Source organism: Bradyrhizobium sp. 159 (assembly GCF_023073795.1).
Classification (GTDB): Bacteria; Pseudomonadota; Alphaproteobacteria; order Rhizobiales; family Xanthobacteraceae; genus Bradyrhizobium.
This window is the reverse complement of sequence record NZ_JADPKE010000101.1, coordinates 55,633-282,669: the sequence shown is the minus strand read 5'-3', so window position 1 is coordinate 282,669 and position 227,037 is coordinate 55,633. Positions and strand designations below refer to the sequence as shown.

Genomic DNA, 227,037 nt, shown 5'->3' with positions numbered 1-227,037 from the left:
TGGAAGCCGCTGCGCGAGGCCGGAGCGGCGGCCAGGATCATGCTCGTGACCGCAGCCGCGAACCGCTGGGGTGTCGACCCCTCGACCTGCAGCACGCATGAGGGAGAGATCGTCCACACCGCGACAGGCCGCCGCGTGCGCTACGGCCAGATTGCGCAGGATGCCGCAAGCGTGCCCGTCCCCTCCCGAGTAAGCCTGAAGGATCCCAGCGCTTTCAAGCTGATTGGATCGCCCGCGCCACGGCTCGATATCAGCGGGAAGGTCGACGGAACGGCCGTCTACGGCATCGACGCACGGCCACCCGGGCTGCTGTTCGCCACGCTCGCACAGTCTCCGGTCTTCGGTGGGCGCGTGAAGAACCTCGACGCAAGCGCTACGATCACGATCACCGGCGTCCGCCAGGTCGTACGACTCGACGACGCAGTGGCCGTCGTCGGCGAGCACATGGGTGCAGCGAAGAAGGGGCTGGATGCGCTTAGGATCGAGTGGGAGGACGGTCCTCATGCTGATCTTTCGACGGAAACAATCGTTCACGAGCTCGAACAGGCCGTTCGCGGAAGCGGCGCGGTCGCCCAGAATATCGGCAACGCCGAAGCCGCCATCATGGCGGCGAGCATCAGGGTCGACGCAAATTATCAGCTTCCGTTTTTGGCGCACGCGACGATGGAGCCGATGAACTGCACAGTCCACGTGCGGCAGGATGGTTGCGAGATCTGGGTCGGAACTCAGGCGATCGCTCGCGTGCAAGCCGCCGCTGCAAAAGAGCTCGGTCTACCTGTCGAAAAGGTGATCGTTCACAACCATCTTATTGGCGGCGGTTTCGGAAGACGTCTCGAGAGCGACGGCGTGGTCCGCGCCGTGCAGATCGGGCGGAATGTCAACCGGCCTGTCAAAGTCGTCTGGACACGCGAAGAAGACATCCAGCACGACCTCTACCGTCCATCCTGGTTCGACAGCATCTCGGCCGGCCTGGATGAACAAGGGCATCCAATTGCCTGGCTGCATCGGTTTGCAGGATCGTCCGTGATCGCGAGATGGCTGCCACCGGCATTCAAGAATGGTCTCGACCCCGATTCCACGGAGGGCGCCATCGATCTGGTTTACGGACTTTCGAACCTGCACGTCGAGTATGTGCGTGTCGAGCCGCCCGGAATCCAGACGGCGTTCTGGCGCAGCGTCGGACCCTCGCACAACGTCTTCGTCGTCGAGAGCTTCATGGACGAACTCGCGGCGGCAGCCAAGCAGGATCCCGTCGCGTACCGGCGTGCTCTGCTCGACAAGTCGCCCCGCGCACGAGCGGTGTTGGATCTGGCCGCCGACAAGGCTGGCTGGGGACGTTCTCTATCCAAAGGCACGGGGCTCGGCGTCTCGCTGCAGTCGGTCTTCGGCACCTACCTGGCGCACGTCGCCGAGGTAGAAGTCGCGAAGAACGGAACTGTCCGCGTCAAACGTGTGGTCTGTGCGGTCGATTGCGGCACGGTCGTAAATCCCAACACAGTCCAAGCTCAGATCCAAAGCGCCATCGTCTTCGGCACCACCGCAGCGCTCTACGGAGAGATCACGCTGAGGAACGGGAGGGTCGAACAGTCGAACTTCGATAACTACCAGATGTTGCGGATGGATCAGGCTCCAGCAGTGGAAGTCCATCTCGTCGGGAGCAAAGAGCCTCCAGGCGGAATGGGCGAGGCCGGCACGTCAGCAGTCGTACCGGCCATCGCAAATGCGATCTTCGCCGCGACAGGCAAGCGCCTTCGGCGGATGCCGATCGACGCCTCGGCTCTCGCAGAAACATCACCAATGGAAGTCGCTAGATGATTGATCTACTCGCGAATGCGGTCCAGGCTCATGGCGGCCTGGATCGCTGGAGAGCGCACAGCACCCTCGCTGCAACCGTCCTTATGGACGGTGAGCTCCTGCTGCTGAAGGGCGCGCACGAACATCCAGGACCCCGGAACATCCGGATGGATCTTGACCGGCCATCCATCATGATAGAGCCATTCTTGGATGCGGCGCGGCGCACCGAATTCACGGCCGGCGGCGTCGCCATCAAATCCGACACGGGACGACTGATCGCCCAGAGGCGAGATGCTCGCGCTTCATTCGAGCATCATGATCTCCGGACGTGCTGGGACCCGCTGCATCAGGCCTACTTCGAGAGCTACGCGCTTTGGGCCGACCTCACCGCCCCCTTCTCGCTTGCGGCCCAGGAAATCGAATGCCAGGAGATCGATCCGCGACGCGAACGCGGAGAACTCTGGCGCGGCTTGCGCGCGACCTTTCCGCCAGCTTCCATCAGGTACAGCGCTGAAGAGGACTTCTATTTCGGAAGCGACTTGCTCCTCCGGCGCCACGATTACCGTCTAGAGATCGCAGGAGGTGTCCCGATGGTACGCTACGTGTCCGATGCGGTGACCGTGGACGGCCTCGTGATCCCCACTCGCGGTGCAGTCTATCTCCGACATCCCGACGGGACGGCGATGGCAGACGCGTTGATGCTCTCTGTTCGGCTATCGGACCTTCAGCTCGCCGGGCAAGTTCCCTAAGCTGAGGATGAGCTGTCCAGGAGAGCACGAGCAGTCTTCAGGTCACGGGTTTCGAACCCTTCGGAGAAGCGCTGATAGGTTTCCGCCAGACCGGCCATCGGTTTCGGCGCTCCCTGCTGCAATTGCAGACGAGCCCGGGACATTTCCGTCCTCAAACGCCATGACAGGGCCCCTTGCTCTTCGGCCAGGTCAGCTGAGGCCCGAAAGCTGTCCTCGGCCGCTTGTTGGTTTCCTGCCCCTGCCTCGAGCTCGCCGCGGAGCCGGAAAAGCTCCGGCGCGTCGAACGCTTCGCCCCGGGGCCCGCAGCGGTCGATCGCTTCGCCGAGAACCGCAAGCGCGGATGAAATCTGACCGAGCGCGGCTAAGCCCCTCGAGAGGTCCGCGACGAAGGCAGATGCGTACAGCTCGTATCGGTCCGCATGAAGTCGCTCGAGGGAGGTCCGAAGGACGGAAACGCCTTCCTCGAACTGTTCGCGTTCGATCAGTACCTGGCCTCGAAAACCCTCGGCCACGGCTTGATAGGTCACGAGGCCGTGCATGTTCGCGCGAGCGGCCAGCCGCGCGCCCAAGCTTTCCACCGAGCTCCAGTCGCCCACCCAGCCGTAGACCGAGGCCGACCAGCACAGCGCGATACAGTACATCACGGCATCGCGAGGCGCCGCCGCCTCGGTCAGCGGCCGCACGCATTCGACCGCTCGGTCCGGATAGCCCCGCAGCCACAGAACGCGTGCGAGAGGGATTTGAGGTGTTCTCGAATAGGCGAAATGGGTGGGCTGCGCATCCCGGAGAGCTGCCTGGCCTTGCATGCCTTCGTCCAGATGCAGCTGAGCGGCGCGTTGGTCTCCCAAAAGGTGCCAGGAAACGCCAAGCAGCGCCTTGCCTCCCGCAATCCCTGCGCGGTCGCCGATCTCTCGCGCGACCCTATCCGCTTCCGTCGCTATAGGAACGAGCCGACGATACTCGCCCGTGCGGCGGTAGAACATGTTCGATCGCGCAAGCAGCCTGTACTTGCTGAACTTGTCGCCCAACGCTTCCGCGATCTCAAGGCCACGTCCGAGCGCAGCTTCGGCCTGTTCGCCGTTACGTTCCGTGAACATAAAGGCATGACCCAAGGTGGACTGGAGGTCGAGCTCCCACGCGGTCCCTTCCGTGACTTTGTCGAGGGCATCGAGCGCCCGGGTCGACCAGAGTCGCCCCTCGCTCAGCAAGTTGAGCTCCACGAACAGACGGGCACAACAGGCGGCCAGCGGAACACGAAGTTCGGCGGCTCCCTCTTCGCTGTAAACCCAAGACAACGCTGCGCGCGCATCCGCCAGCAGCGCGGCACGTTCCTGAGACCAGGCACCCTGGTTGGCGGAATTGAGCTCGGTGCTGGTCGCCTCCAGAGCATGACGGACGTACTCGGCATGCCGGTGCGAAACACCCCTCGTCTCTCCCATTTCCGAGAGCTTCTGCAGCGCATAGGCCCGTGTTGTGTCGAGAAGCCGGTAGCGGGTCGAAGAAGGTCCGGAACGCGCGGACACCAGTGATTTGGCGACAAGCTGCTCGAGCATCTCGACCACGGACTCCGCCGCTTCACCCTCCTCGCCCGCAATGGCGACGGCGCCCTGAAGCGTGAATGGACCAGCGAAGACGGAGAGATGCCTAAGGACGAACCTCTCGCGTTCTCCGATCAGCCCATAGCTCCAGTCGAGCGTGGCACCGAGCGTCTGATGACGCGGAGGAGCGGTGCGTCGTCCGCGCCACTCCAGCTTGAGCCGCCCGTCGAGCAGAGAGGCGATCTCTTTCAACGAGTGCGCTCCTACACGTACAGCAGCCAGTTCGATCGCGAGCGCAATGCCGTCCAGCTTCCTGCAGATTTCCGTAAGGACGCCCGCATCCTCATCGTCGACTTGTATCGGATGTCCCGCCGCGGCGGCCCTTTCCATGAAGAGTCGCGCGGCAGGATAGCTCAAGACGTCGCTCGCAGTGAGTCGATCACCGTCGGGAGGGCTCTGAAGAGGGACCAGCTCGAAGATGTGCTCTCCCTCCACGAGCAGGGATTCGCGACTGGTTGCGAGAATGCTGACCTGCGGCGCCTGCTCGACGATCATCTCCGCGAGGCTGGCGACGACGTCGATGACGTGCTCGCAGCCGTCGAACACGAGCAGGCAGCGCCTCTCCCTCAGGTATGTGAGGATGCTCTCGGTCGGATCGGCATGATAGACCACCAGCCCCAGTGCCGAGGCGAGCGTCGTCGCAACGAGCGGCGGCTCTCTGAGCGGCCCCAGATCCAGAAAGCGCACCTGTCCCTCAAAAACTTCCCAGAGTTCGTGCGCCACCGCGACGGCAACCGTCGTCTTTCCGATGCCGCCAGGCCCGCGGAGCGTGACGAAGCGGTCTTCGACCAACCGAGCGGACAGCTCCCTGAGGGTGTCCTCGCGCCCGATCATGCGCTCGAGCCGGTGAGGCAGCGAAGAGACGTTGAAGTTGTCCGGTGCGGCCGACCTGGAGGGCGCCGTGGCTTGCAAAGAGACGCGCTGCACCGGGGCGACGAAGCAATATCCCCTGCTTGGGACATTGGTGATGTACCGGGCGCCGTCCTTGCCATCGCCGAGCACCTTGCGGAGCTCTGCGATATGCACCCGCAAGCTGATTTCCTCGACGGCAAGACCAGGCCAGGCGAACGCAAGTATCTCGTGCTTCGAAACCACTTCGCCGGCCCGGTCGACCAGAATGCGGAGAATATCCGTCGCCCTGCTGCCGAGCCTCACCGGCGCGCCGCTCTTCTCCAGAACGCGCGTCCTGAGCGAAAACGGTCCGAATGAGACAGTGTCGTGTTCGGGCAACTGACCGCCCGTGTTGTCCGAGCCGCTCCCCGATGATCGCGCATTCACCTGCACGTACGTACTCCCACGGCCCCTGGAATGCTCCGCCAGCTGACCGATAGTAGCGGCGCGGTCCTCCTCTGAGAACCCGGAACCTTTGGCGCGCCCGATCGCGGCCGAGCACCGAAGAGTGGCTCTTGTTGGCATGCCAGGAGCGCCGGCCGTAACGCCACTTAACAACGCCTAACGAGCAGTTTGTCCCCGGCCGCGCCATGTTGAGGGCGAGGAAAACGGTCGTTCCGGAAATCAGCGACCTGGCCGTCCCGAGGAGGACATCATGCTCAACAAGCCCAACTACGAACGTATCGATCAGGATCGCCGGCGACTGCTCGGCAGCGCCGCAACCGGACTTGCCGCTGTTGCGGCTGCGACGGTCTGGCCTGCCGCACTCAGCCATTCACAACCGGCTGCCGACATCCGTCCGTTCCGCGTCGGCATCCCCGAAAAAGCTCTGGTCGATCTCCGTCGCCGGATCGCAGCGACACGGTTGCCTGAGCGCGAGACGGTCGACGATGGCTCACAAGGCGTCCAGCTCGGGGCCTTCGAAGAGATCCTTAGCTATTGGGCAACCGGATACGATTGGCGAAAGGCCGAGGCGCGGCTCAATGCCTTGCCCCAATTCATGACCACGATCGACGGATTGGACATTCACTTCATCCATGTCCGCTCGCGCCACGTGAACGCGTTGCCGTTGATCATGACTCATGGATGGCCCGGGTCCGTTCTCGAGCTGCTAAAAACGGTAGGCCCTCTAACGGATCCGACGAGCTACGGTGGTCGGGCAGAAGACGCCTTCGATCTCGTGCTGCCGTCCATTCCCGGGTTCGGCTTCTCTGGGAAGCCAAAAGAGGCGGGCTGGGGACCCGAGCGTATTGCGCGCGCCTGGTCGGAGTTGATGAAGAGGCTGGGCTACATGCGCTACGTCGCGCAGGGGGGCGACTGGGGCGCCCCGATTTCGAACGCGCTCGCCCGGCAAGCTCCTGCCGGACTGCTCGGCATCCACGTCAATCTGCCGGCAACCTTACCGGTCGAGGTCGCCAAGGTCCTCGCATCCGGAGCGCCCGCGCCAGCACAACTCTCAGCCGTCGAACGCGAGGCTTACGAGACGCTTGCCGTGTTCAACAACAAGTATCGAGCCTACGCCGCGATCATGGGAACGCGACCACAGACCATCGCGTACGCGCTCGCCGATTCTCCGGCCGGCCTCGCCGCATGGATGTTCGACTACAATAACGGCGAGCCGCAGCGGCTTCTCACCAGAGACGAAATGCTGGACGACGTGACCTTGTACTGGCTTACGAACACGGCCGCCTCGTCCGCGAGGATCTATTGGGAAACAAACGGACAGAGCGTCCTGCTGTCGGCGGCGCAAAAAACCGGCGAGATCTCGCTCCCGGTCGCCATCTCAGTCTTTCCCCAAGAAGTCTATCGCGCTCCGGAGACTTGGGCACGTCGCGCCTATCCCAATCTTATGTACTTCAACCAAGTCGAGAGGGGCGGCCACTTCGCGGCCTGGGAGGAGCCCGAACTTTTCTCGAAGGAGCTCCAATCCGCCTTCCGATCTCTACGGCCCGCGATCTGACTACAGGCGCGTCGACAGAAGGGGCAACGGCGGTACCTCAACAGGTTTGACCCGTGAACATGCACACCTCCCTCGAAGATTGACGAAGCAACTCATTCTTTCTGCAGAACCGAACGACCGATCAAAGGATTGCGACTATGCACGGCACAATTTCCATCAACCAGACCCGAGGCCATCCTCTCCAGGTCCTGAAGGGCATCGCCAAGCGATTGGCTCTCGGAGCAAGCGTTGCGCTCGTCGGTGCATCGGTGAGCTGGTACGGTTGGTACTGGGTCACGGAAGGGCGCTATATCCAGTCAACCGACGACGCGTATGTCGGCGGAGAGGTGACGACCCTCGCCTCGAAGGTGCCGGGCTTCGTAAAGACCGTCGCGGTTTCCGACAATCAGCAGGTCAAGGCCGGAGCTCTCCTGATTAAGCTCGACGACCGGGACTATCGTGCTCAGCTCGCCCGCGCCGAGGCCGCCGTCGAGGCTCAGGAAGCCGCATTGGCCAATCTCGACGCCAATCTTCGACTGCAGTACGCAGCCATTGAGGAGGCACGTGCGGAGATCTCGTCGGCCGCCGCCGAGCTGGAGCGCACGAAATTCGACGCGGATCGCTATCGCATATTGTCGGACGGGCAGAACGCCTCGCTGCAGCGCTATCAGCAGGCGGACGCAGACTACAAGAAAGCGAAGGCAGCCGCCCAGAAGGCACGCGCCGCTCGGGAGGCGACCGAGCGCAAGTTGGACGTCATCGAGACGCAGAAGCAGCAGGCCCGGGCCGCTCTCGAAGCTGCGGTCGCTGACCGCGATCTGGCGCGCATCAATCTCGGCTACACCGAGGTTCGCTCGCCCATCGACGGCGTGATCGGCAATCGTGGCGCGCGTGTCGGATCCTATGCCGTCACCGGCGCGAAGCTGCTCTCCGTCGTGCCCAACCAGGGGCTCTGGATCGACGCCAACTTCAAGGAGAACCAGCTCGCCCGGATTCGCGAGGGTCAGCCCGTCAGGATCGACGTCGACCTGCTTCCGGGCAAAACGCTGGGTGGACACGTCCTGAGCGTCGCGCCGGCCACCGGCGCACAGTTCAGCGTGATCCCGCCGGAGAACGCCACCGGTAATTTCACCAAGATCGTGCAGCGGGTACCAGTGCGTATCGCCATCGACCTGCAGGACGCGATGTACCTGCGGCCCGGGCTTTCCGCCGAAGTGCACGTCGACGAACGACCGCAGCATGGCCGGCCGCTGCGGGAGACACGACAATGACCGCCGTCGCGACATTCGCCCCTGCCACCGTCATCGAGGCCCCGCGGTCGCCCGCAGACCTTCCGACCGCTCACAAGGTGCTGGCGCTCGGGATCATGAGCGTCGGATTCTTCATCGCCTACCTCGACATCCAGATCGTCGCGGCTTCGATCAAGGAGATCGGCGGCGGGCTCTCGGCCAGCCAGGACGAGGTTAGCTGGGTGCAGACCTCGTATCTGATCGCCGAGATCATCGTCATTCCGCTCTCCGGTTGGCTCAGCCGCGTCATGTCGACCCGCTGGCTATTCACTGCCTCCGCCGCGGGCTTCACGCTGGCGAGCATGCTGTGCGCCTCCGCGTGGGACATTCACTCGATGATCGTGTTCCGCGCGTTGCAGGGTTTTCTGGGCGGCTCGATGATTCCCTTGGTGTTCACCTCCGCGCTGACGTTCTTTCAGGGCAAGCAGCGGGTGATCGCGGCGTCGCTGGTCGGTGCCCTCGCCTCGCTCGGGCCGACCTTTGGTCCGGTCGTCGGCGGCTGGATCACCGACAACTGGTCCTGGCATTGGCTGTTCTACGTCAACGTCGCTCCGGGCGTGCTGGTGACACTGCTAGTGCCACTCTTGGTCGATATCGACCGGCCCAATCTCGGATTGCTCAAGGGCGCGGACTACGCGGGCATGGTGCTGATGGCTGTTTTTCTCGGCTGTCTCGAATACGTGCTGGAAGAAGGACCGCGATGGGATTGGCTCGGGGACGACACCATTCGTCTGTGCGCCTGGATTTCGGCGGCGGCCGGCATTGGCTTCGTGATCCGCAGTCTAACCTATGCGCAGCCCGTGGTCGATCTGCGAGCCCTCAAGATCCGGAATTTCGCGTTAGGCAGCTGGTTTTCGTTCATCACCGGGCTCGGCATCTTCAGCACAGTCTATCTCACGCCGCTTTTCCTAGGGCGAATCCGGGGATTCGACGCTTGGCAGATCGGAACGGCACTGCTTTCGGCCGGCGTATTCCAGCTGGTGGCCGTGGTGATCTACGGCGCGGTGGCCAACCGCATCGACCTGAGATGGCTGCTGATGTTCGGCCTGGCTTGCTTCGCGGTCGCGATGTGGATGCTCACCTCGGTCACCCACGAGTGGGGTTGGCGCGAGCTTCTGATCCCGCAAGCCTTCCGCGGCCTCGCCCAGCAATTCTGCGTCGCGCCCGTCGTGACCCTAACGCTCGGAGCGCTCGCGCCGGACCGTCTCAAATCGGCAAGCGGCCTTTTCAATCTTATGCGCAATCTGGGCGGCGCCATCGGTATCGCGGCGTGCGGAACGATCCTCAACGACCGGACCAACCTGCACTTCCATCGCATCGCCGATCACCTCGGCACCACCAGCGCAAACGTCACGGAGCTGATCAATTCCACGATCGCGCGTTATGCCGCGACCTGGGGCGACCCTAGCCATGCGCAGGCCGCAACGCTCAAGAGCCTTTGGGTGCTGGCGTTCCGAGAAGCCCAGGTGCAGGCCTTTGCGGATGCCTATCTGATGATCGCGGCCTGCTTCGTGCTCGCATGCGTGATGGTTCCGCTGATGCGCAAAGTCGCTCCGCTGCAATCCCCGTCCGCCGACGCGCATTGAGTTTGTGACAGCGAATGATCCGGAGATCGCGATTTGAAATCCGCGATCTCCGCCGATGCTCACACCGCTAGCAGCCGCTCTCCGAACATTGATGTAACAGCACGATATCGAGACCTTCTGTGAAGCGGCACTCAAGACGTCGCTTACTAAGTCTTCATGGGCACGCGATCCCAAGGACGGTCGGCTATGCGAAGCCGAAGCGTTGGTTACTTCGCCGCCTAGAAGCAGACCGACCGGTTCTCGCGAGAGTTACGGGCCGCCTTTCAACCTTCCCACTTACCCCGAACCACAAACGAACGTCGAAAGCGGACGCACCTTGGCGCGGGAACGGTTTCATCAAGGAGCGCCGCCCAGTTACGGCACATAACAACGCCTCACAACGCCTAACGGGCAAATTGCGCACGATGAGCGTAGATATCCATGAGGATCACGAGACGAACGACATGGAGCTCACATGCACAACATTCGCATCATTTCCGCAGTCGCGGCGCTGCTGGTCGCCACAAGCGGGTCCCCCTCCCGCGCGCTCGCGACGGAACCCAGCCTGGGCGAAATCAAGCGCACCGATCTGCTGCGCAACGATCTCAGCGCCCCGGGGCGAGAGGCCGTTCAGGTCCTGGTCGAGTTCGAGCCCGGCGTCGCGGCCCTTAAGCACTCGCATCCGGGCGAAGAGATCGTCTACGTGACGAAAGGCTCCCTGGAATATCGACTCGAAGGCAAATCGCCCGTGGTGGTCAGGGCCGGGGAGACGCTGTTCATTCCGAATGGGACGCCCCACTCGGTGAAAAACGTCGGCAGCGACAAGGCCGCCGAGCTTGCCACGTACGTGGTCGAGAAGGACAAGCCGCTCCTCACCTTGCACGAGTAACGCACCTCTCACCCCGCAATCCAAGCTGACGAGACGCCGCAGAAATTGCAAACGGAATGGCGCAGCACGACGTGGTGTCCGCGCAAAGGAGACGAGCATGAGCGATTCAGAGAAATTAGACGTCCATGGGCGCGGAGCGCTCGGAGCCGCCACGCCGGCCGGCTCGGGAAAGAGGGTCGAAATCTCTTTTTTGCCGATTGATGGCAACCTGACCCTCAGGAGAATGGTGGTGCACACTCCGACCCCGAAGGGCACGGTCCTCTTCCTACATGGATTTCCCGAGACGATCTACGCCTGGAGGGACATCTCCATCGCGCTCGCCGACGAGTACGAGGTGCACGCGTTCGATTGGCCGGGCTACGGGCTCTCGTCGCGCCCGAGCGCAAGCCGCTTCTCCTACGCGCCGAGGGAGTATGCGCGCGTCCTAGACGAGTACATATCGGAGGCCAACATCGACACGTCGATGCTCACGATCTACGCGACCGACATCGGCGCGCTTCCCGCTCTTCTCCTCGCGCTGGACAAGCCCGATATCGCGAGAAGGCTCATCGTCGGCGACTTCGCGCCGTTCGACCGACCTGCGCACATGTACGACAGCCTTCAGAAGCTGAAGGCGGGACCGGCCATGGAGCAGGTCCGCACGTTCATGAACAAGAACCGCGAGGAGATCCTCCGGAACACGTTCACGCGAGGTCTCCCAGAGGAGGCTCGGTACCGACTCTCGCAGGAGTTCAACGATGACGTGGCGAAGGGCTGGAGCCACGGCGAGATAACCACGGTGGATGCGTTCGCGCATTACTATTCTCAGTTCACGCGGGACCAGGATTTCTTCGAATCCCAGCTCGGCAGGCTCATCACGCCGGTGAAGGTGCTGTGGGGCGAGAAGGACCTCTACATCGCCAAGGAATCAGGCGTCGAGTTCGCCGACAGGGTGCATGCCGAACTCACCGTTCTGCCCGGCATCGGCCACTACCCTCACCTTCAGGATCCGCAGCGGACCGTCGCAGAGGTCCGCGCCTCCTTCGGATCGCGCGCGGCCCCGGTCACTCCCAAGCCCGATCGAACTTCCGGAGATGTGCAATGAACAAGTCCAAGCTCCTGCTCGCCCCGATCCTCGCGCTCGCCGTCGCGGCACCGATCGCCAGCCTCCTCGGCGACATAAAAGGCACCCCGCTCATGTCCGCTCGCGCCGCCTCCTCGTTTCTCGACCAATCCCAGATCGCCTCGTTCGCCGATCGCGGCGAGTTGGCATCCCTTGGCCGCGCGGGCGAATGGCTGAATTCGCAGCCTCTGACGCCGGAGAGCCTGCGCGGGAAGGTTGTCCTGATAAACTTCTGGACGTACACCTGCAGCAACTGGCGACGCCAGCTGCCGTATGTCCGCGCCTGGCAGGAGAAATACAAGGATCAGGGTCTGGTGGTGATCGGCGTTCACGCGCCGGAGTTCGAGTTCGAGAAGAACCCGGCGAACGTGCGCTGGGCGACGACGAACATGAACATCTCTTACCCCGTCGCGATCGACAACACTCTTGCCATCTGGCGCGGGTTCGACAACCAGGCCTGGCCCGCGCTCTATTTCATCGATGCGCAGGGGCGCGTCCGCCATCGCGTGCTGGGCGAGGGCGGCTACGAGGAATCCGAGAAGGTGATCCAGTCGCTGCTGCGCGAGGCCGGCGTCTCGGACGTCAGTCGCGAGCCGGTGGTGGTGAACGCCACGGGAGCTGAGGCCGCGGCCGACTGGGCCGAGCTCAGATCTCCGGAAAACTACGTCGGACTCGAACGGACCGAACACTTCGCTTCGCCCGGCGGGGCGACAGCCGACACGCCTCATGTCTACCGATCTCCGACCTCGCTGCGGCTGAACGAGTGGGCACTCTCGGGCGAATGGACGGTCCGGAAGGACGCGGTCGCGCTGAGCGAACGAAACGGAAGGATCGCGTACCGCTTCCATGCTCGCGATCTCCATCTCGTCATGGGTCCCGCGCCCGGCGGGGCTCCCGTAAGATTTCGGATCACCGTCGACGGACGGCCACCCGGTGCGGCCCATGGCGTCGATGTCGACGACCAGGGAAACGGCACGGTGACCGAACAGCGGATGTACTCCCTCGTGCGGCAACCGGGTCAGATCGCCGACCGCGACTTCGTGATTGAGTTCTTGGACGACGGTGCGGAGGCATTCGCCTTCAGTTTCGGTTGATCATCTAACGGCATCTCACAACGCATAACGGGCGTTCTCCCGCGGTCGGGCGTAAATGTCGAACCAGTTTCAGTATCCATCAGAGGCGCATAAACAGCAGAAAAGACGATGTCGGCTTCACACAAAGGCACTGCGCTCGTGACGGGAGCTTCCGGCGGAATCGGCGCCATCTACGCCGATCGCCTAGCCCGGCGCGGCTACGATCTCATCCTGGTCGCCCGCAACAAGGCCCGACTTGAGGAGGTAGCCGCCCGCATCGCCGGCGCGACCGGACGCGCCGTCAGGTCGTCGCCAACCTCACCGACAGGGCCGATCTAAGGCGGTTCGAGGCGATCTTCGAGACCGATCCCGGCGTTACCATGCTCGTCAACAATGCCGGCGTTGGCGCGCTCGAGCCGCTGCTGCAATCCGACGTCGAGGCCATGGAAAAGATGATCGACCTGAATGTCCTGGCGTTGACGCGGCTTACCTATGCCGCCGCCCCGAGGTTCGTCGCACGCGGCGGTGGCACGATCATCAATATCGGCTCGATCGTGGCGGTAGCGCCCGAGGTCCTGAACGGGGGTGTACGGCGGCTCCAAGGCTTTCGTTCTGGCATTCAGCCAGTCGTTTCACAAGGAACTGGCGGACAAGCACGTTCGCGTCCAGGTGGTCCTGCCCGGGGCGACGGCGACGAATTTCTGGGATGCGGCGGGCGGTGCGGTCGACAACCTGCCGCGCGAGATCGTCATGCGCTCGGACGACATGGTGGACGCCGCGCTCGCCGGATTGGACCAGGGTGAACTCGTCACCATTCCCTCGCTGCCAGAAGCCAAGGAATGGTTGGCGTTCCGAGAGCGCACGCGAAAAGCTCGTTCCGCATCTTTCTCTGAGCTCCGTGACCCTCCGATATCGTACCGCCGCTGCGGCTTGAGGGAACAGCATCAGAGATAGGAGAAAACGGACCGCTCCTGGACAGTCCAGACAATCGACGGGCAATCCGCTGAGCAGCAGTCAGGATCTCTTTCGTGGTCTGCGCATCCAAGCCTTGTGCCACTGGACTGTGCTCGTGTCGACTGTACCCTCAGCGCGGACCCACACAAACCGCTGACGACCGAACCGAACGCCGAGGTCGGCGCCATCCATCCGAAAGCGATGCCTGTAATCCTGACGACGCCCGAAGAAGTCGAGACTTGGATAACGGCTGCTCATGACGAGGCCCGGCAGCTGCAGCGGCCGCTTCCAGGCGGAGCGCTCCGCATCGTCGCGAGGGATCAAGGAAGACCCGGCACCTTCGCTTAGGGCTGCTGGACAAGCTCGCGGAACACTGGACAAGCCGTGGCCCCGGCATTCTAGAACCCTCCTGCGCGCTGAGCGGCCGAAACGAGCAGGCCGCCCCCCAACCCGGCGGCCGGTTTCTTGAGTTGGTCTTCCCATTCGCCTCGTCCGGTGATGTCCTTGCCAACTTTCAGGATGCCCGTGCTCATGCCGCCGGTGCCGGTCAGCGGACGTTTTACTCCCTCGATGAAGACCCGCGAGCCGTCCTTGCAGCAATCGCTCTATAGCTACCGCAATCCCTCTGGCGCAGCAGCAACTCCGATCCGCTAAATCATCGTCGACATCCAATCGGGACGGAGAAAAAGATGATCTGCATTGTCAGTCCTCATGTGATCGCAGCGGCTTCTGCGCGCTGGTCCCCAGTCGCTGGTATCGCTCGTAAAACAGCTGGGACCGTCTCCGACATCGCCGGCATCGTTCACAACCTCTTTTTGGACGTACGCGATCGCTACCGGCCCGAGCTGCACTACATGCGTGGCCCTGGTCCGAAATGGCGGGCCAAGCACCAGCCTGGGCTACAATTGGCGTTTGAACGTGAATTTGGAGGCGGCGCAATACAGACCGGGCAATCCCCAACTCAGCGGTCGAGCTGACGCGCTAGGCAAAAAGTAGCGGTAGTTGTTCGGAGGCTCTGTGCGGAGAGTCCGTAGGCGCCTAAAGCTGCCCGTCGGCTATCCGCCAGCTGCAGCGTTCGCGTCAGCTCCGGACCAGAAGCGGGCTGAAGTCTTGCGAACGGTGCGCGCCGGGGATGCTGCCGTTGGCAAGCTCTGTCGCAGAAACGGACAAGGCAGGAAGGATTCGGGAAAGACGCCCAAGCTGTCCTGCCCAAGAAATTGCACTGATTTTAAATTCCGAGGTTCCGTCCTGCCCCACTTCCCGAGCGGCCTTGCCCGCACCGCGTCCATCGTCGCCACCATGAAAAGGGTAGCGGCACTTCCTCCAAAGTCACGTGCGAGCTTTGCCAATGGCCAATACGTTCGCGGCACGTACGCACCGTCGGATCAGGCCAAGGAGATCACGAAATCCCGTAGCTTCACGAGGCCTTCGCGCGTCATGGCGCGGTTCTCGGTGACGAAAGGCCCAGACACTAACTACCTGTTGCTACGCGGCTTCAGCTTCCGGCTTGGCAACGGGGGCGAGCGCTCGGAAATCTTAACCCAGAGCGCCCCAGTTCATTTCGCGAGGACGCCCGAGCAGATGCTGGCTTTCCTTCGAGCGCGCATTCCCGGACCGAGCGGCAAGCCGGATGTGGAAATGGTTGAGAGATTCTCAGCTGCCAATCCCGAGACGCTGCATCAGGCAAGCTACATCGCGGCGCATCCGCCTGCCGCAAGCTTTGCCTCCACAACCTATTGGGGCGTGCACGCGTTTCCCGCGATCAATTCAAAAGGCGAGACACGGTTCATCAAATTCAAGGTCACGCCAGCCGGCGAACAGCCGACCCAGCCGTGGACCACGCCCAGCGCACAACCCATCGACTTGCTGCACGATCTCGAATCCCGGATTGCGGCTCGCGATATGCGGTTCAGCGTGATGGCGCTGCCGGATCGCCTCGGCGACCCGGTCATGGACGTGACGATCCAATGGCCCGGCGAGGACGGACGCGAAGCGGTACGGCTGGGAACAATCGTGATCACTGGTATTGAAGCAAACGATGCCATCGATGAGCCCGTCTTCAATCCAGCCACTCTGGCCGAAGGCATCGGTCATCCACCGGACGAAATGTTTGCGGCCCGCAGCACCGCCTATGCGATCTCGCAGGCAAGGCGCCGCTGAGCTCACTACCTTGCGCCGCTCACCTTTCGCTTTCCTGCGTACCCTGCGCCTCCCGGCGCCACGCTCCCGGGCTGACGCCGACGATAGACGAAAACACCCTCGTGAAGTGGCTTTGATTGGCGAACCCGGCCGATATTGCAATTTCAGCTAGCGATAGGTCGCGAACCGTCATCAATTGCTTGGCTGTACTCACGCGTTGGCGAAGCAGCCATTGATGCGGCGGAAGGCCGGTCGAGGCACGGAACGCGCGCGAAAAGTGGCTGATCGAAAGATCGAGCTCGGCCGCGATCTCCTGCAACGACAGCTTCCCGCCGAGATCGGACTCCAGCCTTTCGCACACGCGCTTGACCTGCCAAGGCGCAAGACCGCCGCGATTCGGTTCACCGGGACGTAGGCCGCCGTAGGCCTGGGCGACATGTGCGGTGAGCGCGAGCATCATGTGATCGATGAAAAGCTGGTTCGTCTCGTACGGCCGACGCAACCCTTGCTGCAGTGACGCGCCGATATGGCGGACGACCCTGTCGTCATGGCCAACGCCGAGTTCACAGGCAAGCTGACCCACGCGCGGCATGCGGGACTGCTCAGTGAGGCCGTCGAGCGCCGAGCGCGGCAAATAGAAAAATAGGGAATGGAATGGCTTGTCGATCACGTAGCGCGGATCGCGCTTGAGATCGTACAGATACGTCGCTCCCGCCGGGACATCCGCCTTCATCACGCACTTGCCGTTTTCCCAGAGTTCGCACTCCGGGTAATCGTGAAGTTTGAGGCTGACGACGAAGGCATCCTCCGCGGTGAACGAACCGGAAAGACCCGGCACTGGATTGTCATCCCGGGTTTCGGTGACCGCGAGCTCTACACCACGCAATGAACGCGTGATCAGCGACGGCGGCGCATCCTTCAGATGCAAGAACTGCCCGAGCTTCCGGCCGAAGCCGCTCGTTAGTGTCATGGGATCAAACTCGTGAAGTTTAGGCTGATCGCTCGCCCGCGGCTTCGTGAACCATTATCTGACGCCAGCGCACGGCCGTCCAGTTTCCTGGTGCAGCTGCACTCCACCGCAGTTTTGTGACAGTGGCTGATCGAGAGTGTCAGCCCTGTTGCCCATTCATGTGGCTTGCGACATCCCACGGCATTGATTGCCTATTTCGGCAGCAGCAAGGCCCGCGCAGATTGCGACTTTGATTGCGGTGCAGGCGCTTGATCGCGGGTTAGGGCAGAATCAGGCAAAGCATGGAAGTTTTGAGAAAGACGCTGGACCTGCACGCGCCTAGAACCCGCCCTAAAAAGCCTAACGATGCTTCTGGAAGGCGAGGACAAGTTCATGAGCCAACCAATCTTGGACGATCGTTCGCACCGAAATCAGCCAGGTTTTTCCGAGACATACCGAGGTGATCTGCTGAGTGCCGAGCGCCGTCGTGCCGATGTGGAAATGGCACGCGTGCTTCACACCAAACCACTCAGCATTGCTCTGGACCCCTCCGGAAGCGCGATAGCCCACTGGAAACACGACCCATTGCACGACGTCGTCGAGCCTATGAGCCACCACGTCATCATGGCCTACAATGGCTTAATGCAGCGCATGGAGCGCCGGACAGGAAGATCGGTTGCGCTCGGAACGTTTCGTCCCGGGGTTTTGATCATTATTCCGGAAGGATCGAGCTCACGATGGGATATTCCGAAACCCGTTGATGTCGTTCAGCTATATCTTCCTCACGCGGTGCTCAAGCGCGTTGCTGACGAAGCCGACACCGCCACACCGATCGACCTCCTGGAGCGAACGGCGCACCTCGACCCGATTACATCCCGATTGATCCTGAGCGCAACGGATGTCCTGGACAGCAATGAGGCGCTGGACACGCTGTTCCGGCACCAATTGATAGACCTTCTCGCTACACGTCTTCTGGCTGCGCACACTGGCTCGCCAACGACGATCCAACCGACGACGGGGGGACTTTCTCCGAAGGTCCTGCTCGGCGCTATCGAACGGTTGCGCTCGGACAGCGACGCGGACGTCTCGCTCGCGGCGCTGGCATCGGACGCGGGGCTATCGCGCTTCCATTTCTGCCGCGCCTTCAAGGAAAGCACCGGGCTTTCACCGCATGCCTGGCTGCGCCAATTCCGCCTTGAGCAGGCCATGAACATGCTTCGCGACACCGATGAATCCGTCGTCTCGATCGCAGCGGCTCTTGGCTACTCCTCCCAGACCGCTTTCGCCGCGGCATTCAGGAAGTTGACCGGTGAAACGCCCAGTGACTGGAGACGTCATAAGCGTTGACGGCCTTTGCTCCACCGAAAAGAAGCGTTTCTCCAGGCGAGGACATCGCCTGAACCGCAATCCTGTCGTCTGCGACCCCCTTACGGAATCAGATAGACACGAGGCACACTCGGCGGATTTGCCGAGACGCGCGCCCTCATGCGGACGCGATGACGCGCGTGCTCAAGAGGCCATCAATCCCGCATGGAGACCCGACGAGCGGCGCGCTAGCGGATTGGAAGCATCGTGGGTTGCACAACGTCTTCGGGCCTTTTGCCACGCCCTCATGAGCTTCCCTCGGGACCACTGCGGTTCGAGCGCGGACGTGAGATCGTTGATGTTTGGTACCGCGCGACCGGCCACGGTAACGGTCGTCGCGGCCGACTCGACCTCGCCATGCAACCCAGGTCCCTGCCAGATCCACCCGCCAGACACTCGCGCACTGATCAGCCAATGCTGCGCGATGCCCAGCAATCCGTTGTCTCCATCGCAACGGTAAGACTGCCTTCGCCGCGGCGGTCAGAAAGTTGACCGGAGAGGCCCCGAGCGATTGCCGCGGCGCATGCGATAGCAGCAATCGCTCGATAGGTCCGGCAATCGCTCTGGCGCAGCGGCGGACCCAGTTCGGTAGAACATGACTGGTAACCGAACGACAGGGTAGTTCTCGGGAAGCCCTCAAACCGGAAAAGCTAAACGCGAGGACGCGCCATGGGCCGGATCTTCGACAGCGTCGGACGCTTAATTGCTCGGCTTCAGAAGCCAAACAAAGAGCCGTTGAACCCGAAGGACCTCACGGCTTTACGCGACACCCTTCAACCCGGCGACGTTTTGCTGGTCGAGGGTAAGGGTCGCATTTCCGCTGGCATCAAATACCTTACTCAATCGACTTGGTCGCATTCGGCGTTGTACGTTGGGCCGATCGCAGGCGCCGCATCTAGTGGCGAGCCCCACGTCCTGGTCGAAGCCAATATCGGCGAGGGGGTTGTGTCAGCGCCACTGTCGAAATATCTGCATTGCCAAACCCGGATCTGTAGGCCGATTGGTCTGAGCAGAGGCGATTGCGAGAAGGTCTGTCGCTACGCCTGCGACCGGATCGGTCTCGGCTACGATTTCAAGAACGTCATTGACCTGATGCGGTACCTATTGCCATGGCCATTGTCGTGTTGGAGCCGTCAACCCATCGCACTCGGTTCCGGCGATGCGAGCCGAACCATCTGTTCCTCACTTGTTGCTCAAGCTTTCGATTCCGTTCGTTTCCCGATCCTGCCAGCGATCACGAGCATCGCTAGCCACACTGCGCGCCACGAAATTGCCGAGCCTCGTGACTCGTCACTGTACGTGCCGCGCGATTTCGATATTTCGCCCTACTTCATGGTCGTGAAGCCCACGCTCGTGCGGGATTTCAACTATGAGATGCGCTTTGGGTCGTCCAAGTCACACTGCACAGACCCAGCTTTGAACCTTCCCGCTAGATTTGCGGAATCATTGCAACACACATCGACGTAGTCGTGTTGGAGCGCGACAACGATCGCTTCATGCGGCGAGCAAAATTCCGCACTAGCCAGACGAGCGGCGTCGGGAAGTCTGCATTGGCGATCGCGCGCGCCTGCGCTCGTACAGCGATCCGGACGCATCTTCCTGGCTCTCGCTTCCGGGCTGGCTTACCGCGTCGCTTCTGCCGAGACTTTATGGAAGGCACCGGGATCTCCGCCCTTGGCTGCGCCAAAGTACGGCTCAATGACGACGAACATGCTGCACGACACCGACGCCCTATCGACGGGGGCGAGCGTGACTACCCATATCGGACGGCTTTGCCGCGCGTTCAGTGCCGTTGGCCGGACGAAAGCTTGAGCGCGGGCGACCCGCATGCGTTCGCAGCAATCGCTCTTCAGGTACAGCAATCACTCTGGCGCAGTCACGGCTCCGGTCAGTTAGATCATCAGCGTGCCCACATCCATACCGGACGGAGAGAAGGAGATGAGCTGGAAAAGCATCGCTAGCCCCCGTGCGATCGCACCCGCTTCTGTGCGCTGGCCCGCTATGTCTGGTTTTGCTCGCAAAACGGCTGAGACAGTCACCGACTTCGCACGCGTCGTGCATAACCTGGTTCTGGACGTGCGCGATAGCTACCGGCCCGAGCTGCACTACATGCGTGGCCCTGGCCCGAAATGGCGTGAGAAGCACCAGCCTTGGCTAAGGATCGATTCTTACGGTGCTGGGCAGCAGCAGCTGTCGCCGGTAAACGTACGCCGTCGTAGGGCGGCTAACTCTATCCGATAGCCGCCGAGGTTAGGATTATGCTCGCTCGCTGGACCACCACCCGCGCTTGGATGTTGCTCAGTGCTCCTAGTCGCTGCATCGCATTGCTTGGCCTATTGGCTGTGCTGGGCGGTTCGGCATATGCCGACGTCGCTCTCGAAGGACGCAAATTGCCGATGAAATTCAGCTGGGTCGATTGCCAGCCGAATTGTCGAGGCTGGGTCAGCGCAGTCGGCATCGTTACCGCCGACACTCCGGGGGCTTTCGATGATTTCGCACGCGACTATCAGCTCCAGGGCGAAACTGTCGTGTTGGATTCCAGCGGCGGCTCGGTCAACGACTCGATCGCGCTCGGACGGCGGTTCCGGAAGCTTGGGATGGTGACGACCGTCGGGGTGACCGTGCTTACCCACAGCGCACACGGCAAGAGGGCCAACGTGTCGCCGGAGGCCCACTGCGAGTCCATGTGCGTTTTTCTGCTGCTGTCGGGCAAGCTACGCTGGGTGCCGGAACAGGCGCATGTCCGCGTGCATCAGATCTGGATGGGCGACCGCGCTGACCATGCGCGGGCCGCCAGCTACAGCGCAGATGATCTCACGATCGTGGAGCGCGATATCGGACGTCTCGCCAAATACACCTTTGACATGGGCGGCACGGGTGATCTGCTGGCACTGTCGCTGAACGTGCCGCCGTGGGAAGCCTTGTACGAATTGTCTCGAGAGGAATTGCGACTGACCAATCTCATCACTACTGACATAGTTGCTCAGCAGAGCAGCCCTAACGCAGCAGTGGTCGAGCTGGCGGCTAAACCGGTGCAGGATCGCTTCGCAAAGACTGCGGCGGCAGCTTCTCCTCGGCAAGAGCGATACGGCGGGACTGCCAAAAGCACTCGCGGCGCCTTCACAAATTGAGACGCTCAACAGGTTGCAAAGCGTCAGGGGTGTTGTCCTTGGTAAGCGCACGCGTGCCCTTCTATTGAACGCGCGCTTCGTCTAAATACGTGAGGCGGCTTACGCTGGATCCGACAAAAACACAGTCGAGTGAAGAAAGACACCGGACCCGTAAATCGCCAGAACGTCTCTAACGCTCCAGGCCCCTCAAAGGCGAGAACAGGTCCATGAGCAAACCCGTCCTGCTCGATACTTTGCAAGACCAGCTAGGCACTTCCTCGGCACGGCATTGCGAGTTGCCGATGGACGAGCGCCCTCATGCCGATGCGGAAATGACGCGGGTGCTCAAGACTAAACCCGTCAGCATGGCGTCAGACCCATCCAGCGGCGCGATCACCTTCTGGAGGCATGATCCCCTGCACGATGTCGTCCGTCCAATGGCCGATCACGTCATCATGACTTTCCCCGCCGAACCAGTGCCGTTCGAGCGCCGCGATGGGAAAGCGTTTGTGAAAGGGATGACGCGACCCGGAACGGTGACCATCATTCCGGCTGGTTCAACCTCACGATGGGACATCCACCGGCCTTTGAGTGTCCTTCAGCTCTATCTGCCGCAGACAACTCTCAATCGTGTTGCTCACGAAGCTGGTACAACCGAAGTCGGCGATCTTGTGGAGCGAACTGCGCATCCCGACTCCATTACATCCCGATTGCTGGTAAGCGCAGCCGACGCCCTGGACGGCTGCGCGGCGCTGGATGCGCTGTTCAGACACCAACTCACGGACCTTTTGGCCACGCGCCTGCTCGCGGCGCACACCGGGACAGCTGCAACGATCCAGCCGGTGATGGGCGGCCTGTCGCCCAAGGTCCTGGGTCGCGCCATCGAACGTCTGCGCTCGGACAGCGATGCGGACGTCTCGCTCGCGGCGCTGGCATCGGAGGCCGGCGTGTCGCGCTTCCACTTCTGCCGCGCCTTCAAGGAAAGCACCGGCCTCTCGCCGCATGCCTGGCTGCGCCAACACCGGCTCGAGCAGGCCATGAACATGCTACGCGACAGCAACGCCTCGGTTGTTTCCGTCGCAGCCGCGCTCGGCTATTCCTCCCAGACCGCTTTCGCCGCGGCGTTCAAAAAGCTGACCGGGGAAACTCCGAGTGATTGGCGAAGCCGTATGCGGTGAACACCTTGTTCGCTGGCTCCGGTGCATACCACGCATGGAAGCGTCTATGCTTGATCGTGATGGAAGAAACGGGGAGTTTTCCGACAGGGTCGAGCTTCCGGCAAGGATGACATGACCGATTTCGAGTACGTCGAAAGGTGACAGAACATGAAAACATTTATCAGCATTGGAGCGGGTCCGGGAATGGGTTTCGCGACCGCCGAGCGCTTTGCCAAAGAGGGTTTCGAAGTCGTTTTGAGCGCTCGGAGTGTCGACAAGACGCACGGCTTGGCGGAAAGGCTGATATCAAAAGGATACAAGGCTCACGTTCGAAAAGTGGACGCCAGCGATCCGAAGAGCGTCGCGGAACTGATCGGCGAGGTTCAGAAGCAGCAAGGCTCGATCGATGTGTTGCACTACAACGCCGCCTCCATGCGCAAGGCAACCCTCTCTGAACAGCCGCGCGACAGCTTCAACCATGATCTCGCCGTGAACATCGGAGGAGCGCTTGTTGCCGTCCAGGCTGTCGCTCCGACGATGGAAAAGCAAAAATCCGGTGCGATCCTGCTGACGGGAGGTGGCTTCGCACTCGCTCCTAGCCCGGACTTTCTCTCGATCAGCATCGGCAAGGCCGGCATTCGCGCCATGGCTCACGGACTTTTCGAACAGTTCCGAGAAAAAGGAATTCACGTCGCGACAGTGACTGTCTGCTCGTTGGTTTCCCCGGAATCGGAGAAGCCCTCAGCGGTCGCCGAGCAATTCTGGCGTCTGTACAGCCAGCCGAAGGACTCCTGGACCGTCGAAGTGAACTACCCTCCCGCGAACGCATAACCCGGCAAGCGAGCAGGTAACAACACCACGGGGGTGCTCCCGGCCTCCGGCGTGGAGCATCAGACGTCCGTCAGCGTTCCTTTGGGGCGAACCTCGGCCACCTGTTGCTCCGATTCGGACATACGATCCACGTTGCTGCTAGGCCGGAAGGCGTAGCCAAGCGGGCGACGTGGAAGTGCTGCCCTCCCGCCGGCAATTTCACCGCCATCGAAGGCGGAAGGCGCCCAGGGTTCGCCTCAAGTCTAGCTGCGCCAATATCGCGAGAGCGTCTGGTTATTTCTGTTTTCCAGACAGCGCGTCGCTGCGAGCTTTAGAAAGCTGACCATCCATCCCCCGAGCGATTGGTGAGGCTTAGGCCTTAGCAGCAATCGCTCGACAGGTACGGCAATTGCTCTGGGGCAGCGGCAGGCCTGATCAGCTAAACCATCACCATGTCCAAACCCAAACGACGGAGACAGAAGATGGTCTGGAGGAACTTCGTCAATCGGCTGGCAATCACATCAAAGCGCCGAGGCCTCGCGGCCGCAGTGGTGTACGGACTTTCGTTGGGCGTTCGCTTTACCTCGGCAGCGGGCGAGGAGGTGGAAATTCCGCCATCGTCCTTGCAAGGGACCATGTCTGAAATCTCCATGATGTCCGGAGCTCGCGCCCAGCTCCCTCATCAGGACTCGGCCTTGCCGATTGTCTTTCGCTCTGGGTGGCCACTAGTCCGACAAACTAGAGCGCAGGCGTGTGAGCCCTCCCCGCCAATGCTGATGCAAGGCGGTCTCGGTCCTTAAGGACTAAGACCCGTCATTTTACCACTTCGTGTCGTCGTCGAGCGCTGCCCACACTGAGAGCAGCGGCGGTTACGCGCGAACTATTGGGAAGTCAAACCAAGGAGAAAACATATGCGACTACTCATCATCGGCGCCGGCTTTGCTGGCATGTATGCTGCCCTTTCCGCCGCACGCCTGCGCGACATCCAGGGTGCTTCACCCGAACAACTGGAGATCGCCCTCATCGCGCCGGAGCCGACGCTCGTTGTCCGGCCACGGCTCTACGAACCGAAACCCGAGACGCTCACGGCGCCGTTGCTGGACGTCCTCAAAGCCATCGACGTTGTCTACGTGCAAGGCAGCGCTGAAACCATCGACACCAAATCCCGCAGGGTGCAGATCGCGACACCTCAAGGCGGCCGAAAGACGCTTTCCTACGACCGCCTGGTCGTGGCCACCGGCAGCCGCTTGTTTCGCCCGAACATTCCTGGTCTTGCCGAGCACGGCTTTTCCGTCGACCAGCTCGATGATGCGATCGAGCTCGACAAACATCTGCATAGCCTGGCCGATCGCCCGGCAAAGAACGGCCGTGACACGGTCGTCGTAGCGGGCGGCGGCTTTACCGGCATCGAGGCGGCGACCGAAATGCCGGCGCGGCTTCGCGCGATCCTCGGCAAGGATTCCAAGCCCCGCGTCATCATCGTCGAACGGAATCCAGCGATAGCCCCCGACATGGGCGAAGGTCCCCGCCCGGTCATCGAGGACGCGCTGCGCAAGGTTGGCGTGGAGACCCGGGTCGGTACCGGCGTCGCCTCGCTCGACGAGTCAGGCGTCACGCTATCCAACGGCGAGCATATCGAAGCTGAAACGGTGATCTGGGCTGCGGGAATTCGTGCTGCTCCCCTGACCGCGCAGATCCCGGCCGAACGCGACAATTTCGGCCGGCTGCTGGTCGACCGTGATCTGCGTGTGCTGCGTGTTGCGGGCGTCTTCGCCACAGGCGACGCCGCGCGCGCAGCCTGCGACGATGAAGGCAACTACGCGCTGATGTCCTGCCAGCATGCGACGCGTATGGGCGCCTTCGCCGGCAACAATGCCGCCGCTGAGCTGCTGGGCGTGCCGACAAGGCCGTACCACCAGAAGGCCTATGTCACCTGCCTCGACCTCGGAGAAGCCGGCGCGCTCTTTACGCGCGGCTGGGAGCGCAAGGTGGAGATGGTCGGCGACGTCGCCAAGAAGACCAAACAGGAGATCAACACGGTTTGGATCTATCCGCCGAAGCCCGAGCGTGCCGCCGCGCTCGCTTCAGCTGATCCCGAACAAGTCACCAAGCTGTAGGTCCTGGCGCGTCATGGGCCGCGCTCTCACGCCGAAAGCGCGGCCCGCTCACCATCCACCAGATCCGGAGCTCTACGACGATGAAAAACGAGACCATCCGCACGAACGCGTTCGCCATGCCGCTGACGAACCCAGCCTTTCCTCCGGGCCCGTATCGGTTCGTCGACCGAGAATACTTCATCATCCAATACCGCACCGATCCCGACGCGCTGCGCCGGATCGTGCCCGAGCCGCTGGAGGTGACGGAGCCTGTGGTGAACTTCGAGTTCATCCGCATGCCTGACTCCACGGGCTTTGGCGACTACACCGAAAGCGGGCAAGTGATCCCGGTCTCGTACCAGGGCCAGTCCGGCAGCTTCGTTCACCAGATGTTTCTCAACGATCATCCGCCCATCGCCGGTGGGCGCGAGCTGTGGGGATTTCCCAAGAAGCTGGCGGAGCCAAAGCTTGTGGTCGAGACCGACACGCTGGTCGGAACCTTGAACTACGGCTCGGTGCGCATCGCCACCGGCACGATGGGATACAAGCACCGCGCGCTCGATACTGCAGCTGAAGCGAAAAAACTCGCTGCGCCGAACTTCCTGCTCAAGATCATCCCACATGTCGACGGCACGGCGCGCATCTGCGAGCTGGTGCGATTCCACCTGGAGGACATCACCGTGAAGGGGGCCTGGACCGGTCCGGCGGCACTAGACCTCTGCTCGCATGCACTCGCCCCCGTCGCCGAGCTGCCGGTGCTGCAGGTGCTGTCCGCCAAGCACGTGATCGCCGACCTCACCCTCGGGCTCGGCAGCGTCGTCCACGACTATTTGTCTCCGGGCGTAAGCGCGCCGCGACGCGAGTCCAAGTCGCAGATTTTGATCGAAGCGAACGTCGGCTGAAGGGAGTTTTGGCAATGTTGAACGTGATACGCGAACAACCTACCCATGTGTCGCAGCAGACCAGGTCGCTGCCCTACGACGTCGTCGCGCTGGTACTGCAAGGCGGCGGCGCACTTGGCGCCTACCAGGCCGGAGTCTATGAGGGCCTGCATGAGGCGGGTATCCGGCCGAACTGGCTGGCGGGTATTTCCATCGGCGCGTTGAATGCCGCCATCATCGCTGGCTCGCCGGAAGATGAGCGCGTGGGACGACTGCGCACGTTCTGGGAAAGCATCTGTGCTGCACCCGTGGAATGGCCTGCCGGTGAAGGGCTTGCCAATGCGCTCCCCTTCGCTTTCGATTTCAACTCGCTGCACAATACGATGGCCGCGATGCGAGCCCTGTTCCAGGGACAACCCGGCTTCTTTAAGCCGCGTTTCCCCTCGCCCCTGTGGTCGCCATTCTCGGGCGATGCGGCGACGAGCTTCTACGACACCTCGCCCTTGCAGCGCACGCTGGAAAAGCTTGTCGACTTCGACCGGCTGAACTCGGGCGAGGTGCGCGTATCCGTGGGCGCCGTTAACGTGCGCACAGGCAACCTCACCTATTTCGACACCGCCGAACGCGACCTCGGTCCAAAACATTTCATGGCCTCCGGCGCCCTGCCGCCGGGCTTCCCGTCCGTCGAGATCGAGGGCGAACATTACTGGGACGGCGGCGTGGTCTCGAACACGCCCCTCTCGCGCGTACTGTCCGGCGAAGCGCGCGACACACTGACGTTCCAGATCGATCTCTGGTCGGCCAGGGGCCGTGTTCCCTACGACATGATGGAGGTATCCAGCCGCCAGAAGGACATCCAGTATTCCAGCCGCACGCGCGCCGTGACCGACCAAGCGCTGCGGATGCAGAAGATGCGCCAGGCGTTGCAGCGGACAATCGAGAGGCTGCCGTCAAGCGCAAAGGACGATCCGGAAATTCGGGCACTTGCGGATCTGGCCCGGCATCGCTCCCACAACATCATCCACCTGATTTACCAGTCCAAGATCTATGAGGGCCACTCAAAAGACTACGAGTTCGGCCTGAAGGCGATGCGCGCCCATTGGCAGAGCGGGCTGGAAGACATCCGCCGCACGCTGGCCGACCCGCGACGCCTGGAGCCGCCTCCCCCCGACGTCGGCATTGTCACCCACGACGTCCATCGCCGCTACTGAATTTTGCTGCCGCCTTGTAGGACCGGAGAGTGCAATGACCACACTTCAGTTTGCTCCCGAAGAAGGAGCGAAAATCAGCCTTCGCCCCTCCCGGCAGGCGCTCAAGCGAGCGGCGCTTGCCCTGGTGCTGATCCTCGGCGCTGCGGTCGTGGCCGACTACGGTTATCACTACCTGACCATCGGCCGGTACCTCGAAAGCACCGATGACGCCTATGTGAAGGCCGATTCGACGATCGTCGCGCCAAAAGTCTCCGGCTACATCGCCGAGGTGCTGGTGAACGACAACCAGCCGGTGAAGGTCGGTCAGTTGCTGGCGAAGATCGACGACCGCGATTTCCGCACCGCGCTCGACCAGGCCGAGGCCGATGTCGCCGCTGCAAAAGCGGCAATCCGCAACCTCGATGCGCAGCTCGCCCTGCAGCAGGAGATCATCGCACAAGGTACCGCCGACGTTGCCTCCGCAGAGGCCAATCTGAAGTTCGCGCAGGAGGAACAAGCCCGCTACGACGGGCTGATGAGGTCCGGCTCCGGCACGGTTCAGCGCGCGCAGCAGACCGACTCGGCCTTGCGCGCCAGCAACGCGCAATTGCAGCGGGCCAAATCCGGCCTGCTGGCGGCCGAGCGCAAGGTTGACGTGCTCGTCACCGAGCGCGCGAGGGCGGTAGCTCAGCACGATCGCACCCGCGCGCTGCAACAACAGGCGGCCTTGAATCTTTCCTATACCGGGATCACCGCGCCGGTCGAGGGCACGGTCGGCGCACGTGCACTGCGGGTCGGGCAGTTCGTGCAGGCCGGTACGCAGCTGATGGCGGTGGTGCCGCTCGATGCAGTGTTTGTAGTTGCTAACTTCAAGGAAACCCAGCTCACTTATGTGCGCAGCGGTCAGCCGGTCGAGCTCACCATCGACAGCTTCCGCGGCACGCGCCTGCGCGGCCATGTCGACAGCCTTTCGCCAGCCAGCGGGCTCGAATTCGCGCTGCTGCCGCCTGACAATGCCACCGGCAACTTCACCAAGATCGTGCAGCGCGTGCCGGTGAAGATCGTGCTCGATGACCGCCGCCTGGCGGGCCTGATCCGCCCCGGCATGTCGGCAGAGCCTGCCGTGAACACCAAGTCGGCCGTCATCGCCGAGCGCCAGGGGAAAAGCACCGCACAGGCGAACCCCGCGGCTGATCCTTCCTCGCAAGCCACCAAGAGATACCAATGACTAAGTCGCAAGCCACGATGAATGCCCCTCCCGGCGGCGATCACAGCCGGCCCGTCGCGGCGATTTCGGTTCCAGCAAAGACCTGGATCGCGGTGATCGGCGCCACGCTCGGCGCGTTCATGGCGGTGCTTAACATCCAGATCGTCAACGCCTCGCTGGCTGACATCCAGGGCGCGATTGGCGCAGGGATCGATGACGGCGGCTGGATCTCGACCTCCTATCTGATCGCCGAGATCGTGGTGATCCCCTTGAGCGGCTGGCTCGCCCAGGTGTTCTCGATCCGCGTCTATCTTCTAACCAACGCCATGCTGTTCCTGACGTTCTCGGCCGCCTGCGCGCTGGCACACGACCTGCCGCAGATGATCGCGCTACGCGCGGTCCAGGGATTTTCCGGCGGTGTGCTGATCCCGATGGCGTTCACGCTCATCATCACGCTCTTGCCGAAGGCGAAGCAACCGATCGGGCTTGCGCTGTTTGCGATCTCGGCGACCTTTGCCCCTGCCATCGGTCCGACCATCGGCGGCTATCTCACCGAAAACTGGGGCTGGCAATACATTTTCTACGTCAACCTGGTGCCCGGTTCGCTGATGGTCGCGATGCTGTGGTTCTCGCTGGAAGCGCGGCCCATGCAGCTGTCGCTACTGCGGGAGGGCGACTGGCTGGGCATCGCCACCATGGCGATCGGGCTGGCGGCGCTGCAGACCGTGCTGGAAGAAGGCAACAAGGACGACTGGTTCGGCTCGTCCTTCATCGTCAGGCTGTCGATCGTCGCAGCGGTCGCGCTGTCCGTCTTCCTGGTGATCGAGCTGACCGTGAAGAAGCCGCTATTGAACCTGCGCCTACTGGTGCGCCGTAATTTCGGATTCGGCATTCTGGCCAACTTCCTGCTCGGTATCGCGCTGTACGGCTCGGTCTTTATCCTGCCGGTCTATCTGTCGCGGGTTCAAGGCTACAACGCCGAGCAGATCGGCATGGTGCTGGCCTGGACGGGTCTCCCGCAGTTGCTGCTGATCCCGTTGGTGCCGCGCCTGATGCAGCGCTTCGACGCCCGTCTCATCATTGCCGTCGGGTTTGCGCTGTTCGCCGCCTCCAACTTCATGAACATCTATATGACCAATGATTATGCCGCCGACCAGCTGTTCTGGCCTAACGTCGTGCGTGCTGTCGGCCAGGCCTTTGTGTTCGCTCCGCTCTCGGCCGTTGCCACCGCCGGCATTGAACCGGAGAATGCGGGGTCGGCCTCTGGCCTGTTCAACATGATGCGCAATCTCGGCGGCGCCGTCGGCATTGCCCTGCTGCAGACGCTACTGACCAAGCGTGAGCAATTTCACTCCAACGTGCTGATGCAGTCGGTCTCCCTGCTGGAGCAGGCGACGCAGGCGCGGGTTGAGAAGCTTACGCAATACTTCGTGAGCCACGGCGTGATCGACCGGATCGATGCCAGTCGCCGCGCCTATGTCGCGATCGGCAAGATCGTGCAGAAACAGGCGTTCATCCTTGCTTTCAGCGACCTGTTCTTCCTGCTCGGCGTCGCACTCATGGTGGCTCTTGCCGCGTCCATGATGCTGAAGAAGCCCGGCCACGTCGAGGCTGGCGCCGCACACTGATCATCTTTCACCCAGTACGTATCAACGACGAAAGGGAATAGAGATGCATACACACAGCAATCCTCCGGCACCCAACCACGCGGCGGCTCGTTTGGGCTTCGGCTCATGGCTCATCCTCATCGTGCTGCTGACGCTGCTGGCGGGAACCTGCTTCGTTGTCTACGTCGGCTGGACACTCGAAGACAGCATAGAGGTTTCGACGGCAGGGTATGTTGCGATGGCGTTCGGCGTGCTCTTCTCGATCGTCGTCGGTAGCGGCCTCATGGCGCTTATCTTCTACAGCAGCCGAAGCGGGTACGACGAACCGCCCATATTCATCGAACCCGAGACCAGGTCTCAGGCGCACGGGTCTTCGCCCGCGCAATCAAAGTCACGGCCAACGCGGCCATGACGCCTTTTCAAGAACGATCTGTATCACCCCACGTTGAAAGGAGACTCCCATGTTGAAGGGCAAGGTAGCAATCGTCACCGGATCGACCAGCGGCATCGGACTTGGCATCGCCAAAGAGCTCGCCAAGCTAGGCGCCGACATCGTGCTGAACGGTTTTGGCGAAGCCAGCGATATCGAGAAAATCCGCAGCGGCTTCGAACGCGACCAAGGTGTGCGCTGCGTCTACGACGCCAGCGACATGTCAAAAGCCGACGCCGTGCGCGGAATGATTGCCGCGACGATCGAGAAGTTCGATCGCCTGGATATCCTCGTCAACAACGCCGGGATTCAGTTCACCGCGCCGGTGGACGAATTCCCGCCCGCCAGGTGGCAGGCCATTCTCGATATCAATCTGTCGGCCGCATTCCACAGCATCGCGATGGCCGTGCCTCACATGAAAAAGCAGCGCTGGGGACGGATCGTCAACATCGCCTCTGCGCACGGCCTAGTCGCCTCAACCCACAAGGCGGCCTATGTCGCAGCGAAGCACGGTCTTGTCGGCCTCACCAAGGTAGTCGGTCTGGAGACCGCCGGCAGCGGCGTGACCTGCAATGCGGTCTGCCCCGGTTGGGTGCGCACGCCGCTGGTGGAAAAGCAGATCAGCGACATCGCCGCAGACAAGCACATCAGCCAGAAGGAAGCGACGAACGAGTTGCTGGCCGAAAAGCAGCCGTCGCTCGAATTTGTGTCCCCAGCGCAACTTGGCGGCACAGTGGCGTTCCTGTGCTCCGCGGCTGCGGATCAGATCACCGGCACTACGATCTCAATCGATGGAGGCTGGACCGCGCAATAACCGCCCGTGCGCGAAACACGGGCGTGGCCGGGCTCGGGAATCGAGCATATCGTCGCCATTGGCGGTGCTTGGCGCTGATGTCACCGCAGGTGCGCCTGCGGTCGGCGCCATCAGATCACACTCGCCCCTTAACAGGACATTCGTTTCACAAGAGAAGCCGAGGACCGTGATATGAGAAATTCCAGGCAAAGCTCCGCTCGACCGGACCATACCAAATCTACGGCAGATGCCCCAGACAGTGCAGATCCTGCAACTGCCCAAGAAATCCTGAAGGCGCTGCTGGGTGGGAGCGCAAGCAGCGCGGCTCGAGCAAGCGACGAACATGCCGCGCAACAGTGACTGCGCGGATCATCGTGGTGGCAAGCTGGGTAATCCTCGCAGCGTTGTGGCGAGCCGAAACACCGGCGGATCATAGATAACGCACCAGGAGTAGCAATCGCCCTGGAGGTACAGCAATTGCTCTGGCGCAGCGGCAGCGCCGGCTGGGTAAGATCCGGCACTTCAATGCAAGCGGACACAAAAAGTGAGCCCTAACGTCTTTTTCAACAATTCTCAACGGAGGAAATAGACATGCGCGACCATGACTGCTGCAAACCGCAACGACGATCATTTCTGACGGCCCTGGTCGGCGTCACCGCGGCGACGGCGTTCACGGCAACAAATGCGGGTACCGCCCACGCCGCGACGGCGGATGCATATGCCGATCCTACGAACCCGGCGCTTCAGAAGGGCAGCATGAAGTTAGACCCCTCCAGGGCTGCCTTGGTTGTCATCGATCCGCAGATCGACTTCATGAGCCCGACAGGTAAAGCATGGCCCGTTGTCGGCGAGAGTGTGACCGAGCACAATGTCGTTCCGAATCTCGGCCGCCTCTTCGGAGCTGCGAAGGCGGCTGGAATCGTCGTCGCGATCTCGCCGCATTATTATTACCACTGGGATCACGCTTGGAAAGTACAGGGCCCGCTTGAAGTCTTCCAACACCAAATCGGTATATTCGATCGGAAGGGGCCATATACGTCGGACGGCTTCAGAGATTCGGGCGCGGACTTTTTGCCGGAATTCAAGAAGTATATCGAAGACGGGAAGACGATCATCTGTTCGCCGCATAAGCTATACGGGCCACAGGTCAATGATTTACCGCTCCAGCTCCGCAAGCAGCGCGTTGACCAGATCATTCTCGCGGGGATGCTGGCGAACATGTGCGTCGAGTCCCATCTGAGGGAGTTTCTGGAGCAGGGGTTCGAGGTTGCAGTAGTCCGTGATGCCGTGGCTGCGCCCAAACTGCCCGAGGGAGATGGCTACCTCGCATCCCTGATCAACTTTCGATACATGGCCAATGGCCTTTGGACAACGGACGAAACCGTCCGAATGCTGCAAGGCTAGTCCCATGCCAGCGCGGTCAGTAACGTCCGACAACATTCGGGGGGTGCGACCCCTCGAGTGTGGGTCTAGCCCTGATGAACCATTGGAGTTGATGAGCGAACTTGTCGCTGAATTCTTTCGACAGTCGGCATATTCGGGCCAATCGCTTCTGTGCCGAAGCCTAGCGAACGCGCGTAGCGACTCGCAGGACGACTATGCCTCCATCCATGGCGACGATGCGAAGACCGCGCTCGTTCCCGCGCCTCCTTCATTGTCGGTTCGGTCGTCAACGTGCTTGTCGAATCCAATTTCACTACAGCGGCAATCAAGCATGCCGAAATCGGCAAGCGGATAATCGCTTGCAGCAAATACGATTCGAGTGTGATGGGTCATTGCTTTGGCTTTCAGTCGCTAGGCGACCCAAGCGTGCAATCGCCTTCATCGGTCGGCCGCCCTGGTCTCTTGTCCAGGAGCCGGATCTCACGGTGGCAAACGGGGACGCGCAATGTTCGGATTAACGGCTCTGGAACTCGCCCGCATCCAGTTCGGATTCACCATCTCGTTCCACATCATTTTCCCAGCTATCACGATCGGGCTGGCGAGCTTTCTCGCGGCGCTGGAAGGGCTGTGGCTCTGGAAGAAGGACGCGGTCTATCGAGAGCTATACGATTTCTGGTCCAAGATCTTCGCGGTCAATTTCGCGATGGGCGTCGTCTCCGGCCTTGTTATGGCCTACCAGTTCGGCACCAACTGGAGCTATTTCTCCGCCTTCGCCGGCAGCATCACGGGGCCACTGCTCGCCTACGAGGTGTTGACCGCCTTCTTCCTCGAGGCCGGCTTCCTCGGCGTCATGCTGTTTGGCTGGAACAAGGTAGGTCCCGGCTTGCATTTCTTGGCAACCGTGATGGTGGCGCTCGGCACTCTCATCTCGGCGACCTGGATTCTCGCTTCGAATAGTTGGATGCAGACGCCGCAAGGGTTCGAGATCATCGACGGCCGTGTCGTTCCGGTTGATTGGTTGAGGGTTATCTTCAATCCCTCGTTCCCTTACCGGCTCACGCACATGACGATCGCAGCCTATCTGGCCACGGCTCTGTTCGTCGCGGCTTCCGGCGCCTGGCATCTTCTGCGCGGGCGCGCGACGCCGGCCGTGCGCACCATGCTCTCAATGGCGATGTGGATGCTGGTGGTGTTGGCGCCACTTCAGATCGCTGTTGGCGATGCCCATGGGCTCAATACGCTTCATCATCAGCCTGCAAAAATCGCGGCGGTAGAGGGTCACTGGTCAAACGAGCCGGGGCAAGGCGTGCCGTTGATCCTGTTCGGCTGGCCCGATATGGCCGCAGAGACTACGCGCTATGCCATCGAGATCCCGCACCTCGGCAGCCTAATCCTCACCCACAGCTCCCACGGCCAGTTTCCTGGACTCAGCGAATTTCCGCCCCAAGATCGGCCGAACTCAACCATCGTGTTCTGGTCTTTCCGGATTATGGTCGGGCTCGGCTTCTTGATGTTGTCGCTCGCCCTTTGGGGGGCATGGCTCCGCTGGCATGGACGCCTCTACGACTCGCGCCGTTTCCTGTGGTTTGCCACCCTAATGGGACCGACCGGACTGATCGCCATTCTCGCCGGCTGGTTCACTACCGAGATCGGCCGCCAGCCCTGGGTGGTCTATGGCGTGATGCGTACCGAGCACGCGGTCTCGAACCATTCGGCGCTCGCGCTGTCGAGCACGTTGATCCTGTTCATCGTCATGTATTCCGCTGTGTTTGGCACGGGCATCCGCTACATGCTGAAGCTCGTAGCCAAGGGACCCAGCAAGGACGACAACGAAGAGAGTGTGCCCGATCGCGGTCAGGCTCTGCGCCCGGCGCGGCCGCTCTCTGCAGCGCCGGACGATATCAATCCGGCGATCGGTTAGGAGGCTGGACCATGGGTATCGACCTTCCCCTCCTCTGGGCACTGATCATCGGTTTCGGCCTCATGATGTATGTCATCATGGATGGCTTCGACCTCGGGATCGGCATCCTCTTTCCCTTCGTGAGCACTCGCGAGGACCGGGACACGATGGTAAACACCGTTGCCCCGGTGTGGGACGGCAACGAAACGTGGTTGGCGTTCGGCGGGGCTGGGCTGCTTGCGGCCTTTCCGCTGGCCTACTCAGTCATCCTGAGCGCGCTCTATCTGCCACTCGTATTAATGCTGGCTGGCCTTATCTGGCGCGGCGTCGCCTTCGAGTTTCGTTTCAAGGCAGACGAGGCGCATAAGCCCTTCTGGGACAAGGCCTTCGCCTGGGGCTCCTATATTGCGACCATCTCGCAAGGTGTAGCGCTCGGCGCATTCATCAATGGCTTCGAAGTCCGGGAACGCACTTACGCAGGCGGGCTGTTCGATTGGGTTACGCCCTTTAGCCTGTTTGCCGGTGTCGGTCTCCTGCTCGCCTATGCGTTGTTGGGAGCGACGTGGCTCGTAATGAAGACGGAAGGCGAACTACAGCGGCGAATGCGCGAGCTTGCCCGGCCGATCACCCTCGGTCTTGTGGTGGCTATTGCAGTCGTCAGCCTGTGGACGCCTTCCGCCCATGCCGACGTCGCGGCCCGCTGGTTCTCATTGCCCAACCTCCTCTTCTTCGCGCCGGTGCCAGTTCTCGTGCCGCTTGCCACAGTGACGCTCCTCAGGACGCTTGCCGGCAACAGCCATGCCGCACCTTTCCTGCTGGCCCTTCTCTTGATCTTCCTTGGCTATACCGGTCTCGCTATCAGTCTCTGGCCGAACATCATTCCGCCGGCTGTTTCGATTTGGGAAGCGGCGGCACCGCCGCAGACTCTGGGTTTCACGCTTGTGGGCGCTTTGTTCGTCATTCCCTTTATCCTCGTCTATACCGCGTGGTCCTACTACGTCTTCCGCGGCAAGGTACGGGCCGGCGAGGGTTACCACTGATGAACCCGAATAGTCCTTCTCGCTTGCTGTGGGCGCGCCGCATCGGCTGGATGCTGCTGATCTGGACGACCAGTGTTGCTACACTGGCGATCGCCGCCCTGAGCATCAGAATGCTGATGAATCTCGCGGGTCTAACGACATGAATGCACGACATGCGAAGCATATTCCCGAGGAGATCGCGCCACGTCGTGCGCGCGGTCGGGCGGGCACCGGTGATGAAGCCGCTGCTGACGGTTACGTAGCAGTGCGCGGTAAGATATGGACTCGGTGGTGATTGCCTGCGCGATCCCGTAATTCGTGTGCTTATACGCCAATTAATAAGGCGATGGCGCGTCGCGTATCGAGGTTCCTCGAAAGTGGAACAGTTGAAAACTGGCCACAAAAGTACGCCGCGTCGTGGACCAGGTGCGGAGAAGTAGTGCCTGCGACCGTACTCTTTCGGTAGAATGTTCTGGATGGGAAATCACTTACAAAGAGTGCAAGAGATCGTTGGTTGTGCTTATATTTCCTGTCGATAGCGAGCCGAGCCAATCCGCGTTCGTCTCGCGCAATCCGCTGGCGTTCTATGGCTTCTGGATGACGGTGATCGCAGCAGGACTGACCGCGTTCTACTCCTGGCGGCTCGTCTTAAAGACCTTGGTCGGCGAGCCGCATGACCGGGCGTATTACGAGGCCGCGCATGAAAGCCCGATATGGATGCTGATTCCGATCGGCGTTCTGGCGGCTGGACAATCTTCGTCGGTTTTCCGTTCAAGGAAGTGTTCGCCGGCAGCAGCGTGGATGAATTCTTTCGCGAGTCGCTGAAAATGCATCCGCATACCATCGAGGACATGGTAACTATCCCGGAGTGGATAATTGTCTTGCCAACGGTGTTGATGGCAATCGGCGTTTACATTTCCTACGTGTTCTATATCCGCCGGGCTTACATGCCCGTCGAGCTCGTCCGCCAGCACCAGATGCCCTACGAGTTCCTGCTCAACAAGCGGTATTTCGACGAACTGTACGAGCTGATCTTCGTTCGTCTCACCAAGTGCCTTGGCCGCTTCCTGTGGAAGTTTGGCGATGGCCATGTGGTCGGCGGCTTCGGCCCAGATGGCGTGTCGGCGCGGGTGCTTGACGTCACCCGCAACGTCGTCAAGCTGCAAACCGGCTATATGCATCACTACGGCTTCGCGATGCTGATCGGCGTTGCAGGATTGATGACCTGGTTCATGTTCGGCGTGGGAGGGCGGTGATGACAACCTGGCCGATTCTCTCGGTTGTAGCCTTCCTGCCGGTAGTCGGTGCGCTGCTGATTTATATTATCCGCGGCGAAGACGAGGCCGCCAATCGCAATGCGCGCTGGATCGCGCTGTGGACCACGCTGATCACCTTCGCCGTTTCGCTGATCCTGGTCTGGCGCTTCGACCCGGCGCAGCCGGATTTCCAGTTCGTCGAAAAGACTCCGTGGCTTGCCAGCGGCACCACCTATCACATGGGTGTCGACGGCATTTCGCTGCCGTTCGTGATCCTGACCACCGCCTTGATGCCGTTCTGTATCGTGGCGAGCTGGAAATCCGTGACGTCGCGCCTGCGCGAATACATGATGGCGTTCTTGATCATGGAAACGCTGATGGTCGGCACCTTCTGTGCGCTCGACCTCGTGCTGTTCTATCTCTTTTTCGAGGGCACCTTAATCCCGATGTTCCTGATCATCGGGATCTGGGGCGGTCCGCGCCGGGTCTACGCCTCGTTCAAGTTCTTCCTCTACACGTTTCTCGGCTCGGTGTTAATGCTGCTCGCGATCATGGCGCTGTACTGGAACGGCAGCACCACGGATATCCCCACCCTGATGCATACGGCCTTGCCGCGCTCGTTGCAGACCTGGGCCTGGCTTGCCTTCTTTGCGTCGTTTGCGGTGAAGTTGCCGATGTGGCCGGTGCATACCTGGCTTCCCGACGCCCATGTCGAGGCGCCAACCGCCGGCTCGGTGGTCCTGGCAGCGATCCTCTTGAAGTTGGGGGGCTATGGTTTCCTGCGTTTCTCGCTGCCGATGTTTCCGCTGGCCTCGCACGATTTCACGCCGTTGATCTTCTCGCTCTCGGTGATCGCGATCATCTACACTTCGCTGGTGGCGCTGATGCAGGAGGACATGAAAAAGCTGATCGCCTATGCCTCCGTCGCCCATATGGGCTTCGTCACCATGGGCATCTTTGCCGGCACCATTCAGGGCGTGGCCGGCGGCGTGTTCCAGATGATCTCGCACGGCATCGTGTCGGGCGCGCTGTTCCTCTGCGTCGGCATCGTCTACGACCGCATGCACACCCGCGAAATTGCGGCCTATGGCGGCCTCGTCAACCGAATGCCGTTTTATGCGCTGGTGTTCATGGTTTTCACCCTGGCCAATGTCGGGCTGCCCGGCACCTCCGGTTTCGTCGGCGAGTTCATGACGCTGATCGGCACGTTCAAGGTGTCGGTGCCGACCACCGTCTTCGCCACGATAGGAACGATCCTCTCCGCGGCCTACGCACTCTGGCTTTATCGCAAAATCATCTTCGGCGCGCTGGTCAAGCCGGCCAGCATCAAGGACCTCACCTTACGTGAGAGCCTGATGCTGATGCCGCTGGCGGTCCTCACCATCCTGTTAGGATTTTATCCGAAGCCGGTCCTCGACATGTCGGCGGCGTCCGTGCAACAGCTCGTCAACAATTACAGCGCCGCGGTAACCAAGGCAGCCGCGCTGCTACCGTGAATGGACTACGGCGTCTTTCTGGAAGCTCGCGTTACTGCGAATGATGTGAGGATTGTGAAAAACCCCTTTCCAAGCGAATATTACGATAAGGAGTGAAAGCTAGCCTAGCGCGGCGGGATAGTCGGCGCTTTGATCAGGGCTTCGGGGCCAAGCCCGCGGGAACCTTCTACGGATCTATAGAGCCCAGTTGAATGGCTGAGGGTTCATTCGGCGCCGACGTCGTTGGCGGAGCGGGATCAAGGTCTCGATGTCGACCGTTTCCTCGACCGAATCAAGGATGCCCCGAGCGGCGTCGGCGACTTTCGCGACAATACCCTTGGCTCCCTCGTAGCTCTGTGGAGTCTTGTCGGGATCCGGCAGGAGGCGCACGTGGCGTTCGCGGCTCGGCGCGAGAATCGTGAATAGTCCGATAGTACAACCTTGAAAGATCAGGTTGCGACCACGCGTTTAGAGCTTAGGCTGCCCTCTTACGCGCGTCGATGATCTGTCCCGTCGCGCTGCCTCTGGTTGCACCTGTTTCGATGGTGGCATCTCGCGCCTTCCCTTCTCCCACATGAAAGCACTGGGCCTCAACCGCCGCTCCAGCATCGGTTCGATCAGAGTGAACCCACGATACCTACGGCTCGATCGTCTCGGTCGCAGCGGCGCTGGGCTATACCTTGCACATAGCCCTTCAACGCAGCTTCAGACGCTTGACCCGCGAAACCGCGCGATGACACGCACGTAACAGCAATCTCTCGACAAGTACATCAATCGCTCTGGCGCAGTGACACTCACGGTTCGATAGAAATCGTCTTGCCCACGCCAACTCCTCGGAGACGCATAATGGCCTAGAACAACTCCGTCAGACGGCTTGCGAGCACCTCACGCCGAAAACTACTCGCAACCACGCTCATGTACGCGGCCTCATTGACACTCCGCTCCACTTCGGCGGCGGGCACACAGATTTCGGCACACCCCGCTCAAAGGACCTATCCCATGACCCTCATCACCACCAAAGACGGCGCACAGATTTTCTACAAAGACTGGGGACCGAAATCTGCCCAGCCCATTGTCTTTCACCACGGCTGGCCCCTGAGCTCTGACGACTGGGAGAGCCAAATGCTCTTCTTCGTCGCCAAAGGTTATCGTGTCATCGCCCATGATCGCCGCGGTCACGGGCGGTCGAGCCAGGTAAGCGATGGCCACGATATGGATCACTACGCGTCCGATGCAGCGGCTGTTGTCGAGCATCTCGATCTTCGCAATGCCATTCACGTCGGCCACTCCACTGGTGGCGGGGAAGCCGCGCGATACGTCGCCCGTTATGGCAATGATCGGGTGGCCAAGCTGGTTTTGATCGCCGCAGTACCGCCGCTGATGCTGAAGACCGGCGCCAATCCTGGCGGCTTACCCATCGAAGTGTTTGACGATTTGCGCAATCAACTCGCCGCCAACAGGCCGCAGTTCTATCTCAATTTCGCGAGCGGTCCCTTCTACGGTTACAACCGCGCGGGGGCCCAGGCGTCGCAGGCGGTCATCTGGAATTGGTGGCGCCAGGGCATGATGGGCAGCGCGAAGGCACACTACGATGGCATCAAAGCTTTCTCGGAAACTGACTTCAGCGATGATCTGAAAAACATCACAGTGCCAGCGCTCGTCCTGCACGGCGACGACGATCAAATCGTACCGGTTGCCGATTCTGCTCCCCTTTCCTCGAAGCTGCTCAACCGCAGCACTCTCAAGATTTACGAGAAGCTGCCCCACGGCCTGTGCACGACCCACGCCGAGATCATCAACGCCGAGTTGCTCTCGTTCGTGGCCTCCTAACGTCTTCGCGCCATCGGCAAGCATGAGGCGCTCGACATCTGGCAAAGCTAAGTCAGGAGCGAAATATGGGTGAAATTATTCAGTTTATCTCGAAGTCTGAGCGCGAGCGAGCCCGCCTAATTAGAGAAGCCCGCGCAATGTATGACAGCATCTTCCCGCCGGCTGACTCGGTCAGCGTACAGGTGGACAAGGCACCTGTTGGTCTTCCGTTCGGTAGACAGCTGGTCTCACTCAGTGATGGAGAGTGAAATGACAACGACAACACGCGTTTTGACAAATGCGCGCACGCAAGCGGAACTAACGCCGAATCTTTCGGGCTATTATCTCGCTCGGGCCATCGTTGCTGCGGCGTGGGCCGCAGCCGCGGTTGCGATCGGCGGTGCAAATACCGTAGCCGCGGCGCTGCTGCTAGTCAGCTATCCTGCTTGGGACGCGTTTGCCACCTGGTTTGATGCTCGCAACAGCGGTGGTCTCAGAGCGAACCAAACACAGGCGCTTAATGTCGCAGTGAGTCTCGTCGCCGCGCTCGCAGTGGCCGTCGGTTTGCAGTTAAGCATGCATGTAGTGCTCGCGGTCTTCGGGATCTGGGCAACCGCCGCGGGATTGGCCCAACTGGTCACCGGCGTTCGTCGCTGGCGCACGTTCGGTGCGCAATGGGCAATGATCCTGAGCGGAGCGCAGTCAATGCTTGCCGGCGTGTTCTTTGTCGCGCAATCGAGTCTCGCTAAGGTTCCGACGATTTTGGATGTAGCACCCTACGCGGCCTTTGGTGCGTTTTACTTCCTGGTCTCTGCCGCATTGTTGATGTTCGCAAATCTGCGGCGATGCGCCTGACTTCTGCGTCGCTTTCGCGCGGCCTGTCTGACAAGCTCGGAGAACTCGCTCATCGAGCTAGCCAACCCTTGAGACGAGCGGACAGGCCGAACCGCTGAAGGCGCTTTCATTGCCGATACCCAAGCGCTTCACAATCCTCACTAGGCTCGAGAGGTTTTTGTTTCGCTCATCTGGTCGGAGGCTCGAAATCGTATGATATGCGTCCAGCCGGCAGATAAAACAGCGCGATAACCGCACCGCCCCTGACCTCGGGATAATGCCTGCTGCCCGGATCGGGTGCCGTCCAGCCCGGTCCCTGCCACCCCTGCAACCCCTTCAACTCCGCGCCCTTGTTCAAGGGCACCACAAGGTTGAGCTCGCCATAGGGATGGCCATGATACTGTCCGCGAAGGACGTCGTGTTCGTGCTCATCCTTGAAGCGGCGCGGATCGGCGCTGTTCATGTAAACAGCCGTGATGCTGAACTGGAACGTTTCGGGGGTCGGCTCCATGATCCGACTGCGCCGGTAGTTCGGGCCGTCCACTTCCTGGTTTGCCGCCCATCCCTCCTCGACCCCGATCTTGATCAGACGAGCGAGGTCCTGGTAGAGCGCGCTATCTTCACCATATGTCTCGTTAAGCCATCGTTCCATCTTGGCTCCGGGTGTCATGTCCTTGACTTCCCGGAGAAACGGAATGCTACGCTGGATCAGTTCTTCCCGGCTTCCCATCGCGGTCTCCTCTTCGACTAGGTATTACAACTCGATTCGATCGGGCTCTGCGAAAGCCCACGCTGCTCGCCGCCGCGGGTCACGGCTTCTTCTTCAGGACCGGACATCCTCTTACGGTTGGTGCTGCATCTTCCTCCCCGGCTCGCGGCAACGGGGGTCAGTTTGGCCAAGCTGAGCCAAGGATGATTGAGCAGAAGTTCTGACGGACATAGTTCATGTCCTTCAGCGCCAGGACATCAGCCTTCACATTCCCGAACGTCGTCAGCGGCTTCTTGATGATGCCGCGAGCGAAGTGATCTATGATGTTCTCCTTGAAGTTCGTCTCGCGCTGATGATGGACGCAGACATGCTCACGCTGTTCATGCGTGAAGTCGTGATAGGCGATGCCGAGCACATCCATCTCCACACCCGCGGTCACCAGCGCGATGGTTGGGCGCATATGCTCGGGGATTCCGGGCGTGGTATGGAGTGCGATCGCGGTCCAGACATCCTCGATGTCGCGTTCCGGCACGCCGTAGCTTTTCATGAATTTGCGGGCGGCATTGGCGCCGTCGACCTCGAAGCGCAGATCGGGGCTCGAGTATTTCTCGGTGAGGCCCATATCGTGGAACATCGCGCCGAGGTAAAGCAGCTCCGGGTCGTATTTCAGCTCGCGGCGCTCACCCGTGAGTGCGCCCCACAGGAAGACACGGCGACTATGATTGTAGAGCAGGTCGTCTTCGGTATCGCGCACGAGCTGCGTGGCTGCGCGCGCGATGGCGCTGTCAGGCACGCGGATGCCGGCGATGATCTCAGACATGGAGCAATCTCCTCGTTTGAGTAATGGGCTGGTTGCTTGTCGTATTAGGCAACAGTGCCCTGCTCCGGACAACGAACGGAATGCTACGGATCAGGACAGCCGTCCGTCGTTTCCTGACAAGAGGCTCGTTGGCGCCCTCGCACCAGCAGGAGACAGCGCTTTCGTGTTTAGCTCGCGATCTATTCCGACTGCGCCCGTCGGAAGCTAGCGCGATATTGGACAGGGGTTACGCCAAGACGGGTGCTGAAGACGATTCTCATCCGGTCAGCCGACCCGAAGCCGCAATCGAAGGCAATGGCCTTCAGCGGCCGGTCGCTTGCTTCCAGCATCATGCGCGCGGCATCAACGCGGGCGCGCTCGACGAATTCGTGCGGTGTGGTCCCGGTCACCTGCCCGAAATGTCGGGCCAGATTCCGTGGGCTCATGCCGACCACAGCGGCAAGCGACTCCAATGTGTGGCGATCCCCAATATTCGCCACGACATGCTCCTGGATGCGTGCGATTGGCGATTCCGGATCAGCAGGCGCCGTGAGATAGGGACTGAACTGCGACTGGCCGCCCTGGCGCTGCGCAACCACGACCAGCCGCTTGGCGACCTTGAGAGCCGTTTCCGCGCCGTGCCGCTGCCCGACGAGCGCCAAGCCCAGATCTATCCCCGCAGTCACACCAGCCGCGGTGATCAACCGTCCATCGCGGACATAGATCAGATCCGGTTCGACTTTTGCCTTCGGAAACCTGGCCGCCAGTGCCTGTGCATCCTGCCAATGGGTTGTGACACGCCGATCGTCGAGAAGGCCGGCATAGCCGAGCACAAAAGCCCCTGTGCAGATCGATCCATAGACGCTCGAGCGCCACGGCAGCTCCTTGACCCACTGAAGCAGGCAGGGTTCGGGCTCCGCTTCCGGTGGCGTTGGAGTGCCGGCCACCAGAACGATGTCGAAGCCGCCCGCCGCCTCATCGAAGGTGAGGTCGGCGACCATGCGTATGCCGTTCGACGCGCGCAGCGGATTGCGGTGAGCAGCAACCAATACGGCTTCGTAGCGGTCCGCGCTGCCGAGAAACGTATTCGCCTCGCTGAACACATCCATCGGCCCCGCCACGTCCAAGGCCTGGACCCCCTCACAGACGACGATGGCGACAGCCTGTACCGGCACCTATTACTGCCTCTCCACTCTGGAGCCTTATTATGCAGGTACTCCGGCCCCCGCAAAAGGCCTGCCGCAATCCGGAGGCAACAGAACGAACATTCGTGTATCCCGGATCACCCAGGGGCTGCGGACTTCAATTGGTCAATTTTGCTCTCCCGGCGGCCAACCAAGCGGCCCATGCAGGTCAAAAAAGAAAACGGGCGAATTTGTCGCGCTGTCATTGTGGTCCCGGCGCCTTGTCTGGCGTCGTTAAGGGCTCGTCCTTGGAATCCACAACGAAGACCGCCAGTAAGCCGGCGGACTCCTTGTCACTCGCGTTCTCACTCACCCTGTGATGCGAACCGGGCATTTCGTAAAAGCTTTCGCCTGCGTGATAGATCTTCGCGGGTTCGTCGCCGACTTGACTGCGAATGGCGCCGGACAGCACATAGGCGTAGATAAACGCCGACGCTGCGTGGTGATGAGCGAGCGATTTGGCTCCGGGAGGATAAGTCACCGTCACAGCAACCAGCCTCTTTCCTTCGACATTCGGCAGTGCGTGCGCGAAGGCGACTTTCACCTGCTCCCGGCCCTGCGCGATCGCCGGCGGGGCTCCCAAGGCGATCGCTGCTGCTATCAGCGGGACGGCGGCCGTTCTCAGTGCTTTTCTCGCTGCTTTTGCCGACATAGCTCGAGGGTTTGATACAGCACCAATCCGATGGGCAAATCCACTGATCGACATCATCGCACCTCCTCTTTTAACGATCTACGCAACTGCTTGAAACCAGAACGCAGAGCCGAACCGATGGTCATGGTGAAGCTTCCGATGAGAAGCCCGACGCCGCCATCCCCTTCGGCCTGATGTGCCGCTGCCGCTGAGCAGCGCCGACGGCAGAGCTCCCAGAGCGAGTCCCGCAGCTACCCAGCCAAGCCGCTCCACCGCGCCGTGAGCAATGACCACAGCGCCCGCCGCGGCACCCATCGCGCTGTCAAGCAAGCGCCGAGGGTTAGGCAGATGAGGGAGGCCAGCGAGTCGGCGCTGGTAGCTTGCGCGCGATCGGGGTTGAGCTCGCAGAGCACAGGATAGGTCCTAGTTATGATGGTGAGCCTTGTGCTGGGAATCCGGGAAGGGCGAAGCAGCGATGAGATCGCAGGCGTTGGGGCTCTTGAACCCCGGGATGAAACGTTCGCAGACGGCGGCGTTGACGGTGCCATACGTCGTAGCTGGCTTGTGCGCAAAACCGGCGAAATACTCCTGAATGAAGCCCTCTTTGAAGTTTGTGCGCGGGTACTTGGCGACGATTTCCTCGCGCAGCTCCGCAGGAAATTGGTCGAACCCCACCCCGATGACATCGAGAAGCACACCGGAATTGAGGAGCGCGACTTCGGGACCCATGTACTTCGGGATGCCGGGGGTGGTGTGCAGCGCGATTGCTTCCCAGACGGTTTGGACCTGATCTTCAGCGATGTTGTGGGTGCTCAGAAACTGCCGTGCGGCATTTGCGCCATCGACCTCGAAGCGCTCGTCGGGGCTCGAGAACTTCTTGATCAGACCGAGATCGTGAAAAGCGGCAGCTACGTAGAGGAGTTCGGTATCGAACCGTAGCTTCCTCTGCCGACCCTGCTCAGCTGCGAACAGGTAGACCCGGATGGAGTGATTGAAGAGCAGATCAGTGGAATGTTCGCGCAGGATCTCGGTAGCCTCTTTCGCGAGCAGAGAATCGGGAATGATGAGGGCGTTGGAGAGATGCGGCGTAGTCATGATTGCGACCTTTAGAGAGTTGCTGTGGTGTTTGGCTGCAGATTTGGGGTAAGCTCCGGGAGGTTTAGCCGATCAACTCGCTCCGACGTCGAGCACGATCTTTCCTTTCGGCTGAGGCCGCACGTGCTCCAGCATGAGATGAGCCTCGCGCGCATCCGCGAGGGGTAAGACTGCCCCTATCTTTGTTCGCAGTTTCCCATTCTCGACGAGGCGGGCGATCTCCCTCAGATACTGGTTCGTGACGTTGACCAGAAAGAAGGTGGCTTCGACACCATAGCGCGTAGCTAGATCCTGATCCGGGCGGGACACTGCGGAGACCAGCTTGCCGCCGCGACGAAGGACCTGGAACGAGCGGGTTTGGGTTTCGCCGCCGACCAGATCAATGACGGCGTCTGCGTCCCGTACTTCTTCCTCAAAGCGCTGGGTCCGGTAATCGACAACACGGTTTGCGCCGAGATCGCGCACGGCGGAAATATCGCCCGTCGATGCGGTTGCGACAGTTTGCAGACCCGCGTGATGGGCCAGTTGAACCGCATAGGACCCAACGTTGCCGGCCGCGCCGTGAATGACGACCGTTTCACCTGCTTTGAGTTGGGCGTGATCAAACAACGCCTGCCATGCAGTCACCGAAACGACAGGAAGGGAAGCGGCTTCAACGTGGGTTAGTGAGGTTGGCTTAGTCGAAACCATCTCTGCGGAAGCGACAGCGTATTCGGCGTAGGCCCCGACAAACTGCGGGTTCGTAACACCGTATACCTGATCTCCCACAGCTAACTCGACAACGCCGGGACCCATTGCGACGATTTCACCGGAAAGATCCGAACCCAGCGTGAGAGGAAGCGGTTGCGGCAAAGCGCTCTTGCCAGCCCTGATCCAGCCATCCCATGGTCCGACCCCAGCGGCTTTGACTTTGACCAGGACCTCGCCAGGGCCGGGCTCGGGCCGTGGGACGCTCTCGAACTTCATGATCTCTGGAGGCCCGAACTCGTGAACGCGCCAGGCCATCATTGTTGAAAGAGCTCGCTCTTCACTAGTGTCGAGAATGATGCCGCTGGCATCCATTTGAGCCTCCTTGAACTTCGCTCGTCATAATCGCCGTTCACCTTATGGAGACTTCCAGGCAGCGCCGACCGGGTTGCATTCCCTTGCCAACCTAATCGAAGCAGCCAAGGTCACGTTCGCCATCGCGACACTCGCCGACGGCTTCCTCACGACCATTCCAGGCGCCTTTCGGGACGCAAACTTCTTGATTGCGTTCACCTCGAAAAGGCGCCAGGGGTCGCATGGATCGTTCTCCAGGCATGACGGCCTTGTCCGTATGTGGCCACGGAACTCGGGTTGGGGCAATGAAGGCGACCGTACGGATCAGGACAGCCACACGTCGTTTCCTGACAAGATCAGCGCGCAAACAGACATATTTTGGAGGGCCAAAAAGCTCAGCTTGTATGGCGCACCGCCTCAACGGCCAGGCGCAAGTGGGTGGATTAACCAAATAGGCAGGCGCAAGACCAGAAGTGGATCGTGAAGACGCCTCGAATTCGGTGGAACACTATGCTCCGAGTGACCGTCTTGCGCTTCAAAGAGTTGCGCCTTCCGCCAGTCGTATTCTGAGCGGTTGCGGCTTAAGGGCATCTTCCCGTCTCAATCGGCCAAACGATGCGCCCGTTCGATCAGCCTGACAGCACTGCGATTGGTCGGCACGGCCAGTTCAGCAGCGCTTGAACATCGGGGGGGGAGTTGCTGCCCTTGAGGATAGACCTGATCGTGGTGCAGCGCGCCGCCCGACCTCCTGCGCGAGTCCTGAGCACCCATATTCAAACTGGGTGTCGATGATGATTGAACTCACCGCCGATAGGAAGGCAATCAACAGGTGAGAGTGCTGGCCTTGGTCGCCGCGATCAATGAGGACGGAACTCCAAGCCTTTCGCCGAAGGCATTGCTAAATTGATATGCTGCGTCGGCGATTCACGTCTCGAGGTCTTATGTCTCAAGTCGACTGGTTGAGTCATCTCCTGCAAATCATAACCGTTACCGGCCAACTCGAGGTCCGCTGCGCCTACGGCGCACCATGGCGGATTATCTGGCCCAGGGCGGCGGCGAACGAGATCCCCTACCATGTCATAGTCAAGGGCCGCGCCATTTTCGAAGACCCGGATTCGAGAACGGTACAGGAGCTTGGAAGCGGGGACATCGTGCTGCTCCCTCACGGCTCGGGGCATGTGCTGCACGACGGTAGCGGCGAAACGCCAATCAGCACGCACGAAAGCACGGGCTCAGCAGGATGGATGTTGAGCGAGAACGATGCACGGGGTGAGCAACTCGATCTCCTCTGCGGACGGTTTTTCGTCGTGCCGCCCCATGATCGACTAATCCGCAACTACCTGCCGGCAAATCTGGTGGTGCGCGCCAGGGAAAACCATAGAGAAGAGGACATCGCGGCGGCATCGAGTCAACTTTCCGGACTGGTTGGCCTGATGCGAATGGAGTCCGCAGGTGACAGAGCGGGAGGGCGCGCCATTCTCAACGCGCTCTCCGCGGTCTTATTCACTCTGGTTCTGCGCGCCGCCAGCGAAGCCGGAAAATCCAGCGAAGGCTTGTTGGCCCTTGCTGGCCATCCGAGGTTGGCAGCGGCCATTGCAGCGATGTTCGCTGATCCGGCGCGAGCTTGGAAGCTTCCCGATCTGGCCGATCTATGCGGCATGTCACGCGCGACATTCATGCGCCATTTTCAGGACAAGTTGGGTCGCTCCGCCCTCGACCTGTTGACCGATCTTCGCATCAGCATGGCCGCCAACGAACTCAAGAACCCAAGGATCAGCACGGAAGCCGTGGCTGAGACGGTCGGGTATCAATCCGTTTCGGCCTTCCGGCGTGTATTTGCGGAGAGGATGGGGATGACACCGGGGGACTGGCGCCGACTGGCGCACAACGGCGATGAGTCTGGGCGTTCGTCAGAATGATCCTTTTGAGCATCAATTTGAGCAAATAGAGGCTCGAAACGATCATTCCCAAGGGTAAATTGGGCTCCGTCATCACTTGATAAAGGAGCAACCCAATGAACAACACTGCTACAACTGCTGCCGCTGCCGATAGGGAAACCTCCCGTTGGCCAGCGCGGCCGCTGCCGACAAACGCGGTGATCGAAACCATTCTGAGCCGCAGTGCTGCCAAGTATTACGACTCGGCGGCCGTCCTCAGCGACGATCAGATCCGTGAGCTCGTGCGGATCGGCACATCGGCGCCGACATCCTTCCATCTGCAGAACTGGCGCTTCATCGCCGTGCGCTCAACCGAAGCAAAGGCGCGCCTGCGACCGATCGCCTGGAATCAGCCCGCAATTACGGAAGGAGCCGTTACCTTCATCATCGTCGGCAAGTTGGCCGATGCCAGCACCGTCCCTGAGCGCCTGGCACCGGTCGTGGAAGCTGGCATCATGCCGGCACATCTGGTGCCGGAATGGGAGGGGCCTGCTCGCGGCCTGTACGACAATCATCCGCAGCGCCAGCGCGACGAGGCCGTACGCTCCGCTACCTTCGGCGCCGCAGCTATCGTCTATGCGGCCCGCTCGCTAGGCCTGGGGTCGACACCGATGATCGGTTTCGATGCAGAGGCGGTGCACAGAGAATTTGGCCTGGCCGAAGACGAAATCCCGGTCATGCTGCTGACCGTCGGGCCGGAGCGGTCTGGCAACTGGCCGCAGAAGCCGCGCCTGCCCGTGGCCGACGTGCTGCACCTCGCATAACCCCGAAGCCAATCATTCAAGGAGAAACGTCATGGCCAGAGCTGCCGCTCTGAAGCCGGAACACGTGCCGGCTGATTCGAAACCGACCCTCGATAGGTTCACCAAGAGCATCGGATTCACGCCAAACATGATGGCGACCTTCGCGCAAAGCCCGATCGCGTTCAATGCATGGGCCGCTCTGCTCGGCTCCTTGAGCAAGGCGCTCGACGTCAAGACGCGCGACAGCATCGGCCTTGCGGTCTCCGAAGTGAACGGCTGCGAGTACTGCCTGACGGTGCACAGCTTCACGGCGGAGCATATGGCCAAGCTACCGGCCGAGGACATCGTTCTCGCCCGAAAGGGTCATGCCAGGGACCCGAAGCGGGATGCCGCCGTCCAGTTTGCACGCAAGATCATCGAGAGCCGTGGCCATGTCACAGACGCCGATCTGCAATCCGTCCGCGATGCGGGCTACACGGATGCGAACATCATGGAGATCGTCGCGCTTGTGGCCATGTACTCGCTGACGAACTTCTTCAACAACGTGTTCCATCCCGACCAGGACTTCCCCGAGGTGGCACCGGCCGGCTCGATCTGAGCATGGTCCTCTCGGTTCAAAGACCGGGAAGTTCGAAATCTGAAAAACACCACACATACAGGAGTCGAAGATGAAAGCGATTATTGTGACGGACCAGGCTGCCGGATTTGGCGGGATGAAGCTTGTGGAACGGCCCCAACCTCAACCGGCGATCAACGACGTTATCGTAGAGGTTCATGCATCGGGATTCGTTCCGACGGAATTGGAGTGGCCCTCGACGTGGACCGATCGTGGCGAGCAGAACAGAACTCCGTCCATCCCTGGACACGAATTCGCCGGTATAGTTACGGCGCTTGGCTATGGCACGACGGGACTGTCGGTAGGGCAGCGCGTATTCGGCCTTGCCGATTGGTACCGCGACGGCTCGCTCGCTGAATATATTGCCATCGAGGCGCGCAATCTCGCGCCATTGCCGGGGAGCGTCGATTTCAAGGTGGGGGCGAGCCTGCCGATCTCCGGCTTGACCGCATGGCAGGGGCTATTCCAGCATGGCCGTCTTCAGGCAGGCCAGAGCGTGCTTGCGCATGGCGCGGCCGGTGCGGTCGGTTCCATCGTGGTTCAACTCTCACGAGAGGCCGGCGCCTATGTCATCGGAACAGGACGCGCGGCCGACCGGCAGAAAGCGCTCGACTTCGGCGCCAATGAATTCGTCGATCTCGAGAACGATGCCCTCAAAGATGTCGGCCGTGTCGATCTTGCATTCGACGTCATTGGTGGCGACATCCAGAAGCAGTCTGCAGCCCTTATCAGAGCCGGAGGGACGCTGGTGACTGTCGTCGGCCCGGCGGAGGCTCGGCCGCTCGACGGTTTGGCCATCGACTTCGTCGTGGAGGCCGATCGCGGTCAATTGGGTGAGATCGTCCAAAGGGTGCGGGACGGAAGACTGCGAACAAACATCGGAAAGGTCTCCTCCCTCGACGATGCTGTCGCCACCTTCAACTCGACCCAGCGACGCCAGGGCAAGATCATCATTCAGGTCCGCTCGTAAGAGATTGGGCGGGACGAGACTCTCCCCAGCGAGTTATGGTCCCGCCTGTGGATCCTGCCGAGTGTCTTGGAAGTATCCAGGCGAAGGACGCGATCGTCGGTCTGCTTTGGTCAAACTCGACAAAACTCCACTCTCTTCGGTGAACAGTGCCTTGCGCGCGGAAAGCCATTCCTCACGCGAGACGATTTTCGTTGGCGAGAGGGCGCCTGCAGCCATCGTTAAGACTCCTTTGATTGTGGGTCTAAACGTAGGTCCTTGCCGGCCGGTTCCCGGCTCTGCTGCAAGCACACGTGATGTCGTCGCCTGGCTAAGCCGCGCACCGTTGGAGCTAATCGACCTGTTGCGAACACTCCGGGCAGGTGTCGCTGATGCCGTCCAGCACTTCCGCGACCGCGGCAACCGCATCCTGCGCAGACATGCCCTGAGGCGGGTCCCGCCGCGCGGTGTCGAAGGCGCGCTCGCGGGCGTGCGGGTCGGCGCGATCCTGCATCCAGCCGTGCTCCTCACATTCGTGGATAGCGCCGGCTTCCTGCAGCACGGAGATCGCCCAGCCGCGCAGCGTCCGGATCGCCGGTCTTCTCTGTTTCGTCATCAGCATCGAGATGGCTCCAGCCGGGACGAATCCTTGTGCCGCCCGCGTCGTTCCCGGCGGTTAGCACAGGGCAGGGATTCGAAATCGCTGGAGCCGCCGCTTGTCCCCGTGTTCCGCCGCCCTGTGCACAGCCGCGAACTCCAATTTGGCAGCAGCTTGCCGCCAAGTTGCTGCCTCGCTCAGGCGGCTAGCGCCGGGTCTTCCTTCTCGCCGGTGGCGACAATCTGCAGCGAACCGTTCGGTAGCGGCCGCTGCAGCGACTTCGCCTCGTCCCAGGGGGCGCGGAGCCAGACTTCGTACTCCTCCGCCGTCGCCAGGATCACCGGCATCGCCTTGGGGTGGACGCGTTTGACCTCAGCGTTCGGCTCGCAGGTGAGGAAGGCGAAGACGTCGGTGGTGATCTCGCCTTCCTTCGCTTTCCGCACACTGGTCCAATTGGTCCACAGGCCGGCAAAGGCGATGAGAGGCCGGCTCTCGTCGAGAGCGAACCAGACCGGCACTTTCTTGCCGTCGATGGTGTCGTACTCGGAAAACGACGTGAACGGCACCAGGCAGCGATGCTCTGGTCCGAGCCATCGCTTCCAGTGAGCGCTGCTGACATTCCTGATGTTCGTTGTGCCGCCGTCCGGCTCCATCCGGAGCAATTCCTTGAAGTCGACGGCCTTGCCCTTGGCCTGCAATTTCTCCGCGCGCTTCTTCGTCGCGTCCATCAGAGCCCGCTGCGAGCTCGGCATACCCCAGCGCGCCATGACGATCTCGCGTCCACCGGCTGCGTCTCGCACGATCGGCGCGGGGTAATCCGGAAAGATGCCGGGCATGGAAGGCAGGTTGCCGACGTGGCTGTTCAGCGCGGTGAACAGCCGCCGGATCGCCTCGACGTTCTTCGTCATCGAATACAGGTTGCACATTTCAGGTCTCCGGAGCGGCCTGACGGGCGCGCGCCGTCAGTTGCAGCAGCGTGGCGGCCGGACGGCTCCCGGCCCTAGCACACTTGCTGCAGCGAAGGCGGCTCGCCAGATCGTGCACGGCCGTGCTCGCCGGGTGGCGCAGAACAGCTAGGTCGACGTCCCGTTTCGTCTTGCAGCGCGAACATTCGATCTCGAGCCACGAGTAGCCGCCGTTCACCGCCTGGTCGACCGTCGGCGATGGGTCGATCGGCCCGCCGTCAGCCCACATCTTCTCGTTCCATGATTCGCAAAGCAGCTTGTCCGCCTGTCGGATCAAGGCCTCGCCCTTGGCGCGGGCGTCGTCCGACTGCGAGGCCAGGATCTTCGTCATCGCGCGGGCCCTTCCCAACTCCTTGGCGAGAGCCTTGCGGTCTCCTCCGGAGAGGGGTGTCGGATGATGCTTCGGTGCCATGTCATCCAGTCCCGGCCTCGCCAGCGACTACTCGAACGCAGGCCAGCAGCCGTCTTCCTCGTGGCGCCCGGTCCGCTGGGTGCAGGTATTGTTCAATAGCCGCTGGCCGACATCCTTCCAAAGCGCCTCCGGACCATAGAGGCGAGCAGCATCGGTCTTCTGGATCTCGACCACCCTAGCGCAGCGGCGGCATCCCACCCTCAGAACGTGTTGAGGAATTTGGCTGAGGCTCAGCGTCCCTCCGGAGGGGCTTTCCGGCTTGGCATCGGCACGGGGGTCATCCAGAAGTGCCTGCCAGTATTCCTGCGGCAAATCATCGTCGGGAGCCAATCCTAGCTCCCGAGGCACGTTTTTGCGGACGAGAGCCGCCATCTTTTCGATTTGCTTAGGGGTCGGCATGCGCCAGCTCGCGGGTCGATTAGTCATGTCCAATTAGAACATACCAAGAACAAAAGAGTCGAGTCTCGGACCGAAAAATCGGGCGTTAATGGCGAGACAGCCGTTGTCGGAACCATGGTCTGCCGTTCGTCTTGAATCCAGGCCGTCTCGAACCGGAGTTCTGCGTACATGGCCCCCCGTGCCAACTGGAAAGGCTTCCTGCGTTTGTCGCTCGTGACGTGCCCTGTGGCGCTCTATCCGGCCACCTCCGAGTCAGAGAAGATCAGCTTCAACCAGCTCAACCGGCAGACGGGCCATCGCATCAAGTACCTGAAGGTCGACGCCGACACCGGCGACGAAGTGCCGAACGAGGACATCGTCAAGGGATACGAGTTGGACAAGGGGCAGTACATCGAGGTCACGAAGGAAGAACTCGAGGAGATAGCGCTGGAGTCCACGCGCACCATCGAGATCGACGAGTTCGTCGACAAGGCCGACATCGACCCGCGCTACCTGATCCGGCCCTACTACATCAGGCCGGACGGCAAGGTCGGGCACGATGCCTTCGCGGTGATCCGCGAGACCATCCGCGAGATGAACAAGGTCGCGATCGGGCGGGTGGTGCTGACCAACCGCGAACACATCATCGGATTAGAGCCATTGGACAAAGGGCTGGTCGGGACGCTGCTGCGCTATCCTTACGAGGTGCGGAGCGAGCAGGAGTATTTCGACGAGATCCAGGACGTCAAAGTCACCAAGGACATGCTCGACCTCGCCAAGCACATCGTGAATCAGAGGGCGGGACGCTTCGAGCCCGAGAAGTTCGAGGACCACTACGAGACAGCGCTCGTCGACCTGATTAATCAGAAGCGCGCTGGCAAGCCGATCACGCCGAAGGAGCGGCCCGCCGCGACGAACGTGGTCGACCTGATGGAGGCGCTGCGGCGGAGCGTCGGCCGGGAGGCCGCGCCGGCGAAGGCCGCGAAGCCAGCTAAGAAATCGCGCAAGGCATCGAGCGGTCAGAAGGAGATGCTGATGCCGATCGAGGGCAAGAAGCCCAAGGAGACGGCGGCGAAGAAGCCGGCGGCCAAGCCGCAGCGGAAGTCAGCCTGAGGTCGGAATAGGAGGACCGCATGGATATGAAAGAAGCTTCCGCGATGACCGAAGCCTCTGGCCTGGTCGACGATCAGGACGCTGTCGGCGCACCGCGGCCGAGCGGCCAGACGGAATCGGCCGGGATCCGAAGGCCGCTGCGCCAGCCTCCGGACGAGGCGGCGCTGCGCTGCGCTGGGCCGAGCGGCTACGCAAGGTGACGGTACAAGCCCCATTGTCCTCGCTCTTCGTCGCGTTCCTACTCGGTGCCTGGGTCGCGCGCCGACGCTAGGACGAAGCAGCGGGGCTGCCGACAACCATGGCAAGGAAGCTCAAGACATTTCAGACGTCGCTGGGCTTCTACGATCTCGCGATCGCGGCTCCGTCGATGAAGGCGGCGCTTGAGGCCTGGGGCGCGGGCAGCAATCTGTTTCATCAGGGCGTCGCCAAGGAGACGGATGACCCCGCCGTGGTCGCCGCAACGATGTCCAAGCCTGGCGCGGTGCTCAAGCGACCCGCGGGATCGAACGTGCGCTTCGCCGAGCATTCCGATCTCCCGTCCGACCTGGGATCCGGCGAGAACCGGGCTCGGCACGAAAAACGTCGGGCGAAGCCGGCGAAGCGAACTGCACTCAAGGTCGGCGAACGAGAATCCCGAGAAGCCGCGGCCGACTTCGAGAAGGAGCGCAAACGCCGCGACGCCGAGCGCCAACGGGAAGAGGCTGCCCGGGAAAGGGATCGCGAACGGCGCGAGAAGGCGACGGTCAAAGCGCAAGCGGCCTTGGACCAGGCTGAGCGCGAACACAACAGGAAAGCCGCGGCCATGCAAGCCGAGGTGGGGGCCTCGAGAAACGGTCACGCGCGCCGAAGATGACCGATGGCAAAAGGAAAGAGCTCGGCTGCAAGCCGCGCTGCGGCGTGCGCGCGAGTAGGCCACTGTTGACAACGCAATGAAAAACAATATCTGACGCTAGGTCAGGTCGTGACAGGTTCATCGTGGTCGGCGAGATACGGCAGCGCGATGAACGTCTCGGGTACTGTGGGGATGTGGTCTTACACCCGAAGGGCACCGCGAAAGCTCGAAGCCCAGGGACCACCGGTGCGCCGCATTCAGCATCGTTAAGTGGCGAGCAATCTCTCCTGCGCATGCGGCGCGTCAGGGAGCCAAGCGATGGTACGCGCGAGCGGAACAGATCGTTGGTGCGGCAACCCGTGCTTTTGCAGGGGATTGTCCCGCTATGCCTTCACGATGGGTAGGGGAAAGGATAAGAGAGGAAGAGAGAAGAAGAAAGATAGATTGGGTTAGAGAATTTAACGACAGCCACTTGAAAAATTCCCAAAACGACGAATCCAATTCCCGAAACGACGATTTGCCTTCCGGACGGACGCGACAGCTCACTTGCGTCGCATCAGCAACAAGCCATCGCCCGAAGCATCTTCCCAGTCGAGCCTGTATTCGGGCAGTTCATTCTTGGCCGCGATCGTTCTCAATTCATGCCGGAACCTGGCCAGCTTACCGCCGCTCCCTGACTTCGCCCACATGGTTGAGACTCTGATACGGAACACCTTGCTCCGATCCCGGCCAACATGCTTGCGCGCCGTCAAGTACAGACATCGATCAAAACCGCCGAGGGCAAAGTACTCCGGGCAAATGTCGAGGACGAACTTCGAGCGCGCTCCTTCCGCAATCCAGCTTGGCAGAGTGATATGCCAATCGTTGCCTTGACGAACGGCGCTCTCAATCCAAGCGAATGTGCGGATCGGCCCGGGCTTCCCGTCGAACTGTGCATCCTCACGAAAGCGTCGCCGATATCAAGAACGTCGGAAACGAAACAAATGTCTCCGTTGAATAGTCCCTTGGTCGGATTGTTTTTGAGGCAGACGAGCTTGTCGCCTTGCGTGGGTACTCCGGCGGGACGGCCAACTAGCTCGCGAATTCGAGCATTGAAACGATGGCGGGTCTCGTTCAGGCCTACCAGAACCTGATCGGCTCGGAGGACGGTCTCAGGGTTTATGTCTACGCCTCTGATCACCGCGCTTGTACCTTCGGTTCGAAAGTCAAGCGTCTGTTTACCCGAGCGAACCTCGTTTGCGAGCTTGACGATGGGATTGTTTTCGCGCTGCCGAAGTACCGTTGTCAGCTCCACGTCTGCGGCGGCGCGAATGAAGTAGCCTTTTCCCTTGACCGGTGGCAGTTGGTGTCGGTCTCCAAGAACCAGGATAGGTCTGTCGAATCTTTCGAGGTCCTTGCCGAGTTTCGCATCGACCATGGACACTTCGTCGATGATCACCAGATCCGCGGTGCGCACGGGGCTGGCCTCATTGAGCACGAAGGTGAGCTGGTCTTTGCTGTCCTTGTGAGGCGACTGGTAAATTAGGCGATGGATCGTGTCGGCCCCATCGCACCCCTTGGCCCGCAATACACTGGCTGCTTTGCCGGAGAACGCACCGAACAGAATCTTGCCGCCAATTTGCGATGCGATCGCTTTGGCTAACGTGGACTTTCCGGTCCCGGCAGGACCGAACAGCCGAAAAATCTGCTTGCGGTTCTTGCTCCGGTGCCAATTTAACACGGCTGACAACGCAGCAGCGTGTTCCGCCGTGGTCTGAGCTGTGCCTGTGGTGACGGGCTGTCCGGCCGTCGCTGGCGCGAACGGGTTGGGCGACAACATGTTACCTAGCTCGCTGGGCTGAGGCTCACGAGGTCGAGGTATTGATTCATCACGTGGCTGGGCGTTTCGCTCCCCTCTGGATCACCTCGATAGCCGGTGAAGGTCTTTGTGAGTCGGCGCAAAACAGCCAGGACCAAAGGTTGCCGGTCCGTGTCCTTGATCTCTAATCGCCCACAGCCTGGAGACCAGACCGCGTCGAATTGTTCATCGAGCTCCGGCGCGGCAAGTGACAGCAGTACCCTGTGAAAATGTGGAAGGCCGACGTTGCCGATCGTGCCGTTGGCTGCGCTCTCCTCGAGCATCGTCAATGCAGCGGAAATCCTCTGAGCCTCGGCTTCACCGGCAAGATTCGCGCCCACATCTGCAACGTCGTCCCAAAAAGACTTCCACCGGACTTGGGCGAACGGGTGGGAAGTTGGTCGCTGATTCGCTTTCGCGAACGCGATCAGGCCAGCTCGCTTACTACGAACGATCTCGTCCGTGCTGGCTTGGGCCTGGACTGCGCCAACTAGTGCCGTCCCGGCACTGTGGTCAGCGGCCGGAAGCACCATTCGCGCAATGGCCTCGTTGTCCAGCTCCGTCAGCGAATAAGGCTCACCTTCGAGAAGTGCGCCGGGGCCTGCATCGCCAGGGGGAGCGCTGCAAGAACAGCAAGCACGCCGGTGATTGACGTCGCTTCAGTTTCGCCTAGGCTTACTTCAAGGATTGTTACGCTCGGGAGACATCAAGGAGATGGATGGGATCTGATGCATCGGCTCAACAGCGGATGCAGTTTCGCGGAAGAACGTGAATTCGGAACGCGTTGTGAAGGTTCGTCTGGTGTCGTGCTAATTGAGATCGATGTTCGGGAATCGTCCGACGGCCTTTGCCTTCGCAGTGATAGTTACATCTCCGTAGTCTTCCGAAGCGTTGCGCGGCGCATGTCCCTGCATGGCATCAAGCACGCGCATGGCCACCTCCTGTTCAATGCCGACTGTCTTGAATCGATGACGCCAGCCGTGGCTCGGGTCTACGTTTGGGTCCTTCACAACCTCACGCACGAAAGCATTGACTTTATTTCGCGCCGTCTTCACCGCCTTGCGGACGCCAAGCTCGCCGGCTTTGGGGTCTATGAAGAGATAGCCGCTCTTTGAATTCTCGTAGAATTCCAAGAAGCCCTCCTCAATGATTTGCCGGTGCAGTACGACGTCTCTGGCTTCGTCCGTCTTCACGGGGCCAGCTTCGGGCGTCACGTGCACGACCCAATGCTTTCCCTCGCGCCGAACATCCTCCTTGCGAAGCTGAAGCATCTCACCAACCCGCGCCCCGGTGAAGGCGCACAACCATGGTACCCACCGTTTGGCTGCTGCCAGCTTCGGCGCCTCCCTGCCCGCTGCAAAACTCCGGGCGTGTTTGAGAATGGCGGATGCCTCCTGGTCGTAGAAGCCCTTCGACCTAAGCTTGCGTGATTTGCCGACCTTGATGGTGAGTCCTTCGGCAGGATTGCTGGCCATCCGTCGATTCATGACTGCCCAGCCGAAAACCGTCTTTAGTCCCGCGAGGTCACTATCCTTGACCGTTTTCGCGCTGGCGCCGCCTTGAAGCCTGTGATCCTTGTACCGAACAATGTCCTGCGGCGTCACGCGACCCGCTTGGTCATGCTTCAGGAACCCCACGAGCTTTGCCACAGTGTTGCGATAACTCTCGTAAGTGCTCTGCTTGCGACCAGCGGCCTTCGCCTCCTTCCACCAATGCTCGACCAGTGCCGATAGTGAATCGTCGGAGGCGACGCTCTTGGCATCATTCTTCGCTAGCTCTGCACGAGCCGGCCATTCCGGAAACCGGAACGCCCGAGGTTCGGACGAGTCTTCGCCTTCCCCTCTTGCGAGTTTCGCCAAAGTCAAACTTGCACGTTGTATGGCCGCGCCCAGGGCACGGGCCATAGTTCGGCGGTTTTGATCGTCGATGATAATCCCATTGGTCGTCAGATAGCTGTTTGCAGCGTCCAAACACGTTTGCTCCATCCGGAAAATCTTGTCCTCCGGCAGCTCTGGGGCACCATCTAATGCCCGCTGAGAGGCAGCCAGGATCTCTTTCCTGGTCTGCGGGGGACCAAATAGGCGATCGCCAGCCACGGTATCCCAGTTGGTCTGTTGGCTTGGATTGCCCCTGTACTGCTCAAGCCATTGATCGTGGGCGACCATGGCGAAACGGTGCGCTTCTCGTTCGGTCAGGGGTATCGGGCCCGCGCGCAAATTCGCCCAGCGAGCCTCGAGCTCGGCGAGCGCGTTCGCATGCCGCACCTTTGCCTCCGCTGGATCGCGAGTCTGGAGGCTTACCTTTTCCTCGCGCTTGCCAACAAGCTTACGCAGATCCTCCGGAACGGCTTTCCGAAGCTGATAGATTCCAGTTTTGGGGTGCTTCCACGGTCGCGACATAGCCAACGGCATTGTACCACTCTTCTGTACCACTGAGGAGCGGGTAAGCCGTTGAATTTGCTAATTTGCTTTGGATTTCACGCTCTTAGAAGAGCGATGGTGCCCAGGAAAGGACTCGAACCTTCACGGCCGTTAAGCCACTGGCACCTGAAGCCAGCGCGTCTACCAATTCCACCACCTGGGCATGCCGTTTGGGGCACGGAGGCGGTTACTACGGTTCGGTGACGCCGTTGTCAATTCATGCGTGAAGCCTGTTGCGGGATGCCGATTGCGCATCGCAAACCGGCCCGATACAAGCCTGACAACCCCTTACCCACCTGCAGGAACCGACCCCATGGCATCGAATCTGGACACGCTCGTCACGGTTTTCGGCGGATCTGGGTTTTTGGGCCGGAACGTCGTCCGCGCCCTGTGCAAGCGCGATTACCGCATCCGGGTCGCGGTGCGGCGGCCGGAACTCGCCGGATATCTCCAGCCCTCCGGCAAGGTCGGGCAGGTCCACACCGTGCAGGCCAATTTGCGCTATCCGGCCTCGGTCGAGGCGGCGCTGCGCGATTCGCATGTCGTGATCAACCTCGTGGGCGTCCTCACCGAGAGCGGCGAGCAGACCTTTGACGCCGTCCAGGCCAAGGGCGCCGAGACCGTCGCCAAGGCGGCGGCCGCCGCCGGCGCCAGCCTGGTGCATGTCTCCGCGATCGGCGCCGACGCGGAATCGCCCTCGCGCTATGCCAAGGCCAAGGCGGCCGGCGAAGCCGCGGTCTTGGCCGCCGTACCGTCGGCGACGATCTTCCGCCCTTCCGTGATGTTCGGGCCCGAGGACCAGTTCACCAACCGCTTTGCCGCGCTGGGGCGAATGTTGCCGGTGCTGCCGCTGATCGGCGGCGAGACCAGGATGCAGCCGGTCTATGTCGGCGACGTCGCCACCGCGATCGCTGATGCCGTCGACGGCAAGGCCAAGGCCGGCGCGACCTATGAGCTCGGCGGGCCGGAGGTGCTGACCATGCGCGAGATCATCGAGACCATCCTCGAGATCACGGACCGCGAGCGAATGCTGATCCCGCTGCCGTTTGGGCTCGCCCGCTTCAAGGCCGCCTTCCTGCAATTCGCGCCGGGTGCACTGAAGCTGACGCCGGACCAGGTCACGATGCTCGAACGCGACAATGTCGTGTCGGATGCGGCGAAGGCCGCTGGCCTGACGCTGGAAGGGCTCGGCATCACGCCGGATTCGCTGGAGGCGATCGCCCCGCAATATCTCTGGCGTTTCCGCGCGGCCGGCCAGTTCCAGCGCAAGAGCGCCTAAAGACTCTCTCTCCGTCGTCATGGCCGGGCCGTTCGGAGAACGGCGTCGCTCTGCTCGACTATGCGAGGCCATCCACTCAGATCAGCGGTCGCAGCAAGACGTGGATGCCCGGGTCAAGCCCGGGCATGACGAGTTTGGAGGACGAGCAGGGCCAGAGGACGCACCGTCAGCGCGGCGAGACGTCAAAACTTCAGCTTCTTGAACACCGCTTCCGGCAGCGTCTTGATGATCAGCATCACGAGGCGCCATTTGCCGCTGACATAGACGACGTCGATTTTCCTCTCGACCGCCTGAAGGATCGCATCGCCGACCACCGGCGCCTCCACCGTGAGCGGGCCGATCAGCTTCATGCCTTCCGTCATCTTGGTGCGGACGAAGCCGGGCTTGACGGTGACGACATGCACGCCGCCGCGGCTGGCGCGGGCACGCAGGCCGGACAGGAAGGCGGAGAAGCCCGCTTTGGCCGAGCCGTAGACATAGTTCGAGGCGCGGCCGCGATCGCCGGCAACGGAGGACACGCCGACGATCGTGCCAGTGCCGCGGCCCAAGAATTTTTCGGCGAACAGGCCGAGGATCAGCGACGGGCCTTCGTAGTTGGAGCGCATGATCGTGGTGGCGTGGGCGAGATCGGATTGCGCGTTCTCCTGCACGCCCAAAAGGCCGACGATCGAGACCACGACATCAGGCAACGCCGGCAGGCCGCCGACAAAGCTCTCGAATGACGCGGTGTCGAGCACATCGAATTTGTGAAGACCGACCTCGATATTGTAACGCGCGCGCAGATCGGCGGCATCCCGCTCCAGCGTGGCGACGTCGCGGCCGGCGAGGGCGACGTCGTATCCCGCCTTGGCGAAGGCGCGCGCGGCGGCGCGGCCGATATCGGAGGAGCCACCCAGCACAATTGCGGACTTGCGTGACGTCACGGGCTAGACCTCATCAAACAGGCGTTGTGAAAGCTTCGAGCGGATGTTGCCTGTGGGATCAAGCGATCTGCGGATCGCGTTGAACCGCTGCAAGGCGGGATAGCCGGCCGCGAACGTCGCGCGCGACTGGCGCGCATCCTTGGCGAGGTACAGCCGCCCGCCGGCAGCGACGACCAGGCGATCGATCTCGTCGAGGAAATTCAGGATGTCGCCCTTCAGCGGGAAATCCAGCGCCAGCGTGTAGCCGGGCAGCGGAAACGACAGGATGCCGTCGCCCTGGCCGAGCTTCTTGAGCACGGCGAGGAAGGAGGCATCGCCGCGATGCGCGACGCGCTGGAGGATATCGCCGAGCACCTCGCGCGCGCCCTGCTCCGGAATCACGCATTGATGCTGAAGGAAGCCGCGCTTGCCATAGATGCGATTCCAGTCTTTGAGGCCGTCGAGCGGAAAGAAATACGGATAGAGCGAGACCACTTGGCTGCCGCCGGCGCGCCGCGCGCCCACGCGGTAGTACAGCTCGTTGAAGGCGCGAATGCTGAGGCGGTTCAGCGTGATCGAGGGCAGATCGACGGGGACGCCGAGGCCGGGATCTTTGCCGACGGGAAACGCAGCGGCGCCAGCGGCGAGTTCGTCTCTGCCGGCGTGTTCGCCGAGATAGATCAGCGCGCGGCCGAGATCGCGTCCTCGCGCCGCGCAATCGAGCCAGGCCACCGAATAGGTCGCAGCATCGCCCGCGTCGAGCGCTCGCATCGCGGCATCGAGATCGGACGCAGAGATCACCCGCTCGCGGATCCATCCGGTTTCGACCGGCCGCAACCGCATCGTCGCCTCGAGGATGATTCCGGTCAGGCCCATGCCGCCGACGGTCGCGAAAAAGGCATCGGAATTCTGCTCGCGCGAGGTTTCGATCACCTCGCCCTGCCCGGTGCGCAGCAAAATGCTGTCGAGGTAGCGACCGAAGCCGCCCTCGCCATGATGGTTCTTGCCGTGCACGTCGGCAGCGATTGCACCGCCGATCGACACGAAGCGCGTGCCGGGCACGACGAAGGGCAGGAAGCCGCGTGGGCCGAATGTCTCGATCAGGTCCGACAGCAGCATGCCGGCCTCGAGGCGGATGCGCCCGCTCGCCGGATCGAACCACCTGACCCGGTCGAACCCCGTCATCGCGACGGTCCTGGCGGCGCCGATCGCGGCATCGCCATAGGCGCGGCCATTGCCGCGCGCGACGGTGCCGGCCGAGACAGCCTCGCCGACGGCCGCGAACGAGCGCGGCCGCAGCACGTTGCTATCGACGACCGGAAAACGCCCCCAGCCGCTGACGAGGGTCATGGTTCAGCTCCTGTGCCGGGCACGCCGCCCTGGGCTGGAGACTGATTAGCGATCAAAAGCTTATTTTGCGTTGAAAACACCAGCAACCGGGTGTCTCGATGCCCACCTCTCCCCAGCGGGGAGAGGTGCGTCGGAGCACTTCAGCGCGAGCTGATTTGGATCGAGGGTTTCTGGCTTTACCGCCCCAGCGCCAGCGCGATCAGGCCGAGCGTGCCGACGATGACGCGCCACCAGGCGAACACCACGAAACCGTGTCGGGTGACGTAGGTCAAGAACGTCTTGACCACGATGATCGCGGTGATGAACGACACCACGAAGCCGATCGCGACGATGTTCATATGGTCCATCGTCATCTCGGCGCGGTTCTTGTAGAAGTCGTAGGCGAACGCGCCGATCATGGTGGGGATGGCGAGGAAGAACGAGAACTCCGCCGCCGCTCGCTTGTCCGCACCGAGCAGCATGGCGGCCACGATGCTGGCGCCGGAGCGCGACACGCCCGGGATCATCGCCACGCACTGCGCGATGCCGATATAGAGATACATCAAGAGTGGAAACTTGGTGGCTTCATGCTCGCGCGGCTTGAGCTCGAGCTTGTCGACCCAGAGCAGGATGGCGCCGCCGACGATCAGCGTGAAGCAGACGACCCACGGATTGAACAGCATGCTCTTGATGTACTTGCCGGCGAGGAGGCCGACGATCACGGCCGGCAGGAAGGCGACCAGCACGCCGATCACGAAGCGGCGCGCATAGGCATCGCCCGTGAACAGGCCAATCGCGACGTCCCACAGCTTCCTGAAATAGAGCCCGACGATCGCGAGGATCGCACCCAGCTGGATCAGAACCGTAAACGAATCCCAGAAGGCACCTTCACCAAGCTGGAAGAAGCGCTCCGCGAGCAAGAGGTGGCCGGTCGAGGACACGGGAAGGAACTCGGTCACCCCCTCGATGATGCCGAGGATCACTGCCCGTATTGCGTCTGACATATTACGGTCCATTTCGGCTGGAAAAGCGGGGCTCTTCTCGCCTATTCGCCCCCATGCCGCAATCGCAAAATGCGACGTCACGCCCTTGCTTCGCGGTTTTGAAGGACTAGTGTGGCGCCGCACAAATATTGATGGATTCTTAAGCACCATCAAATAGTCAAAGGCTTCATGTTTACGCTGTTTCATCATCCGTTCTGTCCGCACTCGCGCTTCATTCGCTTGATCGTGGGCGAATACGGGCTCGACCTGAAGCTGGTCGAAGAGCGCAGCTGGGAGCGGCGCGAGGCGTTTCTGCTGCTCAATGCGGCCGGCACGACACCAGTTCTGGTGGACGACGAGCAGCCGCCCATACCGGGCGCGGCGATCATTGCCGAATATGTCGACGAGGCCTATGGCGCCGCGATGGGCCCCAAGCGCCTGATGCCGGAAACCATCACCGAGCGCGTCGAGGTGCGCCGGCTGATGGCCTGGTTCAACGAAAAATTCTTCGAGGAGGTCTCGCACCCTCTCGTCACCGAGCGCATCTACAAGCGGTTCATGAGCGAGGAGGACGGTGGCGGCCCGCCTTCGGCCGACGTGATGCGCGCGGCCAAGGCAAACGTGCGCTATCATCTGGCCTATATCGGCTGGCTGGCGCAGACGCGTAACTTCCTCGCGGGCGACCGACTCACCTACGCGGATCTCGCCGCCGCGGCGCATCTCTCGGCGATCGACTATCTGGGCGACGTGCCATGGAGCGAGGACGATGCAGCAAAGGCGTGGTACGCGCGGGTGAAATCCCGCCCGTCGTTCCGTCCGCTCCTCAGCGAATGGCTGGCCGGGGTGCCGGCGTCGCGGACTTACGTGGACCTGGATTTCTGAATTGCGATCCGACTGAACTGAAGACACAGCTGGCGCACGAAGCACGCGCGCTCGGCTTCGACTGCATCGGCATCACTGCACCCGGCACGATCGAGAGCGCCGGAAAATACTTCCTTGAATTCATCGCCTCCGGCGGCCATGGCGACATGGATTGGCTGGCCGCGAGCCCTGAGCGCCGCGTCGATCCGCGCGGACTGTGGCAGGATGTGCGCTCGGTGATCATGCTCGGCGTCAATTACGGCCCCGACCAGGATCCGCTCGCGATCCTCAAGCAGCGCACGCATGCGGCGATCTCGGTCTATGCGCAAGGCGACGATTATCACGATCTGATCAAGAAGCGGCTGAAGGCGCTGGCGCGCTGGCTAATTGCGACCGCGCCGTCGGACGTAAAGGTGTTCGTCGACACCGCGGCCGTGATGGAGAAGCCCTTGGCGCAAGCCGCGCATCTGGGCTGGCAAGGCAAGCACACCAATCTCGTCTCGCGCGAGTTCGGCTCCTGGCTGTTCCTCGGCGCGATCTACACCACGCTCGAGCTGCCGCGTGACGACGCAGAGATCGACCATTGCGGCTCGTGCCGGGCCTGTCTCGACATCTGCCCGACCGCGGCGTTCCCTGCGCCCTACAAGCTCGATGCGCGGCGCTGCATCTCGTACCTCACCATCGAGAACAAGGGTCCGATCCCGCGCGAATTTCGCAAGGCCATGGGCAATCGGATCTATGGCTGCGATGATTGTCTTGCCGCCTGCCCCTGGAACAAGTTCGCGCAGGAGGGTCGCGAGGCCAAGCTCGCGGCGCGTGACGAGCTGCGCGCGCCTGCGCTCGCGGCGCTGGCCCGGCTCGACGATGCTTCATTCCGCACGCTGTTCACGAAGTCGCCGCTGAAGCGCATCGGCCGCAATCGCTTCGTACGGAACGTGCTGATCGCGATTGGCAACTCCGGGGAGCTAGCGCTGGCTGCGGAGGCGCGGCGATTGCTCGACGATGCAAGCCCACTGGTGCGTGGGGCGGCGGTGTGGGCGCTGGGGCAATTGGTGGAGCGCGAGGCGTTTGCCGAGGTGAGGCTGCAGGTTCTCGATCGCGAGCCCGACGAGAGTGTTCGTGAGGAGTGGCGCGCAGAATTCACGGTTAGCTCCTCATCCTGAGGAGCCGCGCAGCGGCATCTCGAAGGATCGAGGCCGAGCTGCCGCAGCGGAGCCTGCATGGTTCGAGACGGCGCTTCGCGCCTCCTCACCATGAGGGTTGAGGGCCTTGATTTCCCCGCGCCTTTCTTCAATCTCGCGCCTCATGACAAACATGCCTTTCTTTACCCGCGACGGCGACACATTCCATCCGACGGAAGTCGCCAACGGTCCCTGGGATCCGAAATCGCTGCACGGACGCGTCATCATCGGCCTGCTCGGCTTCGTCATCGAGGAGCGTCATTCCGGCCCCGAATTGGTGCCGGCGCGGCTCACCGTCGATATGTTTCGGCTACCGACCATCGACAAGCCGATTGAAGTGACGACGCGCCTGGTGCGCGACGGCCTGCGCATCCGCGTGGTCGAGGCGGAGTTTGTCTCCGGTGGCGTCAGCATGGCGCGGGCGTCTTGCCAGCTGCTGCGCAAGACGCAAAATCCCGAAGGCAATGTCTGGTCACCGCCGAACTGGGACGTGCCGAAGCCGGCCGACATTCCCAAGCCCACCGATCCCAGGCTCGGCATGAACGGCAAATGGACGACGCGCCCGATCGTCGGCCATATGGGCTCGCTCGGCCCGCGCCGGCTCTGGATGAGCGAGGTGCGCGAGCTCGTCGCGGGCGTGGCGATGACGCCGTTCGTCCGTGTCGCCACCGGCGCCGATTTCGCCAGCCCGTTTGCCAATGCCGGCGACAGGGGGCTCGGCTACATCAACAGCGACGTCACCATCTATCTGCATCGCCTGCCGATCACAAACTGGATCGGATTCGAGGTGGTGAACCATCACGCCACTGATGGCGTCGCGATCGGCGAATGCTGGCTCTATGATGAACAGGGACCGATCGGGACCGCCACGGTCGCCGCACTGGCGCAGCGCAAGCCGATGGCGAATCCGTCGAAGCGGTAGCGCTCTCTCTACTCGTCGTTCCGGGCTCGCGCCAAGGGCCGCGCCCCGGAATGACGAGTGGAGACAGTTACGCCAAATGCCGCTGCATTTCCGGGCGCGCCTTCAGCTCGGCGCCCTGCTTGGCCACGATCTTCGCGATCCGCTCCGGCGCAAACTTCAGGTCGACGAACGCCGGCGCAGTGTTGGCAACTTCGTGATAGCTGGCAATCTTGCCCTCACGCAGCGTCATTATCGCCACGCCCTCGAACATCGCCCGCGCGCCATTCGCGTCCAGCAGGGTCGAACGATAGCTGAAGGTGTAGCGCGCATAGAGCGTGGTGCCGTCGGTGACGGGATCGTGCATGTCCCAGCGGAAATCGGTCGCCGTGCGATAGAACCAGTCGTCGATCAGCTCGGCGATCTTCTCGCGACCGGTGAAGACACCGTAGAAGACGTCGTGGTAGATGCCGTCCTCAGTGAAGAGGGCGGCGAACGCTTTGCCGTTGCGCTGCTCGACCGCGTCGCAGAACGCACGCAGCATGGCGACGGTGGTCATTGGCATTTCTCCCTCCCCGTTCTCTGTCATGCCCCGGCTTGCCGGCGCATCCAGTACGCCGCGGCTTCTCGGCTTAGGTATGACGGCCTCTGGAATACCGGATCGTCCGCTCAAGTCGGACGATGACATCGAGTGCTGAGCGGCAGTTTCACCCGATCTCCGCCACGGCGGCAAGAATGCGCGCGATGTCCTGCGGGCGGGAGAGGCGGTGATCGCCGTCCTGGATCATGGTCAGCACGACGTCGTCAGCCGGCAGGCGATGTGTCAGCGCGAAGGCGTGCTGCCATGGCACGTCGGGATCTTTCGCGCCCTGCAGGATGCGGATGGGGCAGCCGAGATCGATGGCGCTGCCGAGCACCAGGTGATTGCGTCCCTCCTCGATCAGATTTCGCGTAATCGGATAGGGCGAGCCGTCGCCATAGTCCGACGGCCGCAGCCAGAGGCCCTTGGTCTCGATCTCTTTCTTCACCGCCGGCGAAAAGTTCTTCCACATCAGCTCCTCGGTGAAGTCGGGCGCCGGCGCGATCAGGACGAGACCGGACAGCGAGGCCACGGCCTGTTGCGTCTCCTGGCGCTTCTTGATCTCGCGCGCGAGCAGCAGTGCCATCCAGCCGCCCATGGACGAGCCGATCAGGATTTGCGGGCCGGCGCAGAAGCGCTCGAACACTGCTACGCTCTCCTCCAGCCAGCGTCCGATGGTTCCATCGGCGAAATCGCCGCAGGATTCGCCGTGACCGGAATAGTCGAATCGGACCATTGCGCGGCCGTGCTCCCCGGCCCAGGCATCCAGCGCCATGGCCTTGCTGCCCTGCATGTCCGATTTGAATCCGCCGAGCCAGACCAGCCCGGGGCCTTTTCCGGCGCGGCGGCGCACCGCAATTCTGCGCGCCAACGGGCCTTCGCCCACGGTGATGAAGTCGAGCACGGTATCGGAAATTGCATCGGTCATGGAACGTTTACTCTGGCTGTGCTGTTTGAGCTGTTTGGACACGTCCGCCAGCACAATCCGACCTCGGCATTGGCCGTTTGGGACGCTTGCGGAACAGAACCAAGGTGTCTATGTCGTCTGCGTGCCAACGGGCGTGGCCAAAATGCCTCGCATTTGAGGGTTTTTCGCCTCTCGCACGAGCGACTTGCTTGCCGGCAAACGCATCTTCCTTCAAGATAGCCGCTTCCTTCACAACTTTGGAGAACCACCCATTCGCCGTCCTAATAAAGCTCCGCCCGCTGCCAGCAAAGACGGGCCGCGCATCAATGATGATATCCGCAATGCGCAAATCCAGCTGATCGATCAAACCGGTGACAACAAAGGCACGGTCGAGACGGTCCTGGCCATCAAGATGGCTCAGGAAGCCGGCATGGATCTGGTCGAGATTTCGCCGAATACCAGCCCTCCCGTCTGCAAGATCATGGACTACGGGAAGTACAAGTATTCCGCTCAGAAGAAAGCCGCCGAAGCCCGCAAGCGGCAGAAGACCGTCGAGATCAAGGAGATCAAGCTCCGTCCGATGATCGACGATCACGATTACGACGTGAAGATGCGCGCGATGCAGCGGTTCTTCGAAGAGGGCGACAAGGTCAAGATCACGCTGCGCTATCGTGGTCGCGAAATGGCGCACCAGGAGATCGGCACCAAGCTTCTGGACAAGATCAAAACCGACGTCGCCGAGCTCGCCAAGGTCGAGCAGGACGCAAGGTTCGAGGGTCGCCAGGTCGTGATGGTTCTGGCGCCGCGCTGACGCCGGCTCTTTGGGACTGAGAATTCAACGGCCCGTCCGGATCTCCGGCGGGCCGTTTTGTTTGTCAGGTTCTCGTCGCCTGCCAGGTGCCGCTACAGCGGTCGCCGGAAATGATGCCGTTCCACGAGCCGGCGCCGTTCATGCCGGCGAGCCGGCCGCCGCCGCTGGCGTGGGTGGCGCCGACCCAGACCTGGACCGCCACAGCGCCGCCGCGATTGACTTTGCCGGACACCCGGCCGCCGCCGGCGGACGACACCCGGCTGCCGGTGATGGTGAAGGGGACGCTGTAGCCGGAGCTGCAATTGCCCCGTGTGGTGGCGAAGGTGACATTCCAGATGCCGTCATAGCCGCTGACCCGGGCATCGGCAGTTGAAGGCGCCATGGCAGCGGCCAGCACGGCGAGCAGCCCCAGGCGGCGCGGGCGCGCAAAGCTGGAGAAAGAGGAAATCGATCGCGGGAAATGGGCCATTGGGTCCTGCTCCGGACATGAGGCGTGGACATTGGGGGTAGCAACCCCAAATAGTCGGCGGCTAGGTTCCGGCGGTTCATCGTTGCCATTTGGCTCCCGCTCTGTCATAAGCCCAGCCTTCATCGCCCGGCTGATTAAGGGCTGCCGTGGCGGTGTTTCGTGCGGGTTTCGCGCTCGTTCGCAAAACCTGAGCACAATCAACGCTCTAACGAGCATTTTAGACGGCCAGCCGCCTTCACGGGCGGATTTCTGTTGCGGCCATAGGAGAGCCAAATGCCCAAGCTGAAGACCAAATCGGGCGCTAAAAAGCGCTTCAAGGTGACTGCCACCGGCAAAGTGATGCACGCCCAGCGCGGCAAGCGTCACGGCATGATCAAGCGGACGAAGAAGCAGATCCGTCAGCTGCGCGGCACCCGCGTGCTGTTCAAGACCGACGGCGACAACGTCAAGAAGTACTTCTTGCCGAACGCCTGATCGCGTCCACGATCACTGCCACCTCGCGCCGCGTTCGCGCGGCGATCCGAAACCGAAGTCATCTCTGAAGGATTTTTGTCATGTCTCGCGTCAAACGCGGTGTGACCGCCCACGCCAAGCACAAGAAAGTCTACAAGGCCGCCAAGGGCTTCTATGGCCGCCGCAAGAACACCATCCGCGCCGCCAAGCCGGCGGTCGAGAAGGCCATGCAATATGCCTTCCGTGACCGCAAGCGCAAAAAGCGGACATTCCGCGCGCTCTGGATCCAGCGCCTCAACGCCGCAGTCCGTCCGTTCGGCCTGACCTACAGCCGATTTATCGACGGCCTCGCCAAATCTGGCGTCACCGTGGACCGCAAGGTGCTGTCGGATCTCGCGATCAACGAGCCCGCCTCGTTCCAGGCGATCGCCGAGAAGGCCAAGGCCGCGCTTGCGGCGTAACAGGGCCGACGCCGCGCTGGCGGCGTAGCCGTCCTCCACTGTGCTCTGCACAGCGTTCAGCTTGTGATGGCCCGGGCAGAGGCGCGTCTTGCCGCCTTACTGCCCCGGCCGTCATCTCTTGCGCAAGCATACTTCTCAGACGTGGATGCCCGGCAGCGCGCCGGGTGTGACGGGCTAGGATCATCGGCTCAGCATCCTGGCCAAAAGGGATTGCCATGACCGATCTTGCCCAGCTCGAAGCCCAGATCATCACCGACATCACCGCCGCGGCGGACGAGGCGGCGCTCGAAGCCGTGCGTGTCGCAGCCCTTGGCAAGAAGGGCTCGATCTCCGCACTGCTCGCAACGCTCGGCAAGATGTCGCCGGACGAGCGCAAGACGCAAGGCGCCGCGATCAACCAGGCCAAGGACAAGGTCACCGAGGCGCTCGCAGCAAAGCGCGACGTCTTGAAGTCGGCGGCGCTCGATGCCCGGCTGGCCGCCGAGACCATCGATGTCACGCTGCCCTTGCGCGATGCCGCGGCCGAGGCCGGCCGAATCCACCCGCTGAGCCAGGTCTGGGACGAGTTGACCACGATCTTCGCCGACATGGGATTCTCGGTCGCCGAAGGCCCCGATATCGAGACGGATGATTACAACTTCACCAAGCTGAATTTTCCGGAAGGCCATCCCGCGCGCGAGATGCACGACACCTTCTTCTTTCATCCGAAGGAAGACGGCTCGCGCATGCTGCTGCGGACCCACACCTCGCCGGTGCAGGTGCGCACCATGCTGAGCCAGAAGCCGCCCATTCGCGTGATCTGCCCGGGTCGCACTTACCGCATCGATTCGGACGCGACCCACACGCCGCAATTCCACCAGGTCGAAGGCCTCGTCATCGACAAGCACTCGCATCTCGGCCACCTCAAATGGATCCTGCACGAGTTCTGCAAGGCGTTCTTCGAGGTCGACCACATCAACATGCGCTTCCGTCCCTCGTTCTTCCCGTTCACCGAGCCCTCGCTTGAAGTCGACATCCAGTGCCGTCGCGACAAGGGCGAGATCCGCTTCGGCGAGGGCGAGGACTGGCTGGAGATTCTCGGCTGCGGCATGGTGCATCCGAACGTGCTGCGCGCCTGCGGCATCGATCCCGACGAGTACCAGGGCTTTGCCTGGGGCATGGGCATCGACCGCATTGCCATGCTGAAATACGGCATCGCCGATCTGCGCCAGCTGTTCGACAGCGACGTCCGCTGGCTGTCCCATTACGGCTTCAAGCCGCTGGAGGTACCGACGCTGGCTGGGGGGCTGAGCTCGTGATGGTCAGCGCTGGGAGCAATTCCACAAAGACCCTTTCCGTTCCCTCCCCCCTTGTGGGGGAGGGTCAGGGAGGGGGGTAGCCGCAGATGCCGCACACAGTGGTGAGCGACCGTCAGCGCAGCCGAGCGAAGCAACTTCGCCGCACGATGACGCGCGCTGAGACACTGCTATGGCGATATCTGAAAGCTAATCGCATGGATGGCCTGGGCGTCCGACGTCAGACACCGATCGGGAGTTACATCGCCGATTTCGTGTGCTTCTCATCGAAGCTAATTATCGAGCTCGATGGAGAATCTCACAATTTCGAGGAACGGCAGAAGGCAGATCAGCGTCGTGATGCGTTCTTCGTCGCGGAAGGATTTCAGGTTCTGCGTTTCACGAATGAGCAGGTGATGTCAAACCTTGAGGGAGTTGTCGAGGCAATCCGCCAGGCAGCTTCCGTCAGAGCGCGCGGCTTACCCCCCTCCCTGCCCCTCCCCCACAAGGGGGGAGGGAACACTGGCACCGACCAAGATCAATTCGTAAACACCGACAAGAACCGAGGCACACAGCCATGAAATTCACCCTCTCCTGGCTGAAGGATCATCTCGACACCGACGAGCCCCTGGAAAGGCTCGCCGACAAGCTCACCATGATCGGGCTCGAGGTCGAGAACATCGAGGACAAGGCGAAGGCGCTGAAGCCCTTCACCATTGCGAAGGTGATCTCGGCCGAGCAGCATCCGAATGCGGATCGCCTGCGGGTCTGCATGGTCGACACCGGTGACGGTGGCGCGCCGGTGCAGGTCGTGTGCGGCGCGCCGAATGCGCGGGCCGGGCTCGTCAGCGTGTTCTCGCCGCCCGGCACCTACATTCCCGGCAAGGACATCACGCTCGGGGTCGGCACCATCCGCGGCGTCGAGAGCCGCGGCATGCTGTGCTCGGCGGCCGAGCTGCAGATATCCAACGACCATGACGGCATCATGGAATTGCCTGCGGACGCGCCGATCGGCGCCGGCTACGCCGAATGGGCCGCGCTTGGCGATCCCGTGATCGAGATCAACCTGACCCCGAACCGGCAGGACTGCACAGGCGTGCACGGAATCGCGCGCGATCTTGCCGCTGCCGACATGGGCAAGTTCAAGGACCCCACGATCAAGCCGATCAAGGGCGAATTCCCCTGCCCGGTGAAAGTGACGGTCGAAGACGCCACGCTGTGCCCGGGCTTCGCGCTGCGCCTCGTGCGCGACGTCAAGAACGGCCCGTCGCCGGAATGGCTCCAGAAGCGGCTGACCGCGATCGGGCTGCGCCCGATCAACGCGCTGGTCGATATCACCAATTTCATGACGTTCGATCGCGCACGGCCGCTACATGTGTTCGACGCCAAGAAAGTGAGCGGCAATCTCGTCGTACGGCGCGCCCGCGAGGGCGAGAGCCTGCTGGCGCTCGACGGCCGCACCTACAATCTCGATCCCAATATCTGCGTGATCGCGGATGAGCACGGCGTCGAATCGCTTGCCGGCATCATGGGCGGCGAGGCCTCGGGCTGCGACGAGAACACCACCGACGTTCTGATCGAATCGGCGCTGTGGAACGAGATCAACATCGCCCAGACCGGCCGCAAGCTCGGTGTGAATTCGGATGCGCGCTACCGCTTCGAGCGTGGCGTCGATCCGGCCTTCATGGTGCCGGGGCTCGAGCTCGCGACCAAGCTGGTGATGGAGTTGTGCGGCGGCACGCCGTCCGAGACCGCCGTGGTCGGCAAGGCCTTCGGCGACGACCGCGTGATCGATTTCCCGGTCACCGAAGTCAAGCGTCTGTCCGGCATCGAGGTGCCCCAGCCGGAGATGAAGCGCATCCTGACCCATCTCGGCTTCATGATGGCGGGCCCAGGCCCGGTGGTGAAGGTCGCAGTTCCCTCCTGGCGCACCGACGTGCACGGCAAGGCCGACATCGTCGAAGAGATCGTGCGCATCTTCGGTGTCGACAAAGTGCCGATGACGCCGTTCGAGCGCGGCGAAGACGCACGCAAGCCTGTGCTGACCCCGCTTCAGCTGCGCACCCGGCGCGCGCGGCGCGCGCTGGCGAGCCGCGGCATGGTCGAGGCCGTGACGTGGTCGTTTATCGCAAAACCCGCGGCAAAATTGTTCGGCGGCGGCCAGCGCGAGCTCGAGGTGGCGAACCCGATCGCATCCGACCTTTCCGACATGCGCCCGACGCTACTCGCGGGCCTGCTCGCGGCGGCGCAGGCCAATGCCGATCGCGGCTTTGGCGACGTCGCGCTGTTCGAGGTCGGGCAGCTGTTCAGGGGAGACCGCCCGCAAGATCAGTTCATGGCGGCGAGCGGCGTACGCCGCGGCTTTGCGTCCTCGGAAGGTCTCGGCCGGCACTGGTCCGGCTCGGCGCAGGCTGATGTGTTCGACGCCAAAGCCGATGCGCTGGCGGTGCTCGCCGCTGCCGGCGCGCCGATGCAGGCGCTTCAGATCGTCGCCGGTGGCCCCGGCTGGCTGCATCCGGGGCGTTCGGGCACGATCCAGATCGGTCCGCAGAACGTGCTTGGCTATTTCGGCGAGATGCACCCGCGCGCGCTCGAGGCGCTCGGGGCCGACGGCCCGCTGATCGTGTTCGAGGTGATCCTCGACCGCATTCCGGAGGCGAAGAAGAAGCCGACCCGCGCCAAGCCTGCGATCGAGCTGTCGGCGTTCCAGCCTGTTATGCGCGACTTCGCCTTTATCGTCGATCGCACAGTCAAGGCCGGCGACATCGTGCGCGCGGCGCAAGGCGTCGACAAGAAGCTGATCACGGGGGTCAGCGTCTTCGACGTCTACGAGGGCAAGGGCATCGATGACGGCAAGAAGTCGATCGCGATCGCGGTCACGATCCAGCCGCGCGAGAAGACGCTGACTGACCAGGAGATCGAGGCTGTGGCCGCGAAGGTCGTGGCCGAGGTGACGAAGAAGACCGGCGGCACTCTTCGCGGATGAGCCTGACGGACTTTCTGCCGAAGGACGTCAGCCTCACCATTGCGATGGCGCTCTGCGCTGTCGCGTTCGTTTCGGGCACCGCCCGCGGCTTCTCCGGGTTCGGTTCGGCGCTGATCTTCATGCCGCTGGCGAGCAGCATCGCTGCGCCGCGGCTCGTGGCTGCCTTGCTGCTCGTGATCGATTTCGTCGCGGCCGCGCCGCTCCTGCCCGACGCCTGGCGCAAGGCGGACTGCAAGGCCACGGCCGTGATCGTGCTGGGCGCGCTGATCGGCGTGCCCCTTGGGACCTATTTCCTCAGCGTACTCGAGCCCGTCACCACGCGCTGGATCATCTCCTGCTTCGTCGCCGCGCTGCTGCTCCTGCTGCTGTCGGGCTGGCGCTATCGCGGCAAGGACCACACCTGGCTCTCGGTCGGCATCGGCGGCCTTTCCGGCTTCTGTAGCGGGCTGGCGCAGACCGGCGGTCCACCGATCGTCGGGTATTGGCTCGGCCGTCCGATTGCGCCGATCGTCGCGCGCGCCAACATCGTGCTGTTCTTCGGCGCGTCGGATTTCTTCTCGATGGTGAGTTACGCGAGCACGGGCCTGATCTCGCGCGAGTCGCTCGCGCTTTCGCTGATCGTCGGCCCGGTCTATGCGATCGGCGTCGCGTTCGGTGCATCACTGTTCGGCCGCGCGAGTGAGAAGGTGTTTCGCGGCATCTGCTACGCGTTGATCGCGCTGGCGGTGATTGCCGGGCTGCCGGTGCTGGATGGGATATTGCGGTAAACCAATGCTGTCGTCCCCTGCGAATGCAGGGGAACCATACCGCGTGATCTATCGATTAGGCACGAGTGACCGCCCCGACGAAGATCTTTTATCTGCTGGTCTTCGCCAAGCTCTCCCTGTGGTTTGTGGGTCCCTGCGTTCGCAGGGACGACAGCGGAGTGTTTGGGGACTGATTGCCTCACTGCCGCGGCACGCGTCGCTTCTTGGTCGACTGCGTCGGGACATCCGCCGGCTCGTCTTTGAGCGCGCCGATCTTGCGCAGCGCGGCGTCCGCGGCGCGTTCGCCGCTTTCCCAGGCGCCGTCGACGGTGCCCCACAGCGTCTCATGCGTGGCTTCGCCGGCAAGGAACATGTTGCCGATCGGCTCCGTCAAAACCTTTCGCGAGAGGTGACCGCCGGGCGCGGCCGCCGACATCGCGCCCATGACATAAGGCGAGGCATTCCAGCGCGTCGCGCTGGTCTTCTGCACGGCGGCCGCAGCTTCGCTGCCGAACAGTTTGGTGATCCACTCCTTCGCGAAAGCCGTCATCGCCTGCTCGCCCTGTCCGGAGAGATCGCGGCCGAACGAGCCGCCGACGTCGATTGAGCACAGCACGGAGCCGCCGATATTGGCGAACAACAGCGCCGTACGCGTCGAATTGCTCTGCTCGATCAGGGTGTCGTCGCGCGACAGTCCGAGCGGGTTGCCCGGCAGTTGCAGCACGATGCGATCGTAGCTGCCGAGGGTGAGCTTCGATGCCGCGTCCAGCGTGCGTTTCGGAATGTCGGGTCCGAACTTGATCGCGCCAGAGGTCAGTACGTTGGTCGAGACGGTGATGATGGCGGCGCGGGCCGCGATCTTGCCGCTTGGGGTCTCCACTCCGACATCGCGATTGCTCCAGACGATCCGGCTCACCGGCGTCGACAGCACCACCGGCGCCTGCTCGCCGAGTTTCGCGATCAGCGTCCCCAGACCCTGGCGGCAGGCGATCGCGCCATTGCGGTCCTGCGCGCGGGCCTTGTCGATGGCCGAAAGCTCCTTCAGATCCTTGCCCGCGAAGCCCGCGCCCAGCATGAACTCGGTCGCGCCAGCCCAGTCGCCGAGATCCTTCGGCAGCACGGAGGCGCAAGAGGTGTCCAGCTTGCCGCGCGCGGCGTCGTCGATGGCACGGTTGGTGCGGACCAGCGCGGCCAGGAACTCCTCGGTTTCGCCGGCGCGCGCATTGCGGCGGCCGATGCGCATTTTCTGGCCCGATGGCGCCGGCAGCACGTCGAGCCCGGCGCTGCGCGCCAGCCGGATCATCGGATTGGTGTCGGGATTGTGCATCCAGCGCGCGCCGCGGTCGAACGGCGTGCCGAAAATCGTGCTATCCGTGATGCAACGGCCGCCGATCTGGGCCGCCGCTTCCACCACCACAACCCTGCGGTTGGCGGCCATGATGCGCCGCGCTGCGGCAATCCCCGCAGCCCCCGCGCCAATCACGACGACATCGGCCTCCCGCGGCGGGGTCGCGGCGGTCGCGCGCAGCACAGGCATCGCGGCAAGGCCCGCCGACGCCGAAAGGAAGCCGCGGCGCGTGATAGTCATGTCATGGTTTCCGGGGACTTGCGACGTATGGGAACAGCCCGCGAACCTTGCCGTATCTGATGTTGCGCAGCAACCATCATGGTGAATCAATCGTACTTGATCTCACAGAGTGATGAACCGAATTGCAACACGTTTGGACCATGATAGAGAAGGGAAAAAGACGGCCGGAAAAGGCCCTGGGGGGAGTTTGAGATGGGGACGGTCCTGGACTCGGTCGGCAAGCTGATTGCCGCGTACCTCTCGAAGGAGGTGCCGGGCTACGAGCCGTTCACGCCGAGCGACCCGGAGCACCTGCGCGGCGTCATCGAGCCTGGCGACGTGCTGCTGGTCGAAGGCAACAACCGCATCTCCGGTATCATCAAATATCTGACGCAGTCGACCTGGTCGCACGCTGCGCTCTATGTCGGTCCGATCGAGGGCGCGGAGGAGGCTGACGGCGAGCCGCATGTGCTGATCGAGGCCAATATCGGCGAGGGCGTCACCTCTGCGCCTTTGTCGAAATATTTTCCCTATCACACCCGCCTCTGCCGCCCGGTCGGGCTGTCCTATGAGGACCGTACCACCGTCTGCCGTTATGCGATCAACCGCATCGGCTTCGGCTACGACACCAAAAACATCGTCGACCTCATGCGCTTCCTGTTCCCGCTGCCGATACCACAGCGCTGGCGGCGGCGCATGATCGCGCTGGGATCGGGCGATCCCACCAAGATCATCTGCTCGGCGCTGATCGCGCAGGCGTTCGACGCCGTGCGCTACCCGATCCTGCCGAAGATCACCAAGGCCGGCAGCCGCGCCGCTCGCCGCGAAATTCTGCACATCCGCGATTCCTCGCTCTACATGCCCCGCGACTTCGACATCTCGCCCTATTTCGAAGTCGTGAAACCCACCATCGTGCACGGCTTCGACTACACAGCCTTGCACTGGGCCGACAAGCAGAAGCCGCTCGAGGAGGTGGCGGGCACATTCAGTGTGTTTCCAGAAACGCTCCGTGCGCCGCCGCTCGTTCCTGAGGCGTCTGACGAAGCGACGCCGGCTGAAATTTCGGCTGAAGAAGTGAGCAAGCAACCTGCCGAGATGGCCGAACGAATGTCGGAGCATTTCCCGCTGCTAAAGAGATTGGCGATGTACCGCCCGCGGCGGCGGGGACGGGCAAGGGAGAGGGTGGCGTAGACCGCCTCCCCGCTGTCGTCCTGGCGAAAGCCAGGACCCGTTACCCCAGAGTGCAGTTTGACGAAGGCTCCGCGTTGGGTACGATTACCGCGCGCAGCCGAGAGATTCCGCGGTATGGGTCCTGGCTTTCGCCAGGACGACGCTGGGGCGTATCTCGCGCGTCCCTTTGCAAAGTCATTCTACAGTCATTGCGAGCGCAGCGAAGCAATCCAGACTGCCGCCGCGGTGAGATTCTGGATTGCTTCGCGGAGCCTGTCATCGGGCCGCGCTTCGCGCGGACCGTTGGCTTGCAATCGCGAAAGTAGGAACCTACCGCTCCGCCCGTCCGATCACTGCCATCAGCTCCGCGATCTTCTCGCGCTGATCGGCCTTGTCGCCACTGGCGATGGCGTGCTCGACGCAATGGGCGACGTGATCCTTCAGGATCTCCTCCTCGACCCGGCGCAGCGCGGCGCGCACCGCCGAGATTTGCGTGACGATGTCGATGCAGTAGCGATCTTCCTCCACCATTTTCGAGAGGCCGCGAACCTGACCCTCGATCCGGCCGAGACGTTTTCCGACAGATGTCTTGATGTCCATGCGCATGGGGCCTATATACCCCCCTAGGGTATCAATTGCAAGGGCGGAGCCTCGCCATGAACGACGCCGACCACGGGGACCATCACAAGCAGGAAACACATGCCGGATGCGGCTGTTCCAGGAAAGCCGCGCCGGCCGCAAAGCCGGCATCCTCCTGCTGCGGCGGCCACGGCGATCATGCCGGCCACGCCGATCATCATCACGGGCATGACCATGGCGGTGTCGCGACGAAGGTCCTCGATCCCGTCTGCGGCATGACGGTCGATCCCACGACCTCGAAGCACCACCTCACACATCACGGCGAGACGTTCCATTTCTGCTCGGCCGGCTGCCACACCAAGTTCGCCACCGATCCCGCCAAGTACCTCGCCAAGGACAAGGCGCCCGAGCCCGAGATGCCCGCGGGCACGATCTACACCTGCCCGATGCACCCCGAGATCCGCCAAGTCGGCCCCGGTAGCTGCCCGATCTGCGGCATGGCCTTGGAGCCGGAAGTCGCGAGTCTGGAGGCCGGTCCCAATCCCGAGCTCGCCGACATGACACGGCGGTTCTGGATCGGCGGGGCGCTGGCACTGCCGGCCGTGGTGCTGGAGATGGGCGGCCACCTCGCCGGCCCGCACAGCTGGATCGATCCGACATTGTCGAACTGGCTCCAGCTCTTCTTCGCCACGCCGGTGGTGCTGTGGGCCGGCTGGCCATTCTTCGTCCGCGGCTGGCAGTCGCTGCGGACGCGCAACCTCAACATGTTCACGCTGATCGCGATGGGCACAGGGGTGGCCTATGTCTACAGCGTCCTCGGCACCGTCGCGCCGCAAATATTCCCTGATACCTTCCGTGGCCATGAGGGTGCGGTCGCCGTTTATTTCGAGGCAGCTGCCGTGATCACGGTGCTGGTGCTGCTCGGCCAGGTGCTGGAGCTGCGCGCACGTGATGCGACCTCGGGCGCGATCAAGGCGCTGCTCCAGCTCGCGCCGAAGACCGCACGACGCGTCGAGCCTGATGGCAGCGAGCACGAGGTCGAGATCGATACGCTGCATGCTGGCGACCGTCTGCGCGTCCGCCCCGGCGAGAAGGTGCCGGTCGACGGCATCCTTCTCGAAGGCCGCTCTTCGCTCGACGAATCACTCGTCACGGGCGAATCCATGCCGGTCACCAAGGAGAGCGGAGCCAAGGTGATCGCCGGCACGCTGAATCAGTCCGGCAGCTTCATCATGCGTGCCGACAAGGTCGGGCGCGAGACGCTGCTGTCGCAGATCGTGCAGATGGTCGCCGACGCACAGCGCTCGCGCGCGCCGATCCAGCGCTTGGCCGACCAGGTCGCCGGCTGGTTCGTGCCGGCCGTGATCGTTGTCGCGCTCGCGGCCTTCGCTGCCTGGGCTTGGTTTGGACCAGAGCCGCGTCTCGCCTTCGGTCTCGTCGCAGCCGTCAGCGTGCTGATCATCGCCTGCCCCTGTGCGCTCGGGCTTGCGACTCCGATGTCGATCATGGTCGGTGTGGGCCGCGGTGCACAAGGAGGCGTGCTGATCAAGAACGCCGAGGCGCTGGAGCGAATGGAGAAGATCGACACGCTGGTGGTCGACAAGACCGGCACGCTGACCGAGGGCAAGCCCAAGGTGGTGGCGATCGTGCCGGCTGCCGGCTTTGCCGAGGATGACGTCCTTCGCCTCGCCGCCAGCGTCGAGCGTGCCAGCGAGCATCCCCTGGCCGACGCGATCGTGCGCGCGACAAAGGAGAAGCAGCTCACTCTTGAGCAAGTCGAGCATTTTGACTCGCCGACCGGCAAGGGCGCGACCGGCAAGGTCGAGGGCAAGAGCATCGTGCTCGGCAATGCCAGATATTTGTCGTCGATCGGAATCGACACCAAGCTGCTCGACGCCGAAGCCGAGCGGCTGCGCGGCGACGGTGCGACGGTGATCAACATGGCCGTGGACGGCCGGCTCGCCGGCCTGTTCGCGATCGCCGATCCGGTCAAGGCGTCGACCCCGGAGGCGCTGAAGGCACTCGCGGCCGAAGGCATCAAGGTCATCATGCTGACCGGCGACAACCGCACCACGGCGCAAGCGGTGGCGCGCCGGCTCGGCATCGCCGAGGTCGAGGCCGAGGTGCTGCCGGACCAGAAGAGCGCGGTGGTCGCCAAGCTGCAAAAGGCCGGCCGCAGCGTCGCGATGGCCGGCGACGGCGTCAACGACGCGCCAGCGCTGGCGGCCGCCGAAGTCGGCATCGCAATGGGCACCGGCACCGATGTGGCAATGGAGAGCGCTGGCGTGACCCTGCTCAAGGGCGATCTCGTCGGCATCGTGCGCGCGCGAAGACTGTCGCAGGCGACGATGAGCAACATCCGCCAGAACCTGTTCTTCGCCTTCATCTACAACGCCGCGGGCATCCCGATCGCAGCCGGCATCCTCTATCCGGCGTTCGGCCTGCTGCTCTCGCCGATCATCGCTGCGGCGGCGATGGCGCTGTCCTCGGTGAGCGTGGTCGGGAATGCGCTACGGCTGCGTGCGACCAGGTTGTGAATCGCTTGCGCGGCCAGGCAAGATATAGGTAGCCCGGACAGGCCAAGCGACACGCGAGGAGAGATATCTGATGCAGCGAATTACGATCACGATCGAGGATGATCTGCTGGCGGAGATCGACGCGGCGGCGGAAGCGCGCGGTTACCAGAACCGCAGCGAGATCATCCGCGATCTCGCCCGCGCCGGCCTGCAGAAGAGCAGCGAGGATACCACGCAGACCGGCTCCTGCGTCGCGGGGCTCGTCTACGTCTATGACCACGCCGCCCGAGATCTCTCAAAACGCTTGGTGCAGGAATTCCATGGCCATCACGACCTCGCGCTGGCGACCCTGCACGTCCATCTCGACGACGACAATTGCATGGAGATGACGGCGCTGCGCGGCGCCGCCTCCGAGGTCAAGCATTTCGCCGATCACATCATCGCCGAACGCGGCGTGCGCTACGGTCGCGTGGTGATGATCCCGACCGGCGAAGCCAAGCACGTAAAGGCGCGCAAGCACAGGCAGGGCCATCGGCATGAGTAGCAACTAGCCGCACACGCGGTGCCGACCCCTCTCCCCTTGCGGGAGAGGGTGGCTCACCGCGGAGCGGTGAGACGGGTGAGGGGTATGTCTCCGCACATCCAACTCTCATTTGAATGCGAAACAACCCCTCATCCGGCGCTTCGCGCCACCTTCTCCCACAAGGGGAGAAGGTAAGAATGAAGCCGCCCTTGCCGATGCCACATTGGGTGTCTACCTCTCGCGTGTTGCTTATTTCAGAGGGTCCCCATGCTGGATGCCGCCGTGAAGGCGTTGTCGCAAATGATCTCGCCGCCGATGCGCTCGATCCTGTGGCGATCGATCGGGCTTGCGCTGGTGCTGATCACCATCCTGGCGATCGGCCTGCAGCGGCTCCTCAGCTGGTTTGCGACCTCTGGCGAGGTCTGGCTGGAGGGCCTGCTCGGGCCCGGCTGGCATTCCTCGCTTGAAGTCCTCTCGTGGATCGTCTCGATCGCAGCGGGCCTCGGCGTCGTGTTCGGCGGCGTCTTCCTGATGCCCGCGATCACCTCGCTGGTGGCGAGCCTGTTCGTCGACGACGTCGCCGACGTCGTCGAGCGTGAGCATTATCCCGCCGAGCGGCCGGGCGTTGCGCTGCCATTCGGCCAGGCAATCCTCGAGGGCATCAAGACCGCGCTGCTGACGATTGTGGTTTATCTGATCGCGTTGCCGCTGGTACTCTTCGCCGGCGCCGGCTTCCTGATCTTCTTCCTCGCTGCCGCCTGGCTGCTCGGCCGAGAATATTTCGAGCTCGCGGCCATGCGCTTCCGCCCGCCGGAGCAAGCCAAGGCGATGCGGCGCGACAACGCCGCAACCATCTTCACCGCCGGTCTCTTCATCGCCGCCTTCGTCTCGATTCCGATCGTGAATTTGGCGACGCCGATCTTCGGCATGGCCTTCATGGTCCACATGCACAAGCGGCTATCCGGTCCGCGGCCCGAACTGATCGAGCCGGCGCGGCAGATGCGGTGACGCGCCCGGCGCGGCACTCAGACCGTCTTCTCCGGCCAGCGGCAGAGATCGTTGATCAGGCAAACCTCGCAGCGCGGCTTGCGCGCGAGACAGGTGTAGCGGCCGTGCAGAATCAGCCAATGATGGGCGTGCAGCATGAACTCGGCGGGGATCACCTTTTCGAGACCGAGCTCGACCTCGAGCGGCGTCTTGCCGGGCGCAAGCCCGGTGCGGTTGCCGACGCGGAAGACATGCGTGTCGACCGCCATGGTGTGCTCGCCAAAGGCCATGTTGAGCACGACATTCGCGGTCTTGCGTCCCGCGCCGGGCAGCGACTCGATCCCCGCGCGCGTCCGCGGCACCTCGCCACCGAATTCGCTGAGCACCTTTGCCGACAGCGCAATGACGTTTTTCGCCTTGGTGCGATAGAGGCCGATGGTCTTGATGTACTCGCGTAGGCGCTCCTCGCCGAGATCGAGCATCTTCTGCGGGGTGTCGGCCACCTCGAACAACGCGCGCGTCGCCTTGTTCACGCCGGCGTCGGTGGCCTGCGCCGACAGCACCACGGCGACCAGCAGCGTGAACGGGTTGACGTGCTCGAGCTCGCCCTTCGGCTCCGGATTGGCCTTGCGGAAACGGCTGAAGGCCTCGTGAATTTCGGCGGGCGTCCAGGGTTTTGTCGCTTTGAGCGATTTCTTCGCGGGGGCCCTCGGCTTCGCAACGGCCGGCTTTGGCTTTTTCTTCAGCCCGGGAGTTTTGCGCGGGACCGGCTTGCGGGTGATTTTCGCCATGATTGGGATATACTGAGCGACGATGAGCACAGGCAACGAAATTGAGCGCAAGCCTTCTGAAGATCCGCGCGAAGTGCAGATCTTCTCCGCGCTGCTGACGCCACATCGCTCGCTGAATCGCACCGGCTTCCTCGCCGTGATGCTGTTCCTGAGCGTGGTCAGCTTCGTCACGGGGCTCGCCTTTCTGATGATGGGCGCCTGGCCGGTGTTCGGCTTCTTCGGGCTCGACGTCCTCGTGATCTGGTGGGCCTTCAAGGCCAATTTCCGCGCCGCGCGGGCCAGCGAGGAGATCATGGTCACCCCTTCCGAATTGCGCGTGCGTCGCGTCAGCGATCGCGGCCAGGTCGCCGAATGGACGTTCAATCCGCTCTGGGTCCGGCTCGACATGGAAATCGACGAGGACTTTGGCATCGAGCATCTCTACCTCATCTCGCGCGGCCACCAGATCCAGATCGCCCGCTTCCTCGGGCCGGACGAAAAGGCAAGCTTTTACAAAGGCTTGTTTGAGGCATTGAACGCCGCCAAGCGCGGCCCGACCTACAACCCGGTCAGCTGATTCCAGATCGGAAATCGGGTGGTTTCGCACCCTTCCCTCTCCTACATTTCGGTCATGATGACACTCGCCATACATGACCAGCGCCTGGCCAAGCCGGGCCCCCAGAACGCCGCGCTGCGCGACTATGATTCCGTGCGCCGGGCGATCGCGTTCATCTCCGAAAACTGGCGGACGCAGCCGACCATCGAGGCGATGGCAGATGCGGCCGGCGTCACGCCCGATGAGCTGCACCATCTGTTCCGCCGCTGGGCCTCGATCACGCCGAAGGCATTCATGCAGGCGCTCACCCTCGACCATGCCAAGGGGCTCCTGCGGGATTCTGCGAGCGTCCTCGATGCGGCGCTCGACTCCGGCCTGTCAGGCCCCGGCCGCCTGCACGATCTCTTCGTCACCCACGAAGCGATGTCGCCGGGCGAATGGAAGAACGGCGGCGTGGGATTGACGCTGCGCTACGGCTTCCATCCCTCGCCATTCGGCACCGCGATCGTGATCGCGACCGACCGCGGCTTGTCGGGGCTGGCCTTCGCCGACCATGGCGAGGAGAAGATCGCGCTCGCCGACATGACGCGACGCTGGCCAAAAGCGACTTATGTGGAAGATCACGAAGGCACCGCGCCGTTGGCGCAGCGCATCTTCGACACGAAGCTGTGGCGGCCGGACCAGCCGCTACGCGTGGTCCTGATCGGCACTGATTTCGAGGTGCGGGTGTGGGAGACCCTGCTGAAGATTCCGATGGGACGCGCGGTGTCCTATTCCGACATCGCCTGCAACATCAACAGCCCGAAGGCCTCGCGCGCCGTCGGGGCCGCGGTCGGCAAGAACCCGGTCTCGTTCGTGGTGCCCTGCCACCGCGCCCTCGGCAAGAGCGGCACGCTCACCGGCTACCACTGGGGCATCACCCGCAAGCAGGCGATGCTGGGCTGGGAGGCGGGGCGGCTGGGAATGCAGTAGCTATTGTCATCCCGGCCTGGTCGGCAATCGCGCAAGGTCGGGACGACACCGAATGTGAGGGCGCGGTCTCACCGCACCTCGCACGATCGCGGCCTACCCCGCCAGATCCAGTTTCGACGCCACGGTTGAATCCGCATTGAGGCGGTAGATGATCGGCACGCCGGTCGCGAGCTCGCGCTTCAAAATGCCTTCAGGTGAAAGCTTTTCCAGCACCATGATCAGCGCGCGCAGCGAGTTGCCGTGGGCGGCGACCAGCGTGCGCTTGCCATTGAGCACGCTGGGCAGAATCTCCTGCACGTAGTACGGCAGCGCCCGCGCGAGGGTGTCCTTCAGGCTTTCGCCGCCGGGCGGCGGCACGTCGTAGGAGCGGCGCCAGATCAGCACCTGGTCCTCGCCCCATTTCTTGCGGGCGTCATCCTTGTTGAGGCCGGAGAGATCGCCATAGTCGCGTTCGTTCAGCGCGAGGTTCTTCGAAGTCGGCAGGCCTTCCTGCCCGAGTTCACCGAGGATGAGGTCGAGCGTGTGCTGCGCGCGCGTCAGCACCGAGGTGTAGGCGACGTCGAACACCAGGCCCTGCGCCTTCAGCTTACGGCCGGCTTCCTTCGCTTCAGTCACGCCTAGCTCGGTGAGATCAGGGTCCTTCCAGCCTGTGAACAGGTTCTTCAGATTCCATTCGCTCTGGCCGTGGCGTACGAGCACGAGAAGACGTTCGCTCATTCACTGCTTTCCGTTTCGTTCAGATGTCAGACAGGCCGAGCACGTCGGCCATGGAGTAATGCCCCGGCTTCTTGCCATGCGCCCACAGCGCCGCCTTGAGCGCGCCATGGGCGAACAGCATGCGGTCCTCGGCGTGATGCGACAGCGTCAGGCGCTCGAACGGGCCGAGGAAGCTAACACTGTGATCGCCGGCCGCGGTGCCGCCCCGCAGCGAGGCAAACCCGATGTCGCCCGGGCGGCGCGTGCCGGTGAGGCCGTCCCGGCCGCGCGCGGCGTGCTCATCGAGCGGTATGCCGCGGCCGCTCGCGGCCGCCTGGCCCAGCATCAGTGCCGTGCCCGAGGGCGCGTCGACCTTCATGCGATGATGGGTCTCGACGATCTCGATGTCAAAACTCGGGTCGAGCGCTTTGGCGACGCGCTTGACCACGGCCGCGAGCAGGTTGACGCCGAGACTCATATTGCCGGATTGCACCACGACAGCGCGGTTGGTCACGCTCTTGATCACGGCGTTATCCGAGCCCGACAGCCCGGTCGTGCCGATGACGTGGACGAGGCCGCGCTCGGCGGCGATCGCGACATTGGCGATGGTCGCGGCCGGCACGGTAAAATCGAGGATGCCGTCGGCATCCTTGGACATCGCCCATAGGTCGGCAGAGAGCTTGATGCCGTTGGCCGGGAGGCCTGCGAGCACGCCGGCATCCTTGCCGAGCAGCTCCGAGCCCGGCGCCTCCAGCGCGCCGGCCAGCACTGCGCCTTTGCTCTCGGCAATCGCCCGCGTCAGCGCGCGGCCCATCCGGCCGCCGGCCCCAGCAACAATCAAGCGCATGTCGGACATGGTGTGATCCTCTCCGCTGCCGTTGTAGCGGGGGCAGACAGTTCCGGCAACCGAGGGGCCTGACACCATCGTCATTCCGGGGCGATGCGCAGCATCGAACCCGGAATCTTGAGATTCCCCGGTGCGCAATTGCGCACCTGAGGCCTGGGCCTTCGGACCATCCCGGAATGACGGCGTGCTTCAGCCGTCCGACGGCTGCGGGCCGTCATAGCCCTCGATGATAATGAGATCGGCGATGGAGTGCGGCTGGCGCACCTTGATGTTGGCTTGGTATTCCGGCGAGTTGTAGCAGGCGAGCGCGGTCTCGTAGTCCGGGAATTCGATCACGACGTTGCGGTTGCGGCTGGCGCCTTCGACGGCGGTGAACTTGCCGGCGCGAACGACGAAGCGGCCACCCCATTTCTTGAAGATCGGACCGTTGGCGACGGCATAGGGCTTGTAGCCCTCGTCATTGCTCACATCGACGCGCCCGATCCAGTAGCCTTTTGCCATTGTTGTTCTCCCTCTTGTTAATCAGCCGAGCGCCTGCGCGATCTCGGCTTGAATGGCTTCCGCGATTGCCTTGGGCTCGGTGGCTTCCACCACCGGCCGCCCGACGACGAGGTAGTCGGCGCCGGCAACGATGGCGCGGCCGGGCGCCATGATGCGCTTCTGGTCGCCGCTTGCCGAACCCGCCGGGCGGATGCCGGGCGTGACGAGGCTCATCTGATGGCCAACAATCTTGCGCAAGGCACCCACCTCTTCCGGCGAGCAGACGAGACCATCGACGCCGAGCACCTGCGCCTGCTGCGCGCGCGCTTCGACCAGTTCGGAGACGCCGAGCCGATAGCCGGCCGCGTGCAGATCATCCTCATTGTAGGACGTCAGCACGGTGACGGCGAGGATCTTCAGGTTCGAATTGGCGCGGCCTTCGACAGCGCCCTTCATGGTCTGTGGATAGGCGTGCACGGTGAGGAAGGTTGCGCCGAGCTTGGTGATGCTCTCGACGCCTTGCGTCACGGTGTTGCCGATGTCGTGCAGCTTGAGATCGAGAAAGACCTTCTTGCCCTTGTCGGCGAGCCGGCCGACCAGCGGCAAGCCATCGGCATAGGCGAGCCGGTATCCAATCTTGTAGAAATTGACGCTATCGCCGAGCCTGTTGACCATCGCTTCCGCGATATCGACGCTCGGCACATCGAGCGCAACGATCAAGCGGTCCTTCGGGGCGATCTCGGCTGGCGTCATGTCACCTCACATCATGCGTTGGGAAATGTCGATCAACTGCCGCACCAGTGCCTGCAACGCGGCGATATCGCCCTCGTTCTTCAGCCTGTCCATATCGTCATAGGCCTGGTCGGCAAAGGCAAGCGTGAGCTGGTTGGCAATCACATTGGCATGGCAGGAGGTCAGGATCAGCCGCAACGCCTGCAGCGCACGGGCCGCGCCCAGCCGGCTCTGTGAGGCGCCGGCGAGCGCGAAGACGCGATTGCGGAACACGTCGCCGCGCGCCTCGTGCAGATCGTGTACGCGGCTGACCCAGTCGATCGCGTTCTTCAGCAGCGGCGGCACCGAAGCATTATATTCGGGCGTGACGATCAGCACGCCGTGATGCGCGCCGATCATGCGCTTGAGATTGATTGCGTGCTTGGGCACGCCGGATTTGGCCTGGAGGTCGCCGTCATAGATCGGCAGCGGAAAATCAGCGAGCGAGATGCGGGTGATTTCGACGCCGGCCTGGGCGAATTCATACGCCGCGACCGCCGCCAGCTTCGCGTTATGCGAGCCGGTGCGCAGCGAGCCGGGAATGATCAGGATCTTGGGAGCTGACATCCAATCCAATGCGTTCGGCGAAAAGAGCCCGCCGCGCAAAACGAGGAGCCGGCGGAATTAATCCTTGCGATACACCCAGACGCGGGCCGGCGGAAGGTTCATCCAGATCCGTTCAGAGGCCTCTGTGGACACGCCGGGCAGTGATTTCGGGATCGGCGGCACCACCGCATAGGTGAACTGGATGAAGGGCGCACCGGGCGCCAGCGCCGTGAAGGCGTCGCGGACGAGCCGCAGCCGCGTCAGCATCGGTTTTGTGACGAGCGGCAGGCCGGAGACGACCGCGGAGGCCGGCTCGCTCAAGACGTTCCAGAGCGTATCGCGCAAGCGATAGGCATCGCCCTGCACCACCTTGGCCTGCGGGTAGCGGTCGCGCAGCAGCGCACAGAAGCCAGGATTGTATTCGACGAGGACGAGACGCTTCTGGTCGATGCCGCGCTCGATCAAAGCCGAGGTGATGGCACCCGTGCCGGGCCCGAGCTCGACTACCGGAGCGTCGGAGTCGATATCGACGTAATGGGCCATGGTCCGAGCCAGCAGCTTGCCCGACGGCATCACCGCGCCCATGTGCAGCGGCTTTTCGATCCACGATCTGAGAAAGCGTACCTCATCATCGAGACGAGGCTTCTTCAACGCACGCGCGGACGATGGCAATGGCATGTCTGGACCGGACGGGACCGCAGGACGCGGCGTGTCAGAAAATGGTCATAAAGACGTATAGGCCGAAGGCGGCACGGTCAAGACGCGTCAACTCGCCCGATTACCGAAGAAATCCTTGACCTTGGCGAAGAAGCCCTCTGATTCCGGCTGCGTATTGCCGGAGGACAGCTTTTCGAACTCGGCCAGCAATTCCTGCTGCTTCCTGGTGAGGTTCTGCGGGGTCTCGACCACGACCTGGACGTACATGTCGCCCATCTGGCGCGAGCGCAGCACCGGCATGCCCTTTGATGCGATGCGGAAGCGGCGGCCCGACTGGGTTCCGGCGGGCACCTTCACCTTGGCCTTGCTCTTCTCGATCGTCGGCACCTCGAACTCGCCGCCAAGGGCGGCTGTCACCATCGAGATCGGCACGCGGCAATGCAGATCGGCGCCGTCGCGCTGGAAGAACTGGTGCTGGGCCAGCGACAGGAAGATGTAGAGGTCGCCGGGCGGGCCGCCGCGGACCCCGGCCTCGCCCTCGCCGGCGAGCCTGATCCTCGTGCCGTCCTCGACGCCTTGCGGAATGTTGACTGACAGCGTGCGCTCGCGGGTGACCCGGCCCTGTCCCGAGCAGGACGGGCAGGCATCCTCGATCATCTGGCCGCGGCCCTGACAGCCGGGACAGGTGCGCTCGAGGGTGAAGAATCCCTGCGACTGCCGCACGCGCCCGGCGCCGCCGCAGGTCGAGCAGGTCTTCGGCTTGGTCCCGGCCTTGGCGCCGATGCCCGAGCAGGCCTCGCAGGTGACCGAGACCGGAATCTCGATCTGCGCGTTCTTGCCGCCAAAGGCTTCCTCGAGCGTGATCTCCATGTTGTAGCGCAGGTCGGCGCCACGCTCGCGACCGCCGCGGCCGCGCTGTCCAGCCATGCCGAACAGGTCTTCGAAAATGTCAGAGAAGGAGGAGGCGAAGCCCGCGCCGAAACCGGCACCGCCGCCGCCGAAACCGCCGCCCTGCTCGAACGCGGCATGGCCGTAGCGATCGTACGCGGCACGCTTGTCCTTGTCCTTGAGGATCTCGTAGGCCTCGTTGATTTCCTTGAACTTGACCTCGCTGGTTTGATCCCCCGGATTGCGATCGGGATGGAATTTCATCGCCAGCTTGCGAAACGACGATTTCAGCTTGGATTCGTCGGCGTCGCGATCGACCTCCAGGGTCTCGTAGTAGCAGCGCTTGGTGGACGTGGACATGATGAGCTCGGTCTATCCAATCGCGTATCAAGTCGGAGCGAAACGACGCCGCTGCGCGACGACATGAGCGTCCCTCCGCCTTACGGCGGAAGACGGCACAGCGGCGTTCAGCATAACGGCTGAGAATTGATCGATCGTAACGGGCGCCTTGCCCGCCCGTCCCGACGCGGCGGCCTCCCCCGCGAGGGGGGAGGTCGGTAGCGCGTGTGGGGTCCAAGCCGTCCGCATCGTTACCCTCTCGGGGTTCAGGCGGACTTCTTGTTGTTCTTGTCGTCGTCGACCTCGGTGAATTCCGCATCGACAACGTCGTCCTTGGCCGCATCCTTCTTGGCGTCGGCCTCGGCCTGTTGCTTGTACATGGCCTCGCCGAGCTTCATCGACACCTGGGCCAGCGTTTGGGTCTTGGCCTTGATCGCCTCGGCATCGTCGCCCTTCAGCGCTTCCTTGAGGTCGCTGACGGCATCCTCGATGGCGCGGCGCTCGCTCTCGGCGACCTTCGAACCGTGCTCGGCCAGCGCCTTCTCGGTCGAATGCACCAGGCCATCCGCCTCGTTCTTGGCGGTCACCGCCTCGCGGCGCTTCTTGTCCGCCTCGGCATTGGCCTCGGCGTCCTTGACCATCTTCTCGATGTCGGCTTCCGACAGGCCGCCCGAGGCCTGGATGCGGATCTGCTGCTCCTTGCCGGTGGCCTTGTCCTTGGCCGAGACGTTGACGATGCCGTTGGCGTCGATGTCGAAGGTCACCTCGATCTGCGGCATGCCGCGCGGCGCCGGCGGAATGCCCATCAGGTCGAACTGGCCGAGCATCTTGTTGTCGGCCGCCATTTCGCGCTCGCCCTGGAAGACGCGGATGGTGACCGCGTTCTGGTTGTCCTCGGCGGTCGAGAACACCTGGCTCTTCTTGGTCGGGATCGTGGTGTTGCGGTCGATGATGCGGGTGAACACGCCACCCAGCGTCTCGATGCCCAGCGACAGCGGGGTGACGTCGAGCAGCAGCACGTCCTTGACGTCGCCCTGGAGCACGCCGGCCTGGATCGCAGCACCGATCGCCACGACCTCGTCCGGGTTGACGCCCTTGTGCGGCTCCTTGCCGAACAGCTGCTTCACGACCTCCTGGACCTTCGGCATGCGGGTCATGCCGCCGACCAGCACGACTTCGCCGATCTCACCGGCGGTGATGCCGGCGTCCTTCAGCGCTTTGCGGCAGGGCTCGATGGTCTTCTGCACGAGGTCGTCAACCAGCGCCTCGAACTTGGCGCGGGTGAGCTTCATCGTCAAATGCTTCGGCCCGGTCTGGTCCGCGGTGATGAAGGGCAGGTTGATCTCGGTCTGCGTCGTCGAGGACAGCTCGATCTTGGCCTTTTCAGCGGCTTCTTTCAGGCGCTGCAAAGCGAGCTTGTCGTTGCGCAGATTGATGCCCTGCTCCTTCTGGAACTCGTCGGCCAAATAACCCACGAGGCGCATGTCGAAATCTTCGCCGCCGAGGAAGGTGTCGCCGTTGGTCGACTTCACCTCGAACACGCCGTCGCCGATTTCGAGAATGGAGATATCGAAGGTGCCGCCGCCGAGGTCGTACACCGCGATGGTGCCGGCCTTGGTCTTGTCGAGGCCATAAGCGAGCGCGGCCGCAGTCGGCTCGTTGATGATGCGCAGCACTTCGAGGCCCGCGATCTTGCCGGCGTCCTTGGTTGCCTGGCGCTGGGCGTCGTTGAAGTAGGCGGGAACGGTGATGACGGCCTGATCGACCTTCTGGCCGAGATGGGCTTCCGCGGTCTCCTTCATCTTCTGCAAGATGAACGCCGAAACCTGCGAGGGCGAGTAGGTCTGGCCGTCGGCCTCGACCCAGGCGTCGCCGTTGGAAGCCTTCACGATCTTGTACGGAACGAGCTTCTTGTCCTTCTCGACCATCGGATCGTCGTAGCGGCGGCCAATGAGGCGCTTCACTGCGAAGAAGGTGCGCTCGGGATTGGTGACGGCCTGGCGCTTGGCCGGCTGCCCGACGAGGCGCTCGCCGTCATCCGTGACGGCGACGATCGAAGGCGTCGTGCGCATGCCTTCGGAATTCTCGATGACTTTGGCGTTCTTGCCATCCATCACGGCGACGCACGAGTTCGTGGTGCCGAGATCGATCCCAATGACCTTTCCCATGGTCCTGATATCCTTCTTTTTGCGGCAGGTTGGTTGGGCCCAGAAGGCACCCGATCCAAACCCCCTAAGATCAAACATCCGCGATATTGCGATGATTGAGGCTCATATAGGAGGGGGGGAGGGGCCCGCAAGGACCGAACGCAAGTTTCGGCCGTGAAAACATTGGGTTTTGGAAGATCATATCCGGGCTCAACCGCCCTTGCGGGTGAGGAAATATTAACAGGTTCGGGTCTCAGCAAGCCCCGCCAGCGCAATCTGCCCCACCCTGTTACGACAAGGCCAAACCCGCTAAAAGGCGGACCGGCCGGGCAGCCGCAGCACAGCTGCTCCGCGCGACAATGCGGCCCGGTGGCCGACCATCGAACGGCCTCAATGTGAACCAATCAGAGTGCCCATGAAGCTGACCCGTCCCCTCGCCGCGCTCGCCATCCTCATTGCCTCGGCGCTTCCGGCCCTTGCCGCCGACGCCGTTTACCCGCCTGGCTTGCGCCTCGGCATGGTGCCGCTGATCGGGCTGAGCACGGCCAAGACCTTTCCGGGCTTCGAGAGCGAGGACGGCAATGTCAAGGTGCTGATCACCGAGCTGCCGCCGGCGGCCTATGGCGAGGTCGTGAGCGCCTTCAATTCCAATCCGGCCGGTGCGAACGGCGTCAAGCAGGACAAGATCGAAACCCCCGCGGGCCTTGCCTATTTCACCACCGAAAGCGGCAAGGCCGGCGATACCCCGGTGAGGCGCTATTCGATGATTGTGCCGGGCGCCGGCTTCTCCGGCTATGTCGCGGTGCAGATTCCGGAGAATGCGACCAAGATCTACAGCGATGAAGCGGTGCGCCAGATGTTTGCGACCGCCGTCACCCGCAAGCAGGTCTCGGCCGAAGAGCAGATCGCGCTGATGCCGTTCAAGATCACCGATCTCGCCGACTTCAAGGACATCCGTACGCTGGCGCCGGGCTCGAGCATCATCCTGGCCGACGGCGACGAGAGCACGGGCTATGAATCGAAGCCGTTCATGATCCTCGGCCTGATTGGCGCCACCCCCCAGCAGACCGACGACCGCGCCCGCTTCGCCCAGGAAGCGGCGCTCCAGATCCCCGGCGTGCGCGAGTCGCGCGTCACCATGTCCGAGCCGATCCGCATCAACGGCCAGCAGGGTTTCGAGACCCGGATCGACGGCGTCAGCGGCAAGGACAAGGTTCCGGTGACGGTGGTGCAGTGGATCCGCTTTTCAAGCGGCGGCACCTCGCTGCGCATCATCGCCAGCGCCCCGCGCGACCAATGGCCAAGCGCCTTCACCCGCTTCCGCGCCGTGCGCGACGGCATTCAGCCGAAGGGCTAGCTCCCGTACGCGGGAGCGGTGAGGATCCGCCGACCCAAGCCCAACCCCTCGCCAAGACCGACTGCATTTTCGGGCTTCTGTTCGCACACAAGCGGAACTAGGCTTGGCCTCCATTGGGTTCATTCCTGGAGGGGAGACGAACGATGCTGGATCGGCGACACATCTTGGCGGCGCTTGCGACCACGGCGCTCGCGGGCCTCGCACCAACCGCGCTGTTTGCGGCCGCGTCAATCAAGCCTGACGAAGCCTCCGCGCTGCTCGTGATCGACGTGCAGAATTGCTTCCTGCCCGGCGGCAGCCTCGCGGTGAAGGAAGGCGAGCAGGTGGTGCCCGTCATCAACAAGATCGCAAAAGCGTTTGCGAACGTGGTGATGACGCAGGACTGGCATACGCCCGGGCACATCTCGTTCGCTTCGGTGCATTCCGGCAAGAATCCGTTCGAGACCGTCGATCTTCCCTACGGCAAGCAGGTGCTGTGGCCGGACCATTGCGTGCAGGGCACCGACGGCGCCGCGCTGTCAAAGGATCTTGCGATCCCGCACGCCGAACTGATCATCCGCAAAGGTTTTCACAAGGAGGTGGACAGCTACTCGGCCTTTCTCGAAGCCGACGGCAAGACCTCGACGGGCCTTGCCGGCTATCTCAAGGGCCGCAAGATCAAGCGCGTCTTCGTCGCCGGTCTCGCCACGGATTTCTGCGTCGCCTGGACCGCGCTCGATGCGCGCAAGGCGGGCTTCGAGGTCTATGTGGTGGAGGACGCCTGCCGCGGCATCGACACGCAGGGTTCGCTGGCAAAGGCCTGGGCTGATATGGCCAAGGCCGGCGTGAAGCGGATTCAGTCTGCGGATATCGCGGTGACCGCGTAATAATTTCGCGCAGTCATTCCGGGGCGGCCCGAAGAGCCGAACCCGGAATGAGGCCAAGGTTCAGTTTGCCGCGCTGTTCGGCTCGTTGGTGTTGGCCGCGGGCGCGGCCTTCGCGCCGCCTTTGGCGACACCGACCAGGGCGGGACGCAGCACGCGCTCGCCGATGGTGTAGCCGGCCTGCACGACCTGCACCACGGTGCCCGATGGCACCGACGCATCGGGGACTTCGAACATCGCCTGCTGGAAATTAGGATCGAACTTCTGGCCCTGCGGATCGAACTTCTTGACGCCGTGCTTTTCCAGCGCGTTGAGCAGCGAGCGCTCGGTGAGTTCGACGCCTTCGATCAGCGAGATCAGGCCGGGATCGGCCGCGGCACGCGCCTCGGCCGGTACGGCATCGAGCGCGCGCTGGAGGTTGTCGGCGATGTCCAACACGTCGCGGGCAAAGCCGGTAATGCCGTAGAGACGGGCGTCGGCGACCTCCTTGCTGGTGCGCTTGCGCAAATTCTCCATCTCGGCCAGCGTCCGCAGCATGCGGTCACGCGCCTCGGCCGCTTCCTTCTGCAACGTCTCGACCGAGCCCGGCTCGGGATCGTCGGGCATGATGTAAGGCTTCGACACTACCGGCTCGCCGGTCGGCGCGGTCGTGTCTTCGGGTTGCCGGTCTTGATCGGTCATCGGCTCTAATCTCGAACTCGTTTCCAGGGATTGTTGGCCCGGATATCGTGCCTAAGCGTACGAAAATCAAGCGCCCGTGATCGGGAACGCCGGTCAGCCCCCCAAAAGCCGACTGACGATGCGGGCGGCGTAGTCCACCGTCGGGATCACACGGGCATAATTCAGCCGCGTCGGGCCGATCACGCCGAGAACGCCGACGATATGGCCGGCGGCATCCCGATAGGGCGAGATGATCGTGGAGGAGCCCGACAGCGAAAACAGCTTGTTCTCACTCCCGATGAAAATTCGCACGCCTTCCGCGGTCTCGGCCCGGCCGAGCAGGTCGATCACGCCGCGCTTGGTCTCGAGATCGTCGAACAACAGGCGCACCCGCTCGAGGTCCTCCAGCGCGTGCAGATCTTCCAGCAGATTGGCGTGGCCTCGGACGATGAGCTGGCGGTCCTCGTTCTCGCCTCCGGACCAGCTCGCGATGCCGGCCGCGATCACCTTTTGCGTCAGCTGATCGAGCTCGGCCCGGGCCTCGCCGAGTGCGGTCTCAAGCTCGAGCCGCGCTTCGGCCAGCGTGCGGCCACGAATCCGTGCATTGAGGAAATTGCCGGCTTCGGTCAGCGCCGAGGAGGGAACTCCGGGCGGCAGCGTCAGCACGCGGTTTTCGACCTGGCCATCCTCGCCGACCAGGATCACCAGCGCTTTCTCCGGTTCCAGACGAACGAACTCGATGTGCTTGAGCCGGGCGTTGGATTTTGGCGTCAGCACGACCGCGGCGGCACGGGTCAGGCCCGACAGCCGCATCAAGGCCTGGTCCAGCGCCGCCTCGACCGATTGCGCCTGGCCGACCGACGAAAGCTGACTCTGGATGGATTGCCGTTCGGCCTCGGTGAGGTCGCCGACCTGCATCAGGGCGTCTACGAAGAAGCGCAGTCCGAGTTCCGTCGGTAGCCGGCCGGCGGACGTATGGGGCGCATAGATCAGGCCGAGCTGTTCCAGGTCGGCCATGACGTTGCGGACCGAGGCCGGCGACAGCGGCATCGCGATCAGGCGCGAGATATTGCGCGAGCCCACCGGCTCACCGGTCGCGAGATAGCTTTCGACAATTTGACGAAAGATGTCGCGGGAACGCTCGTTGAGCTGGGCAAGGCCTGCGCGCGGCGCGATCAGATGCATCGGATCGTGATGGGCCACAGACGGTAACTCCTCTCAGATACTCATAATTTGTCCATCCCGGACGCTTCTGACAAGCGTGGCGTTTGCGGGCCCGAAATCAGGGGTGAAAAAACCTTGCCGCCCACCCTCACCCCACCTACAAGCACCGCGAATAGCCTTTCCCGTGAGTTTTTGGAGGACTTCCCATGCGGCCAAGCCGCCGTGCGCCCGACGAATTGCGCCCCGTGACGCTGGAGCGCGGCGTGGTCAAATATGCGGAAGGCTCGTGCCTGGTGAAATTCGGCGATACTCATGTGCTGGTCACCGCCACGCTGGAAGACCGCCTGCCGCCGTGGCTGAAGGGCCAGGGGCGCGGCTGGGTCACCGCCGAATACGGCATGCTGCCGCGCGCGACCTCAGAACGCACCCGCCGCGAGGCCTCCGCCGGCAAGCAGAGCGGCCGTACCGTCGAGATCCAGCGCCTGATCGGCCGCAGCCTCCGTACCATCGTCGATCTCGAAGCGCTCGGCGAGCGGCAGATCACGGTCGATTGCGACGTGCTCCAGGCCGACGGCGGCACCCGCACGGCTGCGATCACCGGCGCTTGGGTCGCACTTGCCGATTGCATCAACTGGATGAAGGCGCGCAACATGATCAAGGCCAATGTGCTGCGCGACAACGTCGCCGCGATCTCCTGCGGCATCTATAATGGCACGCCGGTGCTCGATCTCGACTATGCCGAGGATTCGGAAGCCCAAACCGACGCCAATTTCGTCATGACCGGCGATGGGCGCATCATCGAGGTGCAGGGCACCGCGGAACGCGAGCCGTTCACCGAAACCGAGTTCCTGGCGCTGATGGCGCTGGCCCGCAAGGGCGTCGCGCGTCTGGCGGACTTGCAGAAACTGGCTGTGGCGTAGTCAATAGGCCATGCACCGCCGAATCACGGACAAGCTCGTCATCGCCACCCACAATCCCGGCAAGCTCGCCGAGATGCGGGAGCTGCTTGCGCCGTACGGCATCGAGGCGGTGTCGGCTGGTGAGCTCGGCTTGGCCGAGCCCGAAGAGACCGGCAACGATTTCCGCAGCAACGCCGCGATCAAGGCGATCGCGGCGGCGCAGGCGACCAAGCTTGCCGCTTTCGCCGACGATTCTGGCATCGTGGTCGACGCGCTCGACGGCGCGCCCGGCATTTTCTCCGCGCGCTGGGCCGGGCCGAACAAAGACTTCGCAGCGGCGATGGCGCAGATCGAGCGCCTGCTCCAGGAGCGCGGCGCGACCACGCCCGACAAGCGCAAGGCCCATTTCGTTTCGGCGCTCTGCGTCGCCTGGCCCGACGATCATCGCGAAGAGGTCGAGGCGCGCGTCGACGGCACGCTGGTCTGGCCGCCGCGCGGCACCGCCGGCTTCGGCTACGATCCGATGTTTCTGCCCGATGGCCATAGCCGCACCTTCGGCGAGATGGAGAGCATCGAGAAGCACGGCCTGCCGCCCCTCGGCCTCGGCCTGTCGCATCGCGCCCGCGCCTTCGTAAAACTGGCGGAGATCTGCCTTGAGCCGCGCTAAGGAAGCCTTCGGCGTCTACGTGCATTGGCCGTTCTGCCTGTCGAAATGCCCCTATTGCGACTTCAACAGCCATGTCCGCCACGCCGCGATCGACGAGGCGCGCTTTGCATCCGCCTTCGCCCGCGAGATCGCAACCACGGCTGAGCGCGCACCCGGCCGTGAAGTGACCTCGATCTTCCTCGGCGGCGGCACGCCATCGCTGATGCAGCCCGCAACCGTCGGCGCGGTGCTCGATGCGATCGGCAAGCACTGGCATGTTGCAGGCGACGTCGAAGTGACGCTGGAGGCAAACCCGACCAGCGTCGAAGCCACACGCTTTGCCGGTTATCGCACCGCCGGCGTCAACCGCGTCTCGCTCGGCGTCCAGGCGCTCGACGATGCCTCCTTGAAGGCGCTCGGCCGTATGCACAGTGCGCGCGAGGCCCTCGATGCCGTCGCCATCGCGCGCCGTTCGTTCGACCGTTATTCGTTCGACCTGATCTACGCCCGACCCGACCAGACGCCGGCGATGTGGGCGGACGAGCTGCGTCTCGCGATCGATGAAGCGGCCGAGCATCTGTCGCTCTATCAATTGACGATCGAGGAAGGCACGCCGTTCTTCGGCCTGCACCAGGCCGGCAAATTGAAGACGCCGGACGAAGCCGTCGCGCGCGCGCTCTACGACGTGACGCAGGAGACCTGCGACAAGCTCGGCCTGCCCGCCTACGAGATTTCAAATCACGCGCGGCGCGGCGCCGAGTGCCGGCACAATCTGGTCTATTGGCGCGGCGAGGAATATGCCGGCATCGGTCCCGGCGCGCATGGCCGCCTCGACATCGATGGTATCAGGCACGCCACCGCCACCGAAAAGCGCCCCGAAGCCTGGCTGATGCGGGTCGAGACCAACGGCGACGGCGTCGTCACCGACGAGCTCCTCAACAGCGAGGAGCGCGCCGACGAATTTTTGCTGATGGGATTGCGGCTCGCCGAGGGAATCGACCCTGAGCGCTACAAAGCCCTCTCGGGCCGCCCGCTCGACCCCCGCCGCATTGCGCTGCTGCGCGAGGAAGGCGCGATCACGGTGGACGCCACGGGCCGGCTGCGCGTGACGAGCAGTGGCTTCCCCGTGCTGGATGCGGTGGTTGCGGATCTGGCGGCGTAAGCGCTACGCCCCAAAACTCTTCGGCGAGCCTGCCACCGCAACCCCGCCGCCGGTCGTCACCTTCATCACCGCAAGTCCTCGCTCGTTGGTGCCGTCGGGGCGGAAGCGAAACAGGCCGTCGATGCCGGCAAAGCCTGAGGGGTTGGTCAGCACGTCGGGCGAGAAGCGCGTCGTGCCTTGCGTGCGCGCCAGTGCGGCGACGAGGGCGACCGCGTCATAGGCGAGCGTCGCAGTGCGCACCGGCTCGGCGCCATATTTGGTGCGGTAACGGCCGGAGAAGGCGCGGAAGCCGGCCGGATCCGGCGCGGCATAGAGGCCGCCTTGCAACGCTGCGCTGGCATAGACGCGCGGATTGTCCCACAGGCCGGTGCCGAGCAGCTGGATGTTGCGCAAATTCGCACCCGCCGCAGTCATCGCATCCGCCACTGAAACCACGGCATCGCCGTCGTCGGCAATGAACAGCGCGTCCGCACTGCCGAGCTGCTGCGCCACGGTTCGAGCTGGGGTGGCGCGGTCGGCGCCGTATTTCTCGAACGCGACGATGCGCCCACCACGCCGCGGCACTGCCGCCTTCACGGCGGCTTCGACCACGTTGCCATAGGCGTTGTCGGGCACGAGCACGGCAACGGAGCGCTTTCCGATGCTGGCGGAATATTCGACGATGCGGTTGACGTCGGACTCCGGCAGGAAGCTGAGCAGATAGACGCCGCGTCCGGCGATGCTGGAATCGGTCGAGAATGCCATCACCGAGATGCCGCGCGTGCGCGCGACCTGCGCCACCGCCGGCACCGATTGTGCGAACAGTGGTCCCAGGATGATTTCGGCGCCCTCGTCGACCGCCTGCTGCGCACCAGCTTGCGCGCCTTGCGGGCTGCCATTGTCGTCCTTGATCAGGAGCTGGATGTTCGGGTTTTGGAACTCGGCCAGCGCCATCTCGGCGGCGTTGCGCATGGATTGCGCCGCGAGGCCTGCATTGCCAGCCGCCGACAGCGGCAGGATCACGGCGACCTTGACCCCACCGGTGCCAGCGGTCGTGCCCTGTTGGGGCGGACCAGCCGGCTGCGCCGGTGGCGCGGAGCTGGAGAACTGGCTGAGACTCTGCTGCACGCCGGCGCAGGCCGACAGCAAGGGGGCGCCGAGCAACAGGCCAAGCGCGCTCCGGCGGGTTGCCCCGGGCCATCGGGGCGCCGGACCGGAAGACTTCGAACTAGACGGGCCCACCATCGCAGATTCTCTTCCGACCGGCCGTCGCCCAGCCGGTCACCACATTGCTCCACGACGCAAGCCGCGGATTCAGGCATATTGTCGGCAAACAGTTAACCAAAACAAAAGGATAATCGCCACTTAACGCGACCACCCTCCTATCCTGGCCCACCGCTGGCCGTCACTTACGCAGCATCAAGGGAGGTTTCCGTCGCGAATATGGCGCGAGGGCCTTGCTCCCGCGCAACGTGACCCCGCATCGATCACATTCCCGTCCGTTCCTCGCCCCTCACCTCGGCCCGATCTTTTTCGAAGAGCTGGTTCCCAGCCCTGCGGATCGTGCCTAAGTTGACTTCATTATGCGCGCAAAGCCGGCCCCGATAAATACGCCTGAAGCTCAAGACGCCACCTTGCGCGGCTTCTCCATCGACGCCCATCGGCTTGCGGTGGCGAAGGCCGCGCCGGGCCTGCATCTGGTCGCGACCCCCATCGGCAATCTCGGCGACATCACCCTGCGTGCGCTTCAGACGCTCGCCGGCGTCGACGTCATCGCCTGCGAGGACACCCGCATCACGCGGCGCCTGACCGAGCGTTACGCCATCGCAGCGCAGCTCAAGCAATATCATGAGCACAACGCGGAAGCCGCGCGTCCGAAGATCCTGGAGGCGCTTGCGGCAGGCGGCTCGGTCGCGCTGGTGTCGGATGCCGGGACGCCGCTGATCTCCGATCCCGGCTTCAAGCTGGTGCGCGAGGTCTGCGCCGCCGGCCATGCGGTCTATGCGCTGCCCGGCCCCTCCTCGGTGCTGGCGGCGCTATCGGTCGCAGCGCTGCCGACCGACCGCTTTTTCTTCGAGGGCTTCTTGCCGTCGAAATCGGCGGCGCGCAGGTCGCGCCTTGTTGAGCTGGCTCGCATCGATGCGACACTGGTGATGTTCGAATCCGGCAACCGCGTGCAGGACGCGCTCGCCGATCTCGCCGAGATCATGGGGACGCGCGACGCCGCGATCTGCCGCGAGCTGACCAAACTTCATGAGGAGATCTCGCGCGCAACATTGAGCGAGCTGGCTCGCGAGGCGGATACGCTGGAGACGCGCGGCGAGTTCGTGCTGGTGATCGCCCCACCTGCGGCCGACGCCGAGGTGCTGACGTCGGATGCGCTAGACCAGCTCCTGCGCGAGCAGCTGGCCGCGCGCAGCGTCAAGGATGCCGTGGCACATGCGGTCGCACTCTCGGGCCGCCCGCGGCGCGAGGTCTATGCCCGCGCGCTCGAGCTCGCAAAAGACCTGCGGGGCGGCGATGGCGAAGACTGAGGTCCCGGCGGAACCGAAAGTCGCCTCGCCCGAGCGCATCGCCGCGTTCCGGACCGGCATCTCCGCCGAGAGCCGCGCCGCCGCCTATCTGATGGCCAAGGGCTACCGCATCCTCGCCAAACGTTATCGCACCCCGCATGGCGAAATCGACATCGTGGCGCGCCGCCGCAATTTGATCGCCTTCGTCGAGGTCAAGGCGCGGGCGACGCTGGATGACGCCGCCTTCGCGGTGACGCCGCGCCAGCAGCAGCGCATCATCGACGCCGCGCAAGGCTGGCTCGTGGCGCATCCCGAGCATGCCGAATTCGAATTGCGATTCGACGCCATGCTGATTGCGCCGCGATCACTTCCACGCCATGTGTTGGCGGCATTCGACGCCTCGACCTGAAAGGCAGACCATGAAACTCAACGTCGCCGTCCAGATGGACCCCATCGCCCGCATCAACATCAAGGGCGATTCCACCTTTGCGCTGCTCCTGGAGGCACAGAAGCGCGGCCACGGCCTGTCCTATTACACCCCCGACAAGCTCTCGATGGTCGGCGACGAGATCGTCGCTCCGGTTCAGCTCCTCACCGTGCGCGACGAGCCGGGTGACCATTTCACGCTCGGCGAGCCCAGGCGCGAAGCGCTCAACGGCTTTGACGTGGTGCTGCTCCGCCAGGACCCGCCGTTCGATCTCGCCTACATCACCTCGACGCATTTTTTGGAGCGCATTCATCCGAAGACGCTGGTGGTCAACGATCCCGCCTCGGTACGGAACGCGCCGGAAAAGCTGTTCGTGATGAACTTTCCGCAGCTGATGCCGCCGACCCTGATCTCGCGCGAATTAGATGAGATCAACGCCTTTCGCGACAGGCACGGCGCCGTCGTGATGAAGCCGCTGCACGGCCATGGCGGCGCCGCGGTGTTCCGCGTGATGCCGCAGGACATGAATTTCGGCTCGCTGTTCGACATGTTCTCGGTGACGTTCAAAGAGCCCTGGGTGATCCAGCAGTTCATTCCCGAGGTGAAGCACGGCGACAAGCGCATCATCCTCGTCAACGGCGAGTTCGCCGCCGCCGTAAACCGGGTGCCGGCCGCGGACGACCTCCGCTCCAACATGGTACGGGGCGGCGCGGCGCAGGAGACCGAGCTCACCCCGCGCGAGCGCGAGATCTGCGCCGCCGTCGGCCCGGCGCTGCGCGAGCGCGGCCTCCTGTTCGTCGGCATCGACGTCATCAACGGCAATCTCACCGAGATCAACGTCACCTCGCCGACCGGCATCCGCGCCATCGCGCGGCTCGGCGGGCCCGACGTGGCGGCGAAGATCTGGGACGCGATCGAGCAGAAGCGGGCGAAGTAAGGGCGCTGCGGAAATTTAGAGGACGCGCAATCTCTCCCAGCTCGTCCCGGAAGGACGGACGACATCCTTTGGTGTTGTGCGCGGCCCATCTCGTAGGCAGCCCCGCCGCTGCACGCCCCCACATCACTAACCACCCGTTCACCATGACGCCGCGCCTGTCATGCGAACGAATAGGCTGGCTTGCGTAAATCTACGGGGCCGTTGGCCGGTTGAATAACGCCGCGTTCACCATCAGCCGAAAACCACCACCGTCACTGGCCATCACATCCGGCCTCGCAACACCCCTTATACTTTTCCTCCCTACTCATCGACACGGGGGACCCGCCACGTGCGGTTCGAGTGCCCCGCGTATGAGTAGAAGCGTATGAATACCGCACGCCTTGTCGTTCTCGTCATCGCGCTCGCCGCCGGGGGCGTCGCTGCGTATCTGGCGAGCGGCTATCAGAATGGGCCCGCGCCCGTTCTGCCCGTCACCGAGAAACTGCCGACCGTCGAGGTTCTCGTCGCGAAAACCGACATCGGGCTCGGCCAGGCCGTGAAGCCCGAGGATCTGCAATGGCAGGTCTGGCCGGCGGCGACGGCAAGCAACGCGTTCATTCGCCGCGACAGCAGGCCCGAGGCGCAGACCCAGATCGCCGGCTCGATCGCGCGCGTGCCGTTGATGCAGGGCGAGCCGATCCGCGAGCAGAAGCTGGTCAGGGCCGAAGGCTCCGGCTTCATGGCTGCCATCCTGCCCTCCGGCATGCGGGCCGTGTCCACCGAAATTTCAGCCGAGACCGGCGCCGGCGGCTTCATCCTGCCGAACGACCGCGTCGACATCGTGCTGACCCGCCGCCTGAAGAATCCCGATACCAACGCATCGACCGGCGGCAACGACCTCATCGTGTCCGAGGTCATTCTGACCAACATCCGCGTGCTCGCGATCGACCAGGCGCCGAAGGAAAAGGACGGCCAGACCGCCGTGATCGGCAAGACCGTCACGCTCGAGCTCAAGCCCGACCAGGTCGCCACGCTGTCGGCTGCGCGCCAGGGCGGCACGCTCCAGCTCGCGCTGCGGAGCATCGTCGATGCCAACGCAGTCGACGGGTCGCCCGAGGACCAGGCGGTCAAGCGTCCCGGTGGCGTGAACGTAATTCGTTATGGCGTGCAGGCGCGCCAACTGACGTCACAGAAGTGATGATGGGGACAGTATGAACTACGGGGATGATCGGACGGGCCTGCGCATTCGGGGGAAGCGCGCGCGCTCGGTCTTGGCGGGGACGATGCTGCTGCTGGGGCTGCTCGCAGCCTCCGACCGGCTCAGTGCCGCGGATGCCCCGGTCGGCGATCAGGCACCGATGCAGGCGCCTGATCTCGGTGTGTCCTCGGTCGCGACGATCGCGCCGGCGCGGACGCGCTTTCTGTCGCTCGGCGTCGGCAAGTCCGTCGTCATCGACCTGCCGCGCGAGGTCAAGGACGTGCTGGTGGCCGATCCCAAGATCGCCAATGCCATAATCCGCTCGGCGCAGCGCGCCTATATCATCGGCGGCCAAGTCGGCCAGACCAACGTGGTGTTCTTCACCGCCGACGGCCAGCAGGTCGCCTCCTACGACATCGCGGTGAAGCGCGACCTCAACGGCATGCGCGCCGCGCTGCGCCAGTCGCTGCCGGGCGTGCAGATCGAAGGCATCGGCGACAGCGTGATGCTGACCGGCTCGGTCTCGAGCCCGGTCGAGGCACAGCAGGCGGGCGACGTCGCCGCAAAGCTCGTCGGCGGCTCGGACAAGGTCGTCAACAACATCGTCGTTCGCGGCCGCGACCAGGTGATGCTCAAGGTCGTGGTCGGCGAAGTGCGCCGCGATATCGTCAAGCAGCTGGGCGTGGATCTCAGCGCCAGCCTGAACGCCGGCACCGCGGTGGTGAATTTCAACAATTCCAACCCGTTCTCGGTGTCTGGCGGACCGATCGTCGCGAGCAACGGACTTGGAGTCGCCGGTCTCGCCAAGGGCGTCGCCACCGTCAGCGCCACGATGCGTGCGATGGAAAGCGCCGGCGTCATGCGTACGCTCGCCGAGCCGAGCCTGACCGCGATCTCGGGCGAATCCGCCACCTTCATCGCCGGCGGCGAATTCCCGATTCCGGCCGGCTATTCCTGCGATCCGGTCACCCACGTCTGTACCACCCAGGTCACCTACAAGAAGTTCGGCATCTCCCTGAACTTCACGCCGGTCGTGCTCAGCGAAGGCCGCATCAGCCTGCGCGTCATGACCGAGGTCTCGGAGCTGTCGAATACGAACGCGATCACACTGACGCAGGCGGTGTCCTCGACCTCGAGCAACTCGATCACCATCCCCTCGGTTCAGACCCGCCGAGCCGAAACGACACTGGAAATTCCCTCCGGCGGCTCGATGGCGATGGCCGGCCTGATCCAGCAGCAGACCAAGCAGGCGATCAACGGCCTGCCCGGCGTCGACCAGGTGCCGATCATCGGCGCGCTGTTCCGCAGCCAGGACTTCGTCAACAACGAAACCGAGTTGATGGTGATCGTGACGCCCTATGTGGTGCGCGCCGTCGCCCAGAAGGAATTGTCGCGGCCCGACGACGGTTTCGCGCCGGCCTCCGACGCGCAGACGGCGCTGCTCGGCCGCATGAACCGCCTTTATGGCATCACGCGCCGCGTCGATCCCATCAACGGCACGCCCGGCGATTTCGGCTTCATCATCGATTGACGACGAGCGGACGGCCTGGGGACCGGAGCAGAAACGGGGCAAGAGGGGAATCAAGCGATGACGAGGACGATAGCCGACCGACGCCGCCCTTTGAGCGTCGCGCTGGTGCTGACGGGGCTGTCCGTCATGCTGGGCGCGTGCAACACCACCGGTGAAATCGTCACTCAGACAGTGCCGACCGACTATCGCCAGCGCCACCCGATCGCGGTGCAGGAGGGTAGGCGCTCGATCGTGATCTTCGTCGGCAAGGCGCGCGGCGGCCTCTCGGCCGCGCAGCACGCGGATGTCGCAGGCATTGCCCGGGACTGGATGCGCGAAGGCACCGGCTCCGTCGTCGTCGACGTGCCCGTCGACACCGCGAATTCGCGTGCCGCGGCGGCGACTTATCGAGAAATCCGTTCCGTGCTCGCATCCGGCGACGTGCCCTCGCGCGCCATCCTCCAGCATCCCTATCGTCCCGAAGACCCCGGCCTCCTGCCGACGATCCGGCTGAGCTATTCCAAACTCAGCGCAGTGGCCGGACCCTGCGGGTTGTGGCCGGAAGACGTTGGTCCGAACATCCTCGACCCCGGCTACAATGAGAACCGGCCGTATTTCAATCTGGGCTGCGCCAGCCAGCGCAACCTCGCGGCCATGATCGACAATCCGGCCGACCTCGAGCAGCCGCGCGCCGAGACGCCCGCCTACACCGCACGGCGCGACATCGCCTTCGACCGCTATCGCAAGGGCTCGACGACCGCGACCTCCTATCCCGAGGCCGACAAGGCCAAACTCAGCGACACCGGCAAATGACTGGCATCCACGACGAAGAAGCGGACGATCCGCGGCACCCCGACGAACACATTGCACCGGTTCCTCGCATCTCGGTGCAGGCTTTTTGCGAGACCGAGCAGACGCTCGCCGCGGTGACCGCGGCGGGGGAGGATCGGCGGCTCGCCAAGGCGCATCTCACTGCCAGGGACGGTGGTCTCGCTGCGGCAATCGAAGTCTATGAAACGATGCCGACGCCGAACGTGATCGTGATCGAATCCGACGGCACGCGTGACATCCTGGAGGGGCTCGACGACCTCGCCGGCGTCTGCGACCCCGGCACCCGCGTCGTGGTGATCGGCAATCCCAACGACACCGCGCCCTATCGCGAGCTGGTCCGCCGCGGCGTCAACGACTACGTGGTCGGGCCAGTCGAAACCCTCGACGTCGTCCGCTCGATCTGTAGCCTGTTCTCGGCATCCGAAGCCATCATCACCGGCCGCGTCATCGCGGTGGTCGGCGCCAAGGGCGGCGTCGGCGCGTCCACCGTCGCGCACAATGTGGCCTGGACCATCGCCCGCGACCTCGCGCTCGATTCCGTCGTGATCGATCTCGACCTCGCCTTCGGTACTGCGAGCCTCGACTACAATCAGGATCCGCTGCAGGGCATCGCCAACGCGGTGCTATCGCAGGACCGGCCGGACACGGCGCTGATGGAGCGCCTGCTTGCCAAATGCACCGAGCGCCTCAGCCTGCTGGCCGCCCCCGCGACGCTCGACCGCGTCTACGATTTCGGCGCCGAAGCTTTTGATGCGGTGTTCGACACGCTGCGCATGACCACGCCCTGCATCGTGCTCGACGTACCCCACCAATGGTCGGGCTGGACGCGGCGGGCGCTGGTCAACGCCGACGACATCGTGATCGTGGCCGAGCCCGATCTCGCCAATTTGCGCAACACCAAGAACATGCTGAGCGTGCTCAAGGCGGCGCGCCCGAACGACCGGCCGCCGCTGTATTGTCTCAACCAGGTCGGCATGCACAAGCGCGCGGAGATCGAGGTCAAAGCTTTCGCCAAGACCATGGAGAGCCAGCCGCTCGCGGTGATCCCGTTCGATTCGAAGCTGTTCTCGACCGCCGCCAACAACGGCCAGATGATCGCGGAGGTCTCCAAGAGCCACCGCACCACCCTTCTGTTCCAGAACATGGCCAACCGCCTCGCCGGCCGCGGCGAGGTGAAGAAGCCGAAGCGCTCGCTGCTCGGCCCGCTGCTGAAGAAGCTGAAGGGCAGGTCGGGCCGCGGATCCGCCCCGCATCGCAAGGCGTCGTAGGGGCGGCAAGCGTTTTCGAGCGACGGATCCCGGTTCGCGTCAAGAAAGCGCGCCAAAAACGAGAATCCAAACGGCGCGAGCTATTTGTCCGCCCGCTGCTGCTTCTTCGCCAGCAATTGCCGCAGCGCCGTGACCTTTGCCGCCGCCTGGTCCGGCGGCAGGTCGGCCTTCACGATGGCCTCGGCCTCGGCTTGCTTTCCTTCCAGCCCCAGCACCAGCGCGAGATTGGCGCGCACGCGGGAATCGGCGGGATTGCGCTCATGCGCGCGGCGCATCGTTTCCTCCGCCCGCGGCAGATTATTCTGGAGCATGTAAGACAGGCCGAGATTGGACAAAACCTGCGGCTCGTCGGGCACGATCTTCAAGGCGGTCGCATAATATTGCTGCGCCTCCTCATTGCGGCCGAGCTGATCGAGCGCCGCGCCCTGCGCCGACAGGATGCGCCAGTCCGGATCCTCGGGCGTATGCGCTCGGCCGAGGACGTCGAAGGCCTGCTGGAAATTGCCGTTGTCGGCGAGCGCGCGGCCATAGCCGGCGAGCAATGCCTTGTTGCTGGGATGGCCGAGCACGGCCTGCTCCATCACCGCGACCGCCTGCGCCCGCTGGCCGCTCTCGCGCAGCGCCTTGCCATAGGCGAGCACAACGCCGGGATCACCGGGCTTGGCGCGATAGCGTTCGCGCAAGGTGTCCATGTCCGGCTTGGCGTCGGCCTTCACACTGGCTTCAGATCTAACGCCGAGCGCGCCGGTGACATCCTCGATGCCATTGGTCTGGCAGCCGGCGAGGACAAGCACCATCAACGCGGGAAGCAGGAATTTCGCCGAAGGAGAGGCGGGAGACGGACGCTTGGACATACTCTGATCACTCGGCGACTGATCAGAGATGCTTACCCATTAACGCTAAAGCCCCGTTAAGGAGGCGCGGCCATTAAGGCCTAATCGACGAACTCCGCGCCGAACTCGCAGCCGATGCGCCAGCGCAGGCGGCATTGGCGGGAATAATCGGGCGCGAAGATGATGGTGAATTGCGGCGGCACTTCCAGGAATTCCGCCACCACTTTCACGCCGCCATCCGAGATATCCGTGATCGTGCAGTCGCGCGGCAGCGAGCCCGCGCCAAAGTGGATTTTGGCGAGCCGGCTGCATACCCGACGTTCGCTTCTCCGGCGATTTGCAAGCATTTGAATTCTTCACCCGTTAGACCACGGCCCATCCCGCAAGGGTAGGAGTAGCGGACATTCGTTGGAATGTGCTGAGGAGAGCCGCTCGCATTCGAGGTGTAGTGTCCGCTTCACGTTTACGATCGGGTAGGATTTTCTCGGTCCTAGGGCATGTTCCCGTATTGTTCTTGCGAAAGGCGCTAGGCTCTGCTACCCCTAATTGCGCGAAAGGGCAGGCTGGTTCGAGCATGGTTCAGCGGGTTTCTACCGTCGCCTTTGAGGGGATTGAGGCCCGTGCGGTCGACGTGCAGGTGCAGGTCGCCCCGGGGCTGCCGGCCTTCGCCATCGTCGGCCTGCCGGACAAGGCGGTGTCGGAGGCACGCGAGCGGGTCCGTTCGGCTCTGATCGCCTCGGGGCTGGCGCTGCCGGCGCGGCGGATCATCGTCAATCTGGCCCCGGCCGACCTGCCCAAGGAGGGCAGCCATTACGACCTGCCGATCGCGCTCGGGCTGATGGCGGCGATCGGCGCGATCCCGCCCGATGCACTGACCGGCTTCACAGTTCTCGGCGAGCTCGGCCTCGACGGATCGATCGCGCCGGTCGCAGGTGTCCTGCCCGCCGCGATCGGCGCCAATGCGCGCGAGGAGGGCCTGATCTGCCCGGCAGCCTGCGGCTCGGAGGCGGCCTGGGCGAGCCCGGACATCCAGATCATGGCCGCACAATCACTCATTCAGATCGCCAACCATTTCAAGGGCACGCAGGTGCTGTCGCGGCCCTCACCGAAGGTGCATGAGGCCGCCGCCTCGTCCCTCGACCTGCGCGATATCAAGGGCCAGGAGAGCGCCAAGCGGGCGCTGGAGATCGCAGCCGCGGGCGGACATCACCTGCTGATGATCGGCGCGCCCGGCGCCGGCAAATCGATGCTGGCGGCGCGCCTGCCCTCGATCCTGCCGCCGCTGTCGCCCGGCGAACTGCTCGAAGTCTCGATGATCGCGTCCGTCGCCGGCGAGATCGAGGGCGGCGCGCTGACCGCGCGGCGGCCGTTCCGCTCGCCGCATCATTCCGCCAGCATGGCCGCGCTCACCGGTGGCGGCGTGCGCGCCAAACCCGGCGAGATCTCGCTGGCGCATCAGGGTGTGCTGTTCCTCGACGAGCTGCCGGAGTTCGATCCGCGCGTGCTGGATTCGCTGCGCCAGCCCCTGGAGAACGGCGAGGTCGCGGTGTCGCGCGCCAATCATCGCGTCACCTACCCTGCCCGCTTCATGCTGGTGGCCGCGATGAATCCGTGCCGCTGCGGCAACGCGTTCGAGCCGGGCTATGCCTGCAAGCGCGGCCGCATCGACCGCTGCACCGGCGACTACCAAGCGCGCATCTCCGGTCCGTTGATGGATCGCATCGATCTGCGCATCGAGGTGCCGGCGGTGACCGCGGCCGATTTGATTCTGCCGCCGCCGGCGGAAGGCTCCGCCGAAGTCGCCGCGCGCGTGGCGGCGGCACGCGACATCCAGCTTGCGCGTTATGCGGATGCCGGCCTGCCGAACGTCCGTACCAATGCCGAGGCGCCGGCCTCGGTCCTCGAAGAGATCGCAAAACCGGATGCGCAAGGCGCCAAGCTATTGCGGGACGCGGCGGAGACCATGCGGCTGTCGGCGCGCGGCTATCACCGCGTGCTGCGGGTCGCGCGCACACTGGCCGATCTCGACAACGCGGACAAGATCGGCCGGCTGCACCTCGCCGAAGCGCTATCCTACCGCGCACTCGCGGAGGATGTGCGGCAGATGGCGTGAAGCACACGCGCATCAACCCGGCGGTAACGAGTTTCCTTTACGCTCTGCAAACCATAAGCCCCATGTGTTTCCAACTCGAGTTCCCGAGGGGCGGGCGAGTAGAGTGTCATGTTGCGTTTCAAGATCCTGGCCTCGGTTGTTCCCCTGTTGGCGGCGGCGGTGTTCGCCCGCGGCGAGATCGGATCGGTCTCGCATCCCTGCATTGCCCTGGGCGAGTCCTCGGTCGAGCTCACCTCCCTGTTCTGGACCGCCGGCGTGCATGTCGCCTTCACCGATGATCCCGCGCAGGCCACGGTACGGGTCCAGGTCACCGACAATGCGGACGCTGCGGACTTCGCGGTGGTCGACGACGGCCTCGGCTCGGAATCGGAATCCTGCCAGGGCAATCCGTGGACACGCCTGGTCTCAATCGCCGCGCAGCCCGTCGACGGCGGCCAGGTAATCTATCTCTCCACCGAAGGGCCGGCCGATTACCGCATCTATGTGCGCTCGAAGACGTTCTCGCAGCGCGAGGCCGCGGCGCTGATCGTCGGCGCCCGCGGCGGCCATGGCCGCCTGCAGGCCGCCTCACTCTAAACCGCGGTGAGATCACGATCGCGCTTTAGCTTCTTGTTTGCGCATGACCTTTTTGGAAAATCGCTGCACACTTTTGCGGATCATGCTCTGAAGCGTTAACACCTCGTCAACCCTGTTTGGAGGCGGCGCCAAAGCCTCAAGCTGTTCGCAAGGTCGACGCGACATCGTCGCACACGGCGGGCACGGGGTTTCGGACAAGGGTCGGTGGCGATGGGTCGGACGTTCCGGATCAAGGTGCGCATGCGCCGCTTCAGGCGACAGCATCCCCGTATCGCCTTCGCGCTCCGCTCCTTCATGATCTTCTCGGCGACGTTCGGCGCCGCCTATGGCTTCGTCTCCGGCAGCCGGTCCGAGAATTCCGGCTACGATCCCAACGCCTTTGCGATCGGCGCGAGCTTCCTGTTCGCGCTGGCGTGCCTTGGTCTTGCGACGCTGAGCATGCGGCTGCGCTTCGTCAACAAGCGGCTGCGTTCGCTCGCCGCCCACAACGAGGCGCTGATCGACCGCAATTGGGAGCTCAAGGAAGCCGAAGAGCGCGCCCGCAGCCTGTTCGAGCAGCAGGGCGACCTGATCGTGCTGCGCGACACGAGCGGCCGCATCACCTTTGCCAATGACGCCTATTGCGCGCTGGCCGGACAGGCCCGGAGCGCGCTGGTCGGCACACGCTTCGACTTCGACGTGCTGGAGCAGGGCGACAGCGCGCGCGAGAGCAGCGGCACGCGCGTTCACGACCAGAAAATCGCAACCCCGCTCGGTGCGCGCTGGATCGCCTGGCGCGAGGGCTATGTGCGCCGCGATGCCGGCCAGCCCGCCGAATTGCAGAGCGTCGGGCGCGACGTCACCGACCGCACCGAGACCGAGCGCGCTTTGTCCGACGCGCGCGATCAGGCCGATGCCGCCAACCGCGCGAAGTCGCGTTTCCTCGCGATGGCCTCGCACGAAATCCGCACGCCCCTCAACGGCATCATCGGCATGGGCAGCCTCTTGCTCGACACCACGCTGACGCCGGAGCAGACGACCTACGCCAGGGCGGTGAAAACTTCGGGCGAAGCACTGATGGCGCTGATCGAGGAGCTGCTCGATTATTCCAAGATCGAAGCCGGCAAGCTCGATCTCGAGCAGCGTCCGTTCGCCTTGTCCACGCTGGTCGAGGAGATCACCGAGCTTCTGGCGCCGCGTGCGCAGGCCAAGACTCTCGAGATCGCGTCCTATATCGACGAGCGCCTGCCGCTCGAGGTGGTGGGGGACGCCGCGCGGCTGCGCCAGGTGCTGCTCAACCTCGCCGGCAACGCCATCAAGTTCACCGCGAGCGGCGGCGTCGCGCTGATCGTCGAGCCCGGCATCCGGCCGAACGAGATCAGCTTCCTGGTCCGCGACACCGGCATCGGCATCGCGCCGGAAGCGCAATCGCGCATCTTCCGGGAGTTCGAGCAGGCGGACGAGCGCGTCGCGCGCACCTATGGCGGCACCGGACTCGGCCTGTCCATCAGCGAGCGCATCGTCAAGCGCATGGGCGGCCGGATCACGCTCGAGAGCGAACCGGGCAGGGGGTCGACCTTCGAGGTCGCGGTGCCGCTAGCCCCGTCACAAGCAGGTAGCGGACAGACGGCATTCGCCTGCCCCGAACTCGCCGGCAAGCCGATTCTCCTCGTCGCCGAGGGCATCGAGGCGTCGCTGATCGCACGGCGCCTGGAGCGCTGGGGCGGTCAGACCTGCATGGTGGCGGACGCCGCCGTGGCTCAAGCGCTGCTGCCGGAGCGTTCATGGCACGCCATGCTGGTCGATCGCGCGATCGGTCCCGCCGCTTCCGACCATCTCGGCGAAACCGCGCGGGCGCATGCGATGCAGCGCCTGGTGCTGCTGACCTCGAGCTCGCGCCATGAGGAACTGTCCCCGGCCTTCACCGGATTCCTGGTGAAGCCGCTGCGCGCCGCCTCGCTCGCGACACGCCTTTCGCTGACGCCGGAGGTCGCCTCGCCCGAGCTCGCACCGCAGCCATTGGCCGAATCCAAAACTGCAACGCCGGCGAAAGGGCTGTCGATCCTCGTTGCCGAGGACAACGAGATCAATGCGCTGTTGATGCGCTCGCTGCTGACGAAACTCGGCCACCGCGTCGTCATCGCTATCCACGGCGAGGCGGCGCTGGAATCCTGGCTCGCCGCCTCATCGGCCGGCACGCCCTATGATCTCGTGCTGATGGATATCCAGATGCCGCAGCTCGACGGCATTGAGACGACAAAGCGCATTCGCGCGCATGAGGCGGCCATGGGTCGCCAGCGCATGCCGATCCTGGCGCTCACCGCCAATACGCTGGTCGAGGACCGCTACGCTTGCTTCGAGGCAGGCATGAATGGATTCCTGATCAAGCCGCTCGACCGCGAGAAGCTGGATCAGGCGCTGGCGGGGCTGGCCGCGTCCCGCCACCTGAGTGTCTGATCCAGAATTTCACGAAAACCTCGGCCCGACCGGCAGTCGATAATTGAAATCGGCCTCGTTGCGCGTCACCATCCCCGAGGGGACGTTTTGCAATAGGGGACTTTGCGCATGAACGTGCTTTGCCGCCTCGCACTCATTGTCCTTATCGCTGGAATTTCCCGACACACCGCGGCCGATACGCCGGAACTCATCACATCGCTCAAGCAAGGCGGCTACGTGCTGGTGTTTCGGCACACCGCCACCGATGACAGCCAAAAGGACGTCTACCCTTTCAAATTCGACGACATGAGCGCGCAGCGCCAGCTCAGTGAAAAGGGCAGGGACATGGCGCGTCAGATCGGGACAGCGGTCAAGGATCTCGCGATTCCGATCGGCGAGGTCTACACCAGCCGGCTGAACCGCGCGGTCGAGGCGGGCAAGCTGATCTCCGGCCGCGAGGTCAAGCCGGTCGATGCGCTAACGGACAGCAGCAACGCCAGTGCGTCGGGAATGGCCAACCCGACGGGTGCAAATGCAAAGGCGGGCCAAGCCGTGCGTCATCTCGTCGATACGCCGCCGAAGGCCAGCACCAACACGTTCCTGATCACCCATAAGACGAACATCGCCGATGCCTTCGGCAAGGAGGCCGGCGACGTGCAGGAAGGCGAAGCCTTCGTCTACAAGGCCAGCAGCTCCGGCCCCGCCATCTTTGCGGGGCGCATCAGGCTAGCGGACTGGAATACGAAGGCAGGCAAGTGAGCCAACCAGCGGCGGCGTGCCAGCTAGGGTAACGGCCAGGTCGGGAGCCGAGCATGCCCCGTGCCGTCGGGCGGGACTCAGTCCGTCGGCATGCGAAAGAAAACGCGGCGCAGTGAGCTTATCAGGCGGCGCTCGGTCGGCTTTGAAGATGGTGTCCGCTTTTGCCGCGCGCTTGCAATGTGGGCACACGAAAAGATGCGCGATGATCGGCGTCGGCTCGTCCGCCAGCAGTTCGGAGCGAAACCACTTCATCTCGATGTGGCAGTCCGGGCAGATCGGAGCTTCAAGCTGCTCCGCAGCGCTTCTGAGACGATCAACCATAGTGCCTCTCCGCCGTTCTTGAAGGCATAGCGGAATACCGATTTTAGGTCTGCAACAAAAGACACTCAGCCCAACCAGCCAGGGGGGCCATGTTCACCGGCGCGATTACAGCCGCCTGAGCGCCACGCTCTCCACCGTGTGGTCGGCGCCCTTCTTCAGGATCAGCGTCGCGCGGGGCCGGGTCGGCAGGATGTTGTCCTCGAGATTGGCGAGATTGGTGCGCTCCCAGATCGCGATCGCGGTGGCGGTGGCTTCCTCATCCGACAACAGCGCGTAGCGGTTGAAGTAGGATTTCGGGTTGGTGAAGGCGGTGTCGCGCAGCGCCAGGAAGCGCTTGATGTACCATTGCCGCAGCGCCGCCTCGTCGGCGTCGATATAGACCGAGAAATCGAAGAAGTCGGAGACCACAGGCACCGCCTTGCCGTCGCGCGGCAGCTTGCCCGTCTGCAGCACGTTGACGCCTTCGACGATCAGGATGTCGGGCTGGTCGATCTCGGCCCACTGGTTCGGCACGATGTCGTAGGTCAGATGCGAATAGACCGGCGCGCGCACATGACGACGTCCGGACTTGATGTCGGAGAGGAAGCTGAGCAGCAGTGGCAGGTCGTAGCTCTCGGGAAAACCCTTCTTCTGCATGATGCCCTGCCGATCGAGCACCGCGTTGGGGTAGAGAAACCCGTCGGTGGTGATCAGCTCGACCTTCGGGCGCGGCGACCAGCGCGCCAAGAGGGCCTGGAGCACGCGGGCCGTGGTGGATTTGCCCACCGCGACCGAGCCGGCAACGCCGATGATATAGGGCACCTTGCGGTCGCGGATGTTGAGGAATTGCCGCTCGGCGTAATACAGGCGCTGCATCGCATCGACGTAGATCGAGAGCAGGCGCGACAGCGGCAGGTAAATGTCCTCGACCTCCTGGAGGTCGAGGCGGTCGTGCAGCGAGCGCAGCCGGTCGAACTCGCCCGGCTCCAGCGTCATCGGCGTGTCATCGCGCAGGCGCGCCCATTCTTCGCGCGTATAGACGCGGTACGGATTATACTGCTGCTCGGGTGCGCGGATATCCATGACGCGATCTTTCCACCTCGGCTAGTTGCCGCTCTTGCGCGACGCCTTTTCTTCCAACCCTGACATCGACGTCCGCTTGTCCAGCGCGGCCTCGACCTCCTCCAGCTTTACGCCGCGGGCCTTGAGCAGCACAAGGAAATGGTAGAGCAGATCGGCGCTCTCGGCGATCAGATGCGCGCGATCGTTTTCGACTGCTGCGATTACGGTTTCGACTGCCTCCTCACCGAACTTCTTGGCGCAATGCTCGGCGCCCTTGTCCAGAAGCTCGCGGGTATAGGAGGCCTCGCCACCGGCGGCCGCGCGGGCATCGATGGTCTCGGCCAGATCATGGATCGTGAAACGCGGCATACGGAATACTCGGAAAACGCGATACGGCCGAACGAGCCGTCCCGCACGGCTCGTGTAGCACTTTTACGAACGGGAGTCGTCAGGCATCGAGGCGCATGGGCAGCCCGCGCCGTGCCATGTGCTCCTTGGCTTCGCGGATGGTGAATTCCCCGAAGTGGAAGATCGAGGCCGCCAGCACGGCGGTGGCGTGCCCGTCGCGGATACCGTCGACGAGATGGTCAAGATTGCCGACGCCGCCCGAGGCGATCACCGGAACGGAGACGCTGTCGGCGATCGCGCGGGTCAGCGGAATGTCAAAACCCTGCCTGGTGCCGTCTCGATCCATCGAGGTGAGCAGGATCTCGCCGGCGCCGAGCGAGACCACTTCCTGGGCATATTCGATGGCATCGATCCCGGTCGAATTGCGCCCGCCATGGGTGAAGATCTCCCAGCGGTCGCCGCCCGGACGCTTGACGCGCTTGGCATCGATCGCCACCACCACGCATTGCTCGCCGAATTTTTCGGCCGCTTCCTTGACGAACTCCCGCCGCGATACCGCGGCGCTGTTGATCGAGACCTTGTCGGCGCCGGCGCGCAGCAGCGTCTTGATGTCGTTGACCTCACGCACGCCGCCGCCGACGGTGACAGGCATGAAGCAGGCTTCTGCCGTGCGCCGGACCACATCAAGCATGATGCCGCGGTTCTCGTGGGTCGCAGTGATGTCGAGGAAGGTAAGCTCGTCGGCCCCAGCGGCATCATAGGCGATTGCGGCTTCGACAGGGTCGCCGGCATCGCGCAAATCGACGAAATTCACGCCCTTGACGACCCTTCCGTCCTTGACGTCGAGGCAGGGGATCACGCGCACCTTGAACATTGCATGCCTCCTAGCGCGCGTTACGGATCAGGGCGAGGGCGGCGGCGGGATCAAGCCGGCCATCATAGAGCGCGCGGCCGGCGATCGCGCCGGCGAGCTTCTTGGCGCGCGGCGTCAGCATCGCCTTGACGTCCTCGATCGAAGCAAGGCCGCCGGAGGCAATCACCGGAATCGAAATCGCGTCCGCCAGCGCAATGGTCGCGTCCAGGTTCAGGCCCTTGAGCAGACCGTCGCGCGCGATGTCGGTGAAGATGATGGCGGCAACGCCGGCGTCCTCGAACCGCTGCGCGATCTCCAGCACTGTGACCTGCGAGGTCTCGGCCCAGCCTTCGACAGCGACCTTGCCGTCGCGGGCGTCTAACCCGACTGCGATGCGGCCGGGGAATTGCTTCGCCGCCGCCTTCACCAATTCAGGGTCGCGCACCGCGGCGGTGCCGATGATGACGCGGGTGATGCCCTTGCCGAGCCAGGCTTCGACGGTCGCGAGATCGCGAATGCCGCCGCCGAGCTGCACCGGAATCTTGATCGTCTTCAGCATCACCTCGACGGCCTGCGCATTGACCGGCTTGCCGGCAAAGGCGCCGTCGAGATCGACGACGTGGAGATACTCAAAGCCCTGCGCGGCGAAGCTCTGCGCCTGCGCCGCGGGATCGAGATTGAACACGGTGGCGCGCGCCATGTCGCCTTGCTCGAGACGCACGCACTGGCCGTTCTTGAGATCGATCGCGGGGAAGAGAATCATGTCGCACCTGCTCCCGTCCCCATCGCAGGAACGGACCTGTCAGCTATGCACTCCGTCATTGCGAGCGCAGCGAAGCAATCCAGACTGCCGCCGCGGAAAGACGCTGGATTGCTTCGCTTCGCTCGCAATGACGAGGTGAAAGCCGTCGAATCCATCACGGTTTCCATCGCAAAAAGTTCGAGATCAGGGCCAGCCCGAACCGCTGGCTCTTCTCGGGATGGAATTGCGTGCCGATCGCGGTGTCCTTCGCGACGATCGCGGTGACGGGCCCGCCATAGTCGGCGCGCGCCAGCACGTCCGCCTCGTTGGCGGGGTTGAGGTGATAGGAGTGCACGAAATAGGCGTGCTGGCCCTTGGGGCCAAGCGGCAGCTTGTTCAGCACCGGATGCTCGCGCAGCACCTCGAGCGTGTTCCAGCCCATGTGCGGGATCTTCAGGTTTTCGTCGCGCGGCGTGATCTTCTCGACGTCGCCGCCGATCCAATTCAGCCCCTCCGTCGTGACGTGCTCCTTGCCGCGGCTCGCCATCAATTGCATGCCGACGCAGATGCCGAAGAACGGCCGCGCCTTGACGCGCACCGCTTCGGTGATGGCCTCAACCATGCCGTTGACGGCGTCAAGTCCGCACCGGCAATCGGCGAAAGCGCCGACGCCCGGCAGCACCAGACGGTCGGCGCTGTAGGCCTGGTCCGGATCGCTGGTAACGAATACCTTTTGCGGGTCCTCCAGGCTGCGCGCGGCACGTTCGAAGGCCTTGGCGGCGGAATGCAGATTGCCCGAACCGTAATCGATGATGGCGACGCTCATCTTGACCCTCCCGGTTCTGGAAACAACCCAATGATGCCGCCCGCCGGCAACGGCGGCGGGTTCGAGAATTGCTGACCCGGCACGCTACGGGTCGGCGGCGGGCCGCCGCGATCGACGGCCCATTGATCGTTGACGATGCCGTGCTGCTTCTGGCTCCAACGTTCGAAGAAGCGATGCTCGGCAGTGTCTTCCTTGTCGGCAATCACGACGTCGAGCTGCCGCCATTTGCCGCGTGAGAGAGTCCAGCGGCGCAGGCTCGAGGCCTCGAAGCCCATCAGCAGCGCGACGATGATATTGGCGAAGAAGATCGAGCTGCGTCCAACACTCAGGCTGGACAGCCCCGCATTGAACGCGGCCACGAAGATCACCCAGCCGATCAGCGCCAGCCACAGCCGATTCCACAGCAGCCAGAGCGGGCCGAAGATCATCGCCCAGAAGTGGAAGCCGTCGCGCACGAAGACGAACTTGTCGGTCGCGCGCAGATCGGCTCCGGCAGGGGAGGGAGCATGAACTGTGTAGACAGGCATGGTGATGCCCCGTTCTCTAAATTCAGTGATACCGCAAGCGGCGCGTGCCGCTGGCTGGAGATGTCACCCGCCGAGCGAGCCCTTGGTGGACGGGATTTCGCCCACAGCCTTCGGATCGATCGCGACAGCGGTGCGCAGCGCCCGCGCCAGACCCTTGAAGCAGGACTCGGCGATATGGTGGCTGTTATCGCCATATAGTGTCTCGACGTGGAGAGTCACGCCGGCGTTGATGGCGAAGGCCTGGAACCACTCGCGCACCAGCTCGGTGTCGAACTCGCCGATCTTGTCGCGGGGAAAGTCGGCCTTGAACACCAGGAACGGGCGGCCCGAGATGTCGATGACCACGCGCGACAGCGTCTCGTCCATGGGCATGTGCACGCTGGCATAGCGGGTGATACCCGCCATGTTGCCGAGCGCCTGCTTGACCGCCTGGCCGAGCGCAATGCCGGTGTCTTCGGTGGTATGGTGATGATCAATGTGCAAGTCGCCTACCGCCTTGACCGTGAGGTCGATGCGGGAATGGCGGGCGAGGAGATCGAGCATATGGTCGAAAAAGCCGATGCCGGTCGCGATATTGGCCACGCCGGTGCCATCGAGGTTCACGGTGACCTCGATGTCGGTTTCCTTGGTCTTGCGCTTGATCGTCGCGGTGCGCATTGAAGGCTTTCGCTTTCATTTCAGCATGGTCTTGGTCGGAAAAGCGGTATCCGCTTTTCCAAATCATGCTGTTCGGGGCCGAAAACGCCGGTCTTTTACCAGCCAAATGACGCCTTCGCTACTGCGGGAACGGCTAGCCGGGCCTCTACTTCTGCCTATGGTGAGCGAATTAGGCCCGGAGCGGCCGTTGTGCGCCGGTTGTCCCTTTTGCCCCGACCGCCTAAATCAGGCCGACAACGAGGGTCATTCATGCAGGATTCCCAGAACAGCTCGCCTAGCTGGCACGGCACCACGATTTTGACGGTCCGCAAGGGCGGCAAGGTGGTGGTTGGCGGCGACGGCCAAGTCTCGATCGGCCAGACCGTAATCAAGTCCAACGCCAAGAAGGTCCGCAAGCTCGGCAAGGGCGACGTCATCGGCGGCTTTGCCGGCGCCACCGCCGACGCCTTCACGCTCTTTGAGCGGCTGGAGAGCAAGCTGGAGCAATATCCGGGGCAGCTGACCCGGGCCGCGGTCGAGCTCGCCAAGGACTGGCGCACCGACCGTTACCTGCGGCGGCTGGAGGCCATGATGATCGTGGCCGACAAAGACGTCTCCCTGGTGCTGACCGGCACCGGCGACGTGCTCGAGCCTGAGGCCGGCGTGATGGCGATCGGCTCCGGCGGTAATTATGCGCTGGCGGCGGCCCGCGCCCTGCTCGACACCGATAAGGACGCCGAGACCATCGTCCGCCGCTCCCTCGACATCGCCGCCGACATCTGCGTCTACACCAACCGGAATGTAACGATCGAGAGCCTCGCGAGCGGGTAGGCGGAGCTTCATTTGTCCGAAGGCTTGTCCGAATGCTCGGTGCAACCTCTCCCGCTTGCGGGGGAGGTCGGCGCGAAGCGCCGGGTGGGGGCTCTCTCCTCTGGGGGATTGTCCCATTGCGGAAGCACCCTCTCCCCGACGCTCTCCCGCAAGCGGGAGAGGGAGCGCAGTGCCACCGTGGCTGCTAGATGACGCCCACCTACACCTTCCGCGCGATGACAACGGCCGATCTGCCGCTGATCCGGCGGTGGCTGGGCGAAGCGCATGTGCGGGAATGGTGGGGCGATCCGGACGAGCAGCTTGAGCTGGTCAGCGGCGATCTTGACGAGCCGGCGATGGACCAGTTCATCGTCTTGGCCGACAACAAGCCCTTCGGCTATCTTCAGTGTTACCGGCTGACGGCCTGGAATACGGGCTTTGGGCCGCAACCGGAGGGCACGCGTGGGATCGACCAGTTCATCGGCGAAAGCAACATGATCGCGCGCGGCCATGGCTCGGCCTTCATTCGCCAATTCGTCGACGCGCAGCTGCGCGCCGGTCTGCCGCGGATCGTCACCGATCCTGATCCGCTCAACACACGCGCGGTACGCGCCTATGCGAAGGCCGGCTTCGTCCGCGACCGCATGGTCGAGACGCCGGACGGACCGGCGCTGTTGATGGTGCGTCAACCGTGACGCTGGCGAACACGCAACGGAGCAAGCTCGCCGTACCCCCGCAAGCCTGGCTCGGCATCGCGCTGTTGCTGCTGGCGTTACAGGCCTCCATCCTGTTCGCGGCGGGGCGCGTGCCGATCTGCACCTGCGGCTATGTGAAGTTGTGGCATGGCGCGGTGAACAGCTCGGAGAATTCGCAACAGGTCGCCGACTGGTATAGTTTCTCCCACGTCCTGCACGGCTTCCTGTTCTACGGCCTGACCTGGCTGCTGTTCGCGCGACTGCCCGCGCTGCCTTTGTCATGGCCGGCGCGGCTGATCATCGCCATGCTGATTGAAGGCGCCTGGGAAATCGTCGAGAACTCGCCATTCATCATCGAACGCTACCGTGCCGGTACGATTTCGCTGGACTATTACGGCGACAGCATCGTCAATTCGGTCTCTGACACGCTGTTCATGGTGCTGGGCTTCCTTGCCGCACGCCTGCTGCCGGTCCCGGCAACGGTGGCGATCGGGCTCGCCTTCGAGATCGTGCTGGCGCTCCACATTCGCGACAATCTGACGCTGAATATCCTCATGCTGATCCATCCGATGGAGGCCGTGAAGCAATGGCAATCCGGGCCGCCGATCATCTGATGGCCGAAAAAAGCGGCTTGTCCCGGCCGGAAACTGACCCTAGCTAAGGTGCCATGACAGACTTCTCTCCCCGCGAAATCGTTTCTGAACTCGACCGTTTCATCGTCGGCCAGGCCGATGCCAAGCGCGCCGTCTCGATCGCGCTGCGCAACCGCTGGCGGCGGCAGCAGCTCGAAGGCTCCTTGCGCGAGGAGGTGCTGCCGAAAAACATCCTGATGATCGGCCCCACCGGCGTCGGCAAGACGGAAATCGCGCGGCGGCTCGCCAAGCTCGCGAATGCACCCTTCCTGAAGGTGGAAGCGACCAAGTTCACCGAAGTCGGCTATGTCGGCCGCGACGTCGAGCAGATCGTGCGCGATCTCGTCGAGGTCGCGATCGTCCAGGTGCGCGAGCGCAAGCGCAAGGACGTGCATGCGCGGGCGCAGCTCGCGGCCGAGGAGCGTGTGCTCGATGCACTGGTCGGCGCCAATGCCTCTTCCGCGACGCGAGAATCGTTCCGCAAGAAGCTGCGTGCCGGCGAGCTCAACGACAAGGAAATCGAGATCGAGACGCAGTCGTCCGGCGGCGGCATGCCGATGTTCGAGATCCCCGGCATGCCGGGCGCGCAGATGGGCGCGATCTCGATCGGCGACATCTTTGGCAAGCTGGGCGGCCGCAGCAAGACGCGACGGCTGACGGTGGAGGGCTCGCATGAAATCCTCGTCAACGAGGAATCCGACAAGCTCTTGGACACCGAGCAGCTCACGCTGGAGGCGATCAGCGCGGTCGAGAACAACGGCATCGTGTTCCTGGACGAGATCGACAAGATCTGCGCGCGCGACGGCCGCGTCGGCGGCGACGTCTCACGCGAGGGCGTGCAGCGCGATCTCTTGCCGCTGATCGAGGGCACCTCGGTCTCGACCAAGCACGGCGCGGTCAAGACCGACCACATCCTGTTCATCGCCTCCGGCGCCTTCCATGTCGCAAAGCCGTCCGACCTGTTGCCGGAGTTGCAGGGCCGGTTGCCGATCCGCGTCGAATTGCAGGCGCTGACCCGCGACGACATGCGCCGGATACTGACCGAGCCCGAAGCCTCGCTGATCAAGCAATATGTCGCCTTGATGCTGACCGAAGGCGTGACGCTCGACATCACCGACAGCGCGATCGATGCGCTGGCCGACGTCGCGGTCGCCGTCAATTCCACCGTCGAGAACATCGGCGCGCGGCGGCTCCAGACCGTGATGGAGCGGGTGCTGGACGAGATCTCCTTCACCGCTCCCGACCGCAATGGCGAGACGGTCCGGGTCGACGCCGATTACGTGCAAAAGCACGTCGGCGACCTCGCCAAAAATGCGGATTTGAGCCGGTTTATTTTGTAATTCCGAGCTCCCGCGCTATCTAGGAGCGTCGTCCTGGCGAAGGCCAGGACCCCACCCCCGGCGGTCCTTGTTGAAACAGATGGCGACTTCGATCTCGGCTCAAACGACCTTCTGTGGTTACGGGTCCGGGATCAGCGCTCGCTATGCTCGCTTGTCCGGAACGACCGCTGAGATTGACGCGCGCCGAGTGCCATATGCGCGCTAGCATCCCGCAAAACCCCTGGCGCCTGCTGCTCGCGATCAACACCGCCGTCCTCGTCGGCGTGTTCGTTCACAAGATCCAGCTGCCGCCTTACGTTCCCTATATCCACCTTCTCGTCGACTACCATTTCGGCTTCATCAAGCGTGCGCTGATCGGGGCGATCGTCGCGCTGTTCACGGCGAAGGTGCCGGTATGGCTGGTGTTCGCGCTCGGCGGCGCGACGTGGCTGGCAACGCTGGGCCTTTACGCAAGACTGTTCCAGAACACGTTCGGCTTCACCGCGAAGACGCTGCCGTTGTTCGTCTTCACCGCGGGCTCGCCGTTCTTCCTCAAGAACTTCATGCACACGCTCGGCCATTTCGACATCTATGGCTGTGCGCTGGCGATCGTCCTGCTGCTGATGCCGGCGGGCTCATCGCTGTTCGTGGCGACGGCTGCGCTGTTCTCGATCATGCTCGTCCTGATCCACCACATCCATCTCTTGATGTATGTGCCGACGATCATCACCATCGTCGTGATCAGACATTACCTGGCTTGCGGCTGCCATCGCACCAACGTCGCGTTCGGTGTTGCCGCCTTCGCGATCGTCTCCGGATTGTTCTTCGCGGCGCAATTTGTGGGAACGATGCCGATCCCGGAGGCGGAATTCGTCGCCTATCTCAAGAGCCGGATGGCCGATCCATCCCGCACCGACCTGCTGCAATTCAGCTACATCTGGTATCAGCCGCTGGCGAAGGAGGTTGCCGACACCTGGGGCCGGCTGCCGCACAACATCCTCGGCGTGCCGGTCTTCGCGCTTTTGATCTGGCTGCACACGCCGTTATGGCGCTTCTTTGCGAACCTGATCGACGCGCTCGCCAGCGCGACTCATCGCCGTCTCGTGATCGCGGCGCTGATCGGCGTCAGCCTCGCTTATCTCGTGATGTTCGCGATGGTGTTCGACTATTCGCGCTGGATCTCGAACTGGGCGGTCTGCATGTTCCTGATACTGCATGCGGTGAAGATGCTGCCCGCCGCGCGGAAGGCGCCGCCGATTCAGGCGGAGGATCGCAACACCAATATCTTCGGCCTGATCATCACGCTGATCCCGCGGGTCGGAATCATCCGGCCGTTTTAGGAGGCGCGCTCCCTCTCCAGCTTACGGGAGAGATTTAATGCCTCGCCCGCCGAATTCGCACATACAGCGCACCTTCGCCGCCGTGGCCGATATGGGCCTCCTCGAAGCCGACGACGAAGGCGCGGAATTCCGGCAGGCTCAGCCATTCCGGCACCTGGCGGCGGAGCACGCCGCTTTCGCCACCGCTGCGGCCCTTGCCGGTGATGACCAGGACGAAGGTCAGGCCATCGTGATGGGCGCGGTGCAGGAAGCCGGTCAGCGCACGATGGGCACGCGTCTGGGTCATGCCATGCAGGTCGAGCCGCGCCTCGATCTCGCGTCGTCCGCGCGACAACTTTGCGCGCTCGCGCTTGCCCAGCGGCGCCAAGGGCGGCACGGACGGTTTTGCCACGCGCGGCGCCGGGACAGCTGCGACCGGCCTTGACGGTGACGCAGGTCTGGCCGCCTCGGCGGCAAGCGAGGATTCAGCGCGCGGCGCGGCGGGCGCCTTCGGCGCCCGAAGCTTCCTCAGCGGCTTCACCTGTTTTGCAACGAGCTCCCACAGCTCGCGCTCCTCCTCGCTCAGGGCGCGGCGACGCGGCACGGGGCGGGGCTCCAGCACGGGCGGACGGGATGATCGCTTCATTGCTGCCGAAGCGAACGATTCTTCACCGGCCGCTGCGGTTCGCGAACGGGCTCGATCGCTGGACGCGGCACCGGTAGCGGGACGGAACCGGCAGTGGCGACCGTTTCGTTTTTGTCGACCGTCGCCGCAGCAGCACGAGAGGCGGGCTTCGCCGGATCGGTCTGCGGAAACAGCTTTGCGATCTTTTCCGACGGTCGCGGATCCGGCACCGGCAATCGCGCGCCGCGCACACTGGGATCGAGGCTCTTCGGCACCAGCATCACGAAATGCATGGGATGGCGCAACCGCCCGGAGACGCGGCCGGCATCCGCGCCCGCGCCAAAATAAAGGTCGGCGCGCGCAGGTCCAATGATGGCCGAGCCGGTGTCCTGGGCGATCATCAGCCGGTGGAACGGCGTCTTGGCGCGCTCGGACTCGATCGGCAGCTCGCCCTCGATGAAGAACGGCGTGCCGTAGACGTGCAGCGATTTGTCGACCGCGATCGAGCGGCCGGCCGTCAGCGGAATTCCTTGCGCGCCCACCGCCTCCTCCTTGTCGGACAGATTGACCTCGCGGAAGAAGATGTAGGCGCGGTTCTGGCGGCGCAATTCCTTCGCCCCATCCGGATTCTGCGCCATCCATTCCCTGATCTTCTGCATCGACATCTCTTCCTTCGGAATGATGCCGCGCTCGATCAGGATGCGACCTATCGCCGTGTAGGGATAGCCGTTATAAGCGTCGTAATTGAGCCGGACCGTGCCGCCGTCGTCGAACTTGATCCGTGCCGAACCCTGGATCTGTGCGAACAAGAGATCGGTCGGGTCCTTGAGCCAGGCGATCTCCAGCCCGCGGCCGGCGATCTTGCCGTCCTCGATCTCGCCGCGGTCGTAATAGGGCACCAGCTTGCGGCGACCGATCTTGCGATAGACCGGGCCCTTGTTGGGCAGGCTGACCGAGTCCTGCTTGTAGCCACGCACGAACAGGTTGGAGGGCCGGCGATAGACCGGAACGTTGTAAACGTCGGTCTGGGTGTGCGATCCCTCGAGCACGGGCTCGTAATAGCCGGTGACGAAGCCGTCGGGCTCACCGAGACGGGAGATGCGCAGCGGCGCAAAATTCTGCTCGAAGAAGGTCTTGGCTCTGGCGTCGTCGGTGAGTTCGAGCGATTTGGCGACCCGGCAGGGCTCGCTCAGCGAAGCGCCGAGTGCTTTGGCTTCGGCTTTCGGCTCGGACGCGCCGGTCTGCGTGTTGATCGAACGGCAGCTCGCGCGGAAGGTCTTGTAGGCGGCGAGATGATTATCGTCGCTCCAGCCCTTCACGTCCGCCCAGGCCAGCGGCAGATATTGCGCGCCGGGAATCTCGAACGGCAGCGAAAGCTGCGGATAGGGCAAGGCGCGCGGCGGGGCGGCAGGCAATGTTGGAAGATGACGGTGGTGACTGCGGTAGTGGCGCCGCGCCGCCTCGGCGCCGAGCGAAAACGACGACAGCACGACGACACCTGCGCAAAGCGCCGTCGCGCTGGTCTTCAAGAAGATCTTAATTCGCGCTTCCGGTACCAACCAGCTTCCAGTTCGGATCGCGAGAGGAGGTGTCGCGGGCGAAAGTCCAGATGTCGGTGATGTCGGCGACCGTGTCGGCGCTGCCGTCGACGATATTGCCGGCCTTGTCGCGGGTGACCGAGATCATCTGCGAGACGAAGCGCACGGTGAGCTGGGCGGTGCGGTCGCGCAGCTCGGCGCCGACGAGCTCGGCCTTGTCGATCGAGACGAAACGCGTCTCGGTCTTCTGCTCGTTCTTCTCGCGCTCCTTGATCGCGGCGTCGAAACTCTCATAGACTTCCGGCGACAGCAAATCGCGCAGCGCGCGGCGGTCGCCGTTGGCGAAGGCCAGCACGATCATCTCATAGGCGCCACGGGCACCCGAGATGAAATGGCGTGGGTCGAAGGTGGAATCCTTGTCGACGATGGCGTCGAGACCCTGAGCGAGCGGGGTGCCCGGCTCGGCCAGGCCCTTCCAGCGGTCGGTGGGCGGGGTCGGCTCGGCCGTCGGTGCCAGCGGGGCCTGGTCGATCACCTTACCCGGCATGGTCACGACGTTCTTGTCCTGGGCACCTTGGAGCGCGTTGCGGTCGAACGGCGGCCGTTCGCTGCCGGTGCGCTGCCCCAGCACACTGCGCAGCCGCAGAAAGATGAAGACCGCCAGCGCCAGGAAGATGATGGTGTAGATGTCCACGTCGTATTCGCTTTCTGGTCTTTTCCGAGGGTCTCTTTATCAGAGGGTCCTTGCCGGGAAAAATCGATCCGGCCAGTAGACCGTTCCATAGGGGAACGGCAAGTCTACATCACCATTTCAGGTCCGCGCGTCTGGTCCCTGGGATGTAGGCACGAAATCTTGCCCGGCCAATGGCGCCTTTTGGCACAGTGCCGAGTGTAGCGCGTTTTATGCCCAAGGGGAAACCCGATCCTGCCCGGAAATCGCGCTTCTTCAATCGTTTAGGGCGCAATTTCGCGCAAAAGACCGGGGTGAACGTCACAGTTGCGGGCGCGACTCCGATCCCTCACCTGGGGGTCGTTCGTCCTTGTGGAATGAGGCGGCCCTATGTTAGCCAACCGCCGCGAAATTCAGCCCAAATCGGGTAAGGAGAGACTTTCATGACCAACGGTAACGGCACCCCTCCCGAGGCGGCCCAGGCTCCCCAGCTCAACGTGCTGGCGCAATATACCAAGGACCTCTCGTTCGAAAATCCAAACGCGCCGAGCTCGCTCCAGCAGCAGAGCCAGCCGCCCCAGATCAACATCCAGATCAATGTCAGCGCCAACAATCTCAGCGAACATGAGTTCGAGGTGACGTTGTCGGTCGAGGGCAAGGCCGAGGCCGCGAGCAAGGTGATGTTCTCGTTCGAGCTCGCCTACGCCGGCGTGTTCCGGATCGCCAATGTGCCGAAGGAGAATTTGCATCCGCTGGTCATGATCGAGTGCCCGCGCCTGCTGTTCCCGTTCGCCCGCGAGATCATCGCGACCGCGGTCCGCGACGGCGGGTTCCCGCCGCTGATGCTGGATCCGGTCGACTTCGTCGGTCTGTATCGTCAGAACATGGAGCGGCAGATGGCCGCTCAGGGCCAAGCCGGTCAGGCCTGACCGGCCGCCACGGCAGCTGGAGCGGGCAGGTACTCGTTCCAGATCGCCTTGTCGCCGAGCGTTGTGATGAAGGTGCGATGGGCCTCGCGTTCGGCAGCAGAAACCCGCGGCGCGAGCGGCACCAGGCGTTGCCGCCGCGGCGCTTCGCCACTTGCGCTGACGCGAATTTCCTCGGTTTCCGAGGCCAGCAGCAACTGCGACTGCCGCGCCCCGACCAGGTCGACATAGACCTCGGCCAGAAGCTCGGCATCGAGCAACGCACCGTGCTTGGTGCGGTGTGAATTGTCGATCGCGTAACGCGAGCAGAGATCGTCGAGCCGGTTGGACACGCCGGGATGCTTGCGCCGTGCCAGCAGCAGCGTGTCCACCAGCCGCTCGCGCGGGATCGCTGCGCGCTTGATCCGGTCGAGCTCGGCGTTGATGAAGCTGATGTCGAACGAGGCGTTGTGGATCACCAGCGGCGCATCGCCGATGAATTCCAGAAACTCGTCGACGATCTCGTGGAACAGCGGCTTGGTCGCCAGAAATTCGGCCGACAGCCCATGCACTGCAAAGGCCTCGGCCGGCATGTCCCTTTCAGGGTTCATGTAGCGGTGAAAGGTCTGTCCGGTCGGCATGCGGTTGAATATCTCGACACAGCCGATTTCGACCAGGCGATCGCCGCGGAGCGGATCGAGGCCGGTGGTTTCGGTATCGAGAACGATTTCGCGCATGATCGAGATGGCCGGTGTAAAATCGGCGAATCAGGCTCGCCGCTGCGGCATCTTAACGACCTCGGCCAGGATGTGCTTGATTTGCGCCCGCACCGGCTCAAGTCCGTGTGACGTATCCACTACGAAATCGGCGCGCTTGCGCTTTTCGGCGTCGGGCATCTGCTTGGCGATGATGGCATCGAGTTTTGCTTCGTCCATCGTTCCCCGCGCCAGCACCCGCTCGCGCTGAAGTTCCGGCGAGGTCGAGACCACGACCACTGCGTCGACCCGTTTCTCGCCACCGGTCTCGAACAGGAGGGGAATGTCCAGGACCACGACGGGGACCTTGGCCGCTTCCGCATCGGCAAAGAATTTTTGCCGGGAGGCGCCGAGCATCGGATGGACGATCTGCTCGAGCTTCTTGATCGCGGCAGGATCGTGCACCACGCGCGCGGACAGTTTGGACCGGTCGACCTTGCCGTTGATGGTCGTGCCGGGGAAGGCAGCCTCGATCGCGGGAGCCGCTTCGCCCTCATACAAATGATGAACTGCGGCATCGGCGTCGTAGACGGGAACACCGGCCTCCGCGAACAATTTGGCGGTGGTGGATTTGCCCATCCCGATCGAGCCGGTCAATCCCAGGATCCGCATCAGCGCCCAGCCTGTCTGTCGTTTACACCGCAACTAGCCGCTCGCGGCGCAGGAACGCAAGCAGCGGCAGCAGCGGCAGGCCGAGGATGGTGAAATGATCGCCCTCGATGCGCTCGAACAGATGGATACCGAGACCCTCGAGCTGGTAGGCGCCAACGCTGGTGGTCACGGCAGCGCCGGCGGCGTCGAGATAGGCCGTAAGCTCCGCTTCCGTCATTTGCCGCATCGTCATGCGGGCCACGGAAACATCCTCGAAAACAATCCTTCCGTCATGCGCCACCGCCACCGCCGAATTCAGCTCGTGGCTGTTGCCGGAGAGATCGCGCAACTGCGCCATCGCCTGGGGACGGCCAGCGGGCTTGTTGAAGAGGTGCTCGCCAAGAGCCAGCGTCTGGTCGGCGCCTATTACATAGCTTCCGGGATGATAAGCCGAGACCGCCTTGGCTTTCTCACGCGCCAGCAGCAGGGCGATCTCGCGCGGGTTTGAGAGTTTCGACACCGCCTGGATGCCGCGCTCATCGATAGCAGCCGTGACGGCCACGAATTCGAGTCCAGCATTCGCCAGCAGCATTTTCCGCGCGCTGCTCTGCGAGGCCAGGATCAGCGGAGATGTGCCGCGCCACAGACCCATTGCGACAACTATTCCGAGGGCCGGTTGCGTTGGCGATCGGTGTAGAGCTTCATGATCGCCGCGGCGGTTTCCTCGATCGAGCGCCTTGTGACATCCAGCAGTGGCCAGTCATGCTTGGCGCTGAGCTTGCGTGCGAATGCGACCTCCTCGGCGACCGCTTGCTTGTCGGTATAGGTATCACTGCCGGAATTGGCGCCCATGGAGAGCAGGCGGTTCTGGCGCACCTGAATCAGGCGTTCCGGCGTCGCATGCAGGCTCACCACCAGCGGCCGCGTCAGGGTTTCCAATTGCGAGGGCACCGGAATGCCCGGAACCAGCGGCACATTGGCGGTGCGGATGCCGCGATTGGCGAGGTAGATCGACGTCGGCGTCTTCGAAGTGCGGGACACACCCACCAGCACCACGTCAGCTTCGTCGAGGCCTTCGACATGCTGCCCATCGTCGTGGATCATGGTGTAGTTCAGCGCGTCGATGCGCTTGAAATATTCCGCGTTGAGCACGTGCTGGGCGCCGACGCGACCCGTGGTCGCGGCACCGAGATAGGCTTCGAACAGTTGCATCACCGGGCCGATGATCGACAGGCTCGGAACGTTGATCTCCTTGCACTTGTTCTCGAGCCTGAAGACCAGATCCTTCTCCAGCAGCGTGAACAGCACGATGCCCGGCGCCTCCTCGATCTCATCGAGTACGCGATCGAGCTGCTTTTGGCTGCGCACCAGCGGATAGACGTGCTCGACCGGCGTCACGTTGGCGTATTGGGCCGCGACCGCGCGGGCCACGGTGATCAGCGTCTCACCCGTGGAGTCGGAGACGAGGTGCAGATGGAAATAATTGTTCGAGGTCGGCACAAAAACCCTTTGTATGGAGGCGGTGTGATTTGTGGATTTCTGTGGAGCTTAACCCCTCGGAAAGGGTTGCGCGACAGGAGGGGCGGGACAACGGCCAATTTTCTTCACACCGCTGCCCGTCAGGACAAGTTTGCCGGTCCTCCGCGACGGCAACGGGATTGCGCGGACAAGCCTCTTGATAAGCTGCCGACAGGCGGGCGCAAGCCCCTGAACGCGGGTCAATTATTCCGACAGGGCAGACTGGCGCAGGATATGTTGATGGATGTGAACAAGCGCGCGTGAAGCCGCGGACGGAATTGTGTGAGTCCAATCCACGGTCACATAGACTCAAACCTTAAGAATCTAAGATTCTAGATTTGAGGAAGGCGCTACGGACGGATAAGTGTGCAGGGTAAGACCTTAACGAGTTCTTACTATCCCCAGCGTTTGGAATGCTCGGCAGGAATCCGGGGCGGCACATGTTTGAAGACCTCTATCTCTGGATCAAGGCGCTGCACGTGATCGCCGTCATCGCCTGGATGGCGGGCATGCTCTATCTGCCACGGCTGTTCGTCTATCATTCGGAGACCGAAATCGGCTCGAAGCAGTCCGAAACGTTCAAGATCATGGAGCGCCGGCTACTCAAGGCGATCATCAACCCCGCCATGATGGTCACTTGGCTGGCCGGGCTTTATCTCGCCTGGTCCGGCCATTGGTTCACTTCCGGCTGGCTGCACGTAAAACTGGCACTGGTCTTGGCAATGTCCGCGGTCCACGGCTTTTTTTCCCGCTGGCTGACGGATTTCGCCCGCGACCGGCGCCCGCGGACCCAGAAATTCTATCGGATTATCAATGAGGTGCCGACAGTCCTGATGATTTTCATCGTGATCATGGTGATCGTGAAGCCGTTCTAGGCAACGCGCGCGACGAATCCCTCGGCGCTTCGGCTTGCGGAGCAGGAAGCGATTTTCTATATTATCGGTATCCCACCCAACGCAGGCGGATGTGGTTGTGTCTGAGCTTTCCAGAGGCCGGACACCGCATCAGGTTTGAAGCCTCACCGGCACTCTCCTTGCCAGACCTGCGGACCTTACCTTCTCACGTCCGCATTTCAGCCTCCTCGCACCCCTTCCAAGGTTACCCCACAGGACCACCCCAATGCGGGAAATTAAACTTCAGGACCTCAAGTCGAAAACCCCGGCCGAGCTGGTCTCGTTCGCGGAAGAGAACGGGGTCGAGAATGCCAGCACCATGCGCAAGCAGGAGCTGCTGTTCGCTATCCTCAAGCAGCTTTCGCTGGCCGAGACCGACATTGTCGGCGAGGGCGTCGTCGAGGTGCTGTCCGACGGCTTTGGCTTCCTCCGCTCGCCCGATGCAAATTATCTGCCGGGTCCGGACGACATCTACGTTTCGCCCTCGCAGATCCGCCGGTTCGGCTTACGCACCGGCGACACCCTCGAAGGCCATATCCGCAGCCCGAAAGAGGGCGAGCGCTATTTCGCGCTGCTGAAGGTCAACACGCTCAATTTCGAGGATCCGGAAAAGGCCAAGCACAAGGTCAATTTCGACAACCTCACGCCGCTGTTTCCGAATCAGCGCTTCCGCATGGAGATCGACGATCCCACGCGAAAGGATCTCTCCGCACGCGTGATCGACATCGTCGCGCCCATCGGCAAGGGCCAGCGCGCTTTGATCGTCGCGCCGCCGCGCACCGGTAAAACCGTGCTGATGCAGAACATCGCGCATTCGATCACGCACAATCACCCCGAATGCTATCTGATCGTGCTCCTGATCGACGAGCGCCCGGAAGAAGTCACAGACATGCAGCGTTCGGTGAAGGGCGAGGTGGTGTCCTCGACCTTCGACGAGCCGGCGGTGCGCCACGTCCAGGTCGCCGAGATGGTGATCGAGAAGGCCAAGCGCCTGGTCGAGCATGGCCGCGACGTCGTGATCCTGCTCGATTCGATCACGCGCTTGGGTCGTGCCTACAACACCGTGGTGCCGTCATCCGGCAAGGTGCTGACCGGCGGTGTCGATGCCAACGCGCTCCAGCGCCCGAAGCGCTTCTTCGGCGCCGCCCGGAACATCGAGGAGGGCGGCTCCCTGACTATCATCGCGACGGCACTGGTCGATACCGGCAGCCGCATGGACGAAGTCATCTTCGAAGAGTTCAAGGGCACCGGCAACTCGGAGCTGATCCTGGACCGCAAGGTCTCGGACAAGCGCACCTTCCCGGCGATCGACATCTCGCGCTCCGGCACCCGCAAGGAGGAGCTCATCACCGATCCGCAGGTGCTCAAGAAGATGTACGTGCTCCGCCGCATCCTGAACCCGATGGGCACCATGGACGCGATCGACTTCCTGCTCGACAAGCTGCGCTCGACCAAGAGCAATTCGGAGTTCTTCGACTCGATGAACACCTGAGTGCAGTGCAACGGAAAGTGGAGGGCGCCCTGGGGCGCCCTTTCTTGTGCAGCTTTGCTGCAGTGAACCTGCAGCATGGCAAGAGGCTTGTTACATAGCCCGTTTTTATTTAAGTCATTGATATAGTACGATAATGTTTTCAATTCGGTGAGCCGACCGAGTTGAACGGCTGCGTTCTGCAGCAAAAATGCTGTGCCAATATTGCACTGCAATGCAATCTTCTGCTGCGGGATGTGGCGCAGCAAAATCATGCCGCCTGGCGTTCGAAATGGAGGTTTGCCTTTTCTCCGGCAGCCGGACAAATAGGCCATGCATCCGCAAGACCAGACCATCTTTGCGCTGTCGTCCGGCCGTCCGCCAAGCGCGATTGCGGTGGTGCGCGTCTCCGGGCCACGGGCTGGCTTGGCGCTGACGACACTGGCGGGTGAGCTGCCGGCGCCGAGGCACGCCAGCCGCAGGTTGCTCCGTGACGCCGTGGGCCAGCCGATCGATGATGCGGTCGTGCTCTGGTTTCCGGGGCCGGCAAGTGCGACCGGCGAGGACGTCGCCGAATTCCACGTCCATGGCGGCCGCGCTGTGCTCTCGGCGCTCCTCGCTGCAATTTCTGCTATCCCGAACACGCGAGCGGCCGAGCCCGGCGAGTTCACGCGACGTGCATTCGAGAACGGCAAGCTCGACCTCACCGAGGCCGAGGGCCTCGACGATCTCATCCACGCCGATACCGACCGCCAGCGGCGTCAAGCGCTGCGCCAGTTGCAGGGCCTGCTCGGCAATCGTGCACGCGATTGGCGCGAACGTATCATCGAAGCTTCGGCCTTGATCGAAGCCGGCATCGATTTCTCGGATGAGGGCGACGTGCCTGCCGAGCTTCTGGCGCCCGCCGTCAAGGCGATCGGAGCGCTGCATCGCGAAATTGCAGAAGTTCTTGCGGCACAGGGCCAAGCTGAACGGCTGCGCGATGGCCTGGTGGTCGCGATCGCAGGCGAGCCGAATGTCGGCAAGTCGACGCTGATCAATCAGCTCGCACGCCGCGAGGTTGCGATCGTCTCGCCGTACGCTGGCACCACACGCGATGTGATCGAGGTGCAGCTCGATCTCGACGGCTACCCCGTCACGCTGATCGACACCGCCGGCATTCGCGAGACCGACGATCCTGTCGAGCAAGAGGGCGTGCGCCGGGCACGGGCCAGGGCCGAAGACGCGGATCTCGTGCTGTGGCTGGTGGAGGGATCGCAGACCATCGATCCGGACGCGACGCGGTTGCTGCGGAAGGCCGGCGGCGGGAATGGTCCGTCTGGCGGCTCGATCTGGATCGTGCGCAACAAGGTCGATCTCGGCGGGGCTGGGGGATCGGGGCCGCGGGACGAGTTCGCGATCTCCGCGAGCCGGGGCGATGGCATCCCTCAGCTGGTCGATGCTCTCGTGAAATTCGCCTCTGAATTCTTCGGGAGCAGCGAGGGTGCATTGGTGACCCGGGCACGCCAACGCGAGCTGTTGCGCCAAGCGGCAGACAGCTTGCGCCGGAGTTTGGAGCTTGTAGAAGAGGGCGAAGAGCTCGCCGCCGAGGAATTGCGTGCCGCGGCCTATGCCTTGGGCCGGCTGCTGGGCCGGGTGGACGTGGAAGACGTGCTCGGCGCCATTTTCCAGAAATTTTGCATCGGAAAGTAGGATTAGTTCTTCATTGTAGAGCTAGCCTTTGTTCCACTCTTTGCGTTTCACGTGAAACACATGCTGTGGTTCCTTTGCCTCGTGAAACGGTTGGGGCGCCGGCCGCCCTTACGAGCATCACTGCACGATAATCCAGACTGCCCACGAAAGATTCTGGGATCGCGTCGCCGCGATATCTTTTGATCATTTCAGTGATTTTGTTTCACCTGAAACGCAGCAGGTTCAATAGCTCGTCTACTGTGCATGGGGTTGTTTTCGCGAAATCGCTTTCCCCTCGAATGCTCCGTTTCACGTGAAACATCTCCGCCTAGTTTCCACTTCCGGCTTTCACACCTCTGAGCTAGAAGTTGGCTCATGCGAACAGAGCGAGAGAACTACGACGTCATCGTCATTGGCGGCGGTCACGCCGGCTGTGAGGCCGCGGCGGCTGCTGCTCGGATGGGTGCAACAACCGCTCTTGTGACGCATCGTTTCTCGACCGTAGGCGCGATGTCCTGCAACCCCGCCATTGGGGGTCTCGGCAAGGGCCATCTGGTCCGCGAAGTCGATGCGCTCGATGGTCTGATGGGCCGGGTCGGCGATGCCGGCGGCATCCAATTTCGTGTCCTCAACCGCCGCAAGGGTCCGGCTGTCCGTGGTCCTCGCGCTCAGGCCGACCGAAGGCTTTATGCGGCCGCGATGCAGGCCGCGGTCCGGGAGACCGAGGGTCTTTCCGTCCTCGAGGGGGAGGCTGAGGAGCTGATCGTGGTGGAAGGCCGGGTCATCGGTCTGCGCCTGGCCGACGGCCGGGAGCTTCGGGCAGGGGCGATAGTCGTCACCACCGGCACCTTCCTGCGCGGTCTGATCCATCTCGGCGAGAAGAATTGGCCCGCCGGTCGCGTCGGCGAGGCACCGGCGATGGGCCTTTCTGGCTCCTTTGAGCGCGCCGGCTTCACCCTCGGGCGGCTGAAAACGGGGACTCCTCCCCGCTTGGACGGCACCACGATCGATTGGTCGGCCGTCGAAATGCAGCCCGGAGACGAACCGCCTGAGCCGTTCTCGGTGATGACGGAACGGATCACGACCCCGCAGATCCAGTGCGGCATCACCCGGACCACCTCGGTGACCCATGAGGTGATCCGCGCCAATGTCCATCGCTCCCCGATGTATTCCGGCCAGATCAAGAGTTCCGGTCCGCGTTATTGTCCGTCGATCGAGGACAAGATCGTCCGCTTCGGCGACCGTGACGGCCATCAGATCTTCCTGGAGCCGGAAGGGCTCGACGATACAACTGTCTATCCCAACGGCATCTCGACCTCGCTCCCTGAGGAGGTCCAGCTCGCGATCCTCGCCAGCATTCCCGGCTTGGAGCGGGTGAAGATGGTCCGTCCGGGGTACGCCATCGAATACGACCACATCGACCCCCGCGAGCTCGATCCGACCCTCCAGACCAAGCGTCTGCGCGGTCTGTTCCTGGCCGGGCAGATCAATGGCACCACCGGATACGAAGAAGCCGCCGGGCAGGGCATCGTGGCAGGCGTCAACGCAGCGCTCTCCGCCAGCGGGGCGGCGCTAACGGTGTTCGACCGGGCGGATGGCTATCTGGGTGTGATGATCGACGATCTCGTCACCCGCGGGATCAGCGAGCCCTATCGGATGTTCACCTCCCGGGCGGAATACCGGCTGACGCTGCGGGCCGACAATGCGGATCAGCGTCTCACCGAGAAGGGCATCGCCTTGGGGTGTGTCGGCAGTGCCCGCATGCAGCATCATCGCGCCAAGATGGGTGCGCTGAACGCAGCCCGCGCGCTCTCGAAGTCGCTTGCGATCACCCCGAACGAGGCGATCAAGCACGGACTCTCCCTGAACCGCGATGGCCAGCGCCGGTCCGCCTTCGAACTGATGGCCTATCCGGATATCGGCTGGAGCCAGGTCCGGGCGATCTGGCCGGAGCTGTCGGCGATCGACCCCATCATCGCGACCCACCTCGAAACCGACGCCAAATACGACGTCTATCTGGAGCGCCAGAGCGCCGACGTCGAAGCCTTCCGGCGCGACGAGGGTATGGTGCTGTCGGAGGTCGATTATCAGCAGGTCCCCGGTCTCTCCAATGAGGTGCGGACCAAGCTGGAGAAGGCCCGACCGTTCACGGTCGGCCAAGCCGGCCGGATCGATGGGATGACGCCGGCGGCGCTCGGCATTCTCGCGGCCTACCTGCGGCGCGAGGCACGGAAGACCTCGAAGGCGATTGCATAGGCGTTTCACGTGAAACAGCGCGGGCCGGGAGGCGGCAGATCGTCATCAGGAAAACCTGCGGCGGGCGAGGGTGGCGGTCGATGGCCCGAGCCGAGGCTGATCAGACCGAAGATCGACCACGCCGGCACCAACGATCAATCGCTGGACGCCGTCATCGCTGCCGACAAGATAGCGGCGCTCAAGCTCGCGCCTGTTTCACATGAAACGGAAGACCGGCTCGATCGCTACATCGCCTTGCTCCGCGAGTGGCAGGCCAAGACCAACCTGGTCGCGCCCTCGACCCTGCCGCACCTCTGGACCCGGCACATCGCCGACTCGCTTCAGCTCGTGGATCTCGCACCGGCGGCAAAACGATGGGCCGACCTCGGGAGCGGCGGTGGCTTCCCGGGCATCGTCCTGGCCTGCGCCATGGCCGGGAGGCCCGATGCTCGCGTCCATCTTGTCGAGCGAATCGCCAAGAAGGCCGCGTTCCTGCGCGAAGCGATCCGTGTCACCACATCTCCGGGAGTCGTACATCTCGCTGAAATCGGGGATAATGTGGATAGAATCACCGGCCCCGTCGATTGCGTCACCGCGCGTGCGCTCGCTCCGCTACATCAACTCATCGGCTTTGCGGAGCCGCTGATACGCCAGGGCGCAAAAGCGTTATTTCTCAAGGGTCAAGATGTAGAGGCTGAATTGACCGAAGCCGCTAAATATTGGAATATTCGGCCTCAGCTTCATCCAAGCCGCACCGGCGACGGCTGGATCGTGGAACTGACGTCTGCCGAACGGCGCGGGTGAGGCGTTCAGGGGCCTGAGTGGGGAATTTACGATGACCGTGATTGACGAGCCGCAGCAAGAACAGACCGCCCAAGAACAGGCAGCGGAGGTGCCGCATGGCCACCCGCGCATCCTGGCGCTGGCAAATCAGAAGGGGGGCGTCGGAAAAACAACCACAGCGATTAACCTCGGCACGGCGCTCGCAGCGATTGGCGAACGCGTCCTGATCGTCGATCTCGATCCGCAGGGCAACGCCTCGACCGGCCTCGGCATCGATCGCCGCAACCGTAGCTGTTCGATCTACGACGTGCTGGTCGGCGAAGCCGCCTTGCGCGAGGCTGTGGTCTCGACCGCGGTGCCGCGGCTGCACATCGCGCCCTCGACCATGGATCTCTCCGGCCTTGAGCTCGAGCTCGGCACCACGCCCGGCCGCGCCTTCAAGCTGCGCGACGCCATCGGTGCGCTCAACAACAATGTCTCTCCGCATGCCGACTACACCTACGTGCTGATCGACTGCCCGCCTTCGCTCAACCTGCTCACGGTCAACGCGATGGCGGCGTCCGATGCGATCCTGGTACCGCTGCAATGCGAATTCTTCGCGCTCGAAGGTCTGTCGCAATTGCTGCAGACCGTGGAGCAGGTGCGCTCGACGCTCAACCCGAATCTGTCGATCCACGGCATCGTGCTGACCATGTTCGACTCGCGTAACAACCTCTCGAACCAGGTCGTCGCCGACGTCCGCCAGTTCATGGGCGAGAAGGTCTACAAGACCATGATCCCGCGCAACGTGCGCATCTCGGAAGCGCCGTCCTACGGCAAGCCGGTGCTGGTCTACGACCTCAAATGCGTCGGCAGCGAAGCGTATTTGCGGCTCGCCACCGAGGTGATCCAGCGCGAGCGCGAGCTGCGGACCACGCATTGACGAGGCCGTAGGGTGGCAAAGGTGTCTTCGCCGGGTCCACCGTCTTCCGCACACACTGGTGGGCACGCTTCGCTTACCCACCCTACGTTTCGAAATTCAGTTCTGGAGTGCGCTCAAGTGAATCCAAGGGAGCTGGCGATGGCCGACGAAGCGCGTTCGCGACTGGGCCGGGGTCTTGCGAGTCTGATTGGTGATGTCGGCGGCGAGGCTCAGCATGTCGATCGCCCGCGCGCGCAGCGCAAGGTGCCGATCGAATTCATCAAAGCCAATCCGCGCAATCCGCGTCGCACCTTTTCGGAGGCCGAGCTCAAGGAGCTCTCCGACTCCATCAAGCAGCACGGTGTGATCCAGCCGATCGTGGTGCGTCCGGTGAAGGGCGCGCAGGATCGCTACGAGATCATCGCCGGCGAGCGGCGCTGGCGCGCTTCGCAAATGGCTGGCCTGCATGAAGTGCCGATCGTCCCGGTCGACATCAGCGACAGCGATGCGCTGGAGTTCGCGATCGTCGAGAACGTGCAGCGCGAAGACCTCAACCCGATGGAAGAGGCGCAGGGCTATCACGCGCTTGCCAACGAGTTCAAACGCAGCCAGGACGATATCGCAAGAGTCGTCGGCAAGAGCCGCAGCCACGTCGCCAACATGATGCGTCTGACGAAGCTGCCGGCCGAGGTGCAGGCCTTGATCGCAACCGGCGAGCTGACGGCTGGCCATGCTCGCGCACTGATCGGCGTGCCCGATCCGCTCGCGGCCGCCAAGCGCATCGTCGAGGAGGGCCTCAACGTCCGTCAGACCGAGGCGCTTGCGCATGAAGAGGGCGTGCCGGGGCGCAAGCCGCAGAAGGCGCGCGCTGGGGCGAAGGAAAAGGACCCCGATACGGTCGATCTGGAAAAGCGCGTCAGCGACGCGCTCGGTCTCAAGGTCACCGTCAATCACCGCGATCCTGGCGGATCCGTGCAGATCAACTATCGCAACCTCGATCAGCTCGACGAGGTGATGAAGCGGCTCGCGAAGGGCGCGCTGTAGCTCGCGTGTCGTTCCGGAGCTGGGTGCGAAACCGGGATCGTGCGCGGCACGTCCAATCTATTTCCCTCACCCTGAGGAGCTGCGAAGCGGCGTCGCGAAGGGCGGGGATCACAGGCGGGCCTGCATCCTTCGAGACGCGCGCAAGAGCGCGCTCCTCAGGATGAGGGATTACCGCCATCATTGTGACGCGGGACTCTCTCCACACGTCATTGCGAGGAGCATCAGCGACGAAGCAATCCAGAATCTTTCCGCGGAGGGATTCTGGATTGCTTCGCGGAGCCTGTCATCGGGCCGCGCTTTGCGCGGACCCGTTGGCTCGCAATGACGTGGAGAGAATTCGGCTCAGCCCCGCCGCTTTGCATTCGCGGCGATCGCCATCAGCGTGCGCTGGGCGATGGCGGCGGCGAGGGTGGATTGCTTGCGGGTGTCGAGCGCGGCGGTCGCGAGCTGCTCGATGATGGCGGCGAGCCGGGCCGGGCTGAAGTTGCGCAGCGCCGCTTCGACCGCGGGCTTCCGCGAGAAGTGCAGCCGTGGAAAGCCGCCGTCGAGCACGGCTGAGGCCGGCGTCCCGTCGGCAATCGCGAGCGCCGATTTGTGCAGCCACGCGGCCTGGCGCTGCGCGGCGGAGATGATCACGCCGGGATAGGTGCCGGCGATCATGGCCTTGGCGAATTCGGCCTCGACAATGTCGGGCCGGCCGGCAAAGGCGCCATCGACGATGGGATCGAGCTTCAGCTCGGAGGCGTCGGCAACCACGGACATCACGTCATCCAGCGTGACCTCGCCCTTGCCATGGGCATAGAGCGTGAGCTTGCGCAGCTCGTTGCGCGAGGCCTGGCGGTCGCCGCCAAGGAACGACATCAGCGCCGCGCGGGCGTCCTGCGCGATGCGCAGATTGGCGATGCGGAGCTCCTCCTCCATCAGCTTGGCGAGGTCGCGCTCGGTGTCGGGATAGCAGCCGATCGCGACCGCCGTCTTGGCGCGCTCGCACGCCTTGCGCAGCGGCGATTCCGGGCGCAGCTCGCCGGCCTCGATCACGATGCGGCAATCCTTTACGTTCATCTCGGCCAGGGTGTCGATGCCGCTGGCAAAGCTGCGCGAGCCGGCGCGGACGCGGATGGCGCGGCGGCCGCCGAACAGCGGCACCGTCATGGCTTCGTCGACGAGGCGCGACGGCTCGGCGGAGAGCTCGTCGCCGTCGAGCTTGACCAGCGAGAACGGATCGTTGGGATCGTCGACGGCGGATGCGATCAGCGCATCGGCGCGCTCGCGCACGAGGCCCGCGTCGGGACCGTAGAGCAGGATGATCGGGCGGCCCGCATCGGGGCGGGCGAGGAAGGCATCGATCTCTTTTCCGCGCAGCGCGACCATGCCTAGATTGTCATTCCCGGGCGCGCATCGCGCAAAGCCGGAATCCAGAGGTTGGGAATTGAGATTCCGGGTTCACTTCGCGCCCCCGGAATGACGGAAATGAACTACGTGCCCGCGGTGAAGAACGAGGCGAGCCGAGTGTTGATGTTCTCCGCGATCTCGTTGGCGGCACGATCCTCGGCGTCGCGCACGGCGCGGTTGCGGGAGAAGCGCTGATAGGAGCCGGGCATGTCGTAGGACACGCGCGAGAAGGTGGTCCCGGTCATCACCGACTTGCCGGTCGCGACGTCGATCAGATTGTATTGCGCATCGATGCCGTAATTTTCGCTGGTCGGCAGTCCCGTCGCGGCGCTCACGATCAGGGACGAGCGGGTGGTGGTGAAGCGGATCTCCAGGCGGTGGGTCGGCGGCATTCCCGTCGCCGTGCCGTAGAGCTTGAAGGCCAGGGCATTGCGGACCTCGACGCCAACGCGCGCCTCGCGGGAGGCGTTCGCTTTGGCGATCGGCGGCAGCTCGACCCCCATCAGCTTCTCGCGCAGGCCAGGGGTACCGTCGTTGCGCTCGGCATACATCGGCTGGAAGCAGCCGGCCGTCAGCGCCGCCAGGGCGGCGACCGCCAGCAAGCGGGCTGCGATGCGGATCCTAGCCGACAACATTCACGATCCTCTTGGGGACGATGATCACCTTGCGGACGGGCTTGCCGTCCAGGGCCAGCTTTACCGCATCGAGGGCCAAAACGGCAGCCTCGATTTCCGGATTCTGGGCCAGTGTTGCAACTGTGACCTCACCCCGCTTCTTGCCGTTGACCTGGACCACCAGGGTCACGCTGTCTTCAACCAGCAAATCGCGTTCGATTTGGGGCCAATTGGCCTCCGAAACCAGCCCGCTCTGGCCCAAAGCCTGCCAGCACTCCTCGGCCAGATGCGGCATCATCGGGGAGAACAGCTGGACCAGGATCTGGCTGGCCTCCCGGATTGCCCAGGCCAGGTCCGCGGCGGGCTGGCCGGGGCGCTGGAGCACCTCGGATAGGGCATTGGCGAATTCGCGGATATGGGCGAGGCAGACGTTGAAGTGCAGTCGCTCGATGCCGGTCGTGACCTTGTCCAGGGCGCCATGGGCGGCCTTGCGCAAGGCGGTGGCATCTGCCCCGAACGAAGCCGGCCGGGCCGCCGGCGCGTCGTTGCCGAGTTCCTTCGCATCGTTCACCAGCCGCCACAGCCGCTGCACGAAGCGCGATGCGCCCTGGACGCGCTCGTCGCTCCAGATCACGTCGCGATCGGGCGGGGAGTCTGACAGCATGAACCAGCGGGCGACGTCGGCGCCGTAGGTCTCGATGATGTCGTCGGGATCGACAGTGTTCTTCTTCGACTTCGACATCTTCTCGATCGGACCGATCTGGATGTCTTCGCCGGTCGCGAGCAGCGTGGCGCGGCGACCATTGCCGCCGACCTCGACCTTGACCTCGGCCGGCTGCACATAGGAGCCGTCGGCCTTTTGGTAGGTCTCGTGCACCACCATGCCCTGTGTGAACATCCCGGCAAACGGCTCGTCGAGCGCGATGTGCCCAGTCGCCTTCATCGCGCGGGTGAAGAAGCGGCTGTAGAGCAGGTGCAGGATCGCGTGCTCGACGCCGCCGATATACTGATCGACCGGCAGCATCCGGTTGGCGACCGCAGGCGTCGTCGGCGCGTTCTCGTTCCAGGGATCGGTGAAGCGCGCAAAGTACCAGGACGAATCCACGAAAGTGTCCATGGTGTCGGTCTCACGCTGCGCCTTAGCCCCGCATTTCGGGCAGGTGACGTGTTTCCAGGTCGGATGATGATCGAGCGCGTTGCCCGGTCGGTCGAAGGTCGCATCATCCGGCAGCTTCACCGGCAAATCCGCATCCGGCACCGGCACCACATCGCATTTCGGACAGTGGATGACGGGAATCGGGCAGCCCCAGTAGCGCTGGCGCGAAATGCCCCAGTCGCGCAGGCGGAAATTGACCTGCCGCTCGCCGACCGGCGCGTTGCCGCGCAGCTCGCCTTCCAGCCGCTTCGCCACCTCTTCCTTGGCCTGATCGATCGTCATGCCGTCGAGGAAGCGGGAATTGATCATGCGGCCGTCACCGTCATAGGCGGTATCGGTGATGACGAACGATTTCGGATCCTGCCCCTCGGGGCACACCACCGGCGTGTTGCCGAGATTGTACTTGTTGACGAAGTCGAGGTCGCGCTGGTCGTGCGCGGGGCAGCCGAAGATCGCGCCGGTGCCGTATTCCATCAACACGAAGTTGGCGACATAGACCGGCAGCTTCCAGGAGGGATCGAACGGGTGCACTGCGCGGATGCCGGTGTCGAAGCCCTGCTTCTCCGCGGTGTCGATGACCTCCTGCGCGGTGCCGATCTTCTTGATCTCGGTGATGAACTCCGCAAGCGCAGGGTTCTTCGCGGCGGCCGCCTGCGCCAGCGGATGATCCGCCGAGATCGCCATGAACTTCGCGCCGAACAGCGTGTCCGGGCGCGTCGTGAAAATCTTCAGCTCGTTTTCGCCGGCCGTCGTCGCCGCATCCAGCGCAAAGCGGATCAACAGGCCTTCCGAGCGGCCGATCCAGTTGCGCTGCATTAGCCGCACCTTGTCGGGCCAGCGGTGGAGCCCGTCCAGCGCCGACAGCAGCTCCTGCGAGTACTTCGTGATCTTGAAGACCCACTGGTTCATCTCGCGCTGCTCGACGACGGCGCCGGAGCGCCAGCCACGGCCATCGATTACCTGCTCGTTCGCGAGCACGGTCATGTCGACGGGGTCCCAGTTCACCTTGCGCTTCTCGCGCTCGGCGAGCCCTTCGCGGAGGAAGTCGAGAAACATCTTCTGCTGGTGCTTGTAGTAGGAAGGATCGCAGGTCGCGATCTCTCTGGACCAGTCCAGCGACAGCCCGATCGAGCGGAGCTGCTTCTTCATCGCGGCGATGTTGTCGTAGGTCCAGGCCTTGGGCGCGACCTTGCGCTCGATCGCGGCGTTCTCGGCCGGCAGGCCGAAGGCGTCCCAGCCCATCGGGTGCAGCACATTGAACCCCTTGGCGCGCATGAACCGGGCCAGGACGTCACCGAGCGTATAGTTGCGGACATGACCGATATGGATGCGCCCGGAGGGGTAGGGGAACATCTCGAGGACGTAATATTTCGGCCGCGGATCGTCGTTTCGGGAGACGAAGATCGCCTGTTCGTCCCAGAGGCGTTGCCAGCGCGGTTCGGCGTCGCGGGCATTGTAGCGTTCGGAGGTCATGGAATCGTTGGGTTTTCGTGGGTTCGGCCGGCTAAAGACGGCGGACTAGGCCATAAAAGCCTGTAAGGGGTCAATGGGTTGCCGAACGCCGATAGATTTCACGTTTTCCGCTTCAAACCTCCGGTTCGCTACCGAGGTAGGTCCAGTTTGAGGTGCAATTAACGAGCTGAGCGCCAGTCTCGAGCGCGGCAACCGCGCGCTCTATCTTGCAAGAGCAGCGGCCGCAATCGCGCCGTTACGGAGAGCGAGTTCGATCGGGAGCGGATGGCCGGCTAGCCTGCCATCGCGATCTCGGTCGCGCCGGTCTCGATCGCCTGCACGCCGTGCTCGACGACGTTGTTGCGGCCGCGGTGTTTTGCGGCGTAGAGCGCGGCGTCGGCGGCTTCGATGAGGTCACCGGGGCGCAGTGTCTCGTTTGGCTTCGTCGCTGCAACGCCGATCGAGACGGTGACGATCATATGCGCGGAGGTGATATGCGGCAGGCAGAGTTTCAACACGGCCGCGCGGACGAGTTCGCCGATTTCGACGGCGCGGGCGACGTCGGTGTTCGGCAGCAGCAGACAGAATTCCTCGCCGCCATAGCGCGCCGCGAAACCCATCGTGTCGGCGGCAATGCCGGACAGCGATTCGCCGAGCCGGGTCAGGCAGGAATCGCCTTCGAGATGGCCATAAGTGTCGTTGAAGAGCTTGAAGTGGTCGACGTCGATCATCAGAAGCGCGAGGTCGCTGCCATATTGCTGGGCGCGCATCCATTCGAAATCGAGCCGGCTCTGGAAGCCGCGACGGTTTGCGAGACCGGACAGCATGTCGATCGATGCCATCACCGTCAGGCGGTCGTTGCTCGCGATCAGCTCGCGCTCGCGCTGACTCAATTGCGCGGCCATCGCATTGAACGCGCGCGCCAGCGGCACGAACTCGGCGGGCAGGCGAGTACGCGCCGCCCGCGCCGACAGATCGCCTTCGCCGAGACGCTTGGCCATGTCGGCCAGCATCTCGATCGGCTTGATCACCAGTTTCTCGGCGGCGATCAGCGCGCCGAGCAGGACGAACACGACGACGAAGGCGAGCTGAAGATAGGCGGTGCGGATGTCGCGGCTCACCGCCGCGGACACCTTGTCCTCGTCGATGCTTGCGATCAGGCGGGCATTGGTGCCGGCGATGCGGATGTAGCTGACCGCGCGGCGGGAGCCGTCGGCAGCTAGAAAGGACAGCGCGCCTTCATCCTGGTCGGACCGCAGCGCCCTGTCGGCGATCGCCGACATCAGCGGCATGTTGTCGAGGGGACGGCCGACCGCGCTGTGCTGGTCGGCGGGCGCGGCCAGTACGGTGCCGGCGCTGTCGACGAGAACCGCCGTGATGCCGGCGCGTCCGCCGAGATTGCTCATAACCTTCGACATCCAGTCGAGGTTGACGGTGGCGAGCACGACGGCATCCGGAACGCCGCTGAAGGCGGACACCGGATAAACCGCCATGACGGTCGGCGTCGGCGCGGGCCGCGACAGGATGAAGTCGCTCAGCACGAAACGGCCGGTTTCCTGTGCCTGCAGGAAGTAGGGCCGGTCACTGAGATCGAGGCCGACATACATGTTGTTGGTGGCGCACTGGATGCGGCCGTCCTGGCCCGCGATTAGAAGCGTGCGGATCCAGGGCAGGCTCGACGGCAGGCTCGCACGCAGCACGTCGCAGCTCTTGCTGATCCCGCCGGCGGACGCCCGAATGAAGGCCTCCGATTTCAGGATGGTCTCGACCGACGAGATCACCTCGCGCTGCGCATCGGCGCTGTGCCTTGCGACGGTGGTGAATTCGGCGGCGGCCTGCGCGATCTGCCGCGCGCGCGTGTCTTCGAGCGAACGGATGCGCTCGAGCATCAAGGGGGCCACCAGAATCACCGCGAGCAACGCGAGCCGCGCCCGGATTCCGAGAACCTGCTTGAGTTTGGCTCGTTTGCGGTTGAGACTGACGCTTGCCATCTTCGCTACCCACCCCACGGGCAAGGTAAAGCGAAGGGTTCAAAAACTCTTTCTTGAACTCGGTAAAATTGGACTTACCTGCGGTTACGACCACAACCGATCGACGTCATGACAGAAGCCAACGCCGCGCCGGCAACCGGCCATTCACCAAACGGGCTCGCCGCAGTCGAGGCCGAAATTGCACGTGCCTGCAAGGATGCGCAGCGCGATCGCGCCTCCGTGACGCTGATCGCAGTGTCCAAGACTTTCGCCGCGGATACGATTACCCCGGTGATCGACGCCGGACAGCGCGTATTCGGCGAAAATCGGGTCCAGGAGGCCAAAGGCAAGTGGCCCGCGTTAATGTCTGTCTACTCGGACATCGCGCTGAATCTGATCGGGCCGCTGCAATCCAACAAGGCGAAGGAGGCGGTCGCGCTGTTCGATGCCATCCATTCGGTCGACCGTCCGAGCATTTGCCAAGCGTTAGCCAAGGAAATCGAATCCCAGAACAAGCACCCGCAGCTGTTCGTCCAGATCAACACCGGCGAGGAGCCGCAGAAGGCCGGCGTCGCGCCCGGCGAGGCCGATGCCTTCCTCGCGAGCTGCCGCGACACCTATGGGCTGACGATTTCCGGCCTGATGTGCATCCCGCCGATCGACGAACCGCCGGCGGCGCACTTTGCTCTCACCGCCAAGATCGCGGCGCGCAATGGCCTGAAGAACCTGTCGATGGGCATGAGCGCGGATTTTGTGACCGCGATCATGCTCGGCGCCACCCATGTCCGCGTGGGAAGCGCGATCTTCGGGCATCGGTGAGAGCCGTAGGCGAAGGGCCGTGGGGCAACGGTCTTGATTTCGTCATTGCGAGCGAAGCGAAGCAATCCAGAGTCTTTCCACGTATGCATTTCGGGATTGCTTCACTTCCCCCGCAATGACGGCGGAAGGGGCCGCACCTACGCAAACCCCACCGACACCTTGCCCAGCACGCCGAAATCCACCGCAAAATGATCGCCGGCCTGGATCGGCAGCGGCGGATGGCCCATGCCCGGGGTCACCACCTCCGCTGCCCGATCTGATCCCTGTCGAGCATGCGTCCTCACCCGATGATGATTTTCGTTCTTGGTCCCAATCGTCGCAGCAATTGCAGCATCGCAGATCTCGTCATGGCGACGCAGCCTGCGGTCGGGCCGAAATTGTCGCGGGCGAGGTGCAAGAACACCGCGCTGCCGCGGCCGGCGATGCGCGGCCTCGTGTTGTGGTCGATCTCGATGATGAAATCATAGAGATGGTCGCTCCGCTTGAGCCGGTCACCGCCCTGCCCTTCGCCGAGCCGGATACCTTGGTTGTAATGACGGTCTTTGGGGTCCTCGCACCAGGCGTCCTCGCCGGTGATGATCCGGGCCGGCAAGAATGTCTGCGGACGGCTGTGCCGATCGCCCCGCCACCACAACCGCCTGGGGCGGAAGCTGCCTTTCGGGGTGCCGCCGTCGCCCTCGCGCTTGTTGGCGAGGATGCCGCCGCGTCCCAGCGCCACCGGTATCGTCAGTGCTCCGGCCGTCAGCCAGCCCCGGCGGGGATTGCCGGCGGCACACCTAACGCGGATCGCGGACAGCGGCCCGGCACTTCGGTTCATGGTGTAACTAGCTGACGCAGCTTTGTTTTTCATGTGAACGTGCGATGTCGAATTCATTACAGGACATTCATCAAAACGCCCTGCTATTCTGGGTTAGAGTGGTTCTGGCTTGTGAATCGGTAACAGCCCACTACTTCAACACGAACAACAATAACAACGGCGACCCCTAACTTTCCCTCGCGGCTGGGTGCGGCATGGATGCGCGCCGAGCCGGATCCAAAAGGATGACCCCCTATGGCCAATGCCCGCAAGATCCTGATCGTGGATGACGATACCGATCTGCGCGATACGTTGGTGGAGCAATTATCGCTGCACGAAGAATTCGAAGCATCCGCCGTCGATACCGGCGCCAAGGGCGCAAGCGCCGCAAAGGCCAATGCTCCCGATCTCGTTCTGATGGATGTCGGCCTGCCCGACACCGATGGTCGCGAGGTGGTTCGCTCGTTACGCAAGGGCGGCTTCAAGGCCCCGATCATCATGCTGACCGGCCACGACACCGATTCCGACACCATTTTGGGGCTGGAGTCCGGCGCCAACGATTATGTGGCAAAGCCCTTCCGCTTCGCCGTGCTGCTCGCCCGCATCCGCGCCCAGCTTCGCCAGCACGAGGCCAGCGAGGACGCGGTGTTCTCGGTCGGCCCCTACTCTTTCCGCCCCGGCTCGAAGATGCTGACGGCAGCGAACGCGCGCAAGGTCCGCCTCACCGAAAAGGAGACCGCCATCCTCCGCTTCCTCTACCGGGCCGGCCAGATGCCGGTGTCGCGCGAGACGCTGCTCCAGGAGGTCTGGGGTTATAATTCCGGCGTCACCACCCACACGCTGGAAACCCACATCTACCGCCTTCGCCAGAAGATCGAGAAGGACGCCGCCAACCCGGAAATCCTGGTCACGGAAGCCGGTGGCTACAAGCTGGTGCCGTGATACGCTTCAGGGGCCTGCGAATCGTTAGATCGCGTGCCCTTGAGCCTCGGACCTGAATGTCAATCGACGACGATGTAGCGCTTCTCGAGCGTGTCCCGACACTGCGCCTGTTGGGAGACGCCTCGTTGCGCATGCTGGCGATCGGCTCCGAGCAGCGCAACTTCGTCCGCGGCGACGTCCTGTTCAATCTCGGCGACGATGCCGACGCCGGCTTCGTGGTCCAGCGCGGCGCCTTCCGGGTCGATGACGGCGCCGGTGCCGAAATGATCGCCGGTCCCGGCGCCCTGATCGGCGAGCTCGCGCTGGTGGTGCCGATGAAGCGGCCGTCGACCGCGGTCGCGCTGGAGCACGCCTCCGTCATCCGCATCGCGCGCAGCCTGTTCCAGCGCGTGCTCGAAAGCGACCCCGCCGCCGCGGTTCGCCTGCGCGACGAATTCGCAGTCCGCTCCAGCCAGATCGCCAGCGATATTTTGATGGCCGGTGCGAAGCTGACGTCGTGAGTGATCCTCATGGTGAGGAGGCGCGTCAGCGCCGTCTCGAACCATGAAGGCCCGGACATCGCCCGCAGCCCATCCTTCGAGACGCGCGCACGCGCGCTCCTCAGAATGAGGGCGTCAGGCGTGATGGACGGTGCTAAACCTCGAGCGTCACCGTCACCGGGACATGGTCCGACGGCCGCTCCCAGCTCCGCGCATCGCGAAGGATCTTGAAATCCTGAACCGCATCCTTCAGCGCGCGCGAGACCCAGATGTGGTCGAGCCGGCGGCCGCGATCGCCGACGGTCCAGTCGGGGGAGCGATAGCTCCACCACGTATAGACCTTCTCCGACATCGGGATGCGCTCGCGCGCGACATCGATCCATTCGCCGGCAGCCAGCGCCGCCTTCAGCTTCTCGGTTTCGATCGGGGTGTGCGAAACCACCTTCAGAAGCTGCTTGTGCGACCAGACGTCGTTCTCGTGCGGGGCGACGTTGAGGTCGCCGACGAGGATGTGGCGGTCCTGCCCTCGCGGATGCAGCGGCTCGCAGGCTCTCATCTCGTCGAGGAAGCGCAGCTTGTGGTCGAACTTCTCGTTCAGCGCGGGATCGGGAATGTCGCCGCCGGCGGGCACGTAGAAATTATGCACGATCAGCGGCTTTGCGATGTTGGCCGTGCCGCCGAACGACACCGAGATGTGGCGGGAATCCAGCTTGTCGCAGAAGGTCCGGATGTCCTTCGACTCGAACGGAATCTTCGAGACGATGGCGACGCCGTGATAGCCCTTCTGCCCGTTCAGCGCGACGTGCTCATAGCCGAGCCGCTTGAAACGCTTGAGCGGAAAGGCGTCGTCGATGCATTTGGTCTCCTGCAGGCACAGCACGTCCGGCCGCGCGCTCTTGAGGAATTTCGCGACCAGATCGATGCGTAGCCGCACCGAATTGATGTTCCAGGTTGTCAGGGAAAAACGCATGGGACGTGCGTCTTAGCAAGCTCTCGCAGGATGGGCAAAGGCGCAGCGCGACGTGCCCACGTCTTTTCCAGCTTGGAAATGCGAGGTCTCGCAGCACGGGCACAGCAATTTGTCCGGTGCAGCTCGAAGAGCGAAGCGTGCCCACCATGCCTGCCGCGAGGAAAGAGATGGTGGGCACGGCGCAAGGGCACCTTCGCTCACCCTACGGCGATAGAACGTTCAACCTGGCGATGGGCCGTAATTGGTGAAATCGATCTTGAACATGTTGGGATCGAGCTTCTTGCTCGAATCCAGATTGTAGACCGCGATCGTGGTGTCGTAGCCCTGCGGATCGGTGACGGTCCACTGCTTCAACTGACCGTCCTTGGCGCCAAACATCAAGAGGAGACGGCTGGTGCCGACCAGCGCCTGCTTCTCCTCGATGGTAACGCTAATGAAGACGTCGTCAGCCGATACGTTGACGACGTTGGTGTCTCTCATCAGGTCGATGCGATCGGACAGCAGGAAACGCAGCGGCGTCTGCGACAGCGGATACACGTCCTGGGTTGCGAGCTTGCGATCACGCACCACCAGCGACGATCCGTCGGCGACGATGTCGATCGGGCTCGGCGCATCATATTCGAAGCGGACCTTGCCCGGCTTCTGGATGTAGAAATCGCCCTGCGTCTTGCTGCCGTCGGGGCCGACCTGAACGAAATTCCCGACCAGCGTCTGAAGCGAGGACAGATAGGCGCTGACCTTGGCGGCCTGTGCCTTCTGGTTGGCGTCGAAGGTCTGGAAGATGCTGCTCGGCACGTTGCGGCGCGGATCCGGGATGACCGGATTCGGTGGCGTCTGCGTCGCACCGGTGATAGCTGGCCCGCCCGCGGCGCCGCCGTCACGTCCCTTCGGCGCGGGCTTGGGCACAGGCACAGTCTGCGCCAGCGACGCTGCGGTCACCATCGCGGCGGTCACCAGAAGCACGCCGGCCACCCGCGCGCTACGCGCAGCGATGGTGGCAGCGAATCGAATGTCCGTATGTCTGATCAACGCGTCGTCCTAACGTGGCTGGGCGCCTTCTTAGCGTGATTTCGGCCAAAAGCAGATATCGATTCTGCGTGAAATGATGTCTCGAGGTCCCTTGCCTCACATATGGCTGTCTTCTTCCTCGACCAGAATCTCACGCTTGCCGGCATGGTTGGCGGGCCCGACGATGCCTTCCAGTTCCATGCGCTCCATCAGCGATGCAGCGCGGTTATAGCCGATTTGCAGGCGGCGCTGGATGTAGCTGGTCGAGGCCTTGCGGTCACGTTTGACGATGGCAACGGCCTGCGCAAATAAATCGCCGCCGCCGTCGGCACCCATGCCCGTGGCGTCGAACACCGCGCCATCCTCGTCCTCGGTGGGCTCTTCGGCCGTGACCGCTTCGAGATATTCGGGCTGGCCCTGCGTCTTGAGGTGACGCACCACCTTCTCGACCTCCTCGTCGGAGGCAAAAGGTCCGTGCACGCGGCTGATGCGGCCGCCGCCGGCCATGTAGAGCATGTCGCCCTGGCCGAGCAGCTGCTCGGCGCCCATCTCGCCGAGGATGGTGCGGCTGTCGATCTTGGACGTCACCTGGAAAGCGATGCGGGTCGGGAAGTTCGCCTTGATGGTGCCGGTGATGACGTCGACCGACGGACGCTGCGTGGCGAGGATCACGTGCAAGCCGGCGGCGCGCGCCATCTGCGCCAGACGCTGCACCGCGCCTTCGATGTCCTTGCCGGCGACCATCATCAGGTCGGCCATTTCGTCGACGATGATGACGATGTAGGGCAGCGGGTCGAGCGAGAGCTTCTCTTCCTCGTAGATCGCCTTGCCGGTCTCCTTGTCGAAGCCGGTATGCACCGTGCGCGTCGGCTCCTCGCCCTTGGCCTTCAATTCGAGCAGGCGCGTGTTGTAGCCATCGATGTTGCGCACACCGAGCTTGGCCATGTTCTTGTAGCGCTCTTCCATCTCGCGCACGGCCCATTTCAGCGCAACCACCGCCTTCTTCGGATCGGTCACAACCGGCGTGAGCAGATGGGGGATGCCGTCATAGACGGAGAGTTCGAGCATCTTCGGATCGACCATGATCAGCCGGCACTGGTCGGGGCGCAGCCTATAGACCAGGCTGAGGATCATGGTGTTGATGGCGACCGATTTGCCGGAGCCGGTGGTACCGGCGATCAGCATGTGCGGCGTGCGCGCTAGGTCGATGATGACGGGATCGCCGCCGATGGTCTTGCCGAGGCAGAGCGGCAGCTTTGCAACCGTGTCGGTCGCCTCTTTCGCCACCAGCAGTTCGCGCAGATAGACTTTTTCCCGGTGCGCGTTCGGCAGCTCGATGCCGATCGCGTTACGGCCGGGCACGACCGCGACGCGGGCGGATAGCGCGCTCATCGAGCGCGCGATGTCGTCGGCAAGCCCGATCACGCGCGACGACTTGATGCCGGGCGCCGGCTCCAGCTCGTACAGCGTGACGACGGGACCCGGATTGGCCTTCACGATCTCGCCGCGCACGCCGAAATCCTGGAGCACGCCTTCGAGGGAGCGGGAATTGGTTTCAAGCTCGGCCTTGCTGAGCGGCTGGCGGTCGCCGGCCTTTGGCGCGGCGAGCATGGAGACGGACGGAAGATCGAACTTGTCGGAGGATTTCTTGGCAGGAGTTTTCGGAGCAGCCTTCTTGCGCGGGGCGCGCGCGGCGGGCTCCTCCTCTTCCTCCTCGTCTTCCTCTTCCTCTTCTTCGTACTCGTCCGCGTGGTCCTCGTCCTCGGACTGCGGTGTGATCGAGGGCGCGCCGCGGCCGCCGCCGAGATTGGGCTCCTGACGACTGAACGCAACGGGCTTGGTCTTCGGCCCGCTCGAGACCAGCGAGCGGTAAGCGGCGCCGAGCAGCCAGATCAGTCGCGCCTTGGTGCTCATCAAGGCGTGGAACAGCCAGCCCAGCGACACCGAGCCGCGATCGCTCTCCTCGTCTGCGTCGAGCGGTTTGTCGTCGTTTTCGATATCCGCGAACTCGTCGTCATGCTCGCGCGCGCCGAGACCACAGGCGATCAGGAAGGTCGCCGTCATCGCGGCGAACAGGATCGTGCCGAGCAAGATGCGGTAGATCGTGCCGGCCGGCCCAAAGATCACTGCGGGTGCGCGTACCAGGGCATCGCCGACCACGCCGCCAAGGCCGGTCGGCAGCGGCCAGGCGCCGCCATGCGGCCAGCAGCTGACGAAGCCCGCCGCGATCACCGTGCAGAGAATCCAGGAGCCGAGCCGCAGCGCTTCGCGGTCGAATGGCCGATGCGTCATCATGCGCCAGCCCCAGACCGCGACGGTCAGGACCAGCATGATCGCGCCGAGCCCGAGAATCTGCATTGCAAGATCGGCGCCGATCGCGCCGGCATAGCCGAGGATGTTGCGGATCGGCCGTGAGGTGGCGTGGCTGAGGCTGGGATCCTGCACCGACCAGGTCATCAGCGCCGCCGACGCGACGCCGGACAGCGCGACCAGGCCGAGGCCGGTGAGCTCGCGCAGGCGCCGCGCCAACCCCTCGCGGATCGAGGGCGGCAGATGGCCGACCAGTGGAATGACACGTTCGATTGCCGACATGCTCATGGGCCCCGCCTAACCCAGAGTCTCGACCAGGCGGTGCAGCGCCTGCGCCGTGGTCTCGCCATCCTGCACCAGCGCGAGGCGAATGTAGCCTGCGCCGGGATTGAAGCCGTCGGGCTGGAGCCGCGCCAGATAGCTGCCGGGCACCACGCGCACGCCTGCTTCCTTGAAGAGTCTCAGCGTCACGGACACGTCGTCGCCGATCGCGGACGTGTCGAGCCAGACGCAGAAGCCGGCATCGGGCCGGCGGTAGCCGTAACGATTGCCGATGATCTGGTCGGCGAGATCGAACTTGATCCGGTAGAGCCTGCGGTTCTCCTCGACATGCGTTTCGTCGCCGTAAGCAACGGTCGCGACATGCTGGAGCGGCACCGGCACTTGCGGCGCCGCGATGTTGCGCAGCTCCAGGAACATGCCGATGAACTTCTTGTCACCGGCGGCAAAACCGACGCGCAGGCCCGGAAGGTTGGAGCGCTTCGAGAGCGACTGGAACGCGACCACGCGGGTGAAATCGGGGCCGGCGCATTCGAGCGCGCTGCCCGGTGCCTGGCGGGTGTAGATTTCCGAATAGCACTCGTCGCTGAGAATCACGAAGCCGTGGCGATCGGCGAGTTGCTTCAACCGCTTGAAATAATCGGGTGTGGCGACCGAGCCCTGCGGGTTGGCGGGCGAGGCGAGATAGAACGCCACCGTGCGCGCCAGCGTCGCCTCATCGATGGCATCGAGATCGGGCAGGAAGCCGTTGTCGACGGTGGTCGGCAGATAGACTGGCTCGCAAGCTGCTGCGAGGGCGCCGGCGCCATAGACCGGATAGAACGGGTTCGGCATCAGGACGGCGGGCTTGCCCGGGCGCGGGCCGACATAGCGCGCGGCTGCGATCGCGGCGAGGAACAGCCCCTCGCGGCTGCCGTTGAGGACGAGAATCTCGCTCTCGGGGTCGAGCGCCCGGGGCAGGTTGAAACGCGACGACAGCCAGGCGCCGGCGGCTTTGCGGAACGGGTCGGTGCCCTTGTTCATGGGGTATCGGCCGAAATCGGCGATGTGCTTGGCCAGCACTGGGCCGACGAAATCAGGCACCGGATGCTGGGGTTCCCCGACCGCAAGCGTGATCAAGGGCTTACCCGGCTGATGCGGGGCCAAGAGCTCGTTCAGCCGGACGAAGGGCGAGCGTTCGGTCTCGGAGCTTCCACCGGTCTGCGGCGCACGGGATGAAGCGGTCATAGCCATTCTGGGCGCCAGCACTCTTGGAACAGCCGGTCGCGCGAAGGCACCGGCGGGAAGCGGTTCAGTTCACCATAGATAGGGCGAGGTTAAGACGCGATTAACCATCGGTCGCCGCCTCCGTCCAGAGCGGGAATATTGAGGCGGGATGACGGCGGGATCCATGGCGCTTTTGTCGAGGTCCACGCTTCTCGTCGCTGGCGGCGCTTGATCGTGCTCTTCCCGGGAACGTCGATGTTTCGGCGACGTCATAGCCGGGACAAGCCCGGCCAAGAGGAGCTTCGTGACAGTCGCGCAACGGCAATCTTTTCTTCGGCACCCCGATCGAAAGAAAGGGGCTCCAGCTTGCGCTGGAGCCCCTCAACGGTCAGGGCATTGCCGGGTATGTGCCCGAACCGTAGGTCTGGTCGCGGTCCCCAAGGAGATCGCGACCGGGAGGAGAGTTACATGTTGTAGGCGCGCTCGGTGTGCTCGGTGATATCGAGGCCTTCACGTTCGCTCTCGACATTGGTGCGGAGACCAACGATCACGTCGACGACCTTATAGAGGATCGCCGAACCGATGCCCGACCACACCAGCGTCGTGCCGACGCCCCAGAGCTGGGCGATCATCTGCGTTGCGAAGTCATAATCGGCAGCCTTCGGCGGGATCGCGGTATAGTCCATGATGCCGGCACCACCCAACGCGGGGTTGACGAGGATGCCGGTGCCGATCGCGCCGACGATGCCGCCGACGCAGTGCACGCCGAACACGTCGAGCGAGTCGTCATAGCCCAGCGCGTTCTTCACGGCGGTGCAGAAGAACAGGCAGACCACGCCGACCACAAGGCCGAGAACGATCGCACCCATCACGCCGGAGTAACCGGCCGCAGGCGTGACCGCCACGAGGCCCGCGACAGCGCCGGAGATGACGCCGAGCACCGAGGGATGACCCTTGATGATCCACTCCGCGAACATCCACGACAGCGCGGCGGCTGCGGTGGCGACGAAGGAGTTGGTCATGGCGAGCGCAGCGCCGCCGTTGGCCTCGAGGTTGGACCCGGCGTTGAAGCCGAACCAGCCGACCCAGAGCAGCGAGGCACCGATCATCGACATGGTCAGCGAGTGCGGAGCCATCAGCTCCTTGCCGTAGCCGACGCGCTTGCCGATCAGCAGAGCGCCGACGAGACCTGCGATGCCGGCGTTGATGTGCACCACGGTGCCGCCCGCGAAGTCGATCGCGCCCTTCTTGAAGATCCAGCCGGCGTCGGCATTGATCTCGTCGAGCTTGGCCTGCGCCGCGGTCTTGGCTGCCGCGTCACCCGCCGCTGCGAGGGCCTTGGCCGCATCCTGAATCATGTCCGGGCCGGGCCAGTACCAGACCATGTGCGCGATCGGGAAGTAGATCAGCGTGACCCAAAGCGGGATGAAGAGCGCGATCGCCGCGAACTTCATGCGCTCGGCGAAGGCGCCGACGATGAGGGCGGGCGTGATCGCCGCGAAGGTCATCTGGAAGCAGACATAGATGAGCTCCGAGATGTTGGCGTCGACCGAGAAGGTTGCGGCCTTGGTATCGGTGGTCACGCCCATCATGAAGGCCTTGGAGAAGCCGCCGATGAAGTCGGAGCCTCCGGTGAAGGTGAGGCTGTAGCCGTAGACGGCCCAGATCACGGTGACGACGCAGACGGTGTAGAACACCTGCATCAGAACCGAGAGCATGTTCTTGGAACGGACGAGGCCGCCGTAGAACAGCGCGAGGCCGGGGATCGTCATCAACAGCACAAGCACTGTCGATGTCAGCATCCAGGCGTTGTCTCCCTTGTTGACCGTTGGCTCGGCATAGGCTGCGGTCGCAGCGAACAGGCCGACTGCGAGAGCCGCCAGTCCCGCGCCATAGGGACGCTTAAACGTCATTTTATTCACTCCTGATTGGATAAAGGTTGAGCGCGAAATCAAAGGGCCGCGGCGTCGGCCTCGCCGGTGCGGATGCGCACCGCATGGTCGAGGTTGATGACGAAGATCTTGCCGTCGCCGATCTGGCCGGTTTTCGCGGCAGACGTGATGGCGTCGACGGTTTTGTCGACCTGGTCGGAGGCGATAGCGACCTCGATCTTAATCTTGGGCAGGAAGCTCACGGCATATTCGGCGCCGCGGTAGATTTCCGTATGGCCCTTCTGGCGGCCATATCCCTTGACTTCCGTCACCGTGAGACCGTGAACGCCGATGGCGGTCAGGGCGTCACGGACTTCTTCCAGCTTGAATGGCTTGATAATCGCCATAACAATTTTCATGGGTCCTATCCCCGCTTTGGCCCGGTCCGGACATGGCCGGGCGTTCTCGACTGGTTCGCCACGAGGGAGAAGTTCACTACGCGGGCACAGCCGGGACCCTAGAATCAAATGCCGTGCCAGATCAGGCGCGTTGCCTAATAGATTATGAAAACGGGTGTTTTCGCGCTTGGCGCGTGCTGCTGCGCAGTGCGCTATTACGTCGCGCTCAAAACGTGGTCACGACTGCCCAAAAGGCGGGCAGGACAGGCTGTCGACACAATGTTGCTCATGCCTCGGGCAACGGGAAGGTAATTTCGTAGCGTAAGGCTTATTGCAGGGCCTCGCCGTGCTGCGAAATGTCCAGGCCTTCGAGTTCGTGCTCATGGGATACGCGCAACGGCACGAACAGGCCGACCAGCTTGAGCAGGATGAAGCTCACGCCTGCCGACCAGACGAAGGTGACGGCGACGCCATAGAACTGGATCAACAATTGCTGGGGGTGGCCCTCGATCAGGCCGGCGGCGCCGCCAATGGCGCTGGTTGCGAACACGCCGCCAAGCAGGGTGCCGGTCAGGCCGCCGATGCCATGGACGCCGAACACGTCGAGCGAATCGTCATAGTTGAAGCGGTGCTTCAGCCAGGTGCAGGCCCAATAGCAAACCGCACCGGCGATGATGCCGATGACAATGCCGTGCCAGGGCGCCACGAATCCGGAGGCCGGCGTGATGGTGCCGAGCCCCGCGACCGCGCCGGAGATCATGCCGAGCACCGAAGGCTTGCGCCGCGTCGACCATTCGATCGCGCCCCAGGTCAGGGCGCCGGCGCAGGCGGCGAGATGCGTTGCGATGATCGCCATCACCGCGCGCGAATTGGCCGCGCCCGCCGAGCCGCCGTTGAAGCCGAACCAGCCGACCCACAACAGGCCGGTGCCCATCACCGCGAGCGAGAGATCGAATGGCGAAAGATTCTCGGTGCCATAGCCGTGACGGCGCCCCATTACCATCGCGGCGACGAGGCCGCCGGTGCCGGCCGACAGATGCACCACGAGGCCGCCGGCGAAATCCAACACGCCCATACTGGCGAGGAAGCCGCCGCCCCACACCCAATGCGCCAGCGGAATGTAGACGAACATGAACCAAGCGACGGAGAACAAGAGATAGGCGGAGAACCGCATGCGATCGGCGACCGAGCCCGCGACCAGCGCCACCGTGATGATCGCAAACGTCATCTGGTAGAGCATGAACAGCGATTCCGGGATCGTCTTGGCCGCCGGATTGATGCTGTCCATGGTCATGCCCGCAAGGAACCAGCGGTCGAGCGTGCCCATCCAGGGGCCGTCGCCGACGAAGCACAGCGAGTAGCCGAACGCGACCCAGAGAATCGAGATCAGCGTCACTGCGGCGAGGCTCTGCGCCATGGTGGCAAGCACGTTCTTCTTCCGCACCATGCCGGAGTAGAACAGCGCAAGTCCCGGGATCGTCATCATCAGCACCAGCGCGGTGGCGACGATCATCCAAGCGGTGTCGGCGGTGTTGATCTCGGAGCCCGCGGCGTGCGCCGGCGAGGCAATGATCGACAAAAGTCCGATCGGCACAGCCAAACAAGCTGCGCGGCGCAACAATCCCGCCATGTCGTTCCCCCAGCATGGTGATGACGTCGCACACTGTGGCGTCGTTGCCCGGTGCGATCGACGAAGACATATCAGCGCGTTTTTGAGCGAAGCGGATTCCGGCTCGCCCCAAGACAACGCGTCAAACCAGAATCTAGAGCGCGTCGCTGTCGGTTTCGCCGGTGCGGATACGCAGCGCGTGGTCGATCGGCGTGACGAAGATCTTGCCGTCACCGATCTGGCCGGTGCGCGCGGTCGCGGTGATCACGCTGACCGCCTTGTCGGCCACGTCGGATGCGACCGCGATCTCGATGCGCAGTTTGGGCAGGAAGTTCACGACATATTCGGCGCCGCGATAGATCTCGGTGTGGCCCTTCTGGCGGCCATAGCCCTTCACCTCGGTCACGGTCATGCCGTGCACGCCGATCGCCGTGAGGGCCTGGCGGACCTCATCGAGCTTGAAGGGTTTGATGATCGCGACGACGAGTTTCATGGTCAGGCCTATTCCCCGGGATGCGCCGTATGTCCTCGGCGCTGCGTCAATCTGGCATCTTTCCGGGCAAATGGCACAAAAAAGTTGCAGGTTGAAGCGGAAAAACGTTTGGACATGTGAACGGCCGCCTCTGTACAGGGCAGCCGTTCATCCTTCACAATGCATTTTTGGCATGGATGCGGTGAACCCAGGCGTCCCGGCCGGTACATAAGTATGTTCGAGGGGGACGGCTACATGGCGAGTTGGTTCTACGCATCCGAGGGCAAGCAGCAGGGGCCCTTTCCGGAGGGGCAATTTCGCGACCTCGTCGCCCAAGGAATCGTGCGCCCAGACACGCTGGTGTGGACCGAGGGCATGGCCGGCTGGCAGAAGGCCGCCGAAATTCCTGGCCTGGTCCGCGGCGGCGCCGCGCCGCCGATGATGCCGGCCGGCGGATATGCTCACGCTGGCGGCTATGATGGCGCAGGTGGAGGATCACTTTCGGTCGATTTCGGCATCCTCGAGTTCACCTGGCGCAGCATCGTCTTGCTGATCGGAATGATCTTCGTCCTGCCAGCGCCGTGGGTGTTCGTCTGGTACACGCAATGGATCGTGTCCTGCGTGAACGTCCCGGGGCGTCCGAACCTCAGCTTCACCGGCAATGCGATGACGCTGGTGCCCTGGTTTTTCGGCTTCATCGTCCTGGCGATCGCCATCTCCTTCATCGGCAGCGAGATCTTGAGCAACCTGCTGTTCATCGTCCAGATCGTTCTCTACTGGCTGCTGATCAAATGGATGGTCGCGAACCTCGCCTCCAACGGGCAGCCGCTGGGCCTGAGCTTCACCGGCTCGATCTGGGCCTATATCGGCTGGAGCCTGCTGTTCGCGGTCTCGATCATCACCATCATCGGCTGGGCCTGGGTCGCCGCCGCGCAGATGCGCTGGTTCTGCCGCAGCGTCGAAGGCACGCGGCGCGAAATCGTCTTCAAGGGCAGCGGCCTTGACATTCTGTGGCGTGGAATCGTGGCCGTGATCCTGTGCAGCTTCATCATCCCGATCCCGTGGGTGTATCGCTGGATCATGAACTGGTTTGCATCGCAGACCGAGCTCGCTCCGCGCGGCTCGCTCTAAGCTATCACGCCCTCCGCTCGCGCACCGAGCCTTCCTGCGCGACGGAGGCCACCAGCGTGCCGTCGGGCTTGAAGATCGAGCCGCGGGTCAGGCCGCGGCCGCCTTGTGCGCTCGGCGAATCCTGAGCGTAGAGCAGCCACTCGTCGGCGCGGAATGGGCGGTGAAACCACATCGCGTGGTCGAGACTCGCTGGCATCATGCGCTTGTCGAACAGCGTGCGGCCATAGCGCGCCATGATCGCATCCAGCAGCGAAAAGTCCGAGGCATAGGCGAGCGCACACATGTGCAGTGCCGGATCGTCGGGCAGTTTCGCAGCCGTCTTGATCCAGACGTGAATGCGGCCATCGTCGATCTTCTGGCCGAAATAACGGCCGAGCTCGACCGGGCGCAACTCGATCGGACGATCGGATTCATAATAGCGGCGGATGAACTCCGGCATCTCCTTGAACATCGGCTGCTTCGCCACCTCCTCCGCCGTGAGCTTTTCCGGCGGCGGGACGTCGGGCATCTTGTCCTGATGATCGAACGCACTCTCCTCCTCGGCGTGGAACGATACCATGATCGAGAAGATCGCGTTGCCGTGCTGGATCGCGGTGACGCGGCGCGTCGAGTAGCTCTTGCCATCGCGCAGGCGCTCGACCTGGTAGATGATCGGGATCTGCGGGTCGCCCGGCAGAATGAAATAGCAATGCAGCGAATGCGGCAGCCGGCCCTCGACGGTGCGGCAGGCCGCCACCATCGCCTGTCCGATCACTTGGCCGCCGAACACCCGCTGCCAGCTCGTTTTTGGGCTGTTGCCGCGGAACAGGTTCACCTCGAGCTGTTCGAGGTCGAGGATTGAAATGAGGTCGATCAGGCCTTTGGACATGCTGCTGCTTTCGAGTGCCTCGTCATTTCGGGCATCGCGACAGCGATGCCCCGGAATCCCGAGCCGATAACCTCCGGATTCCGGGTTCGCGCTCGCGCGCGCTCCGGCTGACGGAACGATTGCCGTTCCGCCCTTGTTTCACCGCACTGTTTCGCCCACCTCAAGTCTGCTAGCAAGTCCAGGAATTGGCCGGGAAAGTCGGGTATGTCGGTACAGGGGAGCATTGTCATTGGCGGCGGCGCGTTTGCAGGGCTGGCGCTGGCGCTGGCGCTGCGCCAGGGGCTCGGGCCCGAGATTCCCGTCATCGTCGCCGATCCCGCGCTCAGCATGCGTCCAAGCCGCGATCCGCGCGCAACTGCGATCGTGGCGGCTTGCCGCCGGCTGTTCGAGGCGATCGGCGCTTGGGACGATGTCAGGGGCGAGGCGCAGCCGATCCTCGACATGGTCGTCACCGATTCCAAGCTGGAGGACGCGACGCGTCCGGTGTTCCTGAATTTCGCCGGCGATGTCGCGCCGGGCGAGCCCTTCGCGCATATGGTCGAAAACCGTCGCCTGATCGATGCACTGGTGGTGCGTGCGGAGGCCGAGGGCATCGATCTGCGTGCCACCATTGTCGCCTCGTACGACGCGCGTTCCGAAGGCATCGACGTGACGCTCGGCGACGGCAGCGTGATCGCCGCAAGCCTGCTGGTCGCCGCGGATGGCGCCAGATCCAAGCTGCGCGAGCGCGCCGGCATCGCTACCCATGGCTGGGAATATGACCAGTCCGGCATCGTCGTCACCGTCGGGCACGAGCGCGATCACGAGGGCCGCGCCGAGGAGCATTTTCTGCCGGCCGGTCCGTTCGCGATTTTGCCCCTATCCGGCAAACGCTCCTCGCTGGTGTGGACCGAGCGCCGCAGCGAAGCCGCACGCATCATCGCGCTGAGCGAGGCGGAATTTCACGGCGAGCTCGAGCAGCGCTTCGGTCTGCATCTCGGCGAGGTCAAGGCACTCGACACGCCGCGTGCGTTCCCGCTGTCCTATTTCGTCGCGCGCTCCTTCATCGCCGAGCGTCTGGCGCTGGTCGGCGACGCCGCTCATGTCATCCATCCGATCGCGGGCCAAGGCCTCAACATGGGACTGAAGGATGTCGCCGCGCTGGCCGAGGTGGTGGTCGATGCCGCGCGTCTCGGCATGGATCTCGGCAGCGTCGATGTGCTCGAACGTTACCAGCGCTGGCGCCGCTTCGACACCATGGCGATGGGCGTCGCCACCAACTCGCTGAACTTCCTGTTCTCCAACCAATCGACGCTCCTGCGCTCGTTGCGCGATATCGGCCTCGGCCTCGTCGACCGCGCCCCGCCGCTTAAGAATCTCTTCATCCGACAGGCCGCCGGCTTGACCGGTGAAGTGCCGCGTTTGTTGAAGGGCGAAGCGTTGTAGGCGGAGGTTTCAAGAGCGCTCGCCCCACCCTCTCTTCATCGTCCGGACAAGCGCGCTCTGAGCGCGCGCAGATCCGGGACTATACGCCGCAGCAATGATTTGCGGGCTTGGAGTTACCAGCTTCGCGCCATAACTCCCTTTGTGGTTATGGATCCTGGCCCCCCGCACGCAATTGCGCGCTAGGCCGGGACGACATCAAGAATGTGGTGAAGCCATCGCGCTCCAGCCGGGATACGTGCCGTGACTTCAATCGATCTTGCGCGCCTCTTCCGGCAGCATGATCGGGATGCCGTCGCGGATCGGGTAAGCGAGCTTGGCGCTGCGCGAGATCAGCTCCTGCTTGGCAGAATCGAACTCCAGCGGGCCCTTGGTCAACGGGCAAACCAGAATCTCCAGCAGCTTCGGATCGACGCTGGCTTCGGGGCGTTCGGTGGGCGCGTTCATGATGGTCTCCGGCAGTCGGATTGCCTCTAGCACAGAAATTCGCATCCGCCCATCGCGGCCTAAGCGGACATCATCCGCAAGAGCTCGTCGAGCAGGGCCTGGAGCCGCGCCTGCGGCACGGGCGTGCCCGATAACGCGAAGCCGAGAAAGCTCCAGTACAGGATCTGCGAGCGCGCCTGCGCCATCGCCGGGTCGAGTCCCCGCTTCTTCAGCAGCGCCTCGATATAATCGAGCCTGCGGCGGTCGATCGCACGGACTGCGCCTTGCGCGGCCGCATCGAACGCCGCCCAGTTGCGCACGGCGCGCTCGAGGTCGAGCCGCGCGCTGAAAGATCTTCGCAACAGCGCCGTCAGCGGTTCGTCACTGCCAGCCTCGACATCGGCGATGATCTGCTCGGCCGCGATCTCGCGCCAGCGCTTCAGCAAGGCCGCGTGGAAGGCGCCGAGATCGGCAAAATGCCAATAAAAGCTGCCGCGCGACACGCCCATGGCCTTGGCGAGCGGATCGGCCTTCAGCGCCGTGAAGCCGCTTCTGGCGAGCGCCTTCAGCCCCTGTTTGATCCAGTCGTCGGCGGCGAGCTGTTCGGTCATGGCGAGTTCCCGATGATCAGGACCATACACGAGTGTATTGACAGGTCACCGTGCGCGGGTCCATACCATACACACCTGTATGGCCACTGGATAGATCGGAGTTTCCGTCATGCGCGATCTCCTGCTGCAATGCTCCGGCGCTGCCGCGATCGTGCTGGCGCTGATCCACGGCATGCTCGGCGAGACCAAGGTGTTCGCTCGTGCCACAATCGAGCCGCCGCGCCTTCGTACGCTGATCCGCTTGGTGTGGCAGGCCGGCACGGTGGCCTGGATCGGCGGCGGCGTGCTGCTGCTCGCGGCACCCTTGATGCAGTCGAACCTCGCCCGGCACTGGATCGTCGTCACACTCGCCGTCGTGTTCGGCTGCGCGGCACTCGCCAACGCCCTCGCGACGCGCGGCCGCCACTTTGGCTGGGTCGGCATGGGCACTGTGGTGGCGCTTGCGGTTGCCGGCTACTAGCGGCGCTCGCGTTTGGCCCGTGAGGCGTAGGCCGCAGCCGCACTTCAAATGCGCGTTGCATGCGGAGAGCGCTGATCTTTTGGCGACCATTAGAACAAATCTAAGATTGGTCACCCCAAACCGGATTGACTTCACCTTCGCCTTTGCTTCCTTCGGCTGCGCTTCGCGCTGAGCACACAGCGCACACGACAGAGGAGGAGACGTTCGTGAAGGTCATTCGAGTTGTTGCCATTGCACTGACGATCGGGATTGGTACGGGATCGGCGGTCATGGCCGACGGTTTCAAGGACTGCACCAAGCTCGACAAGGCGTCATGGAAGCCGGCCAGCGAGGCCGAAGCCAAGGCGAAGGCGCTGGGCTACGAGGTGCGGCGCTCCAAGATCGAAGGCTCGTGCTACGAGGTGTACGGCGTCAAGGAAGGCAAGCTCTACGAGCTGTTCTACAGCCCCGAAGATCTCAGCCTGAAGCATACGATTGCCAAATGACTTGCGCGAAGTAGTCTGCGCCAAGTGACTCGCGCCAAATGACTTGCGCAAAGTGAAGCGGAATTGATGGCAGAAGCGATGCCACAAGCGCGCGGGGTGTCCAACGGGACCCCCGCGGATCGAACTGCTTCGCGGGCGGTCGCGGTCTGGGACCTCCCGCTGCGGCTCTGGCACTGGCTTCTCGCGACCTCGGTTCTGATCGCGTGGTTCACGCCGACCGTCTATGACGGCCTGCACCGCATCGTGGGCTATACGGTCATCGGCCTACTTGGCTTCCGACTGGTCTGGGGCTTCATAGGAGGCCGTTATTCGCGCTTCCGGATGGTCGGGGTCAGACTTCGCGCGGCGCCCGGCTATCTCTGGAACCTGCGCCGCGGCATCACCGGCCGCTATATCGGACTCAATCCTGCCGGCACCTTGATGCTGGTGGCGCTGCTGGCTTCGCTCGCGGTGTCGACGATCACGGGCGCGATGTCGGTGACCGTCACTTTTTTCGGCGTCTGGTGGGTCGAGGATACCCACCATTATTCATCGGACGCCGTCATCATCCTGGTCGTGCTGCACGTGCTCGGCGTGGTGCTGATGGGGACGCTCCAGCGCGAGAACCTGATCCGCGCGATGTTCACCGGACGCAAGCGCATCCGCAATCGCCTCTAGGGCTTGTTGCCGATCCTTGCAGGTCTCCTTCGCTCTCCTTGGGCGCGATGGCGGTGTGACGCATGCGCAATGCTCGGCAAAATCGAATTGCGCAGGAAGCATTAACGTCACGGTAAGCATGCAATCAGGCGTTGCACAAAATTAACGCGAACGACGTTTAGCCCGTTCACCATCGACACTATTGACGATGGAGCGATATTGGATGTTCCGCGTTTTTTCCTGCCTTACCGTCGAGCATGATTGGCGGTTGGTCCTGCTGGCTGGCCTGGTCTGTTTCGTCGCGAGTATCGTTGCGATCAGTATCTTCCATCGCGCGATCGCTGCGCGCGCGAGATCACGGTTGATCTGGATCGCCATTGCTGGCGCTGCGATCGGATACGGAATCTGGGCAACCCATTTCGTTGCGATGCTCGCCTATGAGCCTGGCGTCCCGACCGGTTATGGAATCGTGCTGACGACGCTCTCACTGGCTACGGCAATGCTGCTGACGTCGGGGGGCTTCAGTGTTGCGCTCGGCGATTCCGGCCGGTGGCGCGCAGCGGCCGGCGGCGTCATCATCGGCGGCGGCATTGCCAGCATGCACTATCTCGGCATGTGGGCCCTTGAAGTGCCGGGTCGCGTCGCCTGGTCGCCGGACCTCGTGCTCGTCTCGATCACTCTCGGCATGTGCCTCGGCTATGCGGCCTTGGCTGTGGCGATCAGGTACCAGAACTACCGCGGCACGCTCGCGGCGGCGGTCCTGCTGACCCTTGCCATCGTATCGCATCACTTCACGGCCATGGGTGCCGTGCAAATCACGCCGGACCCAATGCGTGCGACAGGTGTCCTATCGCTTTCTCCGGCCGTGCTCGCGCTGGCTATCGCCGGTGTAGCACTCTCCGTGCTGGGCATGAGCCTGATCGGCGTGGTGGCCGATCGTCGCCTGGCAAGCAGAACCGTGAAGTTCGAAGGGATCATCAGCCAGCTTTCGGACGCACGGCAGCAGCTCGAAGACTCGCAGCAGGAGCTACAGGAACAGAAGCTGAGGCTGGACACGGCCATCAACCACATGGTCGAAGGCCTTTGCATGTTCGATGCCGAGAAGAGGCTGGTCATCTGCAACGAGCGTTACGCCAATCTGTATCGGCTGCCGCCGGAATTGCTGCGCGCGGGAACCTCGCACCGCGACATCATCAGGCATCGCATCATCAGCGGTACACTCAAAAGCGACGCAAGCGACATTGCCGCCGAGCAACTGATCTCGAAGCTCGATGCTTTGCCAGTCAATGCGGTCTCGAGCCGAATCGACGAATTCGCTGATGGCCGGTTGATTTGCGTGACGAGACAGCCGATGGCTGGTGGCGGATGGGTGGCAACGCATCTCGATGTCACGGAGCAACGCCGGTCCGAAGCCAAGATTACCTATATGGCGCAGCACGACGCGCTGACGGAGTTGCCAAATCGCGTGCTGCTGAGAGCGCGTTTGGAGCAGGCCTTCGCCGAGACGCGCAATGGAGCTCGCCATCTGGCGGTCCTCATGATCGATCTCGACCGCTTCAAGGAGGTCAATGACACGCTCGGACATCCGGCGGGCGACTCGCTGCTGCGTGCGGCCGCGACGCGTTTGCGGGAGTGCAGCCGGGAAACCACCTTGATTGCCCGACTGGGTGGCGATGAGTTCGCCGTCGTGGACTATGTTACAAATCCCGTCGTGGATGCGGCCTCGTTCGCCGAGACGATCAAGGCTGCGCTCTGCGAACCCTTTGACCTTGGCGATCATCAAGTCACCGTGGGCGCCAGCATTGGGATCGCCATCGGGCCCCGCGACGGGGCTGATTCCGACGTCATCCTCAAGAGCGCAGACCTTGCTCTGTACGCGGCAAAGAGTGGCGGACGCGGCGCATTCCGCTTCTTCGAACCGGAGCTGGACCAGCTCATGCATGTCCGCCGCAACCTGGAAAAGGACATGCGCAGAGCGCTTGCGCGGGGCGAATTCGAGCTCCACTACCAGCCATTTGTGAGTGTGGAGACCGGCCAAACCTGCGGCTATGAGGCGTTATTGCGGTGGCACCATCCGGAGCGCGGTCTGGTCTCGCCTGCCGAATTCATTCCGCTTGCGGAGGAAACCGGCTTGATCCTGCCCCTGGGCGAATGGGTCTTGAGAGCTGCCTGCACTGAGGCAGCCAAGTGGCCTTCCGATCTGATGATCGCAATCAATCTCTCTCCCGCTCAGTTCAGGAGCAAGGAGCTCGTCTCCATCATTGTCGGCGCCCTGGCGACCTCGGAGATTGCGCCGCACCGGCTCGAGCTCGAGGTCACCGAAACCGTCATCATGCACGACAGCGACGCGGTGTTCGCAGCGCTTGGGCAGCTGCGCGAGCTCGGCGTGCGAATTGCCCTCGACGATTTCGGCACGGGCTATTCATCGCTGAGCTTTCTGCAGAAATTTCCATTCGACAAGATCAAGATCGACCGCAGCTTCGTCAGCGAGCTGTCCAGCAAAAGCGAAGAGGCGCATCGGATCGCCCGTGCCGTCGTGGCGTTCGCGGTCAGCCTCGGCAAGACGACGACCGCTGAAGGCGTCGAAGCCGCCGAGCAACTGGACATCCTGCGCGAACAAGGCTGTGTCGAGGCGCAGGGCTACTATTTCAGCCCGCCAATGCAGGCCTCGAGGATCCCGGAGGTGGCCCAGCGGAAGGCCGAAGCCGAAGCGGCTGTCCGTGCCGCGTAGGTGTTCTCACTGCAGCGGCGGATCGCCGCTGGTGCGCTTCTTGGCGAGATCCATTTCGGTGACCGCGATCAGGATCTCGGCGCGGGTCTTTAAGTCAGGCGCCTCCAGCATGGCCTGCTTTTCCGCGGGTCCGTAGGGCGACATCATCGCCAGCGCGTTGACCAGCGCCTCGTTGGGCGCGCTCTCGACGCCCTCCCAGTCGACCTTGAGGTTGTTAGCCTTCAGGAAGTCCGCCAGCACCGCCAGCAGGGCTTCGCGATCGACCTGGTCCTCGCCCATACGCGCGGTGAAATCGTCGACGAAGGCGAAGAAATCCACCTTGCATTGCCGGTAGGCGGTCAGCACGTCGAGCTCCTCGACCACCTTGAAGCGCGAGACGCCGGTGAGCTCGAGGATGTAGCGGCCATCACCGGATTCAGCGAGCTGGGTGATGCGGCCGACGCAGCCGACGCGGAACAGCGCCGGCTTGTCGGAATTCTTCGGCGAGTGCGCCACATCAGGCTGGATCATGCCGATCAGGCGATGGCCGTCGCGGAAGGAATCGTCGACCATCGCGAGATAGCGCGGCTCGAAGATGTTGAGCGGCATCTGGCCCCGCGGCAGCAGCAGCGCACCCGGCAGCGGAAATACCGGAATGACCTCCGGAAGGTCGGCGGGCCCGCGATATTCGATGTTGATCGGCATCTGCCCGGTCCCCCTGGCGTTGCCAGCACGCCCTACGAAAACAGGATCGTCGACAAACGCTTGCGTCCCTCGACGGTTGCATCATCCGTGCCGCCCCAGGCCTCGAAGAACTGCACCAGCTGCTTGCGGGCGCCGTCGTCGTTCCATTTGCGGTCGCGCTTGATGATCTCGAGCAACTGCTCGGTGGCGGCCGCGCGATTGCCTTGCGCGTTGAGCGCGGTGGCGAGATCGAATCGGGCCTGATGATCGAGCGGGTTTGCGGCGACTTTCTGTTCCAACTCGGCCACCGGTCCCAGCGCTTCCGCCTGCTCGGCGAGGTCGATCGTGGTCTGCACGGCTTTCACGGCGGGATCGTTGCGCTTGGATTCCGGCACCATGGCCAGCGTCTGCTTGGCCTGTTCCATCGCGCCGGAGACGGCGTAGCACTTTGCAAGGCCCGCAAGCGCCGCGATGTTGGTCGAATCATGCTGGAGCGCCTCGGCATAGATCTGCGCGGCCGCAGCCGTGTCGCCCTCGGCGAGCACGGCCTCGGCCTCCTGCACGATCTCGGCGACGTTGACCTCGCCCGGCGCGGTGACGCCCTTGGTCAGCCGCTCGATGAAGGCATTGAGCTGGCTCTCGGGCACCGCACCCATGAAGCCGTCGGCTGGCTGGCCGTTGACAAAGGCGATCACCGCCGGAATCGACTGGATGCCCATCTGCCCCGGAATCGCCGGGTGCTGGTCGATGTTCATCTTGACCAGCTTGACCTTGCCCTTGGCCGCCTTGACCGCCTTTTCCAGGATCGGGGTGAGCTGCTTGCAGGGGCCACACCACTCCGCCCAGAAATCGATCAGCACCGGCTGGCGCTTCGATTCCTCGATGACGTCCTTCACGAAAGTCTGGGTGGTGGTGTCCTTGATCAGATCGGCGGCAGCCGGGCCCGCCGCTCCGTTACCCTGGTCGATGATCGTCACGGGATCCCCTCGTCATGTCTGGAATGGCGGCTCTTTAACACGCCGCCGATGCATATGCTTGGTGTCGGCTCCTAAATTGGGCCGAATGGGCCGAATTTCAATCCAGGTGCCTTGATTCGCCGGTTCCGGGGCGCTTTCGGGCGATTTGGTCGCATTCAGCGTCCATATGGGGCCTCCGACTGCGAATCTATGCCGCCTGTAGCTGTTGCATTCCCCTTCCGCTTTTGGCATACGACAGCCGTTGCCGGCGCGTCACGCGACCGACACAGGATGCGGGTGTAGCTCAGTGGTAGAGCACGACCTTGCCAAGGTCGGGGTCGAGGGTTCGAGCCCCTTCGCCCGCTCCAATTTTTCCCAGAGCATCCAGCCGAACCGGGCCGGGCCGTGGTTTTCCACGCCGCCGGCGACTGCATTGGGTCTCACATGACGATTCTGGTCACCGGCAGCGCGGGCCACCTTGGGGAGGCCATTCTCCGGACGCTGCGGGGGCGCGGATTGCCTGCGCGCGGGGTCGATCTGAAGCCATCTTCCTTCACCGACGCGGTCGGATCGATCGCCGACCCAGGCTTCGTGCGGCGCCAGATGGCGGGCGTCACCGCGGTGATTCACACTGCGACGCTGCACAAGCGGCCACGAGCCCGTTCGAGCAACGCCATCTCGCGGCGCTCGCGCGCGATGCTGCCGGTGTCGTGCGCGAGCTCTATCCGGATTGCGTGCAGCTCTATGCGGCGCGCGGCTGGCGCCTCTTCCCCGCGATCGATCGCGTTTATGTCAACGAACGCGCGCGGCGCGAGCTGGGCTGGCGGCCTGAATTCGACTTCGCGCATGTGCTGCGCAGCCTGCATGATGGCCGCGATTTCCGCAGCGCGCTGGCACGCGAGATCGGGTCGAAAGGCTATCATGAGGCGGAGTTCGACGATGGGCTCTACCCCGTCGACCCGTAAGCGCGCTTACCGCAATTTTGCTCGATGCTTCAACTGTCTGTCCGGTGTCGCCGAGCGCAGGCTGGCCTGAGCCGATCTACTGTGCATGGGGTTGTTTTCGCATTTTTTGGATGTCCGCCCCTCGCGCCGCCTGAAAATGGTCACGCGCGATATCGATTCCGCGTTGCAGCGAGAGCGTTGGCATCGCGCCGTTCGCCCCTCATTGACATTCCGTCTCAATTTTTCCGGAGTGCAACCGCAGTGCATGCGATGCCCTTCTCAGCGCTCGCAGATGTGCTAGCTTTTTGCGTCTGCCTCCCGGCAGACTCCAAACTTCGCCTCTCGACTAGCAAAATAAAATAAATTGCAGCCCTGACGGCTGCCTTTGGGGAGTGACGCGATGACATCGATGTTCCATCGATCCGTGTTGGCGCTTGCAGCCGTTGCCCTTCTCGCAGGGTCTAGCGCTGGCAATGCGCAACAGCAGGACAAGAACCGGGCGCTGAAGAAATACGAATCCGGTACCAAGGAGTTCTGGACCCATCCGCCGGATGACTGGTTCCTCGGCGACGAGACCGAGGCGCAGAAGGGCCTTGCGCCGCCATCGGGTCCGCCGACCGGCGCTTCCGACACCGAGCTCGCTAACATCGTCAAGAAGATCAAGCTGCCGCCGGGCTTCAAGATCGAGGTCTATGCTTCCGGCGTGCTGGCCGCGCGGCAGATGGCCTGGGGCGACAAGGGCACGCTGTTCGTCGGCTCGTTCGGCCTCGGCAACGTCTATGCCATCAAGGACAACAACGGAAAGAAGGAGGTCAAGACCGTCCTCAAGGGCCTGAACATGCCCACCGGTCTTGCCTTCAAGGACGGCGCGCTCTACGTCATCGCCGTCGACAAGCTGATCCGCTATGACGACGCCGAAGCCAAGCTCGACAATCTCGGCGAGGGCAAGGTCGTCTATGACGACATGCCGTCCTATGCCGCGCATGGCTGGAAATATATCGCGGTCGACAAGGATGGCTGGTTCTTCCTGCCGTTCGGGCCGCCCTTCAATGTCGGCATCCCGCCGACCAGCGTCTCGCAGATCCGGCGCGTCGATCCCAAGACCGGCAATGCCGAGATCTGGGCGCTCGGCGTCCGCAACTCGGTCGGCGGGGACGTCGATCCGCGAACCGGCAAATACTGGTTCACCGAGAACGCGCGCGACTGGATCAGCGATGATCTGCCCTCAGACAAGCTGAACATGATCAACAGGATCGGTGAGCATTTCGGTTATCCCTATTGCCACCAGGGTAATTTGCCTGATGACAAGTTCGCGATGGGTCATAAATGCTCCGAGTTCACGCCGCCGGTGCTGAATCTCGGCGCGCATGTCGCTCCGCTCGGCATGAAATTCTATACCGGCGACCAATTCCCCGCCGAGTACAAGAACAATATCCTGATCGCCGAGCACGGCTCCTGGAATAGGCACAAGTACCAGGGCGCACGCATCGTGCGCGTGATCGTCGGGCCTGACGGCAAGAATCCCAAGCAGGAAATCTTCGCCTCCGGCTGGCTCGAGGGCGATCAGGGCTATCTCGGCCGTCCCAACGACATCCTTCTTGCCAAGGACGGCTCGATCCTTGTGGCCGACGACTGGGCCGGCGCGATCTATCGCATCAGCTACAGCAAGAAATAGCGCGCGGACGATAAGAGGCTGCGGTGGTCGCGAGGTGCCGCAGCCTCGTTTGCTTTCAACTTCGATGCCGTTCCCGATTGCGCGCCACTTGCGCGCAAGTCCGGAAACCATATCCACGAACGGGGGCTATGGATTCCGGCTCCCGCCAAGCGGCGCGCCCCGCCCCGCAATGACGAACTCGACAGATCGGAAGTGCTAATCATGCGCCGCCAGTTTTTTCCGTATGTCATCGGCGCGCTTTCGCTCGCAGTGCTTGCATTCGTCTCGGCCCAGGCCGCCGATAATGCCGCGATCAAGGAGAAGACGGCTGCCTGCGCCGGCTGCCACGGCGAGAACGGCATTTCGCAGACCGAGAACGTCCCCTCGCTCGCCGGCCAACCCGATCAATTCCTGCAATGGCAGCTGGTGTTCTTCCGCGCCGGCTCGCGCAAGAACGATCAGATGCAGCCGATCGTCGAAGAGATCACCAACGAAGACATTCGCAATTTCGGCGCCTATTTTTCGCAGCTGGCGCCGCCGAAGGCACCGGAAGACGAGGACCCGGACTTGTCGAAGAAAGGCGCCCAGGTCGCAGCCGGCCGCCGCTGCGCCTCATGCCATACGGACACCTATGCCGGCACCAAGGCCGTGGCGCGGCTCGCGGGCCAACGCGAGGAATATCTCGTGAAGGCGCTGCACGACTACAAGTCCGGGCAGCGCGTCGGCGGCGGCGTCGCCGCGATGGCCGATGTCGCCTATCACATGAGCGAGGAAGAGATTACAGCAGTCGCGCACTACCTGGCGCATTTGCAGTAGCGCAAGGCTGTTGCCCCAAACTCCACCGTCGTCCCGACGACGGGACCGATAACCACAGGATGTGGTTTGGCGAAGACAGGTCGTTTTTCGAGCATCGCGCGGTACTGATAGCGTCGCTTCCGATAGGTCACGCAGTATGGGTCTCGGCCTTCGCCGGGGCGGCCGCTACCTCGCCCTCTGCTTCTCATACGCCTTCAGATGCGTATATGCGATGCGCAGCTTCGGCACGGGAACCTTCGCCGCATCTCCGCGTGCGATGAGATCGCCGATAACGTGATCGGCTTCGACCGGCAGGCCGGCCTTGATGTCGCGGAACATGGATGCCGTCATCGGCGAGTCCTCGGTGGTCAGATTGCCCTTCACGCGCTCGAAGAACGGTCCGGCCGGCGGATAGCCCGACGCAGCGGCAATCGCGCTGGTCTCGTCCAGCATGCCAAGCAGAAAATCCCTGCCGCCGGGGGCAGCGAGAATATTGCCGACGGAGCTGCGCATCAGGCTGGTGGACGCTGCGAGCGTGGAGAGGAACACCCACTTCTCCCACATGTCCTGCAGGATGTTCTGGCTGGCGGTGGCGCCATTGATACCGCTCCTGAAGGCCTCGTCGATCGCCTTGACGCGGTCCGACAGCTTGCCGTCGCGCTCGCCGTAATTGATCGATTGCATCGGCTGGAGCTGCACCACCTCCCGCTGCTCGTTGAGGGTCGCGGCGATGGCGCAGAGGCCGCCGAGCACGCGCTCCTTACCGAACTTGTCGTCGAGGACGTCGAGATGCTTCATGCCGTTGAGCATGGGGATGATCGCGGTGTTCGACCCGACGGCGGCCGCGAACGACTTGATGGCGTCGTCGAGGTCGAACGCCTTGCAGCTCAGCAGCACGACGTCGAATTTTTCCGCGAGCTTGTCCGCTTGCACTGTCGGCGGGGCCTTCAGCGTCACATCGCCATTCGGACTCTTGATGACGAGGCCGGCGCTCGCGAGCTCGCCGGCGCGGCGCGGCCGCACCAGGAAGGTGACGTCGCGGCCGGCCTGCAACAGCCTGCCACCAAAATAGCCGCCGATGGCGCCGGCGCCGACCACGAGGATACGCATGGGATGCTCCATTGTTGCTCTTGGTGGCTACTTATAATCGTCATTGCGAGCGAAGCGAAGCAATCCAGAATGTTGCCGCGATCACATTCTGTCGCTGGAGAATGAAGGTACTACGTCCCCAGCACCATCTCCTCGACCTCACGCAGCTGCTCCTTACCGAAGAACATCTCATTGCCGACGAAGAAGGTCGGCGAGCCGAACGCGCCGCGCGCCACCGCTTCCTCGGTATTCTTGATCAGTCTGCCTTTCACCTCGGGTTCCTGCGCGCGGGCGAATAACTTTTGCGCATCGAGGCCGGATGACGCCAGCGCCTTCGTCGCGACCTCAGGGTCGTCCATCTTCTTCGGCTCGCGCCACATGTGGTGGAAGGCGGCTTCGACATAGGTCTCGAACACGCCCTCGAGCTGCGCTGCGATCGCCGCGCGCATCAAATTCAACGTGTTGACGGGGAAGAACGGATTCATGATGTAGGGCTGGACTTTGAAGCGCTTGATGAAGCGCTCGGTCTCGACCGCCTGAAACTCGCGCTTGTTCTTGATGCCGGCGAGCGTCTCGGCCGGCGACTTGTTGTTGGTCGCCTTGAAGATGCCGCCGAGCAGGATCGGCACATATTCGAACTTGACGCCGATGCGTTGCTCGATTGCCGGGATCGCCAGATGGCTGAGATAGGCGTTCGGGCTGCCGAAATCGAACAGGAATTGCGGGGCTGTGCGGGTCAATTCGATCTCCCTGGCGGCGCTTTTCATCCATTGTGGCGCAGGCCGCGCGACAGGTCCATCGTTTAATGACGGTCATAATGCCTTGATGTCCCGTCAGAGCAGACGCCGGATCGTCTGCTTGCGCCACACCAGGAGGTAACAGCCCATCTGCAAAACGAACATGGCGCAGAACACGATCGGATAGGCGGCCCATACGCCCTCGAGGCCGATCGTGCGGCTTAGGATCATTGCAGCCGGCAGCTCGATCGCGACGATCGCGAAGATCGAGAGCAGCATCGGCGTCAAGGCGATGCCGGCGGCGCGCAGGGCGCCCGAAAACACCGTGGCGAGGCCAAACGGAACCGAGCTCCACAGGGCGATGTAGAGGAGAGTCTTCGCCAGATCGAGCACGGCGCCGTCGGTGATGAAGATGCCGAGCACGGCGCGCGGTACCAGATAGATCAGCGCCACCAGCCCGCCGGTCAGAACGACATTGAACGCGAGGCCGGTGCGCACGATGCCCTCGAGCCGCACCCTGTCGCCGCCGCCGATCGCTTGCGCACCGAGGATCGAGACCGCGATCGAAATCGACATTGCCGTGAACTGCGTGTAACCCATCACCTGATTGACGGCGCCGTACGCGGCCGTGGCGTTTGAGCCGAAGCCGTTGACGAGCCCAAGCAGCACCAGCTCGGCAATCGCCATCACCACCATGCCAATTGCGCTCGGCAGTCCGATGCCGAGGATTTTTCCGAGCACGGCGCCGTTGAGCCGCAGATGACGCAGCAGTGCAGCGTCCGGTGCCAGTGCATGCTTTCTCCGGAGCAGATGGACGGCGAGCACGATCAGCGTCAGCGCGTTGGCAATTGCGGCTGCCCATGCCGGACTGGTGATGCCCGCTGCCGGCAAGCCGAACGCGCCGCGGATCAGCAGCGGCGTCAGGGCGAGGCCGATCGCGGTCGATAGCGCCAGCGCGAGGAGCGGCGTCAACGTATCACCGACGCCGCGGATCATCGCTGTCATCAGTAGGAAGATGAAGCCGAGCGGCATCGTCAGCAGCATGATGCGGGCATAGGCGCTGGCCTGGTCGAGGATGTCAGCGGGCGTTGCGAGCATGACCATCAGTGGCCGGCTGAAGATCCCGCCAGCGAGTGCAACCGTTGCCGAGAGCGAGAGGCCGATCGCGAGCGTCGTGCCGACGACGAGCTTGATCCTGCCGTGCTCCCCCGCGCCAAAGGCTTGGCCGATCAAGACGGTGGCGCCGGTGCTCAGGCCGATGACGAAGGCGAACAGGAAGAACATCACCGGGAAGAATGCCGAGACTGCGGCGAGCGCGTCGATGCCGATCATCTGGCCGAGATAGACGTTGCTGACGGTGCCAAACAGCGATTGCAGCGCGTTGCTTGCCATCAGAGGTGCGAGGAAGCGAAGAAACGTCGTCCAGAGAGGCGCGGATGCGGACATGAATTTGCCTTTCATCGAGGCGTGCGAAGCCGTTGCCGCGCGATGCGCGGCTCGGCCGTTGATAGGGTGAATGCTGCGCGGTTTAAGCCCGGTCGCTGTAGGCGAGCTTGACGATGTGGTCGCGGATGTCAGTCGGCCAGTCGGCGATCAGCCCGGTGAAGCGCCGTCGTTCATCCGCGAACAGCGCGCGCGAGGCTTCCTCGAACTGCGGCAGATTGCTCGCCATGGTCGACATGAAGTGATAGGCCGCATCGCGCGCCTGCCGCTCGCGGTCCTTGTCGCCGCTGGCGCGTCTGGCCTCGTCGACGAGCTTGCGCAGCGCGACCGAGGCGCCGCCGGGTTGCGCGTTGAGCCACTCCCAGTGGCGCGGCAGTAACGTCACCTCGCGCGCGACCACACCAAGCTTCGGCCGGCCGCGGCCGCGCGGCTCGCTCAGTGGTTCGGTGATTTCGGTCGGCGGCGGCATGATCTCGGCCAGCCGCGCCAGCACCTCGTGATCCTCGCCGCGCAGGTCGAAATCGATCGACCGGCCAGTCCCATCGTCGAAAATGATGATCGGCTGGTCCGGATTCGATCCGGCCCGCTTGACTGCGAGGGCGACATCGCCGGCCGCTCCCGAGGCCAGCCGGCGCTGGCCCATGAAGGCTGTGAAGGTGGCTTGCATTGGAATCATTGCCAGATTGACTGTGTTGGCGATTTAATACCCGGGTAAATTTAAGGCGTCAATATACCCGGGTGAAAATAGGCGCACCGATGGCTCGACATTGTGTTCCCGGGCTGGCACCAACGGCGCGACGACCAAGCCAAGCTGGGGACCACGCGATGCTGACCGTTCACCACCTCAACAATTCCCGCTCGCAGCGCGTGCTGTGGCTGCTCGAGGAATTGGGCGTGCCCTACGAGATCGTGCGCTATCAGCGCCAGCCGGACATGCGCGCGCCGAAGGAGCTGCGCGCCATCCATCCGCTTGGCAAATCGCCGGTCATTACAGACAACGGCAACACCATCGCCGAGTCGGGCGCGATCATCGAGTATCTCATCGCTACCTATGGCAACGGCCAACTGATCCCGCCGCCGAACACGCCGGAACGGCTGCGCTTCACCTATTGGCTGCATTATGCGGAAGGGTCGGCGATGCAGCCGCTGCTGCTCAAGCTGCTGTTCACGCTGATGCCGAAGCGCGCGCCGGCGTTGCTGCGCCCCTTGGTGCGCAAGGTTTCGAATCAGGCGCTCACCGCGCTGGTCAATCCGCAGCTCAAGCAGCACATGGACTTTTGGGAAAGCGAGCTCGGCAAGAGCGAGTGGTTCGCCGGCAACGAGTTCACCGCAGCCGACATCCAGATGAGCTTTCCGCTGGAAGCAGCGCAAGCGCGCGGCGGGCTGGAGCAGGGCCATCCCAAGGCGATGGCGTTCCTGGAGCGCATCCACGCGCGGCCGGCGTATAACCGCGCGCTCGAAAAGGGCGGGCCTTATCAGGTCGGGCGCTAAATCATCTCGGCGCAGTGACAGGGTTACTGTCCCGCAGCTTCCGCCCCACGCGTGCGCGGATCGGGCGCGCCGAGCGGCCCATTCGGCGTCACCAGAATCGAATTGGCCGATGTCTGTCCCATCGGCTCCACGACGAAGTGGCCTATCGCCTTCAGCTCCAGCAGAACATCGGCAGGAAAGCCGCTCTCGACGCGCACCTCGTCCGGCAGCCATTGGTGATGCAGCCGCGGTACGGAGACGGCGGCAGCCACATCCATCTTGTAGTCGAGGACGTTCACGATCACCTGGAGCACGGTCGAGATGATGCGGCTGCCACCAGGCGAGCCCGTCACCAGCACCGGCTTGCCGTCTTTGAGCACGATGGTCGGTGACATCGACGACAGCGGGCGTTTTCCAGGCCCTGGCAGATTGGCCTCGAAGCCGACGAGGCCGTAGGCATTCGAGGCGCCGACCGCCGCGGTGAAGTCGTCGAGCTCGTTATTGAGCAGCACGCCGCTGCCGTCGGCAACGAGGCCGACGCCATAGCTGAAGTTCAATGTGTAGGTGTTGCTGACGGCATTGCCGCGGCCGTCGACGACGGAGAAATGCGTGGTGTTGCTGCCCTCGCGCGGCGAGATAGCAGCAGAAACGAGCTCTTTCGAAGGCGTGGCGCGCTCGGCGGAGATGCCCGCGCGCAGCTTGGCAGCGTAGTCCTTCGCGGTCAGCGTCTCGATCGGTGCGTTGACGAAGGCGGGATCGCCGAGATAGCGCGCGCGGTCCGCATAGGCGCGCTTCATAGCTTCGATCAGGAGATGCAGCGATGCCGGCGATCCCTGCTTCAGATCGGCGAGCTGGAAGCCTTCGAGAATGTTGAGCGTTTCCACCAGCACCACGCCGCCGGACGAGGGCAGCGGCATCGATACGATGTCGTAGCCGCGATAGGTGCCGCGCACCGGCGCGCGGATCACCGCCTGATAGGACTTCAGATCGGCAGGCGTCATGATGCCGCCGGCGTCAGCCACGGCCTTGGCGAGTTTCTCGGCAACTGGCCCCTCATAGAAGCCGCGTGGCCCCTGTGCGGCCACGGCCGATAGCGTTTCGGCGAGATCGCCCTGCGCCAGCCTGTCGCCTTCGCCAAGTGGCGTGCCGTCGGGGCGCGAGAAGATCTTGGCCGAGGAAGGCCAGCGCGCCAGCCGCCGGTGCCAGGCCGGCAGCGTATCGGCCATGTCGTCGCTGACGGCAAAGCCATCGCGAGCGAGCGCGATCGCCGGCTCGAGCAATTGCGCCAGCGTGAACTGACCGGAGCCATATTTCTCCAATGCGAGCGCGAGACCTGCAACGGTGCCGGGCACGCCGACGCCAAGCGCGGAATCCCGTGACCTCGTCGGGTCAGGCTTGCCATCGGGCCCCAGGAAAACTTGCGGCGTGGTCGCAGCTGGCGCGGTCTCGCGATAGTCGATAGTGATGTCTTCGTTGCGATCGGCGGAATGGATCACCATGAAGCCGCCGCCGCCGATATTTCCTGCGCGCGGATAGGTCACGGCCATCGCAAAGCCGGTGGCGACCGCGGCATCGACGGCATTGCCGCCACGGCGCAGGATGTCGGCGCCGACCTGCGCAGATATCTTCTCCTGCGCCACCACCATGCCGTGTTCGGCAGCAACGGCGCGCACCATATCGCGCGCGGGCGGGACATAGCCCCGCCGCGCGTCCTGGGCCGTCACAGCGACAAGACCGAACGCCAGCGTGGCTATGACGGCGAAAAATGTCCGCCGTGTCGAATATGACAACATCATCAAAATTCCCGTCGCGCCTTCCGGCCAGTTCACACGCGTCACGGCAATGCTATACGGTTTGCCCCGAGACAGGCAAAACTGTTCGTGATGGGGACTGCGTGATGACAACGATCGCCCAGGATGTGCGCATGGCCGGCGTGCCGCGGACCTATCCGCGGCGCGCCGCCGTCGTCAGCTGGATCTTCTTCGATTGGGCCGCGCAGCCTTATTTCACACTGATTACGACCTTCGTGTTCGCGCCCTATTTCGCGACCGGCATCGCGCCAAATCCCGCCATCGGTCAATCGCTGTGGGGCTTTGCGATGGCGGCCGCGGGCCTTGCGATCGCATTGCTGTCGCCGGTGCTCGGAGCCATCGCGGATGCTTCGGGCCGCAGGAAACCATGGATCGCAGGTTTCGGCGCGGTGCTGGTGTTGGCGTCCTGCACGCTGTGGATCGGCAAGCCCGGCGATGACGCCATCATTCCGCCGCTGCTCACCGCCGTCGCGCTCGCCAGCGTCGGCGCGGAATTCGCTACCCTCTTCAACAACGCGATGATGCCGACTCTGGTGCCGCCGGAGCGGATCGGGCGGCTGTCCGGCACCGGCTGGGCGACAGGATACATTGGCGGCATTGTCAGCCTGATCATCGTGCTCGGCCTGCTCGCCGCCAATCCCGAGACCGGCCGCACGCTGCTCGGCTTGATGCCGCTATTCGGGCTCGACCCCATCACGCATCAGGGCGACCGTGCTGCCGGGCCGTTGACCGGGCTGTGGTTCATCATCTTCGTGATGCCGATGTTCCTGTTCACGCCGGATTATCCGGCAAAGCGCCCGCTGCGCGAGGCACTGCGCGAAGGACTGTCTGAGCTGAAGCAATCGATCAAAGGTCTGCCGAAGCAGAAGTCGCTCGCGGCGTTCCTGCTCGCCAACATGATCTACACCGACGGTCTGGTGTCGCTGTTCGCCTTCGGCGGCATTTATGCCGCCGGCACCTTCGGCTGGCACACGATCCAGATCGGCACGTTCGGCATCATGCTCGCGATCGCGGGTGCCCTCGGTGCGTGGCTTGGCGGCAAGCTCGACGATCGTCTCGGGCCGAAGCGCGTGATCGCCGGCAGCCTGCTGATTCTCCTGCTGTCGGTGGCGGCGATCCTGCTGGTCGACAAGGAAAGTGTGTTGTTCGTCAAGGTCGCGCCGCCGCAGCCGGGTGCGGCCCTGTTCTCGAGCGCGGCGGAGCGTGCCTATCTGGTGCTGGGGTGCCTGATCGGCGCCGCCGGCGGCCCGTTGCAAGCCGCTTCGCGCACGCTGCTGATCCGTCTGGCGCCGAAGGACCGCATCGCACAGTATTTCGGCCTGTTCGCATTGACCGGGAAGGTGACGTCTTTCATCGGTCCGCTGTTGATCGGCATGATCACCGCTGCGACGGCGAGCCAGAAAGCCGGCATGGCCGTGCTGGTGGTGTTCTTCGTCGCGGGATTGGGGCTGTTGATGCGGGTGCGGGATTAGCCGCACCACGCAATTCCATCTCCGCCGTCATTGCGAGGAGCGAAGCGACGAAGCAACCCAGACTCTCTCCGCGCAGACTGGATTGCTTCGCTTCGCTCGCAATGACGACGTGGTTACCGCCAATCAATCAATGCCTGAAGTGCCGCGTCCCCGTGAAGACCATCGCGATGCCGTGCTCGTCGGCGGCCTTGATCACCTCGTCGTCGCGCATCGAGCCGCCGGGTTGCACCACGGCGGTGGCGCCGGCTTCGATGCAGGCGAGCATGCCGTCAGCAAACGGGAAGAACGCATCCGACGCCACCACCGAGCCCTTGGTGAGCGGCTCGGCAAGCTTCAGCTCACTCGCCGCGTCCTGGGCCTTGCGCGCTGCGATCCGCGCTGAATCCACCCGGCTCATCTGGCCCGCGCCGATGCCGACGGTGGCGAGGTCCTTGGCATAGATGATGGTGTTGGATTTCACGTGTTTTGCCACACGGAATGCGAATTTCAGATCGCGCATCTCGGCATCATCAGGCGCACGCTTGGTCACGACGTTGAACGTCATGTCGTCGACCACGGCATTGTCTCGGCTCTGCACCAGCAGGCCGCCCGCCACCGTCTTGGCGGTCAGGCCCGGCGCGCGTGGATCGGGTAGGCTGCCGGCCAGCAGCAGGCGCAGATTCTTGCGTGCGCCGATGATGGAGATCGCCTCCTCGCTGGCATCGGGCGCGATGATCACCTCAGTGAAGATCTTCGTGATCTCGCGCGCGGTGTCGGCGTCGAGCGGACGGTTCATCGCGATGATGCCGCCGAAGGCGGAGGTGGAATCGCACGCGAGCGCCTTGCGATAGGCGTCGACGAGGTTCAAGCCCTCCGCGACGCCGCAGGGATTGGCGTGCTTGACGATGACGCAGGCCGCGGTACGTTTGGCATCGAACTCGCCGATGCATTCATAGGCCGCATCGGTGTCGTTGATATTATTGTAGGAGAGTTCCTTGCCCTGGAGCTGCCGCGCGGTCGAGACGCCCGGGCGCTTGTCGGGGGTTGCGTAGAACGCAGCGGTCTGGTGCGGGTTCTCACCATAGCGCAGCGACTGGATCAGCCTGCCGCCGAAGGCGCGGAAGTCCGGCGCGTCGATTTCGAGCTGCCGGTTGAACCAGTTCGAGATCGCGGCGTCATAGGCGGCGGTGCGGGCATAGGCCTTTGCCGCAAGACGCCGACGCAGCTTCAGCGTGGTTGCGCCGTTGTTGGCGGCGAGCTCGTCGAGCACGGCCTTGTAGTCCTCTGCCTCGACCAGGACGGCGACGTCGTCATGGTTCTTCGCGGCGGCGCGGATCATGGCGGGGCCGCCGATGTCGATGTTCTCGATGCAATCCTCGAAACCGGCGCCTTTGTCGACGGTCGCTTCAAACGGATAGAGGTTGACGACGAGGAGGTCGATCGGGGCGATGCCGTGGGTCTTCATCGCGTCGGCATGGTCCTTGTTGTCGCGGATCGCGAGCAGGCCGCCATGCACCTTCGGATGCAGCGTCTTGACGCGACCGTCCATCATCTCGGGGAAGCCGGTCAGCTCGGAGACGTCCTTCACCTTGAGGCCGGCTGCGGCGATCGCCTTGGCGGTGCCGCCGGTCGAGACCAGTTCGACATCGTGCGCGGCAAGCGCCTTTGCGAACTCGATCAGGCCTGTCTTGTCGGAAACGGAGAGCAGGGCGCGGGTGACGCGACGGAGATGGTCAGTCATGAGCAAGATCCTCTGTTCAGGGAGTGTCTATGCCCAGGCGCGCGGCGGATATGTATCGCGCTTCCCGATGGTGCTCCATCCAAGGTCGCCAGTCGCGCGAACGAGCGCTCGATAGCAGCTTTCGGCGTCGCTCTCAACGGCTAGATAGCGCCGGATCGCGCCTGTTTACAAGGGAAGTTCCGGCTCGCGACGGGCATTGCGGCGCGCATTGGTCACCGCTGGCGAGGCGGTGGAACGCACAAAACTCCAGCGGATCGAGGGAGCCTGCCGCGCATCCTGTCGGATCACGATCTGCGCGGTGCGGCGCGGCCCGTCATTGCCGGCCAGGAACACACTGTCTTCGAGATCGACCTTGTCGTCGAGCGCCTCAAACGTCCAGACGTCGCGGTTCGGCAACACCAGCATGACGCCGCGCGCATCCGACAACCGGCTCGCCTTCACTGCCGGATGCAGATGGAAGCGCAGCGCGAAATCGGCATCAGCGCCCTTGAAGCGTCCGCCTTGCGGCGGCGACAGCGTGTCCTCGCCGTCGATGCGCGCACCGTCATTGGCGATCATCAGCACGCGGCGATGAATCGCGCCGAATTTAGCGAGATAGCCGTCATGAGAAGTTGTAAGCAGCGTGCCGTTCTGGACTATTTCGCGATAGCTCTCGACCTCGACCGGGCCGCTGGTGACGGGCGCACCGTGCAGGAGGCGCTTCATCGCCGACATCTCGACGAACTGGCAGGATGAGGTGTCGTGATAGGCCAGCGTCGAATGCGCTGCGGTGCCCCGTGCGAACGGCCGCCAATTGTCGCGGCCCGTGGTCGGCATTCCGCAATTGGTGACGATGCGGCTGATGCCGGAGGACAGTTCGAACGACAGGCAGCCAGCATGGGCGTCGTGGCTGACGCCCGCCGGTGGCGGCGGTCCGGTATCGATGATCAGCGTGGTTTGGCCGGCGTCGAGCCGCTGGAACCCTGTATGCGGCATGTTCGCCATCGGTGCGCCGTGGGTATCGTCATAGGCGAGCAGCGTCGCGAGCAGGTCGGACGGGGTCGCACTCATGCCGTTGAACAGCGCGAAATTGCCGTCCCCATGGCGAAAGAAGCGCAGCATCGGCATCATGCGATCGATCGCGTTGAGCAGCGCCGGGGGCGGCGCGATGTTGCGGGCCGCGAAGGTCTGTCGAAGCGGCAACAGGTCGATCAGGAGATCGATCAGGGCGCCCGGGTTACGAGAGATGTGTCCGCCGTCGGGCAGGATCTGCCGCTGCAATTCGTCAGAGAGCTTTTTCGAGGCGCTGCGAATGTGGCGCGCCTGGTTGGCGAGGCATAGCGCCGCGTAGCACAGCGCGATCAGCACCTGGAGCTTCGGCACGCCGTCGGGAATGTCGAGCATGGCGTAGCGCAGCAGGCGGATCTCGCGCGCGAGGGCGCGCAAGTAACGGCGGTAAAACTTGTTGTCGGTGTCGTTGAGCACCAAGGGTGCCTGTGACAGCAGCGAGATCACGCGACGCGCCAGCACGTCGGGGCGCCGCGCGACCGGACGGCGCTTGTTGGCGGGGTTCGAGATCCAGTCCTCGACCAGTGCGCGCGCATTCGCTCGCGTCAGCGCGGTGTCGGCGGCGCGTAAGTGCCGCAGCCAACCGAAGCCGAGCAGCGCGACCTCCCAATCCTCCGAGGGCGGTTCGAGATCGAAGATCGAGCGGCCGTGGCAATTGACGATCTTGCCGGCGAAGACGAAGCGGCCGGCATAGATCTCGGCGGCGCGGGTCGCATCCGCGGTGCGGAGGTCATGCGGGGCAATGATCAGCCGGTCGGTGCGGCTGGGCCAGACCCGCGACACCGCCACAGGTCCGCCGCTCGCGCGCGCGAGCATGTTCCGCGCGAAGCGGTTCATCACCAGCGTCGAGATACGTCTGCGTTGAGCGACCGACACGCCTTGCCTTGAAGGGGAGAGAAGGATTCCGACGAATCCTTATTAATCCCAAAATCGCACGGCTGACACCACCTTGAAAGGGTACGAATTAGCGTCGGGGGTGCAAAATCCAGTGCAAAATCAGGATTTAACGAGCCGAGCCGCGTAGAATCCGTCGAGCCCGCCGAGCTTGGGATCGGCGTTTGGAAGATGACTGGGCAGGGTGCGCAGATCGCCTTCCGCGCTGAGGATTTCGTCGAGACCTGCGACCTCGGACGCCTCGATCGGAGCGCGGCGAAGCGCGGGCTCTGCGGCCAGCAGCGCAGCGATGGCCTGCTCACCCTCTTCGGGTTCCAGCGAACAGGTGCAGTAGACCAACGTCCCCCCGGATTTGAGCAGCGACAGCGATTTGCGCAGCAGCCGCTGCTGGAGCGCGGTCAGGGCGGCGATGTCAGATTGCTGCCGGAGCCATGCCACGTCGGGATGACGGCGGATCGTGCCGGTCGAGGTGCAGGGCGCATCGATCAAAATACCGTCGAAGGCTTCGGCAGGGCCGGCCCATTCCACGGCGTCAGCGACGACGGTCTCGGCCTGGAGCGACAATCGCCGCAGGTTTTCGCGCAGCCGCGCTACCCGGGCGGGCGAGCGGTCGATGGCCGTGACATGCGCGCCGGCATGTGCCAGCTGCGCGGTCTTGCCGCCCGGGGCGGCGCAGAGATCGGCGATGGACTTGCCGTTGATGTCACCGAACAGTCGAGCGGGTAGCGCGGCCGCGGCGTCCTGCACCCACCATTGTCCCTCGGCAAAGCCCGGCAGCATGGTCACCGCGCCATGCAGCAGCATCCGCACGGTGCCGGTCGGCAGCGTCTCGCCATGCAGGCGGCTTGCCCATTGTGCGGCATCCGACTTCACCGTCAAATCGAGCGACGGCTCGTGGCCGAGCGCGAGCGCCATGTCTCTTGCGGTCGCATCGCCATAATGCGCGCTCCAGCGCGCGAGCAGCCATGGCGGCAGGTCCAGGGATTGCGTGGCAACCTCCTCGACCAGGGCCTTGCCTTCGCGCGCGCAGCGGCGCAGCACGGCATTGACGAGCCCGGCATAACGCGCGGCGCGCCGGTCGGATTGCACGAGGCGAACGGAGAGATCGACGGCGGCGTGGTCGGGCACGTCCATCCAGAGGATCTGCGCCGCGCCGATCAGGAGCGCGCTCTGCGCACGCGGCGCGTCGGAGGGAATGCCCTTGTCGAGCAGGCGGGACAGCACGTGGCCAAGCGTGCCGAGCCGGCGCAGCACGGTGGCGACCAGGCGGCGCATCAGCGCGCGGTCACGGTCGGCCAGCGACTTCAGTCCGGGATGAGCGCCGCTTCCGTCGAGTTGGTCGTCGAGCGTGCGGTGCTTGTGCAGCACGCCGTCGACGATGTCGGCGGCAATCCGCCGTGCCGCAAGACCTGGCACTTCGGACGGAGGGGCGAAACGTTGAGATGGCATGCGGAAGCAAGGTTCTGAGCGAGCGGCAGTTCCGCCGCGATGGGCGCATGCCTTAACCGGCTCATTTGTGGCACGCGAATATGCCAAATGTAAGAATCGCTTCCGGCTTTTTCAGCCCTTGGGCCCCATTTCAGGGATGCGTTATTGGACGTCGCGCTGCGGGCCGTCCTGCGCTAGAAAAGCCGCACGATGAGTGACCAGCCTTCCGTTCCCGATCGCAAGCCGCTGCCGCCCGCTGCCCAGCGCGCGCTGGCTGAAGCCGAAGCGCGGCGGCAGGCCGCGGCAGCCGAAGCCAAAGCGCGGCCGAAGGAGCTTCAGGGACCGAAGGGACCAGAGCCCACCCGCTATGGCGATTGGGAGAGCAAGGGCATCGCCTCCGACTTTTGAGCCCTTGCTGGTCCAGCGGGGTGTCCGCCGTGGCCATCACAGATCGCGATGCTCGCGCTCGGTGAGCGACAGGCGACATGATCTCGATGAACTTGCCCGCGCGGCTTGCTTAGTCTCTGCTCGGATTCCATCTGCTCGATGCGGATCAGGCTTCCTTGAATGTTTTGGCCGCACGCCGACCTCGTCACCACGACCGAAACAGGGAATCTCGATTGTCTTCTTGGCACCGCGAGCTGTAACAGCACCTCGCGGTGCGACGATCGGGCGGGCGATGTTCAGCACAGAGAAGACGAATGCGCCGCCGACGAGTGCGACGTTAGCGCACGATCCCGCTCCTGCCGCACCGCGAATTCGTTTGCCTCGCCCATCGAGTCGACAATCCATGAAAAGTGGAACTTTCCTGCAGGCTCGTGTGTCGATCGGAATTGTCGCATCTGGAGCGTCGCACTTGTCGGTTTCCCCGACTCAGCCCTAGCTTGGCTGGATGCGCCTCCCCAATCGCCCCAGTGCCTATCGGCCGCAGTTCGGCGGCTCTCCGTTCCATCGCCGATTCTCCGGACTGTTGCCCTGGATGTTCGTGGTCGGCGTCGTGACGGCTGTCGTGCTTGCCTTCCGGCACGGCACGAACTGGCCCGTCCCGCATGGAGCCGACGGCCAGGCGACCGAAGTCGTCCTCCAGCAGGCGGGAGATGCTGGCGCTCGCCAGCCGGTCGAGGTGATCCGCACTGTCGACGGCGACACGTTCCTGGCGCGCGTGCATCAGCGCAGCGGCGGCCATCTCGTTGTGCGGGTTCGCCTGCGCGGCATCGATGCGCCGGAACTGAAGGCATCTTGCCAGGATGAGCTGAACAAGGCCGAAGCCGCCACCGATGCGCTGCGCAATCTGCTCGGCCAGGGGGACGTAACGATTTCCAATCTCGGACCCGACAAATACGGACGCATTCTCGCTGATGTCGCGACCCGGCGGACTGCCAACGTTGCGGCGACGCTGCTCGCGGGCGGTTACGTGCGCAGTTACAATGGCGGCCATCGCGACGGCTGGTGCGCGCGGGGCTGGCGCTTCTGGTAGCAAAAAGCCGCGTCGCAAGACGCGGCTTTGGCAATCCTCTTCCGAACTCTTCGATCAGTGCGTGACGACCACCGTCGTGCCCACGGGGACGCGGCCGTAGAGATCGGTGATGTCGTCGTTGAGCATGCGGATACAGCCATAGGAGACGAAGCCGCCGATCGAGCCCGGCACGTTGGTGCCGTGGATCGCATATTCGCCGCCGGACAGCGTCATCGCCGCAACGCCCATCGGATTGCGCGGCGAGCCGCCCGGGATGACGTCGGGAATGCTCGGCTTGTCGCGCTTCACCTCGGCAGGCGGTGCCCAGGCCGGATTGAGATACTTGCCGTCGATCTTGGTCGTGCCGGCCCATTGCTTGCCGGCCTTGCCGACGCCAACCGGATAGCGCACGGCATGGCCGTTATCGAGAATGAGGTAGAGCCGCCGCTCGCTGGTCTTGACCACGATCGTGCCCGGCGAATAATCGGCCGGGTTCGTCCCGACCATTTCCGGCCGCGCCTCGGCCGCCGTCAGCATCAAGACCCCGAACCCCATGGTGGCGGCCAGCGCCACCGCAATCCTCATCGTTATCATTTTCCCCTTGCCCCGAAAGGATCGTCCAAACCACGCAAACCCGGCAATTGCGGCTTGCCCAGACATTCCTAACCGCGCTTGTTAACCGGATGGTTTCCACGCACGGTCGCCAAAGGCCAGCCAGCGGGGGGAACAAAGGAAATGTTCGAAATAAAGTAAATGACCTGAAAACAACACTCGGCGGGAAAGATGCGAACCTGTGCCGCGCACCCTGACGAGTGCGTGAGGATGTGAGCCGCGTCATTCCGGGCGCGCGACAGCGTGACCCGGAATCTCGAGATTCCGGGTTCGGTCCTGCGGACCGCCCCGGAATGACGATGGGTTGAGCCTATGCCTGCTTCCGGTTCTGCCTGTTTCTGACGAGGTCGTCGACCACGGCGGGATCGGCCAGCGTCGAGGTGTCCCCTAAGCTGCCCGGCTCGTCCTCGGCGATCTTCCGCAGGATGCGGCGCATGATCTTGCCGGAGCGGGTTTTGGGCAGGCTCGGGGCGAACTGGATCTGGTCGGGCGAGGCGATCGGGCCGATCTCCTTGCGCACCCAGGTCACGAGCTCCTTGCGCAGATCGTCGGTCGGCTCGACGCCGGCCATCAGCGTGACATAGGCGTAGATGCCCTGGCCCTTGATGTCGTGCGGGAACCCGACCACGGCCGCCTCCGACACCTTCTCGTGCGCGACCAGCGCACTCTCGACTTCCGCGGTGCCCATGCGATGGCCGGAGACGTTGATTACGTCGTCGACGCGGCCGGTGATCCAGTAATAGCCGTCGGCGTCACGCCGGCAGCCGTCGCCGGTGAAGTATTTGCCCTTGTAGGTCGAAAAATAGGTCTGCTCGAAGCGGGCATGGTCGCCATAGACTGTGCGCATCTGGCCCGGCCACGATCGCGTCAGGCACAGATTGCCGGTGGCCTCGCCCTCGAGCACCTTGCCGTCGGCATCGACGATTTCCGGCACAACGCCGAAGAACGGTTGCGTCGCCGAGCCCGGCTTGAGTTTTGTTGCGCCCGGCAGCGGCGTGATCAGGATGCCGCCGGTCTCGGTCTGCCACCAGGTGTCGACGATCGGGCAGCGGTCGTCGCCGACGACGCGGTAATACCACTCCCATGCTTCCGGATTGATCGGCTCGCCGACCGAACCGAGCAGACGAAGCGAGGCGCGCGAGGTCTTCTTCACCGGCTCGTCGCCGGACTGCATCAGCGCGCGGATCGCGGTCGGCGCGGTGTAGAAGATGTTGACCTTGTGCTTGTCGATGACGTTCCAAAACCTGGAATTGTCGGGATAGTTCGGCACGCCTTCGAACATCAGCGTGGTCGCGCCGTTGGCGAGCGGCCCGTAGAGGATGTAGCTGTGGCCGGTGACCCAGCCGACGTCGGCGGTGCACCAGTAGATGTCGCCGTCGTGATAGTCGAAGACGTATTGATGCGTCATCGAGGCGAACACGAGATAGCCGCCCGAGGTGTGCAGCACGCCCTTGGGCTGGCCAGTCGAGCCCGAGGTATAGAGGATGAACAGAGGATCCTCGGCATGCATGTGCTCGACCGGGCATTCCGTCGTCACCATCGCCGCCGCCTCGTGGTACCAGAGGTCGCGCGTGGGGTTCATGTCGACCTTGCCGCCGGTGCGCTTGACCACGACGACCCAGTCGACGCCGTCGGTTTTGGCGAGCGCCGCGTCGACATTGGCCTTCAGCGGCACCTTCTTGCCGCCGCGCAGGCCTTCGTCCGCGGTGATGATCACCTTGGATTGGCAGTCATTGATGCGCTGGGCGAGGCTGTCGGGCGAGAAGCCGGCGAACACCACGGAGTGGATCGCGCCGATTCGCGCGCAGGCCAGCATCGCATAGGCCGCTTCCGGGATCATCGGCAGGTAGATGGTGACGCGGTCGCCCTTCCCAACGTTGCGGGTGCGCAGGATGTTGGCCATCCGGCAGACCTCGTCGTGCAGCTCCTTGTAGGTGATGTGCCGGGATTGCGAGGGGTCGTCGCCTTCCCAGATGATCGCGGTCTGGTTGGCGCGCTTGTGCAGATGCCGGTCGATGCAATTTTGGGCAACGTTGAGGACGCCGTCCTCGAACCATTTGATCGATATGTTGCCGGGCGCGAACGAGACGTTCTCGATTTTCGTCGGCGCCTTCATCCAGTCGATGCGCTTGGCCTGCTCCACCCAAAAACCGTTCGGGTCCGAGATCGAGCGCGCATACATGTCCTTGTACTTGGCCTGATCGACCCAGGCCCGCTTCGCCCACTCTGCGGGTACGTCGTAGATCTTCTCGGACATGTTTCCCTCCACATACGGCAAGCCGAACGCGTGCGATTGGCAAGCCGACTTGATCGCTGAACGATTATGCGTCGGGCTAACCGGACCCGACAAGGAGCACAAGCTGGACCTTCGGCGGGCGGGATCAAGGTCCGCAGGGCGGCATGGCGCAAACCTGAAACAGGCCAAGAGGCGCCTTTCGGCTCTTTACCCAGATCTCCGAAATAGCGGGGTGCAGACCCGCATGCGCCGACTGGAGGTATCCGGCAACCGCCTATCACTGATTCAGGACTGGCAATACGGTTCGGAACACCCTAAATGGCCAACCCGGGTCCAAAGCGACCGCAGGAACAAAAATCAGAACAGCGGCATTGAACGGTAAGAAACAGGGCCAAGGCTTAACACTATGATGGATCAGCAGAATCTCGGGACGATGCGGCCCGCTTCAGCCGATCCTGCGGCCATTGCCCTCGCCAAAGCCCTTGGACAATGGCCGAAACCGGCTGGTTTCAGGCGTTCCAGCCCCAAAAAGACCTTCGACACCAGGCCGGCGGCGACCGTCGAGGCGCTCGCAAGGGAACTCGGCCTGCGGCTCGGCGATCAAAACGAGCTGACCATCCGGCGCATCAAGCGCGGCAAGGGCTACTCCTTCGTCCGCCCGAACGGGGCTCATATCCGCGACGCCCGCACCATCCGCCGGCTGCACGCCATGGCAGTGCCGCCGGCCTACCGCGAGGTGCGCTACTCCGCCGATCCGAGCTCGCATCTCCAGGCCGTGGGACGCGATGCCGCGGGCCGGCTGCAATATCGCTATCACGCCGATTGGGAGAAGGTCCGCGAGCACCGCAAGGCGCATCGCCTCGAGAAGCTCGTCGGCGCGCTGCCCAAAATCCGGCGCAAGGTCTCGGCGTTCCTGTCAGGGGACGAGCCGACGCGCGAGTTCGCGCTCTCGGCCGTCATCGAACTGATCGCCCGCACCGCGATCCGTCCCGGCAACGAATCCTACGCCCGTCTCAACGGCACTCGCGGCGCCACCACGCTGCTCAAGTCCAACGTCACGCTGGAAGACGATTGCTTTGTGATGACTTTCAAGGCGAAGGGCGGCAAGGCGGTGCGGAAGGAGTGCGACGCAGCCAAGCTAGTCCGCGCCATCGGCATTTTGCAGCGCGTTCCGGGCAAGCGCATGTTCCAGTATCGCGACGCCTACGGCATCGTGCGCGCGGTCAATACCACGCAGGTGAACGCGTTTCTGCGCGAGATCGCCGGCATCAAGATCTCGCTGAAGGATTTTCGCACGCTGATGGCGTCCGCCGTGGTCGTGGAATCGCTGTCGCGGATCACGCCGGCGACCAGCCAGCGTGGCCGCAAGAAGCAGGTGCTTGACGCAATCCGCGCCGCTGCCGACCAGCTCTCCAACACGCCGGCGATCTGCCGCAAGAGCTACGTCCACGACACCATCGTCACCGCCTTCGAGGACGGCATCCTCGAACGCTTTGCCGCGACCATGAAGGGCCAGCGCTCGCAGGCGAGGCGCGAGCAGCTTCTGGCGCAAGTGGTGGCGACCGCGGCGGTCTGATCCGCCTGTCGGCTACGCTTTGTTCGAAACGCCGCGGTCCTGACCGGGATCGCCACCGGCAGCTGCCGTGGTGAGCCGTTCCAGATAATGTGCCCACCCCGTCGCATGTGCGGCGGCCTGTTCTGCGGTCGGCAGGCCGCTGTGGGTCATCCGCAGCAACGTGCCGCCGTCTTGCTCAATCAGGTCGATCTCGATCAGGCTCGAGCCGGGCGGCACTTCCTGGCCGCCCTCCCAGCCGAACGTGTAGGCGAGACGATGCACCGGCACGACCTCGCGGAAAGCGCCGCGGGCGACGCCGCCGCGCGGGCCGACGCCTTTAAGCAGATAGAGCCCGCCGGGACGGGGCTCCGTGGTCGCGTCGGAACCCATCCAGCTCAAAATCTTCTCGGGGTCGGTCAGATAGGCGAAAACAGTCGCGCGCGGGGCGGCGATCTGGGTCTCGCGTCGCACTATGAACGGTTCGGTCATTGGCGATCATCCCTGGGCTGACACTCGGACATGGCGGGGCCGGAGCGGCCCGTCAAGGATTGCCCGTGACAAAGACGGCGCGCTTTCGTCATGATTGAGCCATGCATCTCTCCCCGACCCTCGCCTGGCTTGTCGATGCCGCCGCAGATAGTCTTGGGGCGGACCGCCTGCTTGCGGAACTCGGCGCCCATTTGGTTGCTGATGGCGTGCCGCTTGCGGCGGGGGCGCTGACGCTGGAAGTGCCTGACCCGCTGATCGCGAAGCGGACCTGGTTGTGGCGCGCCGACACTGGCCGGGTGATCGAAGCGCTCGGCTTTGCGCCGGGCGGGCTGGCACCGGACCCGCCGAACGATGCCGGCCGCGGCTGGCTGCGCGATATCGCGGGCGGTGAGGTGCACGAAGATATCGTCGGACGGGCCGATGGGCCTTTGCTTGGGTGGATCGGGCCGGGTCCGTTCACCTCGGGCGAGATCGAGCGATTGCGCCAGGCTGCACGTTTTGCCGCGACGCCGCTCGCCGTGCTCGCCGCGCGTGCCACGTTGCGGGCGACACTCGACGCCTATCTCGGCAAGCGCAGTGCGGAGCGGGTGCTGGCGGCGCCGCTGCGGCGCGATCTTGGCGAGACCATTCAGGCCGCGTTGCTCTATGCCGACTTGCGCAACTTCACCGGTTTGTCGGAGACAAGTCCGCCGGGCGATGTCATCGCAGCGCTCGATGCCTGGTTCGACCGCATCGCCGGCGCCGTTCACGCCTTCGGCGGCGAGGTGCTGAAATTCATCGGCGACGGCGTGCTGGCGATCTTTCCGGTGATCGAAGCGTCACCGCGCCGTGCCTGCGAGGCCGCTCTGCGCGCCGCAAGCGCGGCCGAAGCCGGGATGGCCTATCTCAACGAGGAGCGCCGCGGCAACGGCTTGCCGCCGCTCGCGTTCGGTGCCGCCCTCCATCTCGGCGAGATGCTCTGGGGCAATATCGGCGCTGCCAACCGGCTCGATTTCACGGCGATCGGCTCCGCCGTCAATCTCGCCAGCCGGCTCGAAGGGTTGTGCAAGCCGTTGGGGCGGACCGTGCTCGTGTCGGGCGCGCTCGCTGCAGAGACGGACATGCCTCTGATCGCGCTCGGATCGCATTCGCTGCGTGGGATCGCCGCACCGTGCGAGGTGTTTGCGCTGCCGGAGACGTAGGGCCGAGTTTCGCTCATTCGGGCTACGTACCTACGACGACATCCCACCCATCTTGCAGACGAGCTTCCACTCCTCCGCCGTCACCGGCTGCACCGACAGGCGCGAATATTTCACAAGCGCCATGTCGGCGAGCTTCTTCTCGGCCTTGATCGCGGCCATCGTCACCGGTGTCTTCAGGGGCTTGTCGGCCTTGATGTCGACGCAGACGAACTTGCCGGTCTTGTCGGTCGGATCCGGATAGGCTTCCTTGATGACCTCCGCGATGCCGACGATCTCCTTGCCCTCGTTGGAATGATAGAAGAACGCCTTGTCGCCCCTCTTCATGGCGACCAGGTTCTGGCGCGCGGTGAAGTTGCGCACGCCGGTCCAGGCCTCGCCCTTGGCGCCCTTCGCCACCTGCTGGTCCCAGGACCACACCGACGGTTCGGATTTCACCAGCCAATAAGCCATGTTCATTCCTCTGCCTTGAAGGGGCGCGTCAACAGTACCGAGATCGCGGCATCGATCGTGCTCCGGCCGCTCAGGATCGAAGCGACCGCTTCCGATACCGGCATCTCAATGTGTTGCGAAGCCGCAAGCTCGATCAGAACCGGCGCGGTGGACTCGCCCTCGGCAAGCTTGCCTGCGGGCGGGTTCTCACCGCGGCCCAGTGCGAGGCCAAGCGCGAAATTGCGTGATTGCGGGCTCGAACAGGTCAGAATGAGATCACCGAGGCCGGACAAGCCCGTGAGTGTCTCGCTGCGCGCACCAAGCGCGCGACCAAGGCGTGTCAGCTCGGCAAAGCCGCGGGTCGTGAGCGCGGCCTGGGCCGAGGCGCCAAGTTTGCGTCCGACCGCAATGCCGACCGCGATCGCGAGCACGTTCTTGGCCGCGCCGCCGATCTCGACGCCACGGATGTCGGTGGAATGATAGGGCCGGAATCTCGGCGAGCCCAGCGCCTGCACTAGGCTGGTAGCCAGCGCTTCTTGTTTCGCCGCCAGCGTTACCGCGGTCGGCAGGCCGCGCGCGACATCGTCGGCGAAGCTCGGGCCTGACAGGATCGCCGGCTGCGCGCCCGGTGCAGCTTCGGTGATCACGTCGGTCATGAATTTGTGGGTGCCGTGCTCGATGCCCTTGGCGCAGGCGACGACGGGTACCGGCCTTGCAATGTGCGAGGCCAGCAGGTTGACCGCGCCGCGCAGATGCTGCGCGGGCGTTGCGATCAGCAGCATGTCGGCGCGCGCGGCGAGTGCCAGATCGCTCGTCACGACGATTTCCGGAGCGATCCGCACGCCGGGCAGCCGCGGATTGTCGCGCGTCGAGGCAATCCGCGTCGCATGTTCGGCATTGCGCGCCCACAGCGTCACGTTCCGTCCTGCCCGCGCCGCCACGGTTGCGAGAGCCGTGCCCCAGGCACCTGCCCCGACCACGGCGACGGAATCGAACGCGGTCATCACTAGAATCCCGCTCGCGTGTTGCCGTAGCCCGCCGGTGCCGTCGCGTTGGCATCGAGCAGCCAGCGTGCGCGGGGCTGCGCGTCCATCGTATCGGTCATGCCGAGCGCGAGGCGTTCGGCGCCGGCCCAGGCGATCATCGCGCCATTGTCGGTGCAGAGCTCGGGCGGCGGCATGATCAGCTGGGTCCCGGCCTGCTGCGCGACGTCGTTCAGGGCGCCGCGAATCGCCTGATTGGCGGCCACACCGCCGGCGGCCACGAGCGCGCGCGGCGCGCCGAACCGCTCGCGGAAAAGTCTTAGACCGACGCTCAAGCGGTCGGCCGTCGACTCCAGCACGGCGGCTTGAAAACTCGCGCAGAGATCGCTGATGTCCTGCGGCGTGAGCTCGGCGATGCGGCTCGCTTCGTTGCGGACCGCCGTCTTCAAACCGGATAGGGAGAAATTGGCGTCGGGGCGCCCTTGCATCGGGCGTGGAAAGGCGAAGCGCATCGCATCGCCGCTTGCCGCCGCGCGCTCGACCTGCGGACCGCCGGGATAAGGCAGGCCCAGCATCTTCGCGACCTTGTCAAAGGCCTCGCCAATGGCGTCGTCGACCGTGGTGCCGAGCCGCACATACTGGCCGACGCCGGTGACCGCAACGATCTGGGTATGTCCGCCCGAGGCGAGGAATAGGCAATAGGGGAATTCGATTCCGTCGGTGAGACGTGGCGTCAGCGCGTGCGCCTCCAGGTGGTTCACCGCGACGAGCGGGGTGCCGTGCACCATCGCGATCGCCTTGGCGGTGGTGAGCCCAACGATGACGCCGCCGATCAGCCCCGGGCCCGCGGCCGCCGCGACACCGCCCAGCTGGGCGAAGCCGACGCCGGCCTCACTCATGGCGCGGTCGATGATGTCATCGAGCAGATCGACATGGGCGCGGGCAGCGATCTCCGGTACCACGCCGCCGAAGCGGGCGTGCTCCTCGACCTGCGACCGTACGATGTTGGACAGGATCGTCCCGCCACCGTCAGGCGCGCGCTCGACCACGGCCGCGGCGGTTTCGTCGCACGTGGTTTCGATGCCCAATATCAGCATTGGCGAATTGTTATCCAACTTGCGCCCTTGCGCTCATCCGTAAAGCAGAGTTCTGGTACGTCCGGTAGCATTCCGGGCACGGCTTGCGCAATCGTCACGCGCGGCCGCCCTCGCAAATGGCCACCGTCAAATGGTTCGGGAACACCAAGCGATGTCCATTCTCGTCACACGACCACATCCCGACAATGAGGCGTCGGCGGCGAGTTTGCGCGCGCGAGGGCATGTGGTGCTGCTTGCGCCGGTGCTCAAGTTCGAGCCGGTCGCCTTTCATGACGAGAGTGAGACGAGCTATGACGGCATCATCGTTACATCGGCCAATGCGATCCGTGCCGTCGCGCCGCAATTGCCGGGTCTTGGTCTGTTGCACTTGCCGCTGTTTGCGGTCGGCGAGCACACGGCTATTGCGGCGCGCGACGCCGGCTTTGCCGAGGTGATCGTCGCCGGTGGCGACGCCGCGGCCTTGCGTGACAAGGTGGTGCAGAGTGCACGTGACAAGGTGCTGAAGAAAAGGAGCACGCTGCTTTATCTGGCGGGTGCGGATCTGTCGCGTGATCTCGGCGCCGAGCTCAGCGCCGAAGGATTCAATGTGGTCACGCAGACCACTTATCGCATGGCTCCGGTCAAGTTGCTGCCGCGAGAAGTTTGCGAGGGCTTTGCCAGCCATGGGATCGAGGCGGTGCTGCACTATTCCCGGCGCAGCGCGCGGGCGTTCCTGGAGGCGGCGCGGGACGAAGGTGTCGAAATCTCGGCGCTGGCTATACCGCAATGCTGCCTGTCCGAGACGGTTGCCGGCGTGCTGCGAGAGGCCGGCGCGTCGCAGGTTCTGGTTGCGGCGACGCCGGACGAAAATGCCTTATTCGACACCTTGGAGCGTGCTTTGCGCACCCGTTTGGCGTAAGAGGTCGAGCCGAATCCGACGCAATCGGATCCGAAGGATCTGTGCAAGGTATGGATGTGAGGAACCGTCACGATGGTCGACGACAAGCCTGAAGACGCAGGATTGGCCCCCGACAGCGGTCGTGCCAAGCGCGCCCCTCCCACCATCGACCTCGAGGCGAGCGAAGTCTCGACCCAGCCGCAGCAGGCGGCGGGCGAGCCCGAGGCTCAGCCGACGCCGGAGCACGCCGAGACCGAGCCGGCACAATCCGAGCCGGCCAAGTCCGAACTTGCCGACGCTGAGCCGGAACGTGACGAGGCGCCGGCCGCTGTGGCATCCGCGCCTGTATCGCAGCCGATTTCGCCCTGGGTCGTTGCCCCGCTCTCCGGCGCTGTCGCAGCCGCAGTCGTGATTGCGGTCGGTTGGATGCTGGGCTGGCCCGCGGTGCAGGCGCCGCCTGCCGCACCGCAAGTCACGAGCGCGACGGTCGATGCGCTCAGCGGGCGGGTGAGCGCAGTCGAAGCCAAGGCCGGCAAGCCCGTCGCCGATCCAGCGATGGCGGCGCGGATCGACGCGCTGGAGAAGTCCGTCAGCAGTCTGCGCAGCGACATCGCCAATCTGCGCGAACAATCCGACAAGACTGCGAGCGCACTGAACGACGTGAAATCCGCTCCAGATGCTGCCGCGCCCGATCTTGCCACGCTCAACGACCGCATTGCGCAGCTCGAGCGCGCCAGCAGGACCGAACGAGCCGAGCTCGCGCAGCAAGGCGAGAAGATCGCCGAGGCCAAAACGATGGACGACAAGCCGCTGCGCCATGTGGTGGCGGCGGCCCTGCTCGACGTCGCCGTTCGCCATGGCGATCCCTATCAACAGCAACTGGCCGCGGCGCGGTCGCTGACGGCAAAGCCGGATATGCTGAAGCCGCTCGACGCCTTTGCATCGTCCGGCATCCCGACGCCGGTCGCGCTGAGCCGCGAGCTTCTCAATATCGTGCCGAAACTGTCGCCGCCGGCGGAAACCCAGACCGGCGGCACCGGTATCGTCGAGCGTCTCCAGGCGGGCGCGTCGAAGCTCGTCCGCATCGAACGCACCGACGGGATCGGCAATGACCGCGGTGCCATCGTGGCGCGCATCACCTCGGCGGCGCTGCGCAACGATGTGGCGGAGGCACGTCGCGAGCTGAAGTCGCTTCCGGAAACTGATCGCACCGCCGCGCAAGCCTGGCTCGACAAGGCCGATGCTCGCGACGCCGCGCTCGCCGCCTCCCGCAAATTCGCCGACGATGCCATGGCGGATCTCGCCAAATCTGATCCAGCCAAGCCTGCTCAATAAAGATTCGCGCAACGATCGGCGCTTATAGGGATCGCCATGCTTCGCATCGTCCTCTTTCTCATTCTGATCGCATTGGCGGCGGCCGGCGGAGCCTGGGTTGCCGATCAGCCCGGCGATCTGGTCCTGACCTGGGGCGGTCTCCGTGCCACGACGACCTTTCCCGGGTTCGTGCTCGGGCTTGGCATCTTCGCAGCCGCGATCGTGCTGGTCTGGAGCGTCTTGACCATGATCTGGCGCATGCCGGGGCGTCTGCGCCGCCGTCGTCATGAGAAGCGCCATGCCCGCGGTCGCCACGCGATCACTCACGGCCTGCTCGCGATCGGTCATGGCGACACCGCGCTTGCCCGTCGACATGCGGCAGCGGCCCGACGGCATGCGCCGAATGATCCGCTCGCGCTGCTCTTGCACGCGCAGTCGGCGCAGCTCGAAGGCAATCGCGACGAAGCGCAGCGCGTCTTCCGCGCCATGACCGAGCGTGAGGACACGCGGCTGCTCGGCCTGCGCGGCCTCTTCATCGAGGCGCAGCGCGCCGACGATGCGCTCGGCGCCGTGACGATCGCGGAGGAAGCGATCAAGCTGTCGCCATCCTCGACCTGGGCCTCCCATGCCGTGCTTGGCTTCCGCTGCGCGCGCGGCGACTGGGGCGGCGCGCTCGCGATCCTCGATTCGAATCTGTCCGCGGGTCTGATCGACAAGGGGACCTATCGCCGGCAGCGCGGCGTCCTGCTCACCGCGCGCGCGCTGGAATTGGAAACCATGGACCGCGACGTCGCGCGCGAGAGCGTGATGGAGGCGATCAAGCTCGCGCCGACCCTGGTGCCGGCCGCGGTGCTCGCCGCAAAATTCGAGAGCGAAGCGCATCAGGTGCGCCGCGCCATGAAGCTGCTCGAGGCCGCCTGGCTCGCCAATCCGCATCCCGATCTTGCGGATGCCTATGCCCATGTGAAGCTCGGCGATTCCGCCCGGCAGCGCTTGCAGCGGGTCGAGACGCTTGCGGCCAAGACGCCTGCCGACAAGCCCGGCCATGTCGAGGGCCAGCTCGCGATCGCGCGCGCTGCGATCGATGCCTCCGAGTTCGCCCGCGCGCGCGAGGTGCTCGCACCGTACCTCGACGATCCGACCCAGCGCGTTGCGCTGCTGATGGCCGAGATCGAGCGTACCGAGCACGGCGATGGCGGCCGTGCGCGCGCCTGGACCTTGCGTGCGGTGCGGGCCCGCCTCGATCCGGCCTGGACTGCGGACGGCTATGTCAGCGACCGCTGGCGTCCGGTCTCTCCGGTCACCGGCCGTCTCGACGCCTTCCAGTGGCAGACGCCGGTCGCGAGCCTGCCTTCCGACAAGGGCACCACGATCGAATCCTCGGCCTTCGAGGAGGCCATGCTGGCGGCACCGCCGCCGAAGCGAGTGACGGCGGCCAGCAAAGCGCCGGTGGAACCGGTGGAGACGGCGCCAGCGCCGGCTGCCCAGGACAATTCCCCTCCTCAGGCCAAGGAAGGTTCCAAGGAAGGTTCCGAGGAAGCTCCCATGGAAGCTCCCAAGGAGGCTGCCAAGGAAGAACCAACGATCGTGGCTTCCGAGCCGGTTGATCCGGCTCCCGCGCCTGCCGAATCATCGCCGCCGGCGGCAACGCCGGTATTCCGGAGCCGCGCCGACATTAGCAAACCCGGACCGGCCCCCATCCCTGCCGTGATCCCGATCGTCCGCGCGCCGGATGATCCCGGGGTCGACGACGAGGGACCGAGCGACGAATTTACGGAACAAATCGGCACGCCAAAGGCCCAGGCCGGCGGGTGGCGCGGATTCTGGTCTCGCTGGGGCGCGTGAGGCCCATTTTGAACGCCGCTTGTCCTTGCCAATTCGGGCCATGCCCGATATCAGGGGCGCGCGTATCGGGGCCGGCATTGTCCTGGCTCCGGCAGGGTTCGCCGCAATAGCTCAGTCGGTAGAGCACGTCATTCGTAATGACGGGGTCGGGGGTTCGAATCCCTCTTGCGGCACCACCACTTAGCTGTCCAGCCCGGAGACATAGGTAACAGGTCGTACCTGAGACATGGGTGACAACCTCGTGCCGAACGGGCTGTCGAGGGTTGCAGGGTCACTCACTCCACGCATTTCTTGGCACGGCCATTATAGCTCGGCCCGCACGTTCACTGCGCGCGCGAAGGGCGCAGCCTGAGTGATCGTGATCACGTAACCTCAGGCGGGCTTCCCGTAACGTCCCGGTTACGCCAACACGGGGAGATTTCACATGCGCAAGATCATTCTGGTTGCCGCCATGCTCCTGGCCTCTGCGTCTGCCCAGGCAGGCGGATCCCGCAGCCTGTCACTGGCCGCGGCAGGCGAGCAGACCTCCGCGCCGCAAATCACGACCACTTCGGCGACGGCCGCTCCGACGCAGGTGAGCGACGTCGTGCCAGCCAATGAGGCTCCGAAATATTCCGATCGTCCGCCGGCAGTGTCGCTTTCTGCGCCGGCTGCGCCGACCGCTCCGGCCGTGACGACGCCCACGACGAGCTCCGCGCAGGTCACGACGATCAAGCCCGCCAGCAAGACCACGGCAACGGCGGACAAGCCGAAGCACAAGCGCAGCTGGACCGAACGTCGCATCATCGGCGAGCTGCACCGCCACGGCATCTACTGGTAACAGCCGCTTGCCCAAAGCAAATGGCCGGGGGAAGGGCCCGGCCATGCGCATATTGAAGCGGTGATCGCGCTTACTGCGAAACCGTCTGCACCACACTTGCGATCGGACGGGCGCTCGAGGTCGGCACCTTCAAGTCCTTCAGCAATGCCTCGTCATATTCCGGCAGCGTCTGAATGGTCGTCTTGGCCTTCATTTGCACGATCTTGTAGCCGCCGGCCTTGAGCCGCGCGAGCAGCGCCGGCATGGCTTCGCCGGTGTGCTTCTGGAAATCGTGCATCAGGATGATGCCCTTGCCGAGCTTGTCCAGCCTGGTCATCACGGTCTCGACGATCTTCTCCGGCGTGGCGCCCTTCCTGAAGTCGAAGGAGTCGATGTCGGTCGAGAACATCGCGACGTTGCGGGTGCCGAAATAGGTCACCATCGCGGGATTGTGCTGAAGCTGCGGGAAGCGGAAGAACGGCGCCGGATTGGTGCCGAGCGCGAATCTCACGGCGCTGAAGCCCTTCTCGACCTCGTCCTTGACCTGCTGCTCCGTCATCTTCTTGCTGTTGAGGTTGACATGCGACCAGGTGTGCGTGCCGACCGTGTGGCCCTGGGCCAGCACCTGGCGCAGGATCTCCGGATGATAGGTTGCGTGCTTGCCGACCGAGAAAAACAGGCCCTTGGTGCATTCATCCGCGAGCGCCTTGAGTACGGCGGGCGTATTGACCGGCCACGGACCATCGTCGAAGGTCAGCACGACCTCCTTCTCGGTGAGAAAGTCGAACTGCTTGAAGTGCTCGAAGCCGAAGCCGGCACCGCCTGTGGTGTCGATCTCGACCACGCGGGCAACGCCCAGCGCGTTCGGATTGGCGCAGGCCTGTTTCTGCTGCACCGGCATGGCCGGGGCGGGCGCCGCGGCAGCTGCCGCCGGCTTGGCCGCGATCGCCGCGGTGGTCTCGACGTCATCCTTGGCGGCGAGCTTCGCCGGTGCCGGCAATGGATCGGCGGCACGGGCGGCAACTGTCTTGGGGGCGCCCTGATCGGCGCGCGCGGAATAATAAAACCAACCGCCGGCGGCGATCACGACCGCCGCAACTACACTGGCCAGCATCAGGCCCAACGCATTACGCATCGCTATTCTTTCCAATTACGCAACCAAACCGGCGGAATTTCCCGCGCGACGAGCCATTAATGCGAAGGAACAGTTAACGTGACACCAACGCGACGCCGGTCGCGTAGGAATTTCAGCGAAGTGCGCCAAAGTGACTGAGGTCACAGAGGCTGTGCCTCCCGTGACCATCATCACAGTGGAAACGGTTTGGCCGGAGCATCGTAGTTCCCATCAACAACCGGCGCCGTTCCGACGGTGCCAATGGGAGCTTCAAATGACCAAGTCGTTTTCCAGCAAGATCCGCGACACCAGTCTGGCCCTGGGCTTTGCCGCCATCGTGTCGACCGTCTCGACGACCTCGGGCTTCGCCTTCTCGGCCGAAGCGCAGCAGATGTGCACCGGCGATGCCTTCCGACTCTGCTCCGCGGACATTCCCAACATCCCGAAGATCACGGCGTGCATGATCAAGCATCGTTCTGACTTAACCGCCGGCTGCCGCGCGGTGATGGACAAGGACCTCGCCAAGGGCGCGTCGCGCAAGGTCGCTGACGCGCAGGACAAGCAGTAAGCAACACGGCGATCGTTGCGTCGGATAGCTCCCCTCGCGATGTACCCCGGGGTCAAGCCGGCGCCATGCGGTGGCACGTTGCAGCCAGTCAACAAAGCCGTTGCGGCCTTAGGACCATCGCACTAGCTTCGCCCGCACATTCTTTGCGGTAGAAGGCATTACGCGATGGCTAGATTTCTTTTCGTTATTTCTTTGCTCCTGTGCGCATCGGCCGCGTCCGCGCAGCAGCAGCCCGGCCACGATGCCTGCGCGCGTGATGTCAGTCGCTTCTGCCGCGCCGTGATGAACAATGGCGACGGCGCTGTGCTCGCCTGCCTGAAGCAGAACCGCACCCGGCTGAGCAAAGGCTGCGACAAGGTGCTGACGGATCACGGGCAGTAACCTGTCATTCCGGCCTCGCGCCTGACGGCGCGCTGCGGAATGACGAACGTGAGGCTTACGTGCTGCTCCCCGCCGCGGTCGCGACCACCGGCAGCACTTCGCTATTGGCGCGGTCCGGCGTGTCCTCCTTCCAGCGCACCGAGCCGAACGGACGCTCCAGCATGCGCCGGATCCGCACCGGCTCGGGGCCGATGTGGAAGGCCATGGCTTCCTGATGCAGAGCGCGTTCGGACTGAGTCGAACGGTTGCGCTGGCGTAAATAGTCAAGCCACGTCGGACAATGATAGCGCTCGGTCCACAATTCCGGATCGGCGATGTCGCGTGCGATCGACCAGCCATAGGCGCCGTTCCGCTGCCGGGAGAGCTGTACGTCCTGCATCACATTGTGGAAGGCGCGGGCATTCTCTTGGCTTACGCGGTATTCGATCTCAACCACCAGAGGCCCGCTGCGGCCGGTCAGCGACAGCTTCACCTCAGGATCGGCCAACACCTCGGCATCCTCATTGCGCGCGCCGACGCGCGGCATCGCTAGCCAGACGCCGAGCAGCGGCGAGATCAGCATCAGGCCGGCCGCGACCAGGAGTGCGACCTCGACCCCGGCATAGTCGGTGAGATGGCCCCAGCCCCAGGCGCCGATCGCGATGCCACCCGAGATCGAGGCCTGGAACGCCGCGAGCGAGCGGCCCGCGACCCAGCGCGGCGCCGAGAGCTGCACGCCGATATTGAACAGCGCGATCGCGGCCATCCAGACCGCGCCGGCCAGCACCAGCGCAGTTGCCGTCAGCACCGGCTCCGTGCTCAAGCCGACCGCGGCCATCGCAAACGCCATCGAGATGGTGCAGGCGCGGATCGCGGCTTCGCCGCTCATGCGCTTGCGCAATTCATGGATGTTGAGCGCGCCGATCACGGCCCCCATGCCGAAGGCGCCGAGCATGATGCCGTAGGTCTGCGCGCCGCCATGCAAGAGGTCGCGCGCGACCAGCGGCATCAGCGCCATCACGGCCCCGCCGATCAGGCCCATCACCAGCGTGCGCAACAGCACGATCTTGATCGGCGGCGAATTGGTGATGTACCGGAAGCCCGAGACCATCGCGCGGTTGAGCTTCTCTCGTGGCAGGCGCGAGGGTTCGGTGTTGCGGCGCCAGAGCAGCAGGACCACCAGCAGCGGCAGATAGAGAATCGCGTTGCAAGCGAACGCCGCCACCGCGCCGAGCGCAGCGACGATCACGCCGCCAACCGCGGGACCGAAGCTGCGCGCGATGTTGTAGCTGATGCCGTTGAGCGCGACGGCCGAGGGCAGTGCGTCGGGCGGCACCTGTTCGCTCACCGAGGACTGCCAGGCGGGGCCGAACAGCGCATTGCCGCTGCCGACGACGAAGCAAAAAGCGAGCAGCAATTCGGGAGTGATCAGATTAAGGCCGGCCAGCACGGTGAGCGCGCTCGCGCCGACCAGCGCGATCGACAGCGAGACCAGGGTGACGATGCGTCGATCATACATGTCTGCGATGGCGCCCGCCGGCATCGAGATCAGCATGATCGGCAACATCAGCGCGGTTTGCACCAGCGCCACCTTATCGGCCGAGGCCGCCATCTGCGTCATCGCCCAGGCGGCACCAACGCCTTGGATCAGGAGGCCGAGATTGGAGAGCAGGCTGGCAAGCCAGATGCGCCGGAATACGGTGTACCGCAGCGGCGCGGTGATGCCGTCGGCGACAATTTTCTGGCGGTTCCTCTGCTCGGTCATATCCCCTTCCAAACGGTCTGGCAGAAATGGTCCTGGCGATTCCGGCAAATTCAGTGATGCCTGCGAAAGTCCTTCGCTGTCCAGTGATTAGGCCAGTATAAGCGGTGCAAAGAGGCGTTTGCCGGGGAGGAACAGATGAAGCTGTCGCGACGGACGATCCTGCAAGGGGTCAGCAGCTTGCCTTTCGCAGTTGTGAGCTTGCCGGCAGGCGCGATGGCCCAAACCGCACCGGCCGCCACGCCAAGCACTGAGCTGCCGCCGATCCTGTTCGTCCACGGCAACGGCGACTACGACGCGCTCTGGATGACGACCTTGTGGCGGATGGAATCGAACGGCGTCGCACGCGATCGCATGGCGGCGATCAATTTCACCGATCCGCTTGCGCGCAGCGACGACAAGGTCGAGCAGGCGAACCGGTCATCGACAGAAGACCAGCGCCGCGAGCTCACCGCCGCCATCGCTGACCTGAAGCGCCGTACCGGCGCGTCGCGCTTGGCGCTGGTCGGCAGCTCCCGAGGTGGCTATGCGATCCGTAACGTCATCAAAAATGGCGGTGCCGGCGATGTCAGCCACGCCGTGTTGTGCGGCACGCCCAATCACGGCGTGTTCGCGACCGACGACCAGCCCAACAACGAGTTCAATGGCCGCGGTGCATTCCTGCGCGGCTTGAACGACGGCGAGAGCGAGGTGACGGCGGGCACAGCTTTTCTCACCTTGCGCAGTGACGGCCTGGACAAATATGCACAAGCCGACGGCCGTTTCATCGGAAAGCCCGGCGTCCCGACCGGTATTACCGCGGAGGGGCCGGAGCTGAAGGGGGCCACCAACCTCGTACTCGGTGCGCTCGATCATCGCGAGGTGGCGTTTCATCCGCGCGCATTTCGCGAGATCTACAAGTTCGTCGCCGGGCGCGAGCCGATGCGCATCGCGATTGTGCCGGAGCCAAGCGTGAAGTTGAGCGGTTTGGTCACGGGCACGCCGGGCGGCGTGCCGACCAACCGTCCGGCGGCCGGCGCAACCGTCGACGTCTTCCGCGTCGATCCCGAAACGGGAGAGCGCAAGGGCGTTGCGCTGCACAGCTCAAAGACCGGTGCCGATGGCCGCTGGGGACCGGTGCAGATCGATCCTACCTGGTCGCTCGAATTCGTCCTGGTATCTCCCGACACGCCGACGACGCACATCTACCGCTCGCCATTCCCGCGCTCGTCGGACGTCGTGCACCTGCGGCCTGCGCGCCCGCTCGGGCCGGCTGACAAGGACGCAGGAGCTGTCGTGATCATGTCTCGGCCGCGCGGCTATTTCGGCCTGCCGCGGGACGTGGTGCTGCTCGACGGCAAGGAGCCGGCCGACGTCAAACCGGGCGTGCCCACGGATGCGGCAGCAACCCTGCGGCTTCCGGCCAGCGAGGTCGGGCGTAACATCGTGGCCCAGTTTGGCGAAGAACGGATTGTGGCACGCGCCTGGCCCGCCTCTGAGAGCAGGATTGCGATTGCCGAGCTGACTTATTAGCTGTTTGCTTGCGTCACTTCCGCCGGAGAGAGCCATGAACATCGCCAGCGTGCATCGGCCCATCATCCCTCCGACCCCGCCGCGTGCGCCGGACGACATGTCGTTCTTTGGCAAGCTCGCGGTGATCCGCCAGAACATGATCGCGACCTGGGGGCAGCGCGCCTATGAGGAAGACGTCATCCCGGGCCGCTTTTTTTTCCGCAACAGTTTCATCCTGAACCAGCCGGACGCGATCCGGCACGTCCTGCTCAGCAATTACGAGAACTATACGCGCACGCCGGCGGGCATCCGCATGCTGCGCCCGGTGCTCGGTGACGGCCTCCTGATTGCGGAAGGTCATTCCTGGACCTTTCAGCGCCGCACGCTGGCCCCGGCCTTCACGCCGCGCGCTACCGCAAATCTCGTCCCGCACATGACCGCGGTGCTCGACGAAGCGATTGCGAAGCTCGACGCGCGAACCGGCGAGCCCGTCGATCTGCGCGAGGTCATGCAGCGCATGACGCTCGAGATCGCCGGGCGCACGATGTTCTCGTTCGGCATGGACCGCCATGGCGCGACCTTGCGCAATTTCATCATGGAATATGCCGCGCGGCTGGGACGGCCCTATTTCCTCGACATGGTGCTGCCGGTGTCCTGGCCGAGTCCGATGGATCTTGCACGGGCGCGCTTTCGCAAGCGCTGGACCGAATTCGTTGCCATGCTGGTCGCCGAACGGCGCGCGGCGGGCAAGAAGGACGGCGCGCCGCCGCGTGACCTGTTCGACCTCATGGACGAGGCCCGCGATCCTGAAACGGGCAAGGGCTTTTCCGACGAACAGCTCGTCGACGAGGTCGCAACCATGATCCTGGCGGGTCACGAGACTACGGCGACGGCGCTGTTCTGGGCGCTCTATCTGCTGTCGCTCGACCCTGACACGCAGGAGGAGGTCGCCTCCGAGACCTGCGGCGAACATCTCGACAGCATGGCCGACATCGAGCGGCAGAAATTCACCCGTGCCGTGATCGAGGAGACCATGCGGCTCTATCCGCCCGCCTTCCTGGTCGCGCGTGCCGCGCGCGAGAAGGACAACGCGGCCGGCATCGAGATCGGCAAGGGCGACATCATCATGATCGCGCCGTGGCTTTTGCACCGGCACGAGAAACTGTGGGATCAGCCGAACGCGTTCATTCCAAAGCGCTTCATGGCGAAAGAGCCGCCTGATCGCTTCGCATATCTGCCGTTCGGCGCCGGCCCCCGCGTCTGCATCGGCGCGCCGTTTGCGCAAGCCGAATCGGTGCTGGCGCTGGCCCGGCTGATCGGCGCGTTCCGCGTCGAGCTTGCCGATACCGTTCCCGTGATTCCGCATGGCGTCGTCACGACGCAGCCGGACCACTCACCCATGTTCCGCATCACGCGTCGGTAACGGATGCTCGTCTGGCCGATGGCGTGATCCACCTTAGACAGAGCCCCGCCATGAGCGACATCCAGGCCCAGTTTTCCGTTCTGAAGCAGACCGCCGACGCCAAGGTGGTCGACGCGATTGCGCAACTGATCGCCAATGGTCAGGACCGAGACCTCAACCGCATCAACGTGCTGGATTTTGCTGATCGTGCCGGGCTCGATCAGGAGAAGGTCATTTCCGGATTTCTGCACGCATCGCGGCTAGGCCTGTTCGACATGAGCTGGAACGTGCTGTGTCCCGGCTGCGGAGGAGTTCTGGGTGCGCATACGACGTTGAAATCCCTGAAGCATGAAGACTACAACTGCGCGCTCTGTGCAGCTGGGTACGAGGCGTCAGTCGATGAGATGGTCGAGGTGGCTTTTACCGTCAGTCCGCGTGTCCGCCGGATCGGTGCTCACGATCCCGACACGTTGCCGATCTGGGAATATGTGCGGCAGATGTTCTGGAGCTCCGGCGTCGACATCAACGATGAATCGTTCTCGCGCCTGATCAACGAAGTGACGCTGGAAGCGCTCGAATTGCCTGCCGGCGAAAAGGCGATCCTCTCGCTGAAGCTTCCCAGCCAGTTCGTCATCGTCTTCGAGCCGGTCACGCATTCCGCCCATTTCCTGGATGTTCAGGGTGAGCCGACGAGCGAACGTCAGCAGCTTTCGATTATGTTCAACAAATTAGAGGCGCCTACGGGGACCACTGTGATGCGCCCTGGACCGTTGCGCCTCACGCTCGAGAATCAATCAGGCAATCGCGTGTTGCCCTCGGTGTGGATTGCCGCCGACGCGTTGCATGAGATGATCGGCAAGCGCAAGCCCATTCTGACGGCCAAGCGGATGCTGTCCAATCAGACGTTCCGCGACGTCTTCAAGGCCGACAACCTCAATGTCGACCAGCGATTGAAGATCACGTCGCTGACCTTCCTGTTCACTGACCTGAAGGGGTCGACGGCGCTGTACGAGCGAGTCGGTGATCTCAGTGCTTTTGACCTCGTGCGCGCGCATTTTCGTGCGCTGCTGGAGATCATTGCCGCCGAGAAGGGGGCGGTTGTGAAGACAATCGGCGACGCTGTCATGGCGACCTTCGTCAGACCTGAGCACGCAATTACCGCGGGGCTGCGCATGCGCGCAGCCATGGATGAATTGAACAGGGAGCGCGGCGCCAACGATCTCATTCTCAAGATCGGTATTCATGAGGGGCCTTGCCTCGCGGTGATGCTCAACGAGCGCCAGGATTATTTCGGCCAGACCGTCAACATCGCCGCGCGCGTGCAAAGCCTGTCGACCGCGCAGGAGATCCACATCACCGGCCCAGTGCTCGATGTGCCGGCGGTTGCCGAAATCCTTCAGCAGCGCGAGATCAAGCCAATCCAGAAGCAGGCGGCTCTGCGCGGCATTGCCGACAAGATGGTGGTGTACGAGATACCGTGAGGGATGCGTCCGACATGCGCTCCGTCGCAATGACGGCGTGGCGGCGGATGCGCGCTACATCCTCCAGCGTCGATCGGACCGGACATAACGCCAACCGGCAGATTGCCGAAACGTAATGCGGCGCGCGGAACTGACGCACATTGCGCCGGTTGAATTTGCGCCTCATATAATGCTGGTAGCATCCGCCCCTCGCGGCTTCATCGATCTCGGTAGGACTTTATGCTCGACGGCCTGCGCCAATTCATCGCCGACATTGTTGCTCCCCACGACCAGACTCGCGCATTCGGCGACAGCGACTATCGGCTGGCGGCCACGGCGCTGCTGATTCACGTGGTCTCGCTGGACGGTCAGCCGAGCGCAGCCGAGCAACGTAAACTGCATAGCCTGATCGAAAGCCACTTTGGGCTGGATCGCGGCACTGCGGACCGGCTGATCGCCGACGCCACCGAGGTCGAGGGCGAGGCGGTCGATCTCTATCATTTCACCAGCGTCATCATGCGCTCGCTCGACGAAGAGGGTCGCAAGCGCATTGTGCGGATGATGTGGGAACTGGTCTATGCAGACGGCCAGGTCAGCGAGTTCGAGGATAACGTCGTCTGGCGCGCCTCCGATCTGCTCGGGATTTCGCAGCGCGACCGGATCGACCTGAAGCACGCGGTCGCGGACCGAGCCGGTGGTCAGGTCAAGGACAGCGCGGTCGCGGCTGACGGCTCTGGCCTCGACTGATCGCGGCCTGCGCGGAGACATGACGAAACTTTAATTTATCCGCCGCCTGCGCCGAATTCGCCTGCAAATCAAAGGTTTTTCAAGGCGGCTTGTCGTTCTGCTCAAGCGGCCATGCTGGCGGCGCAGCTTGCATGTCGCGCGTGGCCTATGCTCTCGTTCCACCATTGCGGGGCCAAAAACTTGAATTCAAGAGACTTCGATCGTGACTGAGCGGGTGACGCTGATTACCGGTGCCTCGGCGGGTATCGGCATGGAGCTGGCGCGCGTGTTTGCCGCCAACGGGCATCGCCTCGCATTGACCGCGCGCCGGGCGGGCCGGTTGGAAGCGCTTGCCGCGGAGCTGGCCGCCAAGGGCGGCAAGAAACCGATCGTGATCGCCTGCGATCTCGAGGAAGCGGATGCCGGCGACAAGATCGCGGCAGCGCTTGCCGCCGAAGGTGTCGAGCTCGATCATCTCGTCAACAATGCCGGCTTCGGCGTGTTCGGTGATGCGATCGAGCGCGATCGCGTCGAGCAGCTCGGCATCGTCGATGTCAATGTCCGGGCCCTGACGGATCTGTCGCTGCGCTTTGCCGATCAGCTCATCAAGAACAGGGGCGGTCTTCTCAATGTCGGATCTGTCGCCGGCTTTCTGCCTGGCCCCGGCATGGCCGTCTACTACGCCTCAAAGGCCTATGTCATCTCCTTCACCGAAGCGCTGCGGGCGGAGCTTGCACCGCGCGGCGTCCGCGTCACCGTGCTTTGCCCGGGCCCTGTGCCAACCGAATTCCAGGCTCGCGCCGGCGTCGGATCCCAACATGATACGGCGGTTCTCAACGTCTCTGCCGCCGAGGTGGCCCGCGATGCGTATCGCGGTCTGATGGCCAACAAACGGGCAGTGCTGCCTGGTCTGGGCATCAAGATCGTGCCGTTGGCGCTGCGTTTCTTCCCGCGGGGCTTCATCCTGGCCGCGACCAGCCGATTCCAGAGGCGCAGATCCTAGAGAAGGCCTGAGGCGTCCGTAGTGGCCCGGAGCTTGCTTTGATCTCGGTGTGTGCGCGAACTCACACGATGTTAACCATCGCTTAGCTATGCTGGCGGTCTGAACCGATAGCACTCGCAGAGGCCATGTCGTTCCGGACGGACAGGTTTCGTCGCGCAGAATTGGTGCCCCTCCGCAAGAGGACGCCTGGCGCGGCCGCCTTCGCCTCCGAAGCCCGGCTCCCGGTTCTGATCGTCCTGCATCAGGAATCCTCGAGCCCCGGCCGAGTCGGCAACGCCCTGCGCGCGCTCGGCCATCGTCTCGACATCCGGCGACCGCGCTTCGGCGACGCCCTGCCCGAGACGCTCGATCAGCATGCCGGCGCCGTGATCTTCGGTGGCCCCATGAGCGTCAACGATCCCGACGACTACATCCGCCGCGAGATCGACTGGATCGAAATTCCGCTCCGCGAGCAGCGGCCGTTCCTCGGCGTCTGCTTAGGCGCGCAGATGCTGGCGATGCAGCTCGGGGCCCACGTCGCGCCTCATGCGGAGGCGCTGGCCCAGATCGGGTACTACCCGATCAGGCCCACTGCCGCGGGACATGCGCTCTGCCCGCACTGGCCGGAGCAGGTCTACCACTGGCATCGCGAGGGATTTGATCTTCCGGTCGGCGCCGAGCTGCTCGCCGAGGGCGATGATTTTCCGGTGCAGGCGTTCCGTACGGGCAATGCCTTCGGTGTGCAGTTTCATCCAGACGTGACCTACGCGATGATGTGTCGCTGGACCACGCGCGGCTATGATGGCTTCAGCGCGCCGGGTGCGCGGCAGCGGCATCATCATTTTGCAAATCGTGCCGTCTACGACGCCGCGGAACGCGCCTGGCTCGATCACTTCATCGATGGCTGGCTGGCGCGCCGGCCGGCGCTTGCGCAAGCCGCCGAGTGACCGCGCCTTCGCGCGAAGCCCTTGCCTCTCCTCTGAATATGCTAGGCTCTCTGCCAACGAGCGCGCACGAACGCGCCGGCAAAGGGAGAGCGCCATGGCCTACGAGCACATTCTCTATGAAGTGAGCGACAAGATCGCAACCATCACGCTCAATCGCCCGGATCGCATGAACGCGTGGACGCCGATCATGGAGCGCGACGTGCGTCACGCGATGGAAGCGTCAAGCATCGACGACAATGTCCGCGTCATCGTGCTCACTGGTGCGGGCCGCGCCTTCTGCGCCGGCGCCGACATGGATGCGCTGAAAGGGCTCGACCCCGATGACGTCAGACGCGCCTCGAACCTGCCGCCCTTTGACATGAACCGCCGGCCGGATTGGCAGACGCGCTACGGCTATTACCCATCGATCAAGAAGCCGATCATTGCCATGCTCAACGGCGCGACCGCGGGCATCGGCCTCGTCCACGCGCTCTATTGCGATCTGCGCTTTGCCGCCGACAACACGGTGTTCACGACCGCCTTCGCGCGGCGCGGTCTGATCGCCGAGCACGGCATATCCTGGATGCTGCCGCGCATCGTCGGTCATGCCAACGCGCTGGACCTGTTGCTTTCGGCCCGGCGCGTGCCGAGCGCGGAAGCGCTGCGGATCGGGCTGGTGAACCGGCTCTGCTCGCCGGAGAAACTGCGCGAGGAGACCTATGCCTATGCCCGCGACCTCGCCGATTTGGTCTCACCGAGCGCGATGGCGGTGATCAAGCGGCAGCTTTACGAGGTGCCGTTCCAGACGCTGGCCGAAGCGACGATCGAAGCCAACCGAGAGATGATGGTGGCGCTGAACGGCAGCGATTTCCGGGAAGGAGTCGCAAGCTTCATCGAGAAGCGGCCACCGCGGTTTACGGGGAAATAGGGGCAGGAGCTTCGAACAGTCCGTTTTCGCCCTTTGGGCTTCACCGGACACCACGCTTCGCCCTTGCGGCTCCGACGTGGCTGCGCCACGCGGAGCCCGAAGGGCGAAGCGTGGTGGAGCCAGGCGGGATCGAACCGCCGACCTCGTCATTGCGAACGACGCGCTCTCCCAGCTGAGCTATGGCCCCTTTGCTGGCCGCTCTGGTGAATGCGGCCGACAACCGGGCGCCATTTAAGTCCCCGCCAAGGTCAAGTCAAGGACGGGTATAACCCGGTTTTAGCCATCCGCGCGCCGACTTCCCTTGTTTGGGTCGGGGGGAACCGATATCAAGCCAACGGCGTCAATCCCGACCGGAGCCAGAGTTTTCAAAAACCATGCGTGCCGTTCTCGACATCGTCATCATCGTGCTCGATCTCTACGTCTGGCTGCTGATCGCGTCCGCGATCCTGTCCTGGCTGATCGCCTTCAACGTGGTGAACACCCGCAACCAGTTCGTCTCGGCGGTGGCGGAGTTCCTGTACCGCATCACCGAGCCCTTGCTGGCACCTATTCGCAATTTCCTGCCCAGTCTCGGCGGCCTCGACATCTCGCCGATCATCCTGATCCTGCTGATCATGTTTATCGAGCGGGTGATCCTGTATTACATCTACCCGAACGTGATCTAGGCAGGCTGGAGCGCCTTGGTTGCCAAAGAACCCTGGCGTCCCTCCGGCACAGGAATCAGCATCGCGGTGCGGGTGACGCCGCGCGGCGGCCGCGACGACATCGACGGGATCGAGCAGCTCTCCGACGGCCGCAGCGTGCTCAAGGTGCGGGTACGCGCCATTGCCGATGGTGGCGAGGCCAACAAGTCGGTCTTGGTCCTGCTGGCGAAATCGCTTGGTGTGCCCAAGGCCAACGTCAGGCTTTTATCCGGGGCGAGCTCGCGGCTGAAGCAGATCGCGATCGAGGGCGATTCGGCAGGGCTCGGCGAAGCCTTGCGTCAGCTCGCTTTCGTCAAATCGATAGACCATGGGAACTGACATGACCGCTAAAATCATCGATGGAAAAGTCATTGCCGCGGAACTTCGCGGCCGCGTCGCCGAGGAGGTCGCCCACGTCAAGCGCGAGCACAATCTGGTGCCGGGCCTTGCGGTGGTGCTGGTCGGCAACGACCCTGCCAGCGAGGTCTATGTCCGCTCCAAGCACACCCAGACGCAAGGCGCCGGCATGGCCTCGTTCGAGCACAAGCTGCCGGCCGACGTTTCGCAAGCAGACCTCTTGGCGCTCGTCGCAAAGCTCAACCGCGATCCGGCCGTGCACGGCATTCTGGTGCAACTGCCGCTGCCGAAGGGGCTGAACACCGAGGCCGTGATCAACGCCATCGATCCCGCCAAGGATGTCGATGGCCTGAATCCGAGCAATGCCGGCCGGCTCGCCGGCGGTTTTGAGGCGCTGTCGCCCTGCACGCCGCTGGGCTGCATCATCCTGACCAAAAGCGTGCACGCTTCGCTCGAAGGCATGAACGCTATCGTCATCGGCCGCTCCAACCTGGTCGGCCGTCCGCTGGTGCAGTTGCTGCTGAACGAGAACGCCACGGTCACGATCGCGCATTCGCGCTCGCGCGATCTGCCTGCCCTCGTGAAGCGCGCCGACCTCGTCTATGCCGCTGTCGGCAAGCCGGAGATGGTGCGCGGCGACTGGCTAAAGCCGGGCGCGACCGTGATCGACGTCGGCATCAACCGCATCCCCAAACAAGACGGCAAGACCCGCCTCGTCGGCGACGTTGCCTATCAGGAAGCGCTTGGGGTTGCCGGCGCGATTACGCCGGTGCCGGGCGGCGTCGGCCAGATGACGGTCGCCTGTCTGCTGGTGAATACGCTCCGTGCCGCCTGCGCGATCACAGGGCTGCCGAAGCCGGCGGTGTAGGTTGTCGTCATTCCGGGGCGGCTCGAAGAGCGAACCCGGAATTTCGGGCCACACACTTCTGGATTCCGGGTTCGCTCTTCGCGCGCCCCGGAACGACGGTTATTTCGTTACTTCTTCTTTTTCTTCTCGCGCTCAATGCCTTCGAGAATCAGCTTGTGCGCGTCCTCGGGGCCGCCCCAGCGCAGGATTTTCACCCACTTGCCCTTCTCAAGATCCTTGTAGTGCTCGAAGAAGTGCTGGATCTGCTGGAGCGTGATGTCAGGCAGGTCAGAGTAGCTCTTCACCTTATCGTAGCGCTGCGTCAGCTTCGACGACGGCACCGCCAAGATCTTTTCGTCGCCGCCGGCTTCGTCTTCCATGAACAGCACGCCGACCGGCCGCACGCTCATGACGGCGCCGGGAATGATGGCGCGGGTGTTGATGATCAGGACGTCACAGGGATCGCCATCATCCGACAAGGTGTGCGGGATGAAGCCGTAGTTCCCGGGGTAACGCATCGGCGTGTAGAGGAAGCGGTCGACCACGAGCGTGCCGGCCTCCTTGTCCATCTCGTATTTGATCGGTTCGCCGCCCACGGGGACCTCGATGATGACATTGACGTCATGTGGTACGTTTTTCCCGATCGAGACCGCATCGATACGCATTCAAGGCTCCGTTGTTGCCGAGGTGACATCGCGCCCGGCAGCGATTTTGGCGCTGTCATACGCGGGCTTGGCCCGCTGATCCATCGCGTTTTTGTGAAATAATGAATCCGGCGATCACCGGCCCAAGTGGCAACGGTATCGACGGATGGAAACGCTGCCGATTCAGGTTTCAGCAGCTCAATTGGTCCAGGCGAAGGCAACCTTGTCGAGCGACTTCGGCCCGAACCGCTCCGAGGAGCGTGCCACCATGCGGCCGCCTAGGGCACGGTAGAACTCGGTGGCCGGATCGTTGTCCGACAGCGCCCACACCACCATGCTTTTCAGGCCGCTCTGCATCAGGTCGCGGCGGGCGGCGGCGAACAGGCGGCGGCCGAAGCCGAGGCCCTGGAATTCAGGACGCAGATAGAGTTCGTAGATCTCGCCGTCGAAATGCAAGCTGCGGGCACGGTTGCGGCCATAATTGGCGTAGCCTGCGATCTTGTCGCCGAACACCAGCACGCTGACGCGGCTGCCCTTGCGGATCGCACTGTCCCACCATTGCGGACCGCGGCGGTTGATCAGCTTCTCCAACTCGGCGCCGGGAATGATGCCCTGATAGGCCGAGCGCCAGGCTTCGTCATGGGTCGACGCCACCGCAGTTGCATCTGCGGCTTTGGCCGGCCGGACTTCGATCAGGGTTGTGCTCATGGACGCGATCAAACCAAGTCGCCGCGCCGGCGGCAAGACCTATCGTTAATTATCGGTTAACCTGTGGACTTTCTGCATCAGTTTTTAACCATGTTGTACCGAAAGAGGACAAGCCGCCGTTCAGAACGGGATCGGCCTGCCATGCGCCGGTGCAAAACTCGCCTGCGGCGCCTAATGAATGCGATGGCTGCGCAAAAAGTCTGGCCGGAGTGATTCGTTCCTCCTGGAGCATGATCCGGAAAAGTGTGGAGCGGTTTTCCGAAAAGATTATGCTCAAACAATAGTCTAAAGCGCGATGATCATTCGTCTTCATCTCATCGCGCTTTCGTGTGACATCGCTGTCGGTGTCCGCCTCCTCTGGCAATTCATGCGGCTCCTCATCACCCCTGCGCTTCTGTGTTTGCTGGCCGTGCTGACTGCGTCACCTCTGTGCGCTCAGACCACGTTTGGCCCCTCCGGAGAGGAGGGCGAACCGTTTCGCCGGCAACAGTGGCGCGTGCCGTCGCCGGATACCAGCATTGCCGCGCATGCGCTGCTGTTTCGCCCTGTCGGCGCCGGCCCGTTCCGGCTCGCGGTCATCGCCCACGCCTCGACGCAGAATGGCTTGCGTCGCGCGCAAATGCCGCGACCGGAATATCGCGCGCTCACGGCGTATCTCGTCGCGCACGGCTTTGCCGTGCTGGTGCCGGAACGGCTCGGTCACGGCGCGACCGGCGGCCACTATGTCGAAGACCAGGGCGGCTGCGACGAAGCGGACTACGCGCGATCGGCCCGCGCAACGGCCGACGAAATCCGGCTCGCGCTGGACTATTTGCGAAAGCAGGAATTCATTCGCAAGGACGCTGCAACGGTGATCGGCCATTCCGCCGGCGGCTGGGGCGCGCTGGCACTCGCCAGCGCCGAGCCGAAGGCGGTTTCCGTCATCATTGCATTCGCGCCAGGGCGCGGCGGCCATGCCAATGATGAGCCGAACAGGATCTGCGCGCCGCATACGCTCCTTGCGGCCGCCGCCGAATTCGGCAAGACCGCGCGCATCCCCGTCACGTGGCTCGTTGCCGCCAACGACAGTTACTTCGCTCCGGCATTTTCTCAAAGACTGGCTGAGGCGTTTGGCGGCGGTGGCGACAAGCTCGACTTTCGTATCCTGCCGGCCGTCGGCAGCGAGGGTCATTGGATGATCGAAACCGAGGCCGGCGTCAAAGCCGCAACCGGCGAGCTCGCGCGCACGCTGAACCAGGGCAGGCCGGTGGCGGCCAAGAAGCCATGGGACAATCGCTGATGCCTGAATGGCCCGACGACGATGTGATCCTGTTCGATGGCGTGTGCATTTTCTGCTCGCGCTGGGTCCGCTTCGTCGCCGCCCGCGATACGGCGAAGCGGTTTCGCTTCACGCCGGTCCAGTCGGATTATGGGGCGCGGCTCGCGCGCACGTTCGGGATCGATCCGCACGATCCCGATACCAATGCAGTGATCCACGGCGGCGAGGTGTTCATGAAGTCCGATGCCGCGCTGACGGTGCGGTCTCAGCTCCCCGGCTGGGAATGGGTGCGCCGGCTGTTCGCCGTGCCGAGGCCGCTGCGGGATCCCGTGTACAGCCTCGTCGCACGCAGCCGCTATCGCATCTTCGGCAAGGACGATGCCTGTTTTGTGCCCGATGCCGATTACGGGCGCGGGTGATCGACTAGTATCCTCGTCATTGCGAGGAGCGAAGTCACGAAGCGATCCAGAATCTCTCCGCAGAAAGACCCTGGATGCTTCGCCGCGCTCGCAACGACGGAGCTTGCGGTCATGGCCTGCCAAGGGCCGCCAACACTTCCCTGGCCGCTCGCTCGCCGCTGTCGCGCGCGCCATGCGCTGTCGAGAAGAAATTTGGCGAGGTTGCCTCGCCCGCGAAGAACAGCCGGCCATCAACCGGCGCGGCCAGCACGGCGCGATCGCCGGCGTGACCCGGCAGCGCGTGCGAATAGGAGCCGCGGGCGAAAGGATCGTGCGCCCAGCGCGACTCGCGCAGGGATTTTAGCTTGCGGCGGATGTCGTTGCCGAGAAAGCCTGCAATCTCGTCGATGCTATGGGCGGCGAAGGCGCCCTCGCCGGCATCTTCCAATTGACGCGCAAAGCTGCCGCCGAAGAAGCCATCGATGCAGGGCTGCCCGAATGGGCGGATGTGATAGGTGCCCATCGCGGTGCGCATGGTGGCGCCGCGCAGGTTTCCCTCGGTCGGAAAGGCTTCAGCATCCGCGAGCGCCAGTGTCACCTTGTCGTTGACACCGAGCGGCAGGCCCCGTGCGGCATGGAGCTTGGCGGGAAGCGGCGGGGAAAAGCGGATCGCCTCATCGGCAATCAGATTGGTCGGGACGGTGACGATCACCTTGTTCACGGTCATCGTGCCCTGCGAGGTCTGGAGCCGGATGCGCTGACCGGAGTGATCGACCAGCGTGACGTTGCAGCTGAGCGCGACCGGACACGGCGCGCCATAGGCCGCGATCAGCGTTCCATATCCGGCTCGCACGCGCCAATTGAAATACGTGTCCTCGTAGCGCTCCATGTCGAGGATCGAGACTTGATCGAGTTCGCACCCGTTCACATAAGTCGAGACCGCGTCGATCATCGGATTCCAGCGGTTGCCAGGCTCGAGATAGCAGGAGGCCGGCGCGTCCTCGCCGCTTTCCGCGGCCTCCCAGGCGCGTTCGTAGAATTCGTCGATCGCGTCTGCGAAGGCGATGCGCTCGGCTTCCGGAAAGGCGTCGCCATAAGCGCGATCGCCCCAAGGCGGCAGATCCGTGTTGATCTCGAAGCCGAGCTGGCGGGCAATCGCAACGAAGGAATTCTTGTCGGCCGAGTGCAGCCAGCCGCAGCCGACGTCGAAGGTCACGTCAGGCGAGGCCTGCACGGTCCAGGCGCGGCCGCCGAGCCGGTTACGCGCCTCCAGCACGATCACGGAGAGGGCGGAGCCATGCAGCGCATGCGCGGCGCCAAGGCCGGCGGCACCCGCGCCGATGATCGCGACGTCGGCGGAGGAGGGAAGGGAGGTCATGGGCAGGCTCTAGCACGTTCGCCAATTGTCCTGAAGCCGGCCAGGTATGCAGCTCTCGTGTCCCGGACGCGCTGCAGCGCCTGCGCTGCTGCGCAGAACCGGGACCCAAGTCGACGGGTAAACGAAACGAGAGTGCTGGGCCCCGGCTCTGCACCGCATCGCTGGTGCGCTGCGCTGCGTCCGGGGCACGCGAGAGTGGGCTTTACGCCACCGCTTCCTTGGCCTTTTCCGCACGCTTGCGCTCGTTCGGGTCGAGATGCTTCTTACGCAGGCGGATCGACTTCGGGGTGACCTCGACGAGCTCGTCGTCCTCGATATAAGCGAGCGCCTTTTCCAGGGTCATGCGGATCGGCGGGGTCAGGCGCACCGCTTCGTCCTTGGAGGTCGTGCGGATGTTGGTGAGCTGCTTGCCCTTGAGCACGTTGATCTCGAGATCGTTGTCGCGGGTATGCTCGCCGACGATCATGCCGCGATAGACCTTCCAGCCCGGCTCGATCATCATCGGCCCGCGGTCTTCCAGCTTGAACATGGCGTAGGCGACCGCCTCGCCCTGGTCGTTGGAGATCAGGACGCCGTTGCGGCGGCCCTGGATCTCGCCCTTGTAAGGGGCATAGCCGTGGAACAGGCGGTTCATGATCGCGGTGCCGCGGGTGTCGGTCAGAAGTTCGCCCTGGTAGCCGATCAGGCCACGGGTCGGCGCGTAGAACACCAGACGCAGGCGGTTGCCGCCGGAGGGCTTCATCTCGATCAGCTCGGCCTTGCGCTCGCTCATCTTCTGCACGACGACGCCGGAATGCTCTTCGTCGACGTCAATCACGACCTCCTCGATCGGCTCCATGGTGGCACCGGTGGCTTCGTCCTTCTGGAACACGACGCGCGGGCGCGACACCGAGAGCTCAAAGCCCTCGCGGCGCATGGTCTCGATCAGGATGGCGAGCTGCAATTCGCCGCGGCCCGAGACTTCCATCGCGTCCTTGTCGGCGGCTTCGACGACGCGCAGCGCAACGTTGCCTTCGGCCTCGCGCAAGAGACGGTCGCGGATCATGCGGCTCGTCACCTTGTCGCCTTCGGTGCCGGCGAGCGGGGAGTTATTGACGATGAATGACATCGACACGGTCGGCGGGTCGATCGGCTGGGCCGGCAGCGGCACTTCCACGGTCGGATCGCAGAACGTGTCGGCGACGGTGCCCTTGGTCAGGCCCGCAATCGCAACGATGTCGCCGGCTTCGGCTTCATCGAGCGGCGTGCGCTCGAGGCCGCGGAACGCCAGGATCTTGGTGATGCGCCCGGACTCGACCAGCTTGCCGTCGGCATTGAGCACCTTGACCTGCTGGTTCGGCTTGAGCACGCCGGAGGAGATGCGGCCGGTGATGATACGGCCGAGATAGGGGTTGGCTTCCAGGATGGTGCCGATCATCTTGAACGGACCTTCCTCGACCTTCGGCGGCGCGACGTGGCGCAGGATCAGGTCGAACAACGGCTCCATGCCCTTGTCCTTCGGACCCTCCGGGCTTTCGGCCATCCAGCCCTGCTTGGCCGACCCGTAGAGGATCGGGAAGTCGAGCTGCTCCTCGCTGGCATCGAGTGCTGCGAACAGGTCGAACACCTCGTTGATGACCTCGGTCGGGCGCGCGTCGGGACGGTCGACCTTGTTGATGACGACGATCGGCTTCAGGCCGACCTTGAGTGCCTTGGACACCACGAACTTGGTCTGCGGCAGCGGGCCTTCGGCGGCGTCCACCAGCACCAGCGCGCCGTCTACCATGTTCAGGATGCGCTCGACCTCGCCGCCGAAATCGGCGTGGCCGGGGGTATCGACGATGTTGACGCGGGTGTCTTTCCACTGCACCGAGGCCGCCTTGGCCAGAATGGTGATGCCGCGCTCGCGCTCCAGATCGTTGGAGTCCATGGCGCGTTCGGTCACCTTCTGGTTCTCGCGGAACGTGCCGGACTGCTGGAGGAGGCGGTCGACCAGGGTCGTCTTGCCGTGGTCGACGTGGGCGATAATGGCAACGTTGCGGAGGTTCATGAGTGAGCTTCTTTGCGTTCGAACAATGGGTTAAGCGCGATCTCGCCGGTCGGACCGGGACCTCTTCTCGAAACAACGCTGAAAGACTGGAAACGGGCGCTCGCCGCCCAAAAGGGAAGCCCGGCCATATCAGACCGGGCGCCCTACGCGTTGCGGCGCAATATATGCAAAAACAGCCAAAAAACAATGTGTACTTTGGCCGTTGGTTGACTGAATTTTGTCCGGGAATCTCCGGGGGTTAGGCGAATAGCGGCCTTAAGCGCGCCGCCCCTTGATCGCCGCCCAGATCAGGGCAACGCCGCCGATCCCCACGACCAGTCCCAGGAAGACCAGTGGCGCGATGTCGGAGGCGATCCGGCCGTCCTCGACCACCGACATTCCGCCAAAGAGCAGGGCGCAGACACCCGGCAGCAGCATGATCAGCCCGAAGATCGCCATGAGGGCGGTCAGGCAGCCGCCGCGTTTGTTCGCCGGGGCAGGAGGCAGTCCCGGCGGCGGTATGTCGCTGATGCTCATGCTTGCAAGGCTCCTTCGGTCGCCTGTGCAGCGAGAGCCGCGCGAATGCCGTCGATCTTTCCGTTGCGGTAGAACAGATTGGAGGTGTCAAACGGAATGATCGAGCCTTGCTCCGTCACGAAATGGATGCAGCTGCGCTTGACGTTGCCGACGCAGAAATTGAAGCGATCGAGAAACTGCACGATGGTGACGCGGAACACGTTCTCGTAAGTGAGCCCTTCCGGCACCTGAAAGCTCGGCAGGCAACATAGCAGTTCGCAGACGCGTTCGGGGGTGTTGAGCGGGCCCGACGACAGCGAGAAGAGGTCAATAAACTTCTCCTTCAGCACCGGATATTTCTCCGGGCTGATCGTGTTGGGCATGACCGCGACGAGCTGCTGCTGCGGGATCAGCGAGGTCAGCGGCAGCACCTTCTCGCCGTTGCGCAGGCCATAGCCGATCGAGATGCTTTCGGGATTGCAAGGCAGCGGGATCATGTCCTTGTCGCCGAACACATCGGTCTCGATCACGCGCTTGCGGATCTCCGACAGCATGATGCGGTCGGTGTTCTTGTCGAAATTCTCGTTACGGCCGGCGTCTTGCACCGGCTGCAGCGTGACCCCGCGCACGCATTTCCAGGTGAGCGCGTGGCGAACGATGTCGCCGATCTCCGCATCGTTGACGCCGCGCTTGATGGTTGCGACCAGCGTGGTCGATACGCCATAATGCTCGAGATTCTCCAGCGCCTGCTGGCGGATTTTTCGAAGGTCGGCGCCGCGCAGATTGATCAGCGGCTCGCGCTGCAGCGAATCGAACTGGAGATAGACCTCCAGCCCGCGCTTGTTCTCGGCGAGCCGCGCCACGAAATTCTTCTCGCGGGCGATGCGCAGGCCGTTGGTGTTGATCATGACGTGGCGGATCGGGCGGGCGCGCACGGCGTCAAGGATCTCGAAGAAATCCGGATGCAGCGTCGGCTCGCCGCCGGAAATCTGCACCAGGTCGGGCTCGCCCTCGCTCGCGACCAGCGCATCCAGCATCCTCTCGACCGTTGCGAGCGGCGTGAACCGCGTCCGCGCCGGCGAGGATTCGGCAAAGCACACCGGGCAGGTGAGATTGCAGTGCTCGGTGATCTCGATCAGCGCCAGGCAGGAATGCTGCTCGTGGTCGGCGCACAGGCCGCAATCATAGGGGCAGCCGAATTCCGTGCGCTGCTGGAATTGCAGCGGCCGATCACCAGGCTTGATGAAATCCTTGCACAGACGCCAATAGGCCGCGTCCGTCGACACCAGCGTTGATTGGACGCCATGCTGCTGGCAGCGTTTTTCGTACCAGACCTCGTTGCCGAGAATCTGGATCTTGGTCGGCACCAGCTTCAGGCAGGTCTCGCAGAGGGACTGGGTCTGGCCCCAGAAGATATAGGGACGCGACTTACGCAACGGCGCGTTCATGCAGGGATCTCGCTTTGGGCGCCGTCGCCAGCATGAATGCGGCGTAGAGCAGGATGGACAGCGACAGCAGGTGAAACAGCGTGAAGGGGCCGATCAGCGTGCCATAGGGCTTGAGGAATTCCCACAGGAAGCGCTGCGCTCCGTAGTAGACGAGCACCAGGTAGAAACCATTGGTGACCACAAACCGGTTTCGGTTCAAGACTGCCAGCACATAGAGAAGCGCGAACACGCCCATGGCGGTGCTCTCATAGAGCTGCACCGGGTGGCGAAGGAGGCCGTCGCCGAAATCATGGCCGAAGGGCAGCGCCGTGGGCGTGCCGTAGGTGAAATCGTCGAGGCCCGCGAAGTAGCAGCCGATCCGGCCGATTGCGATGCCGAGCGCCAGCGGCAGGGCAAAACGGGCGCCGGTTCGCACCGTGATGCCTGCGGACCATTTGTAGAGCTCGATCGCCACGATGCCGCCGGCGAGCGCACCCTCGACCGAGCGCGCAACGCCGCTCTGGCCCGACAGCCACAGATTGGCCGACCCGAACAGGTAGGCGCCGACGCCTGCGCCGAACACCAGGGCGGCGATGTAGGACATTTCGAAGGATTGCGCAGGAAACCGCAAGCCCTGTCGCGACAGCCAGTAGACGGCAGCTGCCGCCGCCAGCCATGCTGCAATATCGAAGACCGTATGAAGGAAAGCCCCGCTCATGCGGCGGAGAGTATAGCACGATCACGCCAGAGGAGCGCGCATGTCCTCTTGCATGTGCACTGCCTTCACAAGGGGGAAGGAAGAGGCGAGACTAGGTCCGCTATCCGGCCTCCCGCTCCTCCGTTGGATAGACGCCTCGCAACACTTCCTCGAAGTGCAGCTTCACTGCATCGTTGCAGAGGCAGGCGCGCAGGCGCAGGCCGTCGCGGCTGCGGACGAGAATTGAGCCGCGCCTGGTGTCGAGCACGCCTTCGGCTTTGAACGATTGGAGCACGCGGCTCGCATAGCTGCGTCCCACTCCGAGCAATGTCGCAAGCTGCTCATGCGTCAGCGGCACGCTGCTTTCGTCGCCGGTTCGCTCCATCGCCGCCAAGATCCATTTGGCCGTGCGCTGCTCGATCGAGTGGATGGCGTTGCAGGCGGTCGACTGGAAGATCTGCGCCAGCATGCAATCGGCATAGCGGGCGAAGATGTTGCGCAGCGACGGCGAACGCGTCTTGGCTGCTTCCAGTTTGCCGACGTGAATGCGCGAAAATGGGCCGCCGAACTTCACGCAGATGCGGGTATAGGCCGGCAGAAATCCCTCGCTGACGATCCCGCCCACCGCGCCTTCACGACCGACCAGGATGGTCTCGACGTCGCGGCCATCCTCGTTAGGGACGAGAAAGGTCGCAAGCGAGGGTCCGCAGGGAAAGTGGACGACTTGGACGTCATCACCGGGATTGTAAAGCAGTTCGCCCGCCGCGCAGTCCTCGATGGTGACGTGCGGCGCGAGCAGTGCGTAATCCGCCGGGCTCAGGCGCCGCAACAGGTTGTTGGTCGGCCGGCTGTCGACCTCGCTTGTACTGCCGATACGCGCATCCATCGTGACCCCCATGCCTCTTTTTCCACAATACCGGGTTCCGTCCGTTTCCTGTGTGCACAAGTGAACAGACTGAAGAACTGTGATGTGGTGGTTTCGTTCCGGGAACCCTCCGATGCGCTGGGCGCAGCCGTCGTGGCGCGGCTGTCCTGATCAGAAAAACCTCTCGCTCCAAGATGCGATCATGGCACCCGCACTTCCCGATGGCTTCCCATGTCCTGCCGACGTCCTGGTCGTCGAGGACGATCCGATCATTGCAATCGATTTCGAGGACCGTCTGCTCGGGTTTGGCGTGAGGCAGGTGCGCACCGCCGGGTCGGTGACGCAGGCGCTGGACGCGATCGCGAAAGGTGCTCCCGATTTCGCCCTGCTCGACGTCGAGCTGAACCGCGAGAAGAGCTTTGCGATCGCCGAGCGACTGGTGGCGCTGAACGTCCCATTCGTCTTCGTCACCGGCTACGGTGCCGAAACGCGGATTCCGCCCGAATTTGCGGCGCGGCCGCGGCTGCAAAAGCCGTGCTCGAGCGAGGCGCTGGAGGCTGCGCTGCGGACGCGCGGTAGCTGAGGTTCAGGCAGATTTCGGGTCGAGCGTGGTCGACCACAGCGCCACGTCGGCGCGGTCGCGCAAGGTCACCGTCATCTGGCCGGAGGCGCCGTCGATCTTGACGTGGCCGAAGAACTGCATCCCGGCAGACGGCGGCAGGTTCTGGCTGTCCTTGCCCGGTGCCTTGACGAAGCGTACCTCCGGCCCAAAGGTGTTGTCGAGCGCGTTCGGACCGAAAGTGCCCGCATGCAGCGGACCCGAGACGAACTCCCAGAACGGCTCGAAATCCTGGAATTGCGCCTTGTTCGGATCGTAATAATGCGCGGCGGCGTAGTGTACGTCCGCGGTCAGCCACACCGTGTTGCTGATCGGCGCCATCTTGATGAAGCGAAGGATGTCCGCGATCTCGAACTCGCGGCCGCGTACCGGGCCGTCGCCTTGCGCAATCGCTTCCGATCCGCCTTTCGGCGTGTCCGCGACGATGAGACTAAGCGGCATGTCGGAGGCGATCACCTTCCAGGTCGCGCGCGAATTCAACAGGCCGCGCTTGAGCCAGGCGATCTGATCGGGTCCGAGGAAGTGGCTGGCCGGTCCGTATTCCGTTTCCAGATTGGCGCCGTTCGCGCCGCGATAGCTGCGCTCGTCGAGCACGAACACGTCGAGATGCGGGCCGTAGGAGATCTGGCGATAGATCCGGCCCGGCTCAGTGATGCTCTCGCGCATCGGATACATCTCGTGGAAGGCGCGGGAGGCGCGCGCGGCGAGCAGCGTGATGTCGCGGACTTTGTATGACGCCGGCAACTCCTTCGACAGCGACCAGTTGTTGGTGACCTCGTGGTCATCCCACTGGACGAAGATCGGCACGTCGGCATTGAAGCCGCGGAGGTTGTCGTCGGTCAGATTGTATTTGTGCGCGGCGCGGTACTCGTCGAGCGTCTCCGCGACCTTTGCCTTCTCGGGAATCGTGACGTTCTTCCAGATCTTGCCGTCGGCGAGCTTCACCTCGGATTGGACGAGGCTGTCGGCGTAGATCGTATCGCCCGAGTGCAGGAAGAAGTCCGGACGA

Annotated in this window: 216 protein-coding genes, 4 tRNA genes, 4 pseudogenes and 1 riboswitch (2 of these 225 cut by a window edge); of the genes and pseudogenes, 123 read left to right on the top strand and 101 right to left on the bottom strand. The window is 63.6% G+C overall.

The annotated features are described in order from the left end of the window. Together IVA96_RS32300 and IVA96_RS32295 are read left to right on the top strand one after the other, a co-directional pair. On the top strand, positions 1-1,815 hold the 3' portion of the coding sequence (locus tag IVA96_RS32300; protein ID WP_247421575.1) for a xanthine dehydrogenase family protein molybdopterin-binding subunit. The gene continues 378 nt to the left of window position 1, outside the view; only the last 1,815 of its 2,193 coding nucleotides appear in the window; its start codon lies beyond the left edge, outside the window; the stop codon is at positions 1,813-1,815. Next, a complete protein-coding gene (locus tag IVA96_RS32295; RefSeq protein ID WP_247421573.1) occupies positions 1,812-2,543 on the top strand; it encodes a hypothetical protein in 732 nt (243 codons plus the stop codon). The genes IVA96_RS32300 and IVA96_RS32295 overlap by 4 nt, the downstream gene beginning before the upstream one ends. On the opposite strand, the gene IVA96_RS32290 is transcribed toward IVA96_RS32295, so the two are convergent. Further along, entirely contained in the window at positions 2,540-5,425 is a 2,886-nt protein-coding gene (locus IVA96_RS32290) for a winged helix-turn-helix domain-containing protein (protein WP_346347922.1), read from the bottom strand. The genes IVA96_RS32295 and IVA96_RS32290 overlap by 4 nt on opposite strands. Positions 5,426-5,687: 262 nt before the next feature. Between IVA96_RS32290 and IVA96_RS32285 the strand changes: the two genes are divergently transcribed. From IVA96_RS32285 to IVA96_RS32255, 7 genes and pseudogenes are all read left to right on the top strand, one after another. Then, complete coding sequence (locus IVA96_RS32285; protein ID WP_247421571.1) at positions 5,688-6,992, top strand: epoxide hydrolase family protein; 1,305 nt, start codon at positions 5,688-5,690, stop codon at positions 6,990-6,992. 137 nt (positions 6,993-7,129) lie between these two features. After that, entirely contained in the window at positions 7,130-8,242 is a 1,113-nt protein-coding gene (locus tag IVA96_RS32280) for an HlyD family secretion protein (protein WP_247421569.1), read from the top strand. Continuing rightward, positions 8,239-9,846 (top strand): DHA2 family efflux MFS transporter permease subunit, encoded by a 1,608-nt coding sequence (locus tag IVA96_RS32275; RefSeq protein WP_247421567.1) that lies wholly within the window; start codon positions 8,239-8,241, stop codon positions 9,844-9,846. Before IVA96_RS32280 ends, IVA96_RS32275 begins: the two co-directional genes overlap by 4 nt. Positions 9,847-10,300: 454 nt before the next feature. Further along, entirely contained in the window at positions 10,301-10,714 is a 414-nt protein-coding gene (locus tag IVA96_RS32270) for a cupin domain-containing protein (protein WP_247421564.1), read from the top strand. A 97-nt stretch (positions 10,715-10,811) separates the two neighbouring features. Beyond that, the gene (locus IVA96_RS32265; protein ID WP_247421562.1) at positions 10,812-11,798 is read left to right on the top strand and encodes an alpha/beta hydrolase; all 987 of its coding nucleotides are present in this window, start codon (positions 10,812-10,814) and stop codon (positions 11,796-11,798) included. After that, the gene (locus tag IVA96_RS32260; RefSeq protein WP_247421558.1) at positions 11,795-12,910 is read left to right on the top strand and encodes a redoxin domain-containing protein; all 1,116 of its coding nucleotides are present in this window, start codon (positions 11,795-11,797) and stop codon (positions 12,908-12,910) included. The genes IVA96_RS32265 and IVA96_RS32260 overlap by 4 nt, the downstream gene beginning before the upstream one ends. Positions 12,911-13,018: 108 nt before the next feature. Beyond that, positions 13,019-13,823: pseudogene (locus IVA96_RS32255) on the top strand (SDR family oxidoreductase). A 418-nt stretch (positions 13,824-14,241) separates the two neighbouring features. Here the strand turns inward: IVA96_RS32255 and IVA96_RS35675 are convergent. Beyond that, positions 14,242-14,376, bottom strand: a complete 135-nt coding sequence (locus tag IVA96_RS35675) for a hypothetical protein (RefSeq protein ID WP_256465501.1) — start codon at positions 14,374-14,376, stop codon at positions 14,242-14,244. A gap of 766 nt (positions 14,377-15,142) precedes the next feature. Here IVA96_RS35675 and IVA96_RS32250 point away from each other — a divergent pair. Then, positions 15,143-16,003: a catalase gene (locus IVA96_RS32250; RefSeq protein WP_247421624.1), complete on the top strand. Its 861-nt coding sequence runs from the start codon at positions 15,143-15,145 to the stop codon at positions 16,001-16,003. A 19-nt stretch (positions 16,004-16,022) separates the two neighbouring features. Here the strand turns inward: IVA96_RS32250 and IVA96_RS32245 are convergent, their stop codons facing one another. Then, complete coding sequence (locus IVA96_RS32245) at positions 16,023-16,952, bottom strand: AraC family transcriptional regulator (protein ID WP_247421556.1); 930 nt, start codon at positions 16,950-16,952, stop codon at positions 16,023-16,025. A gap of 372 nt (positions 16,953-17,324) precedes the next feature. Between IVA96_RS32245 and IVA96_RS32240 the strand changes: the two genes are divergently transcribed. The 21 genes and pseudogenes from IVA96_RS32240 (at position 17,325) to IVA96_RS32140 (ending at position 41,274) form a co-directional block, all read left to right on the top strand. Then, positions 17,325-18,278, top strand: a complete 954-nt coding sequence (locus IVA96_RS32240) for an AraC family transcriptional regulator (RefSeq protein WP_247421553.1) — start codon at positions 17,325-17,327, stop codon at positions 18,276-18,278. A 687-nt stretch (positions 18,279-18,965) separates the two neighbouring features. Next, positions 18,966-19,763: a YiiX/YebB-like N1pC/P60 family cysteine hydrolase gene (locus tag IVA96_RS32235; RefSeq protein WP_247421551.1), complete on the top strand. Its 798-nt coding sequence runs from the start codon at positions 18,966-18,968 to the stop codon at positions 19,761-19,763. A 791-nt stretch (positions 19,764-20,554) separates the two neighbouring features. Then, positions 20,555-21,427, top strand: a complete 873-nt coding sequence (locus IVA96_RS32230; RefSeq protein WP_247421547.1) for a hypothetical protein — start codon at positions 20,555-20,557, stop codon at positions 21,425-21,427. A gap of 206 nt (positions 21,428-21,633) precedes the next feature. Then, entirely contained in the window at positions 21,634-22,584 is a 951-nt protein-coding gene (locus IVA96_RS32225; RefSeq protein ID WP_247421544.1) for an AraC family transcriptional regulator, read from the top strand. A 147-nt stretch (positions 22,585-22,731) separates the two neighbouring features. Next, a complete protein-coding gene (locus tag IVA96_RS32220) occupies positions 22,732-23,394 on the top strand; it encodes an SDR family NAD(P)-dependent oxidoreductase (RefSeq protein WP_247421541.1) in 663 nt (220 codons plus the stop codon). Between the two features lie 890 nt (positions 23,395-24,284). Beyond that, positions 24,285-25,490, top strand: a complete 1,206-nt coding sequence (locus IVA96_RS32215) for an NAD(P)/FAD-dependent oxidoreductase (protein WP_247421538.1) — start codon at positions 24,285-24,287, stop codon at positions 25,488-25,490. 80 nt (positions 25,491-25,570) lie between these two features. Further along, positions 25,571-26,371: an acetoacetate decarboxylase gene (locus IVA96_RS32210; protein WP_247421534.1), complete on the top strand. Its 801-nt coding sequence runs from the start codon at positions 25,571-25,573 to the stop codon at positions 26,369-26,371. Between the two features lie 14 nt (positions 26,372-26,385). Next, positions 26,386-27,561, top strand: a complete 1,176-nt coding sequence (locus IVA96_RS32205) for a patatin-like phospholipase family protein (RefSeq protein ID WP_247421621.1) — start codon at positions 26,386-26,388, stop codon at positions 27,559-27,561. 34 nt (positions 27,562-27,595) lie between these two features. After that, a complete protein-coding gene (locus IVA96_RS32200; RefSeq protein ID WP_247421618.1) occupies positions 27,596-28,768 on the top strand; it encodes an HlyD family secretion protein in 1,173 nt (390 codons plus the stop codon). Further along, on the top strand, positions 28,765-30,375 hold the full coding sequence (locus IVA96_RS32195) for an MDR family MFS transporter (protein ID WP_256465500.1): 1,611 nt from the start codon (positions 28,765-28,767) through the stop codon (positions 30,373-30,375). Before IVA96_RS32200 ends, IVA96_RS32195 begins: the two co-directional genes overlap by 4 nt. 43 nt (positions 30,376-30,418) lie before the next feature. Next, positions 30,419-30,766 carry a hypothetical protein gene (locus IVA96_RS32190; RefSeq protein ID WP_247421531.1) on the top strand — a complete coding sequence of 116 codons (348 nt, stop codon included), beginning with the start codon at positions 30,419-30,421 and terminating at the stop codon, positions 30,764-30,766. 49 nt (positions 30,767-30,815) lie between these two features. Continuing rightward, the gene (locus IVA96_RS32185) at positions 30,816-31,598 is read left to right on the top strand and encodes a 3-hydroxybutyrate dehydrogenase (protein WP_247421528.1); all 783 of its coding nucleotides are present in this window, start codon (positions 30,816-30,818) and stop codon (positions 31,596-31,598) included. Between the two features lie 570 nt (positions 31,599-32,168). Continuing rightward, on the top strand, positions 32,169-32,981 hold the full coding sequence (locus IVA96_RS32180; protein ID WP_247421525.1) for an isochorismatase family protein: 813 nt from the start codon (positions 32,169-32,171) through the stop codon (positions 32,979-32,981). 484 nt (positions 32,982-33,465) lie between these two features. Further along, the gene (locus IVA96_RS32175; RefSeq protein ID WP_247421522.1) at positions 33,466-34,881 is read left to right on the top strand and encodes a cytochrome ubiquinol oxidase subunit I; all 1,416 of its coding nucleotides are present in this window, start codon (positions 33,466-33,468) and stop codon (positions 34,879-34,881) included. A gap of 11 nt (positions 34,882-34,892) precedes the next feature. After that, entirely contained in the window at positions 34,893-35,900 is a 1,008-nt protein-coding gene (gene cydB, locus IVA96_RS32170; protein ID WP_247421519.1) for a cytochrome d ubiquinol oxidase subunit II, read from the top strand. Then, positions 35,900-36,043 (top strand): DUF2474 domain-containing protein, encoded by a 144-nt coding sequence (locus IVA96_RS32165; RefSeq protein ID WP_247421516.1) that lies wholly within the window; start codon positions 35,900-35,902, stop codon positions 36,041-36,043. Before cydB ends, IVA96_RS32165 begins: the two co-directional genes overlap by 1 nt. A gap of 385 nt (positions 36,044-36,428) precedes the next feature. Then, positions 36,429-37,135 (top strand): annotated as a pseudogene (locus tag IVA96_RS32160) (NADH-quinone oxidoreductase subunit L); the annotation flags it as partial. After that, a complete protein-coding gene (locus IVA96_RS32155; RefSeq protein WP_247421513.1) occupies positions 37,135-38,631 on the top strand; it encodes an NADH-quinone oxidoreductase subunit M in 1,497 nt (498 codons plus the stop codon). The pseudogene IVA96_RS32160 and the gene IVA96_RS32155, both read left to right, overlap by 1 nt. A gap of 978 nt (positions 38,632-39,609) precedes the next feature. After that, positions 39,610-40,440, top strand: coding sequence for an alpha/beta hydrolase (locus tag IVA96_RS32150; protein ID WP_247421510.1), 831 nt, complete (start codon positions 39,610-39,612; stop codon positions 40,438-40,440). A 65-nt stretch (positions 40,441-40,505) separates the two neighbouring features. Beyond that, positions 40,506-40,688, top strand: coding sequence for a hypothetical protein (locus tag IVA96_RS32145; protein ID WP_247421508.1), 183 nt, complete (start codon positions 40,506-40,508; stop codon positions 40,686-40,688). A gap of 1 nt (position 40,689) precedes the next feature. Next, the gene (locus tag IVA96_RS32140) at positions 40,690-41,274 is read left to right on the top strand and encodes a DUF308 domain-containing protein (protein ID WP_247421505.1); all 585 of its coding nucleotides are present in this window, start codon (positions 40,690-40,692) and stop codon (positions 41,272-41,274) included. A gap of 166 nt (positions 41,275-41,440) precedes the next feature. On the opposite strand, the gene IVA96_RS32135 is transcribed toward IVA96_RS32140, so the two are convergent. The 6 genes from IVA96_RS32135 to IVA96_RS32110 form a co-directional block, all read right to left on the bottom strand. Next, on the bottom strand, positions 41,441-41,983 hold the full coding sequence (locus IVA96_RS32135; protein WP_247421502.1) for a DUF4863 family protein: 543 nt from the start codon (positions 41,981-41,983) through the stop codon (positions 41,441-41,443). A gap of 157 nt (positions 41,984-42,140) precedes the next feature. Further along, positions 42,141-42,782, bottom strand: a complete 642-nt coding sequence (locus IVA96_RS32130; protein WP_247421499.1) for an HD domain-containing protein — start codon at positions 42,780-42,782, stop codon at positions 42,141-42,143. A gap of 179 nt (positions 42,783-42,961) precedes the next feature. Further along, positions 42,962-43,936, bottom strand: coding sequence for a DJ-1/PfpI family protein (locus IVA96_RS32125; RefSeq protein ID WP_247421496.1), 975 nt, complete (start codon positions 43,934-43,936; stop codon positions 42,962-42,964). Positions 43,937-44,147: 211 nt separating this feature from the next. Continuing rightward, positions 44,148-44,570: a cupin domain-containing protein gene (locus tag IVA96_RS32120; protein WP_247421611.1), complete on the bottom strand. Its 423-nt coding sequence runs from the start codon at positions 44,568-44,570 to the stop codon at positions 44,148-44,150. 429 nt (positions 44,571-44,999) lie between these two features. Continuing rightward, positions 45,000-45,671: an HD domain-containing protein gene (locus IVA96_RS32115; protein WP_247421494.1), complete on the bottom strand. Its 672-nt coding sequence runs from the start codon at positions 45,669-45,671 to the stop codon at positions 45,000-45,002. A 72-nt stretch (positions 45,672-45,743) separates the two neighbouring features. Further along, a complete protein-coding gene (locus IVA96_RS32110) occupies positions 45,744-46,733 on the bottom strand; it encodes an NADP-dependent oxidoreductase (RefSeq protein WP_247421492.1) in 990 nt (329 codons plus the stop codon). A gap of 920 nt (positions 46,734-47,653) precedes the next feature. On the opposite strand from IVA96_RS32110, the gene IVA96_RS32105 reads away from it, so the two are divergent. From IVA96_RS32105 to IVA96_RS32090, 4 genes are all read left to right on the top strand, one after another. Further along, positions 47,654-48,631, top strand: a complete 978-nt coding sequence (locus IVA96_RS32105) for an AraC family transcriptional regulator (RefSeq protein ID WP_247421489.1) — start codon at positions 47,654-47,656, stop codon at positions 48,629-48,631. Between the two features lie 95 nt (positions 48,632-48,726). After that, entirely contained in the window at positions 48,727-49,413 is a 687-nt protein-coding gene (locus IVA96_RS32100; RefSeq protein WP_247421486.1) for a nitroreductase family protein, read from the top strand. Between the two features lie 31 nt (positions 49,414-49,444). Continuing rightward, positions 49,445-49,990, top strand: a complete 546-nt coding sequence (locus IVA96_RS32095; protein WP_247421483.1) for a carboxymuconolactone decarboxylase family protein — start codon at positions 49,445-49,447, stop codon at positions 49,988-49,990. A 70-nt stretch (positions 49,991-50,060) separates the two neighbouring features. Next, positions 50,061-50,978: an NADP-dependent oxidoreductase gene (locus IVA96_RS32090; protein ID WP_247421481.1), complete on the top strand. Its 918-nt coding sequence runs from the start codon at positions 50,061-50,063 to the stop codon at positions 50,976-50,978. A 328-nt stretch (positions 50,979-51,306) separates the two neighbouring features. Here IVA96_RS32090 and IVA96_RS32085 read toward each other — a convergent pair whose 3' ends face one another. The 4 genes from IVA96_RS32085 to IVA96_RS32070 form a co-directional block, all read right to left on the bottom strand. Next, positions 51,307-51,576: a hypothetical protein gene (locus tag IVA96_RS32085; RefSeq protein ID WP_247421479.1), complete on the bottom strand. Its 270-nt coding sequence runs from the start codon at positions 51,574-51,576 to the stop codon at positions 51,307-51,309. 173 nt (positions 51,577-51,749) lie between these two features. Next, positions 51,750-52,478, bottom strand: a complete 729-nt coding sequence (locus tag IVA96_RS32080) for an SOS response-associated peptidase family protein (RefSeq protein WP_247421477.1) — start codon at positions 52,476-52,478, stop codon at positions 51,750-51,752. Between the two features lies 1 nt (position 52,479). Beyond that, complete coding sequence (locus IVA96_RS32075; protein ID WP_247421475.1) at positions 52,480-52,929, bottom strand: hypothetical protein; 450 nt, start codon at positions 52,927-52,929, stop codon at positions 52,480-52,482. 27 nt (positions 52,930-52,956) lie between these two features. Further along, positions 52,957-53,328 (bottom strand): hypothetical protein, encoded by a 372-nt coding sequence (locus IVA96_RS32070; protein WP_247421472.1) that lies wholly within the window; start codon positions 53,326-53,328, stop codon positions 52,957-52,959. 168 nt (positions 53,329-53,496) lie between these two features. On the opposite strand from IVA96_RS32070, the gene IVA96_RS32065 reads away from it, so the two are divergent. From IVA96_RS32065 to IVA96_RS32055, 3 genes are all read left to right on the top strand, one after another. Next, a complete protein-coding gene (locus IVA96_RS32065) occupies positions 53,497-54,420 on the top strand; it encodes a Ku protein (RefSeq protein ID WP_247421469.1) in 924 nt (307 codons plus the stop codon). A gap of 20 nt (positions 54,421-54,440) precedes the next feature. After that, positions 54,441-54,620 carry a hypothetical protein gene (locus IVA96_RS32060; protein ID WP_247421466.1) on the top strand — a complete coding sequence of 60 codons (180 nt, stop codon included), beginning with the start codon at positions 54,441-54,443 and terminating at the stop codon, positions 54,618-54,620. Between the two features lie 98 nt (positions 54,621-54,718). Beyond that, entirely contained in the window at positions 54,719-55,273 is a 555-nt protein-coding gene (locus tag IVA96_RS32055) for a cell envelope biogenesis protein TolA (RefSeq protein ID WP_346347921.1), read from the top strand. A 521-nt stretch (positions 55,274-55,794) separates the two neighbouring features. On the opposite strand, the gene IVA96_RS32050 is transcribed toward IVA96_RS32055, so the two are convergent. The 5 genes from IVA96_RS32050 to IVA96_RS32030 form a co-directional block, all read right to left on the bottom strand. Continuing rightward, complete coding sequence (locus tag IVA96_RS32050) at positions 55,795-56,088, bottom strand: replication initiator protein A (RefSeq protein WP_247421608.1); 294 nt, start codon at positions 56,086-56,088, stop codon at positions 55,795-55,797. Continuing rightward, positions 56,001-57,071 carry an ATP-dependent RecD-like DNA helicase gene (locus IVA96_RS32045; RefSeq protein ID WP_247421462.1) on the bottom strand — a complete coding sequence of 357 codons (1,071 nt, stop codon included), beginning with the start codon at positions 57,069-57,071 and terminating at the stop codon, positions 56,001-56,003. Before IVA96_RS32045 ends, IVA96_RS32050 begins: the two co-directional genes overlap by 88 nt. A 5-nt stretch (positions 57,072-57,076) precedes the next feature. Next, complete coding sequence (locus tag IVA96_RS32040; protein WP_247421459.1) at positions 57,077-57,622, bottom strand: hypothetical protein; 546 nt, start codon at positions 57,620-57,622, stop codon at positions 57,077-57,079. Positions 57,623-57,898: 276 nt separating this feature from the next. Then, the gene (locus IVA96_RS32035; protein ID WP_247421456.1) at positions 57,899-59,500 is read right to left on the bottom strand and encodes a DUF6538 domain-containing protein; all 1,602 of its coding nucleotides are present in this window, start codon (positions 59,498-59,500) and stop codon (positions 57,899-57,901) included. Between the two features lie 85 nt (positions 59,501-59,585). Beyond that, positions 59,586-59,672, bottom strand: a tRNA-Leu gene (locus IVA96_RS32030). Between the two features lie 150 nt (positions 59,673-59,822). Between IVA96_RS32030 and IVA96_RS32025 the strand changes: the two genes are divergently transcribed. Next, the gene (locus tag IVA96_RS32025) at positions 59,823-60,788 is read left to right on the top strand and encodes a complex I NDUFA9 subunit family protein (protein WP_247276541.1); all 966 of its coding nucleotides are present in this window, start codon (positions 59,823-59,825) and stop codon (positions 60,786-60,788) included. A 182-nt stretch (positions 60,789-60,970) separates the two neighbouring features. Here IVA96_RS32025 and IVA96_RS32020 read toward each other — a convergent pair whose 3' ends face one another. The 3 genes from IVA96_RS32020 to IVA96_RS32010 all read right to left on the bottom strand — a co-directional run bounded on the left by IVA96_RS32020 (position 60,971) and on the right by IVA96_RS32010 (position 64,023). Next, positions 60,971-61,711 (bottom strand): SDR family oxidoreductase, encoded by a 741-nt coding sequence (locus IVA96_RS32020; protein WP_247421452.1) that lies wholly within the window; start codon positions 61,709-61,711, stop codon positions 60,971-60,973. 3 nt (positions 61,712-61,714) lie between these two features. Then, positions 61,715-63,040: an FAD-binding oxidoreductase gene (locus IVA96_RS32015; RefSeq protein WP_247276543.1), complete on the bottom strand. Its 1,326-nt coding sequence runs from the start codon at positions 63,038-63,040 to the stop codon at positions 61,715-61,717. Positions 63,041-63,216: 176 nt separating this feature from the next. After that, positions 63,217-64,023, bottom strand: coding sequence for an undecaprenyl-diphosphate phosphatase (locus IVA96_RS32010; protein WP_247276544.1), 807 nt, complete (start codon positions 64,021-64,023; stop codon positions 63,217-63,219). Between the two features lie 168 nt (positions 64,024-64,191). On the opposite strand from IVA96_RS32010, the gene IVA96_RS32005 reads away from it, so the two are divergent. The 3 genes from IVA96_RS32005 (at position 64,192) to IVA96_RS31995 (ending at position 66,966) form a co-directional block, all read left to right on the top strand. Then, positions 64,192-64,884, top strand: a complete 693-nt coding sequence (locus tag IVA96_RS32005; protein ID WP_247276545.1) for a glutathione S-transferase family protein — start codon at positions 64,192-64,194, stop codon at positions 64,882-64,884. Continuing rightward, entirely contained in the window at positions 64,833-66,026 is a 1,194-nt protein-coding gene (gene queG / locus IVA96_RS32000; protein WP_247276546.1) for a tRNA epoxyqueuosine(34) reductase QueG, read from the top strand. The genes IVA96_RS32005 and queG overlap by 52 nt, the downstream gene beginning before the upstream one ends. A gap of 142 nt (positions 66,027-66,168) precedes the next feature. Continuing rightward, positions 66,169-66,966: an acyl-CoA thioesterase domain-containing protein gene (locus tag IVA96_RS31995; RefSeq protein WP_247276547.1), complete on the top strand. Its 798-nt coding sequence runs from the start codon at positions 66,169-66,171 to the stop codon at positions 66,964-66,966. Between the two features lie 67 nt (positions 66,967-67,033). Here the strand turns inward: IVA96_RS31995 and IVA96_RS31990 are convergent, their stop codons facing one another. Together IVA96_RS31990 and IVA96_RS31985 are read right to left on the bottom strand one after the other, a co-directional pair. After that, on the bottom strand, positions 67,034-67,501 hold the full coding sequence (locus IVA96_RS31990; protein ID WP_247421607.1) for a nuclear transport factor 2 family protein: 468 nt from the start codon (positions 67,499-67,501) through the stop codon (positions 67,034-67,036). A gap of 148 nt (positions 67,502-67,649) precedes the next feature. After that, positions 67,650-68,450 (bottom strand): alpha/beta hydrolase, encoded by an 801-nt coding sequence (locus IVA96_RS31985; protein ID WP_247276548.1) that lies wholly within the window; start codon positions 68,448-68,450, stop codon positions 67,650-67,652. Positions 68,451-68,700: 250 nt separating this feature from the next. Here IVA96_RS31985 and infC point away from each other — a divergent pair, with 250 nt between their 5' ends. Further along, complete coding sequence (infC, locus tag IVA96_RS31980) at positions 68,701-69,240, top strand: translation initiation factor IF-3 (protein ID WP_247276617.1); 540 nt, start codon at positions 68,701-68,703, stop codon at positions 69,238-69,240. Positions 69,241-69,304: 64 nt separating this feature from the next. On the opposite strand, the gene IVA96_RS31975 is transcribed toward infC, so the two are convergent. Next, positions 69,305-69,709 (bottom strand): hypothetical protein, encoded by a 405-nt coding sequence (locus tag IVA96_RS31975; protein WP_247276549.1) that lies wholly within the window; start codon positions 69,707-69,709, stop codon positions 69,305-69,307. 273 nt (positions 69,710-69,982) lie between these two features. Here IVA96_RS31975 and rpmI point away from each other — a divergent pair, with 273 nt between their 5' ends. The 6 genes from rpmI (at position 69,983) to IVA96_RS31945 (ending at position 75,650) form a co-directional block, all read left to right on the top strand. Then, complete coding sequence (gene rpmI, locus IVA96_RS31970) at positions 69,983-70,183, top strand: 50S ribosomal protein L35 (RefSeq protein ID WP_008539890.1); 201 nt, start codon at positions 69,983-69,985, stop codon at positions 70,181-70,183. An 80-nt stretch (positions 70,184-70,263) separates the two neighbouring features. Then, positions 70,264-70,623, top strand: a complete 360-nt coding sequence (gene rplT, locus IVA96_RS31965) for a 50S ribosomal protein L20 (protein WP_247276550.1) — start codon at positions 70,264-70,266, stop codon at positions 70,621-70,623. Between the two features lie 215 nt (positions 70,624-70,838). Continuing rightward, entirely contained in the window at positions 70,839-71,921 is a 1,083-nt protein-coding gene (gene pheS / locus IVA96_RS31960) for a phenylalanine--tRNA ligase subunit alpha (protein WP_247276551.1), read from the top strand. Between the two features lie 86 nt (positions 71,922-72,007). After that, positions 72,008-72,478, top strand: a complete 471-nt coding sequence (locus IVA96_RS31955) for an endonuclease domain-containing protein (protein WP_247421450.1) — start codon at positions 72,008-72,010, stop codon at positions 72,476-72,478. After that, on the top strand, positions 72,475-74,883 hold the full coding sequence (gene pheT / locus IVA96_RS31950; RefSeq protein WP_247421448.1) for a phenylalanine--tRNA ligase subunit beta: 2,409 nt from the start codon (positions 72,475-72,477) through the stop codon (positions 74,881-74,883). The genes IVA96_RS31955 and pheT overlap by 4 nt, the downstream gene beginning before the upstream one ends. Next, positions 74,880-75,650 (top strand): sulfite exporter TauE/SafE family protein, encoded by a 771-nt coding sequence (locus tag IVA96_RS31945; protein WP_247276554.1) that lies wholly within the window; start codon positions 74,880-74,882, stop codon positions 75,648-75,650. The genes pheT and IVA96_RS31945 overlap by 4 nt, the downstream gene beginning before the upstream one ends. 178 nt (positions 75,651-75,828) lie before the next feature. On the opposite strand, the gene IVA96_RS31940 is transcribed toward IVA96_RS31945, so the two are convergent. Next, positions 75,829-77,217 (bottom strand): NAD(P)/FAD-dependent oxidoreductase, encoded by a 1,389-nt coding sequence (locus IVA96_RS31940; protein ID WP_247421446.1) that lies wholly within the window; start codon positions 77,215-77,217, stop codon positions 75,829-75,831. Between the two features lie 192 nt (positions 77,218-77,409). Between IVA96_RS31940 and IVA96_RS31935 the strand changes: the two genes are divergently transcribed. Beyond that, positions 77,410-78,387, top strand: a complete 978-nt coding sequence (locus IVA96_RS31935) for a YiiX/YebB-like N1pC/P60 family cysteine hydrolase (RefSeq protein ID WP_247276556.1) — start codon at positions 77,410-77,412, stop codon at positions 78,385-78,387. A gap of 309 nt (positions 78,388-78,696) precedes the next feature. Here IVA96_RS31935 and IVA96_RS31930 read toward each other — a convergent pair whose 3' ends face one another. Further along, positions 78,697-78,972, bottom strand: coding sequence for a metal-sensitive transcriptional regulator (locus tag IVA96_RS31930; RefSeq protein ID WP_247276557.1), 276 nt, complete (start codon positions 78,970-78,972; stop codon positions 78,697-78,699). Positions 78,973-79,022: 50 nt separating this feature from the next. On the opposite strand from IVA96_RS31930, the gene IVA96_RS31925 reads away from it, so the two are divergent. From IVA96_RS31925 to IVA96_RS31915, 3 genes are all read left to right on the top strand, one after another. Further along, the gene (locus tag IVA96_RS31925; protein ID WP_247421443.1) at positions 79,023-81,482 is read left to right on the top strand and encodes a heavy metal translocating P-type ATPase; all 2,460 of its coding nucleotides are present in this window, start codon (positions 79,023-79,025) and stop codon (positions 81,480-81,482) included. Positions 81,483-81,552: 70 nt separating this feature from the next. Beyond that, positions 81,553-82,005 carry a nickel-responsive transcriptional regulator NikR gene (gene nikR / locus IVA96_RS31920; protein ID WP_247276559.1) on the top strand — a complete coding sequence of 151 codons (453 nt, stop codon included), beginning with the start codon at positions 81,553-81,555 and terminating at the stop codon, positions 82,003-82,005. Between the two features lie 246 nt (positions 82,006-82,251). After that, a complete protein-coding gene (locus IVA96_RS31915) occupies positions 82,252-82,992 on the top strand; it encodes a sulfate transporter family protein (RefSeq protein ID WP_247276560.1) in 741 nt (246 codons plus the stop codon). A 17-nt stretch (positions 82,993-83,009) separates the two neighbouring features. Here IVA96_RS31915 and nth read toward each other — a convergent pair whose 3' ends face one another. Next, on the bottom strand, positions 83,010-83,762 hold the full coding sequence (gene nth, locus IVA96_RS31910) for an endonuclease III (protein WP_247276561.1): 753 nt from the start codon (positions 83,760-83,762) through the stop codon (positions 83,010-83,012). A 22-nt stretch (positions 83,763-83,784) separates the two neighbouring features. On the opposite strand from nth, the gene IVA96_RS31905 reads away from it, so the two are divergent. Further along, positions 83,785-84,318 carry a DUF2244 domain-containing protein gene (locus IVA96_RS31905; RefSeq protein ID WP_247276562.1) on the top strand — a complete coding sequence of 178 codons (534 nt, stop codon included), beginning with the start codon at positions 83,785-83,787 and terminating at the stop codon, positions 84,316-84,318. A 54-nt stretch (positions 84,319-84,372) separates the two neighbouring features. Beyond that, positions 84,373-85,269: a bifunctional helix-turn-helix domain-containing protein/methylated-DNA--[protein]-cysteine S-methyltransferase gene (locus tag IVA96_RS31900; RefSeq protein ID WP_247276563.1), complete on the top strand. Its 897-nt coding sequence runs from the start codon at positions 84,373-84,375 to the stop codon at positions 85,267-85,269. A gap of 93 nt (positions 85,270-85,362) precedes the next feature. Here IVA96_RS31900 and IVA96_RS31895 read toward each other — a convergent pair whose 3' ends face one another. From IVA96_RS31895 to dnaK, 8 genes are all read right to left on the bottom strand, one after another. Next, positions 85,363-85,986: a 2,3-bisphosphoglycerate-dependent phosphoglycerate mutase gene (locus IVA96_RS31895; protein WP_247276564.1), complete on the bottom strand. Its 624-nt coding sequence runs from the start codon at positions 85,984-85,986 to the stop codon at positions 85,363-85,365. A 19-nt stretch (positions 85,987-86,005) separates the two neighbouring features. Further along, positions 86,006-86,821 carry a 4-hydroxy-tetrahydrodipicolinate reductase gene (dapB, locus tag IVA96_RS31890; RefSeq protein ID WP_247276565.1) on the bottom strand — a complete coding sequence of 272 codons (816 nt, stop codon included), beginning with the start codon at positions 86,819-86,821 and terminating at the stop codon, positions 86,006-86,008. A 180-nt stretch (positions 86,822-87,001) separates the two neighbouring features. Next, a complete protein-coding gene (locus IVA96_RS31885; protein ID WP_247276566.1) occupies positions 87,002-87,313 on the bottom strand; it encodes a DUF1330 domain-containing protein in 312 nt (103 codons plus the stop codon). A 21-nt stretch (positions 87,314-87,334) separates the two neighbouring features. Continuing rightward, entirely contained in the window at positions 87,335-88,045 is a 711-nt protein-coding gene (pyrF, locus tag IVA96_RS31880; RefSeq protein ID WP_247276567.1) for an orotidine-5'-phosphate decarboxylase, read from the bottom strand. A gap of 6 nt (positions 88,046-88,051) precedes the next feature. After that, on the bottom strand, positions 88,052-88,630 hold the full coding sequence (locus tag IVA96_RS31875; protein ID WP_247276568.1) for an NAD(P)H-dependent oxidoreductase: 579 nt from the start codon (positions 88,628-88,630) through the stop codon (positions 88,052-88,054). Positions 88,631-88,687: 57 nt separating this feature from the next. Beyond that, the gene (locus IVA96_RS31870) at positions 88,688-89,287 is read right to left on the bottom strand and encodes an rRNA adenine N-6-methyltransferase family protein (protein ID WP_247276569.1); all 600 of its coding nucleotides are present in this window, start codon (positions 89,285-89,287) and stop codon (positions 88,688-88,690) included. An 87-nt stretch (positions 89,288-89,374) separates the two neighbouring features. Further along, complete coding sequence (gene dnaJ, locus IVA96_RS31865; protein ID WP_247276570.1) at positions 89,375-90,514, bottom strand: molecular chaperone DnaJ; 1,140 nt, start codon at positions 90,512-90,514, stop codon at positions 89,375-89,377. 245 nt (positions 90,515-90,759) lie between these two features. Next, a complete protein-coding gene (gene dnaK, locus IVA96_RS31860) occupies positions 90,760-92,661 on the bottom strand; it encodes a molecular chaperone DnaK (protein WP_247276571.1) in 1,902 nt (633 codons plus the stop codon). Between the two features lie 394 nt (positions 92,662-93,055). On the opposite strand from dnaK, the gene IVA96_RS31855 reads away from it, so the two are divergent. Beyond that, the gene (locus IVA96_RS31855) at positions 93,056-93,997 is read left to right on the top strand and encodes a hypothetical protein (protein WP_247276572.1); all 942 of its coding nucleotides are present in this window, start codon (positions 93,056-93,058) and stop codon (positions 93,995-93,997) included. 143 nt (positions 93,998-94,140) lie between these two features. Continuing rightward, positions 94,141-94,863, top strand: coding sequence for a bifunctional nicotinamidase/pyrazinamidase (pncA, locus tag IVA96_RS31850; RefSeq protein ID WP_247276573.1), 723 nt, complete (start codon positions 94,141-94,143; stop codon positions 94,861-94,863). A gap of 60 nt (positions 94,864-94,923) precedes the next feature. Here the strand turns inward: pncA and grpE are convergent, their stop codons facing one another. Continuing rightward, positions 94,924-95,541 (bottom strand): nucleotide exchange factor GrpE, encoded by a 618-nt coding sequence (gene grpE, locus IVA96_RS31845; protein WP_247276574.1) that lies wholly within the window; start codon positions 95,539-95,541, stop codon positions 94,924-94,926. A gap of 93 nt (positions 95,542-95,634) precedes the next feature. After that, on the bottom strand, positions 95,635-96,723 hold the full coding sequence (gene hrcA, locus IVA96_RS31840) for a heat-inducible transcriptional repressor HrcA (RefSeq protein WP_247276575.1): 1,089 nt from the start codon (positions 96,721-96,723) through the stop codon (positions 95,635-95,637). Positions 96,724-96,890: 167 nt separating this feature from the next. On the opposite strand from hrcA, the gene rph reads away from it, so the two are divergent. From rph to hemW, 3 genes are read left to right on the top strand one after another with little or no spacing between them, the layout of a single operon-like run. Next, positions 96,891-97,604, top strand: coding sequence for a ribonuclease PH (gene rph / locus IVA96_RS31835; RefSeq protein ID WP_247276576.1), 714 nt, complete (start codon positions 96,891-96,893; stop codon positions 97,602-97,604). A gap of 10 nt (positions 97,605-97,614) precedes the next feature. Then, a complete protein-coding gene (gene rdgB / locus IVA96_RS31830; protein ID WP_247276577.1) occupies positions 97,615-98,250 on the top strand; it encodes an RdgB/HAM1 family non-canonical purine NTP pyrophosphatase in 636 nt (211 codons plus the stop codon). Beyond that, on the top strand, positions 98,237-99,391 hold the full coding sequence (hemW, locus tag IVA96_RS31825) for a radical SAM family heme chaperone HemW (protein WP_247276578.1): 1,155 nt from the start codon (positions 98,237-98,239) through the stop codon (positions 99,389-99,391). Before rdgB ends, hemW begins: the two co-directional genes overlap by 14 nt. 3 nt (positions 99,392-99,394) lie before the next feature. On the opposite strand, the gene IVA96_RS31820 is transcribed toward hemW, so the two are convergent. Beyond that, on the bottom strand, positions 99,395-100,615 hold the full coding sequence (locus IVA96_RS31820) for a penicillin-binding protein activator (protein ID WP_247276579.1): 1,221 nt from the start codon (positions 100,613-100,615) through the stop codon (positions 99,395-99,397). Between the two features lie 338 nt (positions 100,616-100,953). Between IVA96_RS31820 and rsmI the strand changes: the two genes are divergently transcribed. From rsmI to IVA96_RS31785, 7 genes are all read left to right on the top strand, one after another. Next, positions 100,954-101,904, top strand: coding sequence for a 16S rRNA (cytidine(1402)-2'-O)-methyltransferase (gene rsmI / locus IVA96_RS31815; RefSeq protein ID WP_247276580.1), 951 nt, complete (start codon positions 100,954-100,956; stop codon positions 101,902-101,904). Next, on the top strand, positions 101,891-102,292 hold the full coding sequence (locus tag IVA96_RS31810; RefSeq protein WP_247276581.1) for a YraN family protein: 402 nt from the start codon (positions 101,891-101,893) through the stop codon (positions 102,290-102,292). Before rsmI ends, IVA96_RS31810 begins: the two co-directional genes overlap by 14 nt. 10 nt (positions 102,293-102,302) lie before the next feature. After that, a complete protein-coding gene (gene gshB, locus IVA96_RS31805; protein WP_247276582.1) occupies positions 102,303-103,247 on the top strand; it encodes a glutathione synthase in 945 nt (314 codons plus the stop codon). Between the two features lie 364 nt (positions 103,248-103,611). Beyond that, a complete protein-coding gene (cpaB, locus tag IVA96_RS31800; protein ID WP_247276583.1) occupies positions 103,612-104,424 on the top strand; it encodes a Flp pilus assembly protein CpaB in 813 nt (270 codons plus the stop codon). Between the two features lie 13 nt (positions 104,425-104,437). Next, positions 104,438-105,955, top strand: a complete 1,518-nt coding sequence (locus IVA96_RS31795; protein ID WP_247276584.1) for a type II and III secretion system protein family protein — start codon at positions 104,438-104,440, stop codon at positions 105,953-105,955. 57 nt (positions 105,956-106,012) lie between these two features. After that, the gene (locus tag IVA96_RS31790; RefSeq protein ID WP_247276585.1) at positions 106,013-106,747 is read left to right on the top strand and encodes a CpaD family pilus assembly protein; all 735 of its coding nucleotides are present in this window, start codon (positions 106,013-106,015) and stop codon (positions 106,745-106,747) included. After that, positions 106,744-108,033 (top strand): AAA family ATPase, encoded by a 1,290-nt coding sequence (locus tag IVA96_RS31785; protein WP_247276586.1) that lies wholly within the window; start codon positions 106,744-106,746, stop codon positions 108,031-108,033. Before IVA96_RS31790 ends, IVA96_RS31785 begins: the two co-directional genes overlap by 4 nt. Before the next feature lie 80 nt (positions 108,034-108,113). On the opposite strand, the gene IVA96_RS31780 is transcribed toward IVA96_RS31785, so the two are convergent. Beyond that, complete coding sequence (locus tag IVA96_RS31780; RefSeq protein ID WP_247276587.1) at positions 108,114-108,887, bottom strand: tetratricopeptide repeat protein; 774 nt, start codon at positions 108,885-108,887, stop codon at positions 108,114-108,116. Between the two features lie 80 nt (positions 108,888-108,967). Continuing rightward, positions 108,968-109,213, bottom strand: coding sequence for a PilZ domain-containing protein (locus IVA96_RS31775; protein ID WP_018644993.1), 246 nt, complete (start codon positions 109,211-109,213; stop codon positions 108,968-108,970). A 227-nt stretch (positions 109,214-109,440) separates the two neighbouring features. Here IVA96_RS31775 and IVA96_RS31770 point away from each other — a divergent pair, with 227 nt between their 5' ends. The 4 genes from IVA96_RS31770 (at position 109,441) to IVA96_RS31755 (ending at position 114,729) form a co-directional block, all read left to right on the top strand. Continuing rightward, complete coding sequence (locus IVA96_RS31770; RefSeq protein WP_247276588.1) at positions 109,441-110,979, top strand: YifB family Mg chelatase-like AAA ATPase; 1,539 nt, start codon at positions 109,441-109,443, stop codon at positions 110,977-110,979. 108 nt (positions 110,980-111,087) lie between these two features. After that, a complete protein-coding gene (locus IVA96_RS31765; protein WP_247276589.1) occupies positions 111,088-111,555 on the top strand; it encodes a hypothetical protein in 468 nt (155 codons plus the stop codon). Between the two features lie 210 nt (positions 111,556-111,765). Next, positions 111,766-113,991: an ATP-binding protein gene (locus IVA96_RS31760; RefSeq protein ID WP_247276618.1), complete on the top strand. Its 2,226-nt coding sequence runs from the start codon at positions 111,766-111,768 to the stop codon at positions 113,989-113,991. A 108-nt stretch (positions 113,992-114,099) separates the two neighbouring features. After that, positions 114,100-114,729, top strand: a complete 630-nt coding sequence (locus tag IVA96_RS31755; RefSeq protein ID WP_247421424.1) for a histidine phosphatase family protein — start codon at positions 114,100-114,102, stop codon at positions 114,727-114,729. On the opposite strand, the gene IVA96_RS31750 is transcribed toward IVA96_RS31755, so the two are convergent. The 8 genes from IVA96_RS31750 to hisB form a co-directional block, all read right to left on the bottom strand. Beyond that, the gene (locus IVA96_RS31750) at positions 114,697-115,050 is read right to left on the bottom strand and encodes a hypothetical protein (protein ID WP_247421421.1); all 354 of its coding nucleotides are present in this window, start codon (positions 115,048-115,050) and stop codon (positions 114,697-114,699) included. The genes IVA96_RS31755 and IVA96_RS31750 overlap by 33 nt on opposite strands. 105 nt (positions 115,051-115,155) lie before the next feature. Beyond that, a complete protein-coding gene (coaA, locus tag IVA96_RS31745; RefSeq protein WP_200497031.1) occupies positions 115,156-116,112 on the bottom strand; it encodes a type I pantothenate kinase in 957 nt (318 codons plus the stop codon). Positions 116,113-116,133: 21 nt separating this feature from the next. Continuing rightward, on the bottom strand, positions 116,134-116,460 hold the full coding sequence (locus IVA96_RS31740) for a phosphoribosyl-ATP diphosphatase (RefSeq protein ID WP_247421419.1): 327 nt from the start codon (positions 116,458-116,460) through the stop codon (positions 116,134-116,136). A gap of 79 nt (positions 116,461-116,539) precedes the next feature. Then, positions 116,540-117,313 (bottom strand): imidazole glycerol phosphate synthase subunit HisF, encoded by a 774-nt coding sequence (gene hisF / locus IVA96_RS31735; protein ID WP_145630398.1) that lies wholly within the window; start codon positions 117,311-117,313, stop codon positions 116,540-116,542. A gap of 10 nt (positions 117,314-117,323) precedes the next feature. After that, positions 117,324-118,055, bottom strand: a complete 732-nt coding sequence (gene hisA, locus IVA96_RS31730; RefSeq protein WP_247421417.1) for a 1-(5-phosphoribosyl)-5-[(5-phosphoribosylamino)methylideneamino]imidazole-4-carboxamide isomerase — start codon at positions 118,053-118,055, stop codon at positions 117,324-117,326. A 154-nt stretch (positions 118,056-118,209) separates the two neighbouring features. After that, positions 118,210-118,860 (bottom strand): imidazole glycerol phosphate synthase subunit HisH, encoded by a 651-nt coding sequence (gene hisH / locus IVA96_RS31725; RefSeq protein ID WP_247421415.1) that lies wholly within the window; start codon positions 118,858-118,860, stop codon positions 118,210-118,212. Next, on the bottom strand, positions 118,857-119,387 hold the full coding sequence (locus IVA96_RS31720) for a DUF2628 domain-containing protein (RefSeq protein ID WP_247421412.1): 531 nt from the start codon (positions 119,385-119,387) through the stop codon (positions 118,857-118,859). The genes hisH and IVA96_RS31720 overlap by 4 nt, the downstream gene beginning before the upstream one ends. Before the next feature lie 63 nt (positions 119,388-119,450). Continuing rightward, complete coding sequence (hisB, locus tag IVA96_RS31715) at positions 119,451-120,044, bottom strand: imidazoleglycerol-phosphate dehydratase HisB (RefSeq protein ID WP_247421411.1); 594 nt, start codon at positions 120,042-120,044, stop codon at positions 119,451-119,453. A 249-nt stretch (positions 120,045-120,293) separates the two neighbouring features. Between hisB and hslV the strand changes: the two genes are divergently transcribed. The 5 genes from hslV (at position 120,294) to IVA96_RS31690 (ending at position 124,819) form a co-directional block, all read left to right on the top strand. Beyond that, positions 120,294-120,854, top strand: coding sequence for an ATP-dependent protease subunit HslV (gene hslV, locus IVA96_RS31710; RefSeq protein WP_247276596.1), 561 nt, complete (start codon positions 120,294-120,296; stop codon positions 120,852-120,854). A gap of 188 nt (positions 120,855-121,042) precedes the next feature. After that, positions 121,043-121,528, top strand: coding sequence for a GNAT family N-acetyltransferase (locus tag IVA96_RS31705; protein WP_247421408.1), 486 nt, complete (start codon positions 121,043-121,045; stop codon positions 121,526-121,528). After that, a complete protein-coding gene (locus IVA96_RS31700) occupies positions 121,525-122,142 on the top strand; it encodes a DUF2585 domain-containing protein (protein ID WP_247421406.1) in 618 nt (205 codons plus the stop codon). Before IVA96_RS31705 ends, IVA96_RS31700 begins: the two co-directional genes overlap by 4 nt. Positions 122,143-122,195: 53 nt before the next feature. Then, positions 122,196-123,500 (top strand): ATP-dependent protease ATPase subunit HslU, encoded by a 1,305-nt coding sequence (gene hslU / locus IVA96_RS31695; protein WP_247276599.1) that lies wholly within the window; start codon positions 122,196-122,198, stop codon positions 123,498-123,500. Between the two features lie 194 nt (positions 123,501-123,694). Next, entirely contained in the window at positions 123,695-124,819 is a 1,125-nt protein-coding gene (locus IVA96_RS31690) for a hypothetical protein (protein ID WP_247421404.1), read from the top strand. Positions 124,820-124,853: 34 nt separating this feature from the next. On the opposite strand, the gene IVA96_RS31685 is transcribed toward IVA96_RS31690, so the two are convergent. The 3 genes from IVA96_RS31685 to IVA96_RS31675 are packed head-to-tail and all read right to left on the bottom strand — an operon-like array spanning position 124,854 to position 127,655. Continuing rightward, a complete protein-coding gene (locus IVA96_RS31685; protein WP_247421401.1) occupies positions 124,854-125,444 on the bottom strand; it encodes a Smr/MutS family protein in 591 nt (196 codons plus the stop codon). After that, positions 125,441-126,982, bottom strand: a complete 1,542-nt coding sequence (locus IVA96_RS31680; RefSeq protein ID WP_247421400.1) for an MltA domain-containing protein — start codon at positions 126,980-126,982, stop codon at positions 125,441-125,443. The genes IVA96_RS31685 and IVA96_RS31680 overlap by 4 nt, the downstream gene beginning before the upstream one ends. After that, complete coding sequence (locus tag IVA96_RS31675; protein ID WP_247421396.1) at positions 126,960-127,655, bottom strand: Tim44/TimA family putative adaptor protein; 696 nt, start codon at positions 127,653-127,655, stop codon at positions 126,960-126,962. Before IVA96_RS31675 ends, IVA96_RS31680 begins: the two co-directional genes overlap by 23 nt. Before the next feature lie 419 nt (positions 127,656-128,074). Here IVA96_RS31675 and secB point away from each other — a divergent pair, with 419 nt between their 5' ends. Beyond that, the gene (gene secB / locus IVA96_RS31670; RefSeq protein ID WP_247276604.1) at positions 128,075-128,560 is read left to right on the top strand and encodes a protein-export chaperone SecB; all 486 of its coding nucleotides are present in this window, start codon (positions 128,075-128,077) and stop codon (positions 128,558-128,560) included. Here secB and dnaQ read toward each other — a convergent pair. The 4 genes from dnaQ to IVA96_RS31650 are packed head-to-tail and all read right to left on the bottom strand — an operon-like array spanning position 128,551 to position 131,382. Next, on the bottom strand, positions 128,551-129,273 hold the full coding sequence (dnaQ, locus tag IVA96_RS31665) for a DNA polymerase III subunit epsilon (protein ID WP_247421393.1): 723 nt from the start codon (positions 129,271-129,273) through the stop codon (positions 128,551-128,553). The genes secB and dnaQ overlap by 10 nt on opposite strands. Positions 129,274-129,303: 30 nt before the next feature. Then, positions 129,304-129,903 (bottom strand): dephospho-CoA kinase, encoded by a 600-nt coding sequence (gene coaE, locus IVA96_RS31660; RefSeq protein ID WP_247421389.1) that lies wholly within the window; start codon positions 129,901-129,903, stop codon positions 129,304-129,306. Between the two features lie 22 nt (positions 129,904-129,925). Beyond that, positions 129,926-130,534: a Maf family nucleotide pyrophosphatase gene (locus IVA96_RS31655; RefSeq protein WP_247421387.1), complete on the bottom strand. Its 609-nt coding sequence runs from the start codon at positions 130,532-130,534 to the stop codon at positions 129,926-129,928. Positions 130,535-130,542: 8 nt separating this feature from the next. Further along, on the bottom strand, positions 130,543-131,382 hold the full coding sequence (locus IVA96_RS31650; RefSeq protein WP_247276608.1) for a pyruvate, water dikinase regulatory protein: 840 nt from the start codon (positions 131,380-131,382) through the stop codon (positions 130,543-130,545). Between the two features lie 458 nt (positions 131,383-131,840). On the opposite strand from IVA96_RS31650, the gene hemJ reads away from it, so the two are divergent. The 7 genes from hemJ (at position 131,841) to IVA96_RS31615 (ending at position 140,395) form a co-directional block, all read left to right on the top strand. Next, positions 131,841-132,275 carry a protoporphyrinogen oxidase HemJ gene (gene hemJ / locus IVA96_RS31645; RefSeq protein ID WP_247421385.1) on the top strand — a complete coding sequence of 145 codons (435 nt, stop codon included), beginning with the start codon at positions 131,841-131,843 and terminating at the stop codon, positions 132,273-132,275. A gap of 244 nt (positions 132,276-132,519) precedes the next feature. Further along, positions 132,520-133,785 carry a transcription termination factor Rho gene (gene rho / locus IVA96_RS31640; protein ID WP_247276610.1) on the top strand — a complete coding sequence of 422 codons (1,266 nt, stop codon included), beginning with the start codon at positions 132,520-132,522 and terminating at the stop codon, positions 133,783-133,785. Positions 133,786-134,094: 309 nt separating this feature from the next. Next, the gene (gene mnmE, locus IVA96_RS31635) at positions 134,095-135,453 is read left to right on the top strand and encodes a tRNA uridine-5-carboxymethylaminomethyl(34) synthesis GTPase MnmE (protein ID WP_247421383.1); all 1,359 of its coding nucleotides are present in this window, start codon (positions 134,095-134,097) and stop codon (positions 135,451-135,453) included. Between the two features lie 354 nt (positions 135,454-135,807). Beyond that, the gene (mnmG, locus tag IVA96_RS31630) at positions 135,808-137,688 is read left to right on the top strand and encodes a tRNA uridine-5-carboxymethylaminomethyl(34) synthesis enzyme MnmG (protein ID WP_247421381.1); all 1,881 of its coding nucleotides are present in this window, start codon (positions 135,808-135,810) and stop codon (positions 137,686-137,688) included. Between the two features lie 141 nt (positions 137,689-137,829). Continuing rightward, positions 137,830-138,471: a 16S rRNA (guanine(527)-N(7))-methyltransferase RsmG gene (rsmG, locus tag IVA96_RS31625; protein WP_247421603.1), complete on the top strand. Its 642-nt coding sequence runs from the start codon at positions 137,830-137,832 to the stop codon at positions 138,469-138,471. Positions 138,472-138,502: 31 nt separating this feature from the next. Next, positions 138,503-139,372 carry a ParA family protein gene (locus IVA96_RS31620; RefSeq protein WP_247421378.1) on the top strand — a complete coding sequence of 290 codons (870 nt, stop codon included), beginning with the start codon at positions 138,503-138,505 and terminating at the stop codon, positions 139,370-139,372. Between the two features lie 138 nt (positions 139,373-139,510). Further along, positions 139,511-140,395 (top strand): ParB/RepB/Spo0J family partition protein, encoded by an 885-nt coding sequence (locus IVA96_RS31615; RefSeq protein ID WP_247276614.1) that lies wholly within the window; start codon positions 139,511-139,513, stop codon positions 140,393-140,395. A 342-nt stretch (positions 140,396-140,737) separates the two neighbouring features. Here the strand turns inward: IVA96_RS31615 and holA are convergent, their stop codons facing one another. The 4 genes from holA to IVA96_RS31595 form a co-directional block, all read right to left on the bottom strand. Further along, a complete protein-coding gene (gene holA, locus IVA96_RS31610; RefSeq protein WP_247421376.1) occupies positions 140,738-141,766 on the bottom strand; it encodes a DNA polymerase III subunit delta in 1,029 nt (342 codons plus the stop codon). A 104-nt stretch (positions 141,767-141,870) separates the two neighbouring features. Then, positions 141,871-142,422, bottom strand: a complete 552-nt coding sequence (lptE, locus tag IVA96_RS31605; protein WP_247279959.1) for an LPS assembly lipoprotein LptE — start codon at positions 142,420-142,422, stop codon at positions 141,871-141,873. Then, entirely contained in the window at positions 142,409-145,030 is a 2,622-nt protein-coding gene (leuS, locus tag IVA96_RS31600) for a leucine--tRNA ligase (protein ID WP_247421373.1), read from the bottom strand. The genes lptE and leuS overlap by 14 nt, the downstream gene beginning before the upstream one ends. Before the next feature lie 272 nt (positions 145,031-145,302). Continuing rightward, a complete protein-coding gene (locus IVA96_RS31595; protein ID WP_247279961.1) occupies positions 145,303-147,000 on the bottom strand; it encodes a diguanylate cyclase in 1,698 nt (565 codons plus the stop codon). A 108-nt stretch (positions 147,001-147,108) separates the two neighbouring features. Between IVA96_RS31595 and IVA96_RS31590 the strand changes: the two genes are divergently transcribed. Beyond that, positions 147,109-147,798: a YggS family pyridoxal phosphate-dependent enzyme gene (locus tag IVA96_RS31590; protein WP_247421369.1), complete on the top strand. Its 690-nt coding sequence runs from the start codon at positions 147,109-147,111 to the stop codon at positions 147,796-147,798. A gap of 137 nt (positions 147,799-147,935) precedes the next feature. Here IVA96_RS31590 and IVA96_RS31585 read toward each other — a convergent pair. Together IVA96_RS31585 and IVA96_RS31580 are read right to left on the bottom strand one after the other, a co-directional pair. Next, a pseudogene (locus IVA96_RS31585) lies at positions 147,936-148,052 on the bottom strand (hydratase); the annotation flags it as partial. Between the two features lie 26 nt (positions 148,053-148,078). Continuing rightward, positions 148,079-148,615 (bottom strand): L,D-transpeptidase family protein, encoded by a 537-nt coding sequence (locus tag IVA96_RS31580; RefSeq protein ID WP_247421364.1) that lies wholly within the window; start codon positions 148,613-148,615, stop codon positions 148,079-148,081. Between the two features lie 234 nt (positions 148,616-148,849). Here IVA96_RS31580 and IVA96_RS31575 point away from each other — a divergent pair, with 234 nt between their 5' ends. Then, the gene (locus IVA96_RS31575) at positions 148,850-149,536 is read left to right on the top strand and encodes a response regulator transcription factor (protein ID WP_007598630.1); all 687 of its coding nucleotides are present in this window, start codon (positions 148,850-148,852) and stop codon (positions 149,534-149,536) included. Positions 149,537-149,592: 56 nt separating this feature from the next. Next, positions 149,593-150,036 (top strand): cyclic nucleotide-binding domain-containing protein, encoded by a 444-nt coding sequence (locus IVA96_RS31570; protein ID WP_247279964.1) that lies wholly within the window; start codon positions 149,593-149,595, stop codon positions 150,034-150,036. Between the two features lie 133 nt (positions 150,037-150,169). On the opposite strand, the gene xth is transcribed toward IVA96_RS31570, so the two are convergent. From xth to IVA96_RS31530, 8 genes are all read right to left on the bottom strand, one after another. Next, on the bottom strand, positions 150,170-150,985 hold the full coding sequence (xth, locus tag IVA96_RS31565; protein ID WP_247279965.1) for an exodeoxyribonuclease III: 816 nt from the start codon (positions 150,983-150,985) through the stop codon (positions 150,170-150,172). Between the two features lie 219 nt (positions 150,986-151,204). After that, positions 151,205-151,957, bottom strand: coding sequence for an outer membrane lipoprotein carrier protein LolA (locus IVA96_RS31560; RefSeq protein WP_247280038.1), 753 nt, complete (start codon positions 151,955-151,957; stop codon positions 151,205-151,207). Positions 151,958-152,110: 153 nt separating this feature from the next. Then, positions 152,111-154,591, bottom strand: coding sequence for a DNA translocase FtsK (locus IVA96_RS31555; protein WP_247421361.1), 2,481 nt, complete (start codon positions 154,589-154,591; stop codon positions 152,111-152,113). A 9-nt stretch (positions 154,592-154,600) separates the two neighbouring features. After that, the gene (locus IVA96_RS31550; RefSeq protein WP_247421358.1) at positions 154,601-155,815 is read right to left on the bottom strand and encodes an aminotransferase class I/II-fold pyridoxal phosphate-dependent enzyme; all 1,215 of its coding nucleotides are present in this window, start codon (positions 155,813-155,815) and stop codon (positions 154,601-154,603) included. Positions 155,816-156,252: 437 nt separating this feature from the next. Continuing rightward, complete coding sequence (locus tag IVA96_RS31545) at positions 156,253-157,701, bottom strand: ammonium transporter (RefSeq protein WP_247279968.1); 1,449 nt, start codon at positions 157,699-157,701, stop codon at positions 156,253-156,255. Between the two features lie 38 nt (positions 157,702-157,739). Further along, on the bottom strand, positions 157,740-158,078 hold the full coding sequence (locus tag IVA96_RS31540; RefSeq protein WP_247279969.1) for a P-II family nitrogen regulator: 339 nt from the start codon (positions 158,076-158,078) through the stop codon (positions 157,740-157,742). Between the two features lie 307 nt (positions 158,079-158,385). Continuing rightward, positions 158,386-159,687 carry an ammonium transporter gene (locus IVA96_RS31535; RefSeq protein ID WP_247279970.1) on the bottom strand — a complete coding sequence of 434 codons (1,302 nt, stop codon included), beginning with the start codon at positions 159,685-159,687 and terminating at the stop codon, positions 158,386-158,388. A gap of 133 nt (positions 159,688-159,820) precedes the next feature. Then, positions 159,821-160,159 carry a P-II family nitrogen regulator gene (locus IVA96_RS31530; RefSeq protein ID WP_028176997.1) on the bottom strand — a complete coding sequence of 113 codons (339 nt, stop codon included), beginning with the start codon at positions 160,157-160,159 and terminating at the stop codon, positions 159,821-159,823. Positions 160,160-160,393: 234 nt separating this feature from the next. Here IVA96_RS31530 and IVA96_RS31525 point away from each other — a divergent pair, with 234 nt between their 5' ends. Then, positions 160,394-161,269, top strand: a complete 876-nt coding sequence (locus IVA96_RS31525) for a DUF4339 domain-containing protein (protein ID WP_247279971.1) — start codon at positions 160,394-160,396, stop codon at positions 161,267-161,269. Between the two features lie 4 nt (positions 161,270-161,273). Here IVA96_RS31525 and tesB read toward each other — a convergent pair whose 3' ends face one another. Further along, positions 161,274-162,137: an acyl-CoA thioesterase II gene (gene tesB, locus IVA96_RS31520; protein WP_247279972.1), complete on the bottom strand. Its 864-nt coding sequence runs from the start codon at positions 162,135-162,137 to the stop codon at positions 161,274-161,276. 204 nt (positions 162,138-162,341) lie between these two features. Between tesB and IVA96_RS31515 the strand changes: the two genes are divergently transcribed. Further along, the gene (locus IVA96_RS31515) at positions 162,342-163,562 is read left to right on the top strand and encodes a ubiquinone biosynthesis hydroxylase (protein WP_247279973.1); all 1,221 of its coding nucleotides are present in this window, start codon (positions 162,342-162,344) and stop codon (positions 163,560-163,562) included. 246 nt (positions 163,563-163,808) lie between these two features. Here the strand turns inward: IVA96_RS31515 and IVA96_RS31510 are convergent, their stop codons facing one another. Together IVA96_RS31510 and IVA96_RS31505 are read right to left on the bottom strand one after the other, a co-directional pair. Continuing rightward, positions 163,809-164,006, bottom strand: a complete 198-nt coding sequence (locus tag IVA96_RS31510; RefSeq protein WP_007598651.1) for a Trm112 family protein — start codon at positions 164,004-164,006, stop codon at positions 163,809-163,811. 59 nt (positions 164,007-164,065) lie between these two features. After that, a complete protein-coding gene (locus tag IVA96_RS31505) occupies positions 164,066-164,596 on the bottom strand; it encodes a TetR/AcrR family transcriptional regulator (protein WP_247279974.1) in 531 nt (176 codons plus the stop codon). Positions 164,597-164,705: 109 nt separating this feature from the next. Here IVA96_RS31505 and IVA96_RS31500 point away from each other — a divergent pair, with 109 nt between their 5' ends. The 4 genes from IVA96_RS31500 to IVA96_RS31485 all read left to right on the top strand — a co-directional run bounded on the left by IVA96_RS31500 (position 164,706) and on the right by IVA96_RS31485 (position 168,908). After that, on the top strand, positions 164,706-165,056 hold the full coding sequence (locus IVA96_RS31500) for a hypothetical protein (RefSeq protein WP_247279975.1): 351 nt from the start codon (positions 164,706-164,708) through the stop codon (positions 165,054-165,056). A 206-nt stretch (positions 165,057-165,262) separates the two neighbouring features. Further along, positions 165,263-165,541 carry a PepSY domain-containing protein gene (locus IVA96_RS31495; protein WP_247279976.1) on the top strand — a complete coding sequence of 93 codons (279 nt, stop codon included), beginning with the start codon at positions 165,263-165,265 and terminating at the stop codon, positions 165,539-165,541. Between the two features lie 63 nt (positions 165,542-165,604). Continuing rightward, positions 165,605-166,198: a cytochrome b/b6 domain-containing protein gene (locus tag IVA96_RS31490; protein ID WP_247279977.1), complete on the top strand. Its 594-nt coding sequence runs from the start codon at positions 165,605-165,607 to the stop codon at positions 166,196-166,198. Positions 166,199-166,400: 202 nt separating this feature from the next. Continuing rightward, complete coding sequence (locus IVA96_RS31485) at positions 166,401-168,908, top strand: EAL domain-containing protein (protein ID WP_247279978.1); 2,508 nt, start codon at positions 166,401-166,403, stop codon at positions 168,906-168,908. A 6-nt stretch (positions 168,909-168,914) separates the two neighbouring features. Here IVA96_RS31485 and IVA96_RS31480 read toward each other — a convergent pair whose 3' ends face one another. Next, positions 168,915-169,592 carry an LON peptidase substrate-binding domain-containing protein gene (locus IVA96_RS31480; RefSeq protein WP_247279979.1) on the bottom strand — a complete coding sequence of 226 codons (678 nt, stop codon included), beginning with the start codon at positions 169,590-169,592 and terminating at the stop codon, positions 168,915-168,917. A gap of 32 nt (positions 169,593-169,624) precedes the next feature. Continuing rightward, positions 169,625-170,548, bottom strand: a complete 924-nt coding sequence (trxA, locus tag IVA96_RS31475) for a thioredoxin (RefSeq protein ID WP_247421354.1) — start codon at positions 170,546-170,548, stop codon at positions 169,625-169,627. Positions 170,549-170,820: 272 nt separating this feature from the next. Between trxA and IVA96_RS31470 the strand changes: the two genes are divergently transcribed. The 4 genes and pseudogenes from IVA96_RS31470 to IVA96_RS31455 all read left to right on the top strand — a co-directional run bounded on the left by IVA96_RS31470 (position 170,821) and on the right by IVA96_RS31455 (position 173,941). After that, a tRNA-Gly gene (locus IVA96_RS31470) sits at positions 170,821-170,895 on the top strand. Positions 170,896-170,971: 76 nt separating this feature from the next. Continuing rightward, positions 170,972-171,492: pseudogene (locus IVA96_RS31465) on the top strand (hypothetical protein). Positions 171,493-171,871: 379 nt separating this feature from the next. Then, positions 171,872-173,146 (top strand): PQQ-dependent sugar dehydrogenase, encoded by a 1,275-nt coding sequence (locus tag IVA96_RS31460; RefSeq protein ID WP_247279981.1) that lies wholly within the window; start codon positions 171,872-171,874, stop codon positions 173,144-173,146. Between the two features lie 201 nt (positions 173,147-173,347). Continuing rightward, the gene (locus IVA96_RS31455; RefSeq protein WP_247279982.1) at positions 173,348-173,941 is read left to right on the top strand and encodes a c-type cytochrome; all 594 of its coding nucleotides are present in this window, start codon (positions 173,348-173,350) and stop codon (positions 173,939-173,941) included. A 165-nt stretch (positions 173,942-174,106) separates the two neighbouring features. Here IVA96_RS31455 and panE read toward each other — a convergent pair whose 3' ends face one another. The 4 genes from panE to IVA96_RS31435 all read right to left on the bottom strand — a co-directional run bounded on the left by panE (position 174,107) and on the right by IVA96_RS31435 (position 177,856). After that, entirely contained in the window at positions 174,107-175,030 is a 924-nt protein-coding gene (gene panE / locus IVA96_RS31450; RefSeq protein WP_247279983.1) for a 2-dehydropantoate 2-reductase, read from the bottom strand. A 110-nt stretch (positions 175,031-175,140) separates the two neighbouring features. Then, positions 175,141-175,749 (bottom strand): 2-hydroxychromene-2-carboxylate isomerase, encoded by a 609-nt coding sequence (locus IVA96_RS31445; protein ID WP_247279984.1) that lies wholly within the window; start codon positions 175,747-175,749, stop codon positions 175,141-175,143. Between the two features lie 93 nt (positions 175,750-175,842). Then, positions 175,843-177,192 (bottom strand): MATE family efflux transporter, encoded by a 1,350-nt coding sequence (locus IVA96_RS31440; protein ID WP_247279985.1) that lies wholly within the window; start codon positions 177,190-177,192, stop codon positions 175,843-175,845. A gap of 82 nt (positions 177,193-177,274) precedes the next feature. Further along, positions 177,275-177,856, bottom strand: a complete 582-nt coding sequence (locus IVA96_RS31435) for a DUF2239 family protein (RefSeq protein WP_247421351.1) — start codon at positions 177,854-177,856, stop codon at positions 177,275-177,277. 158 nt (positions 177,857-178,014) lie between these two features. Between IVA96_RS31435 and IVA96_RS31430 the strand changes: the two genes are divergently transcribed. Further along, positions 178,015-178,680, top strand: a complete 666-nt coding sequence (locus IVA96_RS31430) for a glutathione S-transferase (RefSeq protein WP_247279987.1) — start codon at positions 178,015-178,017, stop codon at positions 178,678-178,680. Positions 178,681-178,703: 23 nt separating this feature from the next. Here the strand turns inward: IVA96_RS31430 and ggt are convergent, their stop codons facing one another. Next, positions 178,704-180,455 (bottom strand): gamma-glutamyltransferase, encoded by a 1,752-nt coding sequence (ggt, locus tag IVA96_RS31425; protein ID WP_247279988.1) that lies wholly within the window; start codon positions 180,453-180,455, stop codon positions 178,704-178,706. Positions 180,456-180,556: 101 nt separating this feature from the next. Here ggt and IVA96_RS31420 point away from each other — a divergent pair, with 101 nt between their 5' ends. Further along, a complete protein-coding gene (locus IVA96_RS31420) occupies positions 180,557-181,942 on the top strand; it encodes an MFS transporter (protein ID WP_247421347.1) in 1,386 nt (461 codons plus the stop codon). A gap of 127 nt (positions 181,943-182,069) precedes the next feature. On the opposite strand, the gene purH is transcribed toward IVA96_RS31420, so the two are convergent. The 3 genes from purH to IVA96_RS31405 form a co-directional block, all read right to left on the bottom strand. Next, entirely contained in the window at positions 182,070-183,662 is a 1,593-nt protein-coding gene (gene purH, locus IVA96_RS31415) for a bifunctional phosphoribosylaminoimidazolecarboxamide formyltransferase/IMP cyclohydrolase (RefSeq protein ID WP_247279990.1), read from the bottom strand. Between the two features lie 24 nt (positions 183,663-183,686). Continuing rightward, a riboswitch (ZMP/ZTP riboswitch) is annotated at positions 183,687-183,768 on the bottom strand. A 59-nt stretch (positions 183,769-183,827) separates the two neighbouring features. Further along, on the bottom strand, positions 183,828-185,546 hold the full coding sequence (locus tag IVA96_RS31410) for a heparinase II/III family protein (protein ID WP_247280039.1): 1,719 nt from the start codon (positions 185,544-185,546) through the stop codon (positions 183,828-183,830). Positions 185,547-185,705: 159 nt separating this feature from the next. Further along, positions 185,706-187,052: a transcription antitermination factor NusB gene (locus IVA96_RS31405; RefSeq protein ID WP_247279991.1), complete on the bottom strand. Its 1,347-nt coding sequence runs from the start codon at positions 187,050-187,052 to the stop codon at positions 185,706-185,708. A gap of 189 nt (positions 187,053-187,241) precedes the next feature. Between IVA96_RS31405 and IVA96_RS31400 the strand changes: the two genes are divergently transcribed. Together IVA96_RS31400 and IVA96_RS31395 are read left to right on the top strand one after the other, a co-directional pair. Next, entirely contained in the window at positions 187,242-187,439 is a 198-nt protein-coding gene (locus IVA96_RS31400; protein WP_247279992.1) for a DUF1674 domain-containing protein, read from the top strand. A 484-nt stretch (positions 187,440-187,923) separates the two neighbouring features. Next, a complete protein-coding gene (locus IVA96_RS31395; protein WP_247279993.1) occupies positions 187,924-188,508 on the top strand; it encodes a thermonuclease family protein in 585 nt (194 codons plus the stop codon). A 54-nt stretch (positions 188,509-188,562) separates the two neighbouring features. On the opposite strand, the gene IVA96_RS31390 is transcribed toward IVA96_RS31395, so the two are convergent. Next, positions 188,563-189,078, bottom strand: coding sequence for a L,D-transpeptidase (locus IVA96_RS31390; RefSeq protein WP_247280040.1), 516 nt, complete (start codon positions 189,076-189,078; stop codon positions 188,563-188,565). Positions 189,079-189,409: 331 nt separating this feature from the next. Next, positions 189,410-191,356, bottom strand: a complete 1,947-nt coding sequence (gene acs / locus IVA96_RS31385; protein WP_247279994.1) for an acetate--CoA ligase — start codon at positions 191,354-191,356, stop codon at positions 189,410-189,412. Positions 191,357-191,741: 385 nt separating this feature from the next. On the opposite strand from acs, the gene IVA96_RS31380 reads away from it, so the two are divergent. Then, entirely contained in the window at positions 191,742-192,911 is a 1,170-nt protein-coding gene (locus IVA96_RS31380; RefSeq protein WP_247279995.1) for a DNA topoisomerase IB, read from the top strand. Between the two features lie 12 nt (positions 192,912-192,923). Here the strand turns inward: IVA96_RS31380 and IVA96_RS31375 are convergent, their stop codons facing one another. Then, the gene (locus tag IVA96_RS31375) at positions 192,924-193,379 is read right to left on the bottom strand and encodes an SRPBCC family protein (RefSeq protein WP_247279996.1); all 456 of its coding nucleotides are present in this window, start codon (positions 193,377-193,379) and stop codon (positions 192,924-192,926) included. Positions 193,380-193,480: 101 nt separating this feature from the next. On the opposite strand from IVA96_RS31375, the gene IVA96_RS31370 reads away from it, so the two are divergent. After that, positions 193,481-194,560 carry an adenylate/guanylate cyclase domain-containing protein gene (locus IVA96_RS31370; RefSeq protein WP_247421342.1) on the top strand — a complete coding sequence of 360 codons (1,080 nt, stop codon included), beginning with the start codon at positions 193,481-193,483 and terminating at the stop codon, positions 194,558-194,560. Positions 194,561-194,590: 30 nt separating this feature from the next. On the opposite strand, the gene IVA96_RS31365 is transcribed toward IVA96_RS31370, so the two are convergent. From IVA96_RS31365 to tsaD, 3 genes are read right to left on the bottom strand one after another with little or no spacing between them, the layout of a single operon-like run. Further along, positions 194,591-195,010, bottom strand: a complete 420-nt coding sequence (locus IVA96_RS31365) for an EVE domain-containing protein (RefSeq protein WP_247279998.1) — start codon at positions 195,008-195,010, stop codon at positions 194,591-194,593. A 2-nt stretch (positions 195,011-195,012) separates the two neighbouring features. Beyond that, a complete protein-coding gene (locus tag IVA96_RS31360; RefSeq protein WP_247421339.1) occupies positions 195,013-195,993 on the bottom strand; it encodes an NAD(P)H-dependent glycerol-3-phosphate dehydrogenase in 981 nt (326 codons plus the stop codon). 2 nt (positions 195,994-195,995) lie between these two features. Then, positions 195,996-197,069, bottom strand: coding sequence for a tRNA (adenosine(37)-N6)-threonylcarbamoyltransferase complex transferase subunit TsaD (gene tsaD, locus IVA96_RS31355; RefSeq protein ID WP_247421335.1), 1,074 nt, complete (start codon positions 197,067-197,069; stop codon positions 195,996-195,998). 151 nt (positions 197,070-197,220) lie between these two features. Between tsaD and IVA96_RS31350 the strand changes: the two genes are divergently transcribed. The 5 genes from IVA96_RS31350 to IVA96_RS31330 all read left to right on the top strand — a co-directional run bounded on the left by IVA96_RS31350 (position 197,221) and on the right by IVA96_RS31330 (position 201,925). After that, complete coding sequence (locus tag IVA96_RS31350; RefSeq protein WP_247280001.1) at positions 197,221-197,967, top strand: uroporphyrinogen-III synthase; 747 nt, start codon at positions 197,221-197,223, stop codon at positions 197,965-197,967. A 72-nt stretch (positions 197,968-198,039) separates the two neighbouring features. Continuing rightward, the gene (locus IVA96_RS31345) at positions 198,040-199,281 is read left to right on the top strand and encodes a hypothetical protein (RefSeq protein WP_247280002.1); all 1,242 of its coding nucleotides are present in this window, start codon (positions 198,040-198,042) and stop codon (positions 199,279-199,281) included. Between the two features lie 36 nt (positions 199,282-199,317). Then, positions 199,318-201,105 (top strand): heme biosynthesis HemY N-terminal domain-containing protein, encoded by a 1,788-nt coding sequence (locus tag IVA96_RS31340; RefSeq protein WP_247280003.1) that lies wholly within the window; start codon positions 199,318-199,320, stop codon positions 201,103-201,105. Between the two features lie 100 nt (positions 201,106-201,205). Further along, positions 201,206-201,281 (top strand) — tRNA-Thr (locus tag IVA96_RS31335). Positions 201,282-201,529: 248 nt separating this feature from the next. Continuing rightward, a complete protein-coding gene (locus IVA96_RS31330) occupies positions 201,530-201,925 on the top strand; it encodes a hypothetical protein (protein ID WP_247280004.1) in 396 nt (131 codons plus the stop codon). Positions 201,926-201,995: 70 nt separating this feature from the next. Here IVA96_RS31330 and IVA96_RS31325 read toward each other — a convergent pair whose 3' ends face one another. After that, complete coding sequence (locus tag IVA96_RS31325) at positions 201,996-203,039, bottom strand: polysaccharide deacetylase family protein (RefSeq protein WP_247421332.1); 1,044 nt, start codon at positions 203,037-203,039, stop codon at positions 201,996-201,998. Between the two features lie 253 nt (positions 203,040-203,292). Between IVA96_RS31325 and IVA96_RS31320 the strand changes: the two genes are divergently transcribed. Both IVA96_RS31320 and IVA96_RS31315 read left to right on the top strand, forming a co-directional pair. Continuing rightward, positions 203,293-203,586 (top strand): hypothetical protein, encoded by a 294-nt coding sequence (locus IVA96_RS31320; protein ID WP_247280006.1) that lies wholly within the window; start codon positions 203,293-203,295, stop codon positions 203,584-203,586. Between the two features lie 165 nt (positions 203,587-203,751). Continuing rightward, complete coding sequence (locus IVA96_RS31315; protein WP_247280007.1) at positions 203,752-203,967, top strand: cysteine rich repeat-containing protein; 216 nt, start codon at positions 203,752-203,754, stop codon at positions 203,965-203,967. Between the two features lie 55 nt (positions 203,968-204,022). On the opposite strand, the gene IVA96_RS31310 is transcribed toward IVA96_RS31315, so the two are convergent. Then, a complete protein-coding gene (locus IVA96_RS31310; RefSeq protein WP_247280008.1) occupies positions 204,023-205,711 on the bottom strand; it encodes an MFS transporter in 1,689 nt (562 codons plus the stop codon). 135 nt (positions 205,712-205,846) lie between these two features. Here IVA96_RS31310 and IVA96_RS31305 point away from each other — a divergent pair, with 135 nt between their 5' ends. From IVA96_RS31305 to IVA96_RS31275, 7 genes are all read left to right on the top strand, one after another. Then, the gene (locus IVA96_RS31305) at positions 205,847-207,220 is read left to right on the top strand and encodes a hydrolase (protein ID WP_247421330.1); all 1,374 of its coding nucleotides are present in this window, start codon (positions 205,847-205,849) and stop codon (positions 207,218-207,220) included. 34 nt (positions 207,221-207,254) lie between these two features. After that, positions 207,255-208,622, top strand: coding sequence for a cytochrome P450 (locus IVA96_RS31300; protein WP_247280010.1), 1,368 nt, complete (start codon positions 207,255-207,257; stop codon positions 208,620-208,622). 50 nt (positions 208,623-208,672) lie between these two features. Further along, positions 208,673-210,082, top strand: a complete 1,410-nt coding sequence (locus IVA96_RS31295; protein WP_247421328.1) for an adenylate/guanylate cyclase domain-containing protein — start codon at positions 208,673-208,675, stop codon at positions 210,080-210,082. 219 nt (positions 210,083-210,301) lie between these two features. Beyond that, positions 210,302-210,808: a TerB family tellurite resistance protein gene (locus IVA96_RS31290; protein WP_247280012.1), complete on the top strand. Its 507-nt coding sequence runs from the start codon at positions 210,302-210,304 to the stop codon at positions 210,806-210,808. A gap of 202 nt (positions 210,809-211,010) precedes the next feature. Then, positions 211,011-211,790, top strand: coding sequence for an SDR family oxidoreductase (locus IVA96_RS31285; RefSeq protein WP_247421325.1), 780 nt, complete (start codon positions 211,011-211,013; stop codon positions 211,788-211,790). Positions 211,791-211,915: 125 nt separating this feature from the next. Beyond that, a complete protein-coding gene (locus tag IVA96_RS31280) occupies positions 211,916-212,716 on the top strand; it encodes a glutamine amidotransferase (RefSeq protein ID WP_247421324.1) in 801 nt (266 codons plus the stop codon). Positions 212,717-212,810: 94 nt separating this feature from the next. Beyond that, positions 212,811-213,623 (top strand): enoyl-CoA hydratase, encoded by an 813-nt coding sequence (locus IVA96_RS31275; protein WP_247421322.1) that lies wholly within the window; start codon positions 212,811-212,813, stop codon positions 213,621-213,623. Between the two features lie 111 nt (positions 213,624-213,734). On the opposite strand, the gene IVA96_RS31270 is transcribed toward IVA96_RS31275, so the two are convergent. Beyond that, positions 213,735-213,810, bottom strand: a tRNA-Ala gene (locus tag IVA96_RS31270). Positions 213,811-213,997: 187 nt separating this feature from the next. Here IVA96_RS31270 and IVA96_RS31265 point away from each other — a divergent pair. The 3 genes from IVA96_RS31265 to folD are packed head-to-tail and all read left to right on the top strand — an operon-like array spanning position 213,998 to position 215,531. After that, positions 213,998-214,288, top strand: coding sequence for a YggT family protein (locus tag IVA96_RS31265; RefSeq protein ID WP_008539240.1), 291 nt, complete (start codon positions 213,998-214,000; stop codon positions 214,286-214,288). Positions 214,289-214,303: 15 nt separating this feature from the next. Then, positions 214,304-214,645, top strand: a complete 342-nt coding sequence (locus IVA96_RS31260; RefSeq protein ID WP_247280016.1) for a DUF167 domain-containing protein — start codon at positions 214,304-214,306, stop codon at positions 214,643-214,645. A gap of 1 nt (position 214,646) precedes the next feature. After that, positions 214,647-215,531, top strand: coding sequence for a bifunctional methylenetetrahydrofolate dehydrogenase/methenyltetrahydrofolate cyclohydrolase FolD (gene folD / locus IVA96_RS31255; protein WP_247421319.1), 885 nt, complete (start codon positions 214,647-214,649; stop codon positions 215,529-215,531). Positions 215,532-215,638: 107 nt separating this feature from the next. Here folD and ppa read toward each other — a convergent pair whose 3' ends face one another. The 3 genes from ppa to IVA96_RS31240 all read right to left on the bottom strand — a co-directional run bounded on the left by ppa (position 215,639) and on the right by IVA96_RS31240 (position 217,226). Beyond that, complete coding sequence (ppa, locus tag IVA96_RS31250; RefSeq protein WP_158668697.1) at positions 215,639-216,175, bottom strand: inorganic diphosphatase; 537 nt, start codon at positions 216,173-216,175, stop codon at positions 215,639-215,641. A 177-nt stretch (positions 216,176-216,352) separates the two neighbouring features. Beyond that, the gene (locus tag IVA96_RS31245; protein ID WP_008136728.1) at positions 216,353-216,862 is read right to left on the bottom strand and encodes a GNAT family N-acetyltransferase; all 510 of its coding nucleotides are present in this window, start codon (positions 216,860-216,862) and stop codon (positions 216,353-216,355) included. Between the two features lie 49 nt (positions 216,863-216,911). Further along, on the bottom strand, positions 216,912-217,226 hold the full coding sequence (locus IVA96_RS31240) for a hypothetical protein (protein ID WP_247280018.1): 315 nt from the start codon (positions 217,224-217,226) through the stop codon (positions 216,912-216,914). A 3-nt stretch (positions 217,227-217,229) separates the two neighbouring features. Here IVA96_RS31240 and IVA96_RS31235 point away from each other — a divergent pair, with 3 nt between their 5' ends. Together IVA96_RS31235 and IVA96_RS31230 are read left to right on the top strand one after the other, a co-directional pair. After that, on the top strand, positions 217,230-218,141 hold the full coding sequence (locus tag IVA96_RS31235; RefSeq protein ID WP_247421317.1) for an alpha/beta fold hydrolase: 912 nt from the start codon (positions 217,230-217,232) through the stop codon (positions 218,139-218,141). After that, the gene (locus IVA96_RS31230) at positions 218,141-218,539 is read left to right on the top strand and encodes a DCC1-like thiol-disulfide oxidoreductase family protein (RefSeq protein ID WP_247280020.1); all 399 of its coding nucleotides are present in this window, start codon (positions 218,141-218,143) and stop codon (positions 218,537-218,539) included. Before IVA96_RS31235 ends, IVA96_RS31230 begins: the two co-directional genes overlap by 1 nt. A gap of 109 nt (positions 218,540-218,648) precedes the next feature. Here the strand turns inward: IVA96_RS31230 and IVA96_RS31225 are convergent, their stop codons facing one another. The 6 genes from IVA96_RS31225 to IVA96_RS31200 all read right to left on the bottom strand — a co-directional run bounded on the left by IVA96_RS31225 (position 218,649) and on the right by IVA96_RS31200 (position 225,430). Beyond that, entirely contained in the window at positions 218,649-219,896 is a 1,248-nt protein-coding gene (locus IVA96_RS31225; RefSeq protein WP_247280021.1) for an NAD(P)/FAD-dependent oxidoreductase, read from the bottom strand. A 202-nt stretch (positions 219,897-220,098) separates the two neighbouring features. After that, positions 220,099-221,925: a translational GTPase TypA gene (gene typA / locus IVA96_RS31220; protein ID WP_247280022.1), complete on the bottom strand. Its 1,827-nt coding sequence runs from the start codon at positions 221,923-221,925 to the stop codon at positions 220,099-220,101. 255 nt (positions 221,926-222,180) lie between these two features. After that, the gene (locus IVA96_RS31215; RefSeq protein ID WP_247421315.1) at positions 222,181-222,441 is read right to left on the bottom strand and encodes a hypothetical protein; all 261 of its coding nucleotides are present in this window, start codon (positions 222,439-222,441) and stop codon (positions 222,181-222,183) included. Beyond that, positions 222,438-223,868, bottom strand: a complete 1,431-nt coding sequence (locus tag IVA96_RS31210) for a radical SAM protein (RefSeq protein WP_247421313.1) — start codon at positions 223,866-223,868, stop codon at positions 222,438-222,440. The genes IVA96_RS31215 and IVA96_RS31210 overlap by 4 nt, the downstream gene beginning before the upstream one ends. Further along, a complete protein-coding gene (locus IVA96_RS31205) occupies positions 223,849-224,565 on the bottom strand; it encodes a prolipoprotein diacylglyceryl transferase family protein (RefSeq protein ID WP_247421311.1) in 717 nt (238 codons plus the stop codon). The genes IVA96_RS31210 and IVA96_RS31205 overlap by 20 nt, the downstream gene beginning before the upstream one ends. A gap of 100 nt (positions 224,566-224,665) precedes the next feature. Beyond that, a complete protein-coding gene (locus IVA96_RS31200) occupies positions 224,666-225,430 on the bottom strand; it encodes a Crp/Fnr family transcriptional regulator (protein WP_247421598.1) in 765 nt (254 codons plus the stop codon). A gap of 181 nt (positions 225,431-225,611) precedes the next feature. Between IVA96_RS31200 and IVA96_RS31195 the strand changes: the two genes are divergently transcribed. Beyond that, a complete protein-coding gene (locus IVA96_RS31195; RefSeq protein ID WP_247421308.1) occupies positions 225,612-225,992 on the top strand; it encodes a response regulator in 381 nt (126 codons plus the stop codon). Positions 225,993-225,995: 3 nt separating this feature from the next. On the opposite strand, the gene IVA96_RS31190 is transcribed toward IVA96_RS31195, so the two are convergent. Further along, positions 225,996-227,037, bottom strand: the 3' portion of a protein-coding gene (locus tag IVA96_RS31190) for an alkaline phosphatase D family protein (RefSeq protein ID WP_247280028.1). It continues 500 nt past the right edge of the window; only the last 1,042 of its 1,542 coding nucleotides appear in the window; its start codon lies beyond the right edge, outside the window; the stop codon is at positions 225,996-225,998.

Bases quoted from the DNA above. Each gene is read 5' to 3' on its own strand.
- IVA96_RS32295 (WP_247421573.1), top strand. From the start codon at position 1,812: ATGATTGATCTACTCGCGAATGCGGTCCAGGCTCATGGCGGCCTGGAT.
- IVA96_RS32285 (WP_247421571.1), top strand. From the start codon at position 5,688: ATGCTCAACAAGCCCAACTACGAACGTATCGATCAGGATCGCCGGCGA.
- IVA96_RS32280 (WP_247421569.1), top strand. From the start codon at position 7,130: ATGCACGGCACAATTTCCATCAACCAGACCCGAGGCCATCCTCTCCAG.
- IVA96_RS32275 (WP_247421567.1), top strand. From the start codon at position 8,239: ATGACCGCCGTCGCGACATTCGCCCCTGCCACCGTCATCGAGGCCCCG.
- IVA96_RS32270 (WP_247421564.1), top strand. From the start codon at position 10,301: ATGCACAACATTCGCATCATTTCCGCAGTCGCGGCGCTGCTGGTCGCC.
- IVA96_RS32265 (WP_247421562.1), top strand. From the start codon at position 10,812: ATGAGCGATTCAGAGAAATTAGACGTCCATGGGCGCGGAGCGCTCGGA.
- IVA96_RS32260 (WP_247421558.1), top strand. From the start codon at position 11,795: ATGAACAAGTCCAAGCTCCTGCTCGCCCCGATCCTCGCGCTCGCCGTC.
- IVA96_RS35675 (WP_256465501.1), bottom strand. From the start codon at position 14,376: ATGAGCACGGGCATCCTGAAAGTTGGCAAGGACATCACCGGACGAGGC.
- IVA96_RS32250 (WP_247421624.1), top strand. From the start codon at position 15,143: ATGAAAAGGGTAGCGGCACTTCCTCCAAAGTCACGTGCGAGCTTTGCC.
- IVA96_RS32245 (WP_247421556.1), bottom strand. From the start codon at position 16,952: ATGACACTAACGAGCGGCTTCGGCCGGAAGCTCGGGCAGTTCTTGCAT.
- IVA96_RS32240 (WP_247421553.1), top strand. From the start codon at position 17,325: ATGAGCCAACCAATCTTGGACGATCGTTCGCACCGAAATCAGCCAGGT.
- IVA96_RS32235 (WP_247421551.1), top strand. From the start codon at position 18,966: ATGGGCCGGATCTTCGACAGCGTCGGACGCTTAATTGCTCGGCTTCAG.
- IVA96_RS32230 (WP_247421547.1), top strand. From the start codon at position 20,555: ATGCTCGCTCGCTGGACCACCACCCGCGCTTGGATGTTGCTCAGTGCT.
- IVA96_RS32225 (WP_247421544.1), top strand. From the start codon at position 21,634: ATGAGCAAACCCGTCCTGCTCGATACTTTGCAAGACCAGCTAGGCACT.
- IVA96_RS32220 (WP_247421541.1), top strand. From the start codon at position 22,732: ATGAAAACATTTATCAGCATTGGAGCGGGTCCGGGAATGGGTTTCGCG.
- IVA96_RS32215 (WP_247421538.1), top strand. From the start codon at position 24,285: ATGCGACTACTCATCATCGGCGCCGGCTTTGCTGGCATGTATGCTGCC.
- IVA96_RS32210 (WP_247421534.1), top strand. From the start codon at position 25,571: ATGAAAAACGAGACCATCCGCACGAACGCGTTCGCCATGCCGCTGACG.
- IVA96_RS32205 (WP_247421621.1), top strand. From the start codon at position 26,386: ATGTTGAACGTGATACGCGAACAACCTACCCATGTGTCGCAGCAGACC.
- IVA96_RS32200 (WP_247421618.1), top strand. From the start codon at position 27,596: ATGACCACACTTCAGTTTGCTCCCGAAGAAGGAGCGAAAATCAGCCTT.
- IVA96_RS32195 (WP_256465500.1), top strand. From the start codon at position 28,765: ATGACTAAGTCGCAAGCCACGATGAATGCCCCTCCCGGCGGCGATCAC.
- IVA96_RS32190 (WP_247421531.1), top strand. From the start codon at position 30,419: ATGCATACACACAGCAATCCTCCGGCACCCAACCACGCGGCGGCTCGT.
- IVA96_RS32185 (WP_247421528.1), top strand. From the start codon at position 30,816: ATGTTGAAGGGCAAGGTAGCAATCGTCACCGGATCGACCAGCGGCATC.
- IVA96_RS32180 (WP_247421525.1), top strand. From the start codon at position 32,169: ATGCGCGACCATGACTGCTGCAAACCGCAACGACGATCATTTCTGACG.
- IVA96_RS32175 (WP_247421522.1), top strand. From the start codon at position 33,466: ATGTTCGGATTAACGGCTCTGGAACTCGCCCGCATCCAGTTCGGATTC.
- cydB (WP_247421519.1), top strand. From the start codon at position 34,893: ATGGGTATCGACCTTCCCCTCCTCTGGGCACTGATCATCGGTTTCGGC.
- IVA96_RS32165 (WP_247421516.1), top strand. From the start codon at position 35,900: ATGAACCCGAATAGTCCTTCTCGCTTGCTGTGGGCGCGCCGCATCGGC.
- IVA96_RS32155 (WP_247421513.1), top strand. From the start codon at position 37,135: ATGACAACCTGGCCGATTCTCTCGGTTGTAGCCTTCCTGCCGGTAGTC.
- IVA96_RS32150 (WP_247421510.1), top strand. From the start codon at position 39,610: ATGACCCTCATCACCACCAAAGACGGCGCACAGATTTTCTACAAAGAC.
- IVA96_RS32145 (WP_247421508.1), top strand. From the start codon at position 40,506: ATGGGTGAAATTATTCAGTTTATCTCGAAGTCTGAGCGCGAGCGAGCC.
- IVA96_RS32140 (WP_247421505.1), top strand. From the start codon at position 40,690: ATGACAACGACAACACGCGTTTTGACAAATGCGCGCACGCAAGCGGAA.
- IVA96_RS32135 (WP_247421502.1), bottom strand. From the start codon at position 41,983: ATGGGAAGCCGGGAAGAACTGATCCAGCGTAGCATTCCGTTTCTCCGG.
- IVA96_RS32130 (WP_247421499.1), bottom strand. From the start codon at position 42,782: ATGTCTGAGATCATCGCCGGCATCCGCGTGCCTGACAGCGCCATCGCG.
- IVA96_RS32115 (WP_247421494.1), bottom strand. From the start codon at position 45,671: ATGACTACGCCGCATCTCTCCAACGCCCTCATCATTCCCGATTCTCTG.
- IVA96_RS32110 (WP_247421492.1), bottom strand. From the start codon at position 46,733: ATGGATGCCAGCGGCATCATTCTCGACACTAGTGAAGAGCGAGCTCTT.
- IVA96_RS32105 (WP_247421489.1), top strand. From the start codon at position 47,654: ATGTCTCAAGTCGACTGGTTGAGTCATCTCCTGCAAATCATAACCGTT.
- IVA96_RS32100 (WP_247421486.1), top strand. From the start codon at position 48,727: ATGAACAACACTGCTACAACTGCTGCCGCTGCCGATAGGGAAACCTCC.
- IVA96_RS32095 (WP_247421483.1), top strand. From the start codon at position 49,445: ATGGCCAGAGCTGCCGCTCTGAAGCCGGAACACGTGCCGGCTGATTCG.
- IVA96_RS32090 (WP_247421481.1), top strand. From the start codon at position 50,061: ATGAAAGCGATTATTGTGACGGACCAGGCTGCCGGATTTGGCGGGATG.
- IVA96_RS32085 (WP_247421479.1), bottom strand. From the start codon at position 51,576: ATGCTGATGACGAAACAGAGAAGACCGGCGATCCGGACGCTGCGCGGC.
- IVA96_RS32080 (WP_247421477.1), bottom strand. From the start codon at position 52,478: ATGTGCAACCTGTATTCGATGACGAAGAACGTCGAGGCGATCCGGCGG.
- IVA96_RS32075 (WP_247421475.1), bottom strand. From the start codon at position 52,929: ATGGCACCGAAGCATCATCCGACACCCCTCTCCGGAGGAGACCGCAAG.
- IVA96_RS32070 (WP_247421472.1), bottom strand. From the start codon at position 53,328: ATGCCGACCCCTAAGCAAATCGAAAAGATGGCGGCTCTCGTCCGCAAA.
- IVA96_RS32065 (WP_247421469.1), top strand. From the start codon at position 53,497: ATGGCCCCCCGTGCCAACTGGAAAGGCTTCCTGCGTTTGTCGCTCGTG.
- IVA96_RS32060 (WP_247421466.1), top strand. From the start codon at position 54,441: ATGGATATGAAAGAAGCTTCCGCGATGACCGAAGCCTCTGGCCTGGTC.
- IVA96_RS32055 (WP_346347921.1), top strand. From the start codon at position 54,719: ATGGCAAGGAAGCTCAAGACATTTCAGACGTCGCTGGGCTTCTACGAT.
- IVA96_RS32045 (WP_247421462.1), bottom strand. From the start codon at position 57,071: ATGTTGTCGCCCAACCCGTTCGCGCCAGCGACGGCCGGACAGCCCGTC.
- IVA96_RS32040 (WP_247421459.1), bottom strand. From the start codon at position 57,622: ATGGTGCTTCCGGCCGCTGACCACAGTGCCGGGACGGCACTAGTTGGC.
- IVA96_RS32035 (WP_247421456.1), bottom strand. From the start codon at position 59,500: ATGCCGTTGGCTATGTCGCGACCGTGGAAGCACCCCAAAACTGGAATC.
- IVA96_RS32025 (WP_247276541.1), top strand. From the start codon at position 59,823: ATGGCATCGAATCTGGACACGCTCGTCACGGTTTTCGGCGGATCTGGG.
- IVA96_RS32015 (WP_247276543.1), bottom strand. From the start codon at position 63,040: ATGACCCTCGTCAGCGGCTGGGGGCGTTTTCCGGTCGTCGATAGCAAC.
- IVA96_RS32010 (WP_247276544.1), bottom strand. From the start codon at position 64,023: ATGTCAGACGCAATACGGGCAGTGATCCTCGGCATCATCGAGGGGGTG.
- IVA96_RS32005 (WP_247276545.1), top strand. From the start codon at position 64,192: ATGTTTACGCTGTTTCATCATCCGTTCTGTCCGCACTCGCGCTTCATT.
- queG (WP_247276546.1), top strand. From the start codon at position 64,833: ATGGCTGGCCGGGGTGCCGGCGTCGCGGACTTACGTGGACCTGGATTT.
- IVA96_RS31995 (WP_247276547.1), top strand. From the start codon at position 66,169: ATGACAAACATGCCTTTCTTTACCCGCGACGGCGACACATTCCATCCG.
- IVA96_RS31990 (WP_247421607.1), bottom strand. From the start codon at position 67,501: ATGACCACCGTCGCCATGCTGCGTGCGTTCTGCGACGCGGTCGAGCAG.
- IVA96_RS31985 (WP_247276548.1), bottom strand. From the start codon at position 68,450: ATGACCGATGCAATTTCCGATACCGTGCTCGACTTCATCACCGTGGGC.
- IVA96_RS31975 (WP_247276549.1), bottom strand. From the start codon at position 69,709: ATGGCCCATTTCCCGCGATCGATTTCCTCTTTCTCCAGCTTTGCGCGC.
- rpmI (WP_008539890.1), top strand. From the start codon at position 69,983: ATGCCCAAGCTGAAGACCAAATCGGGCGCTAAAAAGCGCTTCAAGGTG.
- rplT (WP_247276550.1), top strand. From the start codon at position 70,264: ATGTCTCGCGTCAAACGCGGTGTGACCGCCCACGCCAAGCACAAGAAA.
- pheS (WP_247276551.1), top strand. From the start codon at position 70,839: ATGACCGATCTTGCCCAGCTCGAAGCCCAGATCATCACCGACATCACC.
- IVA96_RS31955 (WP_247421450.1), top strand. From the start codon at position 72,008: ATGCCGCACACAGTGGTGAGCGACCGTCAGCGCAGCCGAGCGAAGCAA.
- pheT (WP_247421448.1), top strand. From the start codon at position 72,475: ATGAAATTCACCCTCTCCTGGCTGAAGGATCATCTCGACACCGACGAG.
- IVA96_RS31945 (WP_247276554.1), top strand. From the start codon at position 74,880: ATGAGCCTGACGGACTTTCTGCCGAAGGACGTCAGCCTCACCATTGCG.
- IVA96_RS31940 (WP_247421446.1), bottom strand. From the start codon at position 77,217: ATGACTATCACGCGCCGCGGCTTCCTTTCGGCGTCGGCGGGCCTTGCC.
- IVA96_RS31935 (WP_247276556.1), top strand. From the start codon at position 77,410: ATGGGGACGGTCCTGGACTCGGTCGGCAAGCTGATTGCCGCGTACCTC.
- IVA96_RS31930 (WP_247276557.1), bottom strand. From the start codon at position 78,972: ATGCGCATGGACATCAAGACATCTGTCGGAAAACGTCTCGGCCGGATC.
- IVA96_RS31925 (WP_247421443.1), top strand. From the start codon at position 79,023: ATGAACGACGCCGACCACGGGGACCATCACAAGCAGGAAACACATGCC.
- nikR (WP_247276559.1), top strand. From the start codon at position 81,553: ATGCAGCGAATTACGATCACGATCGAGGATGATCTGCTGGCGGAGATC.
- IVA96_RS31915 (WP_247276560.1), top strand. From the start codon at position 82,252: ATGCTGGATGCCGCCGTGAAGGCGTTGTCGCAAATGATCTCGCCGCCG.
- nth (WP_247276561.1), bottom strand. From the start codon at position 83,762: ATGGCGAAAATCACCCGCAAGCCGGTCCCGCGCAAAACTCCCGGGCTG.
- IVA96_RS31905 (WP_247276562.1), top strand. From the start codon at position 83,785: ATGAGCACAGGCAACGAAATTGAGCGCAAGCCTTCTGAAGATCCGCGC.
- IVA96_RS31900 (WP_247276563.1), top strand. From the start codon at position 84,373: ATGATGACACTCGCCATACATGACCAGCGCCTGGCCAAGCCGGGCCCC.
- IVA96_RS31895 (WP_247276564.1), bottom strand. From the start codon at position 85,986: ATGAGCGAACGTCTTCTCGTGCTCGTACGCCACGGCCAGAGCGAATGG.
- dapB (WP_247276565.1), bottom strand. From the start codon at position 86,821: ATGTCCGACATGCGCTTGATTGTTGCTGGGGCCGGCGGCCGGATGGGC.
- IVA96_RS31885 (WP_247276566.1), bottom strand. From the start codon at position 87,313: ATGGCAAAAGGCTACTGGATCGGGCGCGTCGATGTGAGCAATGACGAG.
- pyrF (WP_247276567.1), bottom strand. From the start codon at position 88,045: ATGACGCCAGCCGAGATCGCCCCGAAGGACCGCTTGATCGTTGCGCTC.
- IVA96_RS31875 (WP_247276568.1), bottom strand. From the start codon at position 88,630: ATGTCAGCTCCCAAGATCCTGATCATTCCCGGCTCGCTGCGCACCGGC.
- IVA96_RS31870 (WP_247276569.1), bottom strand. From the start codon at position 89,287: ATGCCATTGCCATCGTCCGCGCGTGCGTTGAAGAAGCCTCGTCTCGAT.
- dnaJ (WP_247276570.1), bottom strand. From the start codon at position 90,514: ATGTCCACGTCCACCAAGCGCTGCTACTACGAGACCCTGGAGGTCGAT.
- dnaK (WP_247276571.1), bottom strand. From the start codon at position 92,661: ATGGGAAAGGTCATTGGGATCGATCTCGGCACCACGAACTCGTGCGTC.
- IVA96_RS31855 (WP_247276572.1), top strand. From the start codon at position 93,056: ATGAAGCTGACCCGTCCCCTCGCCGCGCTCGCCATCCTCATTGCCTCG.
- pncA (WP_247276573.1), top strand. From the start codon at position 94,141: ATGCTGGATCGGCGACACATCTTGGCGGCGCTTGCGACCACGGCGCTC.
- grpE (WP_247276574.1), bottom strand. From the start codon at position 95,541: ATGACCGATCAAGACCGGCAACCCGAAGACACGACCGCGCCGACCGGC.
- rph (WP_247276576.1), top strand. From the start codon at position 96,891: ATGCGGCCAAGCCGCCGTGCGCCCGACGAATTGCGCCCCGTGACGCTG.
- rdgB (WP_247276577.1), top strand. From the start codon at position 97,615: ATGCACCGCCGAATCACGGACAAGCTCGTCATCGCCACCCACAATCCC.
- IVA96_RS31820 (WP_247276579.1), bottom strand. From the start codon at position 100,615: ATGGTGGGCCCGTCTAGTTCGAAGTCTTCCGGTCCGGCGCCCCGATGG.
- rsmI (WP_247276580.1), top strand. From the start codon at position 100,954: ATGCGCGCAAAGCCGGCCCCGATAAATACGCCTGAAGCTCAAGACGCC.
- IVA96_RS31810 (WP_247276581.1), top strand. From the start codon at position 101,891: ATGGCGAAGACTGAGGTCCCGGCGGAACCGAAAGTCGCCTCGCCCGAG.
- gshB (WP_247276582.1), top strand. From the start codon at position 102,303: ATGAAACTCAACGTCGCCGTCCAGATGGACCCCATCGCCCGCATCAAC.
- cpaB (WP_247276583.1), top strand. From the start codon at position 103,612: ATGAATACCGCACGCCTTGTCGTTCTCGTCATCGCGCTCGCCGCCGGG.
- IVA96_RS31795 (WP_247276584.1), top strand. From the start codon at position 104,438: ATGAACTACGGGGATGATCGGACGGGCCTGCGCATTCGGGGGAAGCGC.
- IVA96_RS31790 (WP_247276585.1), top strand. From the start codon at position 106,013: ATGACGAGGACGATAGCCGACCGACGCCGCCCTTTGAGCGTCGCGCTG.
- IVA96_RS31785 (WP_247276586.1), top strand. From the start codon at position 106,744: ATGACTGGCATCCACGACGAAGAAGCGGACGATCCGCGGCACCCCGAC.
- IVA96_RS31780 (WP_247276587.1), bottom strand. From the start codon at position 108,887: ATGTCCAAGCGTCCGTCTCCCGCCTCTCCTTCGGCGAAATTCCTGCTT.
- IVA96_RS31775 (WP_018644993.1), bottom strand. From the start codon at position 109,213: ATGCTTGCAAATCGCCGGAGAAGCGAACGTCGGGTATGCAGCCGGCTC.
- IVA96_RS31770 (WP_247276588.1), top strand. From the start codon at position 109,441: ATGGTTCAGCGGGTTTCTACCGTCGCCTTTGAGGGGATTGAGGCCCGT.
- IVA96_RS31765 (WP_247276589.1), top strand. From the start codon at position 111,088: ATGTTGCGTTTCAAGATCCTGGCCTCGGTTGTTCCCCTGTTGGCGGCG.
- IVA96_RS31760 (WP_247276618.1), top strand. From the start codon at position 111,766: ATGGGTCGGACGTTCCGGATCAAGGTGCGCATGCGCCGCTTCAGGCGA.
- IVA96_RS31755 (WP_247421424.1), top strand. From the start codon at position 114,100: ATGAACGTGCTTTGCCGCCTCGCACTCATTGTCCTTATCGCTGGAATT.
- IVA96_RS31750 (WP_247421421.1), bottom strand. From the start codon at position 115,050: ATGGTTGATCGTCTCAGAAGCGCTGCGGAGCAGCTTGAAGCTCCGATC.
- coaA (WP_200497031.1), bottom strand. From the start codon at position 116,112: ATGGATATCCGCGCACCCGAGCAGCAGTATAATCCGTACCGCGTCTAT.
- IVA96_RS31740 (WP_247421419.1), bottom strand. From the start codon at position 116,460: ATGCCGCGTTTCACGATCCATGATCTGGCCGAGACCATCGATGCCCGC.
- hisF (WP_145630398.1), bottom strand. From the start codon at position 117,313: ATGTTCAAGGTGCGCGTGATCCCCTGCCTCGACGTCAAGGACGGAAGG.
- hisA (WP_247421417.1), bottom strand. From the start codon at position 118,055: ATGATTCTCTTCCCCGCGATCGATCTCAAGAACGGCCAGTGCGTGCGT.
- hisH (WP_247421415.1), bottom strand. From the start codon at position 118,860: ATGAGCGTCGCCATCATCGATTACGGTTCGGGCAATCTGCATTCCGCC.
- IVA96_RS31720 (WP_247421412.1), bottom strand. From the start codon at position 119,387: ATGCCTGTCTACACAGTTCATGCTCCCTCCCCTGCCGGAGCCGATCTG.
- hisB (WP_247421411.1), bottom strand. From the start codon at position 120,044: ATGCGCACCGCGACGATCAAGCGCAAGACCAAGGAAACCGACATCGAG.
- hslV (WP_247276596.1), top strand. From the start codon at position 120,294: ATGCAGGATTCCCAGAACAGCTCGCCTAGCTGGCACGGCACCACGATT.
- IVA96_RS31705 (WP_247421408.1), top strand. From the start codon at position 121,043: ATGACGCCCACCTACACCTTCCGCGCGATGACAACGGCCGATCTGCCG.
- hslU (WP_247276599.1), top strand. From the start codon at position 122,196: ATGACAGACTTCTCTCCCCGCGAAATCGTTTCTGAACTCGACCGTTTC.
- IVA96_RS31690 (WP_247421404.1), top strand. From the start codon at position 123,695: ATGCGCGCTAGCATCCCGCAAAACCCCTGGCGCCTGCTGCTCGCGATC.
- IVA96_RS31685 (WP_247421401.1), bottom strand. From the start codon at position 125,444: ATGAAGCGATCATCCCGTCCGCCCGTGCTGGAGCCCCGCCCCGTGCCG.
- secB (WP_247276604.1), top strand. From the start codon at position 128,075: ATGACCAACGGTAACGGCACCCCTCCCGAGGCGGCCCAGGCTCCCCAG.
- dnaQ (WP_247421393.1), bottom strand. From the start codon at position 129,273: ATGCGCGAAATCGTTCTCGATACCGAAACCACCGGCCTCGATCCGCTC.
- coaE (WP_247421389.1), bottom strand. From the start codon at position 129,903: ATGCGGATCCTGGGATTGACCGGCTCGATCGGGATGGGCAAATCCACC.
- IVA96_RS31655 (WP_247421387.1), bottom strand. From the start codon at position 130,534: ATGGGTCTGTGGCGCGGCACATCTCCGCTGATCCTGGCCTCGCAGAGC.
- hemJ (WP_247421385.1), top strand. From the start codon at position 131,841: ATGTTTGAAGACCTCTATCTCTGGATCAAGGCGCTGCACGTGATCGCC.
- rho (WP_247276610.1), top strand. From the start codon at position 132,520: ATGCGGGAAATTAAACTTCAGGACCTCAAGTCGAAAACCCCGGCCGAG.
- mnmE (WP_247421383.1), top strand. From the start codon at position 134,095: ATGCATCCGCAAGACCAGACCATCTTTGCGCTGTCGTCCGGCCGTCCG.
- mnmG (WP_247421381.1), top strand. From the start codon at position 135,808: ATGCGAACAGAGCGAGAGAACTACGACGTCATCGTCATTGGCGGCGGT.
- IVA96_RS31620 (WP_247421378.1), top strand. From the start codon at position 138,503: ATGACCGTGATTGACGAGCCGCAGCAAGAACAGACCGCCCAAGAACAG.
- IVA96_RS31615 (WP_247276614.1), top strand. From the start codon at position 139,511: ATGGCCGACGAAGCGCGTTCGCGACTGGGCCGGGGTCTTGCGAGTCTG.
- holA (WP_247421376.1), bottom strand. From the start codon at position 141,766: ATGGTCGCGCTGCGCGGAAAAGAGATCGATGCCTTCCTCGCCCGCCCC.
- lptE (WP_247279959.1), bottom strand. From the start codon at position 142,422: ATGTTGTCGGCTAGGATCCGCATCGCAGCCCGCTTGCTGGCGGTCGCC.
- leuS (WP_247421373.1), bottom strand. From the start codon at position 145,030: ATGACCTCCGAACGCTACAATGCCCGCGACGCCGAACCGCGCTGGCAA.
- IVA96_RS31595 (WP_247279961.1), bottom strand. From the start codon at position 147,000: ATGGCAAGCGTCAGTCTCAACCGCAAACGAGCCAAACTCAAGCAGGTT.
- IVA96_RS31590 (WP_247421369.1), top strand. From the start codon at position 147,109: ATGACAGAAGCCAACGCCGCGCCGGCAACCGGCCATTCACCAAACGGG.
- IVA96_RS31580 (WP_247421364.1), bottom strand. From the start codon at position 148,615: ATGAACCGAAGTGCCGGGCCGCTGTCCGCGATCCGCGTTAGGTGTGCC.
- IVA96_RS31575 (WP_007598630.1), top strand. From the start codon at position 148,850: ATGGCCAATGCCCGCAAGATCCTGATCGTGGATGACGATACCGATCTG.
- IVA96_RS31570 (WP_247279964.1), top strand. From the start codon at position 149,593: ATGTCAATCGACGACGATGTAGCGCTTCTCGAGCGTGTCCCGACACTG.
- xth (WP_247279965.1), bottom strand. From the start codon at position 150,985: ATGCGTTTTTCCCTGACAACCTGGAACATCAATTCGGTGCGGCTACGC.
- IVA96_RS31555 (WP_247421361.1), bottom strand. From the start codon at position 154,591: ATGAGCATGTCGGCAATCGAACGTGTCATTCCACTGGTCGGCCATCTG.
- IVA96_RS31550 (WP_247421358.1), bottom strand. From the start codon at position 155,815: ATGGCTATGACCGCTTCATCCCGTGCGCCGCAGACCGGTGGAAGCTCC.
- IVA96_RS31545 (WP_247279968.1), bottom strand. From the start codon at position 157,701: ATGACGTTTAAGCGTCCCTATGGCGCGGGACTGGCGGCTCTCGCAGTC.
- IVA96_RS31540 (WP_247279969.1), bottom strand. From the start codon at position 158,078: ATGAAAATTGTTATGGCGATTATCAAGCCATTCAAGCTGGAAGAAGTC.
- IVA96_RS31535 (WP_247279970.1), bottom strand. From the start codon at position 159,687: ATGGCGGGATTGTTGCGCCGCGCAGCTTGTTTGGCTGTGCCGATCGGA.
- IVA96_RS31530 (WP_028176997.1), bottom strand. From the start codon at position 160,159: ATGAAACTCGTCGTCGCGATCATCAAACCCTTCAAGCTCGATGAGGTC.
- IVA96_RS31525 (WP_247279971.1), top strand. From the start codon at position 160,394: ATGGCGAGTTGGTTCTACGCATCCGAGGGCAAGCAGCAGGGGCCCTTT.
- tesB (WP_247279972.1), bottom strand. From the start codon at position 162,137: ATGTCCAAAGGCCTGATCGACCTCATTTCAATCCTCGACCTCGAACAG.
- IVA96_RS31515 (WP_247279973.1), top strand. From the start codon at position 162,342: ATGTCGGTACAGGGGAGCATTGTCATTGGCGGCGGCGCGTTTGCAGGG.
- IVA96_RS31510 (WP_007598651.1), bottom strand. From the start codon at position 164,006: ATGAACGCGCCCACCGAACGCCCCGAAGCCAGCGTCGATCCGAAGCTG.
- IVA96_RS31505 (WP_247279974.1), bottom strand. From the start codon at position 164,596: ATGACCGAACAGCTCGCCGCCGACGACTGGATCAAACAGGGGCTGAAG.
- IVA96_RS31500 (WP_247279975.1), top strand. From the start codon at position 164,706: ATGCGCGATCTCCTGCTGCAATGCTCCGGCGCTGCCGCGATCGTGCTG.
- IVA96_RS31485 (WP_247279978.1), top strand. From the start codon at position 166,401: ATGTTCCGCGTTTTTTCCTGCCTTACCGTCGAGCATGATTGGCGGTTG.
- IVA96_RS31480 (WP_247279979.1), bottom strand. From the start codon at position 169,592: ATGCCGATCAACATCGAATATCGCGGGCCCGCCGACCTTCCGGAGGTC.
- IVA96_RS31460 (WP_247279981.1), top strand. From the start codon at position 171,872: ATGACATCGATGTTCCATCGATCCGTGTTGGCGCTTGCAGCCGTTGCC.
- IVA96_RS31455 (WP_247279982.1), top strand. From the start codon at position 173,348: ATGCGCCGCCAGTTTTTTCCGTATGTCATCGGCGCGCTTTCGCTCGCA.
- panE (WP_247279983.1), bottom strand. From the start codon at position 175,030: ATGCGTATCCTCGTGGTCGGCGCCGGCGCCATCGGCGGCTATTTTGGT.
- IVA96_RS31440 (WP_247279985.1), bottom strand. From the start codon at position 177,192: ATGTCCGCATCCGCGCCTCTCTGGACGACGTTTCTTCGCTTCCTCGCA.
- IVA96_RS31435 (WP_247421351.1), bottom strand. From the start codon at position 177,856: ATGCAAGCCACCTTCACAGCCTTCATGGGCCAGCGCCGGCTGGCCTCG.
- IVA96_RS31430 (WP_247279987.1), top strand. From the start codon at position 178,015: ATGCTGACCGTTCACCACCTCAACAATTCCCGCTCGCAGCGCGTGCTG.
- ggt (WP_247279988.1), bottom strand. From the start codon at position 180,455: ATGATGTTGTCATATTCGACACGGCGGACATTTTTCGCCGTCATAGCC.
- IVA96_RS31420 (WP_247421347.1), top strand. From the start codon at position 180,557: ATGACAACGATCGCCCAGGATGTGCGCATGGCCGGCGTGCCGCGGACC.
- purH (WP_247279990.1), bottom strand. From the start codon at position 183,662: ATGACTGACCATCTCCGTCGCGTCACCCGCGCCCTGCTCTCCGTTTCC.
- IVA96_RS31410 (WP_247280039.1), bottom strand. From the start codon at position 185,546: ATGAACCGCTTCGCGCGGAACATGCTCGCGCGCGCGAGCGGCGGACCT.
- IVA96_RS31405 (WP_247279991.1), bottom strand. From the start codon at position 187,052: ATGCCATCTCAACGTTTCGCCCCTCCGTCCGAAGTGCCAGGTCTTGCG.
- IVA96_RS31400 (WP_247279992.1), top strand. From the start codon at position 187,242: ATGAGTGACCAGCCTTCCGTTCCCGATCGCAAGCCGCTGCCGCCCGCT.
- IVA96_RS31395 (WP_247279993.1), top strand. From the start codon at position 187,924: ATGCGCCTCCCCAATCGCCCCAGTGCCTATCGGCCGCAGTTCGGCGGC.
- acs (WP_247279994.1), bottom strand. From the start codon at position 191,356: ATGTCCGAGAAGATCTACGACGTACCCGCAGAGTGGGCGAAGCGGGCC.
- IVA96_RS31380 (WP_247279995.1), top strand. From the start codon at position 191,742: ATGATGGATCAGCAGAATCTCGGGACGATGCGGCCCGCTTCAGCCGAT.
- IVA96_RS31375 (WP_247279996.1), bottom strand. From the start codon at position 193,379: ATGACCGAACCGTTCATAGTGCGACGCGAGACCCAGATCGCCGCCCCG.
- IVA96_RS31370 (WP_247421342.1), top strand. From the start codon at position 193,481: ATGCATCTCTCCCCGACCCTCGCCTGGCTTGTCGATGCCGCCGCAGAT.
- IVA96_RS31365 (WP_247279998.1), bottom strand. From the start codon at position 195,010: ATGGCTTATTGGCTGGTGAAATCCGAACCGTCGGTGTGGTCCTGGGAC.
- IVA96_RS31360 (WP_247421339.1), bottom strand. From the start codon at position 195,993: ATGACCGCGTTCGATTCCGTCGCCGTGGTCGGGGCAGGTGCCTGGGGC.
- tsaD (WP_247421335.1), bottom strand. From the start codon at position 197,069: ATGCTGATATTGGGCATCGAAACCACGTGCGACGAAACCGCCGCGGCC.
- IVA96_RS31350 (WP_247280001.1), top strand. From the start codon at position 197,221: ATGTCCATTCTCGTCACACGACCACATCCCGACAATGAGGCGTCGGCG.
- IVA96_RS31345 (WP_247280002.1), top strand. From the start codon at position 198,040: ATGGTCGACGACAAGCCTGAAGACGCAGGATTGGCCCCCGACAGCGGT.
- IVA96_RS31340 (WP_247280003.1), top strand. From the start codon at position 199,318: ATGCTTCGCATCGTCCTCTTTCTCATTCTGATCGCATTGGCGGCGGCC.
- IVA96_RS31330 (WP_247280004.1), top strand. From the start codon at position 201,530: ATGCGCAAGATCATTCTGGTTGCCGCCATGCTCCTGGCCTCTGCGTCT.
- IVA96_RS31325 (WP_247421332.1), bottom strand. From the start codon at position 203,039: ATGCGTAATGCGTTGGGCCTGATGCTGGCCAGTGTAGTTGCGGCGGTC.
- IVA96_RS31320 (WP_247280006.1), top strand. From the start codon at position 203,293: ATGACCAAGTCGTTTTCCAGCAAGATCCGCGACACCAGTCTGGCCCTG.
- IVA96_RS31315 (WP_247280007.1), top strand. From the start codon at position 203,752: ATGGCTAGATTTCTTTTCGTTATTTCTTTGCTCCTGTGCGCATCGGCC.
- IVA96_RS31310 (WP_247280008.1), bottom strand. From the start codon at position 205,711: ATGACCGAGCAGAGGAACCGCCAGAAAATTGTCGCCGACGGCATCACC.
- IVA96_RS31305 (WP_247421330.1), top strand. From the start codon at position 205,847: ATGAAGCTGTCGCGACGGACGATCCTGCAAGGGGTCAGCAGCTTGCCT.
- IVA96_RS31300 (WP_247280010.1), top strand. From the start codon at position 207,255: ATGAACATCGCCAGCGTGCATCGGCCCATCATCCCTCCGACCCCGCCG.
- IVA96_RS31295 (WP_247421328.1), top strand. From the start codon at position 208,673: ATGAGCGACATCCAGGCCCAGTTTTCCGTTCTGAAGCAGACCGCCGAC.
- IVA96_RS31290 (WP_247280012.1), top strand. From the start codon at position 210,302: ATGCTCGACGGCCTGCGCCAATTCATCGCCGACATTGTTGCTCCCCAC.
- IVA96_RS31280 (WP_247421324.1), top strand. From the start codon at position 211,916: ATGTCGTTCCGGACGGACAGGTTTCGTCGCGCAGAATTGGTGCCCCTC.
- IVA96_RS31275 (WP_247421322.1), top strand. From the start codon at position 212,811: ATGGCCTACGAGCACATTCTCTATGAAGTGAGCGACAAGATCGCAACC.
- IVA96_RS31265 (WP_008539240.1), top strand. From the start codon at position 213,998: ATGCGTGCCGTTCTCGACATCGTCATCATCGTGCTCGATCTCTACGTC.
- folD (WP_247421319.1), top strand. From the start codon at position 214,647: ATGACCGCTAAAATCATCGATGGAAAAGTCATTGCCGCGGAACTTCGC.
- ppa (WP_158668697.1), bottom strand. From the start codon at position 216,175: ATGCGTATCGATGCGGTCTCGATCGGGAAAAACGTACCACATGACGTC.
- IVA96_RS31245 (WP_008136728.1), bottom strand. From the start codon at position 216,862: ATGAGCACAACCCTGATCGAAGTCCGGCCGGCCAAAGCCGCAGATGCA.
- IVA96_RS31235 (WP_247421317.1), top strand. From the start codon at position 217,230: ATGCGGCTCCTCATCACCCCTGCGCTTCTGTGTTTGCTGGCCGTGCTG.
- IVA96_RS31230 (WP_247280020.1), top strand. From the start codon at position 218,141: ATGCCTGAATGGCCCGACGACGATGTGATCCTGTTCGATGGCGTGTGC.
- IVA96_RS31225 (WP_247280021.1), bottom strand. From the start codon at position 219,896: ATGACCTCCCTTCCCTCCTCCGCCGACGTCGCGATCATCGGCGCGGGT.
- typA (WP_247280022.1), bottom strand. From the start codon at position 221,925: ATGAACCTCCGCAACGTTGCCATTATCGCCCACGTCGACCACGGCAAG.
- IVA96_RS31215 (WP_247421315.1), bottom strand. From the start codon at position 222,441: ATGAGCATCAGCGACATACCGCCGCCGGGACTGCCTCCTGCCCCGGCG.
- IVA96_RS31210 (WP_247421313.1), bottom strand. From the start codon at position 223,868: ATGAACGCGCCGTTGCGTAAGTCGCGTCCCTATATCTTCTGGGGCCAG.
- IVA96_RS31205 (WP_247421311.1), bottom strand. From the start codon at position 224,565: ATGAGCGGGGCTTTCCTTCATACGGTCTTCGATATTGCAGCATGGCTG.
- IVA96_RS31200 (WP_247421598.1), bottom strand. From the start codon at position 225,430: ATGGATGCGCGTATCGGCAGTACAAGCGAGGTCGACAGCCGGCCGACC.
- IVA96_RS31195 (WP_247421308.1), top strand. From the start codon at position 225,612: ATGGCACCCGCACTTCCCGATGGCTTCCCATGTCCTGCCGACGTCCTG.